Source organism: Chloroflexota bacterium, from assembly GCA_026706485.1.
GTDB lineage: Bacteria > Chloroflexota > UBA11872 > UBA11872 > UBA11872 > JAJECS01.
This window is the reverse complement of sequence record JAPOYR010000013.1, coordinates 173,015-344,131: the sequence shown is the minus strand read 5'-3', so window position 1 is coordinate 344,131 and position 171,117 is coordinate 173,015. Positions and strand designations below refer to the sequence as shown.

Genomic DNA, 171,117 nt, shown 5'->3' with positions numbered 1-171,117 from the left:
CTGGAACCCCGCCATGGCCAGCTAAACCCGTCACCGGCCACACAGTTGCTCTCCCACAGGGAGAGGGGACCGGACGGCCCGTGAGTGTGGCGGAGACAGGCCGTACCACCTCACCCCCGTATCAAGTACGGGGCAGGCTCTAACCCTCTCCCGCTGGGAGAGGGGACCGGACCTAGTCTCCAATTCCCGTTGGAGGGGTTGCGTAAGGGCGTCCAGGCGCGAATGGGACTAGGCGGATGGTAACGGGAGATGGCGCCGAGGTGGAATCGTGACCCTACGCGGCGCGGGTTCGGACGCGGGCGATCACCTGATGGACGAGGGACCGCAGGTGGCCGAGCTCTTCGACGCGAAACAGGACGAGTGCCACGACATACACCCCGAAGGAGCCGCCGCTGGCCAGCAGGAGGGTCAACCAGCCGCCGCGGCCATCGGCTTCGAGGCCCGCGATCAGGGCCTCGCGCAATCCGAGCGCGACCAGCGCCATGACACCACCGGCGAGCGCCACCTTGATGGCAAAGATCCAGCTGCCACGCTGGACCGTGCCTCGCATGAGCCACCAGAGTCCGAGGCCAAGCACCAAGCCATGGAAGCTGTTCTGCACGGTGTTGGCGGTGACGAGGCCGAGCATGCCGAGCGGCTCGACGAGCGACAGGGCGGTGGCGAGGTACACCCCGCCGCCGACGATGCCCACGGCGACGGGCGTGATCGTGTTTCGCATGGCGTAGAACGCCACGATGAAAAGTTGGTCGAGCACCGTGAGCGGGAGCTGGATGGCATAGATCAGCAACGCGGGGCCTGTGGTGCCGGTATCGGCGGCGTCAAACGCGCCGCGCTCGTAGACCGCGCGAATGACGGGCGTGCTCAGCACGGTCATGACGACCGTGATGGGGACTATGAGGAGCGTCGAGAGCTTGGCGGCCAGCGCGAGGTGGCGGCGGAAATCGACGGCGGTCGCCAGCTGGCGAATGGATTCGGGCGCGGTGCGCGAGAGCGTGGGCAGATAGGCCAGCGCGAGCGCCGTTGCCACGAGCCCGATCGGGAATTGCTGCAGGCGCGTGGCGAAGCGCATGGTCGCCAAGCTGCCTTCGCCGGTGCGCGAGGCCAGATTGGCGTCGACCACGACGAGCACCTGGGCCACGACCACACCGGCGGCGATCGGCGCGTAGAGCCGCAGGATCTGGTGAAACTTTGGGTCGCCGAGCCAGGCCGGGGGCGAAAGACTGGCGCGATCGCGCACCAGCGCGGGAAGCTGGACCAGCAGGTGCACGGCCGCGCCGGCCAGATAGCCCAGCGCCACGCCCGGCGGTCCGACGATGGGCGTGAGCGCCAGCGCGAACACGATGAGCGTGCCGTTGAGCGAGGCGGTGCTGAAGGCGGGGAAGGCGTAGCGGTCGCGGGCGTACAACCGTGCCGTGGTTACGGCCGAGATGCCGAGGAACAGCAGCGACGGCAGGGTGATGCGGGTGAGCGTGACGGCGAGCTCGCGCGTTTCGGGCGGGAGCCCAATGGCGGCCAGATCCACGAGCGGTTCCGCGAGGATCACGAGGATCGCCGTGGCGAGGCCGGCGATGGCGATCACCGTGGCGATGACCGTGGAGAACGTGCGGCGCAGCGCCTGATCGTCGCCGGCCAGCTGGCTGAACACGGGGATCAGGGCGCCGGAAACCGCGCCGCCGATCACCAGCTCGTGCATGAACTGGGGAATGCGGGTGGCGATTTCGAGCGCGTCGACGGTGCCGCCCGCGCCGAACAGGGCGGCGATGACGGGCTCGCGCACGAATCCGAGCAGCCGGCTGAGGATGTTGCCGCCGGCGATGAGGAGGGCGGCGATAGCGATTCGCCGTCCGGTGGACTCGGTCACGGCTCCTGGCGCAGTCGCTCGACCAGGCTGCTGGTGGAGCGCCCGCTCATCAGCGGGACGTAGACGACGCGCACGTCGAGGGCGTGCAGCGTGGCTGCCTCGGGCAGCTCGCGACCACCCGCGTCAACGTCATAGTCGGCGCCCTTTACATAAACATCCGGACGGACACGCCGGATCAGCGCGTCCGCGGTGAGTTCTTCGAACACGGTAATGGCATCGACCCAGCGGACGGCGGCGACGAGCGCCAGGCGATCGGCGAGCGGCGCCATGGGCCGCCGGGGGCCCTTGAGCGCCCGCACGCCGGCGTCGTCGTTGACACCCACAGCCAGGAAATCGCCCTGGGCAGCCGCCGCGCGAAGGAGCGCGGCATGCCCGGCGTGCATCACGTCGAAGCAGCCGTTGGTGAGGACGATGGTGCGACGTTGGGAGCGGGCGGCGTCGAGGACATGGTCGAAGGCGTCCGGGGTGGGCGGCGATGCCTCAGCCATTGACCGCGCCCGCCTCGGCCAGGATGGCCTCCGTCGGCGCCACGGCCACGCCGAGGCGGCGGATCACGATTCGCGCGGCAAGCTCACCGAGCAGGGCGGCTTCCAGGATCGAGCCGCCGCCGAGCAGTCCGGCGGTGACCGCGGCCGCCACGGTGTCGCCGGCGCCCGTGGGGTCGGCGACGCGGGCCTGCGGCGCGGCGGGTATGAGCACCGGATCGGCGTCCTGGGCGGCCGCCACCATGCCGGCGGCGCCAAGCGTGATGATTACACCCTGCGCCTCCAATCGCTCGCGCAGCTCGGCGGCGCCCCGGCAAGCTACCTCGGGGGAGGTGAGGGGGTAGCCCAGCTCGGCCTCGGCCTCCGGCTGATTGGGCGTGACGACGGCGGCGCCACTAAACCGCGTCAGGCCGCCATGGGCGTCCACGGCGATGATCAAGCCGTGCTTGCGGGCCAGGGGCAGCGCCGCGGCGACGACCTCCGACCCAACCACGCCGTTCCAATAGTCGGAAATGAGCAGCGCATCGGCGGTGGGGATCGACCGCTCGAGGTAGGCGATCAGTGCCGCGGCGGCCGCGTCGTCCAGGTCATGTCGGTCCACGGTGTCGACGCGCGACACCATGTGCTGTGGCCGTTGGCGGTCGCCGCCGGCCCAGATGCGCAGCTTGATGGACGTTGTTCGGGAGGTGTCGGCGATGAGTCCCGTGGCGCCGATGCCTCGATTGTCGAGCTGTTCCCGGAGCGCCGCGCCGGCGGCGTCGTCGCCGACAACGCCGCAGACGCTCACGTCGCAGGCAAGGGCGCGCAGGTTGGCGGCGACGTTGGTGGCCCCGCCGGGCACGGCGTAGCGCGACTCTTGCTCGACGATGAGCACCGGTGCCTCGCGCGCCACCGCCTGCGCTCGGCCGACGATGTGCTCGTCGAGCATCATGTCGCCGAGCACGACGACGCGGCGGCCCTGGGCGCGACGCAGGATGTCGCGGACGCGGGCGCCGTGGAGCGTGGGGGCGCCGGGCTGGTGGGCGGCCGGGTCGCTCATGGTGTTCGGACGGCCGGGAAACGGGGCAACCGTCTCCCCACCCAAGCCCTCACCCTAACCCTCTCCCAGAGGGAGAGGGAACCGGACCGCTGTCCCGGCTACGGGAGACTTCTGGGCCGTTGCTATGATTCATGGGTTGGCGTGAGCGGCATTCGCGTCGTTCGCGCAATCTTAGGAGCATTGTGAACAAGCCGAAGAAGGTTGCCCTGCGTAAGCGGCGCAAGACCGCCAAGCGCGGTCGTCTGCAGCGCAAAGCCGAGCGCGAGGCGGCCGGCGGGCAGCGACGCCAACAGCGCGGCGGACGCAGCGCCGGCTAGCCACTCCGCCGGTCCATCCCCCTGCTTCCTGAGGGAGCATTGAGCACGTTTCGCGACCACCGCACCGCTCGTTCGCGCCTGCCCAATGGCGCTCATGTGCTTGTCACCCCGGTTCCGCACGCGCGTTCCGTATCCCTGATTGCGGCCACGCGCATCGGCTCGGGATTCGAGTCGCCGCCGGAGCAGGGGATTTCGCACTTCGTGGAGCACATGCTCTTCAAAGGCACCGAGCGACGCCCGTCGTACACCGACATTGCAGCTTCCGTGGAGCGCCTTGGCGGGATGATTAACGCGTTGACCGAGCCGGAAATGACGGTGATCTGGGCAAAAGTGGCATCGCCGCACTGGCGCAACGCCCTGGATGTGATCACCGACATGATCGGGCACTCCCGATTCGACGCCGGCGAGATCGAAAAGGAGCGCCGGGTCATCCTGGATGAGATCGGCATGACGGCCGACATGCCGGAAGAGGCCGTGCGGCGATCGCTGCGCTCGCGCCTGTGGCAAGGCCACGGACTGGGGCGCGAGGTGGCTGGAACGCCGGCGAACCTGGAGACGTTCACGCCGGACCAGATGCGTGCCCACGCGCGCCGCATGTTTTCGGGGGCCAACCTGGTGGTGAGCCTGGCGGGCGACCTGGATCCAGCCGACGGCGCCGCGGCCGTCCAGGCGGGAGTTGGCGACCGTCCAGCGGGACGCGAGGCCGTGTGGCCGTCCTACGTGCCGGACGGCCCGCCGTCGCCGCGGGCGGTGGTGGAATCGCGGGAGGCAGATCACGTGTACTTCGGCATTGCCGGACGCGCCGTGTCGCGCAACGATCCCCAGCGGTATGACGTGGACGTGCTGACGGCGATCTTGGGCGAGGGCATGGGGTCGCGCTTGTTCGAGGAGCTGCGGGAACGGCGCGGCATCGTGTATGAGGTGCTGGCGTCGGTCACCGCGACGAGGGATTCCGGCGCGATGGTGATCGAGGCGGCGACTGAGCCGGATACTCTGAATGAGGCGATGCAGGCCGTGCTCGACGAATTGGCCGCCGTGCGCGACGACGGGGTCACGGAGGACCAGGTCGATCGGGCGCGTGAGGTCATCAAGGGGGAAATCCAGCTCTCAATGGAAGACACCTACGCCGTGGCCGGCTGGGCGCTGCGCGAGCAGTTGCTCGAGACCGAGCAGCTCACACCCGACGGCGTGACCGCCAAATATGACGCGGTTACCACGGAGAGCGTGGTCCACGCAGCGCGCCGGCTCTTCAGCGACGACTGGCCGATCGTGGCCGCCTCGGGACCGGTGGACGACGATGCCGTGCTCCCCCACCGCTTCGACGGCGCCGGCGCGCCGGCTTCCTGATCGGCGTGAGACCAAGCGAGATCATCGAGCAGGCGCGGCAGGCGTTTCGTGAAGGGGCGTCGAATAGGGCGGTGGAGCTTGCCGAGCACGTCATCGCGCGTTACCCGCGCCACGCGTCGGCGCGTCTGGTCCGCGCCCTGAAGGCCGAGGCCGACGGCGAGCTCGACCAGGCGCTCGAAGACCTGCGGTTCGTTACCTCGGCCGAGCCGCTGAATGCCCGGGCCGCGGCGGCGACGGCGCGGATCTTCCAGCAACGCGAGGACGATGCGCGGGCACAGGATGAGGCGCGCCGGGTGGTGGAGCTGGTACCAGACGTCGGCGACAACGCGTCGCTGGAGTCGGCGCTGGACATTCTTGGCGTGGACGCCGACGCGCTGCCGATAACGCCCGGGGTGTTTGCGCGCATTCACCTGCGCAGCGGATGGCCGGGGACCGCGGAGCGGTATGCCCGGCGCGCCCTCGACGAGGAGCCGGACCGCATCGACATCCGTCTGACGCTGGCGGAGGCGCTGTGGCAGCTGAATCGACTGTCCCAATGCGAAGAGCAGTGCACGATCATCTTCGACCGCGCCAACGATTGCGTACGGGCGGCCGTGATGCTGGCGCACGTGCTGGCGGAGCGCGGACGCATGGCCGAAGGGCAGGACTTGCTGGGTCGCGCGGGCGAGATCGATCCGGAATACCTGGAAGCGCGGCAGATGCTGGCGCAGCTCGAGATTCATCGTCTGGTGCTGCCCGACGTGCCGCAGATCGACGTGCCGGCGTCGATTCGTCCGACGGATGGGGCGCCGGAATCGGCGACGGCGCCGTCAGCCTCGTCCGACCAGAAGGCCCCCACAGCCGCGGAGCAGCCGTCCGACGATGGACCGGCGACGCCCGAGGGGGATTCCAACGCGGATCCGGCAGCGGCGCCCGACGGAGCGGCGTTTACGCAGATCGACTGGACCCGGGAGCTGATTCGACGGGAAGACTGGCGCGAGGCGGAACGGGTGCTCCGCGAGATCGTGGAAGACGACGGGCTGCCTGCCGCGGATGTTGACGCGCTGCTGGAGGAAGCGGCGGGGCGGCCCGCGTTCGCGGCGACCGGTTGGCAGTTGCTGGGCGACTTCCGCATGCGCACGCGCCGCCCTCAGGCCGCCGCGGAGGCGTATTTGCGCGCCGCCAACTCGCCGGAGGCGACGGATGCCTGACGCGCAGGCCTTGCTGGCGGACCTCAAGGCCCTCGATGACGTCGACGGCGCGGTGGTCTGGCGCACCGGCGAGGCGCCGGTGGGCGATCTGGCCGAGAATGTGAGTCCGGTGGCGCCCGGGCTGCTGGCGTCGGGTATCGGGACCATGGAGCAGGTGGTGGAGACCGTGGGCTTGGGCCAGGTCGATGAACTGTGGTTCCTGACCGAGGCGCACCAGGGATTGGCCGTGCGCTTGGGCGATTGGCAGGCGATTATTGTGGTGAGCCTCGACGCGGACATCGATAGCCTGCGCAACGCGGTGACCGAGCGGCTGGAACGCCAGGCATGATGGCCGGATTGCCGTCGACGGCATATCACCGACTGCGGTAGGAGGACGACGCACGTGGAACGCACGCTGGTCTTGTTGAAGCCCGACGCCCTGCAGCGGGCGATTGCCATGGAGCTGTTGGCGCGATTCGAGCGCCGCGGTCTGCGGTTCGTGGCGCTGAAGCTGGTGCAGATCGAGGAGTCGCTGGCCCGCCGGCACTATGCGGTGCACGAGGGCAAGTTCTTCTTCGACGACCTGGTGCAGCACCTGACCAGCGGTCCGGTAGTAGCCGCGGTGCTCGAGGGTCCGGAGGCGATCCAGGTCGTACGGACGATCGTCGGCGCGACCAGGCCGCATGAGGCCGCGGCGGGCACGATCCGCGGCGACTACGCCCTGGCCGGTTTGCGCAACCTGATTCACGCGTCCGATGCACCCGAAACGGCGCGGGAAGAGATTGAGCTGCACTTCGACGCGCATGAGCTGGTGGACTACGCGCGCGGGCTCGACGCTTGGATTGTCGAGGACGCTGCCGAGTGAAGGTCCACGAGTCCGACGCCCGGCAAATCTTCGCCGATCAGGGTCTCCCCGTCCCACCGAGTCGAGTGGCGACCACGCCCGACGAGGCGGCGACCGCGGCTGGAGCGTTCGGCGGCCTGGTCGTCGTGAAGGCGCTGGTGTTGGCCGGCGGCCGCGGCAAGGCCGGCGGCGTGAAGCTGGCCGACGGCCCCGAGGCCGCGCGCGAGGCTGCCGACGCGATCCTGGGGCTCGAAATCCGGGGCGAACGGGTTCGGCGGGTCCTCGTGGCGCCGGCCGTGGATATCGACCGCGAGATCTACCTGGGCGTGACCATCGACCGCGAGCGTCAATCGGCGGTCGTGATGGCGAGCGCGGCCGGCGGCATCGACATCGAAGAGGTCGCGGCAGCTACGCCCGAGGCCATCCAGCGCGTCGAGTTTGACGTGGCGCGCGGCGTGGAGGCTTGGCAGGCGCGCGCCGTGGGCTTTGCGCTCGGGCTTGGTGGACGGCAAGTGCTCGACTTCGTTCGCATTCTGAACGGGCTGGTGCGCGTCTTCGTGGAGTGCGACGCGTCACTGGCGGAGGTGAACCCGCTGGTGGTCAGCCCGGACGGCAAGCTGTGGACCATCGACGCCAAGCTGAACATTGACGACAACGCGTTGGGACGTCGTCCCGCGCTGGAGCAGCTGCGGGACGCCGCCGCCGAGGAGCCGGCGGAGGCGCGGGCGCGTGCCGCGGGCATCAGCTATATCAAGCTCGACGGCGATATCGGCTGCATGGTCAACGGCGCCGGCCTGGCCATGGCGACCATGGACGTGGTGAAGCACTACGGGGGCGAACCGGCGAATTTTCTGGATGTCGGCGGCGGCGCCGGCGCGGAGCGCGTGAGCGCCGCGTTCGCCATCATCCTGGACGATCCCAACGTTCGGGCCGTATTCGTCAACATCTTTGGGGGGATCACCCGTGCTGACGAGGTGGCCCGCGGGGTGCTCGCGGCGCGCGAGAGCATGCCCCGCGCCGTGCCGCTGGTGGTGCGCTTGATGGGCACGAACGAGGCCGAGGGGCTGCGTCTGCTTGCCGACGCCGGCATCCAGGCCGAACGGTCGATGGATGCGGCGGCCCGCCTGGCGGTGGAGGCCGTGCGATGAGCATCTTGCTCGATGCCTCGGCGCGGGTGGTGGTGCAAGGAATCACGGGGCGGCAAGGCACCTTCCATGCCCAGCGCATGGCGGAGGCGGGCACGAACGTGGTGGCGGGCGTGACGCCCGGTCGCGCGGGCGCGGCGGTGGACGGCCTGCCCGGCGTGCCGGTCTTCAACACCATGGCCGAGGCGGTGTCGGACACGGGTGCGAATGCGGCGTGCATCTTCGTGCCGCCGCCGTTCGCGGCGGACGCGATTCTGGAAGACATCGCGGCTGGTCTGGAGCTGATCGTGTGCATCACCGAGGGCATCCCGACCATCGACATGCTGCGCGTGATGCCGGTGCTGCGGGCCTCGGCATCGCGCCTAATCGGGCCAAACTGCCCGGGAATCGCGGTGCCGGGGGCGAACGTGAAGGTGGGCATCATGCCCTGGGAGATTCACGCGCCGGGCCGCGTGGGGGTCGTCAGCCGTAGCGGCACGCTGACCTACGAAGTGGTGCAGCATTTGACGGACGGCGGTCTGGGGCAATCCGCGGCGGTTGGCATCGGCGGCGACCCGATTATCGGCACACGCTTCACCGATGTGCTGGAGCTCTTCGAGCGAGACGCCGACACGGACGGGATCGTGCTGCTGGGTGAGATTGGCGGCGGCGACGAGGAGCAGGCGGCGCGGTTCATCAACGAGCGCGTGACGAAGCCGGTGAGCGCGTTCATCGCCGGAAAGACCGCCCCGCCGGAACGTCGGATGGGACACGCGGGGGCCATCGTGTCGGGATCGGAAGGCACGGCCGCCGGCAAAGAGGCCGCCCTGCGGGAGGCCGGGGTGCGTGTGGGCGATACCCCGCGGGAGGCGGTCGAGTTGCTGGCCGCCGAGCTCCGCTAGCCTCACGGGGCCGAAGCATTGATAATGGAGTTAGAACGACCAGCGCACGCGACCTTGTCGCAGTGCGCCGTGCCGCGCGGATGCGCGCGCACTCCCTCGTAGCCTGCAAGGAGCGGTGATGCCCCCGAGCGATCTTTCTCTGATGGTTGGCGGACCGGCCGGAAGCGGCGTAAACCCAGCGTCAGAGATATTCATGAAGGCCTGTTCGCGCGCGGGGCTGTTCGTCTTCACCAACGTCGAGTACCACTCCAACATCCACGGCCGGCATATCTTCTTCCGCATCCGAACTGCCGACGAGCCCATCACCTCGCACGTGGAACGGGTGGATGTGCTGCTGGCGCTGGATTCCGAGACGATCTACGGCACCGATCCGCACCAGGACTACCAGTCGCACAAGGGTCACCTGCACGAAGTGGTGCCAGGCGGCGCGATCGTGGTGGACGCCAAGGTTGGCATCACCACCGAAAACCTAGGGCGCGACGACGTGCGGCTGCTGTCCCTGCCCTATGACGACATCGTGCGCTCGGCCGTCGAGGAGCACGGCCTGGAATACAACGCGCGGCGCCATGCGGTGATGGCCAACATGGTGCCCCTGGGCGCGTGCTGCGCGCTGCTGGACTTCGACGTGGATCGCGTGATCCCGATCGTGGCCGAGCGCCTGCCGGAACGACACCAGAACCTGGTGCCGATCAACCGGTCGGTCCTGCAACACGCCTGGGAGGCGGCGCACGACATCCTCGGCGACGCGGGGTTTTCCCAGACGCTGCATGCCCGCGACGACCAGCCGGCGCGGATGCTGGTGGCGGGGCACGAGGCGATCGGCATCGCCAAGCTGCACGCGGGCTGCGCCTTTCAGACGTACTACCCGATCGCTCCGGCCTCCGACGAGAGCGTGTACCTGGAGGCGCTGCAGGCCGATTGGCCCATCGTGGTGCTCCAGGCGGAGGACGAGGTCGCATCAATGAACATGGCCGTGGGAGCGGCGCACGCCGGCGTTCGCGCGGCTACGTCGACGGCCGGTCCCGGATTTACCCTCATGGCCGAGGGGATGGGATTTGCGTCGATCACCGAGGCGCCGGGTCCGGTGGTGGTGCTGTACCAGCGCGGCGGCCCGAGCACGGGCCTGCCGACGCGAAACTCACAGCAAGACCTCAGGTTTGCGCTGCAACCGGCGCACGGGGAATTTCCACACATCGTGGTCGCGCCGGGAGACGTGGAAGAGGCGGCGCAGTACACCCACCTGGCCTTCAACTGGGGCGACCGCTACCAGGTGCCGGTGGTGGTGCTGGCGGACAAGTTCATTGCCAACTCGCATTTCACGGTTGACGGCCTGGGATTGCACGGGCTGCCGGTGGACCGCGGGGCTATCTGGACCGGCGACGCCAATGGGGCGGAGCCGTATCGGCGTCACAAGCTGACGGCTTCCGGCGTCAGCCCGCGCGCCGTGCCGGGCACGCCCGGCGGCGAGTTCGTCACCACGAGCGACGAGCACACCGAACGCGGTCGGATTGAGGAAGACATCGACAACCGGATCGAGCAGATGGACAAGCGGATGCAGAAGCTTGACATAATGCTCGACGAGATTCCGGAGTCGCAGCAGTTCACGTTGCACGGTTCGGATGACGCCGACCTCACGATTGTTTCGTGGGGCTCGACACGTTGCCCCATCCGCGATGCGATCCGACAGGTCGAGCGTGAGTCGGATATCCGGGTGAATAACCTGCAAATCCGGCTGCTGCGTCCCTTCCCCGCGGACGCCGTGCGCGAAATCCTGGAGGGCGCGAATCGCCTGCTGCTGCTCGAAGACAACTACGCCGGCCAGCTTGGCCTGCTGGTCGCCGAGCAGACGGGGATCCAGATCGAGGAGAAGGCGCTGAAATACACCGGCCGCCCGTTTTCGCAGGACGAGGTCGCCGAGGCGATCCGGCGGCAGGTGCCGATGCCGGCAGCCGTCGCGGCGGCGTCGCATGGCTCGTAACGTGACCGATTGGCGACTGCCCACCCGCACCGAAGGATGGCTATGGCCGTAGCAACGCTTCCGACCGTCAAGGATTTTGCCGTCACGGACTCGCACCCGGACTGGTGCGGGGGCTGCGGCGACTTCGGCATTCTGAACGCCGTCAAGCAGGCGCTGGCCCAGCGCGGGCGTGCGCCGCACGATGTGATGGTGGTGTCGGGCATCGGCTGCTCAGGCAAGCTGCCGCACTACGTGCGCACCTATGGCCTGCACACGCTGCACGGGCGCGTGCTGAATGTGGCGACGGGCGTGAAGCTGGCGAATAGCGATCTCGAGGTGCTGGCGGTCGGCGGCGACGGCGACGGCTATGGCATCGGCGCGGGCTATTTCGTCAACTCGGGCCGCCGCAACGTCGATTTCACCTACCTGGTGCACAACAACGGCGTGTATGGCCTAACCAAAGGCCAGGCTTCACCGACGATGCAGCGCGGGATGCAGGTCAAGAGCATGCCGGAGCCGGCCATCATCGACGCGGTGAATCCGATTGGGCTGGCGATTTCCTCGGGCTACACCTTTATCGCGCGGGGATATGCCATGGCGCAGCGGGAGCTGGTGGGCCTGATCGTGCAGGCCATGGAGCATCGCGGGACGGCGCTGATCGACATTCTGCAGCCCTGCCCGGTCTACAACGATTTGCTGACGATCGAATTCTTCAGAGGCCGGGACATCGGGCATCAGCGCACCTACGCGCTGGCCGACGAGGGCTATGACGGCAAGGTGCACGATCCGAGCAATATCGACGAGATCGTCGCCAAGCAGCAGGCGGCGCTGGCCAAGTCGTACGAGTGGGGCGAGCGCATTCCCATGGGCGTGCTCTACCAGATCGACCTGCCGACGTTCGAGGACGGCGTGACCTCCCGTCGACCGGAGTTCGAGGCGACGTCGCTCATCGACGGCGCTCGTCCGGGCGTGGACGTGAGCTCGCTGGAGGACCGGTTCCGCTAGGGGAGCCTCGCTAAGCCCGGGCGCCGGTGGGGCAAACCCGCTCACCGGAGGCGGGACGTCAGCTCCGATCCTCCTCGCGCTGCGCGAGCGTGCCCAGGTAAACAGCGCGCACGGCAAGGGCTCGTCGGGCGTCGCCCACCACCTCTTCGAAGAACTCGTCGCGGTATTCGCGATTCGTGAGGACGCTGATGGTGAAGTAGAAGCCCGAGAACGAGGCCAGGAAAATGGCTACCTGTAGCAGTTCCACGGTCAGCGTCCTTCCCAGCCACTCAAGGTCCAGCAGGCTGCGGGGCTCGCTATGGGTCCATGACGCAATGGTGCTCGAGTCCATGGCGATGGCTCCGAAGACGAAGAAGAACACTCCCACAAGCATGCTGACGAACAGGACCCGAAGCGACAGCGCGACTAGCACGACGAGACCGACGTTGGCCCATTGCCCGCGTCGGAGCGGCGCATCCAGTTTCAGTGACTTGGCGGAGTTGACGAGGTTGGCCGCGGGAGTTCCCCGCACAAGCTCCATCACGCGGTCGGGGCGTTCGAAGGTCGCAAGGTCGCTGAGCTCGAGCGGCAGCCGGGAGATCAGGAAGGCCGCCGTCACCAGCGCGAAGAGCCCCATCAACGAAGCGAGGATTCCGGGCTCGATCGTGCCTGCCAGCTGCCATACCTCGGCGTTGATGAACAGGAATGTCAAGAACAGCAGCAGCAGCGGCAGGGCCCGCGCGAAAAGCCCCAACACATCGATCATGTCGCGGACGAGCCGCCGCACGCCCCAACGCAGGATGGGCACCAGCGCGAAGCCGACCGTGAGATAGGCCGCCAACAGCAGCAGGGCGTTCATGCCGAGGACGAGCGCCGCATCCGCCCACGCACCCCAGATGAGCCCGGTGAGCGCCGGCGCGGCGAGCAGGAACACGAGCACTTCCACCGCGCCGACCTGCTCCGGCATCGACAGCAGCTTTCGACGACGCAGGGCGTTGATGCCCATCCAGACCGCCGTGAGCGCGACCATCGCACCGACGACCGAGAGCAAATTTGCCCACCACGGCCAGGCCGTGCTGATGTTCAGCAGGACCTCCAGTGCCAGCACGGCCAGCAGGAACGGGAGGGTGCGGGTGAGGATGTCGCGCCGGGTGCTGTAGTCCTCGGTGAGGTGGGGCACCCCCTGCCGGCGAAACCATGCCTCGGTGGCCTCGAGCGTTGCGTTGGTCGTGGATCCTGCGCTCACGGGGGACGGTCTAGGCGAGGAACGGCGGGCGATTGCGGCGCCCGCCCGCGGCGGATGGCGGCCGTGGGCCGAGGACTCGCACCGCTACTCTCTCGACGGACCACGCCGGTTGCCGCGGGCGGGTTGGCAACACCCTCGCGGTCGGGGTGGTGCTCGGGCGGTCAGCAATTCTGGGCATCGGCCGAAGTCTAGCTGGGCCGACCTTAGAGGCGGGATTGCGGTCGAGCCGGAGGCCGCGCCGCTGGTGGCGGGCGACTCTGACATCTGAGCCCCGGGTGGCGACTCAGCACCGGCGGGAGCCCTCGATTCGTGGGTTGCCCTGGCGGGGCGGATTCTCGCCTTCGGAGACTTTCGCAGAATCCGATCGGAGGAAGGGTGGTTGGAGTAATCACGCTTGCCCCCAGATTCAATGAAGGGTGGATTCCCGCCTTCGCGGGAATGACGGACTCAACGTGGGCTACTACCGCGCAGCTTGGCTGCGGGCGCGCGTGGCTGTGGGAGACTCTGGGCAGGCTGACGGCGACTCTATACGCCCCCGTAGCTCAGTGGACAGAGCAGCGGCCTTCTAAGCCGACGGTCGTGGGTTCGAATCCCGCCGGGGGTGCCGCTGACCAGAGGTGACGCGCGCGCCAAACCTGTTAGACGGCCCTCGGACCGAGCGCGCAGGCCGTGCCCAGACGGTGCGTCTCATGCGAAGTGATCAACGGCCTTCATCCGGCCTCGACCCGACTGGCGACGGTTCGTGCGGCCCTATCCAACTTCTATCGCGATACGACAGTGGTCGCTGGGACCCCAATCCGCCACCTCGTTCAGCGCCTTCGCTTGAATCTCCTTGTGAAATCCTCGAGAGGCAAATACATGATCAAGCTGAACGGAGGCTCCGGCAGGATTGCTCGACGGCTTGTGGTAGTAGGTAGGTACATCCAAGGACTCGTCGGTCAAGTGCTTGGGAACTGGGTCAGCGCGGCGACCGGCAGGGTACTGGGGTCCCAAGTAGTCCAACCCGAGGGCTTGGAATCGGTCAATTACGGTCTGCGCCCGAAGGTCAAAGCTGTCGGAACTCTGAAACGACAGATTTAAGTCCCCAGCTGCCAGTATCCGATGTTCGGCTGGGCATTCGTAGTTGCCGATGAATGCGGAAAGGTCGGAAATGATTCGGTGAGCCGAGGCGTCAGAGTGAATCCAGTCGGCCTCCGTGATCGGATGAGGAGTGAACCACCGGGCGTACATCGAAGCCGCGATAAATGGATCCTGGCCGGTCGCAGGGATCACCCTGGCCACATCTATCGTTCCAATGCCGCTCACGGCCACATTCCCGGGGTGTTCCGGAGATACCCCTGTCGGTCCGATCTGTCGAAACCACTCGACTTTCACCCGATCTGACAGTCTCACGACCATGGGCCAACGGTCATAGTGGGGATATCCGGACGTTGGGTCGTAGCTCAGCCACGGCATGTGGGGGCTGATTTCCACCCTTTCGCGAATGTCGTCTGGAACGGCGCGCGCTTCCTGCAACAGGGCCACATCGGCGTCCATCGCGACCAGTTCTCGCCATGGCTCGTCGAGGGTTTCGATGTTCCAACTCACTACTCGAATCAACGCGCCTCCCAATCCGCCTTGCCCATGGCGGCATTGCATTTGAGGTCAGGCCGACTGTGGTTTACGGCCTGGATCAGTCCGAATCCCGATAGGTCGGACCATTGGGGTCAATGAGGTTGGCGATGCGTTTTAGCTCCGAAACGATGGCGGCGAGGGTCGCCTCGCGGTCAGCGCCGGACGGCAAGTCAATTGGTAGGCAGGCTTCCTTGCTGCGCCATTCCAAGCCTGGTTCGGTTAATTTGCCCAAAATGCGGCGTACCGCCTCTAAACCCACACTGGCCGAGCCGTCGTCCCAGTCCCAGAAGGACAACCATAATGGTCTGTCCATGCGCTTAGCGGCGGTATCGTCGATTCCGATCCAAGCGAATGCGCCTCCGAGACGAAGATTCCTTCCGTCGTAAACATATTTGTCCGTTCCGTGGGGAATGTACCCCGATGCCCAACCTAGTCCATCTGTGTTGGCCCAACCCGAGCGCTCTAGACGCTTCACGACGTCCGCGATCAACGGCTTCAGATTGTCGTCGTGTTGAGGGTTGTCGCTCTCGACAGCATCGGCAGCAAGACCCTGCAACTCGGCGATTTCGAAGCATGCCTGCCAGTCTCTGTTCTCTCTGGCCTTGTCAGCGATCCTCTCTAACAGCGATTCCCAGCTCGTCAGCATCAGGCGGTGCTGACCAGCTTTCGTTGATGCGGTTGTCAGGCCCGCGTCCGCGCTGGCAGGGCCCAAGTCGTGGCCTGCGTCTTGCAACCGACTCACCAGTTCGTCCCAGAGCCCAGATTCTTTGATTCGAGAGTTCGGCGCCAGAAACAGAAGCACGGCCCGCCGACAATTCGGAAGCTCTCGCCAGTAGGTGACGGGTTGGTGGTGAGTGAGTTGCGCCCAGAATTTGGACTCGATGAATGCCACGAGGTTGTCATTACCGTCGTAACAGGCCAGATCGGGCACCGCCCCATGGGTAGTCCCCGCCCAGGTTTGGACCTTCTCGATCGGCAACGGCCCTCGACTATCCGCCAGGAACTCCGACAGTGCCAGCCGCGCAGAATCCGAACGAGACAAGACGAAACGCAGAGCATCCGTGGCCGCGTCTTCTAGGCCTCTTGCATCATTCTGGGCGATCAGACTTAGCAAACTCCTGCTATTGGCCATCGGCATGAACTTTCATGCGTCACACACTCCCAGTGCGGTCTACAGAATCTGCACGGCGGCACGATCTCCGTTGTGAGGTATGAATCTGCGGTCCGCGGCTGTGCGCGGAGAGAGTCTGAAGCATACAGCCGAGCGCGGACGTCGGTACTCGCAACGCGGCGCCCCGATCCGGGTACTTAGCCCTGCTGATCCGGGACGAACGGCAGCGGGGCGGTGGCGTTGATGTTGGTGGCTACGTCGACTACGGCGGGGCGGTTGGCGGCTAGGGCGGTGGCGAGGGCGTCAGGAAGGTCGCCGGCGCGAGTGACGCGGATGGCGAGGCAGCCCATGGCTTTGGCGATCTTGGTGAAGTCGACGTCTTCGAAGACCCATAGCTCGTCGGGGTTGCCGTCGCGGTTGGCGTAGAGGTCGTCGATGGCGGCTTTGCCCTGGTTGAGGGAGCGGTTGTTGTTGATGACGGTGACGGTGTTGATTTGGCAGCGGACGGCGGTCTCTAGCTCGGCGAGATGGTACCAGACGCCGCCGTCGCCGGTGAAGCAGACGACGGGGCGGTCGGGCACGGCGCACTTGGCGCCCATGGCGGCGGGGAGGGCCCAGCCGAGCGATCCGGCGCAGCGCAGGTAGCTCTGGGTGCGGTGGGTGATGTCGATCATGGTGCCGGTCCAGATACCGGCGTGGCCCGTGTCGGAAACGAGCACGGCGTCGTCGGGGAGGAAGTCCTGGACCTCGCGGCAGAGGCGCTCGGGCCGGATCGGTGAGGCATCGGAGTCGCGATGGGGTTGCAGCTCGGCGCGCCACTCGGCCACGAGCTGTTGAGCGCGCCTCGTCCACCCGGTCTCCTCGGGCACGGGCTCGGAGACCTCGATAAGCCGTTGCAGCGCCAGCCTGGCGTCGGCCAGGATGTCGACCTGGCTGGGGTAGTTGCGGCCAAGCTCGGTTGGGTCGACGTTGATCTGGATCGTGGGGACGCCGGGCCTGGGGACGCGCCAGAAGTGGGTGGCCTGCCCGCCGGTCTGACTGCCCACGATCAGCACCAGGTCGGCCTCGTACGCGACCTGGTTGGCGCACGCGCGCGAGTAAGTGCCGAGCACGCCAACGGACTGCGGATGGTCCTCAGGGATTGAGCCCTTGCCGTTGAGCGAGGTGACGACCGGTATGGCGAGCTTCTTGGCCAGAGCGGTGACCTCGGGACCGGCGTGCGAGGCGGTGACGCCGCCGCCGGCCAGCATGACCGGGCGCTGGGCCTGCTCGAGCAACTCCGCCGCGGCGTGGATCTGTGCGTCGTCGGGCGCGGGGCGGAAGGCGGGGTAGCTTCGGAACGACGAATCGACGATCACCTCCGCGTCGAGTTCGTCTTCTTCCACCAGCTCGGCGGCGATGCCGAGAAGGTCCAGATGGGCGGGGGCCGGCGAGCCGGAGACGGCCTCGCGGAAGGCCTGGCGCAGCAGCAGCGGCAGCTGCGCGGCGCCGTCCACCAAGGCGCTGAACTTGGTGACGGGCTGGAAGAGTGGCCAGTGGTCGATCTCCTGGTAGGCGTGCCGGTAGCGATATTCCGGCGTCCAGCGTCCGGTGAGGGCGATCACGGGCGAGCGGGCCAGATAGGCATCCTGGAGCCCCGCCGCGAGATTGGCGGCGCCGACGGATTGGGCAAACGCCACCCCCGGCCGGCGTGCGGCGCGGGCGTAGCCGTCGGCCATGTAGGCGGCGGCCTTTTCCGTGTGGCACATGACCCGCCGGATGCCCAGCGGCTCCATGTCCACCAGGCTCTGCTGCAGGATGCCGGGGACGAAGTAGACGGCGGTTACGCCGTAGCCGTGCAGCGTCTCGGCGATGAAGCGGGACCCGGTCATCGAGGGCATGGCGTCACCATTGCACGTGGGCGCATGAGCAATGGAACCACATGAGCGCGTCAAGGCTGGTGACTACGCCCTGCACGCCGCCGCCGCGTCGGCAGACTTACCGTCGCCTGACCCTTGGAGGAGCCAAGTGCTTGAGTGCGGCTACCTGAGTAGCGACGCTCGCGATCGGCTGCCAGGAGTTGGCGTCACGACGCGCTGGTAACTACAATCCTGTAGTGTGGCTAGGGGCTACTGCGCTTGCGCTGGACATGGGATCCGTCCAAGGACAGGGCGAATCTGCGAGCGCACGGGCTCGGTTTCGAGGCCGCCGTTTTCGTGTTTGACGATCCCATGTCCGCAACGCGGGAAGACCCTTTTCCAGGTGAGCAACGGTGGCGAACCATGGGCTTTGTTGGGACGCAAGTCGTGATGGTGGTCCACACCTGGCCCGGAGTCGATGCCGAGACCGGCGAACTGAGCGGGCGCATCAGCTCCGCGCGCAAGACCACGAGACGTGAAAGGGAGGCATATGAAGAAGGACATGTCTGAGCTGCCGCCTGGCGTTCAGGAGCAGATTCGGTCGTTGGAGACACAGTCCGATGACCAGATCGACACCACCGATGCCCCGGAGATTCTCGACTGGTCCGACGCCAGGCGCGGAGTCTTCTACCGGCCGGTGAAGCAGCAGATCACGCTGAGGCTCGACGCGGACATCATCGCGTGGTTCAAGGCTCATGCTCGCGGCGGTCGCGGGTACCAAACTGACATCAATGGGGCGCTCCGCGAGCATGTTCAGCGGACGGCCAGTTCGGCACGGTAATCCCGCCCGGCGGGCACAGGTCATCGAGGGCATGGCGTCATCCTCTCGCGCACGCGGCCTGCGGTCGCATTCTTCTCAGTTTGAGCAAGCCGTGCGGATTTTGAAACGGGATGACGCGTCCTTGGATCGAGCGCGGAACCTGCGTTCCCGGCGGACCTCGATTCCCAGTGCAACGGCGTTCGGACTGGCGCCGAATTCGAGTGCCAATCCCCGTAGCTGAAGCAGGACCGACGGTTGACGCGATGCCGGTCCATCCTTACGTTGCATTGGCTCGAATCCGCCGCAGGCCGAGTGGGACGCACTGATGGCCGTCAAGCTGTCCAAGTCGCTCAAGGACAACCAAGGCGCCTCGAGTGTCGCGTCGACGGTGAGCGAATACGAACGTCGCTTCGAGGTTGACCAGCACGGTGGATCGCCGATCGCCGAATTCACGACGGCCAACAATCTCTACTACGACGTGGCTACGGACTTCTTTGAGTTCGGCTGGGGCCGGTCGTTTCACTTCGCGCCGCGGGTGCCCGGCGAGAGCTTCAAGGCATCGCTGGCGCGCCATGAGCACTACCTGGCGCACCGGCTGGGGCTGGAGACGGGAATGGTCGTCGCCGATATCGGTTGCGGCGTTGGCGGACCGCTCATCGAGATCGCCCGGTTTACCGGCGCAAAGATCGTTGGCGTGAACAGCAATGCCTATCAGCTCAAACGTGCCCGGAAGCTGGTGGACGACGCGGGGCTGGCGCACTTGGCCGAGTTTCTGCACGGCGACTTCCTGGATGTGGATGCTCCGGACGCGTCGTTCGACGCGGCCTACTCCATCGAGGCCACGTGCTGCGCTCCGGACAAAGCGAGCATCTATGGCGAGGTGTTTCGCCTGCTCAAGCCCGGTGCATGCTTCGGCGCGTATGAGTACTGCATGACTGATCGATTCGACGCCCAAGACCCGCTCCAGCGGCGGATCAAGTACGACATGCAGCTGGGGGGCGGACTGCCCGTCATCGACGACATGGCAACCGTTGATCGCGCGCTGCGGTCGGTAGGTTTCGAGGTGTTGGAGACGCGAGACCTGGCGCAGCAGACCGGTCCGTCGATTCCCTGGTACGAACCGCTGGTGGGATCGGGGATTTCGCTAGCCGCCTTTCGCAGTTCGCGGCTCGGACGCTGGGTCACGCACAATTCGGTGCGAGCGCTCGAGGCGCTGCGCATCGCGCCGAAAGGCACGACGCGCGTCGCGGCGACGCTGAATCTCTGCGCGATGGCCATGGTCGAGGCGGGCCGGCTGGGCATCTTCACGCCGATGTACCTGGTCCACGCTCGCAAGCCGGAATAGCATTCTGCCAGCGGTCGGGTGACCGTCGCGATGTGTTGAACGGAAGTGGCAACCGGCTGGTCTGAGGGATTGTGCGCGGCCGACGGTGTGACTAGCATTCCAGAGCGACTTCGCAAAGTCCGCCTGGCGGAGGAGGAGCGGTCCATGGGTCGAGCGAAAGCTGTCAGTCGTCGATCGTTGCTCCGGGGAAGCGCCGCGGCCTTGGCCGGAAGCGTGGGCGCAGCGACGCTGGCGGCCTGTGGCGAAGCGGAGGTGATCGAGAAGATCGTGACGGTGACGGAGATCAAGGAGGTGGTGAAAGAGGTCCCGGTCGAGACGGTCGTGACCAAAGAAGTGATCAAAGAGGTGATCAAGGAAGTCCCGGTCGAGGTCATCAAGGAGGTTCCGGTCGAAAAGATCGTGATTCAGGAAGTTCCGGTAGAAAAGGTGGTGATCAAGGAGGTCCCGGTCGAGACGATCAAGGAGGTGCCGGTTGAAAAGGTCATAGTCAAGGAGGTTGTCGTTGAGAAGGTCGTGACCAAAGAAGTCATTGTCGAAAAGATCGTCGAGCGTACTCCTACCCCTGAGCCTAGTCCTGCTCCTGAACCCACCGCCGCGGTGGCGGAGCGGCCGATGGCGCCCGAGGGGCGCAACATGGAGGCGACGGGGTTCATGCCCTCGAGCTTCCAGGAAGCGCCGTCGCTTGCGGCCCGCGTCGCGGCGGGTGAGTTGCCGCCGGTCGAGGAGCGCCTGCCTTCGGAGCCCTTGGTCTGGCAGCCCTGGGAAGCGATCGGCACTTACGGCGGCCGCTTGAACTTCGCCAGCGTGGCGATTTCGGTGGACATCGGCAACGCCAACCGCACCGACACCCTGGCCTACGACATGACGGGCACCGTGCTGGTCAACGATGCCGTCAAGCACCACGAGGTGAGTTCCGACGGCACGACCGTCATCTTGGAACTGCGCAAGGGGCACAAGTGGTCGGACGGGGCCCCGTTCACGTCCGAGAACTTCCTGTGGCACTACCACAACTACATGCTGCACGCAGAGCTCCAGCCGCGTGGTCCGTGGCCGCCTATCAACGGCAAGCCGCCGAAGGTGGAAGCCCCGGACGAGGTGACGGTTGAGATCTCATATCCGGACCCGGCGCCGATCTTCCTGGATCGGCTTGGCCGAGGTGGGAGCGAGCGCGGGTTCTACATCGCGTCGCACTACATCGAGCAGTTCCACGCGGACTTCAACCCCGAGGCCGAGAGGTTGGCCAGGCGGGAGGGATTCGACGATTGGACGGAGCGTTTCCGGGCCAAGATGCGCTGGGGCGCGCACCAGACCTGGTTTACCTGGCATGCGGTGGACCGCCCGGTGCTGGCGCCGTGGATGCTCACCGCCCACTCGCCGGACCGGGCGTCGCTCGATCGCAACCCGTATTTCCACATCGTCGACACCGCCGGGAACCAGCTGCCGTACGTGGAGGGCCTGAACTTCGAGCTGCTGTCGGACCGAGAGGTCTATCAGATCCGCCTCACCCAGGGATCGCTGGACTTCGGGCAGTTCGAGCTCGACTTCAACAACATGCCGCTGTACCGCGAATACGAGACGCGGGGCAACTATCGGACGCTGATCAGCAAGGCGCTCCGAAGCTCGGCCCTGGCGCTCCAGCCCAACTGGACGTATAAGGACGCGGCGGTGGCCGAGATCTTCCAGGAGCTTGACTTCCGCATCGCGCTGTCAGTGGCCATCGACCGCGAATTCATCAACGACGTGGTGTACTTCGGTTTGGCGACGCCATTCCAGGGGACGATCCTCCCGAGCTACACGTTCTACGAGGACCACTGGGGCACGATCCACACCGAGTACGACCCGGCCAAGGCCAATGAGCTGCTCGACGGACTGGGCCTCGACCAGCGCGACGCCCAAGGTTGGCGGCTGAGGCCCGATGGCGAGCGGCTCACTCTGGTCATGGAGATCGGTGACCAGGAAGGCCCGAAGGACGCGATCGCGGAGCTGGTGGCGGAGAACTGGCGCGACGTCGGGCTCGACGCGCGGTGGATCCAGATGGAGCGCCCACTCTACGAGGAACGCCTGAACCTGCTTACCGAGATCATGATCGGGACCGAGCACACGGAAGCTACCGGGTACTTCACCCGCTGGGTCCCGTGGGTCTGGGGATACAAGGGCATACGGGCTGTCTGGGCCGGCGGGTGGACCGCGTGGTTCGCCACCAACGGCGGATGGGGGCCCGAGCCGCCGGACGAGATCAAGGCCAACGCTGAGGCCAAATGGCGATGGCAATTGTCCGTTCCAGGGACTCCCGACTACGACCGGTGGGGCAAGGAATACTTCGGGTGGCAGGCGGAGAATCTGACGGTGATCGGCACCGTGGGATTCGCCCCGCATCCGACGATCGTCAACAACCGGGTGAAGAACTTCCCGGACGACGAGGAGAACCTGTGGTTCGGCGCCGGGGCCAACTTCACCAAGCCCTATCGCGCGTTCCAATGGTTCATTCCCGACGCATGAGTGTGCGACGCTGCCAGGCAGGCTAGGCCGGTGAGGGAGAGGCGCGATGGCAGCGGGTGACGTGACGCAGGCGATGGTGGACTTCTACCGCGTCCACGGGGCGGTGAAGCTGCCTGGGCTGATCAGCCGTGAGGAGGCTGCGGCCTACCGCGAGGAGGGGATGCAGCTGCTGCTGGCGGGTCCGACGGGCGAGCTGGATATCGACGGCGCGAACCAGCAGCGGGTGCAACTGTGGAAGTGGAACGAGACCATGCGCGCGCTGACGATGCTTCCCCGGCTGGGGGCGGCCGCCGAGCAACTGGCGGGGATGCCGCTGCGCCTGTGGCACGACGACATCATTGCCAAGCCGCCGCATAACGACGGGCCGACCCGGCCGCACCAGGACATGCCGCTGTGGGCGCTGGGCAGCGCGCCCGGCGCGCTGACGGCCTGGATCGCGCTGCAGGATACGTCGGTCGAGATGGGTTGCATGAGCTTTGCCATGGGCAGCCAGCACTGGAAGGACCTGCCCAAGGAGGTGGCGCACGGCCATCGGCCGGACATCGCCAAGGGCTCACTGCAGAACGTGGACGAGGTGGCCTGGCTGCCGCGCATCACGATTCCGCTCCAGGCGGGCGATTGCACGTTTCACAATGGCTACACGTTTCACATGGCCGGTCCGAATCTCACCGACGAGTGGCGCGTGGCCCATCGAGTGGCGATGGTGGACGCGGCGGCGGTCTACGACCCGCACCTGCCGCATCCGGTGATTGACGGCCTGGGGCTGGATCCCGGCGACGGACTTCCCGACAGCGCGTTTCCGTTGGTTGCAGGCTGGGCTGGGGCGGCTGCGTCGGGCTAGTCATTCGACGCGAGGTAGGGCCCCAACCGTGAGCGCCGAGGGCGACCGCCGGCGCCTGGCGGACGACCGCTACCGTCCCGCGTATCACTTCACGGCGCCGGCAAACTTTCTCGGCGATCCGAACGGGACGATCTGGCGGGACGGCGCCTACCACCTCTTCTACCAGCACAACCCCGACGAGGCCTACGACAATCCGCGGCGGATGCACTGGGGTCACGCCGTCAGCGATGACCTGGTCCATTGGCGGGATTTGCCCATTGCGCTGGCGCCCGCGCCCGGCGGACCCGACCGCAGCGGCTGCTATAGCGGCGGCGCGATCGATCTCGATGGCGTGCCGGCGCTGGTGTACTACGGCAATCCCGACGGCATTTGCGTCGCGACGAGCGCGGATGGGATGCGCACGTGGTCGCGGCATCCATCCAATCCGCTGATTCCGCAGCCGACCGATCCGCAGGCCGGGTGGCGCGCCTGGGACCCGTGCGCGTGGCGCGATGGGGACACCTGGTATCTGGTCTGCGGCGGCAAGATTGAGGGCGCCGGCGACACGGCCTTCCTGTTCCGCTCGCGAGATTTCGTGCGGTGGGAGTACCGCGGCTTGCTCTATGAGCCGGGCGGCGAGAGCGATTGCGCGGTTCCGGACCTGTTCAGATTGGGCGAGGCCCACATGCTGCTATTCGCCAGCCATGAGCGAGGCGTGCAGTACTACGTGGGCGAGATGGCGGGCGAGCGATTCGTTCCGCGGCGGCATGGCCGCATGAACTTTGCCGGGTTCTCGCTCGAGAGCGGGACGCTGTGCGCCGGGCTTTCGCTTCGCGACGAGGCCGACCGGCGCATCATGTTTGGCTGGGTGACCGAGGGCCGCACGGAAGCCGCCCAACGGGCTTCGGGTTGGTCGGGCGTGATGTGTCTGCCACGGGTGCTGTCGATCGGCAACGACGATCTGCTGCGAATCGAGCCGGTGCCTGAACTGCGGGTGCTGCGAGGCGTTCATCAGCGCTTGGACGGCTTGCACGTGTCGGCGGGAGCACCGATGAGGTTGGACGGCGTGGATGCATCCTGCGCCGAGGTGGTGGTGGCCTTTGAGCGCGAGACCGCGGGCGAAATCGGCGTCGCGGTAGGCCGATCGCCGGATGGGGCGGAGGAGACGCGGATCGTCTATTCGCGTGCCGAGGGCCGCATCTCCCTCGATCCGACGGCTTCGAGCGCCGCTCCGGATGTCGTTGGGCGCGCCGTCCAGCACGCGCCGCTTGAGTTGGACACCGACGAGGCGCTGCGGCTTTGGATCTTTGTCGATCGGTCAATTGTCGAGGTGTTTGCCAACGGGCGACAGTGCCTCACCCAGCGAATCTACCCCGCACGCTCGGACAGCCGCGGCGTGGCGCTCGTTACGGAAGGGGACGCCGTCGTGCGCTCGGTGGACGTCTGGCAGATGCGCTCGATCTGGTGGTGACTGCGCGAGACCGACGCTGGTGGATGACTCTCGAACAGGCGCACCGGATGCGGATGTCTCGTCTATGCTGACCGATGGCGACCGCCGCATCGCCTCCGGAATGTGCGGACCCGGAAGTCAGCGGTCTGCCCAGGTAGCTCAATCGGCAGAGCGGCGGTTTTGTAAACCGCAGGTCGTGGGTTCGAGTCCCACCCTGGGCTCCACAATGCCGAGTCGCCCACCAGATCGCCATGATCGTTGATCCCGCCGTAGTTCCAGGCTTGCTGCTGCTGGCGGCAGAGCTGGTCGTGCTGGCCGCCATCGGCTTTGCCGTGGTGCGGGTGGCGCTGGGGCAGACCGACGATTTGCTGGCGCTGGCGCAGGGTCTGGTGGTCGGCCTTGCCCTTTGGGGGCTGGTCACCAACTTCGTCGTCTACCTGGCGCCCGGACTCGCCGGGGCGCTGGTGGGATGGGTGGTCGTGCTGGCGCTCGGCGCGGGAATCGTGTGGCGTCGGCGTGAGCGCCTCGGGGTGCGGCCCCGTGTCGCGGCGGGGCTCGCGGTGGCGGTCTTGGCGCTGCTCTGGGTCGCATTGGCCGGGCGACAGCTCATGCCGAATCCCGATCCCTACATCCATCATGGGTTCATTGCGGCAATGCGCGCCGGCGGTCCTCACCCGCCCGAACTGCCGTGGAATCCCGGCATGGCCGTGCCCTATCACTACGGGGTCGACCTGCTGATTGCGCTGCTCACGCCTCCGGTTGGGCCCGATCCGGCGTTCGTGACTGAGCTGTTGGGCGCGTATATCTGGACGAGCTTCGCGCTGGTCGTGGGGACGCTGCTGCTCCGGCGAGGTTCGTGGCCGGCGGTCGCGACGCTTGGGCCGCTGCTGCTGACCGCCGGCGCGCAGACGTTGCTGTTCGCCACGCCGGGCGTGCTCCAGGTGCCGGTGCCAGCCGGGATTCCGGAGGCCGGCCTGCGGGCAGCGCTGGGGACGGTCTACGTGGATGGGCTTGGGGTGAGCGAGTCCGTGCCGCCAAACGTCTGGAAGCCGACGTTTCCGCTGGCGTACACCCTGGCGCTGGTGGCGCTGGAGCGGGCCGCGCACGGCGGGGGGCGGCACTGGCCGCGTCGAGTCGCGTTGGCGGTGCTGGTCGGTTTCCTGGGGCTGGTGGACGAAGCCGTGGCTCCTGTGGTGCTGGCGCTGTGGGGTCTGCTCGAGGCGGTCGCGCTCTGGCAAGCCCGCCGCGAACGCTCCATCACCGACGGCATCCTGCGCGCCGCCGCAGGTCCGGCGCTGGGTGCGCTCCTCCTGGCCGTCGGCGGCGGCATCATCACGGCCGTCCTGTTCGGGGAGGACGCGGGCGCCCTATCGCTCGGCTGGGTCGACGACACGAGCGCCCGGCAGCCGCTGGCGACCTTCACCACGCTGTCGGGCGGGCTGGGATTGCTGGCCCTGGGGCCGCTGGTACTGGCCGGCGGCGCCGCCCTCGTGGCAGGGCGAGATCGGTTCACTCTGGCGATGGTCGTCGCTGCCGGGGTGTTCGTCCTGGCCGGGCTCACGCTGCAATACGAGATCGGGCAGCAGGACGTGACCAGGCTGGACGGGCACGCGCGGAACTTCGCGCTGCTGGCGGCGCTTCTGGCCGTGAGCCCGAGGCTTCGCACGCTGCGACCCCGCTGGCGCTGGGCCACGGGCGCGGTGATCGTGGGGCTGGTGACCTGGCCGACCGTGGTGTCGCCGCTGCGCGCGATTGGTCCGGGGATTAGCCAGGGTGTGGTGCTCGCCAACGCCGGCGACGAAGCGCGAGAGGCGGAGGCGACGGGTGCGTGGCACCGAGAGGTGTATCCGCGCTTGAGGTCCGCGCGGATTGCCGGCTACATCCGGGACCGCACCGACATCGAGGCGCGCATTCTCTCGCCCCACCCGACCGCTATGTCCACCGCTACCGGGCGTCCCAATGCGTCGGGCTTCATCCAGGCGGCGCATCTCCTCTATGAAGTTGGCCCCGAGTACCAGGACGCCAGCCGCTTTCTTGAACCTGCCGCCCTGAGGCGACTGGGAGTCGCCTATGTGCACGCTACGGATGCCTGGATCGAGGGGCTGCCGGACCGCGCCAGGCGCTGGCTGCATGATCCGGAGCTCTTCGAGCTTCTGGTTCGGGATGGCGGCGACGCCCTCTATCGTGTGCGACTGGCGTTCCTCGAGCTTGAAGCCCCGCCGATCCCGGCGTCGCATGAGGCGCTGCGGCGGTCCGTGCCGCCGTCCGCCGTCGTCTATGTGGACCCGGCGATCCAATCCACCTTCGCCCTGCGCGCGGCGTCCACCCTCGCGCACGCGCGGCTGGTGGGGGAGCTGTTCCCGGGCCGCATGCACATGCGGACGGATTTCGGGATTGAGCCGCTTGGTGAGCACATTCCAGACGTCGTTGTCGTGCCGCACTGGTTTACGCCGTCCATATTCCCGCCGGCGGCGCGGCAGCCGATCTGGTGGAACGACGGTGTGACGGTCTACTCGCCCGACGGCGCAATCGCTCCGCTCATGACTCTGGTGCCCGGGGATTGGCGGTCCGTTACCGCCCGTATGTCCGACGTCGTCGAGCGGAACCAGCAGATTGGCTTTGCCCTGACGCTGCATAACTGGGAGCCGGACCGCTGGACGGGACAGGATTGGATCGTGGTCGAGACGACGGAAGCGGGAATCCCCGTCTATCCGGGGTTTGGCCAGCCCGCGGCGGCGCGGTGGTTTCCAGGCGAGATTTCGTCGCAGCCCTCCGCCGTTGAAGCCTATTTCAGATTCGATCCACGCGCGGGCAACTTGGCCGCGGGCGCCGGGACCATTGGCGCGGTGGGGAACGGCGATCCGCTGAGCCCTGGGCGGTGGACGCTTGCGATGCGGCTGATTCGCGCCGTCGATCGCGGCGGCTACGTGGCGCACGAGCACGTGGGATTCATCCCGCTGCTGCGGGTGGACATTTCGGAATCGGGCGATGTGGCGGTTGAGGTCTTCGAGGGTGACCTCAACGCGAGGTTGCGGCCTTAGACCATGGTCGGCACGACGGATGTATGCGTCGCGCGTGCGCCATGCGCAACTGGAGCCGCGGACCGCGGACCGTGGATAGGAGTCCTACCCTGGGCTTCACCGATGTCGGCGTGGGTACTGACCTGAATGCTCGTTGATTTCGCAATAGTCCCAGGATTGCTGCTGTTCGCGGCGGAACTCTTGGTCCTGGCTGGCGTCGGCTATTTGATCGCGCGAGTGGCGCTGCGGCAGACCGACGACGTATTGGCGCTGGCGCAGGGTCTCGTGATCGGCCTCGGCGTTTGGGGCGTGATCGTCAACTTCGTCGTCTATCTCATTCCTGGACTCGCAGGGGCGTTGGTTGGCTGGGTAGTCGTGCTGGCGACCGGCGCCGGGCTAGTCTGGCATGCGCCTGACCGCATTCGCCTGCAACCAAGGGCAGCGGCGGCAATTGCGGTTGTGGCTCTGGCGCTGTTGTTGGTCACGTTGGCCGGTCGCCAACTCGAACCGATTTCGCATACGGCCACTCAGTGGGGCCTGGCTTCCACGATGCGGGCCGGCGGGCTCCATCCGCCGCAGTTGCCCTGGCATCCGGGGATGGCTGCCCCGTATCACTATGGCTTTGATCTGCTGGTTGGATTCCTCACGCCGCCAGTTGGGCCCGATCCGGCCTTGGTGACGGAGCTGTTGAGCGCCTACGTCTTTGTGAGCTATGCGCTGATCGTGGGGACGCTGCTGCTCCGACGTGGATCATGGCTGGGCGTGGCAGCGCTCGCGCCGCTTCTGCTTGCGGCTGGCACGCAAACGTTTCTCGGAGTCTCGCCGGGGACGCTGCAAGTGCCGGTACCGGCGGGAGTGCCGGCACCCGGCTTGCGGGCGTCGCTGGCGACGGTTTATGTGGATGGACTTGGGGCGCAAATAACCGTGCCGCCCAACTTGACGTTTCCGTACTTTCCGCTGGCCTATGCGCTGGCATTGGTGGTGCTGGAACGCGCCGTGCATGGCAGGGACTGGCGTTGGGCGCGCCCTGTGGCGTTGGCGCTGCTGGTCGGGTTTCTGGGGCTGGTGGACGAAGCCGTGGCGCCGATCGTGCTGGCGCTTTGGGGGCTCCTCGAGGTTGTCGCCCTCTGGCAAACCCGGCGCGAACGCTCGATCAGAGCCGGCGTGGTGCAGGCTGCGTCGGGGCCGGTGCTGGCCACGCTCCTGCTGGCCACCGGCGGCGGCGTGGTTTCGGGCGTACTGTCCGGGGGATTGGGGGGCGGCCTCTCCCTCTCATGGATCGACCACTCGGTTCTACGGCCGTCGCTGGCATCCTTCACGGCGCTGGCCGGCGGTGTCGGTCTGTTGGGCCTTGGACCAGTTGTCGTTGCCGGCGCCGCCCTTCTGCTGACTCGTCGCGATCGCCTCTGTGTCGCTCTGGCCGCTGGCAGCGGCGCGTTTGTGCTTGCGGCCCTCACGCTGCAGTTCGAGCACGCGCAGCACGATGTCGCCAGAATCGACGGGCACGCGCGCAATTTCGGCCTGCTGGCGCTGCTGCTGGCGCTGAGCCTGCGGCTGCACGACTTGCGGCCGCGCTGGCGCTATACGGCGGCCGCCGTGATTGTGGCTCTGCTGACGTGGCCAGCCATCGTGACGCCCGTGCGAACTCTGAGCACGGCGGTCGGCGGCGGAGTTCAACTCGCCAATGCCGAGCCGGGCCAGCCGGGGCGTCGACAAGCGTTTCCGCGCCTGGATTCAGCCCGCGTGGCCGCCTATATCCGCGACCACACAGACGTTGACGCGCGCATCCTCTCCCCCCAGGAGGAGACAATGTCTATAGCCACCGGCCGACTGAACGCGGCGGGCTTCACCCAGGCGGTGCACTCCACTGCAAGCACGGGGCCCGAATACATGGATGCGATCCGCTATCTCGACCCCGCCGCAATCCAGCGGCTGGACTTTGACTACGTGCACGCCACGGATGCCTGGATCGCCGGTCTGCCTGAACGAGCCAATCACTGGCTCGATGATCCGCGGCTGTTCGAAGTCCTCATCCGAGATGGGTCCGATGCGCTCTATCGAGTGCGACCGGCGTTTATGGAGCTTGAGGCAGCTCCGGAGCCGGCGTCCTACGAGGCGCTGCGACGAGCTGTGCCGCCGTCGGCCACGGTGTATTTCGCCCCGGCGACCGAGGAATTGCACGCCTTGCGCCTGGCGTCCGCGCTCCCGCATGCCCGGCTGGTCGGTGAGCTCTATCCGGGACACATTTCCCTGCGCACAGACTTTGGAGTCGAGGCGCTTGGGGTAGAGCTCCCGAGCTTGGTCATCGTGCCTCTCTGGTTTACACCGTCCATGTTTGCCCCGGAGTTTCGGCAGCCGGTGTGGTGGAACGATTGGGTGGCCGCCTATTCGCCGGATGGCGCGGTCGAGCCGGTCATGCCGTTCACGCCGCCACCATCGCCGCCAGTGAGCGTGGAGGTGTCGGATGGAGAAGTCATGGACGAGCGTGTCAGCTTCACGGTCTCGCTGACCACCCGCGATACGGACCGCTGGAATGGCCAGGATTGGTTTGTCATTCCGATGGATACCCGCGTCCCCGCCTACCCCAAGTTCGGTGGGCCGGCATCCGTGTTGTGGATGGCTGGCGACTTCGTCTCGTGGGAGGGCACGCAAAGGGGGCGGTACGAATTCGACCCGGGTTCGGGCAGCTTGTCCGCCCGGTCGAATGATGGTCGCGCGACCGTGCTCGGAGAATCGGGCGGGAGGCCACTTGGCCCGGGACGCTGGACGCTGGTGCTGCGGCTCAAGCGCGCGGAGGACAAGGGCAGCTACGTGGCGCACGACGAAGTGGGATTCATCCCGGTGCTTCAGGTGGAGATTTCGGCGACGGGTGCGGTGACGTATCAGGTCTATGAGGGCGATTTGGGTGTGAGGTTACGGCCCTAGCCGAGCGGGTGGATTCCCGCCGCGTATCGAGTACGGGGCAGGCTCGTCGCGGGAATGACGGACGGGTTAGGCGACGGACTCCGGATGCGGAAACGACGGAACCAGGGCGACTAGCCACGCAGGCCTTGACAATGCCCGGCAATCGTGTACTGTGTACGAACTATGACACGTTTTGGCGAGGCGGCCACGGCCACCAGGCAGCGTCTCCGGGAGACCGATCGGCGCTATTCGTTGCGCCAGGTGGCGCGGCGGATCGGCATTGAGCCCAGCTATCTGAGCAAAGTGGAGCGGGGGCAGGTGGCGCCGCCGTCGGAGGCCACGACGGTGCGTTTGGCCAAGGAATTGGGCCAGGACCCCGACGTGTTCCTGGCGATGGCGGGCAAGGTGTCGCGCGACTTGCAAGAGGTCATCCGCCAGCGCCCCGCCCTGTTCGCGGAGCTGATTCGACAACTCAAGGATGCGCCCGACCACGCCATCCTTCACATCGTGCGCGAGGTGCGCGACGGTGACTGGTAAGGAGCCAGCGATCGATGATCACGCTTGAGAATGAGTCCCTGGTGTTTCGCTTTCCCGAGGTTCACGAGGCGGCCCGCTGCTCGATCGACTTTCAGCGGACCCTTCGGATTCCCGATGATGGCGCCGACTACTTTCTGCCGCCGGGGCTGGGGAGTTTTCCTCTGCGACATCTGGACGACTACGCCCGGCAGGCGCCCCGAGACTGGCTCCAGCGAGGCGGCGTGTTGATGCCCATGCACCAGGCCGAGGCCATGTGGATCAGCTTCGGCGCGGAAAGCTACCCGTTCGCCGTGAAGATCGCGGCGGGCAAGACCTGCGCGCTGACGGGCGACGCATGGGCGAACCACCTCAACACGGACCCTCAGGACTACCTGGTGCTGCCGGAGCAGCCGTGGCTGGACGGCTTCTGCGTGGCCAAGGGCATCGTGCGGCAGTTCGTGGCCATGCCGCTGGGCGAGGGCTACTCGGTCGAGGAGCAGTTGACAGGCGCGGCCGAGCACGGCGGCTTGCAGATCATCGCCTATCCCATGAAGGCGGAGCGCTATGCGGAGATGGTGGCGGACCCTGGCGAAGACGCCGACGTGGTCTATGGACCGGTGCAAGTGTCGGCGCCGCTGGACATGGGCCTGGCGCCCGGCGGCCGGATGCGGCAGGAAATCTACGAAGACGAATACGGGCTCGACGCCTGGGACCAGCGACACGCGAGCCGGTGTTTCGTCACGATCGCCAACTCCACCCAGTGGATGGCGCTCACCGGCGAGCGGCCGCCGACCGATCCGCCGAAGGCGCGAGACTACACCGAGGCCGGTCTGCCGTGGTTCGACTACTACGGTGGCGACCTGAAGGCGCTGGAGGAGACGGAGAAGATGCGGGGTTTCGTGAGCTTGGCGCAGCTGGGCTCGCAGAAGGGCCAGACGCCGTTGCCCGACAACGAATCGATGGACGCGGCAAACGTGGTCACGCTGCGCGCCGCTAGTGCCACGCAGGTGCGCGAGATGCCGGGCGGAGGGGCGTAGCCGGTCGAAGGCGCTCGGGGAAGGTCTGAGCAACTCCGCGCGATAGGGCGAGGCCTGCGACAAACCGCGACTGAGCGACCGAATGTCCCCACGGGGAACTCCAGTCGCCGATTCGCAACCGGGTGCTCCCCTTTCAGAGTTGCCTGAGGGCGGGTCTGAGACCCGCCCCTACCCGAACGTCCCGGCGCGCCGCCAGATTTGGCCGGACTGGATTCCGGCTTTCGCCGGAATGACTGAAAGGTTGCGCAAGGGTCTCCTTGCAGCGCGAAGAGACCCGACCGGAGGTCTGCTACAGGATCTGGTCGAGGAAGAGTTGGGTGCGTTCTTCCTGCGGGTTGTTGAAGATTTGGGATGGCGGGCCCAGCTCGACCAGCGCGCCCTCGTCGAAGAAGGCCATGCGGTCGGCGACCTCGCGGGCGAACCCCATCTCATGGGTCACGCAGAGCATGGTCATGCCCGAGGCGGCCAGTTCCCGCATCACGTCCAGCACTTCCTTGATCATTTCCGGGTCGAGCGCGGACGTCGGCTCGTCGAACAGCATGATCTGCGGCTGCATGGCCAGGGCGCGGGCGATGGCGACGCGCTGCTGCTGGCCGCCGGATAGCTCGGCTGGATATTTGTCCGCCTGCTCGGGGATGCCGACGCGCTCGAGCAACTGAAGCGCGGACTTTTGGGCCTTTTCCCTGGGGAGGTGCCGCACCCGCTGCGGCGCCAGCATGATGTTGTTGATGGCGGTCATGTGGGGGAAGAGGTTGAACTGCTGAAACACCATGCCGACTTCGCGGCGGATGGCGTCGAGGTTGCGCACGTCGTTGGTCATCTCGATGCCGTCGACCACGATCCGGCCCTGCTGGTGCTCTTCGAGGCGGTTGATCATGCGAATGAAGGTGGACTTGCCCGATCCCGAGGGACCGAAGATGACGACCACCTCGCCCCGCTTGACGCGCATGCTCACGTCGCGGACGGCGCAGAAATCGCCGAACCACTTGTGAACGCCCTCGCAGACGATGATGTCGTCGCGCTGCTCGAGCGGCAGCTCGAGGATCGCCGCTTTGTCTTCGGGCATGCCGTTGGAACCGTTGGTCTGACTCGTTTCGGCCATGGTCTATCTCCCCCGCGGGCCGCTCTAGCGTCTGCCCACGCCAAGCGCGCGTTCGATGCGCCGGCTGACATACGACATCGAGAAGCAGAAAATCCAGAAGACGACGGCGATGAATAGATAGACCTCCCGGCCGTTGTCGACGAATTCCAGATTCGACTGAATGGTCACACGGCCCATCTCGACGAGGTCCAGCATGCCGATGATGAAGACGAGGCTGGTGTCTTTGAACAGGCTGATGAACTGCCCCACGATGGCCGGAATGATGTTTCTGAGACCTTGCGGCAGCGTGATGAGCAGCGTGGTCTGCCAGCCGCGCAGGCCCAGCGCCCGGGCGGCCTCGGTCTGTCCGGGGGCGACCGCGGCCATGCCGCCGCGCACGTTCTCGGCCATATAGGCCGAGCTGAACAGCATGATGGTGATGCCCGTGATGTAGAGCGTGTCGATCTTGATGTTCTCGGGGAACGTCAGCGGCAGGATGTGGCGGGACATGAAGAGCAGAGTGATGAGCGGCACGCCCCGGATAACTTCGATGAACGCGACGCAGGCCCATTTGACAACCGGCAGATTGCTCTGCCGTCCCAGCGCCAACCCAATGCCGATGGGCATCGAGGCGCCAATGCCAAAGAGGGCGAGCAGCAGGTTGAGCAACAGCCCGCCGACGTCATTCGTGTTGACGGGCTCAAGGCCGGGCACACCCTCGATGCCTCGGATGATCAGCAAGGCGACAAACACGGCCAGGAACGCGGCGGCGACGATGCGTCTGGGGCGTCCGGCGAAGAAACCTGCCGCCAGGAAATAGCCAACGCCGACGGCCACCGGGATCGCCAGCACCAAGATCCGATTGATTGGCTGCAATCCGTGTGGGATCACGCCGACGATCAGGGCCACGGCGCTCAAGCCGACGGCGAATCCGCGAGCCGTGCCGCCCCACGAGCGCCAGGAGATTCCCAGCAAGGCGCTGAGCAGCAGCACGGCGACCTGAGGCCGCCAGGCGTCCTCCTGCGGGTAGAGCCCCACCAGGTAGAGCTGCACCCGGCTGGTGATGACCAACCAGTCGGCGGTGACGATCACCCAGCTGATGAGCCCGATCAATGCCCAGGCCAGCACCACGGCCAGGACAATCGACACCAAGCTGTTGCCCCACGAGCTGAAGAGGTTCTGGCGCAGCCACCCCAGAAAGCCCACGGTCATAGGCGGAGGGGGCGGCGGGCGGTCCATGGCCCCTGCGGTGACGGCGCTCATGTGCCCTTGAACCTGATGGCGCGGTTATACAGGTTGCCGATTAGCGAATAGGTCAAGCTCATGGCGAGATAGGTGAGCATCACGACCAGAATCAGCGAGATGGCCGGCGCGGTTTGCGTCATGGTGCTCGCCACGCTCACGAGGTCGGGGTAGCCGATGGCTGCCGCCAGGCTCGAGTTCTTGGTGAGGTTGAGGTACTGGCTGATGGTCGGCGGGATGATGACCCGCAGGGACTGCGGAAAGGTGACGTGCCGCAGCGTGAGGATGCCCGACATCCCCACCGAGCGCGCCGCTTCCGTTTGACCCTTGCTGACGGACTGGATGCCGGCTCTGACGATCTCGGCAATGAACGACGACGTATACATCACCAATCCGACGAGCAGCGCCGTGAAGCTGCCGCTGAGCTCGGCGCCGCCTTGCAGTCGTCCAAACCGGCCTTCGGGGGAGGGAACCTCGATGGTCATCGGCGCGAGGATCAGCAGGGCGATCGCGCCCACGCCGATGGCGATCGCGAGCCCGGCGAGAACGGGATAGCTGGGCTTGCCCGTCTCGGTTTCGCGCCAATGCAGGCGACGGGCCACGATCACGGCAACGATTAGGCCGATGACGGTTGCCAGCGCCCAGGGCCAGAATCCGTCTTGCGGCACCGGCCAGGGCAGGTTGACGCCGCTGTTGCTGAGATAGAAGGCGTCAAACGCGACGTAGCCCTCGCGCACGGTGGGCAGGCTCAGCACGATGAGGAACCAGAACAGCAACTGAACCAGCAGCGGGACGTTGCGAAAGATCTCGATGTAGACGAGGGCAATCCGGTTGAGCAGCCAGTTCGGCGAGAGGCGCGCGACGCCGACCGCGATGCCGAATAGGGTGGCAAGAATCACGCCCAATACCGAGGCCTTGACGGTGTTGAGCGCGGCGACGAGCAGACCGTAGGCAAAGCTGTCGGACGGGTGGTAGCCGATGACCGATTCGCCGATGGGAATCTGGGCTTCGCGGTCGAGGAAGCCATAGCCGAAGGGAATGTCCCGCGCGGCAATTTCCCTGGACACGTTGCCGAAGAACCCGGCGATCACCGCAATGACCAGGACGGCAGAGACGATCTGCACCGCCCAGCGCAACACAACCACGTTGCGCCAGAACGGGACGCCTTGGACGTAGAGCAGCCGGTTCACGAGGGCAGCCTACAGGAAGGTGCGATTAGCGGGGGGGCAACGGCTTCGGAGGCCGGATAGCAGCCGGGGGGATGCTGGCGCATCCCCCCGGATTGCATCCCGTTTCTCGCGGGATCGATCTAGCGCAACGGCGGCGCGTAGATCTGACCGCCCTTCGGGCAATCCGTGCAAGGGGCGTTGGCCCACAGCGCGTTCCGACCGCCCTCCCGCGGGAGGTCAATGCCCTCGGGACCGAGGTTGCGGTTGTAGATTTCGCCGTAGTTGCCGACGCTGTTGATCACGTCCTGCATGAAGGTCTCCCTCAGGCCGAGGGTTTCCTGACCGAAGCTGCCCTCGGTACCCAGCAGGCGCTTGACCTTGACGTTGTCGCCGGCGGCCATGGCCGCGACGTTGCCGCTGTTCACGCCGTAGGCCTCGGCGTAGATGATCCCGGCGATCACCGTCTTCACCAGGTCGAACCACTGCTCGTCACCGTGGGGGACGACCGGACCAAGCGGCTCCTCGGAGATGGTCTCCGGAAGGATCACGTGGTCGCCCGGGTTCGGCAGCGCGCTGCGGAGCGCAGCCAGCTGCGAGCGGTCGTTGGTGAAGACATCGCACTGGCCTTCCTGGTAGGCGTCAAGCACGACATCGGTGTCCTCGAACACGATCGGGTTGTACTCGAGGTTGTTCTGGCGGAAGAAGTCGGCCATGTTCAGCTCAGTGGTCGTACCGCTGGTGACGCAGACCGAGGCGCCGCCCAACTCATAGGCGGAGTTGACCCCAAGGTCCTTGGAGACCATGAAGCCCTGGCCGTCGTAGAACGTGGTGTGGATGTAGTTGCCCCACCCGGCGTCGCGGGAGGTGGTCCAGGTCACGGTGCGGACCAGCAGGTCCACGTCGCCGGACTGGATCGTCGGGCCACGCTCAGCTGCCGTGATCAGTACGATTTCGATCGCTTCGGCGTCACCGAGCACGGCGGCGGCAACGGCGCGACACAGATCAATGTCAAAGCCGACGTTGCGACCGTTGGCGTCCAGCGAGCCGTAGCCGGGAACGTCGTTGCGGCTGGCGCAGATGACGTGTCCGCGCTCCTGTACGGTGGCGAGGCGACTGACCATCGGCTCCTCTTCCACCATTTCCTCGGCGTCCTCGCCGCATGCGGCGACGGCGACGACGAAGACCGCCACCATCATTAGGATCAACCCCAGCTTCCAACGCATCAGCCGCTCCTGAGCCGTAACGGCGGACCTCAATGCCCACCGCATACGCATGTCGCGTGCTCAAACACGCATTTAGGGGTTCCGTGTTTGTCGCCCCCGGCAGACCGGAAGCATGGTACGGCTCAAAGCCAATCAGAGGCAAGCTGGGGTGAGTTTCTTCACTGAGTTTTCGCCGGCCGTATGCGGCGTTGTGGTGTGTTCGCTAACCCAATGCCCGCCGGAACGCCCCATCGAGAATCTCGAAGGTGCGGTCGAGATCGGCGTCGTCGTGGGTGATCGAGACGTACCACTTTTCGTTGGGATTGAGCAGCAGGCCGCCGCGGATGCACTCGACGCTCCAGCGGTGGCCGAAGTCGCCGTCGTGTTCCTGAAGGTCCATCCAGGTCTTGGGGTGCGCGTTTTCCATGAACCGGACGCCAAAGACCGGGTCTTCGCCCAACGCCTGCGTGGGGACGCCGTGCTTGCGGCCCAAGTCCTCGATGCCCCGGCGCAGCCGGGATCCGGTGGCTTGCAGGCGATCGTAGACACCGTCTGACGAGAGGACGTCGAGGGCGGCGACCCCGGCAGCGGCGGCGACGGGGTTGCCGCTGAAGGTTCCGCTGGCCCAGGCCACGTCGCGCGTCGAGCGTGATTGGCGCGCGTAGACGTCCATGACGTCGGCGCGGCCCATGATGGCGGCCAGCGGAAACGCCCCGGCCATGGCCTTGCCATAGGTTGCCAGGTCGGGCACGACGCCGTAGCGCTCCTGCGCGCCGCCCCAGGCGATGCGAAATCCGGTGACGATTTCGTCGAAGATGAGCACGATGCCGTGGCGGGTGGTGAGCTCGCGGAGGGCTTCGAGAAAGCCGGGCTCGGGCTTGAGCACGCGCTGCAGCGGCTCCACGATCACGGCGGCCAACTCGTCGGCGTGCGATTCAATGAGCTGCTGCGTGATCTCAAGCTCGTTAAAGGGGGCCACGAGCACCTCGTCGCCGAGAACGCTTGGAATTCCGGCCGAGTCAGGCTCGGCATGCGGGTAGTCGCTGGCGTCGGTCGGCACTGTGCCCCACAAGGCGTAGTCGTGCATGCCGTGCCAGGCGCCTTCGAACTTGAGGATTTTGGAGCGGCCGGTGAAGGCCCGCGCCCCGCGCAGCGCCAGGTGGGTGGCCTCGGTACCAGTGCTGGTGTACCGCAGCTGGTCGGCGCAGGGCACGGCGTCGATCAGCTTTTCGGCCAACTCGATCGCCGGGACGTTGAGGAAGAAGTAGGTCGTGCCGCGGCTCAACTGGGTTTGCACGGCCGCTTCCACGTCCGGATGCGCGTGGCCTAGCAGCACCGGGCCGGAGCCGAGGAGATAGTCGATGTACTCATCGCCGTCGACGGTGCGCAGGCGGCTGCCCGAGCCGGACTCGAATACCACGCTGACCTCGTCCGGAATGCTGAACCGCCCCAACGCTCCCGCGGTGAGCACACGCTTGGCTCTTCCCAGGAGTTGCTCGGACGACGTCGCGGCCTTGGACATCACAGACCTCTGCCTCTCATCACGATCTGACTAGGCGGATCGGCTGGCGCCGATGGTAGCGCGTGGTGGATGTGCCGCCGGAACCGCGTTCAGGTCGCGGATCACCGTCTCGGCGGCGTTGTGGCCGGGCGCGCCGCTGACCCCGCCTCCCGGATGGCACCCCGACCCACACAGATAGAGCCCGCCGAGCGGCGTGCGATAAGCCGCGCAGCCGGGCAGCGGACGCGCCCCCAGCATCTGATCGATGGTCATGTCCACGTGGTGCATGTTGCCGCGGGTCATGCCGGCGCGGGCCTCGATCTCGGGCGGTCCGTGGAGGTAGGCGTCGAGGACGAGGTCGGGGAAGTTGGGGGCGTAGCGCGCCACCTGTGCGATCAGCGCGTCGGTGATTCGAGCCCGCTGGGATTCCCAGGCATTCGGTGCAAGGCCGACGGGTGCGTATTCCACCCAAATAGAGATCGTGTGATGACCGGGAGGCGCGGCCGAGCGGTCGTAGGCGGAAGGGCAGACCAGCCCGAGGACGGGCTCGTTGGGCATGTGGCCGGCGCGGGCCTGGTTCCAGGCCTGGTCGATGTGGTCCAGCGATTCACAGATGCGCACGTTGGCGCCGTGCTGCGGACCGTCGCCCGGCAGGGCGCGCCAGTCGGGAAGACCGGTCGTGGCGCAGTGCAGCTTCAGGTAGCCCGCGTTTATCCGTAGGCGGCGAATCGAGCGGAGGAACGGCTGCGGCAGGTGCTCGGGCGGGACCAGGTGGGCCAGCGTTCGTTGCGGGTCGGCGTTGGAGAGGACGGCCCGGGCGGTCACGACGGTTCCGTCGGCGAGAATGACGCCGCGGGCGCGTCCGTCGGCCACATGCACGCCGGCGACAGGCGATGACGTGCGCACCTCGGCCCCGGCGGCTTCGGCCGCCTTTCGCAGGAGCTGCGTGACGGCACCCATGCCGCCCTGGGGGAACCCCACGAGCCCGCGTTGACCCAGCTGGGACGAGAGCGCAGCAGCGAAGGCGAAGTAGAGCAAGCCGCCGGCGTTGTCAGTGGTGCCGGCGTCAAAGGTGGTGCCGAGTGACGCCTTGACGCGCGGCGACTCGAAGTAGTCGTCGAGCAGTTGGCGTCGGGTGCCGGTGACGAGGGTGTGGGCGATGGCGGCGTGCGGACCGTCCTCGGCGGTGCGGAGAAACTCGCCGAGAGTCGGCGGCGGGGTCAAGAGGTAGGGGGCGAACAGCGCTGCGGCGTCCGCCCAGAACTTAACATAATCATCGTAGGCTTCGGCATCGTGACGCGAGACCCGGGCGATGGATTCCTTGGTTCGCTCCAGGTCGTTCCAACTGAGCAGATACTCGCCGTCGGCAAACGGGTGGAACTGCGGGGGATCGCGGCGAAACACGCGCAGGCCGAGGTCCACGAGCCGCATGTCGTCCAGGATTTGCGGATGGAACAGGACGAAGCTGTGGGCGCAGGTGGAGAAGCGGAAGCCGGGAATGAGCTCGTCGGTGGTGGCCGCGCCGCCGACCTTGGGCCCCTGCTCCAGCGCCAGCACCCGCAATCCGGCCCGCGCGAGGTAGAACGCCGCCACGAGGCCGTTGTGGCCGCAGCCGATGATGATCGCGTCGTAGTCCATTTGGGCACTTGGCGTGAGGGGCGTGGGTCGACAAAGCGTACTCCGCAGGGAGATTCGTGATCTAAGGAATTTCTGAACAAATCCCTGAACCGCGCCCCAATCCGTTCGTGGAGAGCTTGTCGAACCATGAAAGGCCCTTCGACTTCGCTCAGGGCGAACGGATCGGGGTCGGGTCAATAGGCTTTTTCAGAGCATTCCAAAGGTCTCGGGGCCGTTCGCGAACCGCCCCCGACTGCACGAGGACAGGCCCAGCTTTCGCTAGATTCCCGCCGACGGAGACTTTGGCGAATCTCAGCCGGGAGTGGGGATTACCGGGAGCATCCCTTCCGCCTCCAGATTCAATGAGGGGTGGATTCCCGCCTTCGCGGGAATGACGGAGGGCGCGGGAGTGACGGAGGGCTGCGCATGGGCTTCCCTACGCGCTGGTCTCCGAGGCGATGTCGGCTACGTGCATTCAGGCGGTGTGGAGCCCAGTTCGGCTAGGTCCAGGAGGCCGCGCACTCGGTGCGCAGCCAGTCCAGGCTCTCGGTGAGCCAGTGCTCGGTGTCGTAGTCGGGCCGCGGGACGACCTCGACATAGTGGTGCAGGTCGTCGGAATCCGGCGCCTCGGCCCGCAAGATGTCGAGCATCGACTGAATCGGCACGCTGCCGAGGCCGATGGGCGTGTGATAGAAGGCGCCGGTGGCTACCTGGGTGATGGGCTGCGCCCGCATGTCCCGCAAGTGCGTGGCGACGGTGAAGCGGGCCACGTGACGGAGGCCGTCGAGCGGGTCTTCGTTGACGGCCATGGAGTCTGCAAAGTCGAACACGTGGCGCAGGGTCGTCGCGCCCACGCCCTCGTGGACCAGGGCGAACTCCGAGCAGCGGTAGTCCATGTGGTTTTCGGTCGCCAGCGTCAAGCCCATGTCGTCGGCGATGGGCAGCAGGGTTTTGAGGTTGCCGATGATCCGGTCGATCTGCTCGTCGATGGGTGGGTCCTTGGCGTAGTGGTTGAGGCGGCCGGGCTGCCCGTGGACGAGACTGAGGACGCGGGCGCCCGCGGCCTGCGCGAGCTCCATGGCCCTTACCGCGATGTCGAACGGCGCGCCGCCCGTCCAGCCGGTCCGCACGGCGGTTGCCTGCGACATGTCGAACGTCGGGATTTGGCGGCTGCTCCACGACGGGTCGTAGGACCCTCTGCCCCATTCGTGTGGTGGTGCGGCCAGGTCGACTGATGCGGACGCGAGATGGGTGAGGTTGCGCTGGGTCATCCGGTCGCGGAAGGCGCGGGCGCGGTTCGCGTCCTGGAACCAGCCGCAGTCCATGGCCAGTGACGAGAGCCCGTGCGCCGCGACGCGTTCGACCATCCAATCGATCGGCAATTCCCCGGGCGGCGGAGGGTCGATGCCGCGCAGGTAGATGGGCGCCTGCATCTCGCCGACGAACTCGGGGTCGTCGGACCGCATCCACGGGAACGCGACCCAGCGGTAGGTCTCGTGCGAGAGCCCGAGCTTCATTGGGCGGAGAGATGGGGCTCAAAGTATTGGCCCTGTTCTTCCAGCAACCAGCGCTTGCTCTCAAGCACCCAGGTTTCGGGGTCGTGCTGCGGTGGCGGTGAGATCTCGATATTGGCGAGCAAGTTGTCGGGGTCGGGCGCCTCGGCCTGGAGCACCTTGAGAATCTCGCCGATGGGCGAATCGCCGTGCCCCACGGGCGAGTAGTGGAAGTGCGGCTCCCAGGTTGCCCGCAGCGGTTGGGCGCGGAAGTCCTTGAAGTGCACCGCCACGACGTTGCGGGCGGCGATGCGCGCACCCTCCAAAGGGTCTTCGAGGCTGGGAAATGGGTTGGAGGTATCCAGGGTGATCCGCAGCCAGGGCGAGTTGACCTCGTCGACGACCCCGGCGACCTCGGAGACGCGGTAGTCCATGTGGTTTTCCCAGGCCATGATCACGCCAAGCTCTTCCGCTACCGGCGTCAGCGTGGGGAGATGCTTGGCGGCGCGGGCCATTTGTTCGTCGATCGGCGGGTCGCTCGAGAAATGGTTGTGCACGTTGGGCAGCCGGTGGGTCATGGTGCCGATGTTGAGGCCGGCCCAATGGTTGAGCTTGAGCTGGCGCACGGCGTTGTCGTACTCGAAGCTTTCCCACTCGTCGTCGGTGGCGGCCATGTTGACCGTGAGTCCGCCGTTCCAGATCAATCCCCGGTCCTCAACCTTGCGGCGCATGGCTTCGGCTCCGGCCCGGTCATCGACGTATTCGCCGGGGTGGGCGTACAGGCCCTGGAGTCCCAGCTCGGCCGTCTTGTCGACCATCCAGAAGAAGCGGTTGTCTTCCGGCGGCGGGGCGGTGAAGGACTGCAAATAGGCCAACGGCCCGCCGTTCGCGCGGTAGTCGGGGCCGTCGCGTCGAATCGAGGGCTGAAAGGCCCAGCGGTAGCACGCGATGGAGATGCAGAGTTTCACGAGAGGCTCGGGCGCTGGTGGTGGGCTTTCACGGCAACTCCGGAAACAGAGCCTCGGGGCGCCGGCGGCGAACCGGTGGCGGCGGCGACATTATGGCGTATCACGGTGGTGAGCGTATCGCCCCGGCACTCAGTTTCCTGTCGCAGGCATCCGGCGGTGGCGTTCTTCACTTGCTCACTACAGATCTCTCTCCCACCGAGAGACCTTTGCAGAACCTCGCCATGCTTGGGGATGACCGGGCGAACCCTGTCCGCCCCCGGGGTCAATGACGGGTGGATTCCCGCCTCCGCGGGAATGACAGACTGAACCTGACCCATTGCCGGGCTTGTCGCGGGATTGACGCTTCTTGGTCGAGCGGTTTAGGTTCCAGCGGCAGTTGCGGCCGGTGGGCGGATCGTCGACTCCGTCCCATGGTGCGCTTACCGTCCGTCTGCCCGGACGTTCGCGCCGCGAGGCGAATCTGCACTGGATAGGGGCGGCCGTTGAGCTTGGAATCTCAGGTGGCGGGCGATACGGCGCTCCAAGGCGCCGTTCAGGCCAAGCCGCGCAGCGAATGGTCGCTGGCGTGGGGTCGTCTTTACCGCAACAAGGGCGCGCTGGTCGGCGGCGCGGTGCTCATCGTGATGGCGACCGGGGCGATTTTCGCCGACGTGATTGCGACTGAAGGACTGGACTACTACAACGTTCCGGGGGCGCTGCTGCCGCCGGGCACGGATGGCCACGTCTTCGGCACGGACGACATCGGACGCGACGTGTTCAGCCGCGTGGTGCGAGGGGCGCGCATCTCCTTGCGCATCGGATTCACGGCGGTTGCGATTGGGGCGTTTTTCGGGTCCATCCTGGGATTGGTCGCGGGCTACTTCGGCCGCTGGCCGGACATGCTGATCAGCCGCGTGCTGGACATCATGCTGGCGTTTCCCAGCCTGCTGCTGGCCATCACCATCGTGGCGGGTCTGGGTCCCGGACTGAACAACGCCATGATCGCGCTGGGGATCGCCGGGATTCCCGGGTATGCCCGCGTGGTGCGAGGCACCACGCTGTCGGCGCGTGAATTCACCTATGTGCGGGCGGCGCGTGCGGTCGGAATGCGCGATCTGCGAGTGATCTTTCGCCACATCCTCCCCAACGTGGTCAGCCCCATTCTGATCCTGGCGACGCTTGGGCTGGGGACCAACATGCTGTCGGCGGCCGGCCTGAGCTTTCTCGGATTGGGCGCCGGCCCACCCGAGCCCGAATGGGGACTCGAACTCTCCTTGAATCGCAACTACTTCCGCACGGCGTGGTGGATTCCGACGTTCAACGGTCTGGCGCTGGCGATCACCGTGTTCGCCATCAATCTGTTTGGCGACGGCCTCCGCGAGGCGCTCGATCCGCAGGCGTCGGCCTGGACCGGCTAGACGCGGTTCGCCGCGTTGTCACCGGAGTGCGCAACGCGTACGATGCAACGCTGTAAAAGTATCTGCTGTCCGAATGTCTGGGGGAGGTAAGCCATGGGTACGAAATCTTCGCTCTCGCGCCGTCAAGCGTTGCGCGGTGGAGCCCTTGCCTTAGCCGGCGGTGTCGGAGCGGCCGCACTCGCCGCGTGCGGCGAAGAGAAGATCGTCACCAAGGAAGTGATCAAGGAAGTCCCGGTCCAGACCATCGTCACCCAGGAGGTGATCAAAGAGGTCGAGGTCGCGACGGTGGTGACCCAAGAGGTCATCAAGGAAGTCCCGGTCCAGCAGATCGTCGAGAAGGAAGTCGTCCGCGAGGTCATCGTCGAGAAGATCGTCGAGAAGGCCCGCGAACGAGCTCCCGGCGTCGACGCCCACCTGCTCAGCAAGATCGTGGATATCGGCGGCGAGCCGTGGAACCCCATCGTGGGCGGCGAGGTGAGCTACTTCACGTTCACCAATCCGAATTCGCTAGACCCGCTGTCCTGGATTACGCGCGGGCCCGAGGCGACGTCGCCGATGTTCGAGCGCCTCGTGGTGTTCGGCGAGAACAACGTCCTGCAGCCGCACCTGGCCTCGGATCTTCCCCAGGTCGCGGACGATCACATGTCATGGACGCTTCCGCTGCGCAACGACGTGAAGTTCCACGACGGCACCCCGTTCAACGCCGATGCCGTGGTCTTCAACTTCGAGCGCTATCTCGATGAGAGCGCCGTGCGCGGCTCGGTCGCGGGTGAGGTTGGCGCGTTTGCCAACGTGGAGAAGATCGACGACTTCACCGTGCGGTTCAACACCAACGGACCGCAGCCGTTGCTGCCGGAGTTCCTGACGACCGCGTCGCTCGTGATGGGGTCGCCGAAGGCCATCACGGAGATGGGACAGGACTTCGAGCGCAATCCGGTTGGAACGGGCCCTTACAGCTTCGTGAGCTGGACCGACGACGTTGATCTGCTCTACGAGCGGTTCGACGACTACACGTGGGGTCCGCCGTTTGCGACGAACAAGGGGCCGGGCCTGGCCGACACGGCGAGGATTCTCCAGCTGTCGATGGACTTCGCCGCCCGGGCGCAGGCGTTCGAGGCCGGTGAGATCGACATCTCCCTGCAGTTCACGTTCCCGGACGTGCAGCGGGTTTCCGAGAATCCCGCGTTCCACGTCATCGGGCTGCTGTTCAACGACATCCAGTATGTGCCGATGAACACGATCAAGTGGCCCTTGACCGACATCAACGTGCGCAAGGCGCTAATTCACGCGCTGGACCGGCGGACCGCGACCGTGCGGCAAAACGGCGGCCTGGCGCCGACCCTGGTGAGCAACCTGCTGGCACCGGGCACCATCGGCTTCAGCGAAGAGGCGTCCAAGCTCTACGACTGGAACGTTCCCAAGGCCAACGAGATCCTGGACGCGGCCGGCTACCCGAGAGGCGAGGACGGCTTCCGCTACGACTCGGAGGGCAAGCGGCTCGAGGTGATCTTCCCGAACACCCCGAATCCGATTTGCGAGCTGTTCAAGCTGGACATCGAGTCCAACATCGGCATCTTCGTGGACGTGCCAAATATCGACTTCCCGACGTTTGCCGAGGGGATGAGCCAGGGGCTCTATCACCACGCGTGGAACGGCGTGGGCGGTCGCAACGGCGATGCGCTGTACACGAGATTCCACACGTCGCTGCTGGGCAAGCCCGGTCGCGCGTGGACGTTCTTCGAGTACTCGGGCGAGCCGGGCGTGCCCAACCCCGACTCGCGCATCGACCCGCTGTTGGACGGCGCGCGCACCGAGTTCGACGCGGAGAAGCGGGTGCAGATGTGGAAGGATGCCGAGTATCTCCTGATGGAGAACGCGGTGGGCGTCCCGCTGGTGCAGTCGCTCCTGGCGTGGCTGACGAATCCGTCCACCGTTGGCGGGCGGATGTTCATCGGCAGCGGAGCGTCGCATCCCTACTTCGGCGACCTCTACAGCAAGGACTAGGAGCGCCAGTCGCATCGTTGTCGATGAAGACAGCCTCGGGGGCCGAATTGCCGGGAAACGGTATCGGTCGGCTTGAAGCTGGGCGCGGCGCCTTGCGGCGCCGCGCCCGCTTGGCATAGCCATGGGCGCCTACATCCTGCGACGGGTGCTCTACATCATTCCGGTCACTCTCGGAGTGGTCACGGTGGCGTTCGTGCTGCTGCGCCTGGTGCCTGGTGATCCGATCACCCTCTACTACTTCGGCCAGGATCAGCCAGGGCAAGCCAGCGCGTCGGCCGCCGGCCTCGAATCGGAGTCCACGCTCGAGCGGCTGCGCGAGGCCTACAACCTCGACAAGTCGATGCCCCACCAATACGTGCTGTATCTGGCGGACCTGGTGCGGGGCGACCTGGGGATCTCCATCCGCAAGAAGCGGCCGGTGCTGCATATCATTGGCGACCATTGGCCTGCGACCATGCAGATCACGTTGGTGGGGATGTCGGTCGCCATCGTGGTGGGGCTGACCGCCGGCATCCTATCCGCGATCAAGCACCACACCATCATCGACTACGCGGCCCAGATGTTCGCGATTATCGGCGTGTCGGTGCCGCAATTCCTGCTTGGGCTCGTCTTGATCTTCATATTCAGCATCACGTTGGGCTGGCTGCCGGCGATTTCCAATGGTCACGGCAAGGAGTTGATCTTGCCGTCGATCACCTTGGGCCTGGCGGCCTCCGCCATCCTGGCTCGGCTGACCCGGTCGTCGATGCTGGACGTGATGTCCCGGGACTACATCCGCACGGCGCGGGCCAAGGGTCTGCGTGAGCGCGCGGTGATTTGGCTCCACGCGCTGCGCAATGCGCTGATTCCCGTGGTGACGGTGATCGGGCTCGAGTTCGGCGGCCTTCTCGGCGGGGCGGTGGTGATCGAGGCGGTGTTTACACGCCAGGGACTGGGATTTCAGCTCATCAATTCCATCAACCAGCGCGACTATCCCATCGCTCAAGGTCTCGTCGTCATGGCGGCGCTGGTCTACGCGGTTATGAATCTCGTGATCGACGTGTTGTACACCTACATCGACCCGCGCGTGCGTCTCGAAGGATCGAGCGGCGCCTAGCATCGGGCCGGCAGCGCGGCCAGCGCGGCGCCCGGCATCTCCGGTGCTACGGTGACCGAATCACGGCTCCAGGAGCCGCCCCATGGCTGACCTCGACTCGACCGAACTGCACATCCGCGACACGCCGCAGTACTTCTTCGACACCGGCATGATCGAGGAGATCCAGAACATCTCCCGGACGGTGCATACGCCGGAGCTGTACGAGGGCAACCCGATCCTGGTCCAGGACAAGCCGTGGGAGCACCACGTCAACCTTCACGCCGACGACTACAAGGTCTGGCGTGACGACGATGGCGTCTTTCACCTCCTCTATAACGACTTCGACATCGACCACGAGAAGTCGCGCCGCACGGGCGGCACCTTGATCGACTACGACATTGCCCGTTTTCGCGTCTGCTACGCGCGTTCGGAGGACGGCGTCACCTGGGAAAAGCCGCCGATGGGGATCACGCACGAGGATGGCCACGACACCAACATCGTGATGGGCGACCGCACGCACGGGAATGTGTGGGGCCTGGCGCCGCTGGACGACCCGCTGGAGACGGATCCGGCGCGTCGGTACAAGGCGTTTTACGAGATCGGACCGCCGGGCTTTCGGGTGGCGGACGAGCTTCCCGGGGCGAACGTGCGGCGCGCATATTCCGCCGACAGCATCCACTGGACGACCTATGACGAGCCGCCCATGTTCGAGGGGCTGGGCGCCAAGCAGGGCGACGGCATCTTCCCGTTCTTCGACCCCGAGACGCGCACGTACTGCATCCTCACGCGCCATCCGTTGTTGGAGATGGCGCCGCGGCCGCGGGTGGGTCTGGTCGAACAGGCCGTCGCGGGCGGCTCGACCACCGACCCGGCGCACGGGCTGTCGAACCGGAGGGGGATGCGGCGCATCTTCTTTGCCCAGAGCCGAGACTTCCACCACTGGAGCGAGCCGCGGCTGGCGCTGGCGCCGGACCCGGAGCTGGACAACCTGGACGACTCGTTCTACTGCATGCGGCCCTACCGGCTGGGCAGCCATTGGGTCGGGTTTCTGGGCGTGCTCAACATGACCACGCGCACGATGTTCCCGCAACTGGCCTACAGCCGGGACGCGCGCAAATGGGACCGCCTGCGGCCGACGCACGCGTGGATCGGGGGCGGGGGGAAGGGCTCGTTCGGCGAGTTCATCGTGGCGGCGCCGCACCTGGTGGACGTGGGCGATGAGTCGTGGTTCTACTTCGGGGGCGCCGGCGCCCTATCCGCGCGGGATCGCAGCCCCTACGCGTTAGGACTGGGCAAGCTGCGGCGGCATGGCTTCGTGTCGGTCGGGACGAACGACAAGCACGTGGGCATGCTGCTGACGGAGGCCTTCATCGCGCCGGGCGATCGGCTGGTGATCAACGCGTCCTGCGGGCCGCAGGGCTATATCAAGGTGGAGGCGGCGGACGTGACCTACCGGGTGATGGAGGGTCGATCCGCGGATGACTGCGACGTGTTCACGGGCGACTCGATTTCCCACGTCGTGACCTGGGGCGGCGACGCGACGCTGCCGCTGCCGGAGGGGATCGACTCAGGGACGGTGTATTCGACCTTCATCCCGCACCGGCACCTGCGGTTCTACATGCACGACGCGCAGCTCTATTCGTTTCAGATCACCAGCTCGGACGGCTGACCAGGCTGGGGAAATGGCCAGGATGGCTCGGCCACGGCAACGAAGCCACTCGAAGTGTGCCGACGCATCGTGGCGCCCGGAGGCTGTGAGGCAAAGACCGGCTCGGGGCCGGTTCAATCGGCGTCAAGGCCAGATCGACCGCATAGTCCACGCATCGAGCGATTTGAGCACGGCGTCGGCCCCTTGCGCTCGCAGCGATACCCCAATGCTGTCGGCCCGCTCCGGATAGACGCGAACCGCGGCGCACTGCTTCTGGTTCACAAACACTTCGACGACGCTGTGGTCAACGAATATCCGCAGCTCGACGGGCTCGTCCGGCTCGACATTCACCGGCGCCGTTTCCGGAGCTCGTGACAGGACGTCCGGCGCCCCCGACGCGTACGACGTGTCGATGGTGACCAGGCTGAAATGCCGCCCGGTACCCAAGACGCGCTCGAAATGTCCGCGGTTCTTGTAGAAGGCGATGCGTGTGAACTCCTCTTTGCCCGGCGAGCGCAGGACGTTCAGTTCGACCATGGGTGCGTCCTGGGGATTGAGTACGGCCACGAGCTCGAGCGCACGGCCCTGGACCGACTCGAACACGTGCTCCGCGTTTGCGGGTAACAGGGTCGTATCCACTCGGATGTGAGCGTCCCGCAGCGCCGCGAGCGCCGGCACCGGTTCCATGAACAGGTCGTCACCGTCGAGCGTTAGGCGTCGCGGCAGCGACATGATTTGATTCCAACCCTCGGTCGGCTTGCCCTCGTTCATGTTGAAGATGGCGATGACGCCGCCCCGGCCGTCCGGCGTGGCGGAGGGTGCGTGGATGCCGGCGGGCCGCATGGCGCCGAAATTGAACCGTCCCCCGTGGGTGGCCACGAACTTGTCCCGCGCCGTGTCGTAGTCCCCCAGCAAGTATTGGGCGCCGGTCATGTGGCTGGCGAAGAGCAGGATGTGCCGGTCGCCGATCGGCCAGAAATAGGGCACCGAGCCGTCGTCGCCGACCAAGGTGTAGCGGTCGTCCTCGACGAACGGGTGCAGGTATTCCCAATGCTCCAGGTCGGTGGAGCGAAACAGGAAATTCGCGCGGATCGGCTTGCCGGCGGGACCGCCGGGTCTGGCCCAGCCCGAAAGGGAGTAGTAGACGCCGTCCTTCATCCAGATGCACGGGTCGTAAACGGTGTATGGCAGGGGCGATCCGTCGGACGCGGCAATCGGAATCACCGCCCGGTTGGCAACTTTCGTCCAGTTGAGCAGCAGCGGATCGCTCGACGTGGCCACCATGTTGCCGACCTGCGTGCCGAAGTACATGGCAATGACCCGGTCGTCCTCCACCAGGGTCGAACCGGAGAAGCACTTCTCTTCGGGGTCGGGATAGATGCAGTAGGGAAGGTCGCGCCAATGCACGAGGTCCCTCGACACGGCGTGGCCCCAATGTTGACGCGGATCTTCGGGCGGATAGGCCTGATAGAAGAGGTGCCAGTTGCCCTGCCAGAAGCACAGGCCGTTGGGATCATTGAGCGTGGCCTCTGGATTGACATAATGATAGATCGGGCGGTACGGGTCGTCGGCGAGCGCCGCCCGCGAGGCCTGCAAGCGCCGCATGAGTGGATTGGTGGCGAGCGCCGCCTCCTGGGCTTCGAGCGTGGTCGGGAAGGTGTAGCTGGGTACGCGCGATCTGTAGTTGGGCATTGGTTTCTCGCGTGCGGCTCTCTTGGCGCCAGCCGGCCCCGGCACCTGGCGGCCACTATAGATGGGCGCGCAATTCGCAAGGGCCGCACGCGACGCCAGTTGCGGCGCGCCTGGCGGTGGAGCCTCATCTCGCCCTGCAGCCTGGGTTGCCCGCCAAGGTGCTACGGTCGCTAGGTCTGAGTCACGGGAGCACACCCATGGCCGACCTCGACTCGACCGAGCTTCACATCCGCGATACGCCGCAGTACTTCTTCGACACCGGGATGATCGAGGAGATCCAGAACATCTCCCGGACGGTGCATACGCCGGAGATGCACGAGGGCAACCCAATCCTGATCCAGGACAAGCCGTGGGAGCACCACGTCAACATGCACGCCGACGACTACAAGGTGTGGCGCGACGACGAGGGCGTTTTTCACCTCCTCTACTCCGACTTCGACATCGACCAGGAGAAGGCCGCCCGCACCGGCGGCACCCTGATCGACTACGACATATCCCGCTTTCGCGTCTGCTACGCGCGCTCGGAAGACGGCTACACGTGGGTGAAGCCGCCCATGGGGATCGTGCACGAGGACGGGCACGACACCAACATCGTGATGGGCGACCGCACGCACGGGAATGTCTGGGGACTGGCGCCGCTGGACGACCCGCTGGAGACGGATCCGGCGCGCCGCTACAAGGCGATCTATGAGATCGGGCCGCCGGGCTTTCGGGTGGCGGACGAGCTGCCCGGGGCGAATGTGCGGCGGGCCTATTCGGCGGACAGCATTCACTGGACGACCTACGACGAGCCTCACACGTTCGAGGGCCTGGGCGCGAAGCAAGGCGACAGCATCTACCCGTTCTTCGACCCCGAGACGCGCACGTACAACATCCTGACGCGGCACCCGTGGATGGAGATGGCGCCGCGGCCGCGGGTCGGCCTGGTGGAGAAGGCCATCGCCGGCGGCTCGACCACGGACCCGGCGCACGGATTGTCGAACCGGCGCGGAATGCGCCGCATCTTCCAGTCGCAGAGCCGGGACTTCCAGCACTGGAGCGAGCCGCGGCTGGCGCTGGCGCCGGACCCGGAACTGGACAACCTGGACGACTCGTTCTATAGCATGCGGCCCTACCGGCTGGGGAGCCACTGGGTGGCGTTCCTGGGCGTGCTCGCCATGACGGAGTACAAGCTGCATCCGCAGCTGGCCTTCAGCCGGGACGCGCGCAACTGGGACCGTCTGCGACCGACCCACACGTGGATTCCCGGAGGCGGCCCCGGCTCGTTCGACGAGCTGGTCGTGGCGGCGCCGCACATGGTGGACGTGGGTGATGAGTCGTGGTTCTACTACGGAGGCGCCGGCGCCAAGTCGCCGCAGCAGCGCCAGCCCTACGGGTTAGGGCTGGGCAAGCTGCGGCGGCATGGCTTCGTGTCGGTCGGGACGAACGACAAGCACGTGGGCATGCTGCTGACGGAGGCGTTCATCGCGCCGGGCGACCGGCTGGTGATCAACGCGTCCTGCGGGCCACAGGGCTACATCAAGGTGGAGGCGTCGGACGTGACCTACCGGGTGATGGAGGGTCGGTCCGCGGACGACTGCGACGTGTTCACGGGAGACTCGATTTCCCACGTCGTGACCTGGGGCGGGGACGCGACGCTGCCGCTGCCGGAGGGGATCGACTCGGGGACGGTGTATTCGACCTTCATCCCGCACCGCCACCTGCGGTTCTACATGCACGACGCGCAGCTCTACTCGTTTCAGATCACCAGCTCGGACGGCTGAGCCGCCTCCCTTGGCGAAACCGTGACCAGCGAGCGGTTCGTCTGGATCGCCTGGGGGTTCGTGGCCGCGGCGATCGCGGCGCTGCTGACGTTTGGCGTGCGGTCGGCCGGCTGGGTCGTGCCCATCTTCCTGATCGTGGCCGGGCTGGTGGGGATGATCCTGGCCGTGGGTGTGGCGAGGCGCTTGCGAGCATCCTGGCCGCTTCACGTGGCGACGGGCCTCTTGGGTGCCGCGCTGGGTTTGGCGTTGCCGCTGGCGTTTTTCGTGACCATCGACACCGACCACCCGGAGCGCACCATCTGGGGGCGCGGCTGGTACCAGAACATCTTCGGGTCGCGGTCCGAGTACGTCGTGACGGCCAAGCGCATCCACCCCGACGATGAGGACCTGGGGTGCGTGAGCTATCGGATATCCGCCGACGAGGAATCGGAGACCTGTTTCCGTCTGCAAGAAGACCTGGCGGGATACGCCGACAACGAGCCGCTACCCACGGATTTCCTCTCGTGCCATGGCTGGTCGCGGGGCGTCTACCTGGGTTCGGTCTTGCGACGGCGAAGCACATTCGACGCGATCAATGTGGGAGATTCCCTTCCCGACTGCTGGCGGCAGGGCATTGCCAGTCGGTAGGTCCGGGTCTCATTTGCATCGGCCTGGGCGCGGCATCTCCCAAAACGAGACCTTTGCGCAATGCCTCCGTCATTCCGGCGGAGGCCGGAATCCAGTTCGACCGAATCTGGAGGCGCGCCGGATGCTTGGGCGTCGGGCGGGTCTGAGACCCGCCCCTACCGGAGTTACGCAAAGGTCTCAAAACGCGCTACGTTCGATGCTGAACCGGCGGCGTGGTCTCGGAGTCTCCGCCGGGCGATAGGAGAGCGACCTCGTCATGACCATCACCGACGTGAAGACCTATCTGCCGTGGGGCGGTCCGCGCGCGGAGACCATCGTCAAGGTCGAGACTGATTCAGGCCTCGTGGGCTGGGGTTGCTCGGGGATGTCGGCGCGCGAGTGGGCGGTCGAGGGCGCCGTGCGGCACTACCGCGACTTCCTGATCGGGCGCGATCCAATGCAAATCGGCGCCCTGTGGCAGGAGCTCTACCGCAGCCAGTACTTCGAGGGCGGGCGGGTGCTCACCGCGGCGATCTCGGCCATCGACATCGCCCTGTACGACCTCAAGGGCAAGGCGCTGGGCGTGCCGGTCTATGAGCTGCTGGGCGGAAGACATCGCGATTTCGTCCCCGGCTTCGCGACCGCGCACGCGCCGTATGGCCCCGAGCTGGTCGATGACGTCCTGCACCTGCACGGGGAGGGTTGGCCGGCCATCCGGCTGGGCCTGGGTACTGCCGATGCCGGTGAGGATGGGCGGCTTTTCGAACCGCGCGAGTCGATTGCCCTGACCGCGGAGTGGGTGATTCGTGTGCGCGAAGCCCTCGGCCAGGCGCCGGTGCTGGGCATCGACTATCACCACCGACTGACGGTGGCCGAAGCGGCGTCGTTCTGCCAGCGGCTGCCTCGCGCGGCGCTCGACTTCCTGGAGGAGCCGATTCGCGACCAGACGCCCGAGGCCTATGAAACCCTGCGTTCGATGACCGAAGTGCCATTCGCGATCGGCGAGGAGTTCGAAAGCAAGTGGCAAGCGCTGCCGTATATCGAGCGCGGGCTGGCGAACTTCATGCGCATCGACATCTGCAATGTCGGCGGATTCACGGAAGCGATGAAGGTCGCCGCCTGGTGCGAGGCGCACTACATCGACCTCATGCCGCACAACCCGGTCGGCCCGCTGTGCACCGCCGCGTCGGTGCACTTCCTGGCGGCCATTCCCAACTGCGCCTGGCTGGAGGTGCGCACCCCGCCGCGCGGGGGCGGAGGCGCGGACAATTCCGACACGACGCCCGAGCGGCGTGCGATCTATCCCGAGCAGGTCGAGCTGGACGGGACGTGGTACCCGCTGCCGACCGAGCCTGGCTTGGGCATCGAGGTCGACGAGGACATTGCCGCGAGCCAGGAGCTTCGCCCCTGGAATTCGACGCTGCTCCACCGCCGCGACGGCTCGTACACGAACTTCTAGCCCGGCGGACGCTTAGGGTGTTTGCGCGTTAGACGGATGCGCGGACGAGCCGGACGCGCGGGTCGATATAGGTGTAGAGGATGTCGACGACGAGGTTCATGCCGGCGTAGAGGAGCGCGGCGAGCATCACGAGGCCCTGAACGACCGGATAGTCGCGCTGGGTGATGGCGGAGATGAGCTGGAGTCCGAGACCCTGGCGAGTAAAGACCGACTCGATGATGACCGTGCCGGTGAGCAGACCGCCGAAGGCCAGGCCGGCGACCGTGACCACCGGGATCAGCGCGTTTCGCAGCGCGTGCAGCCAGATGACGGCGCGCTCGCGCAGACCCTTGGCGCGCGCGGTGCGGATGTAGTCACGCGACAGCACGTCGAGCATGGAGGACCGCATCAAGCGGGCAAGAATCGCCGACGCGGCCGTACCCAGGGTGATCCCCGGCAAGATGAGCTCCTTGCCGTGGCCGTTGGAGATCGCCGGCAGCCACCCGAGCGCGACGCTGAAGATCATGACCAGGATGACGCCGAGGAAAAAGCTCGGGATGGATACGCCGAAGACCGCAAAGCTCTGCGAGGCGTAGTCGATCCACGTGTGGTGGCGGATCGCTGAGATCACGCCGGCGCCAATGCCAATGAACAGCGCGAGGCCCATCCCGGCCAAGGTGAGCTGAATCGTGGCCGGCCAGTGGTCCCCGATGATCTCGTTGATCGGACGCTGCGACCGAATTGACTTGCCGAAGTCGAACCGAATGAAGTCCCAGAGGTAAATGAAGAACTGGTGGACGATGTGCTTGTCGAGATTGAATTCCTTGCGCAGGGCGTCGTAGGCGCTCTGCTGCGAGGGCGTAACGACGAACGACACGGTGCCTGACGGGTCCTGGCCGCCGAGATAGAACAGATCAACCGGGTCGCCCGGGATCAGGCGCAGGAGGATGAACGTCGTCACCAACACTCCCAACACGACGGGAATCGTGTAGAGGACGCGTCGGATGATGTAGCCACCCATGCCTGCGCCTGATCCCTTTAGCTACCCAGTTGCGTGCGCCAAGTCCTTTCGGCTAGCCGACCCGCTTGTCGTACCAGTCGCTCCAAATCGGCAACGCGAAGTTCCCGACGTAGAGGTTCCCGCCGACGATGTCGGTGTTGGCGATCCAGCTGAGGAACTCGGTGACGAACGGAATCATCAAGGCGTTGTCCATGATGATGTGGCTCGCCCGCTGCCACAGATCGATCCGCTTGGCCTCGTCGAACTCGACCCGCGCGCCGTCGAGCAGCGCATCCAGCTCCACGCCTGGCGTGGCCTCTCCGGGCGGGTCCGTGTACATCCAGCGCGAGTAGGCGCGCCCCGGCAGCCCGTAGACGGACGTGTGGAAGCGGTCCCACAGCACGTCGCCGTCCGGTCCGCCGACACCCACGTACGCCGCGTGGAAGGCGCCGTTCTGCATCTGCTCGTTGAACGTGCTGCCTTCCATCTTCGGAATCTGCACCGAGATGCCGAGGGACTTCTCGACGTCGAGCTTGAACAGCTCGCGCACCGGGAAGCCGGTGTCCGGGAAGACGATCTCGAGCAGCTCGCCGTCCGAGTTGTAGCGGAAGCCGTCGTCGCCCAGCGTCCAGCCGGCGGCGTCGAGCCGCGCCTGCGCCTTCTGCACGTCGAAGGTGTAGAGGTTGTTGACCTCCGGGTTGTAGCCCTTGACCGCCTCCGACGTGAGGCAGTTGCTGACGACTACCGGCGGAACGCCGCCGTTGGCGCGCACGGTGACCGTGCGCCGGTCGATGCCTTCGATCATCGCGCGGCGAACCTCGACGTCGTCCGTCGGGAACAGCTGCGTGTTGATCGGCATGTACTGCGGCATGCCCTCGTTCAGGATGCCCAGCACTCGGAAGCTCGGGTTCGTCGAGATGCGCTGCACGTGCGGGAACACGAAGTGGAGCAGGAAGCTGACCTCGCCCGCCTCCATCGCGTTGATCCGCGCCGTGCTGTCGTTCGACAGGACCTTGCCGACGGCTCGATCCGCGTATGCCGGACCCTGGTTCGCGGAGTACCACGGCGCCCAGCCGTACTTGTCGAACCGCGTGCCGACGAGCTCGACGTTGTCGGTCCAACTCTCGAACTTGAAGGGACCGGTCCCGATCGGGTTGAAGTCGAAGTCATCGCCCATTTCCTTGGCCACCAACGGCCACGGCCGATAGCCGCGGGTGAGTGGCTTGTGGAAAAGCGCGTTCGGGATCTTGGTGAAGAAGTCGACCGTGAAGTCGTCGACCTTCTCGACCTTGTTGAGCTCGTTGGCGAAGCCGACGATGCCGCCGCGCACGATGCTCTCGTCGAAGATTTCTTCGAAGTTCGAGATCACGGTGTCGGCGTTGAACGGCTCGTCGTTGTGGAAGACCACGTCGTTGCGCAGGCGAATGCGCCACTGCGTGCGGTCGTCCTGAACCTCGGAGCCCGCGGCCAGGAGCGGGGCAAAGTCATTGCCCGCGCCAAGCACGTAGAGCGGCTCGTGGATCATGTTGCCGATCTCAACCGACGCTCGGCTGGCCGCGCGCAGCGGGTGATAGCTGTTGGCATTGCCAAAGGTCGGGTAGCTCACCTCGCCGCCGACGGTTGGGTTGTAGGGCCCCAGCGGAATGACGTCGGGGTAGCTGAAGATGTTGATGCCGGGCACCAACTCCTTGGCGCGCTCGACCAGCTTCTCTTCGATGACGACCTTCTCGACAAAGACCTCTTTGACGACTTCCTTCTCGACGACCTTTTCGACCTCGACCTCTTTGATCGTCTCGACGGGCACTTCCTTGATGGTTTCGACCGGGACTTCCTTGACGACGACCCGCTCGACCTCGACTTCCTTGGTGACCGGGACTTCGACCGGAACTTCCTTGATCACCTCTTTGACTTCGGTGACCGTCACCGTGACCGTCTTCTCGACGACCTCGGCTTCGCCGCACGCGGCAAGCGCGGCCGCGCCGACGCCGCCGGCCAAGGCGGCCAACCCCCCGCGCATGACCTTGCGCCGGGTTACCAATCCTTTACTCCCCATCGGACACCTCCCCTGTGCACGACACGTCTATTGCCGGCTGAAATCGTGATTCAGGCATAGACCCTTTCGGTGACGGCATTTTAGCGTGCCCACGAGCTGGCCTGCGGGTCGAGCGCCTCGCGCAGGCCGTCGCCGACCATGTTGACCGACAGGACCGTGACGGCGATGGCCGCTCCATTGAACGTGGACACCCACCAGGCGGTCCGCAGGTAGGCGCGCGAGAGGTTGAGCTCGCTGCCCCACTCCGGGGTCGGCGGGTCGGCGGCCAGGCCGAGAAATCCCAGCGCGGAAGCGGCGAGGATGGCGCCGCCGAGGCCCAGGGTCATCATGATCAGGATCGGGCTGAGCACGTTGGGCAGGATGTGGCGCAGCATGATGCGGGTGTCCGACATACCCACGGCGCGCGCGGCCCGCACGTAGACCAGCTCGCGCGCGGCCAGCGTGGCGCCTCGAACGACGCGCGCATAGCCGGGGATCCCCGCCAGGCCCAGCGCCACCATGGCGTTTACGAGACTGGGCCCGAGCGCCGCCAAGATCGCAATCGCCAGCAGCAAGTCGGGGAAGGCCAGCATCACGTCGATGGCTCGGCTGACCACCTGGTCGACCCACCCGCCGAAGTAGCCGGCGGCGAGACCGAACAGCGTGCCGGCGATGCTGGCAATGCCGACCGCGAAGAATCCGACGCGCAGCGAGACTCGGGAGCCGCGGACCACGCGGCTGAACACGTCGCGCCCGATGTCGTCCGTGCCCATGAGGTGGCCGTCGGTCAACGGCGGCAGCCATTTCTTGGTCTGCAACTCATCGAAGCTGTAGAACGTCTCCTCGGGCTCGATGGCGATCACGTCCGCGAAGATCGCGCCGATACTGATGATGATGAGGATCGAAAGGCCGAGAACGGCTGCTTTGTGGCGGTAAAAGCGGCGATAGGACATCTGCCACTCGCTGCGCGGCGGACGCAGTTCGAGTGGGTCTTGCGCTGTTGCGCTGGTCGGCTCTCTTAGGGCGTCCGTCGACACACCCGCTCCCCCGCCTGTCTGCGCGAGGTGGGCTCCGCCTCGGAGACCGTCAATGGTTCCAGGCGGCTCGGGCCGGACAACGCCACGGATGCACCGATAAGCGAGATGCATCCGAACGACTCGCCGGAGGCGAGCCGTCACCTCAAGGCGGAACGTAAGGCGTGGCGCGCCGTCGTGTCAATCTGGCAGGCGGCGCGCTTGCACGGGTGAGCGACTATTTGGGACGCTGCGCCGGTTTGTGCGTTCCACGGCTCGACGCACACGTGGTTCGAATCGTCCGACGGGCCGGCATTTCCAAAGTGGTAGCGTTGGCGGGCGACCGCTGGGGCGGACGCAGCTACTGCTGCGATTTGGTCGGTATTTCACGCGAAGGAGTGAGGTTGACCACCGACACGCTGGCTGAGGGCGAATCCGGGCTCGAGGCCGCTGCTGCGCCCAAACCGCGCAGCGAGTGGACGATGGCGTGGCGGCGGCTGCGACGGAACAAGGCGGCCCTGGCGGGGCTGGGCATTTTGATCGTCATCTCGCTTGCGGCGATCTTTGCCGATTTGATCGCGACCGAACCGGAGAACCATTTCGACATTCTGGCGGCCAACCTGCCTCCGGGTTCGGAAGGCCATCCGCTGGGCACCGATGACATCGGGCGCGATGTCTTCAGCCGCATCGTGCGCGGCTCCCGGATTTCGCTTCGCGTCGGGTTCTCGGCGGTGACGATTTCGGCCATCGTCGGCACGCTGATTGGGTTGTCGGCGGGCTATTTCGGGCGCTGGGTGGACATGGTGATCAGCCGGATCATCGACGTGATGCTGGCGTTTCCGGGATTGCTGCTGGCGATGACGGTCGTCGCCGCTCTCGGGTCTGGCCTGAACAACGCCATGATCGCGCTGGGAGTGGCCGGCATCCCGTTCTATGCGCGCGTGGTGCGTTCGACGACGCTCGCCGCCCGAGAGCTGGTGTATGTGCGGGCGGCACGCGCCGTGGGCATGTCCGACACGCGCATCATGCTGCGCCACATTTTGCCGAACATCGTCAGTCCGATCCTGATCATGGCCACGCTGGGATTGGGCGGGGCCATCCTGGCCGCCGCGGGCTTGAGCTTCCTGGGCCTGGGCGCCGAGCGCCCGTCGCCCGAGTGGGGCCTGGAGCTGTCGTCGAGCCGGCATCTGCTGCGGTCGTCGTGGTGGATCTCGACCTTCAACGGCCTGGCGATCGCCATCACGGTGCTCTCGATCAATCTCCTGGGCGACGGGTTGCGTGAGGCGCTCGATCCGCAAGCGGGGGCGTGGTCCCACTGAGCGCGCCGACTTCGTACCAGCAATAGAAAAACGTGTGCCTGATTCACAAGAGTCGTGTAGGATGCGCGCCGCGTGCATGCACGATCACCCCAAATGGGAGGGGAATGTCTATGGGTCCGAGTAAGTCTTTGAGTCGTCGCAAGCTGCTCCGCGGTGGGGCGGCGGCGCTGGCGGGCGGTGTTGGAGTTGCCGCTCTGGCCGCGTGCGGCGAGGCCGAGGTCGTCGAGCGGACGGTCACGGTCACGGTCACCGAAGTCAAAGAGGTGGTGAAGGAAGTTCCGGTCGAGACGGTCGTCACCAAGGAAGTGGTGAAGGAAGTCCCGGTCGAGACGGTCGTCACCAAAGAGGTGATCAAGGAAGTCCCGGTCGAGACCATCAAAGAGGTCGAGGTCGAGAAGGTCGTCACCCGCGACGTGGTCCGCGAGGTTGAAGTCCAGAAGGTCGTCGAGCGAGTCGTCGAGAAGATCGTCGAGCAGGCCGCCGAGCGCGCGCCGGGCATCGACATCCACAATCTCGACTCGGCGGTCAACATCGGCCTGAAGCCGTGGGACCCCAAGGTTGGCGGCGAGGTCAGCTACATGACCTTCGGCAACCCGACGAACTTCGACCCGGCGACGTGGGGCGGACGCACCGCCGAGCCGGCGAACATGTTCTACGAGCTGCTGTACAACTACGGCCCGGGGAACGCGATTCTGCCGACGCTGGCCTCCGACCTGCCCGAGGTTTCGGACGACAAGCTGAGCTGGACGGTGCCGCTGCGGAACGACGTGCTCTTCCACGACGAGACGCCGTTCGACGCGGACGCCCTGCTTTTCAACTTCGATCGGTTCCTGGACGAGGAGCTGCCGCGCGGTCACGTGGTGCGTGACATCGCCGGCATTTCCGGCGTCGAGAAGGTCAACGACTTCACGGTCAGGTTCCACACGGACCAGCCGCAGGCATTCTTCCTCAAGTTCATCGCTCACCAGCACGTGGTGTTCGCTTCGCCGAAGGCCATTACGGAGATGGGCGAGGACCTCGACCGACATCCGGTCGGCACCGGCCCCTTCAAGATGCTGGAGTGGGAAGACGACGTGAAGATCGTCGGCGAGCGGTTCGACAAGTGGGCCTGGGGCCCGTCGTACTTGCCGAACCAGGGTCCGGCGTATCCCGACCGCATGCGGTCGCAGATCTTCGGCTTCAACATGACCGACAACGCCCAGGCCTTCGAGGCGGGCGAAGTCGACATCCTGCTGAACTGGTCGTTCGCCGACTACAAGCGGGTGTCCGAGAACCCGAAGTACCACGTCATCGGATTCGCCGCGCCGGGCATGGGTCAGTACATGCCGCTGCACACGCAGCTCTGGCCGCTGGACGACCTGGCGGTGCGCAAGGCGCTGCTGTTCGGCGTCGACCGGCGAACCGTGACGGTGCGCGCCAACGGCGGCACGGCTCCCACCAACATCAGCAACCTGCTGGTGCCGGGCACCGTGGGCCGCAGCGCCGAGGCCGGTCAGCTCTACACGTACGACCCGGCCAAGGGCAGCGCGCTGCTTGACGAGGCCGGCTACGCCATGGGCGACGACGGCTTCCGCTATGCGCCGGACGGCCGCAAGCTTGAAATCAGCTACCCCGACCGCGGCGATCCCGTGGTCGAGCTGTTCAAGCTGGATGTCGAGCGGAGCCTGGGCATCCAGGTGAACATCCCGAAGATGGATGAGGCCACGCACCGCGAGCAGGCCCAGGACGGCGCCTTCCACACCACGTGGATCGGCGTGGCGGGGCCGAACGGCGACGTGCTGTACGACCGCTTCCACACGTCCTTCTACGGTCGACCGGGTCGCGCCTACTCGTTCTTCGAGTGGGACGGCGTTCCGGCCACCGCGACGGAGGGCGCGAAGATCGACGGTCTGCTGGACGCCGCGCGGGCCAGCTTCGATCCGGACGAGCAGCGAGCCATCTGGGAGGAAGCCGAGCTCTACCTCATGGAGAACGCGGTCGCCATCCCGTTGGTGCACGACTACCTGCCGTGGCTGTCCAACCCGGACCGCATCGGCGGCGTGCTGCACTTGGGTATTGACTACCTGCCCAGCTACGGGCAGTTCTACAGCACCCAGGAGTAGCGACTCTCGGAATGCCGCAGGCGCCCGACCGTCAACCGGCGGTCGGGCGCCTGCCGTCCGATTCCACCGTTAGAATGACGTAGCCATGGTTGGATACATCATCCGCCGCGTCCTCTACATGATCCCCGTCCTCTTTGGCGTGCTGATCGTGGTGTTCGTGCTCATGCGGCTGATCCCGGGCGACCCGATCGAGATCTTTTTCCAATCGGGCGAAATCGGCGGCTCCGGCGCGACCAGCCGCGAGGGCGGCGAAGTCAGCCGGAAGGCGCTCGAGAGGCTGCGGGAGAGCTACAACCTGGACAAATCGCCGCCGCACCAGTTCGTCCTCTACGTCTGGGATGTCTTGCGCGGGGACCTCGGGACGTCGATTGCCTACCGGCGCCCGGTCGTGGACATGATTGCGAGTCACTGGCCGGCGACGTTTGCGCTGACGATGGCGAGCATGGCGGTGGCCATCACCATCGGCGTCGGAGCGGGCGTGATATCGGCCATCAAACGCCACACCTTTGTTGACTACGGCGCGCAGATGTTCGCCATCCTTGGCATCTCGTTCCCGCCCTTCTTCGTTGGCTTGCTCCTGATCCTGGTGTTCGCCATCAAGTGGCAGACGGATGACGGCGTAGGCATGTTGCCGGCGGTTTCCAACGGCTATGGCAAGGAACTGATCCTGCCGGCGCTGACGCTAGGGACGGCCGCATCCGCCATCCTGGCGCGACTCACCCGCTCCTCGATGCTGGACGTGCTGTCCCGCGACTACGTGCGCACGGCGCGGTCGAAAGGACTGAAGGAGCGCGTGGTCGTGATGGGGCACGCGCTGCGCAACGCCCTGATTCCCGTAGTCACCGTCATCGGCCTCGAGTTCGGTGGCTTGCTGGCCGGCGCCGTGATCATCGAGGCCGTGTTCCACCGCCAGGGACTGGGTCTCCGCCTGATCGACGCCATCATCGACCGCGACTATCCGGTGGTGCAGGGTCTGGTGCTGCTGTCTGCCGTCATCTATGCCGTGGCAAACCTGCTCGTCGACGTGCTCTATACCTATATCGACCCGCGAGTGCGTCTCGAAACGACGGGGTCCTAGCGCCCCACGCCGGTCCACCACCAGCTCGAGAGCGCCTGAACACGCAGAGTTTCACTGCGTCCCTGGAGTCCAGTCCGTTCGAAACCCCTTCGACAATCTCAGGGCGAACGGATTGGGGCGAAGCCAATTTCCTCATTCAGACCCCTCCGTTGCGGTCGAGGTGTGTCCCGCGGCAGCCGGATGTGCCAGCATGGGCCGCGGCAGATGCCGGGTGAATCGTTCAATGACTGAGCACGAGCGGTATCTCTTTGACCTGCAGGGGTTTCTGGCGGTCCCGAACGCGCTGGATGCCGCCGAAGTGGAAGCGCTCAACGAGGTTCTCGACGAGCAAATCGCGGCGCTTCCCGACCCCGACTGGTCCACGTATCGCTTTTTGGAGTTGCTGGCGTGGGGCGCGCCGTACCGGGATCTGATCGATCATCCCAAGCTGCTGCCGTACGTCGTCGACATGGTGGGGCCGCATGTGCGCCTGGACCACACCTATCTTGACATAATTCGTGGAGGGCTCAGCCCCATCGGCGCCACGCTGCACGGCGGGCGCGTGCCCTATGACTCGGCGCAGTATTTCGAGTTTGCCGACGGCCGCTTCTACAACGGCCTGTGCGTGGTGGCGATCAACCTCATGGACGTCAATCCCGGCGACGGCGGCTTTGCCTGCGTGCCCGGCAGCCACAAGAGCAATCTGCCCTTCCCCGCCGACTGGAAGGACCTCGAAGAGGCTCAGCCGTTCGTCGAGCGGGTGGTCGGACCCGCGGGGACGGCGGTGTTCTTCACCGAGGCGCTGACGCACGGGCCGTTGCCGTGGCACGGCGCGGCCGAACGCCGCACGATCTTCTACAAATACAGCCCGCGGCCGCTGGCGTGGTGGATGCCCTATCCGGACGGTGAGGGCGTGGAGGGGCTCACCGAAGCCCAGCGACAGATCTTGCAGCCGCCAACGAGAGACCCGCGACGCATGGGGAAACCGACTCTGTCCTAAGGGCCACCCGCGTCGGACGCCGCGACCTGGCTTAGCGCCTGCTGATAGACCTGCAGGTCGGCGTCGCTGAAGAGCACGAAGCGGACTTCGTCGAATTCGAGCGCCGGAGCGTGCGAGGCCACGGTGGCTAAGGCGATGGCGGCGGCGTCCGGCTTCGGGTAGCCGTAGGCGCCGGTGCTGATGGAGGGAAAGGCGATCGTGCGCGCACCGGCCTCCGCGGCGGCCCGGAGGCTCGACTCGTAGGCCGAGGCGAGCAGGTCAGCCTCACCCTGCGCACCGCCGCGCCAAATTGGCCCAACCGCGTGGAGGACGTGCTCGGCCGGCAGGTCGCCGGCCCCGGTGCGCACGGCCTGGCCCGTAGGGCAGCTGCCAATGGCGCGGCATTCCTCCATGATCGAGGGGCCGCCGGCCCGATGAATGGCGCCGTCCACGCCCCCGCCGCCGGCGAGTTGCGCGTTGGCCGCGTTGACGATCGCGTCGACCTGCTGTTCGGTGATGTCGCCGCGGACGCAAACAACACTCGTGCCGCCGAAGGTGCGGTGCACGCCTCAGCCTCCGGAATCGCCCGACGACGCGCCGGCCGAATCGGCGTGCGCGTGAATGAGCAGGCGGCTCGGCCAACTGGCGTCGTGGAAGATCGACTGGTCAGCCGTCGTGACGCGGCGGGCGTGCCCCAGCGGCTCACCGGTGTTGGGATTGGCGTCGAAACGAGGGTAGTTGCTCGACGAGATGTCAACCCGAATGCGGTGCCCGCGGGCGAAGCGATTGGCGGTTGGATACAGGATGATGCGGAACTCGCAAATCTCGCCGGGAGTGAGGAACTCCTCCGACTCGAATCCGTTGCGGAAGCGCGCGCGGATGATGCTGTCGCAGAGATTCAGCTCGTAGCCCCCGGGCGTGCTACCGGGCGCGTCGCGGTCGTGGGGGTAGACGTCGAGCAGCTTGGCGGTGAAGTCGGTGTCGACCGCCGTGGTCGCGGCGAAAAGCCGCACCTCTACGGGACCGGCGATCTCGACGTCGGCGTCCAGCGGCGGCGTCTCGAACGACAGAACGTCGGGGCGCGAGGCCAGCGACAGCGTGTCGTGATGTCCAAAGAAGCGTCCGGGCTGTCCGCGCTGGTCGAATCCACCGGAGGGCAGGATGTCCTCCGAGGCGCTGATCGACCCGCCGGCGGTGGGCACGGGATCACGCGGGTCGTAGGTATAGCGGCTGGGCTCGTGCCGGCCCGCGGGCGCCTGCGGCTGGAGTGAGCCGTCCGGATGAAAGTACAGCGACCGTTCCTCGTATTCCGGCGGGGGCCACGTGGCCGCGCTCTCCCAGCGGCCGCCGTGCCACAGGGAGGCGTCGAGGTCGGCGGGTGGGCGCCCTGCGCGGCCGCCCATGACGAGGTAGCGCACCGGCGGCGCGCCGCGCAACCCGGTGTCGAGCCCCTTCAAGTGCTCGTCGAAGAAGCGCAGCCGCATGTCGTCGTAGGCCGGTGCGGCGGCGTCGATGCCGAGCTGGACGTCGCCGGCGGTGCTCTCCTCGACCGTGCCCTCGCCATGCCGCCAGGGACCCATCACCAGCCGCATGGGGCTGGACTTGCGCTCGCTGAGGGCGAGGTAGTTGGCGATCGCGCCGCGTGGATAGGTGTCGTACCAGCCGCTCTGGAATAGCACGGGCACATCGGAGTGCTCGTCCCAGTAGCGGTCGATGGTGTAGCCGCGCTGCATCCAGTATTCGTCGTAGAGGCCGCGGGTCAGGATGTCCCAGGCCCATTGCTCGTAGGTGGGGAGCAGGCGCAGGGCCGTCCGCCCGGGACGGAATCGCAGCGGCGGGCCGAACAGCTCGGGGATCTGGAGATCGGCCGCGTCGAAGGTGCGCTTCAGGTCGGGGTCGGCCAGGGCTTCGCGACTGGTGCGCGCCATGCGGAAGGCGTAGCGGATGAAGCGTTGCTCGAGCGCGCCGCCCTGCCGCAGCGACGAGACGTGATAGTTGCTGGTGCCCTGCCCGACGACCTGGCACGCGAGGTGCGGTGGATTGAGCGTGGCCAGCGCGCTCTGGTCCGACCCGGCGTAGCTGGCCCCCATGGTGCCCACGCGCCCGTTGCACCACGGCTGCGCGGCCACCCATTCGACCACGTCGAAGCCGTCGGGCGCTTCGAGGGCGAAGGGATACCACTCGCCGGACGATTGCCCGCGTCCGCGGACGTCGTTGATGACCGTGGCGTAGCCGCGCCGGGCGTACCAATGGCCGCGACGCGCGTAGTTCGTGCCGTCCTTGAGATAGGGCGTGCGCTCGACGATGGCAGGGAATGCTCCCTCCACCGCCACGCCGTTGCGCGCGGGCAGGTAGATGTCGGCGGCCAGCGGCACACCGTCGCGGGCGGGAATGAGCACGTTCGGACGAACGATGGAGTCGTAGGCGCGGTGCGAGCCTTGGAACGGCGCCGCTGCATCAGGCATGGGCGGTGACCATTGGCGGCGAAGTGGCTGATTGTGGCCTACGGGAGTGCCAGGCAACAACGACTGGCACGGACCTCACCGCGTCGACTCTGCTCGGCGGTGGTGGGCTGCGTTCACATCTGAGCGCCACACGGTGTCCCGACCCCCGGCGGGCACCCTCCAATCGTTGGTTGCCCCGGCAGGGGTGGATTCCCGCCTTCGCGGGAATGACGGAGGGGCTTGGCGGGAATGACGGACGGGTTACACGAAGGCACCCCGTCGCGGGAGTGACGGACCCCAAGCAGCCCGGAGTCTGCGCGTCCCATTGTTCGACGGCTCGCTAGGCTTGGGGCCATGGCACGACGTTCCGGCCATCGCGCAGTGATCGCCGTTGGCGGCGTGGTGCGTCTCGGCGACGGCATCGTGCTGGTGCGGCTGACCTATAGCCGCCACCGCGGCAAGTTCATGTTCCCCGGCGGCAAAGTCGATCCCGGTGAATCGCTCGAAGCGGCGCTGGTGCGCGAAGTACGAGAGGAAGCGGGGATCGAGGCGGAGCCCGAGGGCATCGTGGCCGTGCGTCATCGCGTCGATGCCGACGAGCTGAACACCTTCGTGATTTTCGAAATGCGGCACGTGAGCGGCCGTCCGCGTGCAGTTTCGCCGGAGGCCGACGAGGTGGGTGTGTTCAGCGCCGCCGACCTGCGGGAATCGCCCGAGCTTTTTGTTGCGCTGGTGCCCGAGATCGCGCTGCCCGTGCTCGATGGGACCTATACGCGGCTGGCGCGGAACGAGGACTTCGCGCCGTCGCCCTACGGCCCCGACACCTTTCGCATCTACGGCCCGAGCGGGCGAACGTGGGCTGAACCGGAGTGATTCGACCAGAGCGTCGCGGGCGAATAGCGCATACTTGAACCGACGGCGGGGTAGGGTGCCGCCGAGGCGGAGTCGGCGGCGCGGAGGGTGCCCAATGGCTCGGCGGCAGTTACTCAGACGCTGGTGTATCGGCGTTTTGCTGGCACTCGGCGTCGCGTGGCTGGCGCTCGCGAGCATCTATCCAACGGCTGGCGGCCAGTCGCCGTATGTCGCGGTTGCAACCATCGACGGACCGATCGACATCGTCGCCACGCGCTATCTCGAGCGAGTGCTCGAGGAGGCGTGGGACACCGACGCCGCGTTGCTGGTGGTGCGGCTCAACACGCCGGGCGGGCTGGCCGAGAGCACGCGTGACATGGTGGGGCTCATTCTCGAGTCGCGCGTGCCGGTGGCGGTCTACGTGTCGCCCGCCGGCTCGCAGGCCGCGTCCGCGGGCACCTTCGTTACCGCGGCCGCTCACTTTGCGGTGATGGCGCCCGGCACCAACATCGGGGCCGCGTCGCCGGTGACAGCTAGCGGCGAAGATGTCCCGGCCACGCTTTCCGACAAGATCAGCGAGGACACGCGAGCTTTCATTCGCAGCATTGCCGAGCGGCGCGGGCGCGACGCGGCAGCGCTCGAGGCCACGGTGACCGAAGCGCGCTCCTACACCGCGGGCGAGGCCGAAGTCGCGGGCATCGTGGACTTCATCGCCGAGGACCTCGACGATTTGCTGCGGCAAGCCGACGGCGCGGAAGTCACCACGACAAGGGGCACGCAACAGGTGAGCGTGGCCGGACTCCAGGTGCGGCCGCTCGATCCGTCGGGCGTCGAGCGATTTCTGGCCGTGCTGGCGAATCCCGGTTTGGCGCTGGTCCTGCTGGTCGTCGGGGGATTCGGTCTGCTGGTGGAGTTTTCGGCACCGGGGCTCGGCGTGCCGGGGATCGTGGGCGTGGTGGCCTTCGCCCTGGCGTTCACCGGGCTGGGGCAGCTTCCGGTGAACTGGCTGGGCGTGCTGCTGATTCTCGCGGCCCTGGGGCTGGCCGTGCTGGAGATTCAGGCGGCCGGCTTTGGCGTGTTCGGAGCGAGCGCCGTCGCGGCGTTCGTCGTGGGGGCATTTCTCCTGGGTGGCGATGCATTTCGAGTGCCGGAGATCGATGTCCCCGAGATCGAGATTGGCGTGAATCCGTGGTTGATCGGAGTGCTCGGCGGCGTGTTCGCGGCGGTGATCGCGGTGATCGCCTGGGCGCTGCGATCCGATCGGGGACGAGCCGCCTCGTCGTACGTCAGTCCGACGTCAGAGACTGCGCTGGTTGGCCAACTGGCGGAGGTGACGCACAGGCTCGATCCACGCGGCGAAGTTCGGCTCGCGGGCGAGCGCTGGGAAGCGGAGTTGCCGGCGGGGCGCCACGCGGATGTGGGCGAGCGCGTTATGGTGCGGGATGTCGAAGGCTTACGACTGAGGGTCGAGATCGTGCAAGAGTCAGCGTCAGAGGCGCCGACGGTGACCGGCTGAAGGAGGCTTCACCATGGCCATCATCAATTTCGTGCGTGACTACCAGCGGATCGCCCGGTTCCGCTTTGGGCGGTTCGAGGGCATGTTGGGCCCCGGCATCGTCTTCGCGATCCCGATCCTGCACCAGATTCGCCGCGTGGAGACGCGCACCGAAGTGCTGGACATTCCGCGGCAGACCAACATCACCAAAGACAACGCCTCGATCGACATCGACTTCCTGGTGTACATGCGCGTGGACATCAACGAGGCGCAGCGGGCGGTGCTGGAGGTCGAGGACTACCGCGCGGCGGTTGTCGGTCTGGCCACCACGACACTGCGGGCGGTGGTTGGCGATATCGACCTGGACGATGTGCTCTCGCAGCGCGAGCGCATCAACGAGTCGATTCGAGTGAAGCTCGACACCGAGACGGCGCGTTGGGGCATCAAGGTCACCAACGTCGAGATCCGGGAAATCGACCCGCCGCGAGAGATCCAGGAAGCGATGAATCGCCAGATGTCGGCGGAGCGGCTGCGCCGCGCCGTGATCCTGGAAGCCGACGGCACGCGGCAGTCGAACATCACGGTCGCCGAAGGTGAAAAGCAGGCGGCGATCCTCAAGGCTGAAGGCGCCCGGCAGGCCGAGATTCTGTCCGCCGAAGGCGACCAGCAGGCGGCGGTGCTGCGGGCGCAGGGTTTCAGCGAGGCCCTCGAGCGGATCTTCAACGTCGCCAAGGGCGTGGACTCGAACACCATGAGTCTCCAATACCTGGACACGCTGAAGTCGCTCGGTGAGAGTCCTTCGTCGAAGTTCATCTTCCCGCTGGAATTCACCCAACTGCTCGGGGCGATCGGCGGCAAGTCGTCCATGGACTCCGACCGCTAGGCATGCCGAGACCGAGATCTCGTTGACGCGGGCTTGCGGCTGGCGGAGGCTCGCGGCCTAGCCTTGGGGCGGGATTGCAACCGGCGGCAGCTGCCAGGCCTGGAGTTGGCGCTCGGCGCTGACGGCGAATAGCCGGTTGAGGCCCGGCGCAACCGCGACGCCGCGGATGGCGGCGAGCGTGGTGGCGTCGCCGAGCACCGCGCCGTCGGAGCGGATGACGGTGATGGTCATGTCATCCACCAGCGCGGCCACGTAGTCGTCCATGGGATAGACGGCGCGGGCGCGCACGCGCGGCGTGAACCAGACTTCGGTGCCGTCGAGCGTGAACGAGCCGACGCCGGCCTCGCCGGCGAGAATGAGGATGTCGTCGCGCGTGGCGCGAGCGGCGGCAGTGGCCGGAAAGCGCAGCTGGGTCCGGATATTGGCGCTCTCGGCCTCGAACACTTGCAGACCGGCGCTGGTGAGGGTGATGACCTGGTCGCCTTCCTGCGTGAAGATGACTTGTAGGATGTCGCCGTCGACACCGAAGCGCTGCTGCAAATTGCCGTCGGGTCGAATCAGCACGACCTGGTTCTCGCCACGATTGGACGAACCCACGGCCACGGCGCCGCTTCGCTTATCCAGATCGATTGACGCGGCCGAGATGTAGCTCTTGGTGGGACCCCAATCCGGACCCTGCCGAGTGAAGGCGAACACCCGTCCGACGCCGCTGGCGTTCGTGCTGCGAACCACGAGCCGGGTTCCCTCGTCGTCGAACAGCGCCTGCTCGAGGAGCTGATTGTCCGGGCGGACTGGAGCCGGCCATACCTGATTCCCAACGGCATCGAGCAGTTGCACGTCGAACCCGTGAATGGCCAAAAGGTCGCCCTGCCTTTGCATGGATACGTGCGCCAGGGGCATGCGCATGTCGCGTGCCCAGCGCAGGCCGCCGTCCGCTCCGAACGACGCCACCTTGCCGGCGCGAGCCACGGCCACGACTTGCTCCCCGAGCTCCGAGGCGGCCAAATCCTTGGGGTCGAAGTCCAGCCGCTCCAGCCACAGCAGCTCACGCCAAGATTGACGCTCGGGCGCACGATGCGTGGTCACGTTGAACGTGAGGTCGATGACGTCCTCGACGCGGACCTGCACGCCGCGAGCCAGCCACTCCCCGGCGGCGGCGTCGGCGGTGGCGGGGTCGGCGAATCGGGCAACCTCGACCCATCCGGGGTTGGTGGGCGAAAGGCGGAGATCGTCGACGATGTGGGCCAGCGAAGCGCGCGCGGCGGCCTCGTCCTCGTAGGGGCCCACCAGCACGGCGCGCTTGCGCACGCGCCACGCCTCGATGGTCGATTCCCCGATGGCGTCCAGCCGCGCCCGCAGCCCATCCTGGGCCAGTCCCGGTCCGATGCCCTCGATGAAGGCGCCAAGCTGCTCGCGCACCTGTTGCTGCAAGGTCACCAGGTGCATCAGGCGCTCGGGCTGCTCGGTCTCGCGGTAGCCGCGGACAGTCGGGCCGATCTCGACGAGGGTGTCCACCATGGCGACCAGGGCCGTGTGGGACTCCTGGTCGTCAGGCGACGGATCGAGCGGGATGACCTGTTGCGATAGCGCGGAGATCGACGGCCATTGCGCCTCGACGCTCAGGAGAAATTGGTCGGTCGAGAGGGAGCCGCGGGCGAAGGCGTTGGAATTGATTGAGAGCGCGCGCAGCACGTCGAGCGATCCGGTCGCGACCTCGAGCGCGGGTTCCCAGTAGGGCCGCAAGCGGCCAGCGAGCGGTTGGGGCTGCGGCTCGCCGCAGGCGACGGCGCCACCACCAATCAAGATGGCCGCCAGAGCCATCCGCCGCGTCAGCACGCGACGACCAGCGGGGGATGCCATAGCCGCTAGACGGGCACCGCGGCCGGCTGCACGGCCCCGCGGAGCGACCACGGGGTCGCGTCCGTAAGCTCGATGGGCACGGTGTCGCCGGCGGCCAACCCCGCCCGGTCGGCGCTGAACACCAGCTTGTTCGTGCGGGTTCGACCGCGCCACGTGGGTGGGCGTCCCGGCGCCTTGCCGCTTTCCAGCGACTCCAGCAGCACGTCCTCGACCGAGCCAACCAGGGCGCTGTTGATCTCCCGCGCGATGGGCGTTTGCACGCGTTCAATCTCGTGCAGGCGCCGCAGTTTTTCGTCCTGAGGAACGTCGTCGGCCCACTGGTCGGCCACCGTGCCGTGCCGCGGGCTGAAGGCGGCGACGTGGACCTGGTCGAATCTCAGGTCGGCGACGAGGTCGCGCGAGTTCTCGAACTGCGCCTCGGTCTCGCCGCAGAATCCCACGATGACGTCGGTGGTGACGGCGACCCCCGGCACGATCGACCGCAACATGCCGATTGTTTCGCGGTAGTGCGCCACGCTGTAGCCGCGCGCCATGCGACGCAACACGGCGTCGTCGCCGGCCTGCACCGGCAGGTTTATTTCCTCGCAGACGCTCGGCAGATCACGCATCGCCAGGGCGAGAGGCTCGGTCATGAACTGCGGATGGGCGGTGACGAAGCGCACCCGCTCGACGCCGGGAAGCGCGTCGACGGCGGCCAGGGCGTCGGGCAGGCGGTGGCCGTCAAGATCGAACCCGTAGGCGTTGACGATCTGGCCGACGAGGACGATTTCGCGCGCGCCCTCGTCGATCCATTGCCGCGCCTCGGCGACGATCTCGTCGAGCGGGCGGCTGCGCTGGGCGCCGCGCCGAAACGGCACGATGCAGTAGGTGCAGCGCTTGTCGCAGCCGTAGATGATGTTGACATAACGCGAGACCGAGCCTACGCCGGGAGGCGGCGCGGCCTCGACATCCTCGTATGCCTCGGTGCCGGGAATCTGCCGTGACATGCGGGCGAGCATGGGCTCGATGTTGAGCGAATCGAAGAGCACGTCGACCGGCCGGAGATGCGGCTCGAGCTCGGTGCGGTCGGCGTGAACCGTGCAGCCGGTGAGACCCACCAACAGCTCGGGCCGCTGCCGCTTGGCACCCTGCAGCAGGCCCAGCATGCCCCAGACCTTGCGGTCCGCGTTTTCGCGCACGGCGCAACCGTTCACCACGACGGCGGTTGCGTCCGCGAGGCTGTGGGCCGGCGCATGTCCGGCGCTCATCAGGTCGCGCGAGATTCGCTCGCCGTCGGCCTTGTTCATCTGGCAGCCGATCGTCCAAATGAAGAACCGATGGCCAGAATTGGTGGCAGGCATACTCGACCTGGGGGAGAATGTCGCGACGCACCGTCGCCGCAACCTACCCTGCATCATACGCTGGCCATGTCCTCGGCCGGTGATGATTCCCGAGATTCGCCCATGAAGCTTCTACGTCAGGCGTCGCGGCATCCGCGCCTTGCAGCCTGGGCCGCAATGTCCGCCGTCTTCGTCGTATTGATTCTCGTCGTGTCCCTGGGTCGCGAGCTTGACGTTTGGCAATACATCGGCCTGAGCGCCGTGGCGATTGCCATTGCGGGACTCAGCGTGGCGCTCACGTTCAGCCGGAGTGACGATCCCGAGTTCGATGGCTAGCCGTCCGCCGCGCATCCTCATCACCGGCGGCGGCGGCCAGATCGGCATCGAGCTTGCGCGGCAACTCGACGAGGCCAACGTGTCGGCGCTGGGACGCAGCGCCCTGGACGTGACCAGCGGAGCGGCCATGGACCGCGCGCTGGGCGAGATCAAGCCCGACGTGGTGATTCATGCCGCGGCGATGACCGATCCCGAGGCCTGTGAGCGCGACCGGGGCGCCGCGCAGCGAGTGAATGTCGTGGGCGCCTGGAACGTCGCGCGCGCGGTTGCCCGCGCCGGTGCGGAGATGGTCTATCTGAGCACCAGCTACGTCTTCGCCGGCGACAAGCTGGGACCGTACCGGGAATACGACGAGCCCGGCCCGATCAACGCCTACGGCGTGAGCAAGCTTGGCGGCGAACGCGCCGCCCGACAGGCCTTGGACCGCCTCTATGTCGTGCGCTCGGGATGGGTGTACAGCCGGTGGACCCGAGGCTTCGTGGCCCGGTTGCTTGACTTGGCCGACGACGCATCCGACGTGCGCTACGTGGGCGACCAGGTTGCCAACCCAACGTTTGCGGGCGACCTGGCGGCGGCCATTGTTCGGCTCATCGATACGCAGGCGTACGGGGTGCACCACCTCGTCAACGAGGGCGCGACCAGTTGGTATGGCTGGGCGACCGCGGTGCTGCGAGCCGCCGGACGCGACGACGTGGAGCTGGAAGAAATCTCGGCCGGGGACTTCCAACGCGAAGCGCGTGTACCGGCGAATAGCGAGCTGGCGAACGAGATGGCGCGAGCGGTGGGTATCACGCTGCGGCCCTGGCACGAGGCCCTCGAGGAGTTCGTGCGGCAGTGGGTGGCCGATCGTGGCTGACGCGCCGCGCTGGAGCGTGGTGATCCCGACGTGGAACGGCCGGCACCTCCTGGCCGAGGCGCTGGACGGGCTGAGCCGGCAAACGCTGCACGACTTCGAGACCATCGTGGTCGACGACGACTCCGACGACGACACGTGCCACTGGCTGCGGCAGCACCAACCCGACGTGGTTTCCGTCGAGCTTGCCCAGCGACGCGGCCTGGCGCACGCGATCAACCAAGGACTGGCCGTTGCCCGCGCCGAGCGCATCGCGTTTCTCAACAACGACGCCGTGCCCGAGCCCGAGTGGCTGGGCGAGTTGGATCGAGCCTTTGACGAGCATCCCAACGCCAGCATGTTGGCCTCACGGATTCTGCTCTACGCGACGCCGGACCGGTTGCACGCCGCCGGAGATTTCTTCACCGCCAGCGGGTTGCCGGGCAATCGCGGCGTGTGGCAGCGGGACGGCGCGGAATTCGACGAGCCGTGCGAGGTGTTTGGCGCGTGCGCCGCCGCCTCGGCCTACCGGAAGACGCTGTTCGACGCGGTTGGCGGGCTGGATGAAGACCTGATGATGTACTGCGAGGACGTGGACCTGAGCTGGCGGGCTCAGCTTGCCGGCCACCGGTGCCGCTACGTCCCGACGGCGCGTGTACGGCACCGTCGCGGCGCGAGCGCCACGAGCGAATTTGAAAGTTTTCTGGTCGGGCGAAACCGACCGCTGGTCGCGGCGATGAATGTTCCGGGATACGTGCTGCGCCGCCGGTGGTGGTCCATCCTGCGGGCCCAGGGTCAGATCGCGCTCGATGCGCTGCGCAACTTTCAGGGGCGCGCGGCGCGGGCAACCCTGAACGGCCAGCTGGCGGCGATCCCGCAACTGGGCCGCGCCTTGCGCAAGCGCCGACGTCGCCAGCGAACCCGGACGGTCAGCGAGGCATACGTGTGGTCGCTGCTGGACTAGAAGCGGCTGCGCGACGAGCGTCGGCGCGATGGGCGGTGGCGACGACGGTTGCGCTGGCCGCCGTGCTTGCCGGGTGGATGGCCGCGCGCTTGCCGCCGGCCGCCGCGATTGCCGGCGGGGTCTTGGTCGTCGGGGCCCTGGCGGCCCTGCGGCGACCCGCGCTCGGGCTGGGCGGACTGACGGCCTTGGCGATCCTGGCGCCGTTCGTGATCGTGCCGGTGCGCGTGGGCGCCCAGCCGCCCGTGATCGCGGTGCTGGTGGCCCTTCTGATCGGCGTCTCGGCGCTGGCCGTGATCCGAGGCGCCCGATCGCTCTCCCGCGACCGCATCCTGATCGTCCAGGGTCTTTACCTGCTGCTGATCCTCCTGGCCGCGGCGATTGCCTGGCCCGTCAACCGAGACTTCGAGGCGCTGCAGACGGGCCTGAAGCTGGCGATGGCCGCGGCGGCCCCCCTGCTGGTGGTGATGTGGCTGCCGCGGTCGGTCATTCGCCGGCATGGGCAGCGCGTGATCGTGGGCGCCGCGGCGATCCAGGCCGCGCTGGCCGTGGTGCTGCACCTGGCCGGCGACGCCGGCATCCGCTTCCTGGAGGCGCTGTCCCCGGCCGGCTATCCCGCATCCGACATTCAGCGGTTCCTGCCCGACGAGGTGACGCCGCGCGCCACGGGGCTGCTCGTCGATCCGAACGTCCTGGGCGTCACGCTGGCCATGGCGCTGCCGTTCGCGATGGTTGGTTGCACCGGATCGGCGCGTCGGTTCGCGCTCCAGGCCACGGCCATTGGCCTGATCGCGGCGGCGCTGGTGCTCACGCTGTCGCGGGGCGCCTGGGTGGGCGCGGCGGTGGCGGCGCTCGTCGTCATCGCGAGCACGCGCCCGCGACTGGGCGCCGGGCTCGCGCTGGCCGGTGCGCTTGGTCTGATCGTGCCGTGGTCGGGGGGATTGGGGGAGGCAATTCGTGCGGCAGTGGTGCAGCGCGACCTGTCCGACGCTCTGCGGCTGGGCGAGCTCCGGGAGGCAGTCCACGTGATTGGGCGCTATCCCTGGTTTGGCGTGGGTTACGGCGCCTCGCCGGACGTGGACGTGTTTGTCGGAGTCTCCAATACGTGGCTGTGGATCGCGGAGCGCGCCGGAGTGCTCGCGGCGGCTGCCGCGCTGGGCGTGGTCGTTGCCACGGTGGCGCGGGCCGCTCGTTTCGTTCGCCGCGATCCCATGGCGCGCGCGTGCGTGGCGGGGCTGGCGGCGCTGCTCGCGGCCTCCATGGTCGATCACCACCTGGCGAGCTTCCAGCACCTGGCCGTGCTGGGCGGCGTCCTTGTCGGCGCCACGCTGGTGGTCGCTCGGCGCAGCCCCTGACGTGCGTGTCGCTCTCGACGGCCGGATGCTGTATCGCGACCGCGCGGGGATCGGCCGCTATATCTGGGAACTCCAGCAGGCGATGGCCGAGTTGGGCGATTCCCGCCACGAGGTCACGCTCCTGCTCGACCCACGCGACCGGCGCCACCGCGGCGCCGCGCTGCCCGTCCGATCGGCGCCGACGCCGGCGCGGCATCGCCTGGAACGGGCGACGTTGGGCTGGGGCCTGCGGACGTTCGGCGCGGCGCATTTTCCCGACCATGCCGTGCCGCCCGGCGTGCGGGCGCCCAGCGTGGTGACGGTGCACGACGTGTCCTTTCTGACGCATCCGGCGGCATACGAGCCGCGCAGCCTCGACTTCTACCGCGCCGCCAGCCAGCGGCTTTCGCGGGCGTCACAGGTCATCGCCGTGTCCGCGCACGTCCGGGACCAGCTCGCCGACCGAAAGCTCGTTCCGGGCGACCGGATCAGCGTGATTCACGAGGCCCCGACGACGGCGCTGGACGCGGCGGCCGATTCCACGCCGCCCCGAAGCGGCTATGCCTTGATGGTGGGGACGCTGCAACCCCGCAAGAACCACGTGCATGCGGCGCGCGCGTGGGTGCGCTCCAAGGCGGCGCGCGACATGCCGCTGTTGGTTGCGGGCGGCCTCGGCTACCAGGGCGTCGATATCGTGCGAACCGTACGGACGCTGGATCCCGAGGCACGGGTGCGGTTCATCGGCTCGGTGTCGGACGCGATGCTGGGACGGCTGTATCGGCATGCGAGCCTGGTGCTGCAGCCATCGCTGGACGAAGGGTTTGGGTTGCCGGTGCTCGAGGCCATGCGAGCCGGGGCGCCCTGCGTCGTCTCCGACATTGGCGCCCTGCGGGAGGTGGCGGCCCAGGCGGCGCTGTACGTCGACCCGCAAGATCCCGAGGCGCTGACGGACGCAATCGATAAAGTCGCAGGCGATCCATCGCTGAGCGCGAAACTGCGATCAGCCGGACGCGACCGGGCCGCCGAGTTTTCCTGGGAGCGGGCCGCCGCGGCCACCCTGACCGTCTACGACCGCCTCACGTGAGCGTTCTCGTCGTCACGCCGTCGGTCCCGTGGCCGCCGACGCACGGCGCGGCGGTGCGCAACAGCGCGTTCATCACGGCGCTTGCCGAGCAGCACGACGTTGACGTGATCACTCTTGCCGGCGCGCGTGAGCGCGTGCGCCCGCACCCGGATGCGCGCAGCACAGCCGCCGTCCGCCTGCGGCGGGCGCCGTTGTGGCGACGACTGGCCAACGCCGCGCTAGGACCGGCGCCGGATCTCGTGTTTCGCCACCGCACGCCGGAGCTTCGGGCCGCCGTGCAGCAGCGACTCAGCGCCGGCGGGGTCGAGGCGGTGCAGGTGGAAGGCTTGCAGCTGGCGCACATCGTGCACGACGTGGCTGCCTCCACCGAAGGCGAGCGGCGACGTCCGCCCGTGGTCTATGACGCGCACAACGTGGAGTGGCGCCTGCAGAGCCAGCTCGCCAATCTCGCGCGGGGCGCACGCGCCTGGCACTCGCGGCGGCAGGCGGCGCTGCTGTACGGCGTGGAACGGTGGGTCGTGGGTGCGGCTGACGCCGTGACCGCCTCGTCGGCGGCCGACGCCGCGTCTCTGGTGACGCTCGGCAATCGCTCCGTGGCGGCGATTCCACATCCGGTTCCGGCGCCGGCGGACCTGCCCGGCACCGATGAAGAAGCCGATCAGCCGCGCGTGCTGCTGGCCGCCAATTTCGCCTACCGGCCCAACATCCTTGGGGCCGAGTGGCTGTTTGGCACGGTGTGGCCCGCGGTGCTGCGACGCGTGCCGGAGGCCGAGCTGCGAGTGGTGGGTCCGGGCTCGCTGGGCCTGCGCGCGATTGCCCCGGCGCGGTGCAGCGTGGGCGGTTTGGTTGATGACTTCGAGGGGGAGCAGCGGGCGGCTTGGCTGAGCACATCGCCCGCGCCCGTGGGGTCGGGGGCGCCGCTGAAGGTGCTGCAATCCCTCGCCCAGGCGCGCCCCGTCGTGGTTCAAGCCTCGGGGCTTGCGGGGCTGGATGGGTCGCTCAACGGCATTGCCGCGGCGGACTCGGCCACGGCGTTTGCCGACGCCATCGTCGATCTGCTGCAGGACCACGAGCGGCGGCGCGAGATGGGGCGGAGCGGCCATGCCTACATCGCCGAGCACCATGCGCCGGCGGTAACGGGCCGGGCACTGCTGGACGTGTACGGCGGCCTGCGAGATTCGGGTCTCGATGGAGGGCGGGAATGACGGTGGCCGTGTGCGCGACGGTTCTCAATGAGGCCCGCGACGCCCAAGCATTGGCCGAGAGTCTGCGGTCGCAGCGCCGGCAGCCGGACGAACTTGTCATCGTCGACGGTGGATCGAGCGACGGGACCGTCGAGATTCTGCGGGAAACCCTGGCCGGCACGAAGGGCGCCCAGGTCATTGAAGCGCCTGGCAGCAACATAGCCGCCGGTCGAAACCTGGCGGCGCGCTCGGTGACGTCCGACCTGATCGCCTTCACCGATGCGGGAATCGTCCGGTCGCCGGAATGGCTTGGGGCGCTGGTGGATGGCGCGGAGGAAGCGCCGCTCGCCGCCGGGACGTTTGGCTACATCCTGGCCGCGCCCGGCAGCACCGTCGAGACGGCCATTGGCGCGGTTGGACTTCCTTTCGCGGACGAGATCGATCCGGCGCACTATCCCCCGAGCGGTGGGTCGGTGCTGCTGCGACGGCAATGGTTCGATCAAGTCGGCGGCTTTCCCGAATGGCTCGACTACGGCGAGGATCTATGGCTCGATCGGAGGATCTGGGCCGAGGGCGGTTGGTTCGTCCACGCTCCCGGCGCCGACGTGTGGAATCGACCGCGTTCGAGCCTGCCAGCCTTCTTCCGCCAGTATTTTCACTACGCCTCGGGCGATGGCCGGGCCGGAATGCTCGGGAAACGCCATGCCGCGCGCTTCGCGGCCTACGCCGTGGGTCTATCCCTGGCCCGGCGGCCATCCTGGGGCCGTGTTGCGCTTCTGGCCTTCCTGGGCTATCGCTACCTGCGCCGCCCGATTGCTCGGGCGCGGGGGGCGCCCGGCGGCGGGGCGGCTGCGCCGGCACTGGTTCCGCTCGTGCGGGTGGTCGGGGACGCAGCCAAGATGCTGGGCTATGCGGCGGGCTGTTGGCGTCGGCTGAGGGGCTAGGACGATGACCATGGATGTCTCGATCATCATCGTCACGTACAACGTGCCCGAGCTCCTGCAGCGATGCCTGGCGACCATTCCGGAATCGACCGATGGACTGTCGACGGAAGTCTTGGTGGTGGACAACGGTTCCGGCGACGGCACCTGGGACAGCATCGTGTCCCGGGCGGACGTGCAGGCGATTCGAGGCAGCCGCGAGCTGGGGTTCGGCCGGGGCAACAATCTCGCCGCCTCGCGGGCACGGGGACGCTGGCTGCTGTTCCTCAATCCCGATACGGAGCTCACGCCGCTCGCGCTGCGGCGCCTGGTGGAGCGCGGCGATGCCGATCCCGCGTTGGGCATCCTGGGGCCGCGGCTCGAGCTGGCCGATGGAACGTTGGATCCGGCGGCGTGCCGCACATTTCCGACCCCCGCCTCCGCGGCAATGCGCCTGCTTCGCTGGCCCCGCAGCCTGCCGCCCAGAGGTGTGCGGCCCTACAACATTGCCCCGTCCACCGGATGCGAGGCGACGGTGGACGCGGTCTCCGGCGCGTGCATGCTGGTGCGCGCCGAGGCCTTTCGTCGGGTCGGCGGCTTCGATCCGCAGTTTTTCACCTACGGCGAAGACCTCGACTTGGCCTATCGCATCCGACAGGCCGGCTGGCCGACCCTCTTTGTGCCCTCGGTCGTGGTGCGGCACCTCAAGCGGCAGTCGACGCGGCAGCGCGCCATCCGTGCGCGGGTGGAATTCTATCGGGCCATTTGGCTTTACTATCGGAAGCACCGGCAGCGTGACGGCCTCTGGCTACGGACGGTCGTCACCACCGCGATCGTCGTCCTGGCGCTTGGCGCCGTTGCCCGCCAGGGCGCGCTCCGGGTGTTGGCGCTGGGTCGTCGCAAGGGGGCCGTAGGTTGACCTGGGTTCGACGCAACTGGCAGGGACTCGAGGCCACGGGAACGGTGGCCTTGGACGTTGCCGCGTTGCTGGCGGCGACCGCCGTCGCGTACGTGGTGCGATTCCGGTTGGGGTGGGGACCCGAGGTGGCGTCGAACCGGTTTCTCTTCTTCGTGCCGGTCAACCTCACCTTCACGGTTGCGAGCGTCCTGGCCGGGCTCGCCCTCGGCCTGTATACGCGGCATCGCACGGCGGGCCCGCTGGATCGGGTGGTGCGATCTGCCGGGGCCGTCACCGTCGGCGCGCTGCTCACGGTGGCCGCGACGTTTTTCGTGATTCAGGACCGGCTCGAATTCGTGCGCCTGCTCGTGGCGTACATGTGGCTGTCCGGCATCGTGCTGGTGGTTGTCGGACGGTCACTGCTCGTCGGAGTGCGCCAGGCGCTGAATCGCTTCGGAATCGGGGTCACGCGCGTCATCGTGGTCGGGGCCGGCACCGAGGGGACCGAGGTGCTCGCGCGGCTGTTCGACGAGCGCACGCGGCGATTCCGAGTGGTCGGCTTTGTGGACGACTTTGCCACTTCGGTGACCGCCCGCGGCCAGCAAGTGCCGGTGCTGGGACGCGTGGACTCGCTGGCGGGCGTGCTGAGCGAGCACCAGGTCGACAAGGTCGTGGTGGCAATCCCGTCGCTCTCGCACGACGCGCTGCTCGGGATTCTCGAACAGACCGAAGCGTCGTTCACGGACGTGTGGCTGCTGCCGGACCTGTTCCAGCTCATGGTGTCGCCGGTGACAGCGGGCGGAATTCGCGGGCTGCCGCTGATGGCCGTCAACGACGTTCGGCTCCAGGGGCTGAGCCGCTTCACCAAGCGCTCGCTGGATCTCGCGGGCGCCATGTTCGGAATGGTCGTCTTGTCGCTTCCGATGCTGCTGGTCGCGATGGCTATCCGCGTGGACTCGGCCGGGCCCGTGTTCTACATCCAGCAGCGCGTGGGTCGCGATCAGCGGCGTTTTCCGATCATCAAGTTTCGGACGATGCACCGGAACGCGGAGCTCAGCGGCCAGACATGGACCATTGCCAACGATCCGCGAATCACTCGCGTTGGTCGCCTGCTCCGGCGCTACTGGATCGATGAACTGCCGCAGTTGATCAATGTGATTCGCGGGGATATGAGCCTGGTGGGCCCGCGGCCCGAACGGACTTCCTACGTGCGCCAGTTCGAGCGCGAGTATTCTCGCTATATGGTCCGTCACCGTGAGCGCGCCGGGATGACCGGCTGGGCACAGGTCAATGGATTGCGGGGCAATTCGTCAATCGACGAGCGCACGCGCTATGACCTGTACTACGTGGAAAACTGGTCCTTGCTGTTCGATCTCAGAATCCTGATGCGGACGCTGCGAATCGTGATGCGGGGCGATGTGGCGTAGAACCCAGCGAAGGCGCCGGTTGACACGACGGCAGATGCTCGTGGGGGCCGTGGCCGCCATTGCGGCAACGGGATGCGATTTCGGCGGGTTTGGCGATGGCCAAGCTCCGGCGCCGCCCGCGGCGCCGGAGCGGACCGACCCGCCGGTTGCGACGCCCTATCTCCCGCTCGCCGTGTCGAGCCTGCCGCCGGCCGTGCAACTCCCGCTGGTGGTCATTGATCTCGCCGGCAGCGGGGAGTTCGGTGACGCCGGCGATGGACAGCCGGCTGCGCTGGCGCAGTTTCGAAGCATCGGCGGCGTGACGGTGGATCCTCAAGGGAGGGTCTACATCTCGGACCCCCAGGCGAATCGCGTGCGGCGCATCGGCGCCGACGGCGTGATTCAGACGGTGGCGGGCACGGGCATTCGCGGGTCCGCGGGCGACGGTGGTCCGGCGACACAGGCCGAGCTCACTGAGCCGACCCGGCTGCTGGTCGACGGCGCCGGGGTGCTGCTGATCGCGGAGTTGCACCGAGTGCGCCGGGTGGCGATCGACGGCACGATTACCACGGTCATTGGCGATGGGCAGCCGGGGCTCGAAGGCGATGGAGGACCGGCCAGCCTGGCCCGACTGGCGGGCAACGCCGGCATGGCGCTGGACGGGGAGGGCACGCTGTTCATTGCCGAACGCGCCGCGCACCGGGTGCGCCGCATCGGCCCGGACGGCATCGTGACGACCATGGCGGGCACCGGCATCGCCGGCAGTGCGGGGGACGGTGGCGCCGCCGCGAACGCGCAGTTGAATCAGCCTGTCGACGTGGACGTCGACGCGTTTGCCAACATCCTGATTGCCGAGCTTGGCGGGAACCGGATTCGTCGCGTATCCGGTCAGAGCAGCGTCGCGGCCATCCACACGCTCGCCGGGACCGGAGAGCCGGGGATGGGGGGCGACGGTGGCTCGGCGGTGAGCGCCCAGCTTCACGGGCCTCAAGCCGTGGCCGTGGATACCGATGGCAACGTGTTTGTCGCGGATTGGAACAACCGGCGCGTCCGTCGCATTGACCCCAGCGGCGGCATCACCACGATTGCCGGTGACATTGAACAACCGTCGGCATCCGGCCGTTTGGCCGTTGATACCAGGTTGGAGCTGCCGGCCGACGTGACGGTGACCACGCGCGGTGAGCTGCTCGTGGTCGAACAGGGCACGCGTCGGCTGCGGGCGCTGGTTCCCATTGCGCAGATTCCCGCCGAGCCCGAAGCGCCGGCGGCCCCGCCATATCAACCGCCGGCGCCGTCCCTGGCGCTGCCGCCGCCGGTGGCCGCGGAGCTGATTGCCGAGGTGTTCGCCGGCCGCGGCGAGCCGGGCTATGACGGCGAGGGCGGCTCGCGGGAGGATGCCCAGTTCACCACGCCTCGCGGCATTGCCGTGGACAGCGCCGGGCGCGTGCTCGTGGCCGACACCGGCAACCACCGCATTCGACGCATTGAGCTTGACGGCACCGTGCGGACCGTGGCGGGGAACGGAAGCCCGGGATTCTCGGGCGACGGTGGCCTGGCGACGGCGGCGCAATTGAACCGCCCGCACCATGTAACCGTCGATGCGCAGGGCGCGCTCTACATTGCCGACGCCGGGAATTTCCGCGTGCGGCGGGTTACGCCCGAAGGCGTGATCGGCACGATGGTCGGCGTCAGCGCTCCGGGCTCGGGCGGCGACGGCGGCCCGGCGGCCTTCGCGTCGCTCACCGAGCCGGTTGGCGTGACATTGGATTCGGCGGGCCGGCTGTACGTGGTCGATGCGCCGGACCATCGGGTGCGCCGCGTGGAACGCGATGGAACGATCGTCACGATTGCCGGCACCGGCAACTTCGGCTGGGGCGGCGACGGGGGCCCGGCGGCGGAGGCCGCGGTCGGTTTTCCACAGCGCGCCGTGGTCGACGCCGGCGGCGAGGTGCTGATCTCCCAACTGCAAGCGGGCGTGGTGCGCCGCTTGCGCCGCGACGGGACCATCGAGCTCGCCGCAGGCTCGTCGGATACCAGCGCGCCCGACGAGGGACCGGCGGGGTCGGTCCGAATCGAGGCGCCCATCGGGCTTGCGGCCGACGCGGCCGGTGGGTTCTACGTGGTCGAGAGCGGGGCGGGGACGGTGACGGCCGTTGGCGGTGGGGCCGCGCGCGTGATCGCCGGCGACCCGACCGGCTCCGGACAGCCGGGGGGGGCGGCTGCCGAGATTCCGCTGTTCACGGCCATCGACATGGCGATCGCCAGTGACGGAAGCATCTACTTGCTCGAGGGACGCGGCATCGTGTGGCGCATTGCCCCGCCCGGACAGCCGCTGCCCACGGAGCCCGCGCCATCGCCGACCGGCGAGGCGGAAGCAACGCCGGAGGCCGCCGAGGAGGAGACGCCGACTCCGACGCCGACGATTGAGCCGGCCACGAACGAGTCGGCCAACATCGAGTCCGTGACGCTGGCGCTCGATCTCGACTCGGCCCAACGGGCGGTTGAGCCAACGCTTCAATTCCATCCCGGCGAGCGGGTGAGCATTTCCATCGAATTCACCAACATCGTCGACGGCACGCGCCTCGGGATTCGCTGGAACGCGGGTGATCGTGAGATTGGCCGCTTCCTCACCGATCCGGTGCAAGCGTCGCCGCGGGCGACGTATGGCTTTTGGTTTTTCCTTCCGCCGACCGCCGCCACGGGGCAATGGAGCGTGGAGGTTCTCGTCGGCGACCAGGCCGTGAGCCGGGCCGATTTTGTGGTCGTGCCGGGCGAAGTCAGAATTCAACGCGACGGCGGATAGCGGTCGGCGGTCCCGGTCGACGAGTTCCACGGCTCGGCTGCGGACCGGTGATTCACCACTCTGCGACTCGCGGGCATGGATAATGCCTGGGCCGAAGGCATGGGGCCCGAGGGCCACGGCTCAGGAAAACACCGAGGAGAACCGATAGGCATGACCGAAGCCGAACCTCGTGAATCGGAGACGCCGGACGACCAGGCGCCGCGGGTCGACGACGACGATCGTCCGACCATTCGCGTGACCGATCGCCGGGCAGCCTCGGGCGCCGCGGACCAGCCGCCGGCCGAATCCGGCTCGTCCGAGACGCCGGCCGACGATGCGCCCGATCTCGAGCGGCGACATCGGGACGTGCTCAATCGACTCACGCGGGTGCAGGCCGACTTCGCCAACTACCGGCGGCGCACCGAGGCCGACGCCCGGGAACGCGCCCTTTTCGCCAACATGGCGATCGCGTTCGACATCCTGCGGGTGATCGACGGCTTCGAACGCGCGTTCCAGACGCTGCCGGGCGAGCTGCGGTTGCTGAGCTGGGTGGACGGCATTGCGCTGACCCAGGCTCAACTGCTGGGCGTGCTGGAGGCACACGGCGTCACGCCCATCGAGTGCAAACGCGGCGACCCCATCGACACCGCGATTCACGAGGTGGTGATTTCGGACGAGGGCGACGGTCCGATGGTGGTGGCCGAGCAGCTGCAGCGCGGTTACCGCATGCAGGATCGGGTGTTGCGTCCGACGCTCGTCAAATCGGCGCCGGCGGCCAGCCTGGAGTCGGAACCGGAGACGACGGCCGCGGGTGACGCCACGCCGGCCGGCGACGGCGCGGGCTGACGGCGAACGGTGGCGCGCCAGTGAGCAGCAAGCCCGACTACTACGACGTGCTGGGGGTGAGTCGAAACGCCTCCGAAGCCGAGATTCGCCGGGCCTTCCGCAAGCTGGCGCGGGAATACCACCCGGACGTCAGCAAGGCGTCTGACGCCGACGCCAAGTTCAAGCAGATCAACGAGGCCTACGAGGTGTTGCGCGACGCGGAGAAGCGGCAGATGTATGACCGATTCGGACACGCCGACGCGCGCGGCGGATTCGGGGCCGGCGTCGACGACTTTGCCGGCGTGGGCGACATTTTCGACGCGTTCTTCGGGCGCGGCACCACGCGCGCCCGACGAACGGAGCAGCGTGGGGCCGATCTCCGCGCCGTCGTGACGATGGACTTCATCGAATCGGTCTTTGGCGCGACGAAGGTAGTCGACTACCAGCGTCACGAGCCGTGCGGCGCCTGTGGGGGCGATGGCGCCGAGCCGGGCACCAAGCCGTCAACCTGCCGGATGTGCCAAGGCGCGGGCCAGGTGCAACGGACCCAACAATCGCTCTTCGGACAGTTCGTGAACGTCGCGACCTGCCCGCGCTGCCACGGCGAGGGGCGCGAAATCACGGAGCCGTGCTCCGGATGCCGCGGCACCGGGCTGGAACGCCGGGCCATGAGCCGGGAAATCGAGATTCCCGCGGGGTTGGCGCCTGGTACCGAATTGCGTCTCTCGGGCGCCGGCGATCACGGGCGCAATCGCGGCACTCCCGGAGATCTCTACGTGGCCATCGAGGTGGAGCCCCATCCGCAGCTCGAGCGCGAGGGCGACGACATCGTGAGCGATCTCGCGCTCAACATCGCCGAAGCCGCCCTTGGGACCACGGTGGAGGTTCCGACCGTCGACGGCGAGGAAACCGTGACGGTGCCTGGGGGGACACAACCCGGCACGGTGCTCAAGCTGCGCGGTCGCGGCGTGCCTCGATATCGCGGGTCGGGGCGGGGCGATCAGCGCATCACGGTCAAGGTGGTGGTTCCCAAGAAGCTGTCGTCGGACCAGCGGGCGGTGTTGGAACAGCTGCGAGACTCGCTGCCCGCCGGTCGCGACGCCGACGGCCGAAGCTTCGTCGAGAAGGCACGCGCCGCATTTCGGTGAGCCAGCGCTGGCTCGAGATCACGGTTCATACCGATCCCGCCGACGCCGACGACGTGCGCATGGAGCTTTCCCGCTGGGTCGGATCGGCGCTGGCGGTCGAGCAGTCGCCGGATGACGCGCAGGAGCAGATGACCCTGCGGGCGTACATCGCCGACGGTCCGGCATGCCAATCGACGCGTGAGGCGATCGAGCGCGCGCTGTGGCACCTGGGCGCCACCGGCGCCTCGACCCTGCGCACGCCGCAAATCCGGTGGGTGCGGCCCGAGGAATACTTGAACGAATGGCGCGCGTTCTACCGCCCATTCCCGATCGGACGCAGTTTCGTGATCGCGCCTTCGTGGACGGACGCGCCGGCCGGCGACCGCCGAGTGATTCGGCTCGATCCCGGCATGGCGTTCGGCACCGGGCTGCATCCGACCACGCAACTCGCGGTGGAGGCCCTGGAGGGAGCGATTGCCCCCGGGCACGACGTCATCGACGTCGGCACGGGCTCGGGCGTCCTGGCCATCGTTGCGGCGCTGCGCGGCGCGCGGCGCGTGCGCGCCGTTGACACCGACGCGGATGCGGTGCGGACGGCGCGGGCGAACGTGGCGCAGAACGCTTGTGACGATCGGGTGTCGGTGACGCACGGACGGCTGCCGCTCCGCGAATCCGATCCCGCCGATATCTTGGTGGCCAACATCGTGGCGGATACGCACCTGCGCAGTCTCGACCACTACCGCGCCGCCGTGCGCCGCGACGGCCGCGTGATTCTGGGGGGCATCACGGCGACCAGAGGCGCCGAGATGCGGGCGGCGGCGGCCGACCATGGATTGCGTGTCGAGAGCGTCTTGCGCCGGGATGGGTGGGAATGCCTTAACCTCGGCATGCCGCCGGCGGGAGACCTATAGATAGAGAGCTTCGGGCGGTTCGCGAACCGCTCGTACTCGTGGGCCAACAGGTTTACCGACGGGTGGATTCCCGCCTCTGCGGGAATGACGGATAGGTCATGCCGGAGTCGCTACCACTGGGAGCCGCACCATGACGGCAAGTTGGACAGGTTCGGAAGACGCGGTTGCCGACTGCTTGTTCTGCAAGATTGCGGCGGGCGCCATTCCGTCGGATCAGGTCTATGAGGACGACGCGGTGTTCGCGTTTCGCGACATCGCGCCCCAGGCCCCGGTCCACGTTCTGGTCGTGCCGCGTCGACACGTGTCGAGTCTCGACGGATTGCGGGACGATCCCGACCTGGCGGGACGCCTGCTCACGGCCGCCGCGAACGTGGCGCGGCTGGAGGGCGTGCATGCGACCGGGTACCGGGTGGCCGTGAATCACGGACGCCATGGGGCGCAGACCGTGGGCCACGTGCACCTGCACGTGCTCGGTGGCCGGCAGCTTGAAGGGGAGCTTGGGTAGGCGGGCGGTGACCTGCGGGAAGGAGTCCCGATCTCTGCCTTCTGAGAGCTTTGCGGAATCCGGCGAAGCTTGCGGATGACAGGGAAATCCTATCCGCCCCGAGATTCAATGAGGGGTGGATTCCCGCCTTCGCGGGAATGACGAAGGACTACGCAGAGTTCTCCATTCGCGGGACTGGCGGACTTGAAGCGGCCCGCCACCCGGGTCGCACGACTGTTGAAGGCATGCTAAGCTCGAAAGGTCGTGCGGGGATTTTGCGCCCAGCTTGAGCTAGGGCGAATCGAATAGGTCTATCACCCAGGCGGTTTTCGGGCCGCTCTGGGTGTTTTGTGCTGCCTTCAGAAAATTCCCAATTCGGGGTGTTGGATTTGCAACTGACAAGGCGAGGCCATTAGCGGACGTTTGGCGATTGCGTCTGATGGGACGTGGATGTCGACCCTGCACCGCGAGCGTGCACCAAGGCCCGGCGCGCGCTTGCTCGTCTTGCAACAGGGCCGGCGGGATTCACGACGGTATTTGTCCGGCACGTTTGCCGGACCTGAGAAGCTGAGGCTCCATGGCTAACAACGGTGCGGCATCGCAGGTAGAGGCCCGGTACTACGGCAAGGCTCGGAGTCTGATCGACCCACCGAACCTCATCGATCTGCAAGTCGAGTCCTTCAACCGGTTCAAAGAGGAATACCTGCGGGAGTTGTTCGCCGAGATTTCACCGATTCAGGACTTCACCGGGCGCAACCTCGAGTTGCACTTCGAGGTGCCGGACGAGCCGTTCGACAAGCCGGCCTATTCCGAAGAGCAGTGCCGCGAGGCCGACCGCACCTATCAGGCGCCGCTGCGCGTCAAGGCGCGGCTGCACAACAAGCAAACCGACGAGATTAAGGAGATGACGGTCTACATGGGCGACTTCCCGCTCATGACCAGCCAGGGCACGTTTATCTACAACGGCGCGGAGCGAGTGGTCGTGAGCCAGCTCGTGCGCTCGCCGGGCGTGTACTTCTCGGCGGAAGACGACCCGGCCACCGGGCGGCGTCGGTTTGGCGCCAAGCTGATCCCGAAGCGCGGCGCCTGGCTCGAATTCGAAACCGCGAGCCAAAACCTGATCGGGGTGAAGATCGACCGCAAGCGACGCATTCCGGTGACCACGTTCCTGCGCGCGATCTCGTCGGAGTGGGGCGCGGACGACGTGCTGCTGGACCTCTTCGAGGATATTGACACGGACCCGGATCACCAGTTCATCCGGTCCACCATCGGCGATGCCACCACGCGGCGCGATTCCGCGCTGAGCCACGAAGACGGCCTCATCGAGCTGTACCACCGGCTGCGACCGGGAGACCCGGCGACGGTGGACAATGCCCGCGCGCTGATCGAGCAGACGTTTTTCACCATTCGCCGCTATGACCTTGGCCCGGTTGGGCGATACAAACTGAACAAGCGGCTCAACGCCGATCCCGACGACGAAACGCGCACGCTGCGGCCGGAGGATTTGCTCGCGATCGTGCGGGAGATCGTCCGTCTCAACGTGGTGCAGGGACAGCCCGACCATATCGACCACCTCGGCAACCGGCGCGTCCGCGCGGTCGGCGAGTTGCTGGCCGAACAGTTCCGGATCGGGCTGCTGCGGATGGAGCGCGTGATCAAGGAACGGATGAGCATTCAGGACGCCGCCGAGGCCACGCCGTCCGGGCTCATCAACACCCGGCCCGTGACCGCCGCGATCAAGGAGTTCTTCGGCGGCAGCCAGTTGTCACAGTTCATGGACCAGGCCAATCCGCTGGCCGAGCTGGGACACAAGCGTCGCCTGAGCGCCATGGGACCGGGCGGACTCTCGCGCGAGCGCGCCGGATTCGATGTCCGGGACGTTCACTACAGCCACTACGGCCGCGTGTGTCCGATCGAAACGCCGGAGGGTCCGAGCATCGGCTTGATCAACACCCTGGCCACGTTCGCCAAGGTGAATCCCTATGGGTTCATCGAAACGCCGTACCGCCGAGTAGCCCACAGCGTGCCGGCGTCAGAAGCGGCGGCGCTTGCCGGCCGAATCGCCACTCAAGCAATTCACGCACCGGACGGGGGCGACGTGCTCGTAGCCGCCGGCGCGGAGATTACGCCCGCGGCGGCCGACACCCTGGCCGCCGCGAACGGCGACGCCGAGATCCCGGTGCGCCCGTGGGTTACGGATGAGATCGAATACATGACCGCGGACGCCGAGGAGCAGTTCACGATTGCCCAGGCCAACGCGGCGTTGAAGCCGAACGGCGAGTTTGCAGCGGACCGCGTGTCCGTGCGCCACGGGGCGCAGATCCACGAGTCGCCTGTGACCGAGGTCGAATTCATCGACGCCTCGCCACAGCAGATCGTGAGCGTGCCGGCGGCCATGATTCCGTTCCTGGAACACGACGACGCCAACCGCGCCTTGATGGGGGCCAACATGCAGCGGCAGGCCGTGCCGCTGATCACGCCCGAAGCGCCGCTGGTGGCCACGGGCATGGAGACACGCGCCGCGCGCGACTCCGGGCACATGGTGAACGCCGCCGCGGACGGCACCGTCAGTGCGGTCACCGCCCGCGAGATCGTGGTGGAGCATCCGGACCAGGGCGAGCACACCTATCGGCTGCGCAAGTTCGAGCGCTCGAATACGGCCACGTGCATCAGCCAGCGGCCGGTGGTGCGGGTCGGCGACCAGGTGGAGGCCGGCCAGGTGATCGCCGAGAGCATGGCGACGAGCGACACCATGCTGTCGCTCGGCCAGAACATCCTGGTGGCCTTCATGTTCTGGGAGGGCGGGAACTACGAGGACGCGATCGTCGTCAGCGAGCGCCTGGTGAAGGACGATGTGTTCACCTCGATCCACATCGAGCAGTACGAGGTCGAGGCGCGCGATACCAAGCTGGGACCCGAGGAGATCACGCGGGACATTCCCAATCAGAGCGAGGAAGGCCTGCGCAACCTCGACGACACCGGCGTGGTCTACGTGGGGGCTGAAGTCGGGCCGGACGACATCCTGGTCGGCAAGATCACCCCGAAGGGCGAGACCGAGCTCAGCGGCGAGGACCGCCTACTGCGCGCAATCTTCGGCCGCGACGCGCGTGAAGTGAAGGACACCTCGAAGCACCTGCCGACCGGAGAGTCCGGACGGGTGATCGATGTGAAGCGCTTCACCGCCGCCGACGCCGCCGATCTGCAAGCCGGCGTGACCGAGATGGTGCGGGTGAGCGTGGCGTCCAAGCGCAAGCTGATGGTCGGCGACAAGATGGCGGGGCGTCACGGCAACAAGGGCGTCGTCTCCATGATCCTGCCGCAGGAAGACATGCCGCATCTCGAGGACGGCACTCCCATCGACCTCATCCTCAACCCGCTGGGGGTGGCCTCGCGGATGAACGTGGGGCAGTCGCTGGAGACGCATCTGGGCCGGGCGGCGGCCAAGATGGACTTCCGGGCGATCACGCCGGTCTTCGACAGCGCCGACGAGGCCGACATCATCGCCGCGCTCGCCGAGGCCGACCTGCCCGAACACGGCAAGGCGCGGCTGATCGACGGTCGCACGGGCGAGCCATTCGACCAGGAGGTCGTCGTCGGCGTGATCTACATGATGAAGCTCGGACACATGGTGGACGACAAGATTCACGCCCGGTCGACGGGCCCGTACTCGCTGATCACGCAGCAGCCGCTCGGCGGCAAGGCGCAAATGGGCGGCCAGCGTTTCGGCGAAATGGAGGTGTGGGCGCTCGAAGCCTACGGCGCCGCCCACACGCTGCAGGAAATGCTCACCGTGAAATCCGACGACATCCTCGGTCGCGTCAAGACTTATGAGGCGATCGTGAAGGGCGAAACCATCCTGGAACCCGGAATCCCCGAGTCTTTCCGCGTGCTCGTCAAGGAGCTGCAGAGCCTCGGGGTGGCGGTGGACATTCTCGACGAATACGAAGAAGAGGTTCCGCTGGTGGTCGAGCACACGCATGACATGTTGCCGGACCTGGACGGCATCAACATTCAGGGCCGTGAATACCGGCTGTAGGAGGCAAAACGAGCGTGCTTGAGGTCAACAAGTTCAACGCAATCCGAATCCGCCTCGCATCGCCGGAGCAAGTTCGGTCGTGGTCGTACGGCGAGGTCATCAAGCCGGAGACCATCAACTATCGAACGCTCAAGCCGGAGCGCGACGGATTGTTCTGCGAGCGCATCTTCGGTCCGACCAAGGACTGGGAGTGCTCGTGCGGCAAGTACAAAAAGATCCGCTATCGCGGGATCATCTGCGACAAGTGCGGCGTCGAGGTCACCCGTTCGCGCGTGCGGCGCGAGCGCATGGGCCACATCGAGCTCGCCGCCCCCGTGACCCATATCTGGTTCCTGAAAGGTACGCCGAGCCGGATTGGGCAGATCCTGGACATCACGCCGCGCGATCTGGAGAAGATCGTCTACTTCGCGTCCTTCATCGTCACGGAGTTCGACGAAGCCGAGCGCGACGCGGCCTTGGGTCGCATCGATGACGACCTGGCGGCGCGCGAGGCGGAGATCCAGGCCGAGATGGCGCAGCAAGCAGAGGATCTGGAGGCCGAGACGGCCGAGCAGATTGCGAAGCTGGACGAGCAGTTGGAAGGCGAAGTCGCCCGGCTCCGCGAAGAAGCCGAGACCACAGTTGCGCGGCTTACGCCGGTCGCCGAGAGCGGCAGCGATGCCGAGGAAGAGATCCGGCTGAGTTGGCTCGACGAGCCGATCATCGCCGCCGGTGACGCCATCAACGCCGAGTCGCTAGCAGCCATCGAGGCGGCAGCCGAGACGGCCGTCGCCTCGGCGAACGAGCGGTTTGGCGCCACTAAGCTGGCGCGGCGGCGTGAGGCCGACCAGGAAGCCATGGGCCTGGAGGAGGAGCGCGCGTCGCAGATCGCGGGCACGCGCGAGTTCTACCAGCAGCGCGCGGACGATCTGACGACGCTCGAGCTGCACCAGCTCCTGAGCGAGCCGCGCTACCAGCAGCTGAGCCACACCTGTGGCGAGGTCTTCGGCGCCGGCATCGGGGCCGAGGCCGTGGTTGAGTTGATTGGCAACGTCGATCTCGACGCCCTGGCGGCCGAACTGCGCGAGGAAATCGAGTCGCCATCGATCCAGCGGCGCAAGAAGGCGACCAAGCGACTGAAGGTCGTCGAGGCGTTTCGCCGCTCGGGCAATCGCCCTGAGTGGATGATCCTGTCGGTGCTGCCCGTGCTGCCGCCGGACATCCGGCCCATGGTGCAGCTCGATGGCGGCAGGTTCGCGACCAGCGACCTGAACGACCTCTACCGTCGCGTGATCAACCGCAACAACCGGCTCAAGCGGCTGGTGGAGCTCGGCGCGCCCGAAATCATCGTGCGCAACGAGAAGCGGATGCTCCAAGAGGCGGTGGATGCGCTGATCGACAACGGCCGGCGCGGTCGCGCCGTCACCGGTTCGTCCAATCATCCCTACAAGTCGCTGAGCGACCAGCTCCGCGGCAAGCAAGGGCGCTTCCGCCAGAACCTGCTGGGCAAGCGGGTGGATTACTCAGGCCGCTCGGTGATCGTGGTTGGCCCGCACCTGAAGCTGAACCAGTGCGGCCTACCCACCAAGATGGCGCTGGAGCTCTTCAAGCCATTCGTGATGCGCAAGCTGGTGGACTACGGGCATGCCAGCAACATCAAGAGCGCGAAGCGCATGGTCGAGCACCCCGAGCCCGTGGTGTGGGATGCGCTCGCGGAAGTCACGCAGGACCACCCGGTGCTGTTGAACCGCGCGCCAACGCTGCACCGGCTGGGCATCCAGGCGTTCGACATCGTGCTGGTGACCGGCAGCGCGATTCAGATCCATCCGCTCGTGTGCACGGCCTTCAACGCCGACTTCGACGGCGACCAGATGGCGGTGCACGTGCCGCTGAGCCGGGCTGCGCAGGACGAAGCGCGCTACATCATGAAGAGCACGCTCAACGTGCTGTCGCCGGCGGACGGCGCGCCGATCATCGCGCCGACCAAGGACATGGCGCTTGGCGCCTACTACCTGACGGAGATGGTTGAAGGCGCGTTGGGCGAAGGCCGAACGTTCGCCGATTTCGGCGACGCCTTGCTGGCGTTCGAGCACGGCGCGGTGCATCTGCACGCCAAGATCAATCTGCGGGTGACGTCGCAGGACTTTCCGGTGCCGGAGGACCAGCCGCCGTCGCCGGCGTTCATCGAGACGACGATTGGGCGAATCATTTTCAACATCGCGCTGCCGCGCGATCTGCGATTCGTCAACGAGCGGCTCGACAAGGGCGGGCTGCGTCGCGTGTTGGCCGGGGCCTTCTTCTCCAGCGGCATCGAGGCGACCGCCGAGGTTGCCGACCGGGTGAAGGACATTGGCATGTATTGGGCCACGCGCTCGGGCGTGACGATGGGCGTGTTCGATCTGGAAATCCCGGCCGTGAAGGACAACGTGCTCGCAGGCGCCGATGCGGATGTGGCGGAGATCGAGCGCAGCTTCAAGGACGGATTCATCACGGACCGCGAGCGGTACAAGCTGACGGTTCAAAAGTGGACCGAGGCCACCGAGAAGGTGACGGCCGCGGTGCCCCTGGACCTCGACCCGCACGGACCCGTCTACATGATGGGCAACTCCGGCGCCGCCAAGGGGAACTTCGATCAGATCCGCCAAGTTTCCGGCATGCGCGGCCTCATGTCCGACCCGACCGGCAAGATTTACGAGGTGCCCGTGCGCGGGAATTTCCGCGAGGGCCTGACCGTGCTGGAGTACTTCATTTCAACTCACGGCGCGCGCAAGGGCTTGGCCGACACGGCCCTGCGAACCGCCGACAGCGGCTATCTCACCCGGCGCCTCGTCGACGTGGCGCAGGACGTGATCGTGATGGGCGAGGACTGCGGGGCAACGGAAGGCGACCACATCGTCACGGCCGACCCCGAGCAGGTTGAAGGCTCGGTGGGCGATCGCGCCTTTGGTCGCTTCACCCTGGCGCCGGTGGTCCATCCCGAAACCGGGGAGATCATCGTGCCGGCCGACGTGATGGTCGACCGACATCTCAGCCGAGCGATCGACGATGCGGACGTGGGCGAAGTCTTCGCCCGCTCGGTGATGCACTGCCGCAACGCGCGCGGCGTCTGCCAGCGGTGCTACGGCATGGACTTAGCCCGCCACGAGTTGGTGGAGGAGGGCGCCGCCGTCGGCATCATCGCCGCCCAATCCATGGGCGAGCCGGCGACGCAGCTCACCATGCGCACTTTCCACCTGGGCGGGGTGGTCATGGGCACGGACATCACGGACCGCGTGCAGGGGCTGCCGCGGGTCGAGGAACTCTTCGAGGCCCGTGTCCCGAAGGGCGTGGCCCAGATGAGCGCGCTCGACGGCACGGCCGAGATCATCGAAGAAGAGGATCGCAAGGTGATTCGCGTCGTCTCGGCGCATATCCACGAGCAGGTGTATGAGCTCGCCGACGACTTCGTGCCCATCGTGGAGGACGGCGACGAGGTTGCCAAGGACGCGACCCTCGCCCTGCCGCGCGAGCAGGCGGAGGACTTGCTGGCCCGCAAGGCCAAGAGCAAGTCGAAGACGATCAGCAAGCGGGCGCTGGCCAGCGTCGCGGGCGCGGGCCCTCGGGCCACGAACGACGGCGTCGTCAGCGTGCGGGACGGAGAAATCGTCCTGCGGTCGCAGACCGAGGATACCGATGAATATCCGGTATCGCCGGCGGCAGAGCTGCAAGTTCGCAGCGGACAGCTCGTGTCCAAGGGACAGCAGCTCACCGCGGGTCCCCTGAACCCCCAGGACATCTTGCGCCTGCGCGGCCGCGAGGCGTTGCAGCGCTACGTGGTGCAGCAGGTCCAGTCGGTCTATCGCATCGTAGGCGTGGCCGTGAACGACAAGCACATCGAGGTGATCGTGCGGCAGATGCTGCGGCGCGTGCACATCGAGATGCCCGGCGACACCGACATGCTGCCCGGCACCCTGATCGATCGGCACGTGTTCGATGAGGCCAACGAGCACGCCATCGCCGAGGACCGTCGACCGGCGACCGCTCGCCCGGTGCTGCTCGGCGTCACCAAGGCGTCGCTCAACAATGAGAGTTTCCTGGCCGCGGCATCGTTCCAGGACACGACGCGGGTGCTGACCGAGGCTGTCGTGGAGGGCAAGACCGATCATCTCCACGGCCTGAAGGAAAACGTGATCATCGGCAAGCTGATTCCGGCCGGCACCGGCTGGAAGCGGTATCACGAAGGCACGTTGATCACGGCCAGCGAAGGCGAGGCCGAATCACTGCTGACCGATGATGGTGAGGGCGAGGGCGTGCTGGCGGCGGTCGGATCCGGCGCCGAGGCGGCTGACGACGGCGAGGGCCGGGCGATCGACAGCCTGATGCAGGCCCTGGCCGGTGAAAGCGACGACGACCGGACGCTTCTTGCCGGAATTCCTGAGCGGCCCAGCGCCGCGGCCGATCAGTTCTCGGCGTTCCTCAGCTCGGGCTCCGACGAGCCGATCGAGGAGGCCAACGTTCAGGACGTGCCCTTGTCGGAGGCCGAAAACGGCGACGCGGACGTTGACGCGGACGAGTCGCAGTGATAGCGTGCGGGGCGGGCGCCGAAGTGCGTCCTGTTTTGTTGTGCCCCTAATTCGACAGACCTTGGTGGTCGCGTGCCAACGATAAACCAGCTTGTTCGCAAGGGTCGGCGCAAGTCACGTCGCAAAGTGACGGCGCCTGCGCTGCACTTCGCCTATAACGGGCTGCGGCGGCGCATGGTGCGCACGCGCGGGGCGCCCCAAAAGCGCGGCGTGTGCACGCTGGTGCGCACCGTCACGCCGCGCAAGCCGAACTCGGCGCTGCGGAAGGTGGCGCGGGTCCGGTTGTCGAACGGGATGGAGGTCACGGCCTACATTCCGGGCGAAGGCCACCAACTCCAGGAGCACTCGGTCGTCCTGATTCGCGGCGGACGCGTCAAGGATCTGCCCGGCGTGCGCTATCACGTCGTACGAGGACCTCTGGATGCCACGGGCGTCGAGAATCGCAAGCAAGGGCGGTCGAAGTACGGCACCAGGCGCGGCGCCTAGGGTCAGCGCTCCCGTGGAGCAATCGTTGGCACGGCATCGCCTACGGCTGACTGGAACCCGCGGCCACCCCCACTAACCAGGAGATTCAACAGCATGCCTCGCCGGAAGCGCCCCGAGCGGCGAATCACCGCACCCGATCCGAAATACAACAACCGGACGGTGGAGCGCTTTATCAACAAGCTGATGCGCCATGGCTACAAGGCCAAGGCGCAGGCAATCGTCTACGGCGCCTTCGACCTCGTCGAGGAGCGGAGCGGGACGCCGGCGCTCGACGCCTTCGAAGAGGCTATTCGCAACGTCATGCCACAGATCGAGGTCAAGCCGCGCCGGGTTGGCGGCGCGACGTATCAGGTGCCGGTCGAGATCCGCGGCGACCGGCGATACTCCCTGGCCGTGCGCTGGCTCATCAGCTCGGCTCGGGCGCGAGGCGGCCGCTCGATGCGCGAGCGCCTGGCCTTTGAGCTTCTCGATGCGGCTTCCGGGCAGGGCGGAGCGGTGCGCCGCCGTGAAGAGATGCATCGCATGGCCGAGGCGAATCGCGCATTCGCCATCTACGCGTTTTAGCCCGAGCCCGAAGCACCATGTCCGAATCTGACATCGCGCAAACTCGCAACATCGGCATCATCGCCCACATCGATGCCGGCAAGACCACCACCACCGAGCGCATCCTCTTCTACACGGGGCGCATCCATCGCATCGGCGTCATCGACGACGGCACGACCCAAATGGACTGGATGGCCCAGGAGCGCGAGCGCGGCATCACCATCGTCGCGGCGGCCACGACCTGCTATTGGCAGGACCGGCGCATCAACATCATCGACACGCCCGGACACGTGGATTTCACGGCCGAGGTCGAGCGTTCGCTGCGCGTCCTCGATGGCGGGCTGGTGGTTTTCGACGCCGTGCACGGCGTGGAGCCGCAGTCCGAGACCGTCTGGCGCCAGGCCGACAAGTACGACGTGCCGCGCGTGGCCTTCATCAACAAGATGGATCGCGTGGGGGCCGACCCCGACGCGGCGGTCCGCTCGATCCGCGAGCGGCTGGGGGCGAATCCGGTTCCGGTGCAACTTCCCATCGGCCGCGAGCAGGAGTTTCAGGGCGTGGTCGATCTCATCGAGATGCAGGCCATCGTGTGGCCCAGCGATGCTGTGGCCCAGCCCTCGGTCGAGGACATTCCGGACGATTTGGCCGAAGTGGCGGTCGTGGCGCGGATGCAACTGCTCGAAGCTCTGAGCGAGTTCGACGATCACATCGCCGAGCTCTACCTGAACGACGAAGACGTCGACGCCGGGGCGATGGTCGCCGCGCTGCGGCGCGGAACCATTGAGTCGCTGCTGGTGCCGGTGCTGTTTGGCAGCGCGTTGCGCAACCGGGGCATTGAGCCGGTGCTCGACGCCGTGGTGCGCTACCTGCCCTCGCCGCTGGACGTGCCGCCGGTTCGCGGCATGGATCCCAAGACCGACGAAACACTCGAGCGGGGGGCATCGGAAGACGCGCCGTTCGCGGCGCTGGCATTCAAGATGGTGGCGGACCCGCATTCGGGCAAGCTGGCGTACTTTCGGGTCTACTCGGGGCGGATCGAGCCCGGCACGACCGTTCTGAACGTTGGGACGGGCAAGCGGCAACGCCTGAGCCGGGTGCTCCGCATGCATGCCGACAAGCGCGAGGAGATCAAGGATCCCATCGTGCCCGGCGATATCGTCGCCGCCGTTGGCATGCGCGACGTGAGCACCGGCGACACGCTGGCCGACCCGGCGCATCCCGTGCTGCTGGAATCGATTACGTTCCCCGACCCGGTCGTGACGATCGCCATCGAGCCCAAGAGCCGCGCGGATCAAGACCGCATCATCACGGCGCTGGGCAAGCTCGGCGACGAGGACCCGACCTTCCAGGTGCGAAGCGACGAGGAAACGGGCCAGACGCTGATCGCCGGCATGGGCGAGCTGCACCTCGAAGTGATCGTGGACCGCCTGTTGCGCGAGTTTCGCGTCGGCGCCAACGTGGGCCGCCCACAGGTGGCCTATCGCGAACGCCCCTTGCGGGCCGTGCAGGCGCCGGGCCGATTCATCCGCCAGACCGGCGGGCGCGGGCAGTACGGCCACGTGGTCGTCGAGCTCGAGCCGCTGGAGCCGGGCGCGGGCGTCGAGATCGAGACGCGAATCGTGGGCGGCGCAATTCCGGTCAGCTTCCTGCCGGCCGCGGAGCGCGGGGCGCGTCGCGCGCTGAGTGGGGGACTGCAGGGATTCCCGGTCATCGACGTGCGCATCCGCATCGTCGACGGCTCGTTCCACGAGGTGGACTCATCCGAGCTCGCCTTTGAAATCGCCGGAGCGTGGGCGGTGGAAGAGGCCCTGCGACGATCGGGAACCGCAGTCCTCGAGCCCGTGATGGCCGTCGATGTCGTGATTCCCGACGAATACGTGGGTGACGTGCTGGCGGGCCTGCTGTCCAAGCGGGGCGACGTCCAGGGGACCGAGCCGAGGGGCGGGTCGAGCGTGATTCGCGCGGAAGTACCGCTGGCCACAATGTTTGGGTACGCTAGTGCGTTACGCTCGGCCACTCAGGGCCGGGGTACGTTTTCGATGGAGTTTTCACACTACGCCGTCCGGCCGGGGGCCGGGACGGGACAGGAAGTTCTCACGGGAGTCTAGGCGCGGGGCCGCATGGCCGGCGCATCAGGAGCACGGAGCGAATGGGACGAGTCAAGTTCGAACGCACGAAGCCGCACGTCAATGTCGGCACCATCGGCCATGTCGACCATGGCAAGACCACGCTCACGGCAGCCATCACGAAAGTGCTGTCGCTGAAGGGCCTGGCGCAGTTTGAGGCGTTCGACGCCATCGACAAGGCCCCTGAGGAACGCGAGCGAGGCATCACGATTTCGATCGCTCACGTGGAGTACGAAAGCGATAGCCGGCACTACGCGCACATCGACGCGCCGGGCCACCGCGACTACATCAAGAACATGATCACCGGCGCAGCGCAGATGGACGGCGCCATCCTGGTCGTGAGCGCACCCGACGGCCCCATGCCGCAGACCTTCGAACACGTGCTGCTGGCACGACAGGTCGAAGTGGGCGCGATCGTCGTCTACCTCAACAAGGTCGACATGGTGGACGACGAGGAGCTGCTGGAGCTGGTGGAGCTTGAGCTGCGAGACCTCCTGAACAAGTATGAGTTTCCGGGCGACGACGTGCCGATCGTCCGCGGTAGCGCTCTGCATGCGCTGGAGTCGGAGAGCACAGATGCGGACTCGCCGGAGTTCGCGCCGATTCTCGAGTTGGTCGACACGATCGACACCTACTTCGAGGAGCCGCAGCGTCCGGTCGACGAGCCGTTCCTGATGCCCATCGAGGATGTCTTCGGCATCAAGGGGCGTGGAACGGTGGTGACGGGACGCGTCGAGCGTGGCGTGATCACGCCGGGCGAGGAAGTGGACATCGTCGGAATGCGCGACCTGGTGGACCGCCGGGTGTGCACGGGCGTCGAGATGTTTCGCAAGACCCTCGACTCGGGCGTGGCGGGCGACAACGTCGGCTGCCTGCTCCGAGGGATCGAGCGGCACGAGGTCGAGCGCGGCATGGTGCTGGCCGCTCCCGGCTCCATCACGCCGCACACGGAGTTCATGGCGAACGTCTACGTCTTGACCAAGGACGAGGGCGGCCGTCACACCCCCTTCTTCAACGGCTATCGCCCGCAGTTCTACATCCACACCACCGACGTGACCGGTGAGGTCAACCTGCCGGAAGGCACGGAGATGTGCGTGCCCGGCGACAACATTGAGATGACGGTGAAGCTCGGCGCCCCGGTGGCCCTCGAAGACGGCGTTCACTTTGCCATTCGCGAAGGCGGCGTGACGGTTGGCGCCGGCGTCGTGACCAAGATCGTCAACTAGCTGCAATGGCCGAGGCACGCGCACCCGCCGACACTCCGGCCGAACCGTCGGCCGGGCGGCCCGCCAGTGGGCGCGCCCGGCGCCAGGCCCCGCGACAGCGGATTCGCATTCGCCTCAAGGCCTACGATCACAAGGTGCTGGACGACGCCGCCCGACGCATTATCGAGGCGGCGGATCGCACCGGGGCGGACGTGCGGGGCCCGATTCCGCTTCCCACGCAGAAGAAGAAGTGGACGGTGATCCGATCGCCGTTCATCGACAAGGATTCGCGTGAGCAGTTCGAGATGCGCACCCATAAGCGGCTTATCGACGTGATCGACCCGACGCAGCAGACGATGGACGAGCTGCTGCGCCTGCAGCTTGCGGCCGGCGTCGACATCGAGCTGAAGTCCTAGCGGCATGGTCACCGGAATCCTTGGGCGCAAGCTCGGCATGACCCAGCGCTTCGACGACGCTGGCCGCGCATTCGGCGTGACGCTGATTGAAGCCGGACCGTGCACGGTGACCGACGTGCGGACGGTGGAGCGCGATGGCTATATCGCGCTGCAACTGGGTTTCGACGAGACCCGCGATTCACGGCTGTCACGCGCGGAGCGGGGACACCTGCAGGACGCGCCGGCCTACCGCGTGCTGCGCGAGTTTCGCCTCGACCGCGCGCCCGACCTCGACGTAGGCGCCGAAGTGCGGGCCGACGTGTTCGCGCCCGGCGACCTGGTTGACGTGACGGGCATCTCGAAAGGCAAAGGCTTTGCGGGGGTCGTGCGGCGTCACAACTTTCGCGGCGGGCCGCGCACGCATGGCCAGTCCGACCGGGAGCGCGCCCCTGGATCCGTGGGCGCGGGCACCACGCCGAGCCGCGTGTTCAAAGGCATGCGCATGGCCGGCCGGATGGGCGGCAAGCGCGTGACGGCCAAGCGCCTGCGCGTGGAGCACGTGGACGCGGAAAAGAACTACATCGTTTTGCGCGGCGCCGTGCCCGGCCCGCGCCAGGGGATTCTCGCGGTCCGACCGACGTCGCGACATGGGAGCCGGGATTGATGGCTGCCAAGGACGTGGCGCCGATCGCGCCGGTCGAAACGGATCTATTCGGCGAGCCCGGAGCGCGGGACGAGTTGCTGCGCCGGGCGGCCGTGGTCGGCGCGCAGCGCCGTCGGCAAAGCACGAGCAGCACGCAGACGCGTGGTGAGGTCACGGCGAGCGCGCAAAAGCTCTACCGCCAGAAGGGCGTGGGACGCGCGCGCGCCGGCAGCGCGTCCGCCGGACAACGGCGGGGCGGCGCCGTCACGTTTGGCCCCCGTCCACGCACCGTTCGGCGCCGGCTCAGTCGTCGCGAGCGGCGCGAGGCGCTGCGCAGCTTGCTGGCGCAAAAGGCACAGGCCGACCGCGTGCATCGCGTCGAGGCCTGGGGAGATTCGCCCAAGACCAAGGAACGCGCGGCCTGGCTGGCGGACGCTGGGCTGGCCGGACGTTTGCTGCTGCTCGATACCGAACCGCCCGACGCGCTCCGGCGATCCTCACGCAACATTCCGGGCGTGACGGTGGAGCGCGCCGATGCCGTGGGGTTCATGGATATCGCCGCGGCCGACCACGTCGTGGCGACCGACGCCGCGCTCGACATCCTGCGGGGAGTCCACAGTGGCTGATCCCGGGGACGTCGTGATTCGACCGGTGGTGACGGAAAAGTCGACCACGCTCGTGGAGGATCGCAAGTACGTGTTCGAGGTGCATCCCACGGCGTCCAAGCACATGATTCGGGAAGCCGTTGAGGCCCTGTTCCGCGTGGACGTTACCAACGTGAACGTGATGAATCTCCGCGGCAAGCCGCGGCGGTTTGGGCGGTTCACCGGCCACCGATCCTCCAAGCGCAAGGCCATCGTGACCCTCGCCGAGGGGCACGCCATCGACATCTATCCGGGAACCTAGGCATGGGACTTCGCACCTACAATCCGACTTCTCCGGGGCGCCGGGGCTACGTGTCGGTCGATCACGAGGAAGTGACCGAGTCCAAGCCGCACAAGCCGCTGCTGCGACCGCTGACCGAGAGAGCCGGACGCAACAACCAGGGGCGCATTACGGTGCGTCACCGCGGCGGCGGCGCCAAGCGGCGCTACCGCGTGATTGACTGGCGCCGCAACAAGCCGGGTGTGCCCGCAACCGTCACGAGCATCGAATACGACCCCAATCGCTCGGCCCACCTCGCGTTGCTGGTGTATGCCGACGGCGAGAAACGCTACATCCTGGCGCCGCAGGGCCTGCGGGTTGGCTCCGAGGTCGTCTCGGGACCAAAGGCCGAGCCTCGCGTGGGCAACGCAATGCGCTTGGCGGATATGCCCGCGGGAACCGAGGTGCACGCCGTCGAGCTGGTGCCCGGTGGCGGCGCCAAGCTGATTCGCAGCGCCGGCATGGGCGGACAGCTGATGGCCAAGGATCGCGGTCTGGCCACGCTGCGGCTACCGTCGGGCGAAATGCGGCAGGTCCCGCTGGCCGGAATGGCCACCGTGGGCCGCGTTGGGAACCAAGATCACAGCAATCAATCGGCCGGAAAGGCCGGGCGCATTCGCTGGCGCCGCCGCCGGCCGCAGGTGCGCGGCTCGGCCATGACGCCGCGCGACCATCCCCACGGCGGCGGCGAGGGGAAGGCCCCGGTGGGACTCCCCGGTCCGAAGACGCCGTGGGGCAAGCCGGCCCAAGGGCGACGGACCCGCCTCGGGCGGCGCCGCAGCGATCGCTATATCATTCGACGCCGCAGGAGATAGCGCAGCATGTCACGAAGTTCCAAAAAAGGCTGGTACATCGACCCCAAGCTGGAGAAGCGCGTGGCCGAGGCCAGCCGCAGTCGGCAGAAGCAGGTCATTCGCACCTGGAGCCGGGCAAGCGTGATCCATCCGGAAATGGTTGGGCTCACCATCGCCGTGCATGACGGTCGACGCCACGTGCCCGTGTACGTCACGGAGAACATGGTGGGCCATCGCCTCGGTGAATTCGCGCCCACTCGCACCTATCGCAGCCACAGCCAGGCCGGGTCGCGCGCGGCGGCGGCGGCGGCGCAGCAGCAGGGAGCACGCTAGGCGCATGCAAGTGTGGGCAACGGCCAAGTACGTTCGCATGGCTCCGCGACGCGGGCGTCTCGTGGCCAACGAGGTTCGGGGATTGCGCCCGGAGGTCGCCCTGGCGACGCTGGCGCACCTGCCGCAACGCGCGGCGTTCGAAATTGCCAAGGTGCTGAAGTCGGCCTTGGCCAATGCCGAGCACAATTACGGCCTGGAGCGCGAAAGCCTGGTCGTGCGGGACGTGCGCATCGATCAAGGGCCCTCGCTGAAACGCTATCGCGCGAAAGCTCGCGGGCGCCCGGGGTTCTATCGGAAGCGGTCCGCCCACATCACCGTCGTCGTGGACGACGAAAGCGAATAAGCATGGGACGGAAAGTTCACCCAATCGCCTATCGCCTCGGATACACGAAGCGCTGGCTCAGCACGTGGTACGCCGACCGTGACTACACCGCGCTGCTGGCCGAGGACTTCCAGATCCGCAAGATTGTGCGGCAGTTTCTGGACAATCCGCCCGGTCGGCGCGATCAGCGCCGCGGCGGTCGGCGGCGCGGATTCGGCGCCGGCGTGTCGCGCATTGAGATCGAGCGCCAGGTCAGCCAGCTGCGCGTGATCATTCACACGGCGCGACCGGGCATCGTGATCGGTCGTGGGGGAAGCAACCGCGAGGAGATCCAGCGCCTGCTGGAGCTGCACACGAAGAAGCGCACCGTCGTCGACGTCCAGGAAATCGGCCAGCCCGAGCTGGACGCATTCCTGGTGGCGCGCAACGTGGCCGAGCAGTTGGAACGCCGGGTGTCTTTCCGACGGGCCATGAAGGTCACCGCCGAGCGCAGCATGCGCGCCGGCGCTCTGGGCGTGAAGGTCATGGTGAGCGGCCGCCTGGGCGGGCGCGAGATGGCGCGGACCGAGTTCGAGCTCAGCGGCACGGTGCCGCTGCAGACGCTCGACGCCGACATCGACTACGGCTTCACGGAAGCTCGCACGGCGCAAGGGCGCATCGGCGTCAAGGCGTGGATCCATCGCCGCGACGCGCTGAGCGACACCGCCGACATGCTGGCCGGCCGCGTGGGCCGGACAGGGATGGGCGGTCGACGCGCCCCGAGAGGCAACTAGCACCATGTTGATGCCCAAGCGCACCAAGTTTCGCAAGGCGCACCGCGGCCGGCGGCGCGGCCGCGCCGCGCGCGGCAACGACCTGCAATTCGGCGAAGTCGGGCTGCAGGCGCTCAGCGCCGGCTGGGTCGACAGCCGCGAGATCGAGGCGGGCCGACGCGCCATCACCCACGCCATCCACCGCGGCGGCCAGGTGTGGATTCGGCTCTTTCCGGACAAGCCGGTGAGCTCCAAGCCGGCCGAGACGCGCATGGGGAGCGGCAAGGGCAACGTGGACCACTGGGTGGCCGTGGTGAAGCCCGGTCGTGTGCTGTTTGAAATCGCGGGCATTGATGAAGAGCTCGGCCGCGAGGCCATGCGACTCGCGTCGCACAAGATTTCCGTGGCGACTCGCGTCATCACCCGAAATCGCGAGGTCGTCGTTGGCTGATTTGGCAGAGATCCGGGCGCTCGATCCCGATGCCCTGGAAACCCGACGCCGAGAGGCGAAGGAAGAGCTGTTCAGGCTGCGCCTGCAGCATGCGACGCTGCAGCTCACCGCGACCTCGCGGCTGCGCGAGCTGCGGCGCGACATTGCGCAGATCATGACCGTGCAGCGCGAGCGCGAGCTTGTTGGCGCCGTCGCCGTGGAAGAGGACGCGTGATGGACCCGGACGACCAGCGGCGCCAGCGGCGCGTCGGGACCGTGGTGAGCAACCGAACTGACAAGACCATCTCGGTCCAGGTGGAGGCCGTGCGCCGGCACCCGCTGTACCGCAAGCCGGTCCGCGTGCGGCGAAAGCTGCTGGCGCACGACGCCGAAAACGCGTGCGACGTCGGCGACGTGGTGGAGATCGTTTCGTCGCGGCCCTATAGCCGCCGCAAACGCTGGCGGCTCACGCGCATCGTGAATCGCGCCACGCTGACCGAGGAAGAGCAGGCCGCCGTGGAGGCCGCCAGCGAGGCCGCGCAGGTGGTTGATGCAGAGCCCGAAGACGACGTTGAGGCGGCCGCTGAGGCGCCAGCCGATACCAATATCGAGACTGAGGTCGAGGCGGCTACGGACGCATCGGCTGAAGCCGAGGCGGATGTCGCGGCCGACGCACCGGAAAGTGAAGCTCGCTAACGCCATGGTTCAGCAACAGAGCCGACTCAAGGTCGCCGACAACAGCGGTGCGCGCGAGATCATGTGCATCCGCGTGCTCGGCGGTTCCGGCCGCAAGTACGCCGGCGTGGGCGACATCGTGGTGGCCAGCGTCAAGCAGGCCGCGCCCAACAGCCCCGTGCCGAAGGGCAGCGTGGTGCAGGCGGTGGTCGTGCGCGTGGCGAAGGAATACCGACGCGTCGACGGATCGCGAATTCGATTCGACGATAACGCGGCCGTCGTCCTGGACGGTACGGCGCCGCGCGGCACACGCATTTTCGGCCCGGTGGCGCGCGAGCTGCGCGAACGGCGCTTCATGCGCATCGTGTCGCTGGCGCCCGAGGTGCTCTGAGCATGGCCGGCACGCACCGATTTCGGCTCCGCAAGGGTGACACCGTCGAGGTGCTCTCCGGGCGTGACAAGGGCCGCCAGGGCGTCGTCGAACGCGTCGTGCCGGAGACGGGTCAGCTCGTGGTCGAAGCCATTAATGTGCGGAAGCGGCACACCAAGCCGCGTGCCATTGGGCAGCGGGCCGGTATCATTGAGTTCAACGCCCCGCTCGACGCCTCGAACGTCATGCTGGTGTGCCAGCATTGCGACACGCGTTCCCGGATTGGAATTCGTGTGGGCCGTCGCGGGGCGCGAATCCGCCACTGCAAGAGCTGCAACGAACCACTGGACGAGTGATGGCACGCTTGCTTGACCGATATCGAGAGTCGATTCGCCCCGAATTGCAACGGGACCTTGGGCTCGGCAACCTCCACGAGGTGCCGCGGCTGGAGAAGGTCGTGGTGAATGTCGGCATCGGCGCGGCGCTGAGCAACGACGCGATCGTGGACCACACGGTGCGCGATATCGCCGCGGCCACGGGCCAGCGACCCATCGTGACGCGGGCGCGGCGGAGCGTGGCGGCCTTTCGGCTGCGCGCGGGCCAGCGCGTGGGCGTGAAAACCACGCTGCGCGGCCGGCGGATGTATGAGTTCCTGGACCGGTTGATCAACCTGGCGCTGCCGCGGCTGCGCGACTTTCGCGGCCTGTCGCTGCGCGCTTTCGATGGGCGCGGCAACTACTCGATCGGCCTGCCCGAGCAGCTGGTCTTCCCCGAGATCGACTACGACTCGATCGACCAGATTCGCGGTCTGGAGGTCACCCTGGTCACCAGCGCGCAAACCGATGCGCACGCGCGGCGGTTGCTGGAGGCCATCGGTTTGCCGTTCGAACGCGAAGAAGCCATCTAGGAGTCTGCATGGCCAAGAAGTGCAAAATCGTGAAATGGGAGCGGGAGCGCAACGCGTTCAATTCGCCGAACTTCGACGAGCGTTCGCTGCGCGGCCGCAAGCTTCGCTACAAGGTGCGCTACCGCAATCGTTGCGTCCTGTGCGGCCGACCGCGGGCCTACATGCGGCGGTTCGACCTCTGTCGAATCTGTTTTCGCACCCTGGCGGCGCAGGGCGAGATTCCCGGCGTGACGAAGTCGAGCTGGTAGGACGCGATGACTGATCCCATTGCCGACATGCTGACGCGGATGCGCAACGCCGTGACGGCGCGCCACCGCAAAGTGCGGGTGCCGCATTCGGGGCTCAAGGAAGGCATCGCGAAATTGCTGCGCGATGAGGGCTTTATCGCCGGGTTTTCCGTGGTCGAGGAATCGCCGCGGGCGTCAATTGAAATCGACCTGCGGTACGACGCAAACGACGAGCCGCTGCTGCGAGGCTCGAAGCGCGTGAGCCGCCCGGGCCTGCGCGTCTACACCCGCGCCCGCGAAATCCCGCGCGTGATGGGCGGCATCGGCGTGGCCTTGGTTTCGACGTCCAGCGGATTGATGACCGGCAGCGAGGCGCGACGGCGCCGACTCGGCGGCGAAGTGCTCGCCTTCGTCTGGTAGCCAACGTCATGTCACGCATCGGCCAGCTTCCCGTCCCAATCCCCGCCGGGGTCACGGTCAACGTCGGCGACGGCAATGCGGTTGAAGTCAAGGGGCCGAAGGGCTCGCTGGCGCGTGCGCTGCCGGCGTCCATGACCATCACCGCGGCCGACGGCCTGGTGCAGGTGACGCGACCGAACGACGAGCGCAAGCAGCGGGCGCTGCACGGCTTGACGCGCCAGCTGCTCGCCAACATGGTGACCGGCGTCACCGAAGGCTTTCAGAAGCGCCTCGAGATTCAAGGCACTGGATATCGCGCCTCGCTTCAAGGCCGCGCACTCGATTTGCAGTTGGGGTTCTCGCATCCGCAAGTGATCAAGCCCCCGGAGGGCGTGGACATTCAGGTGCCGGATCCGACGCGCATCGTGGTCGAGGGGATCGACAAGGAGGCCGTGGGCCAGATTGCCGCGGAGATTCGGGCGATGCGCCCGGCCGATCCCTACAAAGGCAAAGGCGTCCGCTATGCCGGCGAGTACGTCAGGCAGAAGCCCGGCAAGACCGCTGCCGGATTGGCGACGGCCTGATGGCGACGCACTCACGGCGCGCCAGCCGGTTGCGGCGCCATCAACGCCTGCGGGCCCGGGTTCGCGGCACGGCGGAGCGTCCGCGCCTGGCCGTATTTCGCAGCTTGAAGCACACCTACGCCCAGGTGATCGACGACGCCCGCGGTGTCACGCTTGCCGCCGCCTCGACGCTTGAGTCCGACGCGGCTGACGGATCGCGGCGGGAGCAGGCGAGCGGCGTGGGTCGCGCCATCGCCGAGCGCGCCAAGGCGCTGAAGGTGTCGCGGGTGGTATTCGATCGCGGCGGGTTTGCCTACGCCGGCCGCGTGAAGGCCGTGGCGGACGCGGCGCGCGCCGATGGGTTGGAGTTCTAATCGTGCAATTCGATGGTCGGGGACGACGACAGGCCGGCTTTCTGGACGCCGACGGCGAGCGCCAGCGATTCGAAGATCGCGTGGTGCGGATCAAGCGCGTATCGAAGGTCGTTCGCGGCGGGCGGCGATTCGGCTTCAACGCCATCGTGGTGGTGGGCGATCGCAACGGTCGCGTCGGCGTCAGCGTCGGCCGCGCCCGCGAGGTGGCGGACGCCATTCAGAAGGGCCAGGAACGAGCGCGCCGCGCCATGTTCGACGTGCCGCTCACCGAGGATGGCTCCATCCCGCACTACGTGGAAGCAAGCTTTCGCGCGTCCAAGGTCATCCTGCGTCCCGCGGGCTCGGGGACGGGCGTGATCGCCGGTGGCGCCGTGCGCGCCGTGCTGGAGCTGGCCGGCGTGCGAAACGTGCTCACGAAGATCATCGGCTCGTCAAACGCCATCAACGTCGTACAGGCCACCGTTGAAGCCCTGCAGGCGCTGAGCGACCCGAGCGAGCAGCGGGCGTTGCGGCTGGCCGCGGTTGACTCGGGCGACGATGGCTAGCGCGAAGCTGCATTTGCGTCAGGTGCGGAGTTCGATCGGCACCACGCGCCGTCAGCAGGAGACGTTGCGCGCGCTGGGCTTGGGACGGATTGGCAAGACCGCCGAGCACGAGCAGTCGGCGGCGATCGACGGCATGCTCGTGGTGGTGGGGCACCTCGTCGAATGCCGCCGCGAGGCCGCGGAGTAAGCACATCGTGAAACCGCATGAGCTCGTTCGAACGCCACGCCGGCGACGGCGCCGCCGTCGCGTCGGTCGCGGCGAAGGCAGCGGCCGCGGCAAGACGTCCGGTCGAGGCATGCTCGGCCAGGGCGCGCGAAGCGGGCCGGGGCCGACGCCGGGATTCGAGGGCGGCCAAACGCCGCTCCTCCGGCGCTTTCCCGCTCGCCGTGGCTTCACCAACGACCGATTTCGAACCGACTACCAGCCGGTGAATCTGGGCCGCCTGGCTCAGTTCGATGAGGGGGCCGTGGTGGGGGCGGATGAGCTGCGCGCCCGCGGCATCATCGACGATGGCCTGTTCAAGATCCTGGCGGGCGGCGACTTGCCGCACGCGCTGACGATTCGCGCACCCAAGTTTTCGGCTGCGGCCAAGAAGAAGATCGAGGAGGCCGGCGGCACCGCCGAGGAAATTCCTGCGTGATCCAGACCGCCATCACCGCGTTCCGATTGCCGGATGTGCGCCGGAAGATCCTGTTCACGATTGGCCTCCTGGTGCTATTTCGCCTCGTGGCGCATATCCCCATGCCGGGGGTGGCGACGGATCGGCTGCAGGAGTTCTTCGAAGGCAATCAGCTCCTCGGATTCCTGAACCTGCTTTCGGGCGGCGCGCTCGAGAACTTCTCCATCGTGGCCCTGGGCGTTTATCCCTACGTCACCGCGATGATTGCGTTCCAGGTCCTCACGCCGCTGATTCCGCGGTTGCAGGAGCTTTCCAAGGAAGGCGAGAGCGGGCGCAAGAAAATCGCGCAGTACACCCGAATCGCCACGGTTCCGTTCGCCATGCTGCAGGGCTTTGGCCAGATCACGCTGCTGCGCAGCTCGCAGGCCGACTTGATCTCGCCGTCCCTCGGAGCCCCCGAGATCGTGGCCATGCTGATCGTGATGGCCGCCGGGTCGATGTTCCTGTTGTGGCTCGGCGAGCTGATCACGGAGAACGGCGTGGGCAACGGCGTCTCCATCATCATCTTCGCCGGCATCGTGGCGGGGGCGCCGCAGGCCGTGGGACAGGCCCTGTTCGCCGGCGAGAACATCGGCGGATTCCTGGCGGTGGTGGTGATCGGCCTGGCGATGATCAGCGCGATCGTGTTTGTGCAAGAGGCGCAGCGGCGAATCCCCGTCCACTACGCGAAGCGCGTGCGCGGCAACCGCATGTACGGCGGCCAGAGCACGCATATCCCCCTCAAGGTGAACTCGGCGGGCATGATCCCGCTGATCTTCGCGTTCTCCTTCATGCTGCTGCCGGGCACCATCGCCAGCTACTTCGAGGGCACCGACATCACCTGGTTGGCGGGCCTGGCCAGCGGCATTGCGAATGCCATGAGTCCCAGCAATTTCATCTATTGGGTGGCGACGTTCTTCCTGGTGATCGCCTTCACCTACTTCTATACGCTGGTCATCTTTCAGCAGCAGAACCTGGCGGAGAACCTGCAGAAGAATGGCGGCTTTATTCCGGGAATACGCCCGGGCCGTCCCACGCAGCAGTACCTGATGCGCGTCGTGAATCGCCTGACGCTGGCGGGGTCGCTGTTTCTTGGGTTCGTCGCCGTGCTGCCCTTTCTGGCGCAGCTGGTGACCAACGTCAACGCCGTGGCGCTCAGCAGCACGGGCCTGCTGATCGTGGTCGGCGTCGTGCTCGATACCATGCGGCAGCTCGAGGCCCAACTCTTGATGCGCAACTACGAAGGATTCATTCGGTAGGTTGGCGAGTCACGCACCATTGATCATGGTTTTCCTTGGGCCGCCGGGCGCCGGCAAGGGCACCCAGGCCGAAATGCTGGTTGAGCGGCTGCAGATCACCCACGTGTCGACGGGCGGGCTCTTTCGCCAGGCGATCGCGGAGGGCGCGCCTGTCGGGATGGAGGTGCGGGACTACGTCGAGTCGGGCCGCCTCGTGCCCGACCATCTGGTGATGCAGCTGGTCGAGGACCTGGTGGCCGGACAGAGAAATTCCGGAATCTGCTTCGATGGATTTCCCCGAACGCTGGCGCAGGCGGAGGCGCTGGACGGCGTGCTCGCCAGCTACTCGGCGGGCCTGCACGTGGTGCTGGTCCTGGATCTTCCCGACGAGGTCGCGCTCGGTCGGCTGATGAGTCGCGGCCGAGACGACGACGACTACGCGACGGCGCGCTATCGGCTGGAGGTCTACCAGACCACCACGGCGCCGCTGATCCAGTACTACACGGAGCGCGGACTCGTGGCTCGCGTGGATGGGGACGCCGACATCGACACCGTGGCACAGCGGATCGGCGACGCGCTGGGGGCGCTTGTCGCATGAACGCGGGCAAAGTGGTGGTGAAGACGCCCGAGCAAATCGAGGGAATGCGGGCATCGGGCCGTTTACTGGCGCGCGCGTTGGCCTTGGTCGAGGCGGCGGTGGAGCCCGGCGTCACGACGAATGACCTGAACACGGTGGCGGACGAGTTTATTCGCGACAACGGGGGCACACCGTCGTTCCTGGGCGTGCCGGCCGGGTCCCCCGGGATTGCGCCTTTTCCCGGCAGCATCTGCGCCTCCACCAATGATGTCATCGTGCATGGAATCCCAAGTGGAAATGCGCTGCAGGAAGGCGATATCATTGGCATCGATTGTGGAGTGATCCTCGACGGATGGCACTCCGACTCGGCGGTAACCGTTGCCGTCGGCGAAGTCGACGACGAGGCGGAGCGTCTGATCGCCGTGACGCGCAACGCGCTATATGCGGCAGTCGCCGTCGCCCTACCGGGAAATCGGCTCGGAGATGTCGGCGCGGCCGTGCAGGGCCTCGTTGAGAGCGCCGGGTTCGCGGTCGTCAGGAGATTTGTGGGACACGGAATCGGAAGGACCATGCACGAGCCGCCGCAAGTGCCGAATTTCGGCACCGCGGGCACCGGTGCCGTGCTCGAGGCGGGCACCGCGCTTGCCATCGAGCCCATGGTGAACGTGGGCAGTCCCGACGTGCGCTTTGACGCCGACGGCTGGACCGCCCGCAGCGCCGACGGCAGCCTCTCGGCGCACTTCGAGCACACGATGGTCGTCGGGGCGACGGGACCGATCGTGCTCACGCAGCGGGCGGGCGCCTGATGGCCCAGCGATCGGCACGCGAGGCCCGCACGGCCGATTCCAACGGCAAGAGCAAGTCGCCCATGATCGAGGTGGAGGGCGAGGTGGTCGACACGCTGCCCAACACGATGTTCCTGGTGCGACCCATCGGGCCGAACGGCAAGCCGCTGCGCCTGGTCACGGGTTCGGATGAAGACGAGCCGCCGGCGATCCTGGCCCACCTGTCCGGCCGCATGCGGCTGCGATTCATTCGCGTGGGCGTGGGTGACCGTGTGAAGCTGGAGCTTTCGCCCTATGACCTGACGCGTGGACGCATTACCTGGCGTCTGCGCAACGAGCGGGTCGAGTAGGGGCGTCGCATGAAAGTCAGCGCATCCGTGAAACCGCGTTGCGACAAGTGCCGCATCATTCGTCGGCGCGGCCGGGTCCTCGTGATCTGCGAGAACCCCAAGCACAAGCAGCGGCAAGGGTAGGCGGGTAGCGCCATGGCACGCATCGCCGGGGTCGATATTCCACGGGAGAAGCCCGTTGAGATCGCGCTGACCTACATCTACGGAATCGGGCGCACGTCCAGCCGTCGAATTCTGGCGGACGCGGGCGTAACCGGGTCTAAGCGGGTCATCGATCTGACGAACGACGACCTGGGCCGAATTCGCGACCAGATCGACCGTCACCTGCGCGTGGAGGGCGAGAAGCGTCGCGAGGTGCAAACCAATCTCGCGCGCCTGCGCGAGATTGGGTGCTATCGCGGCATTCGCCATCGCGTCGGACTACCGGCGCGGGGCCAACGCACGCGGACCAATGCCCGGTCGCGCAAAGGGCCACGCCGGGCGGTGGGTATCCGCAAGCGCGTGATCAAGCGGGGCTAGCATGGCCGAACGATCCAGTCGCGCCCGTCGCCGAGACCGCACGCCGGTGCCCAAGGGCGCCGCGCACGTGCACGCGACCTTCAACAACACGATCATCACGATCACCGATCTTCAGGGCGAGACGCTGACCAGCGTGAGCGGGGGTACGGTTGGCATCCGCGGGTCTCGCAAGAGCACGCCCTTCGCGGCGCAGCAGGCGGCCGATCAAGCGGCGCGGCAGGCCATGGACATGGGCATGCGCGACCTCGACGTCTACGTTCGCGGTCCGGGGTCCGGGCGTGATGCCGCGATCCGCGCGCTGCAAGGGTCCGGCCTCAACATCACGAGCATTTCCGACGTGACGCCGATCCCCCACAACGGTCCGCGCCCACCGAAGCGCCGACGCGTCTAGGACGTATTCGAGGAACTATCGCCCATGGCACGCTACACCGGTCCCGTCTGTCGGCTCTGCCGTCGCGAGGGCGAAAAGCTCTTCTTGAAAGGCGATCGCTGCCACACGCCGAAGTGTGCGATCGAGCGACGCGGCGATCGGGGCGGCCCCGGCGCGCGCGGGCTCTCGCGCCGTCGGGCCACCGAGTTCGCGGTGCAGCTGCGCGAGAAGCAGAAGGCCCGCCGCCTCTACGGGGTGCTGGAGCGACAGTTCCGCCGATACTTCAAGCGCGCGGGCCGCGGGGCCGGATCGCGCGGCGAGCGCCTGCTGCAGGAGTTGGAGCTGCGCGTCGACAACGTGGTGTACCGGATGGGATTCGCGCTCAGCCGGGCGCAGGCGCGCCAGCTGATCAACCACGGCCATATCGTGCTGAACGGTCGCAAGCACACCATTCCGTCGGCCACCTTGAAGGTCGGTGACAACCTGCAGGTGCGAGAGAAGAGTCGCCGGATCGAGGCGATCGCCGGCGCGCTGACCCGGGCCGACGCCATGGGGCGTCCGGAATGGGTGCACGTGACGCCTGACGAATTCAGCGGCGTGGTGACGGCGCTGCCTGAACGCGACCACATTGACGCCACTGTGAACGAGCAGCTCATCGTTGAGTTCTATTCCCGGTAGGGACTTCGTGCGGAGGCGCAAGCATGACGTGCGCCAGCCGCATCCGAGAGGACGCCTGTGTTACTAGAATCGTTGGAAGCCGCGAGTCCGGTTGAGCCCGATCCGATCGCCGTCGAGCCGAAGGAGCTCGGCGACGACTACGGCTTGTTTCACATTGAGCCGTTGCGGCCTGGGTTTGCCCACACTCTCGGCACGCCGCTGCGACGCGCGTTGCTGTCGTCGCTGCCCGGCGCGGCAATCGCCACGGCGCGTATCGATGGCGCCTTACACGAGTTCAGCACGCTCGACTTCATGCGCGAGGACATCGTCGAGTTTCTGCTCAACGTCAAGCGCGTGCGGCTGCGGTCGTTCAACCGCGAGCCTTCGCTGTGCATGCTGGAGCACACCGGACCCGGCGTCATCACCGCCGGTCACATCGAGGTGCCGAGCGGGGTTGAGATCGTGAATCCCGACCACTATCTGTGCGAGCTGCCCAGCGAGGGTTTGCTGCGCTGCGAGTTCACCGTCGAGCAGGGCGTGGGATACGTGCCATCGGAAGGCGCCAAGTCGCTGCCGATCGGCGTCATTCCGCTCGATCGCGTGTTTACGCCGGTAACCAAGGTCGAATATCACGTGGAGCATGCCCAGGTTGGGCAGGACACGGAGCACGACCGGCTGGTGCTGCAGGTGTGGACCGACGGCACGACGGGGCCGCACGACGCGCTTCGCGCCGCCGCCCAGCAGCTCGTCAAGTCGTTCGGCATGATTGGCGACGACGAAGTGGCGGCCGGGCCGGCGATCGACTTGCTGGCCGACCAGGGCGTGGCGCCCGGTGAGCCGCTCGAAGATCTCAAGCTCTCAAACCGGGCGGTCAACTGCCTGAAGCGGCATGGCGTGGAGACGATCGAGGAGGTCGCGGCGATGACCGAGGACGACCTCTTCGCGCTGCGCGGCATGGGCGTTCGCCTCATTGACGAGATTCGGGCCGGGCTGTCCCAACGCGGGCTCACGCTTGCCGACGGCGATGGGGCGGAGGAGACGAGCTAGCCATGCGTCATCGCCGCAAGGGACGGCACCTGGGCTGCAATCCGGCGCGCCGCAAGTCGCTGGTGCGCGGCCTGGTGCGCTCGTTGCTTTTGCACGGCCACGTCCAGACCACGGAGGCGCGGGCCAAGGCCATCCGACCCGAAGTGGACCACCTGGTGACGCTGGCGAAGCGCGGCGATCTGCACGCCCGACGCCAGGCGCTGGCGTGGCTCCCCGACCGCGAGGTCGTGAAGGATCTGTTCGACACCGTGCCGGAGCGGTTTCCCGACCGCGACAGCGGGTTCACCAAGATGTACCGCCTGGGTCGCCGGCTGGGCGACGGCGCTCCCTTGGCGCGCTTGGAGCTGCTGTGACCCAATCCCGCACCGTCCGCGCCACGTTCGAATACGACGGCGCCGGCTTTGCCGGATTTCAGCGCCAGGCCGCCGCGCGCACCGTGCAGCAGGAGCTGGAAGCCGCGCTGGCATCGGTCGTGGGCCACGCGGTTCACGTCACGGGCGCGGGCCGGACGGATGCCGGCACGCATGCGACGGGTCAGGTGGTGAGCACGCGCGTGGAGACGCGATTGGATGACGCGACGCTGTGGCGCGCCTGGAATGCCCGGCTGCCCGAGGATCTGGTCGCCCATGACCTCTCGACGGTGGCCGACGGTTTCCACGCGCGACGGGACGCGGTCGAGCGGACCTACGAGTACCGCATCGTCCAGACGCCGCAGCGTCCGGTCTTGGACCGGGACCGCGCGTGGCACGTTCGCGAACCGCTGAACGTGGCGCTCATGCAGGACGCCGCGGGCGAGTTCGTCGGCACCCATGACTTTCGCGCCTTCACCATTGGGCCTGAGACGCGCACGTGGCGGGACATCACCAACATTGCCGTGTGGCGCGAGGGATCCATGGTCGCCGTGCGCGTATCGGGCAACGCCTTTCTCCACCGCATGGTGCGGCGGATGGTGGCCGCCCTGGTGCGCGTTGGCCGCGGAGACTTGACGGCCGGCGACGTGCGACGCCTGCTCCAATCGGGCGACCGCGCATCCGTGGGCGCGACGGCGCCCGCGCACGGCTTGACGCTCGTGGACGTGAAGTATCCGTCGACAGCGAACCGCGCCGAACAGTCGGCGGTGGCCCTGGAGGCGCCGGCATGAGCGCCAAGGCGGCCGGAACCCGCGACTGGCGGGTGATCGACGCGAACGAACGTGTCCTTGGCCGGCTGGCGACCGAGGTCGCCCAGTTGCTGCGGGGCAAGCACAAGCCGGAGTTCGCTCCGAATCTCGATTGCGGCGATGGCGTGATCGTCATCAATGCGTCGCAGGTGCGCGTGACGGGCAACAAGCCCACGCAGAAGTACTACTACCGACACTCGGGCTACCCGGGTGGGCTGCGGCAGACGCGCCTGGACCGCATGCTGGAGCAGCGACCGGAGCGCGTGATCGAGCTTGCGGTCCGCGGCATGCTGCCGAAGAACGCGCTCGGACGGGCGTGCTTTCGCCGCCTGCGGGTGTATGCCGGCGCGGAGCATCCCCATACCGGCCAACGGCCGAAGGCGGTAACCTGACACCATGCTCGAAGGAAACTACTACTACGGTCTGGGCCGGCGAAAGTCAGCCATTGCCCAGGTTCGGGTCTTTCCGGGCGGCGGTCCGTTCATCGTGAACGGCAAACCCATCGAGCAGTTCCTGCCGCTGGCGTTTGACCGATACCACGCCCTGGAACCCCTGCGCGTGCTCGAAGAGGCCAACGTCGGCATCTCGGCGCTGGTGAAGGGCGGCGGACAGCGCGGGCAAGCCGGCGCGATCCGCCTGGGCTTGGCGCGAGCGCTCTGCGAAATGGACCGGGAGTTTCGGCCGCCGTTGAAGCGGGCCGGCATGCTCACGCGCGACGCTCGCGTGAAGGAGCGCAAGAAGCCCGGCCTGGTGGGCGCGCGCAAGGCCAAGCAGTTTACGAAGCGCTAGGTTTCGTCAGTCGTCCGTTGGCGCGCGTGACGCCGCGTCGCCGTGCTCAGGATCGGGAAGATCGAGTTCCGGCAGCGCGCTGAGCGACGGAATGCCGAAGTAGGCCAGGAACAGATCGGACGTTCCGAATTGGACCGGGCGTCCGGGCGTATCGAGCCGGCCGACTTCTTCCACCAGGCCGCGGGCGAGCAACGTGGCCAGGGCGCTGTCGGCGTCGACGCCACGGATGCTTTCGATCTCCGACCGAGTCACCGGCTGTCGATAGGCGATGATGCCCAGGGTTTCGAGCGCGGCCCGCGACAGGCGCGCGCGCGTCTCGAGACCGAGCAGGCGCCGACAAAACGTCGCCGCCCGCGGCGACGAGACCAGCCGATAACCGTCGGCATGCTGCAGCAGCACGATGCCGCGGTCGGCGTAGACGTCTTGCAGCCGCGATATCGAGTCGGACACGTCGGCGGACGGGGCGCCGGTGATCTCGGCGATCTCGTCAACGGTCAATGGTCGATCGGCGACGAACAGCAGCGCCTCGATCACGACGCTCAAGCCCAGATCGTCGGCCAACTCGCCGGTGAAATCCGGGCCGTCGGTGGCAGGTGACCCGCGGTCGGGTGTGGCCATCAGGTTGCCTGCCCATCGCCGTTGGCCGTCGCGGCCGACCAACGCAACATGATTTCGCCAAACGGCCGCGCCTGGACGACCTGCACGCTGCGCTCGATCACCAGGTGGAGCAACGCCATGAACGTCGCGACAAGCTCGTCACGTCCGCTGCACTCGGCGGCCAGCGACGAGAACGCCAGCTCACCCTCGCACGCCATACGCTCGCGAACGGCGCGCACGCGTTCATCCACGCTGACGCGCCGGTGCGGCACGGGCGGCCCGGCGTCTGCCTCCTCGGCACGGGCCACGAACGACCGCATGGCGGCCATGAGCACGTCCAAGTCGCCGCCTCCGGACTCCAGCGGCGGCTGGGCAACCAGCGGCGTGGCGACCCGAATGAACGAGGTGGCGCCCGACTCCCAGCGTTCGCCCAGTTCGGCGGCGACGGCTCTGAACGCGGCGTACACCCGCAACCGGGCGGCCAGATCCTCGGCCGTTTCTTCCTCCGGATCGTCGGGCTGGGCCGGCAGCAGCGCGCGCGACTTGAGCAACAGCAACTGAGAGCCGACCAGCAGAAACTCCGAGGCGGCGTCCGCATACTGCGCTTCGATGTCCTGCGCGTAGGCGAGGAACTGGTCGGTGACCGCGAGCACGGAGACGCCCGTGATGTCCAATCCCTGGCGCTCGATGAGATCGAGCAACAGGTCGAGCGGTCCGTCGAATCCGTCGACGCGGACCTCGAATCCGGTGAGCGCCGAATGCTGGCCGACCGCGCGCCACGGGATCTTCATCGCGTCGCGTCCAACTCCGCCAGCAGCCGCCCGCGGGCGTGGTCGCGGTGGCCGTAGGCCCGCAGGGTCTCGACCACCTCGGGCGCCGATCCCGCAAGCGTCGCCAGTTGCGCGCTGGCCTCGGTATGCGCCACCAGGCGCGCCACCCGGCCGCGACGGCTCTGCGGCGGATACCGTCGCCAACGGATGAGCAGCCACGGGGCGGACGTTTCCAGCAGCGTCAGCATCACGCGATCGAGGCGCCCCGGCCGGCCTTTGCCCACATCATGCAGCAGCGCCGCCACCCAGAGCACACGATCCTCCGGTGCGGCTTCCCGCGCCGCCGCGTAGACGGCCAACGAGTGCCGCTGATCGGCGGGCTGGAGTCGAGCCAGGAGTTGGCGCTCGTTGGGCGTTAGGAGTTTCTGGGCTCGGTGCAACTGCTGACGCGGTACCGTGGCGACGAAGGTCCGGGCGAATTGCTTCACGCGATAGCTAAGCGCCAAGGAGGAGTCCCGAGACCCATTGCGCCGGGCCAGTGATGATGATCGTTCCCTGCGGAATCAGCCAAATGAGCAGAAAGATCCCGATAAGCAGGTAGGGGCCATACCGGCGCAACTCGTTGAGCCGGTCGGCGAGCGGCTGCGGAGCGACGCCGACCAGCACGCTGAACCCGTCCAACGGCGGGACCGGCAGCAGGTTGAAGGCCGCAAGAAGGATATTGAGCTGCACGATCACGACGAGCGCCAGCGTGACGGTGTCGTTGGGCGATGAGTCGATGAACTGTCGCGTCACCGGCGTGATCGCCGCCGCGAGCGCGACGTTCGACACCGGTCCCGCGAGCGCCACCAATGCCATGCCGCGATTGACGCCGAAGCGGAGGCGATATGGGTTGACCAGCACCGGACGGCCCCAACCGAACGAGGCGATGGCGATCATGAGCGTGCCGAGCGGATCGAGATGGCGCATGGGATTCAACGTCAAGCGTCCCTGGTGCCGAGGCAGGTCGTCGCCAAGCCAAGTGGCGGCCAAGGCATGGGAGGCTTCGTGGATGGTGATGGCCACCACGAATGCCACGATCACGGTGATCAGCAGCTCCGGTTGGTCGGCCAGTCTCAGCAACATGGCGTGGTCCTAGAGCAGGGAGTTGACATAATGCACTGCGCATGCGCCGATCGCGACGTCATGCCGGCCGCAGCCGAACGGGGTCGCCGCGCTTTGCGGCCAGGGTTGCTTCGGCGCTGCCGCCGGGAATCGCGATTTCCAACAGCCCGAGGCTGCTCACCACGGCGACCGGATCCGATCCCGAGCCGTAGGTCGGCTGCACGCTGTCGATGCGCACGCCGCCGAGCTCAACCATGCCGTGCGCGATGGCGCGAACGGCGGCGCTCGGAATGTTGGTGATCAAATTGCCAAAGTGATCGACGTGGACGACCCGCCCCTCCACCGTGCCGTCCCGCGTTTTCGCCATGGTCTCGGGTGCGGGTATAGCGTCGTCAATGGGCGACGCCATCGCGTCCGGACGCACGTAGCGGGCCAGGTGACCTGCGACGGGGGCGAACACATCCCGGCCGTGAAACGTGGGGTGGGGATCGGCGCGCCAGTATTCGGGCCGATCGAGATGCCATGTGCCCTCGACGGCCGCTGCTCCCATCAGGAGCCCGTTGTCGGGCCCCACCAGCCAGCGCGACGCCGCGCGCACGATCAGGCCGCGGCGCCGGCCGCCCACGCCGGGGTCGACGACCGCCACGAGGATCGCGCCCGGGGACAGGCGCTCCAGCGAGGCCGCCACGACAACCGCGCCAAGCGCGATGTCTTGTGGGGGAATTCCGTGCGTGATCGATACCACCTGAGCGTCCGGGGCTTGGGCCAGCACGGCGGCCTCCATCTGGCCGGCGTAGGGATCGGTGGTCCCAAAGTCACTGATCAGGGCGACGAGGCGCTGCATCAGGCCCCAAGTGCCGCGGCATGCATGCCGTCAATGGTGGCAGGGATGGCGCTCGCTGGCCGTGGTGACGCCGACAGTCGCATGCGCGGAGGTCTATTTGACATAAGTATTCTCAGTCGACGAACCGTCGGCCTGCGTCGACTCGGCGGCCGCGAGCCGCGAGTGAAGCCGCCGCAGCGCGTCGCGGAGTGCCAGCTCGGGGTCGATCCCCACGCGCCTGGCGGCAAGCGCCAGGCCGAGCAGCGCGTCGCCGGCGCGGGCATCGTCGGGGGCAGGTTCCGAATCTCGATACCAGCGAAGCGCAGCCGCGGCGCCCGGTGGCAAACCGTCCGGTGACGGGCTGCCATCCAGGCTGGCGGCAAGCTTGGCCGCCTGCGCCAGCGCGGGCAGCGCTCCGTCACCGGTCGCCCTGCCGTCTCGCCCGGATTCGGCGCGCTTGGCGTCTTGCCAGATGGCGGCAACCTCGGATATCTGGTGCGCGGTCTGCTCGCCGAAGACGTGTGGATGGCGGCGCACCATCTTGGCGGTGATGCCCTGGACGACATCCGGCCAGGTGAAGTTTTCCTCCTGGCGCGCGATTTCCGCGTGCAACACGATGTTGGCCAGGAGGTCGCCAAGCTCGCCCGCGAGGTCAGCCGGCTCGCCGTCGTCAATGGCGTCGACGACTTCCGCGGCCTCCTCCAGGACATACTTGCGCAGCGAGGCGTGGGTTTGGGCGCGGTCCCACGGACAGCCCTCGGGTCCCCGCAGCGTTTCGAAGACCCTGCGGAGACGAGCGACCGAACGCTCACGCGACGCCTCGGAAGGCTCCGCGTGCAGCGTCAAGGGGAAGTCTGCCGGTTGATCGTCGAGGTCCTGCCAGGCGGTTGAATTCCACGGACGCACGCGGAGTTGGGTGTCCTGGCCGAACTCCTGTGCAATCGTCTGACGCCAGCGTTCGAGCTCGGCCGCATCGCGAATGCCCCGCACTAATGCCGCCAGCGCCGGGTCGGGTAGCCACGCTTGGGCCGCCGGTCCGATCGTCGCCGGTCCAGCCGCCTGAGGTCCGTCCAGACTCAACACTTCGACCTCGAAGCCGGCATCCGCCAGGACTTCCGAAACGATGGCCGCTCCGGGATCGTCGTCGGGTCCATAGCCAGGGGCCAGGTAGGTCACGTCGCCCGCTCCCAGACCAAGCAGCAGTGATTCCCACGATTGGTGCGACGGCGTCTCGAGCCGCACCAGTGGACGATCCACCAGCCCAGCACATGGCTCGATCCAGGCGACCAGCGCGTCGGCCTCGCGGATTGCCCGACGGGCCTTTTGCGACATGGCAGCGGGGTTGCCGGCGCCGACAAAGACGACCGTGCACGACCGGGGCACTGTCATGGGCTTTACACACGCAAGCGGGGCGGCTGGGCTATTCTAGGCGTCGGTCTTGCCGCGCATTGTGGCGCGTTCCGTCGATGAAGCGGCCCCGCGCGCGCCACACCAGGTAGACGGGATCTCATGACAGTCCCAACCGACGCGCGCTATTCGCGCGAGCACGAATGGGCCCGATTTGACGGCGATGACGTAGTCGTGGGCATCACGCCCTATGCCGCCGAGCAACTGGGCGACGTGGTGTTTGTGGAGCTACCCGATGAAGGCCTCCACGTCGACGTGATGGACGAATTCGGCACCGTGGAGTCCGTGAAGGCCGTGTCGCCGCTCTACGCGCCGGTGGCCGGAGAGGTCATCGCGGTCAATACGGAGCTCGACGGCGCGCCCGAGCTGGTCAACAACTCGCCGTTTCACGACGGCTGGCTGATTCGCGTGCGCCCGGATGACGCCGCCACGGCCATCGAGGACTTGCTGGACGCCGAAGCCTACGACGCATTCGTGGATGAGCTACTCGCCTAGCACCAACGCCGACCGCACGCGCATGCTGCGGACCATCGGCGTCGATTCGATCGACGACCTGTTCGTCGACATCCCCGCCGCCCATCGCGATCCCACGCTCGATTTGCCGGAGGCCCTGCCTGAGGTCGACGTGCTGCGCGAGGTGCGCGCCCTGGCTGAGCGGAACCGGGTCCCCGAGGGCGCTCCCAGCTTCCTGGGGGCCGGGTTCTACCGCCATTTCGTGCCGGCGCTCGTGGATCAGCAGCTGCTGCGCTCGGAGTGGTACACGGGCTATACGCCCTATCAAGCCGAGATGACGCAGGGCACGCTGCAATCCATGTACGAGTTTCAGAGTCTCGTCTGTCGGCTCACGGGCATGGAGGTGGCGAACGCCTCGCTCTACGACGGTGCGACCGCGTTGGCCGAGGCCGTGCTGATGTGCCGGGCCATCACGCGCCGCTCCGGCGTCGTCATGGCTGGGACGGTGCATCCGGCCTATCGGGAGGTCGCGGCTACCTACACCCAAGCGGTCGACGTGGAGATTCGCACCATCGACGCCTGGATTCGGACCGGCGAGAACGTGGCGCCGGACATCGAGGCGGTGGCGGCGGCCATCGACGACACGACGGCCTGCGTGGTGCTGCAGCGCCCGGACTTTTTCGGCTGGGTGGTGGACCCGGCGCCGGTGGTGGAGGCCGCTGAGCGTCACGGGGCCAAGATTGTCTACGTGGTCACCGACCCGATTTCGCTCGGCCTGCTGACGCCGCCGGGCGAGCTGGGGGCCGATATCGTGGCCGGCGAGCTGCGGTCGTTGGTCGGCCCGCCGATATACGGGGGTCCCGGCGCGGGGATGCTAGCGACGCGGCAGGCGTTCATTCGCCGCCTTCCCGGACGCATTGCCGGGCGCACGACCGACATCGATGGACAGCAGGGATTCGTGCTGACCCTGCAGACGCGCGAGCAGCACATCCGGCGCGAGCGCGCGACCTCGAACATCACGACTAACCAGGCCTTGGTGGCGCTTGGCGCGGCGATTTCGATCAGCGCGCTCGGACCCGGAGGCCTGCGCGGACTGGCGACGCAAAGCCTGAGCGCGGCGCATCGGTGCGCCGAGGCGCTCAGCAACATTGGGGCCACCGTCTGGGACGCCGCGCCGTACTTTCACGAGTTCATCGTGCATGCGCCGCGCGGCGGCGAGGAGACCGTCCAGGCGCTGGCCGACGAAGGCGTGTTTGGCGGCTTTCCGCTGGGCCGCGTCGATCCCTCGCTCGACGATGCCTTGCTGGTGTGCGCGACGGACCTCACCACACGCGCCGACCTGGAGGCGCTTTCAAATGCCTGGCGGGCCGTGCATCGTGGCTAGCGAGCCGCTGATCTTCGAGCTGGCCAGTCCCGGCCGGCCCGGCGTGCGACCGCCCCTGCCACAGTTCGACGCCGTCGATCCGACAGCGGTGCTGCCCGAGGGCCAGGTTCGCGAGGCGCTCGATTTGCCGGAGGTCTCGGAAATCGACGTGATGCGCCACTTCGTGCGCCTCTCGCAGCGCAATCACAGCATCGACACGGCGATATATCCGCTGGGCTCCTGCACGATGAAATACAACCCCAAGATCAACGAGGTGACAGCCCGTCTTCCGGGACTGGTCGAGCCGCACCCCTACCAGCCCGAGGGATCGGTGCAAGGGCTGCTGGCGCTCATTCACCATTTGGAGGCCCTGCTGGCTGAGATTGCGGGCTTCGCCACGGTCACCACGCAGCCCGCGGCGGGATCGCAGGGCGAGATGGTGGGACTGCTCTGCATCCAGGCCTGGATGCGCAGTCGCGGCGAGCGGCGGACGACCGTGCTGGTGCCCGACTCGGCGCATGGCACGAATCCCGCCACGGCCACAATGACCGGGATGCGGGTCAGGCCCCTGGGCACGGCGCCGGACGGAAACATCGACCTGGACGAGCTGGACGCCAAGCTCAACGACGACGTGGCGGCCCTGATGCTCACCCTGCCGACCACGCTTGGCCTGTTCGAACAGCGAATTCTGGAGGTCACGCGGCGCGTGCATGCGGCCGGCGGGCAGGTGTACGGCGACGGCGCCAACATGAACGCGATGCTGGGCCGGGTGCGTCCGGGCGATCTGGGCATCGACGTGATGCATTTGAATTTACATAAAACATTCACCACGCCCCACGGCGGCGGTGGGCCCGGGGCCGGAGCGCTGGGTGTTCAGGCGCATCTGGCGCCGTTTCTGCCGGGTCCGCAGATCGTCCAACGCGATGCGGGCTATGCGCTCGAGCCGGCGGGTCCCGACAGCATCGGCCGGGTGCACTCGCACGTCGGCAACGTCGGCAACCTGATTCGAGGCTATACCTACATTCGCAGCCTGGGGCGGGACGGCATGCGCGAGGTGGCCGATGACGCGGTGCTTCACGCGAACTATCTGCGCGCGCGACTGGCGCCGCACTTCGACATCCCCTATGACCGCATTTGCATGCACGAGGTGGTGCTGGCGGGTACGCGGCAGCGGGCGCTGGGCGTACGCACCACCGACATCGCCAAGCGGCTCATCGACTACGGCGTGCATCCGCCCACGGTGTATTTCCCGCTGATCGTCGACGAGGCGCTGATGATCGAGCCGACGGAGACCGAGTCGATCGAGTCGCTGGACCAATTCGCGGAGGCCCTGATCAACGTGGCCCAGGAGGCCGAGTCGAATCCGGAGATGCTGCACGCCGCGCCGATGACCGCGCCCACTCGCCGGCTGGACGAAGTGACGGCCAACCGCTCGCCGGACGTGAACTGGACTCCCGCCGGCTAGAACGCAAGGCTCAGTCGGCCCGGGTGCGCTCCCAGGTGAGGACGTGCAAGTGGGCCTCGCGCGCTGTGCGGAATGCCAGGGCGGCGCCGTTGGGGCTGATCCGCCAGTCCAGCACCTCCATATCGACCTCGTGACGGGTCGGATCCGTCAGCGCGCCTTCCAGATAGAAGTTGGGAGCCGCCAGACGCCAAAGGCGAAACGGGCGGCCGGGCGATCGTCGGAGCGAAACGGCCAACAGGCCGCTCTCATCCGGCATCCAGCGCAGACTCATGCGGGACGGCAGGGTCCACCGTTGTCCGCTGAACAGGTCGATGGCGAACTGCCCATTGCGGCCGCGCTCGTCGAGAACCACCGCAAAGGTCATGTGCCGGCCGGAGGGAGAGACATTCACGGCGAGCACCTGCCGTCCAAGCGGCCATTGCTCGTGCAGCTGGCCCTCTGGACCTATCACACGGAGGGCTGTTATCGCCTCCAAGCTGTCGCTGCCGATCACCAGCAGCATGCCGTCGGCGCGCCATCCGGCAACGCCGCCCAATACCCGCGCGACGACGCGGCGATCCCCGCCATCCATCCGCATGCGAACCACGTCCGCCGGATGGGTAAAGGGCGCTTGGGCGCCTGAGTTCCATAGGCTGCCGGCTAGGTGCGTCTCTGCCGGATTCGGGAGCGGGCGACCGCCGATCCGCGACACTTCCCACGTGGCCAACGTGTTGCGGTCATGTACGCGGACGGTTTCGCGCTGCTGGCCGGCGGTCAGGATGTAGCGTCCCGTCCGTGAAAACCGTCCCCACAGGTGCGAGACGACCCCCTCATCGCCGGTTTGGACGTGCACGGCCCGCGTATAGGGCAGCCCGGCGTCGTCGACGTCGAGCATCCAGATCTCGTCCCCATCAGGCGACCAGATCCAACCGGGATGCACCGTGCGCGAAACCGCCGCTTGCAGCCGCACGGTGGCGGGGTCTATGCCGGTGGCCACGGCTTTTCGAAGTCGTTGAGATTAGGCCCGCCAAAGCGCACGTCCGGTTGGTCGTAGATCGACTGCCAGCGCGAAGGATTGCTGAGATCGATCTGGAAAGGGAGCCTGCCGCGAGGCGCGTAGATCGCGGGCCAATCGGCGGAAACCCACAGCAACGGGTTGGTGCTGACGCGCATGGCGTCGTACCGCACCTCGAAATGCAGGTGCGGCGAACCGCTGCAGGCATACGTCACCGAATCGCCGCTCTCGCCGATCACCTGCCCGCGGTGAACCCGCTGACCAATGTGCGACACGAGGCTCCGCGACAGATGGCCGTAGATTGTCGTGATGCCGAGCCCGGGATGATCGATGGATACGTGCAGCGGCCACGCGCGGCGAACGCCGCCGATCTCGCGCACGATGCCATCCGCCGCGGCGATGATTTCCGTGCCGCAGGCCATGCCGAAGTCGACCCCGAAATGCAGCCCCTGACCTTCGTTGTAGATACTCTGGCGCATGCGGTAGGCAAACGTGGTGTTGCCATACCACTGGTCGAGCCACCAGGTCCGGGGTGACGATTCACCGGCGATTGGGAGCGATAGGGCCTCGACGGCGGGCGCCGGACGGGCCGCGACCGGACAGACGGTTGCCAGCCCCAGGCCGGCGACGTAGGCCAGAACCCGTCGGCGTCCAAGAAGCGACGAGGAGTGAGGCATAGGCGAGTGAATCCTCCCCGCTGGGGCCAGCTTCTCCACCGTCAGCGGCGCTCCGGGTGCGCGTGCGAGACTTCGAGGCTTACCTGCCGTCGAGTGCCGGGATGCAAATCACACACATCGAGCGAATCGTCGTCGACGCTGGTCACACGCCCACGGCGGGACGCCATATGCGGCGCGGGCTGGCCGATTGGGCCCTTGCCGAAGTATGCAAAGTTACCACCGACACGGGGCTCGTGGGATGGGGCGAGACCCTGCCGCACTACACCTGGGGCGTCGTCACCGACGCCGGTGTGGACCGCGCCATGGGTGCGAATCCGGCCGACCTGCTCTGGGACGACTCGCTCGGCGCCGGTCTGCAGCAGGCGCTGTTCGACGTGGTCGGGCAGGCGCTGGGCGTGCCGGTGCACCGGCTCATGGGATCCGCCGTGCGCACGCGCTGCCCCCTGGCCTGGTGGTGTTACGACATGCCGCCGCACGACTGGGCGTCCGAGGCGCGCGCCGGCATCGAGGCGGGCTACACCGCGTTCAAGCTGAAGGCGCGCCCGTGGTTCGACATCGTCGAGCAGGTGGAAGCGGTGAGTGCCGCGACGCCCGCGCACGCGAAGCTGGACCTGGACTTCAACGCGCTGCTGGTCGACGCCGGGCACGCCAAACCGCTGCTCACGACGCTGGCGGGCTACCCCAAGGTCGCGATATTCGAAACGCCGATTCCCCAGACGGACATCGGTGGCAACCGCGCCCTGCGGGCGGCCGTGCCGCGCCCGATTGCGATGCACTTTGACTCGCCGCCGTTCTTGACGACCGTGAAAGAGGGCGTGTGCGACGGATTTGTCGTTAGCGGCGGCGCCGCGAGCTGCCTGCACCAGGGGGCGCAAGCCCACGCCGCGAACATGCCGCTGTGGCTCCAGTTGGTGGGCACCGGCATCACGACGGCCTTTGCGATGCACCTGGGCGCGGTGCTTCCGGCGGCGCGCTGGCCGGCCATCAGCTGCCTCAACACCTACGCCTACGACCTGCTCACTGAGCCGCTGCCAGTGGAGCATGGCTATGTGCCCGTGCCCCAGGCGCCGGGCCTTGGCGTAACGGTCGATGAGGATCTCATCCACCGCCTCAGGCGACCGGACGCCAGCTCACTCGACCTCCCGCGCACGATCTATACGGTTCGCTGGGCCGACGGGCGCACCGCCGAATACGTGGACCGGGACGTCTACGAGCCCGACTTCATGGCCGGCAACCAGCCGGTGTTCGAGCGGGGCGTGACGCTGTCCACGACCGAAGACGACGGCAGCGTGGCCTTCGATCAGCGGTTTCGGTCGATCGAGGCCGCGGGCTGCCTGGTGAGTGCGTCGTAGGGACGGGTCAACCGCTTTACATAACAATTATGATGTCGTGACGTGTCGCGGTGCCAGCTGGGGTGGACTGAAGCGGCGCTCGAAGGGATGGCGGCCTGCGGCGCATGGCCGACGCGGGCGGCTGTGCGAGCCTTTCGCGGAAAATGCGGTCGATCGCGAGAAGTGGCGCTGAGGTCGTGACGCGCCGCCGTGGTGGACTTGCGGGGCTTTTTCGCCCGTCTGATGTCGATGGTCCGTGCAACGCCTGCTGTGTGCCCGTGACCGGGCGGCAGCTCGCGGAGCCGCTCGCTCTTGATCGGCATTAGTAGAACTAATGCGTATTAGTTCTACTATCTATCGGCGCGCACGAGAGTGCGTCGGGCGCTCGCAGGGTGCTTTCGGACTGGGGCACACTGAATCGGTCGCCGACGCCTGGGGAGGACGCCATGTCGAATACCGATCAGCAGCGCGAGCGCGTGAGGCACGAGCTGCCGCAAGTCGCCGAGATCGTCGACACGGAATTGCGTGAGAAGGTCGTCGAGGCGTGGGCCGCAGCGCTGGACCGGAGCAGCTTCGACGCCATCGCCGACATCCCGGCGTCCGGGAACCCGGGAATGCCGACGCTCATCGACGGCACCCAGGCCGACCACATTCGCGGCGTGACCCAACTGGCCATCGTGATTGGGGACGAGCTGCAGCGGCAGTTTCCCGAGCTTCACGTAGATCGCGACTTGCTGATTGCCGGCGCGCTGTGTCATGACGTGGGCAAGCCGTGGGAATTCGACCCCGAGAACCAGGCGCGCTGGCAAGCGTCGCCCCGGAAGGCCGGCCGTCCGTCGATTCGCCACCCGGCTTACGGCGTACACATCTGCCTGACGGTGGGGCTGCCGGAAGAGGTGGCGCACATGGCGGGCGCCCACTCCGGCGAGGGCGAGCTCGTCGAGCGCAGCCTGGAGAACACCATCGTCCATCACGCCGACTACGCGTTTTGGCGGGCGGCGGAGGCCGGAGGATTGCTCGAGGACGCCTGATCGCGCGGGGCCCGGGTCGAATTGGGACCTTGCCACGCATCAGATTGGTCTGGTCGACACTTCGACCTCCACCGGAATGAGTGAGCGGCGTCGTCCCCCTCGCTCGAGCTCTAGCTCGTCACCCCGGCGAAGGCCGGGGTCCAGGATCCGGCATTCCTCGGACGCCCCGCAGCAACCGGACTGGATTCCGGCTTCCGCCGGAATGACGGAACCCGGTTGGCCTGCCCGTCCGGAATTCTCTGCCGCGGTTTGACATCAGCGGCAGTGTTATGTAAAGTCAATGCCATGGATCGAACGCTGCACGCCGCCTCCGAGCGCTTCTTCGACAGCCTGCGGGCGAAATCTCCGCGCACGCGGAGCACCTATGCCACCGGGCTGCGTCGCTTTATGGCGTGGGCGCGCCAGGCGTCCGGAGCCGAGGAGATCACGCTGGACCGCCTGGACGACGGCGCGCTCGAGGGGTTCTATCTGGCGCTGGCCGACGAGCTTGGGCCCGAGCGCGAGGCGACCATCCAGACCTATGTGGCCGCCACCCGCGCGTTCCTGAGGCATTGCCTGCGCGAAGGATCGCTGACGACGCTGTCCATCGAGCGCGCCGTGGAGCGCCTCCACGGCGTGCGGTCGGCTCCGCGCTATCGCACGCCGCGGGTGGACGACGCGCTGGCAATCATTGTTGATTATGTCAAGAACGAGCTGCCCGCGCTGATTCCAGCCGACGCCGGCGAGGAGACGCGCCTCCGCTTCGCCCGCGACCGCGCCCTGCTGCAGGTGCTCTATGGCACCGGCATGCGGCGCGCGGAGGTGGCGCGACTCGATCGCCGGGACGTTGACGACGGGCACGCCCAGCAGGCCCTGATCACCGGTAAGGGCCGGCGCGAGCGGGTGGTCTTCTTTGATGACGACGCACGAGAGGCCATGCGCGCTTACCTGGGGCTGCGACGCGACGCGTATGTGCCGCTCTTCATCCGCCACCGCGGCGCGCCGCGCGATCCCGGCCGCGGCGGCGAACGCCTCCGCCTATCGCCGCAGTCGGTCTGGAAGATCGTCAAGCGCTACGGGGCGGCGGTCGGAGTGACGGCCACGACCCACGGCTTCCGTCACCTGAAGGCCACTTCGCTGCTCAATCGCGGCGCGAATCTGTCGCACGTGCAGGACATCCTGGGTCACGCCTCGCCGGATACGACCAAGCGGATTTACGCCCACTACGAAACGGCGCATCTGCGCGAGGTCTTCGATCGGTTCAGCGTGCCGGCGGACGAGGCCTCCGCGCGCGCGCGGCGCCGACGTCGGTCGCCCGAGGAGTTGAGGCGCTAGGAATCCCCTAAGCGATGACGGGCAGACGGCCTGCATGCGCCCCAATCCGTTCTGCAGCCCCTTCGACAAGCTCAGGGCGACCCTTCGACAAGCTCAGGGCGACCCTTCGACAAGCTCAGGGCGAACGGATTGGGGCGTGGCTCAAGGACTAGGGCAACGCTTCCCCGAAGAGCTCCGCGAGCGACGCCTGCGCCGCCGTGCGCAGCGCGTCGCCGCTTTCCGGTGTCCAGGCCGCCGGCTGCTGGTACCAGGGATGGGCCGTTTCGGCTTCGTAGCCGCCGTGCGCGGCCACGCGGCGCGTGGGCAGGTACCCCCAATTGCCGTTGCTCCAGCCGGCCACGATGGTTGCCGGCGCCGGTGAGCCGGCCCGAATGGCCTGCCCGTCCGCGGCGAACAGCTCCACCGGCGTGGCAACCGCGGCCAGATCGCCGATTCGCAGCGTCTGGAGCTCGATCTCCTGCTGGCCGGTCCACGCCGGATCGTCCTGGGCGGCGAGCACGCGGTCGGCATGCTCGACCTCGTAGGCCCGGTAGTGACGACGCATCACGTCGCTGGTCGCGGCTTCGACGTGCGCCACGCCCGCCGTCCGCATCGCACGGGCCTCGGTCGGGCTTGGCAAGTCGGTGTGTTCCAGCGTCGCCGGATGAGTTGATGCGGCGACCGTGGCCGAGGCTGATGGCCGCGCGGCCTGGAGGGACCGGACCGCCGTCAGGGCGAGTGCATGGCCATGGCCGCGTGCCTCGCCATAGCCGCGCGCTCGGGGGTCCGCGAAGCGCAGATTCGCATTTGCGCCGGCGCCATTGACGAAGATGCACGGCGCGCCGGTGATCAGCTGCACGCGACGGCGCAGGTGGCCCGGATAGTCGGCGGAGAAGATTCGCTCGCGGCTGCTGGTGGGGTGGCAGCCGTAGTTCACCAGCGTGGCGACGGGCCGGCCGTCGCCATCGCGCGCCTGCGCCGCAATGAGTGTTGGGTCGATGTCGTCGGGCCCTCCGTCACCGGGGCCGTCCGGGGCCACCTCCCGCGAGCGGCGGTTGACGCCGGCGAACGAGGTTCCGAATCCGATGACGAGCTCCGCGCGGATTTGCCGCTCCAGGGCTGCTTGGGCCACGGCTACGGTTGTCGCCGCCAGCTCGTCGAGATAGTCGTCGTCCGGATCGCCCATGGTGGGCAGCACGCCGGTTTCCGGTCCCCCGTGCCCGTGGGTGCAGGCATACATCTGACTAACGCCCGGTATCCCCGTCGCCGCGCCGACGCGCTCGCGAGTCCGCTCGATCCACGCCGGCGTGAGCCCGACCAGGTCGAACGCCGCGAGCATGACGGTCGAGCCGCCGCTGGAGGCCGCCAGGACGTGCAACTCGAGCGGGTTCCGCACGCCGAGAGCAGATCCCATGCGCGGGCTGAAGCCCGACAGGTCAACGCCCACGCTGGGGGTGATGTCTCCACTCGCGACGCCGATCCGGATTCGGCCGGGCGTGGTCATGGGCGCTCGGCCTCGACGCGGTAGTGGTCATAGCGACCGGCCAAGGCCGCGGGCAACGTGCCTTCGATCCGGGTCCCGTCCGGTTCATGCGCCTCGCGCACAACCGCGCCGCGGCGATGAAACAGGCTCACCAGCTCGCTGTCGGCGTAGGGGATGCGCACGGTCAGGTTCACGCTCGACGCGCGCGCCGCCTCGCCGAGCCGGTCGCGCAGCTCGTCCAATCCCTGCCCGGTCAGCGCGGAGACGCGCACCGCGTTGGGAAAGTCGGCGATGTCCACGTCCGGGGCCAGGTCGCTCTTGTTGAGGGCGGTGATCACCGGCCGCGCGCTCACGCCAATCTCGCTCAGCGTGCGTTCCACTTCCCCAACCTGCCGCAGCATGTCGGGCGACGCCGCGTCCACGACGTGGACCAGAAACTGCGCTTCGAGCACCTCTTCGAGCGTGGCGCGAAAGGCGTCCACGAGCCGCGGCGGCAGCCGTTGAATGAACCCAACCGTATCCGTGAGCAAAAGTTCCCCGCCCTGCGGCAGCTGCAGGCGCCGCGTGGTCGGATCGAGGGTGGCAAACAGCCGGTTTTCAGTGAGCACCGCGGCGTCGGTGAGCGCGTTGAGCAGCGAGCTCTTGCCGGCGTTGGTGTAGCCCACAAGCGCGGCGACGTTGAGGCCGGCGTCGCGCCGGCGGCGCCGGCGGCTGCCGCGCTGCTCGCGCACGCGCTTCAACCGGGTGTCGATGTCGCGAATGTGGTCGCGATAGAGCCGCCGGTCGGTCTCGATTTGGGTCTCGCCCGGACCTCGGAAGGGCCCGATGCCGCCCCGCTGGCGGGAGAATTGGACCCACAGCTCGGATAGGCGCGGCAGCAGGTATTCGAGCTGGGCGCGCTCGACTTGCAGGCGGCCTTCGGCGGTCTGCGCGCGGGCGGCGAAGATGTCCAGGATCACGCCGGTGCGGTCGAGCACCTTGCCCTCGAAGGCACGCTCGATGTTTCGCTGCTGGCGCGGGAGCAGCTCGGCGTCGAGCACCAGGACGTTGGCATCGGCGGCGCGGCTAGCCTCGATGGAGTCTCGCAGCTGGCCTTGACCGATCAGCGTGGCGGGATTGGGCTCGCGAATTCTGACGCAGCGGCGTCCGGCCACCGATGCTCCGGCCGTGTCGACCAATCGGGCCAGCTCATCCAGCGAGGTTTCGGCCGGCCAATCGCCCAGCGACGCGAGCCCGTCGATGCCCACGAGGAAGGCCCGCTCGCGAGCCCCGAGCGGGCCGCTCTCAGAAGGTGAGCGCGGCGATGCGATCCAGGGCCTCCTGAAGGCGGTCGTCGGGCGTAGTGAGGGAGATGCGGAAATAGCCCTCGCCGCCGGCGCCGAAGCCGACGCCCGGCGTGACGATGACCCCGGCCGATTCGATGAGCCGGTGCGCGAAGTCGACCGACGTCATGCCCTCGGGCACCGGCGACCAGAGATAGAGGCTGGCCTTGGGCGTCTCCGGTCGGAGCCCCGACGCGCGCAGGGCGTCGAGCACGAGGTCCCGCCGCCGTTCCAAGTGGGCGTTGCGACTGTCGATCCAGCGCTGCGAGACGTCCAACGCGGCGATCCCCGCAAGCTGCACGGCCTGGAAGATGCCCGAATCCACATTGGTCTTGACCCGTCCCAGCGCCTCGACCACCTCGGCGTTGCCGACCATCCAACCGATGCGCCAGCCGGTCATGTTGTAGGTCTTGGAGAGCGAGTGGAACTCGACGGCCACGTCGGATGCGCCGGGTACTTCGAGGATGCTGCGGCAGCGCGTGCCGTCGTAGGTCACCTCGGAGTACGCCGCATCCTGGGCGAGCACCAGGTCATGGCGCCGGGCGAAGGCCACGGCCTGCTCGAAGAACTCGAAGGGCGCGATGGCCGCCGTGGGATTGCTGGGATAGCACAGCCACATGAGCTTGGCCGCCTCCAGCGCCTCGGCCGGGATGGCGTCCAGGTCGGGCAGCCAGGCGTTTTCGGCGGTGAGTGGGACCATGTGCGAGCGTCCGCCGGCCAACATGGTGCCGATGGCGTAGACCGGATAGCCGGGATCGGTCATGAGCACGGTGTCGCCGGGGTTGATGAGCGCCAGCGGCAGGTGCGCGATGCCTTCCTTGGATCCGATCAGCGGCACCACCTCGGTTCCCGGATCGAGGGTGACGTCGAAGCGTCGGCCGTACCAATTCGCGATGGCCGCGCGCAGCTCGTCCAGGCCGTAGTACTCGGGATAGCGGTGATTGGCCGGGTCGCGCACCGCCCGCTCGAGCTCGGCCACGATCGGCGACGGCGTCGGCAGGTCGGGGTCGCCGATGCCGAGGCTGATGACGTCCACGCCCTCGGCGCGTTTGGCGTCGCGCAACTTGTCGAGCTCCGCGAAGAGATACGGCGGCAGGGCGGAGATGCGGTCGGCGAATTGGATTGGCGATGCGGACACTAGGCGTCAACCAACGGCGTGGGATGCGGCGTCATTATGCGGGCCAGTGGCCGGTGAAGACCGTCGCGGCCGGCCCCTGCATGGTGACTTCGTTCCCGTCACCGTCCCAGGTCACGTGCAGCCGACCGCCGGGCATGTCGAGGGCAACGTTGCCGGGCGCCACGCGCCCGGCGGCGATGGCCGCGGCCGCCGTGGCGGCGGCGCCGGTGCCGCAGGCGAGCGTAAGGCCCGCGCCGCGTTCCCACACCCGGACCCGCAGCTCACGCGGAGCAGCCACGTCGACGATCTCGAAGTTGGTGCGCTCGGGAAACGTCGGATGATGCTCGACCAGCGGGCCGATCGTGCCCAGCGGAAACCCCTCCACGTCGTCGATGAAGGCCACGGCGTGCGGGTTGCCCACCGAGACGCCCGTGATTTCGATGGCGTGGCCGTTGACGTGAAGCGTCGTGACGTTGGATGCCGAGTCGTCGGGAAGCATTGGCAGCGACGTCGGGTCGAATGACGGCACGCCCATGCCCGTGGTGACGCGAAGCCCGCCATTCGCTTCCGCGGCCTCGACCCATCGGGGGCCGCCGAGCGTTTCGATGACCTCGCGCTGGTTGCCGAGCTCGCCGCGCTCGTACAACCACTTGGCGAAGCAGCGGATGCCGTTGCCGCACATTTCGGCGCGCGAGCCGTCGGCGTTCCAGATCTCCATGGCGAAGCGGGCCGCCCGGCCGTGGCGCACGACGAGCACCTGGTCGCAGCCCACGCCGAAGCGCCGGTCGGCAAGCTCGGCGGCCAGCGGACCGAGGTCGTCGGGCAACGCCTCGCGCCCATCGAGCAGCACGAAATCGTTGCCGGCTCCGTGCATCTTGGTGAATGCCAGGCTCACGTCAGGACTGCCCCGCTTGATTCATGCCGCGCAACTGCGCGGCGAGCGCCTCCACGATTGTCTCTGGAGTACGCCAGTGTACGGGAAGCTGGTGGCGAAACCAGGTGCGTTGGCGGCGCGCGTATTGGCGCGTGCGGCTGGCCGTTCGCTGTCGGGCGTCGTCGAGCGTGAGACTCCCGTCAAGTACAGTTGCGGCTTCGCGATAGCCCACGCCGGTGAGCGCGGGGGCGTCTGGCGGAACGCCGCGCTCCAGCAGGGCGCGCGTCTCCTCGATCAGTCCGCCGGCGTACATGGCGTGCACGCGTCGCTCGATGCGGGTTGCGAGGACGTCCACCGGGACATCGATGCCGAAGATCGCGCTGGATGGCGCTGGCCGAGAGTCATCCGCCGACCCGCCGCGTTCGGCGACCTCGATGGCGCGAACGAGGCGGCGCGGGTTCGCACGGTCGATGGTGGCGGCCCGTGCGGGGTCCAAACGCTCCAGTCGCGCCGCCAGGCCGTCCACGCCTTCGCGAGCCTGCAGCGCGTCGAGGTCGTGTCGAAGCTCGGCGTCGGGCGGAACGTCGGCCAGCAGCGACGCCTCGACGAGCGCCTTGATGTAGAAGCCGGTGCCGCCGACGACTACCGGCACTCGCCCGCGGCCGCGAATGTCGTCGAGTGCGCGGTGCGCGTCTCGGACGAAGCGGTGGGCGCTGTAGGCTTCGGGTGGATCGATTATGTCAATCAAATGGTGCGGGACTCGGGCTCGCTCAGGGGCCGTGGGCTTGGCCGTGCCGACGTCCATGCCGCGATAGACCTGGCGCGAATCGGCGGATATGACCTCCACCGGGAAGTCGTCGGCCAGCGCGAGCGCCGCGGCCGTCTTGCCCGACGCCGTCGGCCCTGTCAGCACTACGAGCATGGCGTTCACCTCGCGGCCGGCCTGGGCGCGCGGGAGCCCGCGTTACCATGCATGACGAACATTTTCCGGCTGCTGGGACAACCGCTTTCGGTGTCTGATTCACCACCCGTCGACGGCCCCGCACCGGGGCCGCCATACAGCCATTTGCAGGCCGTGCTCGACGCCGGCCATTTTGCGGTCACCTGTGAGCTCGGGCCGCCCAAGGGACCGGATGCGGCGGACGTCCGGGCGAAGGCCGAGATCCTGCGCGGCTTCGTGGACGCCGCCAGTTGCACCGACAACCAGGGGGCGGCGCTCAAGATGTCGCATTGGGGCGCGGCGCTGCTCTGCCTGCAGGGCGGCGTCGAGCCGATCATGCAGCTCTCCTGCCGCGACCGGAATCGGCTGGGCATCCAATCAGATGTGATTGCGGCGCAGGCGTTTGGCATTCGCAATTTTATGTCAATCAGCGGGGACTCGCTGGTCCTGGGCGACCACCCCATGGCCAAGCCGGTCTTCGACCTGCAAGGTGTGCAACTCGTGCGCTTGTTGCAGCAGCTCCGGGATGAGAATCGCACTGCCGCGGGCGACCCGATCAAGGGCGACTTCCGCCTGTTCATCGGCGGCGCGGCCAACCCCTTTGCTCCGCCCTATGGCTTCCGTCCGCTGCGCATGGTCAAGAAGGCCGCCGCAGGGCAGGAATTCGCGCTGACGCAGATGATTTTCAACGTGGAACGGTTTGCCGAGTGGATGTCGCGTATTCGCGATGAGGGTATTGACGAAAAAGTTCACATTCTGGCGGGGGTGGGGCCGCTAAAGTCGGCTCGGATGGCCGAATTCATGAAGTTCAAGGTCGCGGGCATGGAAGTGCCGGACGACGTGATGCAGCGCATGCGCGGCGCCCGCAAGCCGCGCGCCGAGGGCATCCGCATCTGCCTGGAGATCATCGAGCAGGTGCGCGAGATCGAGGGCGTGCACGGCGTGCACGTGATGGCGATCGACTGGGAGAAGGCCGTGCCGCGCATCGTGGAGGGCTCCGGACTGGAGCTGCCGCGGCCGATTCCGGTTCCCGCACTGGCGCCCGCTGTTGCCGTGGGCGCGGCCGCCACCGCGGCATAGCGTGGCGGAAGGCGCCGCTTGCGCAACGATTGAAGGCTTCGCCGCGGCGCTGGCGTCCGATTCACCCACGCCCGGCGGCGGCAGCGCGGCGGCGGCGGCCCTGGCGCTCGGAGCGGCGCTCGTGGGCATGAGCGCACAACTCACGCTGGTCCGGAAGCGCTTCAAACCCGTGCATGCCGAGATGGAGCGCATCGTGGCTCGGACGGACGAGATTCGCGGTGAGGCGCTGACGCTCATCGAGGCGGATGCGGACGCCTACACCGGGTTGCTGGCGGCCTACCGGCTGCCACGCGCCTCCAAGGCCGCGCGAGCCGATGCAGTCGCCGCGGCGGCGTTGGCGGCAAGCCGTGTTCCCGAGGCGGTGGGCGATCTGGCGCTCGAGGTGATTGATCTGGCCTCGATTGCCGTGGGCAAAGCCAATCCGCACGTGCGGAGCGACGCCGCCGCCGGCGCGGCGCTGGCACGCGGCGCCGGGCGCATCTGCGAGATGAACATCGCGGCGAACATCGGCTCGGTCGCCGACAAGTCGGCGCGTGATGAACTGGAACGAAGCTGCGAGCGTTTTCGGTCCGGGCTGGCTCGCGCCGACGCGGCGGCGGACCAGGTGCTGTCGGTGTTGCACGCGTGACCGTGATGACCGGCCGCGAGCCGGCCAGGGTGCTGCGGGCGTCGATCGCGACGGAGCTTGCGGAGTTCGCCAGACCCCCCGCTCTCACCTTCGTTCGCTGCGCGACGCACCCCGCCGGGGCCGCCTATGCCAGGCAGGTGTCGCGGGGCGCGCGACGGGTCGGCGTGCCGGTCGCCGAGGCTCTGCTCGACGAGGCTTCCTCGACGGCCGAGGCCGTCGGGCTCGTTGAGCGGTTGGCGGTCGACGACGAGGTCCAGGGAATCATCGTGGCGCTGCCGCTGCCGTCGTCGGTGGACACCGCAACGGTCGTTGCGGCTGTTCCGCCGGAAAAGGATGTCGACCGAATTACGCGCGCAGCCATCGGCAGGGTGCTGGCGGGCGCATCCGAGTTGGCGCCGGGCGTGGCGACGGCCGTTTTGCGCCTCCTGGACCACTACGACATCGAGCTGGCCGGGCGCCGGGTGGCGGTGGTGGGCCGCAGTCGCAGCGTGGGGAAACCGGTGGCGTTGCTGATGCTGGCACGCGACGCCACCGTGACCATGTGCCACTCGCGGACGCGCGATCTTGCCGACGTGACCGCGCAAGCGGACGTGCTGGTGACGTGCGTGGGGCGGCCTGGGCTGATTACGCGCGAGCACGTGAAGCCGGGCGCCGCGGTCGTCGACGTCGGCGCCACATACACGGCCGACGGTCTGAAGGGCGACGTGGACGCGGACGCCGTGGCCCAGGTGGCGTCGGCCTACTCGCCGGTGCCCGGTGGCGTCGGGCCGTTGACGGTCTATTGCCTGCTGGACAACCTGCTCGCCCTGGCGCGGGAGACGCAGGGCGGCTAGCCAAACTTCGGCCGGCAACCTCGTGTGCCGCTGGGCTACGATCCGCCGGTCAGCTTTCCGCCCGCCCAGCTCATGGCGGCAAGGGCCTCGTCACTTATGAACATCGTGCTGGTGATCTTCGACACGCTGCGGAAGGACCATCTCGGGGCCTACGGCAACGAGTGGATCTCAACCCCGCATCTCGACGCATTCGCGCGCGAGTCGGTGCGGTTCACACGGGCCTATCCCGAGTCGCTGCCGACGCTGCCGTTTCGCCGCGCCATTCACACGGGACTGCGGACCTATCCATTCCACGGTCACCGCACCTTGAAGGGTGACTTTATCGGCGCGCCTGGATGGGGACCGATCCCCGAGGAGCAGGACACGGTGGCGGAGCGGCTGCGAGAGGCGGGATACCGCACGGCGCTGCTGACCGATTGCTACCACCAATTCAAGCCGTCAAAGAATTTCCACCGCGGCTTCGACGAGTGGGACTGGATTCGCGGACAGGAGACCGACCGCTTTCGCTCGGGACCGGCGCTGCCGCCGGGCGCCATCCGGCATCACGTGCCCGAGCGGTTCCCGCCGGTGCACCAGCGCACGGAGTTCTTCCGGCAATACCTGCTGAACAACCAGTTCCGCCGGGACGAGGCCGACTACTACCCGGCGCGACTCTTCCACAGCGCGAGCCGCTGGATCTACGAAAACCAGGACGCGGAGCGATTCTTCCTGGTGGTGGACTCATTCGACCCGCACGAGCCGTGGGAGCCGCCGGAGAACTACCGGCGCATGTACGACCCGGTCGACGACGACACGGCGGACATCATCCAGTCGCTCTACGCGCCGCACGAGGGGATGTACACGGCGCGTGAGTTGGAGCGCTGCCAGGCGAACTACGCCGGCGAGGTGACGCTGTGCGATCGCTGGTTCGGTCATTTCTACGAGGCGCTGAAGCTGAGCGGCCGACTGGACGACACGCTGGTGATCGTGGTTTCCGATCACGGACACAACCTGGGATTCGATCCGGGCGACAAGGGTCTGGTCAGCAAGCAGGGGCATCCATTGACTCGCGCCGTGGCCGACCTGGCGCTGCTGGTCCGGTCGCCGGAGGGCGCGGGGCGCGGGACGACCTGCGACGACCTGGTGATGAACACCGACGTGGCGGCGACGATCCTGGCTGCCGGCGGCCTGGAACCCGACGTCGAAGGGTCGGACTTGGGGCCGCTGCTGGCAAGGGACGGATCGTCCGTCCGCAGCCACGCGACGGTTGCCTGGGGTCCGCTGGTGACCGTGATCGACGACACCTGGTGGTGCAACGCCACGATTTGGGGCGAGGAGCCGCTGCTGTATCGGGTGCAGGATGATCCCGAGCTCACGAAGAATCTGGCGGATCAGCATCCGGACGTCGTGGAGCGACTTCTGGGCTTGGCGATCGAGGACGCGGGCGGCGAGATCCCGGCGCACTTCGCCGAGTTTCAAGGGCAGCCGGGTTGCACGCCCTATCTCTCGCGCACGCAGCTTGGCATTCGGACAGAGCGGTTTTAGGCGGCTTGCGGTCGCTGACTGTCTGAGGGCGTCACTCCGAGTATTGGGCCGGCGAATAGTCGAGCGTGGCGCCGCCGTCGACAACCAGCGCGTGGCCGGTGACGAACGACGCGTCGTCGCTGGCGAGAAAGAGCGCCGCGCGCCCGATCTCCTCGGCCCGCGCCATGCGGCCCAGCGGATGCAGGGCGTCCACCGACCGCGCGGCCGCCGCCGGGTCGTCGAGCGTGTTGGCCCATTCCCACAGCAGCGGCGTGTCGACGCCGGCGGGGCAGATGCAGTTCACCCGCACGCCCTGCGGCGCCAGCTCGACCGCCAGGGCCTTGGTGAATCCCACCTGGCCGCCCTTGGAGGCTGCGTAGGCCGCGGCCAGCGTCTGTCCCACGACGCCCACCAGGGATGCCGTGTTGATGATGTTGCCCTTGGTCCGGCGCAGATGCGGCACGGCGAACTTGCTGCCGAGATAGGTACTGGTGAGGTTGAGGGTCAGCTGCGACTCGAACAGCTCGAGGGAGGTGTCGTCGATGGTCGTGGCCGGCGGGTGCCAGCCGGCGTTGTTGACCATCACGTCCAACCGGCCGTGGGCCGCGACGGTGCGCTCGATGGTCTGCTCGATGTCCGCGGGCACGCACACGTCGGTGGCCTGGAACTCCGCCAGCCCGCCGGCGGCCTGGATTTCGGCCACGGTTTCAGCGGCACACTCCGCGTCAATGTCGGCGATGACCACGCGGCAGCCCTCGGCGGCAAAGGCCGTCGCGATGCCGCGACCGATGCCCTTGGCGCCGCCGGTCACGATTGCCACTTTGTCGGCTAGCCGCATGTCGGTCCCCCACCGTGAATGTTCTCGAATCTGTCGGTGATGCTACGCGACGTTGGGGCATCTCGGCTTGTGCGATTCCCAGACAGGCTGACTGGCGGTACCAGCGGGCGGGTTTCAAACCCGCCCCTACCGGACTTTCACGTCTGCACTTTTGCTCAGTAGGGGCGGGTCTCAGACCGGCCCGCAGCCCGTGCTAGCCGCGGCCGAACTGGCGATCGAGCAGGTCGCGCGTGAGCAGGATCATGGTGGGGCGGCCGTGCGGACAGGTGAGACCCAAATCGCAGCGTTCCAATCCCTCGACGACGGCCTGCATTTCATCGATGGCGAGCTGATCGCCGGCCTTCACCGCCGCGTGGCAGGCGGCGGTCCAGCGCAGCTGCTCGGTGACAACGCGCCGTCCGGTGGGCGCCTCGCGCGCCTCGTCGACCACCGCCGAAAGGTAGGCCGCCGCGTCGATGGCCCGACCGGTTGCGGGCACGCGGCGCACCAGCCAGGCGTTCGCGCCGAACGGCTCCACGTCGACGCCCAACGCCGCGAGGTCTTCCAGGTGATCGCCGACCCACTCGGAGGCCGGGGCCGAGAGCGTGACCGGCACCGGGTCGAGCAAGGCCTGGCTGGCGCCGTTGCCGGATTGGCCCAACTGGTGATAGAGGATGCGCTCGTGGGCGGCGTGCTGGTCGATCAGGTACACGCCGGCGGGGCCGACGGCCACGATGTAAGTGTGATCGATCTGTCCCAGTGCGCGCGGCACGGGCGAGCGAAGCTGTCCGCCGCCGGCGTCCGTTTGCGCCTCCGGCTCCGCCGGCGGCTCGCCGGGCAGGTTGCGCGGGGCGGGCGGCGGTTGCCCGTCCCAGGGCATGGCGCTGGTCGGTAGATAGAACTGGTCCAGGATCGGCTCGTCCACCCGCGCAGGCGTCACCGCGCCGCCGGCGGTCAGGGCGCGGCGCACGGTGGCGGACACGCGGCTGAAGACTTCGCCGCCGCGGCGGAAGCGCACCTCGGCCTTGGTCGGGTGCACGTTGACATCGACGTCCTCGGGTGGAATCTCCAGCCGGAGAACCACGACCGGGTAGCGCCGGCTCGGCAGCAGTCCTTGGTAGGCGTCGCTGATGGCGCCCGCCAGCAGCCGGTCGCCGACCCAGCGACCGTTGACGAAGAGCGAGATGTCGCGGCGCGTGCTGCGCTGGACGTGCGGCTGCGAGACAAATCCGTCGATGCCGAGTGTTTCACCGGGCGGGAGCTCGATGAGGTCCTTGACCACGGATTGGCCGTGGATGGCGACGAGCGTCGCCCGCAGATCGCCGGTTCCGGGCGTGCGTAGCCGCTCACGTTCGCCGTCGAGCAATCGAAAGGCGACCGACGGGTGCCCGATCGCAGCGTGCGTCACAGCGTCCATGACGTGGCCCAGCTCCGTGCGCTCGGCCCTCAGGAACTGGCGTCGCGCCGGAATCGACCGGAACAGCGCCCGCACGGTGACTTGCGTCCCGACCGGTCCGCCGTGGGGCGTCGACTCGACGATGGCGTCGTCGCGCGCCGTCACCCGATGCCCCGGAGTCCCGGCGTCGGTCACCGACGCGACGGTCAACTCGGCAACGGCGGCGATGCTGGCGAGCGCTTCGCCGCGGAATCCCAGCGTGCGGATGCGCGCCAGGTCGTCCACGGTGCGCAGCTTGCTGGTGCTGTGGCGCTGCACCGCGAGCTCCAGCTGGTCCGACGCGATGCCATGGCCGTCGTCGGTGACCTGAATGAATCCCAGACCGCCCTCGTGCACTTCCACGGTCACCCGCCGGGCACCGGCGTCGATGCAGTTCTCGATCAGCTCCTTCACCACCGAGGCGGGACGTTCGATCACCTCGCCGGCAGCGATTTTGCTGGCGATGTCGGGCGGGAGGCGGCGGATGCTCATGCGTCGGCGTCGTTGCGCAGCTCGTAGATCAGGCTCAGCGCGTCCAACGGGCTCAACTGCTCGGGATCCAGATCGCGCAAGCGCTTGACGACGGGATGCTCCTCCGGCGTCAGCAGCGTGAGCTGGACGTTCGGGACGAACTTGCTTCCTGCCGCCAGCCGTTCGAGCTCGACCAGAATCTCGCGCGCGCGCCGGATTACGGCCGGCGGCAGTCCGGCAAGCTGGGCCACCTGCACGCCGTAGCTGCGGTCCGCCGGGCCGTCCACGATGCGGCGGAGAAACACGACCCGCTCGCCCTGCTCGGCGACGGCAACGTTGGCGTTGTGCACGCGCGGCAACAGGTCGGCCACCGCCGTCAACTCGTGGTAGTGCGTGGCGAAGATCGTCTTGGCGCGCAGGCGCGGGTGATGGTGCAAGTGTTCGACGACCGCCTGCGCGACGGAGATTCCGTCGTAGGTGCTCGTGCCGCGGCCGATTTCATCCAGAATCAACAGGCTGCGGGGCGTGGCCTGGGCCAGGATGGCGGCCAGCTCCAGCATCTCCACCATGAAGGTGCTGGCGCCGGCCGCGAGGTCGTCGCGGGCGCCGGCGCGCGTGAAGATGCGGTCCACGAGGCTGACCTCGGCGCGGTCGGCCGGCACGAAGCTTCCGATCTGGGCCAGCAGCACGATCAGCGCCGTCTGCCGCAGATAGGTGGACTTGCCGGCCATGTTGGGACCGGTGAGCACCAGGACTTGCCGATCGTCGGGATCGAGCCGCGTGTCGTTGGGCACGAAGGGCTCGGTCTGGCTGGCCTCGACGACCGGGTGGCGACCGGCTTCGATCTCGATGCGGCCCTCGTCGGTGAGCGTCGGTCGCGCGTAGCCCTGGAGCACGGCCACCTCAGCCAGCGAGGCGGCGACGTCGAGCGCGGCGATGGCCGCCGATGACTCGAGCATGGCGGGCGCCCATCCGGCGAGACGTTCCACCACTTCCTCGAACAGGAGGGCTTCGAGGGCTTCGATCTGCTCCTGGGCGTTGAGGACCTCCGCCTCGCGTTCTTTGAGCTCCGGGATTACGTAGCGCTCGGCGTTGGCGAGCGTCTGGCGGCGCTCGTAGTGGTCCGGCACCCGGTCCGCATAGGCGCGGCCGAGCTCGATGTAGTAGCCGAACACGCGGTTGAAGCGGACTTTGAGCGACCTGATGCCCAGGCGCTCGCGCTCCTGCGTCTCCAGCGCGGCGATCCAGGCTTTGGCTGAGCCGGCGCCGGCCGCCAGCCGGTCCAGCTCGTCGCTGTATCCGGCGCGGATGGTGCGCTCGCCGTCGTCGATGGCTCGCGCAATCAACCCTTGAGCCTCGTCGCAGGTGTCGATGCGGTCGTGAAGGTGCTCGAGCGCCCCGGCGGCTGCGTCGAGGGTCTGGCGAACCGACGCGAGGCCGTCGAGCGCGGTGGCGACGCGGCGGACGTCGTTGACGTTCGCCGTGCGCCGCAGCAAGCGGTTGGCCAGCCGCTCCAGGTCGCCGACGGACTTCAGGGCGTCGCGCAGCTCGGCTCGGCGGTCGGCGTCGTCGACGAGCGCCTCGACGCGGTCCAAGCGCCGCTCGATGACGTTGCGTTCGAGCGACGGCCGGGCGACGTGTCGCCGCAATTGCCGGGCGCCCATCGGGGTTCGGGTGTGATCGAGCACACCCAGCAGGCTGTGGTCGCGGCGCGCGGCTCGCCCTCCGGATTCGAGCTCCAGGTTCGCCCGGGTGGCGGGGTCAAGCTCCATGTAGGTCGCGACGCCGTAGACGTGTAGGCCGGTCAGCACGTGCAGCGCGTTTGCGTCCGTCTCGATGACGTAGGCGAGCAGCGCCCCCGCGGCGCGCGACGCCAGCGGACGATCGGTGAGACCGAATCCGTCAAGGTCCTGGACCGCGAAATGTCGGCGCAACGCCTCCTCCGCCGTGGCGGGATCGGCCATCCACTCGGCGCCCGTCACGGCGCCCGACAGGTCGATGTCGCCGAATGCCAGCGTCTCGCGCGGCGAGACCCGGCTCAGCTCCGGATCGAGTTGATCGATTCGCATCTCGGTGGCGGCGAACTCCCCGGTCGTGACATCGGTGTAGGCGAATCCGGCGCGGTCTCCCTCGCGCACGACGGCCGCGAGGTAGTTGTTTGCCTGCGGTCGCAGCATGTCCTCGTCGACCACCGTGCCCGGCGTGATCACCCGGGTGACCGCGCGATCCACCAGGCCGTTGCCGGCGGCGGTGACCTGGTCGCACACCGCCACGCGATGCCCGGCCTCGACCAGCCTGGCGATGTAGCCCGCGACGGCGTGGTGGGGCACGCCGCACATGGGCGAGCGTCCGCTGCGACCGAACTCGCGCGAGGTGAGCACGATTTGCAGCTCTTCGGCCGCGACCTCGGCGTCATGGTCGAACAGCTCGTAGAAGTCGCCGAGGCGGAAGAACAGGAGCGCTTCGGGGTGCTGGCGTTTTATGTCAAGGTATTGGCGCCGTAGCGGTGTCAGCGTCGTCGTGCTCACGCCGCCACGCCCCAGCCTCCCCTGCGTCCGCGCTAGTTCAGGCCGTACAAAAGCCGAACTGTTACGTGATGGTACTACCCGCGTCTGGAGGGCCGTGTCTTCGATCCCGCGGCGGCGTAGGCTGCGCTTGGCGTCGATGGGCATTGCGATGCGGCATGCCGCCTGGGGAGGTCTGTGGCGGAGCTGTTGGTGCTGGGCGCCGCCCTCTCGTGGGCGGTGAGCATCGTGGCCTTGCGACCGCTGACCGCACGGCACGGCGCGCTGCCGATCACCGCCGTGCGAGCCATCGCGCCGGCGGTGGCCTTTGCGCTGATCGTCACCGTGAGCGGTCGCTGGGGCGAGGCCGTGTCCATGCCGCTGGTGAATCTGCTGGCCATCCTGGCGGCGGTGGTGGTTGGGATCGGCGGCGGCGAGGTGCTCCTCGTGCGCGCCGTGCCTCGGGTGGGGGTCTCGCGCGCCTATGCCCTGGCGTCGACCTATCCGCTTTTCACGGCCCTGATCGCGGTCACGGTCCTCGGCGAGACGCTCACCGTGATGGACGGCGCGGGTGGGGTGCTCATCGTCGGCGCCGGGTTGCTGCTTGCCATCGAGCCGGCGGCACGGTCCGGGGCAGCGGCGCCGGGGCCGTGGCGTTTGCGCACGTCGGTGGGCGCTCTGCTGGCATTGCTCGCGTCGGTGCTATTCGCGCTCGACCTGAATGCCCTCAGGCTCGCCCTCGAGGGTCTGCCGCCCGAGATCGTCAATGCCGTGCGGATGCCGCTGGCGGCGCTGGGGTTGAACTTGGCCGCGCTCGCGTCCGCCGGCCGCTGGGCACCCGCCAGCCTCGGCCGGCGCGACAGCCTGATCGCGCTGGCCAGCGGACTTGTGGCGCTGACGGTAGGCGGCTACATGTTCCTCTCGGGCATCCAGGTCGTCGGAGCGGCGCGCGGCGGCGCGCTCACCGCTACTGCGCCCGTTTTCGTGCTCTTGCTGAGCAGCGTGACCCTGCGCGAGCGGCCCGGACGCTACGCCGTCGTCGGCGTTCTGGTCAGCGCCGTCGGGGTGGCCTTGCTGACGATCGGCTAGCCGTCGACGTTGAGCAGCACCTTGCCGCAGTCGCCGGAGAGCACCAGCTGCATGGCGTCCTCGAAGTCGTGGAGCGGAAACGTGTGGGTGACCAGCGGCTCGAGCAGGTCGCCGTGGATCTGCAGAAAGGCCTCGGTGCGATACCAGGTATCCCAGATCAGCCGCCCGGTGACGCCGTAGGCTTCCAGGCCCTTGAACATAAACTCCTCGGCCAGGTCGATGACGATGGGCTTGGGCGGAATGCCCAGGAACACGATCTTGCCGGCGTTGGCCGAGACTCGCAGGGCCTGCCGCAGCGCGGTGGGGTGCCCCGACATTTCCAGGCTGACGGTGGGGCGCTCCCCAAGGGCGTCGACGATATCGTGCTCGACGGTGGGGCTGGCGGCATCGACCGTCGCGTGCGCCCCGACCTGTTCCGCCAACGTGCGGCGATAGCCCGACACGTCCGTGGCCACGATGGGATATGCCCCCGCCGTGTAGGCCACGGCAATCGCCATCAGGCCCATCGGCCCGCAGCCGTAGACGGCGACCGGTTGGCCGGAGACGTCGTAGCGCATGGCGGCGTGCACGGCGTTGCCAAGCGGCTCGAAGAGGACGGCCCGCTCCAGCGGAATCGTCGGCGGCACGCGCCAGGCGAGCCGGCTCGGCACGGCGGCGTATTCGGCGAAGCCGCCGGACACGTCGATGCCGAGAATGCGCAGGTTTTCGCACACGTGCGCGTTGCCGGTGCGGCAGGGACGGCAGATGCCGTCGAAGATATGGCTCTCGATCGCCACGACGTCGCCTGGCGTGAAGCCCCGCACGTTGGCTCCCAACTCCGCCACCTCGCCGACCAGCTCATGCCCGAGCGTGAACGGCGTCGGGTAGTTGCCGGCCGCCCACTCGTCCCAGAGGTAGAGGTGCTTGTCCGAGCCGCAGATGCCGCTGCGCCGCACTTTGATCAGGAGCTCATCCGCGGCGGGCTGCGGCCGCGGCAACTCGGCCAGCTCGACTCCGGGGGTGGGCGAGGCCTTGCGAACGGCAAGCATCGTCGTCATGGAAGTCCTACTGTCGATTGCCCGAGGTGCTAGTCGGACGAATCGCCATTGGCCGCGAACTCGGCCTCCAGCTTGCGGATCTCGTCGGTGAGCACGGGCAGCATGTCGGTTTCGTCCACCGTGCGCAGGATCTCGCCCTTGCGGAAGATCACACCGCGGCCCTTGCCGCCGGCGATGCCGATATCCGCGTCCATCGCCTCTCCCGGGCCGTTAACCACGCAGCCCATCACCGCGACCTTGAGCGGCTCCTTGACGGTTCCCATGACCTCCTCAACCGAGTCGGAGAGGCCGAAGAGGTCGATTTCGCAGCGCCCGCAGGACGGGCAGGAAACCATCGTGGGACCGGCTTCCTTGAGGCCCAGCACCTTGAGGATTTCGTTGGCGACGAAGACTTCCTCTACGGGATCGGTCGTCAGCGACACGCGCATGGTGTCGCCGTAGCCGTCGTAGAGGAGACTTCCCAGCCCGACGGCCGAGCGGATGATGCCGGTGCGCGGCGGACCCGACTCGGTGATTCCGATGTGGAACGGGTACATGGTCTGCTGGGCGATGGCCTTGTAGGCCTCAATGGTCACCTCGACCTCGAACGACTTGAGCGAGATCTTGATCTGGTCGAAGTTGAGGTCCTCAAGAATCTTCACGTGTTCGAGGGCGTCCTCGACCATGGCTTCGACGAGCTCCTGGCCTTCGGGACGCCGGTCGATCTTCTTCGACCACGCTTCCTGGATCGAGCCGGCGTTGACCCCGATTCGAATCGGGATCTCGCGCTCCTTGCAGGCGCGAACTACGGCTTCGACCTTCTCGCGCCCACCGATATTGCCGGGATTGATGCGTAGGCAGTCCATGCCGGCTTTGGCGGCCATGAGTGCCAGCCGGTGGTCAAAGTGGATGTCGGCCACGAGGGGCGCGTCGGTGCCCGCGCGGATGTCGGGCAGCGCCTCGGCGGCGTACTTGTCGGGCACGGCCAGGCGCACGATGTCGCAACCGGCCTCGACGAGTTGGTGGATCTGGGCGAGCGTGGCGACGACGTCCTTCGTGTCGGTGATCGTCATCGACTGGACGCTGATCGGCGCCCCGCCGCCGATCTCCACGTCGCGGACCTTGATGGGGAATGACCCTCGGCGTCGAATCACCGCAACTTCACCTCACGTTGCACAAAGACGGACACGAACCTGGGTCGCTCCGAGCGTAGCCGGTTAACGGGTCAGACTCCAGCAAACCGAAGGGCTAGAAGCCCGCCAAGCGCTGCACGTCGCTGACGGTGATGACCACCGCCAACGCCATGAGCAGCATGATGCCCACGAAGTGGAAGGCGGCCTCGCGGCGCGGATTCAGCCGCCGCCCGGTGAGCCACTCGAAGCCCACGAATACCAGCCGTCCGCCGTCGAGACCGGGCCAGGGCAAGAGGTTGATTAGCCCAATCTGGGCCGACAGGATCGCGCCCAGGAAGAGCACCCGTTCCAGACCGAGACGCGCTGCCTGGTCCACGACCGCGGCGATGCCCACGGGACCGGAGACCTGGACCGGGCCGCCGGCGATCCACTCCCCAATGGCTAGCGGCACTAGGGCGAGCGAGTCGATGGTGCGTGTGATCCCGCGCACCGCCGCGAGGTGCAGCGGGGCGGACTCGCGCACGGGACCGATGCGAATGCCGAGGGGGCCCTCGCCCGGCGGCGGCTCGACGCGCGGCACGGCGCGCAACATGACGGTGTCCGAACCGCGCCGGACCTCGAATGCCACCGGTTGCCCGGCCACACCGTCCAAGCCGCGGATCAGGTCGCCGACGCTGGCAACGGCGGCGCCGTCGACCGCCAGGATGCGGTCGTCGGCCAGCAGACCGGCGCTCTGCGCCGGTGAACCCTCGGCCACCTCGACAATGCGCGCCCCAACCTCATCGGCGATCAGCGATCCCAGCATGAAGAGGAACGGCGCCAGCAGAAAGTTCATCAGCGGACCGGCCACAAGGATCAGCGCGCGCTGCCAGGGCTTGCGCCGCGCGAATCCCTGCGGCGCGTCGAAGTCGTTGGACTCGCCGGCCAGGCGCACGTAGCCGCCCAGCGGCAGGGCATTGATCGCAAATCTGGTTCCGCCGAGGTGAATGGACGCCTCAGCCGAATCGAAGGCCGCCTGGGGACCCCGACGCAGCTCGGCCTGGAGCTCGCCCTGGCGCAACCGCGCGGCGATGGCCGTTCCGGTTTCGGGGTCGACGCGGACCACTGGCAGCGCCAGCGACTCGGCGCCCGAGAGATGCACGGTCAGCTCCGACGGCTCGGCCAGGATCGCGCCCACTGCGCCTTCCGCCTGGGCGGCGCGCAGCTCGGCGCGCGTCGGCGGCTCGACGTTGCTGTACAGCAGGATCGCGTTGCGTAGCCCGGGGTCGTCCGGGTCGGACGCGCCCACGAGTCGCACCGCGCCGTCGACTTGCGACGCGGCGTCTTGCGCCAGCGGCTCCGCCGGAATGGCGTCGTCGCCGCGCAGCCGCGACCAGAGACGCGGCGGAAGCCCGATGGCAAAGGTATGGACCCCGACGCCGAAGCGGCGCGCGAAAGCGTAGTGCCCCAGCTCGTGCACGAACACGATCAGCGACAGCAACGCCAGGAAGATCGGGATCACCACCAGCATGCTCGCCCCGGAGTCCAGCAAGGCCTGGATGGGATTCACGACGCGGCTGTGAGGCTCCGGCGAACGTGCTCGACGCCCTTCCGATGGGCGTCGAGGGCCGTGTCGAGCGAATCCAGGGGCCGCACGGGCGTTGCCGCCATGGCGTCGAGCACGGCGTCAACCATTTCCCCGAAGCGCAGGTCGCCGCGCAGGAAGATCTCGACCGCGGCGTCATCGGCCCCGCACAGGGTGGCCGGGGCCGTGCCGCCCGCCCGCCCGGCGTCCATGGCCGCGCGCAGCAGGGGAAAGCGCTCCAGGTCCGGCGTTTCGAAGCGCAACTGGTGGAGCTCGTCCAACGCCAGGCTGGAATGGGCGGCGTTGAGTCGTTCGGGGTAGGCCAACGCGTATTGGATGGGGTGGCGCATATCGGGGGTTCCAAGCTGGGCCTTCAGCGAGCCGTCGTGGAATTCAACCATGGAGTGCACGATGGATTCAGGATGAATGATCACCTCGATGCGGTCGTAGGCGAGATCGAACAGCCAGTGGGCCTCGATGACCTCGAATCCCTTATTCATCAGGCTGGCCGAATCGGTAGTGATCTTCGGCCCCATGACCCAGTTCGGATGCTTGAGCGCTTCCTCGGCGGTCGCGTCGCGTATGGCGGCGGCGTCGGTCTCGCGAAACGGCCCGCCCGAGGCCGTGAGAATGAGCCGCCGAACCGAATTCGGGTCTTCGCCGACCAGGCACTGCCACAAGGCGCTGTGCTCGCTGTCGATCGGCAGAATTTGCGCTCCCGTGCTGTCCGCAAGGTCGCGGAACAACCGGCCGCCCATCACCAACAGCTCCTTGCTCGCCAGGGCGACGGTGTTGCCGGCTCGGAGCGCGGCCTCGGTGGGACGGAAACCGACGTCGCCGCCGATTGTCGCCACTACCACGATGTCCACGTCGTCGCGCGCCGCGAGCTGCTCCAAGCCCTCGGGGTAGGGCAGGCGCTCGCAGGCTGCCGGCCACTCCGCCGTTGCCGCCGAGGCATCGCGCAGGCAGGCCGCCGGCACGTTGAATTCGTTGATCTGGTCGATCAGCAAGTCGGCGCTTGCGTTGCAGGTGAGCCCGACGACCTCGAAGTGATCCGGGTGCGTTCGCACCACGTCGAGGGTCTGGGTGCCAATGGATCCGGTGGCGCCGAGGACCACAATTCGCTTGGGTGCCGTCGTCATCGCGTGCTCCGGAAAGGTGGGGCGGGGTGCCCGCGCCTCGGAATCGCTAGCCGATGAAGTGGGCGGCGGCGAACACGGCCGGCACCACGAACAGCAGGCCGTCCACGCGATCCAACATACCACCGTGTCCCGGGATCAACTGGCCGCTGTCCTTGGCGCCGGCGTCCCGCTTGACCATCGAGGCCACGAGGTCGCCGGTCTGCGCGGCGGCGGCCCAGGCCAGGCCCAAGGGAACGACCAGCCACCCCTCGATCGGCAGGAATGGCAGGAACGCTGCGGTAGCGGCGATGCTACCGGCGGTTCCGCCGGCCACACCCTCCCAGGTCTTGCGTGGCGAGATGTGGGTCATGAATCCATGGCGTCCGACCGTGCGACCTGCGGCGTACGCCAGTGAGTCGTAGGCCCAAGTGACCACCAGCGCCAGCAGAGTCCAGGCGAACCCGTCGGGCATCGTGCGCAGCACCACGGCCAGCCCCAGCAACGCGCCGGCGTAGCCGCCGGCGGCCGCCGCGAGGGCCCAGTTGGCAAAGCGGTGCGGGTCTGTCGTCGCGAGTTGGGCCATCAGCCCCGCCGCAAGCAGTGCGGCCGTGAGCGACCCCAGCCACACGCGCTCGCCTTCGGGCACCGCGGCCAGCGCCACGACCAGCGCCGCCAACGCCGGAGCGAGCGCCCGCAGGTGTGGGCGTGGGCCGCGCAGCAGCAGGTGCGACAGCTCGCGCGCGGTGAGGGCCGCCCCGACGATGACGAGCACCGCCAGCGCCGACGGGTGCCACCAGACGACCGCCACCACGGCCGGAATGAGGACGGCCCCGCTGAGAACGCGCGCGCGCAGCGAACGCTATCCGGAGATCAGGTCGCTGACCACGCGCGGCTGGTCCGCCACGCGCCCGAACTTGCGTTCGCGTTGCCGGTAGGTGGCCAGGGCCTTGTCGAACTCGTCACGGGTGAAATCGGGCCACAGCGTCGGCGTGGAGTAGAACTCGGCGTAGGCCGCCTGCCAGATGAGGAAATTGCTCAGGCGCTGCTCCCCTGCGGTGCGAATCACAAGGTCGGGGTCGGGGATTTCGCTGGTATAGAGGTAGGACGCGAACAGGTCCTCGCTCACGTCTTCCGGGGCAATGCCGTCCCGCATGAGATTGCGCACCGCGCGCAGGATCTCAGAGCGACCGCCGTAGTTGAACGCGATGTTGAGCGTCAGCGCCTGGTGCTTCACGGTCTGGCGGACGATAGTCCGCACGGCCACGCGGTCTGCGAGGGGCAGCGACTCGATTTCGCCGAGCACGCGAATGCGCACGTCGTTGTTGAAAATCGTGGCGCGTTCGGCGGCGAGGCGCTCGGGAATCAGGGCCATCAGCACGTCCACCTCGTCGTGCGGCCGGTCCCAGTTTTCGGTGGAGAAGGCGAACACGGTGAGGGTCGAGATGCCGATATCGATGCAGGCCTCGGCGATCCCGCGCACCCGCAGCGCGCCCTCGCGGTGGCCCTCGGTCCGGGGCAGGGCGCGGCCGCGCGCCCAGCGCCCGTTGCCGTCCATGATGATGGCGACATGATCGGGCGTCGCCGTGTCGGATCCCGTTTCGTGTGCGCTGGCGTTCAGACGGTCATCACCTCGGTTTCCTTGCGCTCGCCGGCGGCGTCGACTTGCGCGATATGGCTGTCCGTCAGCTCCTGGAGCCGCTGGCTGCCACGGCGCACGTCATCCTCCGAGGCCTCCTTCTGGCGCGACAGGTCGCGCAGATCGTCTTGCACGTCGCGCCGAACATTGCGCACCGCCACGCGCGCCGCCTCGACCCGGCCGCGCACGATCTTCACCAGGTCGCGGCGGCGGTCCTCGCTGAGCGGCGGGATCGGCAGGTGAATCACCGTGCCGTCGTTTGACGGCGTGATGCCGAGATCGGACTTGAGGATCGCGCGCTCGATATCAGTGATGGCCGACTTGTCCCATGGTTGGATCACGAGCAACCGCACTTCCGGGACGGAAATGCCGGCAATCTGCTTGAGGGAGGTCGGCTGGCCGTAGTAGTCGACGCTGAGGTTTTCCACCAGGGCGGGCGAGGCGCGCCCGGTGCGGGTGGCCAGCAGCTCATGTTCGAGGTGGGCCACGGCCTGCCGCATGCGGTGGGCCGCGTCGTCCAGGAATTCGTCGATGAGCTCGCTCATGCCGCGATCACTGTACCGACGCGCTCGCCGGTGAGCACGCGCTGCAAGCTGCCCGGGTCTTCGAGCCGAAAAACGACGATTGGCAGGTCGTTGTCCATGCAGAGGCTGAACGCGGTCGCGTCCATAATCCGCAGCCCGCGGTTGAGGGCTTCGAGATAGGTGATCTCATCGAGCCGGGTGGCGTTGGGATTCAGCTCGGGATCGTCCGTATACGCGCCGTCCACCTTGGTGGCCTTGAGCAGGGCCTGGGCGTTGATCTCCATGGCGCGCAGGGCGCCGGCCGTGTCCGTGGTGAAGAACGGATTGCCGGTGCCGGCGGCGAAGATCACAACGCGGCCCTGTTCGAGATGGGCCATGGCCTTGCGCCGGATGTAGGGCTCCGCCACCTCGCGCATCTCGATGGCGGTTTGGACGCGGGTGGGGACGTCAACGCTTTCGAGCGCCTCTTGCAGCGCCAGGGCGTTCATCACCGTGCCGAGCATGCCGATGTAGTCGGCGGTGGATCGGGCCATGGTGGGCATTTCGCCGCCGCGCCAGAAGTTGCCGCCGCCGATGACGATGGCGATCTCGACGTTCAGTGCGCGGGCCTCGACGATGCGGTCGGCTACCGCGCGCGCCCGATCGGTTTCGATGCTGAAGCCGTCGTCACCGGCAAGCGATTCGCCGCCGATTTTCAGGAGTACGCGCTGGTAGGTGTGGGCTCGCACCGCTGTCCCCCCGTTTCGGCGCTAAATCTCGTACCGGCTAAACCGCGCGATCTGAATCCGCTCTCCAACCCGCGCCTCGACCTCCTGCACGACCTCGTGCACCTTTTGCGACGTGTCGCGAAACCACGGCTGGTCGAGCAAGGCCTGCCCGTCGCCCGTGTCGTCGTCGGCGACCCGCTCGGGCGCCATGGCCGCGATGTGCATGACCAGGTCGTGCGCCAGGGCCGTGAACTCGGGCGTGCGGGCGACGAAGTCGGTTTCGCAGCGAAGCTCGAGCATCGCGCCCAGCGGACGGCCCGGATGCACGTAGGCCTCGATGATGCCCTCGCCCGTTTCGCGGTCGGCGCGCTTGGCCGAGAGCTCCAGGCCACGCTCGCGAAGCAAGGCGCGCGCGTTCTCGATGGAGCCGCCTGAGTCCTCGAGCGCCCGCTTGACGTCCATGACGCCGGCGCCGGTCTCGGCTCGTAGTGCGCGAATATCCTCGATGGAGACTTTAGGCATCGCTGCCGTCCTGCGGAGGTGTGGGTGGGTTCGTCGGTGAGGAGGCGGCGCGCGGCTTGCGCCGGCCTCGCGGGGCGGCTCCGGATTGCGCCGCCGGCCGTCGTCGACCACGGGCGGCACGCGGTGCCGCGGCGGCGGATTCCGCCGCTGCCGGTTTGGCCGGAGCTGGAGCCGCGGGCTCGGCAGTTTCCTGCGCCTCGGCTGATGGCGCCGCGGCCGCTTCCCCAGCCGCTTCAAGCATGGTGGCCTCCATGTCGGCCGTGGATGCGCCCTGCTGCTCGGCGCGAGCCGCGGCGGCCATGGCGGCTTCGGCTTCGCGGGCGGCTCGCACCGCGCGCTCGGCCTCGCGCCGCTCATGCTCTTCGCGGCCGGCCAGGATGGCGTTGGCGATTTGCTCGGTGATCGCCCGGACGGCGCGAATCGAATCGTCGTTGCCCGGAATCACGTAGTCGACGACTTCGGGATCGCAGTTCGTGTCGGTGAGGGCGATGATGGGGATTTTCAGGCGCTGGGCCTCTTTGACGGCGATCGCCTCGCGCTTGGGATCGATGATGAAGAGCGCGGCGGGCAGCCGCGACAGGTTGCGAATGCCGCCCATCCGCTTCTCAAGCCGGGCCGTCTCGATGGCGTGCGCGTGCGCGGCCTTCTTGGACATGCGCTCGAAGTCGCCGGCTTGCTGGCGCGCCTGCAGCTCGCGGAGGCGCTGCACGCGCGTCCGCAGGGTGTCGAAGTTGGTCAACGTGCCGCCGAGCCAGCGGTGCACCACGAAGTGCGCCCCGCAGCGCTCGGCCTCCTCGCGCACCACTTCCTGCGCTTGCTGCTTGGTGCCGACGAAGATGATGTCGCCGCCGTCGGCCGACACCGATCGCGTAAACGCCTGCGCGGCCATCAGCCCGCGCACCGTGTGCTGCAGGTCGACGATATGAATGCCGCCCCGGGACCCAAAAATAAACGGGCGCATCTTCGGGTTCCACCGTGGTGTGCGGTGACCGAAGTGCACCCCGGCTTCCAACAGATCTCGCATGGTCGCAACCGCCATGCCGCATCGTCCTTTCGTTTGCCCTTGGCTCATCCGCCGTCGTCGACTCGGCTGCCAACCGCTTTCGCGGCAGGGCGCAGCAGATCAGACGGCGTGTGTATTCGCCCGCAAGACACGAACGTGCGCCAAGCATATCGCAGGCGGCTTGCCGGGCGGGTGCCAACGAACCGGCGAGGTTAGCTGCGCCGCCGCCTGCCTGACCGCCGGCGCCCGCGCCCGCCCTGGGCGGCGACCCGCTCGGCGCGAGCCGCCAGCAGCGCCACCGCCTCGTCCAGGGTGACCGAGGTCGGATCCCGGTCCTTGGGCAGGCTGGCGTTGAGCGTGCCGTCGGTGACATAGGGGCCGTAGCGCCCGTCGCGGACCGTGATGGGCGCCTGCGAGCTTGGGTGGGCGCCGAGTTCGGCCAGCGGCGGGGCCGCCTCGCCCCGTCGGCGTGTCTGGCGCGGCGTGCGCAGCAGTTCGAGGGCTTCCGCCAGGTCGACGGACGCCAGTTTCTCGTACTGCGCATTGCCGCGTCCGGGCAGGCTGCGAGACTCGCCGCCGCATCTCACGTAGGGGCCGTACGGCCCGTCCTGCACTGTCACGTCCTCGCCCGTTTCGGGGTGCGTGCCGAGCCGCTTGGGATACGCGAGCAGCTCCAGCGCCTGGTCGAGGGTGATCGATTCGGGATCGATGGTGGGCCACACGCTGGTGGTCTGCGGGCGCTTCCGGCCGCCGGCTCCGCGTCCGGTCTGGCCTTCGCCACGCTGAAGATAGGCGCCGCGGCGACCTTGCTTGAGATAGATGGGCTGTCCCGATTCGGGATCGGCGCCGAGCGGCTGATCCCCCCGCGTCGCCTGCTCAAGCAGCTCGGCGGCGGCGGCGGCGGTCAGCTGATCGGGTTCCAGGTCTTCCGGCACCCGCGCGCGTTGTCCGCCCTCCGCCGATTCGATATAGGGACCGTAGCGGCCGATGCGCACCGCCACCTGTGAGCCGTTCGTTCCGGCCAGCGGGATGGTGCAGACGGCGCGCGCGTCGATGGCGTCCCAGCTGGCGTCGATGCGGTGGTGCAGGCCGTCGCGCAGCATGGCCTCCTTGCCGTTGGCCGACGCGCCGTCGGCGCCGAAGTAGAACGCCGACAGCCAGGGCAGCGGGTCGAGATCGCCTGCGGCGACCCGGTCCAACCCGTCTTCCATGCGGGCGGTGAAGTCGGCGTCGGCCAACTCGGGGAAGTGCACGGCCATCAGCTGGATCACGGCGAACGCGTGCCAGCGGGGAACCAGCGCCGAGCCCTTGCGCACCACGTACTTGTCTTGAATCGTCTCCAGAATGGTGGCGTAGGTGGACGGGCGACCGATATCCAGCCGCTCCAACTCGCGGATCAGGCTGGCCTCCGTCCAGCGGTCGGGCGGTCGGGTCGCGTGCTCGGTGGGTTCGATGCCTTGGACGTCCAAGACATCGCCGCTCGACATGTCGGGAAGCACGCGGTCGTCGTCACCGTCACCGCCGCCGTAGATCTGCAGGAAGCCGTCGAACACCACAATCTGTCCGTTGGCCTGGAATACCGCGGTCCCGTCGGCGCCGGCGGCTGCCTCGATCCGGACGCGCGTCCGCTCGAAGTTGGCGTCTCGCATCTGCGAGGCCAGCGTGCGTTGCCAGATCAGGGTGTAGAGGCGCTTTCCATTGGCATCCACGTCGTTGCCAAGCTCGTCCGGGTGCCGGAAGCGCTCGCCCGCGGGCCGGATGGCTTCGTGGGCCTCCTGCGCGCGAGCCGCTCGCGCGCGATAGCGCCGCGGCTTCTCGGGCAGGTACTCCTTGCCGGCGCGCCTCTCGACCTCGTCCCGCGCCGCGGCAATCGCCTGTTGGGACAGCGTGGGCGAGTCCGTGCGCATGTAGGTGATGTAACCGGCCTCGTACAGCTGCTGGGCCACCCGCATCGTTTGGCGAGCGCTGAAACGCAAACGGCGCGAGGCCGCCTGCTGCAGCGTCGACGTGATGAACGGCGGCGCCGGGCGGCGGGTCACCGGGCGCTTGTCCACGCTGACGACGTGAAACTCCGCTTTGGTAAGCGCCGTCGCCAGGCGGCGCGTGTCGGCCTCGTCAATCCGGCGAACCCGGCGGTTGGCCAGCAAGGCGCCCGTGGATGGGTCGAAGTCGTCGCCGGTCGCGATGTCCTGGCCATCGAGGCTCACGAGGCGCGCGGGAAACGCGCCGTCGGGGCGGTCGGACGGCGCCAGTGTGGCGGTGAGGCCCCAGTAGGCGGCATGCACGAAGGCCATGCGTTCGCGCTCCCGGTCGACGATCAGTCGAAGCGCCGGCGTTTGCACCCGCCCGGCGGACAGCCCGCTTTGCACTTTGCGCCACAGCACGGGTGACACGAGATACCCGATCAGCCGGTCCAGCACGCGGCGCGCTTCCTGCGCGCGGACCAGGTGCTGGTCGATGTCGCGCGTGCGCCCCAACGCCGCCTCGACGGCCGAGCGCGTGATCTCATGGAACACCATGCGCCGGATCGGCAACTTCGGCTTCAGGACCTCCACCAGGTGCCAGGCGATCGCCTCTCCCTCCCGGTCTTCGTCCGTGGCGATCAATAGCTCCCGGGCCGTCTTCAGATCGCTGCGCAGGTTGGCCACGACGCGCTTCCGGTCGGCGGGCACGATGTAGACGGGACGAAAGCCCTCGTCCACGTTGACCGCCAGCGTGGCCCAGCTCTTGCCCTTGAGATTCTTGGGAACCTGGGCGGCGCTGGCCGGTAGGTCCCGCACGTGCCCCACCGAGGCCACGACCTTGTACTGCGACCCCAGGAAGCGCTGCAGCGTGGCGGCCTTGGCGCCTGACTCCACGATGACGAGGTTCTTGCCCCCGCGGGTCTTGGTCGCCGCGGTGGCGGCGCGTTTGCGTGCGGCCATGGTCGTGTCGGGTGTCCTTGCCTCTGTGATTCTCTGGTTCGGCGCCGGCTCTAGCGAGACGCCGGCGCGAGCGCGTCCCAGCGTACGAGGTCGTCAAGCAAGCGCATCAATTTGGCTTGCCATTCTGCATCGCGCGCGAAATCCGGCCACACGAGGCCAGCCTGTCCGCGCTTGACGCCCCAGCCGGTGGCCTTGAGCATCACCGTTGGGCTCGGCGCGAACTCCGCCGGCGCCTTGATCAAGAGCTCGCGCGCGTAGGTTGTGACGGCGGAGAACCCCAACGCTTGGGCCCGCGCCTTGATCCGAAGCAGATACGCCAGATTGTCCACGGGCTCGGGCAGCGCGCCAAACCGATCCCGGATGTCCGTGATCGCCGCTTCGACCTCATCGATCCCGCGCAGCCGCGCCAGCCGTTGGTATTCGCGCACCTTGGTGGCGTAGGAGCCCATGTAATCGTCGGGAAGATACGCGTCCAGCGGAAGATCCACCACCGCGGACGGTAGCTCGGGCTCGGGCGCCACGCCCCGCAGCCGGTCCACGGCTTCCGCCAGCATGCGCGAATAGAGGTCGAATCCCACGGCGCTCATGTGGCCATGCTGCTCGGCTCCGAGCAGGTTTCCGGCTCCGCGAATCTCGAGGTCGCGCATGGCGATGCGAAAGCCGGCGCCAAGATCCGACGCTTCCAAGATCGTCTGCAAGCGCTTCTGGGCTTGTTCGGTGAGGGTATGCCCCTTCTGATACATGAAATAGGCATAGGCCTGGGCCGCCGCCCGGCCCACGCGGCCCCGCAGCTGATAGAGCTGCGCCAGGCCGAACTGCCAGGCGTCGTTGACGATGATGGTGTTGACGTTCGGAATGTCGAGGCCGTTCTCGATGATGGCGGTCGCCACCAGCACCTGGGCGTCGCCCCGGGCGAAGCGATACATCACCTCTTCGAGCTCCGCCGGCGGCATTTGCCCATGGGCCACGAGCATCTCTACGTCCGGCAGCAACTCCTGCAGCCGCCGTTGCCAGGTGTAGATCGTCTGCACGCGGTTGTGCAGGAAGTAGACCTGACCCCCGCGCCCAAGCTCGGAGCGGACGGCATCACGCACGATGTCGTCGTTGTAGGTCGTGACGTAAGTCTTGACGGCGAGGCGTTGCTCGGGCGGGGACTCGATGACGCTGATCTCCCGCAGGCTGGCCAGCGCCATATGCAACGTGCGGGGGATCGGCGTGGCGGTGAGCGTGAGCACGTCCACGTTCTTGCGCAGCGCCTTGAGCCGCTCTTTGTGCGCGACGCCGAAGCGCTGCTCTTCATCGACCACGATCAATCCCAAATCGGCGAAGGTCACGTCGCTCTGCAGGAGCCGATGGGTGCCGATGACGATGTCAACGTCACCCGAGGTCAGGCCGGCCAAGACGTCCAGCTGCTCCCGGCGGCTGCGGAAGCGGCTGAGCAAATCGACCTTGACCGGGAACTCGGCGAGTCGCGAGACGAAGGTGTCGAAGTGCTGCTGCGCCAGGATCGTAGTCGGGACCAGCACGGCTACCTGCCGCCCGTCCATGGCGGCCTTGAAGGCCGCGCGCAGCGCCACCTCGGTCTTGCCATAGCCGACGTCGCCGGCCACGAGGCGATCCATGGGGCGCTCACGTTCCATGTCGGTCTTGGTGTCGGCAATGGCCCTGAGCTGATCCGGCGTTTCGATGAAGGCGAACGCCTCCTCGAAGTCGCGTTGGGCCGCCGAGTCGGCGCCAAACGCCATGCCGGTGGCCAGCTCGCGCGCGGCGTAGATTTCGAGCAACTCTCCCGCGATCGACTCCGCCGACTTCCGCGCGCGCCGCTTGGCCCGCTGCCAATCGGCGGTGTTGAGCCGGCTGAGCTTGGGCTCGGCGTCGCTCATGCCGACGAACTTTTGCACCCGGGCGACCTGGTCCACCGGCACGTAGAGGCGGTCGTCGCCCGTGTATTGCAGCAGCAGGTATTCGCGCGCGCCGCCGGTGTCTTCCAACTGCACGATACCGCTGAAGCGCGCCACGCCGTGGTCGACGTGCACCACGAAATCTCCGGGCTGGAGGTCGGCGAGGAACGTCCGCTCCGCGCCGCGGCGCGATCGGCGTCCGCGCCGCACGCGGCGACGGCCAAATACCTCGGCGTCGGTGACCAACGTCAGACCGAGTCCGTCGTGGCGCAGTCCCTCGCTGAGCGTCCCGCCGAGCACGCTGATAGCCCCCGAGGCGTCCAAATGTTCCAGTTCTTCCAGCGATGTCGTCGGCAGGTGCTGATCCAGGAGCAGCCGCTGCAGACGGCGCCCCTGGTAGCTCACGATCACGACGCGGCGGCCGTCGCGGCGCAACGTCTCCAGGTCGTCGGAGAGGCGCCGCAGCCGGCCCGCATAGGACGGCACGGGGCCAAACTTCTCGATGACCGCGCGCCGGCCTTCCGCGGCGCCGGGAAGACTTGGCACGTAGGTCAGGCGCACCGGCGCGCCTTCGACGCGTTCCACCATGGCGGACGCGGGAAACAGCGGCGACGCGAAGTTCACGGGCAGTTCGCCGTTGGCCGCCAGGCGCTCGCGGTTTTCGGTCGCGGTGCGCTCGGTGTCGCGCAACGCCAGCCGCAGCTGCTCGAGCTCGTCGACGACGCATTTCCCGTGAGGCGCGTAGTCGAGCAGGGAAACGGCATCCGGGAGCAGGCTGGTGGTGTAGAAGGCGGCGTCGTCGAAATACTCGCCGCCTTCGAGTCGATCGAGGTGGCTGCTCCAGGTCTGGCGATCCTCGGGACGCAGGTCGGCAAGCGGCAGCTCGCGCAGGCGTCCGGCGACGCGATCGCCTAGCCAAATCGGCACCTCGGTCGCGGGCGTGATGATCAATTCCGGCGCCGGTCGCAGGGAGCGCTGGGAGTCGGGATCAAAGGTGCGCACGGACTCGATCTCGTCGCCGAAGAAGTCGACACGCACCGGCAGCGGGGAACCGGGCGCAAAGATGTCCACGATGCCGCCGCGGTGGGCGAACTCGCCCGGCCGTTCGACGAGCGGGGTCGGTTCGTAGCCCAAGCTCACGAGGCGGCGCGTCAGTGCGTCCAGATCGGTGACGGCGCCGGGCACCAGCGTGAGGTAGTTGCTCCGGAACTCGTCCACCGGCATGAGTCGGCGCATGAGCGCGCGCGCCGACGCGACCACGACGATGGGGTCGCCCTCATTCGCGTGGGCCAGCCGGCCCATGACTGCCACCCGGCGCGCCAGCAATTCGTGGTTGATGGCCAGCATGGCGAATGCCGGTTGATCTACGTCGGGGAAGTGGAGCACCGGAATGTCGCCGGCCCACATGCCGATGTCATGCGCCAGCTCGCCGGCTCGCGCTTCCTCGGCGGTCACGATGATGAGCGGGCGGCTGAGGCGTTCGACCAGCAACGCGACGTACAGAGGCTTGAGCGCGTCGCGCAGCTCGACGGTGAGTGCGTCGTCACGCTGTCCCGCCGCCGCCAACGCCGCGGTCAGCGTCGGTTCGGCGGCGAACTCAGTCGCGAGGTCGGACAGCCGCATGCTGTTGGTTCACCTCTTGCATCACGTCGGCCGGCGGTCGCGTCAGGAGCGCCCGTACCGCGTCGGCCGCGCGATCGAATGCGTCGTCGATCGCCTCCCGCTCGGAGGCGGCGAATCGTTGCAGGACGTACGCGGCGGGATCCATTTCCGGCGGCGGGCGGCCGATCCCGATCTTCAGGCGCAGAAAGTCGGCGCCGCCCACCGCTTGCAGTATGGACTCGATGCCGCGATGTCCGCCCGACGATCCGCCTTGCCGAAGGCGCACGCGGGCAAACGCCAGGTCGAGATCGTCCTGCACCACGATAAGGCGGTCGACGGAAAGGCCGGCCGAGTCGAGCGCCCGGCCCACGGCCGGTCCTGAGGCGTTGACGTAGGTTCTTGGCTTGAGGAGCGTCACGGACACGCCGTCGACCTCGCCTTGCCAGATGAGTGCATCGCGCACGCGGCGCCAATCCCGGCGCCGATCGGCCAGCCGGTCGCACACGTCGAATCCCGCGTTGTGCCGCGTGCGCGCATACTCCGGCCCCGGATTCCCCAGTCCAACGATCATGTAGGCCGGGCCGGCCTCGGTGGAGTCGCGTCGAAAGCGCCGCAGCCAGCTCACGTGGCTAGCGACGCGGTCGTGGCGGGCGTTGACTCGCATGCCAGCGCATCAGCCACGGCGTCCCATTCCTCCAGCGAGAGCGTCTCGGGTCGCCGCTTGGGGTCGATGCCGCGCTCCTCCAGCGACGCGGCGATTCCGGCCGGCGACCCCAGAGCGTTGGCCAGCTGCTTGCGTGGCTGCCCAAATGCGCGGCGGGCGGCAGCGATGCGGCGGGAAATGCGGACGCGGTCCGGAGTGTCGAGCGGCCTCGGCTTCAGGCGCAGCAGCGTGGAGGTGACCTTGGGTCGGGGACGGAACGCGCCCGGCGGAATGTCGAAGAGGCGTCGCGGCACCGCCAGCGACTGCACGATCACGCTCAGCAGGCGCATCTTGCCGAGGGACGCGCAGGCGCGGTCGACCACGTCGCGTTGCAGCAGGACCGTGAGACTCAGCGGCGGGGCCGGCGACTCAAGCAGTTCCACCAGCAGCCGCGTGCCAACGCTGAAAGGCAGGTTCGCGACGACGTGATAGTCGGAGACGCCCAGGGTGGCGGTGTCCAACGCCAGCGCGTCGGCATTGATCACGGTGATCGAGTCGTCGTCGGCGAAGCGCTCGCGCAACTGCCCGGCCAGCTCACGCTCGACCTCGACCGCGATCACCCGCGAGGCGAACGGGCGGAGCGCTTCGGTGAGCAACCCGGTGCCCGCGCCGATCTCCAGCACCACCGCAGCGGGCGGCAATTGCGCCGCCTGGGCGACGCGGCGCTGAATGCCGCGGTCCACCAGGAAGTTCTGGCCGCGCCGGCGCGAAGGGCGAAATGCCGGGCGATCGGAGACACGCATGCTCAAGTATCGAGCATGGGCGCGGCCGGGTCCGAACGAGACCTAGCCAGCCAGGTACCCGCCGTCGGCCGCCAGCGTTTGCCCGGAGATTGCCCGGGCTTTGCGTGAGAGGAGATGCGCCACGCAGGCCGCGACTTCGGTCGGTTTTGCGTAGCGAGCCATTGGCAGGCGGGGCAGGCGCAGCGACAGGGCCTCCGGGTCGGCGCGCACGTTGGCCGTCATGCGGGTGGCAACCAGGCCCGGCGAGACGTTGTTGATCCGCACGTTGTGCCTCCATAGCTCCGGGGCCAACGCCGGCGCCAGCGCGTGGAGGGCACCCTTCGCGGCGCAATAGTGCAATTGGCCCGGCTCGGCCACGATGGCTCGGATGGACGTCATGTTTACGATGGCGCCGGATGCCCCGCGACGAATCAGGTCGCGCGCGACGGCCTGGATCAGGAACAACGGCCCACGCACGTGCACGTCGAGCATGCGGCGCCATTCGGCGGTTTCCAGCTCGTCGATGGAGCGTCGCTCCGTGAATCCCGCGTTGTTGACGAGCGCATCCACGCCGCCGAGCCGCTGGGAGAGATCGTCGACCAGCGCGCGGCCTGCGGCGATATCCGCGGCGTCGAGCTCGTGCGTTTCGGTCCGGCCTTCGGCGGCGTGCGCGTGCACCGCGGGGTCGATGTCCGTGGCCGCGACGTAGTAGCCGTCGTCGGCCAGTCGCAGGGCGCAGGCATGCCCGATGCCGTGGGCGGCGCCGGTGACGATGGCTACCGGGCGATCCACTGCTGGGTGTGCCTTTCTGCGATCACCAGGGTCGATCCGGTGACGTAGCTGGCGTCGGACGAGGCCAGGAACGCCACGGCGTCGGCAATGGCCGCCGGATCGTCGCGAACGCTGACGGCGGCGATCCCGGCGACGCGAATTCCGAGCGGGGCGAGCTCGACGCCGGCGGCGCGCGTGAGCATCTCCGCCGCACCGGCCATCGCACCGCCCAGCACGTTGTCGTCACGGCCGAGGGGGAACACGTTCACGATGCATCCAGCATCCGCCTCCCGCAGCTGCTCCGTGGCCGCCCGCACGCCGTGCATGAGGCCGGCCAGGGCGGCGTCGAATGACTCGGTGAGGTCGTCTTCGGACAGCGCCAGGAAGGGCGCCGCGGGCGAGTCGTCGACCAGGTTCACCAACAGGTCCAGCCGTCCCCAGCGATCTCGCGCCTGCCGGACTGCGCGTTGGGTCGACGACCAGTCGCGAGCATTCATCCCAAATCCCGCCGCCTCTCCGCCGTCGGCGCGGATGGCTTCCGCGACTGCGCATGCGGCGTCGCGGTCGGCGTCGGCAAACGCTACGCATGCTCCGTCGCGCGCCAGGCGACGTCCGATCGCTTGCGAGGTGAGGGATCCGGCGGCGGTGACGAATGCGGCGCGGGCGTCGGGTGGCACGTGTCGGTGGGGGATCGCTGCCGCGCCGGAGCGTAGCAAAGGGGGTGCCGCGAGCCGCGAACGCCGGGGGACCATTGACGAAGCAAGGGCGCGGGCAGTCACGAATCCCAATCCGTTCGACCACCCCTTCGACAGGCTCAGGGCGAACGGATTGGGGTCAAGCCGACCGGCATTCTCAGATCGTCCCTAGCGGTCAGGTGGATGGCGTCGCGGCGCGGCGCGATTCCACAAAGCGCCGCGCCGCTCGGGCCGCCTGTCCACGATGGCTCACGCGGTTTTTCTCGTCGGTCGTCAGCTCCGCCATGGTCCGATCCCCCCTGCCGACAATGAACAGTGGGTCGTAGCCGAACCCTTGCCCGCCTCGCGGCGCGTGCGCGATGCGGCCTTCGCAGCTGCGAACGGCGGTGTAGACGATCGAGCCATCCGGCGCCGCCACCGCCACCGCGCAGCGGAAACGCGCGGTGCGCCGCGCATCGGGTACATCGGCCAGGGCCGCGAGCAACTTGTCGTTGCGCGCCTCGTCGCTCGCGCCGGGCCCGGCGTAGCGCGCCGACCGCACGCCCGGCGCGCCCCCCAGCGCGTCAACTTCCAATCCAGAGTCATCGGCCAGGCTCCAGACCCGGCAGGCTAGGGCGTAAACCACCGCCTTGATGCGCGCGTTTTGCAGGAAGGTGGCGCCGGTCTCGTCAACCTGGAGTGGAGAGCCGAAGTCGCCTGGCGGCACGATTCGCACCGGCGAGCCGCGAAACAGGCGCCGGAACTCGGCCAGCTTGTGCGGACTGCCGCTGGCGAGCACGACGGCGGATGCTTGGGACCAGCGCACGAGACCCTATTCACCAATGCCGGGCAGCCCATCGTGGCACGGCGGCGGGCGACCGTGGGCGACTCGATTGGCGGTGGCGGCGGTCGTGGTGATGGTACGCTCGCGGCTGGACCGGGTCCGTACGCGCAACGTGGAAGAGGACGCGGCGGAGGGCCGGCAAGACTTCCCCCCACGACCCAGGACGTGCCATGGCGGATATCGACATCGACGCGAGTTTCCAGGAACTGAGCGACTGCATCATCAAGGGCGACGCTCCGGGCGTGGATCGCCTCGTCAAGGCGTGCCTCGAGGCCGAAGTGTCACCCGGAGCGATCATCAACGACGGCATGATCCCGGGGATGGACGTCGTAGGCGAGCTGTTCCGCACGAACCAGTACTACGTGCCAGAAGTCCTCATCTCCGCCAGGGCCATGAAGACCGGCATGGCCATCCTGCGTCCGCTGCTGACGGAATCGGGAATCGAGCCGCTGGGTAGGGTCGTGATCGGAACCGTCCGCGGCGATCTGCACGACATTGGCAAGAACCTGGTGGCGATGATGCTCGAGGGCGCTGGATTCGATGTCACCGATACGGGCATCGACACCCACCCCGACGAATATGTCCAGGAAGCGCTGAGCCAGGGCGCGCACATCGTGGGCATGTCGGCGCTGCTGACCACGACGATGACGAACATGCGCAGCACGATCGAAGCCGTCGAGGCGGCGGGTCTCGACGACCAGGTGCAGTGCATCATCGGCGGCGCGCCGGTCACGCAGCGCTACGCCGACGAGATCAATGCGGATGGGTACGCCCCGGACGCAGCTTCCGCGGTCACGCTGACCAAGCGGCTGCTCGGCGTTGGCGTCCAGGAAGAATCGCCGGAGGAGCAGGGGCGCCAGCTCTACCTCCAAGCGCGTGACGCGCTGCAGGTGGCCGTGCGCGAGGAGCCGGGATCGGCCGAGCACCGCGCCGGACTGGAGCAAACTCGACAGCTCGTGGAGCAGGCGGCCGAGGTGGGCTATGACCCGACCCACCTGGCGCGTCTGACGGCCGAGATTGAACGGGAGCTGGCGCGCTAGCGGACTCGCGTCGTGCCCGTTATGTCAATCTAGAGGCGCCGCCCAGCCCGAGCTTGCGCGCGTTGCCGCCCAGCAAGGCTGCCATCGTGTCGGCGTCGAGCCCCGCCGCGCGCACGTGACGCAATGCCCGACGCTGGGTCATCAGCGGGAAATCGCTGCCAAAGAGAATCCGGCCGGGCGCCAGCCGCGCCATCATGTCAAACACGGCCGGCAGGTACAGCAGGTGGCTGGCCGCCGAGTCGTAGTAGATCTGCCGGGTGAGGTCGCGCACCTCGGGCATCAGCTCGTAGAACGCGGCGCCGCCGCCCCAATGGGAGAGCACGATGGGCACCTCGCCGCCCGCCATCTCGATCAGCGGCCAGATGGCCGCGGGCGTGGTCGAATCCTTGCCGGGATAGTCGTGGCCGGCCGGCTCGCTGACGTGCAGGTTGAGGACCAGCTCGAGCCCGCGCACCGCGCCAACGAACTCGCGCAGGGCGCCGCGGTCGCTCAAGTTCCAGCCCTGGCCTTCCGGAAACAGCTCGCCCACCCCGACGGCGCCCCGTCGCCGGCAGCGTTCCATCTCCACGATGCTGAACTCCAGGTCCGACGGCGCAACCACGCAATAGGGCACCAGCGACTCGGGGTGCGCCGCGGCCTGCTCCAGGATGTAGTCGTTGTTGAGCACGCACAGGCTCGGATCGCGCCAGGCGAAGCCAAAGGCCACGGTGGTGTCGACGCCCGAGCGGGCCATCTCCAGCGCCACGTCGTCGGTGGTGGCGAGGGTGCGCCGGGGATTGGTGTAGAGGCGGCGAAACCAGAGATCGGCTTCGAGGAACCGCTCCCGGTCGGCCGCGACCTCCGGGGGCACCACGTGGGTGTGGGCGTCGATGATTGGTGAGGGGGCGCCGTGCATCGCGTCGCCGACGAGGGGTTACTCCTGGGTGACGGACGCGGGCAACCGGATGAGAGTCCAGCGCGGGCTGACCAGCGCCGCCGCGAGAAGCTCTTTCAGGTCGTGCGGATGTGTGGGGACGATCACGTCGAGACCTGGGACGGCGTTGCGCGACAGCACATCGGCAGCCATGTCGGGCGCCGCGTCCGGATAGGCCAGGATCGTGAGCGGCGCATCGGCTTGCGTGGCTTCGTCGAGCAGGGGGGCGATGGTGGCCAGCGTGCGCGATGCGGCGAGCGCCACCACCGGTCGCAGACCCTCTCGGGCCAAGCTCGCCGCCAGCGACATGCCGTGCGCCTCGCCGAGCTCGACATCCAGGAACCGCTCCGGCACGCGCTCGGCCACCGCGTGCAACGCCCCGCGGGCCGTGGCGCCCGCGCTGACGGTCACACACAGATCGTCGGCTTCCGCGAGGTCGGCGAGAGCGGCCGCCGCCGCCCCCAGCCAAGCCGCACGCGCCGCGGCGACGCCGTTGTGGTCGGCGCCCAGTCGGGGACGCCGCACCGCCGCGCCGGCAGGAGCCGCCACGTGCAGCAGCACGGGCCGGCGTACTTGCAGCGCCAGCGCCAGCGATTCCGCCAACGCGTCGGCGCTGGCCCCATCGACGGGTCCCAAGTAGGTGAAGCCGAGCAACTCTTCCCAGATCTCCGTTGGGATGAGCAGCTCACGCATGGAGTTCTTGAGTCGGCGGGCGACCTCGACGGCTTGGCCGCCGGCGGGCATCCGGCTGAGCGCCTGCTCGATTAGGACTTTGGCATCGGCATAGCGCGGGTGACCGCGCAACCGGGTGAGGTGACGCGACACCGCGCCGACGCTGCGGGTGCGCGTGGACGGGGCATCAACCAGCACCAGCACCAGCGGCAGTTGCAAATGGCCGGCGTGGTTGACCGCCTCGAATGCCAGGCCGGCGCTCAGGCCCTGGCCGTCGATGACCGCGACGATGGACGTGGCCTCATGCTGCAACATGCGCGCGACGGCGGCGCCGACGGCCTCGGATACCGCGCGTCCCGGTGCCGGCGGGGCCGCGGTCGACGGTGGGTGACCGAGCAGGTGCCGGTAGGCATCGGTGTGTCCACCGGCATCCCAGAACACTGTCGTCGCCGGGTTGGGAACCGTGGTGTGGATGGCCACGGCGAGGTCGGCGGCGGCCATGGCGGATGCCGGGGCGCCGGTGTCGGCGCGACGCATGCGCTCGCGAAGCTGCTCACCCAATTCCTGTCGGCGCGCGGTGTCCAGCGGCGCGGTTCCTTCGCTGATGAGGACGCCTTCAGCCGCGGCCATGGTTGTACCTCGCGCGTGGGAACGCCCCGAGCGGTGCAGCGGGCGCAGCCGACGATCAGGCCCACCCGAGGCATGAAATTATACTCGCAGCCTATGCGAGCGTTTGTCGCGATTTCCTATCCGCAGGACCTGCGGGTCGAGCTTGCCCGACGCGCGAGATCGCTGGTCGGCGATGTGCGCGATGTGCGCTGCATGTCGGCCGAGAGTCTGCATCTCACCCTGGCGTTTCTTGGCGAAGTGCCGGCCCACTCCACGGACAGCATCCGGTCGGGCCTGGAGGCCGCGACGCGCGGGCGTTCGCCCTTTGTGCTCAGATTTGGCGGCGGCGGCACGTTTCCCACGGGCGGCGAGCCGCGCGTCGCGTGGGTGGGGATCAGCGGCGACCTGGACGCCGTGCGCGATTTGCAGGCCGCCGTCACGCGCGAGATGCAGGGTATCGGCCTGCGCATGGGGGCCCGGCCGTTCAGTCCGCACGTCACGCTGGCGCGGATCGGTCGGCAGGCGACGCTGTCGACGCGGATGGGCGTGGCGCGTCGCTTCGAGGCCGCGCGCCTCGGGACGCTCGGTGCCCACACGGTGACGGCGGTGTCGCTATTCGAGAGCGACCTGTCGCCGGCCGGCGCCGTCTACCGCGAGGTGCTGGAAGTCGACTTTGACGCCGACGCGCCGCCGGCCGCGGAGGCCGAGCGGGGATTTCGTCTATTCAATCGGCGGCGTTAGCGCCCCAACCGCCGCCGCCGGGCGTGGACACCTGAACCAGATCGCCCGCCTCCAGGTCATGAGTGCCCTTGCCCGGAACGTCGCGCCAGCGACCGCCGCGGTGGACCCGATCCCGTCCTCGGCGGCCTGAGTCGCCGCCGCGCAGGCCCCAGGGGCCGATTCGACGACGCTCGGCCACGATGGTCACCGACGCCGGCGCCAGCATTTCGACCTCGCGCACGACGCCGTTGCCGCCGCGATGCGCTCCGGCGCCTCCAGAGCCCGGACGCAGGGCATAACGCCGCGCGCGCATCGGATAGGCGAGCTCGAGCGCTTCGATGGGCGTGTTCAGCGTGTTGGTCATAGCGACGTGGACGCCGCTCGTCCCCGGTCGCGTGGGGCCTGCGCCGGAGCCCCCGGCGATGGTCTCGTAGTAGGTATACGCGCCTCCCGAGCGCGGATCGGTTCCACCAATGACCAAGTTGTTCATCGTGCCCTGGCTGGCCGCCGGCACCTCGTCCGGCAACGCCTGGGCGAGGGCGCCCCACAGCACGTCCACGATTCGCTGGGAGGTTTCGACGTTGCCGGCCGCCACGGCGTGCGGCGGTTGGGGATTGAGCACGGTTCCAAGCGGCACCCGGACGTCCAGCACGGCCCTGGCGCCGTCGTTGGCCGGCACATCGGCGCCCGCCAGGCAGCGCACGACATAGAGGGCGGCGGAGTGGGTGATGGCCGACGGGGCGTTGAGCGATCCGGGCACCGCCGCCGCCGTGCCCGCGAAGTCGACGATGAGTCGCCCGTCGCGCACGGTGACGGTGACCCGAAGCGGCGTCGAAGGACCGCCCCTCCCGTCGTCGTCGAGGAAGTCCTCGAACGCGTATTCGCCGTTGGGCACGCGGCGCAGTCGCGCGACGACCAGCTGCTCGGTGTAGGCCATGAGCTCCCGCGCCATGCGACTCAGCTCGCTCGGTCCGTAGCGGCGGGCGAACGCTTGCAACCGGGTCTCGCCGACCCGGTGCGAGGCCAGCTGGGCCGCCAGGTCGCCGCGGCGCTCGTCGGGCGTGCGCA

Annotated in this window: 157 protein-coding genes, 2 tRNA genes and 2 pseudogenes (1 of these 161 running past the window's edge); 102 read left to right on the top strand and 59 right to left on the bottom strand. The window is 67.6% G+C overall.

The window, feature by feature from the left end:
• Positions 1-274: 274 nt before the first annotated feature.
• Genes murJ through OXG79_15100 form a run of 3 tightly spaced genes read right to left on the bottom strand, consistent with a single transcriptional unit; the run spans position 275 to position 3,385 of the window.
• Positions 275-1,861 (bottom strand): murein biosynthesis integral membrane protein MurJ, encoded by a 1,587-nt coding sequence (murJ, locus tag OXG79_15110; protein ID MCY3785094.1) that lies wholly within the window; start codon positions 1,859-1,861, stop codon positions 275-277.
• Positions 1,858-2,349: an adenylyltransferase/cytidyltransferase family protein gene (locus OXG79_15105; GenBank protein ID MCY3785093.1), complete on the bottom strand. Its 492-nt coding sequence runs from the start codon at positions 2,347-2,349 to the stop codon at positions 1,858-1,860. The genes murJ and OXG79_15105 overlap by 4 nt, the downstream gene beginning before the upstream one ends.
• Entirely contained in the window at positions 2,342-3,385 is a 1,044-nt protein-coding gene (locus tag OXG79_15100; protein MCY3785092.1) for a PfkB family carbohydrate kinase, read from the bottom strand. The genes OXG79_15105 and OXG79_15100 overlap by 8 nt, the downstream gene beginning before the upstream one ends.
• Positions 3,386-3,567: 182 nt before the next feature.
• Between OXG79_15100 and OXG79_15095 the strand changes: the two genes are divergently transcribed.
• The 9 genes from OXG79_15095 (at position 3,568) to OXG79_15055 (ending at position 12,050) form a co-directional block, all read left to right on the top strand.
• Complete coding sequence (locus OXG79_15095) at positions 3,568-3,702, top strand: hypothetical protein (protein ID MCY3785091.1); 135 nt, start codon at positions 3,568-3,570, stop codon at positions 3,700-3,702.
• A gap of 39 nt (positions 3,703-3,741) precedes the next feature.
• Positions 3,742-5,049 (top strand): pitrilysin family protein, encoded by a 1,308-nt coding sequence (locus OXG79_15090; protein MCY3785090.1) that lies wholly within the window; start codon positions 3,742-3,744, stop codon positions 5,047-5,049.
• A 5-nt stretch (positions 5,050-5,054) separates the two neighbouring features.
• The gene (locus tag OXG79_15085; GenBank protein MCY3785089.1) at positions 5,055-6,239 is read left to right on the top strand and encodes a tetratricopeptide repeat protein; all 1,185 of its coding nucleotides are present in this window, start codon (positions 5,055-5,057) and stop codon (positions 6,237-6,239) included.
• Positions 6,232-6,567, top strand: coding sequence for a hypothetical protein (locus OXG79_15080; GenBank protein ID MCY3785088.1), 336 nt, complete (start codon positions 6,232-6,234; stop codon positions 6,565-6,567). Before OXG79_15085 ends, OXG79_15080 begins: the two co-directional genes overlap by 8 nt.
• Before the next feature lie 54 nt (positions 6,568-6,621).
• Positions 6,622-7,083, top strand: a complete 462-nt coding sequence (ndk, locus tag OXG79_15075; GenBank protein MCY3785087.1) for a nucleoside-diphosphate kinase — start codon at positions 6,622-6,624, stop codon at positions 7,081-7,083.
• Positions 7,080-8,210: an ADP-forming succinate--CoA ligase subunit beta gene (gene sucC / locus OXG79_15070; protein ID MCY3785086.1), complete on the top strand. Its 1,131-nt coding sequence runs from the start codon at positions 7,080-7,082 to the stop codon at positions 8,208-8,210. The genes ndk and sucC overlap by 4 nt, the downstream gene beginning before the upstream one ends.
• Positions 8,207-9,088: a succinate--CoA ligase subunit alpha gene (sucD, locus tag OXG79_15065; GenBank protein ID MCY3785085.1), complete on the top strand. Its 882-nt coding sequence runs from the start codon at positions 8,207-8,209 to the stop codon at positions 9,086-9,088. Before sucC ends, sucD begins: the two co-directional genes overlap by 4 nt.
• Before the next feature lie 142 nt (positions 9,089-9,230).
• Positions 9,231-11,066, top strand: a complete 1,836-nt coding sequence (locus OXG79_15060) for a 2-oxoacid:acceptor oxidoreductase subunit alpha (protein ID MCY3785084.1) — start codon at positions 9,231-9,233, stop codon at positions 11,064-11,066.
• Between the two features lie 42 nt (positions 11,067-11,108).
• Positions 11,109-12,050: a thiamine pyrophosphate-dependent enzyme gene (locus OXG79_15055; protein MCY3785083.1), complete on the top strand. Its 942-nt coding sequence runs from the start codon at positions 11,109-11,111 to the stop codon at positions 12,048-12,050.
• Between the two features lie 58 nt (positions 12,051-12,108).
• Here OXG79_15055 and OXG79_15050 read toward each other — a convergent pair whose 3' ends face one another.
• Positions 12,109-13,275: a hypothetical protein gene (locus OXG79_15050; protein MCY3785082.1), complete on the bottom strand. Its 1,167-nt coding sequence runs from the start codon at positions 13,273-13,275 to the stop codon at positions 12,109-12,111.
• 531 nt (positions 13,276-13,806) lie between these two features.
• On the opposite strand from OXG79_15050, the gene OXG79_15045 reads away from it, so the two are divergent.
• Positions 13,807-13,879, top strand: a tRNA-Arg gene (locus OXG79_15045).
• A gap of 146 nt (positions 13,880-14,025) precedes the next feature.
• Here OXG79_15045 and OXG79_15040 read toward each other — a convergent pair.
• From OXG79_15040 to OXG79_15030, 3 genes are all read right to left on the bottom strand, one after another.
• Positions 14,026-14,862 (bottom strand): hypothetical protein, encoded by an 837-nt coding sequence (locus OXG79_15040; protein ID MCY3785081.1) that lies wholly within the window; start codon positions 14,860-14,862, stop codon positions 14,026-14,028.
• An 85-nt stretch (positions 14,863-14,947) separates the two neighbouring features.
• The gene (locus OXG79_15035) at positions 14,948-16,027 is read right to left on the bottom strand and encodes a hypothetical protein (protein MCY3785080.1); all 1,080 of its coding nucleotides are present in this window, start codon (positions 16,025-16,027) and stop codon (positions 14,948-14,950) included.
• A gap of 170 nt (positions 16,028-16,197) precedes the next feature.
• Positions 16,198-17,880: a thiamine pyrophosphate-binding protein gene (locus tag OXG79_15030; protein ID MCY3785079.1), complete on the bottom strand. Its 1,683-nt coding sequence runs from the start codon at positions 17,878-17,880 to the stop codon at positions 16,198-16,200.
• Positions 17,881-18,117: 237 nt separating this feature from the next.
• Here OXG79_15030 and OXG79_15025 point away from each other — a divergent pair, with 237 nt between their 5' ends.
• The 11 genes from OXG79_15025 to OXG79_14975 all read left to right on the top strand — a co-directional run bounded on the left by OXG79_15025 (position 18,118) and on the right by OXG79_14975 (position 32,249).
• Positions 18,118-18,408 (top strand): BrnT family toxin, encoded by a 291-nt coding sequence (locus OXG79_15025; protein MCY3785078.1) that lies wholly within the window; start codon positions 18,118-18,120, stop codon positions 18,406-18,408.
• On the top strand, positions 18,401-18,679 hold the full coding sequence (locus tag OXG79_15020; protein ID MCY3785077.1) for a BrnA antitoxin family protein: 279 nt from the start codon (positions 18,401-18,403) through the stop codon (positions 18,677-18,679). The genes OXG79_15025 and OXG79_15020 overlap by 8 nt, the downstream gene beginning before the upstream one ends.
• A 304-nt stretch (positions 18,680-18,983) precedes the next feature.
• Entirely contained in the window at positions 18,984-20,003 is a 1,020-nt protein-coding gene (locus OXG79_15015) for a methyltransferase domain-containing protein (GenBank protein ID MCY3785076.1), read from the top strand.
• Positions 20,004-20,216: 213 nt separating this feature from the next.
• Positions 20,217-22,502: an ABC transporter substrate-binding protein gene (locus tag OXG79_15010; GenBank protein MCY3785075.1), complete on the top strand. Its 2,286-nt coding sequence runs from the start codon at positions 20,217-20,219 to the stop codon at positions 22,500-22,502.
• A gap of 46 nt (positions 22,503-22,548) precedes the next feature.
• Complete coding sequence (locus tag OXG79_15005; GenBank protein MCY3785074.1) at positions 22,549-23,343, top strand: phytanoyl-CoA dioxygenase family protein; 795 nt, start codon at positions 22,549-22,551, stop codon at positions 23,341-23,343.
• Positions 23,344-23,371: 28 nt separating this feature from the next.
• Entirely contained in the window at positions 23,372-24,793 is a 1,422-nt protein-coding gene (locus OXG79_15000) for a glycoside hydrolase family 32 protein (protein MCY3785073.1), read from the top strand.
• Positions 24,794-24,920: 127 nt separating this feature from the next.
• Positions 24,921-24,996: transfer RNA gene (locus OXG79_14995), tRNA-Thr, on the top strand.
• A gap of 27 nt (positions 24,997-25,023) precedes the next feature.
• Entirely contained in the window at positions 25,024-27,813 is a 2,790-nt protein-coding gene (locus tag OXG79_14990) for a hypothetical protein (protein ID MCY3785072.1), read from the top strand.
• 126 nt (positions 27,814-27,939) lie between these two features.
• The gene (locus OXG79_14985; GenBank protein MCY3785071.1) at positions 27,940-30,717 is read left to right on the top strand and encodes a hypothetical protein; all 2,778 of its coding nucleotides are present in this window, start codon (positions 27,940-27,942) and stop codon (positions 30,715-30,717) included.
• Between the two features lie 162 nt (positions 30,718-30,879).
• On the top strand, positions 30,880-31,233 hold the full coding sequence (locus OXG79_14980) for a helix-turn-helix transcriptional regulator (protein ID MCY3785070.1): 354 nt from the start codon (positions 30,880-30,882) through the stop codon (positions 31,231-31,233).
• A 14-nt stretch (positions 31,234-31,247) separates the two neighbouring features.
• On the top strand, positions 31,248-32,249 hold the full coding sequence (locus tag OXG79_14975) for a hypothetical protein (GenBank protein MCY3785069.1): 1,002 nt from the start codon (positions 31,248-31,250) through the stop codon (positions 32,247-32,249).
• Positions 32,250-32,538: 289 nt separating this feature from the next.
• Here the strand turns inward: OXG79_14975 and OXG79_14970 are convergent, their stop codons facing one another.
• From OXG79_14970 to OXG79_14935, 8 genes are all read right to left on the bottom strand, one after another.
• Entirely contained in the window at positions 32,539-33,261 is a 723-nt protein-coding gene (locus OXG79_14970) for an amino acid ABC transporter ATP-binding protein (GenBank protein MCY3785068.1), read from the bottom strand.
• A 114-nt stretch (positions 33,262-33,375) separates the two neighbouring features.
• Complete coding sequence (locus OXG79_14965; protein ID MCY3785067.1) at positions 33,376-34,593, bottom strand: amino acid ABC transporter permease; 1,218 nt, start codon at positions 34,591-34,593, stop codon at positions 33,376-33,378.
• Positions 34,590-35,762, bottom strand: coding sequence for an ABC transporter permease subunit (locus tag OXG79_14960; GenBank protein ID MCY3785066.1), 1,173 nt, complete (start codon positions 35,760-35,762; stop codon positions 34,590-34,592). Before OXG79_14960 ends, OXG79_14965 begins: the two co-directional genes overlap by 4 nt.
• Positions 35,763-35,881: 119 nt before the next feature.
• The gene (locus OXG79_14955; protein MCY3785065.1) at positions 35,882-36,964 is read right to left on the bottom strand and encodes an amino acid ABC transporter substrate-binding protein; all 1,083 of its coding nucleotides are present in this window, start codon (positions 36,962-36,964) and stop codon (positions 35,882-35,884) included.
• A 202-nt stretch (positions 36,965-37,166) separates the two neighbouring features.
• A complete protein-coding gene (locus tag OXG79_14950; GenBank protein ID MCY3785064.1) occupies positions 37,167-38,465 on the bottom strand; it encodes an aspartate aminotransferase family protein in 1,299 nt (432 codons plus the stop codon).
• Between the two features lie 30 nt (positions 38,466-38,495).
• Positions 38,496-40,082, bottom strand: coding sequence for an NAD(P)/FAD-dependent oxidoreductase (locus tag OXG79_14945; GenBank protein MCY3785063.1), 1,587 nt, complete (start codon positions 40,080-40,082; stop codon positions 38,496-38,498).
• A gap of 479 nt (positions 40,083-40,561) precedes the next feature.
• Positions 40,562-41,578: a TIM barrel protein gene (locus tag OXG79_14940; protein MCY3785062.1), complete on the bottom strand. Its 1,017-nt coding sequence runs from the start codon at positions 41,576-41,578 to the stop codon at positions 40,562-40,564.
• Positions 41,575-42,522: a sugar phosphate isomerase/epimerase gene (locus tag OXG79_14935; GenBank protein MCY3785061.1), complete on the bottom strand. Its 948-nt coding sequence runs from the start codon at positions 42,520-42,522 to the stop codon at positions 41,575-41,577. Before OXG79_14935 ends, OXG79_14940 begins: the two co-directional genes overlap by 4 nt.
• Positions 42,523-43,004: 482 nt before the next feature.
• Here OXG79_14935 and OXG79_14930 point away from each other — a divergent pair, with 482 nt between their 5' ends.
• From OXG79_14930 to OXG79_14915, 4 genes are all read left to right on the top strand, one after another.
• Positions 43,005-43,919, top strand: coding sequence for an ABC transporter permease (locus tag OXG79_14930; GenBank protein MCY3785060.1), 915 nt, complete (start codon positions 43,005-43,007; stop codon positions 43,917-43,919).
• Positions 43,920-44,012: 93 nt separating this feature from the next.
• Positions 44,013-45,923: an ABC transporter substrate-binding protein gene (locus OXG79_14925; GenBank protein ID MCY3785059.1), complete on the top strand. Its 1,911-nt coding sequence runs from the start codon at positions 44,013-44,015 to the stop codon at positions 45,921-45,923.
• Between the two features lie 121 nt (positions 45,924-46,044).
• Positions 46,045-47,019, top strand: a complete 975-nt coding sequence (locus OXG79_14920) for an ABC transporter permease (protein MCY3785058.1) — start codon at positions 46,045-46,047, stop codon at positions 47,017-47,019.
• 82 nt (positions 47,020-47,101) lie between these two features.
• Positions 47,102-48,667 (top strand): hypothetical protein, encoded by a 1,566-nt coding sequence (locus OXG79_14915; protein ID MCY3785057.1) that lies wholly within the window; start codon positions 47,102-47,104, stop codon positions 48,665-48,667.
• Positions 48,668-48,790: 123 nt separating this feature from the next.
• On the opposite strand, the gene OXG79_14910 is transcribed toward OXG79_14915, so the two are convergent.
• Positions 48,791-50,338 carry a glycoside hydrolase family 32 protein gene (locus tag OXG79_14910; GenBank protein ID MCY3785056.1) on the bottom strand — a complete coding sequence of 516 codons (1,548 nt, stop codon included), beginning with the start codon at positions 50,336-50,338 and terminating at the stop codon, positions 48,791-48,793.
• Positions 50,339-50,535: 197 nt separating this feature from the next.
• On the opposite strand from OXG79_14910, the gene OXG79_14905 reads away from it, so the two are divergent.
• From OXG79_14905 to OXG79_14895, 3 genes are all read left to right on the top strand, one after another.
• On the top strand, positions 50,536-52,101 hold the full coding sequence (locus OXG79_14905) for a hypothetical protein (protein MCY3785055.1): 1,566 nt from the start codon (positions 50,536-50,538) through the stop codon (positions 52,099-52,101).
• A 21-nt stretch (positions 52,102-52,122) separates the two neighbouring features.
• Positions 52,123-52,728, top strand: a complete 606-nt coding sequence (locus tag OXG79_14900; protein MCY3785054.1) for a hypothetical protein — start codon at positions 52,123-52,125, stop codon at positions 52,726-52,728.
• Positions 52,729-52,984: 256 nt separating this feature from the next.
• Positions 52,985-54,166, top strand: a complete 1,182-nt coding sequence (locus OXG79_14895; protein MCY3785053.1) for a mandelate racemase/muconate lactonizing enzyme family protein — start codon at positions 52,985-52,987, stop codon at positions 54,164-54,166.
• A gap of 28 nt (positions 54,167-54,194) precedes the next feature.
• On the opposite strand, the gene OXG79_14890 is transcribed toward OXG79_14895, so the two are convergent.
• The 3 genes from OXG79_14890 to OXG79_14880 form a co-directional block, all read right to left on the bottom strand.
• A complete protein-coding gene (locus OXG79_14890; GenBank protein ID MCY3785052.1) occupies positions 54,195-55,166 on the bottom strand; it encodes an ABC transporter permease in 972 nt (323 codons plus the stop codon).
• Positions 55,167-55,218: 52 nt separating this feature from the next.
• Positions 55,219-57,198 carry an ABC transporter substrate-binding protein gene (locus tag OXG79_14885; GenBank protein ID MCY3785051.1) on the bottom strand — a complete coding sequence of 660 codons (1,980 nt, stop codon included), beginning with the start codon at positions 57,196-57,198 and terminating at the stop codon, positions 55,219-55,221.
• Between the two features lie 80 nt (positions 57,199-57,278).
• Entirely contained in the window at positions 57,279-58,130 is an 852-nt protein-coding gene (locus OXG79_14880; protein MCY3785050.1) for an ABC transporter permease, read from the bottom strand.
• A gap of 464 nt (positions 58,131-58,594) precedes the next feature.
• On the opposite strand from OXG79_14880, the gene OXG79_14875 reads away from it, so the two are divergent.
• The 4 genes from OXG79_14875 (at position 58,595) to OXG79_14860 (ending at position 63,668) form a co-directional block, all read left to right on the top strand.
• Positions 58,595-59,509, top strand: coding sequence for an ABC transporter permease (locus tag OXG79_14875; GenBank protein MCY3785049.1), 915 nt, complete (start codon positions 58,595-58,597; stop codon positions 59,507-59,509).
• Positions 59,510-59,637: 128 nt separating this feature from the next.
• Positions 59,638-61,611, top strand: a complete 1,974-nt coding sequence (locus tag OXG79_14870; protein MCY3785048.1) for an ABC transporter substrate-binding protein — start codon at positions 59,638-59,640, stop codon at positions 61,609-61,611.
• An 85-nt stretch (positions 61,612-61,696) separates the two neighbouring features.
• Positions 61,697-62,689, top strand: coding sequence for an ABC transporter permease (locus OXG79_14865; GenBank protein MCY3785047.1), 993 nt, complete (start codon positions 61,697-61,699; stop codon positions 62,687-62,689).
• Positions 62,690-62,912: 223 nt separating this feature from the next.
• Positions 62,913-63,668 carry a phytanoyl-CoA dioxygenase family protein gene (locus OXG79_14860; protein MCY3785046.1) on the top strand — a complete coding sequence of 252 codons (756 nt, stop codon included), beginning with the start codon at positions 62,913-62,915 and terminating at the stop codon, positions 63,666-63,668.
• On the opposite strand, the gene OXG79_14855 is transcribed toward OXG79_14860, so the two are convergent.
• Together OXG79_14855 and OXG79_14850 are read right to left on the bottom strand one after the other, a co-directional pair.
• Complete coding sequence (locus OXG79_14855; GenBank protein ID MCY3785045.1) at positions 63,665-64,213, bottom strand: O-acetyl-ADP-ribose deacetylase; 549 nt, start codon at positions 64,211-64,213, stop codon at positions 63,665-63,667. The genes OXG79_14860 and OXG79_14855 overlap by 4 nt on opposite strands.
• A gap of 3 nt (positions 64,214-64,216) precedes the next feature.
• Entirely contained in the window at positions 64,217-66,112 is a 1,896-nt protein-coding gene (locus tag OXG79_14850; protein ID MCY3785044.1) for a CocE/NonD family hydrolase, read from the bottom strand.
• A gap of 333 nt (positions 66,113-66,445) precedes the next feature.
• Here OXG79_14850 and OXG79_14845 point away from each other — a divergent pair, with 333 nt between their 5' ends.
• The 3 genes from OXG79_14845 (at position 66,446) to OXG79_14835 (ending at position 69,321) form a co-directional block, all read left to right on the top strand.
• Entirely contained in the window at positions 66,446-66,964 is a 519-nt protein-coding gene (locus tag OXG79_14845; GenBank protein ID MCY3785043.1) for an NUDIX domain-containing protein, read from the top strand.
• A 94-nt stretch (positions 66,965-67,058) separates the two neighbouring features.
• Entirely contained in the window at positions 67,059-68,459 is a 1,401-nt protein-coding gene (locus OXG79_14840; GenBank protein MCY3785042.1) for a nodulation protein NfeD, read from the top strand.
• A gap of 13 nt (positions 68,460-68,472) precedes the next feature.
• The gene (locus OXG79_14835; protein MCY3785041.1) at positions 68,473-69,321 is read left to right on the top strand and encodes an SPFH domain-containing protein; all 849 of its coding nucleotides are present in this window, start codon (positions 68,473-68,475) and stop codon (positions 69,319-69,321) included.
• Between the two features lie 57 nt (positions 69,322-69,378).
• Here the strand turns inward: OXG79_14835 and OXG79_14830 are convergent, their stop codons facing one another.
• Positions 69,379-71,157 carry a hypothetical protein gene (locus tag OXG79_14830; protein MCY3785040.1) on the bottom strand — a complete coding sequence of 593 codons (1,779 nt, stop codon included), beginning with the start codon at positions 71,155-71,157 and terminating at the stop codon, positions 69,379-69,381.
• 29 nt (positions 71,158-71,186) lie between these two features.
• The gene (locus tag OXG79_14825; protein MCY3785039.1) at positions 71,187-72,521 is read right to left on the bottom strand and encodes a MiaB/RimO family radical SAM methylthiotransferase; all 1,335 of its coding nucleotides are present in this window, start codon (positions 72,519-72,521) and stop codon (positions 71,187-71,189) included.
• Positions 72,522-72,623: 102 nt separating this feature from the next.
• Between OXG79_14825 and OXG79_14820 the strand changes: the two genes are divergently transcribed.
• The 54 genes and pseudogenes from OXG79_14820 to rpsI all read left to right on the top strand — a co-directional run bounded on the left by OXG79_14820 (position 72,624) and on the right by rpsI (position 117,324).
• Positions 72,624-72,836 carry a hypothetical protein gene (locus OXG79_14820; GenBank protein ID MCY3785038.1) on the top strand — a complete coding sequence of 71 codons (213 nt, stop codon included), beginning with the start codon at positions 72,624-72,626 and terminating at the stop codon, positions 72,834-72,836.
• Complete coding sequence (gene rfbD, locus OXG79_14815; protein MCY3785037.1) at positions 72,829-73,692, top strand: dTDP-4-dehydrorhamnose reductase; 864 nt, start codon at positions 72,829-72,831, stop codon at positions 73,690-73,692. The genes OXG79_14820 and rfbD overlap by 8 nt, the downstream gene beginning before the upstream one ends.
• Complete coding sequence (locus OXG79_14810; GenBank protein ID MCY3785036.1) at positions 73,685-74,632, top strand: glycosyltransferase family 2 protein; 948 nt, start codon at positions 73,685-73,687, stop codon at positions 74,630-74,632. Before rfbD ends, OXG79_14810 begins: the two co-directional genes overlap by 8 nt.
• A 35-nt stretch (positions 74,633-74,667) precedes the next feature.
• The gene (locus tag OXG79_14805; protein MCY3785035.1) at positions 74,668-75,984 is read left to right on the top strand and encodes an O-antigen ligase family protein; all 1,317 of its coding nucleotides are present in this window, start codon (positions 74,668-74,670) and stop codon (positions 75,982-75,984) included.
• A 1-nt stretch (position 75,985) separates the two neighbouring features.
• A complete protein-coding gene (locus OXG79_14800) occupies positions 75,986-77,047 on the top strand; it encodes a glycosyltransferase family 1 protein (protein MCY3785034.1) in 1,062 nt (353 codons plus the stop codon).
• Complete coding sequence (locus OXG79_14795; protein ID MCY3785033.1) at positions 77,044-78,252, top strand: glycosyltransferase; 1,209 nt, start codon at positions 77,044-77,046, stop codon at positions 78,250-78,252. The genes OXG79_14800 and OXG79_14795 overlap by 4 nt, the downstream gene beginning before the upstream one ends.
• Positions 78,249-79,175, top strand: coding sequence for a glycosyltransferase (locus OXG79_14790; protein MCY3785032.1), 927 nt, complete (start codon positions 78,249-78,251; stop codon positions 79,173-79,175). Before OXG79_14795 ends, OXG79_14790 begins: the two co-directional genes overlap by 4 nt.
• Positions 79,176-79,185: 10 nt before the next feature.
• Positions 79,186-80,070: a glycosyltransferase family 2 protein gene (locus OXG79_14785; GenBank protein ID MCY3785031.1), complete on the top strand. Its 885-nt coding sequence runs from the start codon at positions 79,186-79,188 to the stop codon at positions 80,068-80,070.
• The gene (locus tag OXG79_14780) at positions 80,067-81,476 is read left to right on the top strand and encodes an undecaprenyl-phosphate glucose phosphotransferase (GenBank protein ID MCY3785030.1); all 1,410 of its coding nucleotides are present in this window, start codon (positions 80,067-80,069) and stop codon (positions 81,474-81,476) included. The genes OXG79_14785 and OXG79_14780 overlap by 4 nt, the downstream gene beginning before the upstream one ends.
• Before the next feature lie 19 nt (positions 81,477-81,495).
• Positions 81,496-84,258 carry a hypothetical protein gene (locus tag OXG79_14775; GenBank protein MCY3785029.1) on the top strand — a complete coding sequence of 921 codons (2,763 nt, stop codon included), beginning with the start codon at positions 81,496-81,498 and terminating at the stop codon, positions 84,256-84,258.
• A gap of 150 nt (positions 84,259-84,408) precedes the next feature.
• Complete coding sequence (locus OXG79_14770) at positions 84,409-85,083, top strand: nucleotide exchange factor GrpE (protein ID MCY3785028.1); 675 nt, start codon at positions 84,409-84,411, stop codon at positions 85,081-85,083.
• A 20-nt stretch (positions 85,084-85,103) separates the two neighbouring features.
• Positions 85,104-86,210, top strand: coding sequence for a molecular chaperone DnaJ (gene dnaJ / locus OXG79_14765; GenBank protein ID MCY3785027.1), 1,107 nt, complete (start codon positions 85,104-85,106; stop codon positions 86,208-86,210).
• A complete protein-coding gene (locus tag OXG79_14760) occupies positions 86,207-87,100 on the top strand; it encodes a 50S ribosomal protein L11 methyltransferase (GenBank protein MCY3785026.1) in 894 nt (297 codons plus the stop codon). Before dnaJ ends, OXG79_14760 begins: the two co-directional genes overlap by 4 nt.
• 130 nt (positions 87,101-87,230) lie before the next feature.
• Positions 87,231-87,605, top strand: a complete 375-nt coding sequence (locus tag OXG79_14755; protein ID MCY3785025.1) for a histidine triad nucleotide-binding protein — start codon at positions 87,231-87,233, stop codon at positions 87,603-87,605.
• 556 nt (positions 87,606-88,161) lie between these two features.
• Complete coding sequence (locus OXG79_14750) at positions 88,162-91,620, top strand: DNA-directed RNA polymerase subunit beta (protein MCY3785024.1); 3,459 nt, start codon at positions 88,162-88,164, stop codon at positions 91,618-91,620.
• A gap of 14 nt (positions 91,621-91,634) precedes the next feature.
• Positions 91,635-96,161: a DNA-directed RNA polymerase subunit beta' gene (rpoC, locus tag OXG79_14745; GenBank protein ID MCY3785023.1), complete on the top strand. Its 4,527-nt coding sequence runs from the start codon at positions 91,635-91,637 to the stop codon at positions 96,159-96,161.
• A 72-nt stretch (positions 96,162-96,233) separates the two neighbouring features.
• Complete coding sequence (gene rpsL / locus OXG79_14740; GenBank protein ID MCY3785022.1) at positions 96,234-96,647, top strand: 30S ribosomal protein S12; 414 nt, start codon at positions 96,234-96,236, stop codon at positions 96,645-96,647.
• A gap of 93 nt (positions 96,648-96,740) precedes the next feature.
• Complete coding sequence (gene rpsG, locus OXG79_14735; protein ID MCY3785021.1) at positions 96,741-97,211, top strand: 30S ribosomal protein S7; 471 nt, start codon at positions 96,741-96,743, stop codon at positions 97,209-97,211.
• Between the two features lie 17 nt (positions 97,212-97,228).
• Positions 97,229-99,298: an elongation factor G gene (gene fusA / locus OXG79_14730; protein MCY3785020.1), complete on the top strand. Its 2,070-nt coding sequence runs from the start codon at positions 97,229-97,231 to the stop codon at positions 99,296-99,298.
• A gap of 41 nt (positions 99,299-99,339) precedes the next feature.
• A complete protein-coding gene (gene tuf, locus OXG79_14725) occupies positions 99,340-100,542 on the top strand; it encodes an elongation factor Tu (protein ID MCY3785019.1) in 1,203 nt (400 codons plus the stop codon).
• Between the two features lie 101 nt (positions 100,543-100,643).
• A complete protein-coding gene (gene rpsJ / locus OXG79_14720) occupies positions 100,644-100,937 on the top strand; it encodes a 30S ribosomal protein S10 (GenBank protein ID MCY3785018.1) in 294 nt (97 codons plus the stop codon).
• Positions 100,938-100,941: 4 nt separating this feature from the next.
• The gene (gene rplC / locus OXG79_14715) at positions 100,942-101,580 is read left to right on the top strand and encodes a 50S ribosomal protein L3 (GenBank protein MCY3785017.1); all 639 of its coding nucleotides are present in this window, start codon (positions 100,942-100,944) and stop codon (positions 101,578-101,580) included.
• On the top strand, positions 101,580-102,185 hold the full coding sequence (gene rplD, locus OXG79_14710) for a 50S ribosomal protein L4 (protein ID MCY3785016.1): 606 nt from the start codon (positions 101,580-101,582) through the stop codon (positions 102,183-102,185). Before rplC ends, rplD begins: the two co-directional genes overlap by 1 nt.
• On the top strand, positions 102,178-102,465 hold the full coding sequence (gene rplW / locus OXG79_14705; GenBank protein ID MCY3785015.1) for a 50S ribosomal protein L23: 288 nt from the start codon (positions 102,178-102,180) through the stop codon (positions 102,463-102,465). Before rplD ends, rplW begins: the two co-directional genes overlap by 8 nt.
• Positions 102,466-102,467: 2 nt before the next feature.
• Positions 102,468-103,298: a 50S ribosomal protein L2 gene (gene rplB, locus OXG79_14700; protein ID MCY3785014.1), complete on the top strand. Its 831-nt coding sequence runs from the start codon at positions 102,468-102,470 to the stop codon at positions 103,296-103,298.
• Between the two features lie 6 nt (positions 103,299-103,304).
• Positions 103,305-103,610 carry a 30S ribosomal protein S19 gene (gene rpsS, locus OXG79_14695; protein MCY3785013.1) on the top strand — a complete coding sequence of 102 codons (306 nt, stop codon included), beginning with the start codon at positions 103,305-103,307 and terminating at the stop codon, positions 103,608-103,610.
• A 4-nt stretch (positions 103,611-103,614) separates the two neighbouring features.
• Positions 103,615-103,953, top strand: coding sequence for a 50S ribosomal protein L22 (rplV, locus tag OXG79_14690; protein ID MCY3785012.1), 339 nt, complete (start codon positions 103,615-103,617; stop codon positions 103,951-103,953).
• A gap of 2 nt (positions 103,954-103,955) precedes the next feature.
• Positions 103,956-104,705 (top strand): 30S ribosomal protein S3, encoded by a 750-nt coding sequence (gene rpsC / locus OXG79_14685; GenBank protein MCY3785011.1) that lies wholly within the window; start codon positions 103,956-103,958, stop codon positions 104,703-104,705.
• A gap of 4 nt (positions 104,706-104,709) precedes the next feature.
• A complete protein-coding gene (gene rplP, locus OXG79_14680; protein MCY3785010.1) occupies positions 104,710-105,135 on the top strand; it encodes a 50S ribosomal protein L16 in 426 nt (141 codons plus the stop codon).
• Position 105,136: 1 nt separating this feature from the next.
• Positions 105,137-105,349: a 50S ribosomal protein L29 gene (gene rpmC, locus OXG79_14675; GenBank protein MCY3785009.1), complete on the top strand. Its 213-nt coding sequence runs from the start codon at positions 105,137-105,139 to the stop codon at positions 105,347-105,349.
• Positions 105,349-105,603 (top strand): annotated as a pseudogene (gene rpsQ, locus OXG79_14670) (30S ribosomal protein S17). Before rpmC ends, rpsQ begins: the two are co-directional and overlap by 1 nt.
• A gap of 211 nt (positions 105,604-105,814) precedes the next feature.
• Positions 105,815-106,180 (top strand): 50S ribosomal protein L14, encoded by a 366-nt coding sequence (gene rplN, locus OXG79_14665; GenBank protein ID MCY3785008.1) that lies wholly within the window; start codon positions 105,815-105,817, stop codon positions 106,178-106,180.
• A 2-nt stretch (positions 106,181-106,182) separates the two neighbouring features.
• Entirely contained in the window at positions 106,183-106,515 is a 333-nt protein-coding gene (rplX, locus tag OXG79_14660) for a 50S ribosomal protein L24 (GenBank protein MCY3785007.1), read from the top strand.
• Positions 106,515-107,066, top strand: coding sequence for a 50S ribosomal protein L5 (gene rplE / locus OXG79_14655; GenBank protein MCY3785006.1), 552 nt, complete (start codon positions 106,515-106,517; stop codon positions 107,064-107,066). Before rplX ends, rplE begins: the two co-directional genes overlap by 1 nt.
• Before the next feature lie 8 nt (positions 107,067-107,074).
• Positions 107,075-107,314, top strand: coding sequence for a type Z 30S ribosomal protein S14 (locus OXG79_14650; GenBank protein MCY3785005.1), 240 nt, complete (start codon positions 107,075-107,077; stop codon positions 107,312-107,314).
• Positions 107,315-107,320: 6 nt separating this feature from the next.
• The gene (gene rpsH, locus OXG79_14645; protein ID MCY3785004.1) at positions 107,321-107,713 is read left to right on the top strand and encodes a 30S ribosomal protein S8; all 393 of its coding nucleotides are present in this window, start codon (positions 107,321-107,323) and stop codon (positions 107,711-107,713) included.
• Positions 107,714-107,721: 8 nt separating this feature from the next.
• Positions 107,722-108,276, top strand: a complete 555-nt coding sequence (gene rplF, locus OXG79_14640) for a 50S ribosomal protein L6 (protein ID MCY3785003.1) — start codon at positions 107,722-107,724, stop codon at positions 108,274-108,276.
• Complete coding sequence (gene rplR, locus OXG79_14635; protein MCY3785002.1) at positions 108,276-108,629, top strand: 50S ribosomal protein L18; 354 nt, start codon at positions 108,276-108,278, stop codon at positions 108,627-108,629. The genes rplF and rplR overlap by 1 nt, the downstream gene beginning before the upstream one ends.
• Positions 108,630-108,631: 2 nt before the next feature.
• Positions 108,632-109,174: a 30S ribosomal protein S5 gene (gene rpsE / locus OXG79_14630; protein MCY3785001.1), complete on the top strand. Its 543-nt coding sequence runs from the start codon at positions 108,632-108,634 to the stop codon at positions 109,172-109,174.
• On the top strand, positions 109,167-109,361 hold the full coding sequence (gene rpmD / locus OXG79_14625) for a 50S ribosomal protein L30 (protein MCY3785000.1): 195 nt from the start codon (positions 109,167-109,169) through the stop codon (positions 109,359-109,361). Before rpsE ends, rpmD begins: the two co-directional genes overlap by 8 nt.
• Before the next feature lie 7 nt (positions 109,362-109,368).
• The gene (rplO, locus tag OXG79_14620) at positions 109,369-109,815 is read left to right on the top strand and encodes a 50S ribosomal protein L15 (protein MCY3784999.1); all 447 of its coding nucleotides are present in this window, start codon (positions 109,369-109,371) and stop codon (positions 109,813-109,815) included.
• Positions 109,812-111,092: a preprotein translocase subunit SecY gene (gene secY, locus OXG79_14615; protein ID MCY3784998.1), complete on the top strand. Its 1,281-nt coding sequence runs from the start codon at positions 109,812-109,814 to the stop codon at positions 111,090-111,092. Before rplO ends, secY begins: the two co-directional genes overlap by 4 nt.
• A 25-nt stretch (positions 111,093-111,117) precedes the next feature.
• Positions 111,118-111,669 (top strand): adenylate kinase, encoded by a 552-nt coding sequence (locus tag OXG79_14610; protein ID MCY3784997.1) that lies wholly within the window; start codon positions 111,118-111,120, stop codon positions 111,667-111,669.
• Complete coding sequence (gene map, locus OXG79_14605) at positions 111,666-112,454, top strand: type I methionyl aminopeptidase (protein MCY3784996.1); 789 nt, start codon at positions 111,666-111,668, stop codon at positions 112,452-112,454. The genes OXG79_14610 and map overlap by 4 nt, the downstream gene beginning before the upstream one ends.
• Positions 112,454-112,783, top strand: a complete 330-nt coding sequence (locus OXG79_14600; GenBank protein MCY3784995.1) for a translation initiation factor IF-1 — start codon at positions 112,454-112,456, stop codon at positions 112,781-112,783. The genes map and OXG79_14600 overlap by 1 nt, the downstream gene beginning before the upstream one ends.
• Before the next feature lie 9 nt (positions 112,784-112,792).
• The gene (gene rpmJ / locus OXG79_14595; protein MCY3784994.1) at positions 112,793-112,906 is read left to right on the top strand and encodes a 50S ribosomal protein L36; all 114 of its coding nucleotides are present in this window, start codon (positions 112,793-112,795) and stop codon (positions 112,904-112,906) included.
• A 12-nt stretch (positions 112,907-112,918) separates the two neighbouring features.
• Positions 112,919-113,302: a 30S ribosomal protein S13 gene (gene rpsM, locus OXG79_14590; protein ID MCY3784993.1), complete on the top strand. Its 384-nt coding sequence runs from the start codon at positions 112,919-112,921 to the stop codon at positions 113,300-113,302.
• A gap of 1 nt (position 113,303) precedes the next feature.
• Positions 113,304-113,693 carry a 30S ribosomal protein S11 gene (gene rpsK, locus OXG79_14585; protein ID MCY3784992.1) on the top strand — a complete coding sequence of 130 codons (390 nt, stop codon included), beginning with the start codon at positions 113,304-113,306 and terminating at the stop codon, positions 113,691-113,693.
• 24 nt (positions 113,694-113,717) lie between these two features.
• Positions 113,718-114,350 (top strand): 30S ribosomal protein S4, encoded by a 633-nt coding sequence (gene rpsD / locus OXG79_14580; protein MCY3784991.1) that lies wholly within the window; start codon positions 113,718-113,720, stop codon positions 114,348-114,350.
• A 57-nt stretch (positions 114,351-114,407) separates the two neighbouring features.
• Positions 114,408-115,376: a DNA-directed RNA polymerase subunit alpha gene (locus OXG79_14575; protein MCY3784990.1), complete on the top strand. Its 969-nt coding sequence runs from the start codon at positions 114,408-114,410 to the stop codon at positions 115,374-115,376.
• A 2-nt stretch (positions 115,377-115,378) separates the two neighbouring features.
• Positions 115,379-115,729 carry a 50S ribosomal protein L17 gene (gene rplQ / locus OXG79_14570; GenBank protein MCY3784989.1) on the top strand — a complete coding sequence of 117 codons (351 nt, stop codon included), beginning with the start codon at positions 115,379-115,381 and terminating at the stop codon, positions 115,727-115,729.
• Positions 115,726-116,517: a tRNA pseudouridine(38-40) synthase TruA gene (gene truA, locus OXG79_14565; protein ID MCY3784988.1), complete on the top strand. Its 792-nt coding sequence runs from the start codon at positions 115,726-115,728 to the stop codon at positions 116,515-116,517. Before rplQ ends, truA begins: the two co-directional genes overlap by 4 nt.
• A complete protein-coding gene (gene rplM / locus OXG79_14560) occupies positions 116,514-116,927 on the top strand; it encodes a 50S ribosomal protein L13 (protein ID MCY3784987.1) in 414 nt (137 codons plus the stop codon). Before truA ends, rplM begins: the two co-directional genes overlap by 4 nt.
• A gap of 4 nt (positions 116,928-116,931) precedes the next feature.
• On the top strand, positions 116,932-117,324 hold the full coding sequence (gene rpsI / locus OXG79_14555; GenBank protein ID MCY3784986.1) for a 30S ribosomal protein S9: 393 nt from the start codon (positions 116,932-116,934) through the stop codon (positions 117,322-117,324).
• Between the two features lie 6 nt (positions 117,325-117,330).
• Here rpsI and scpB read toward each other — a convergent pair whose 3' ends face one another.
• From scpB to OXG79_14525, 6 genes are all read right to left on the bottom strand, one after another.
• Positions 117,331-117,942 (bottom strand): SMC-Scp complex subunit ScpB, encoded by a 612-nt coding sequence (gene scpB, locus OXG79_14550; protein ID MCY3784985.1) that lies wholly within the window; start codon positions 117,940-117,942, stop codon positions 117,331-117,333.
• Positions 117,942-118,712 carry a ScpA family protein gene (locus OXG79_14545; GenBank protein MCY3784984.1) on the bottom strand — a complete coding sequence of 257 codons (771 nt, stop codon included), beginning with the start codon at positions 118,710-118,712 and terminating at the stop codon, positions 117,942-117,944. The genes scpB and OXG79_14545 overlap by 1 nt, the downstream gene beginning before the upstream one ends.
• On the bottom strand, positions 118,709-119,197 hold the full coding sequence (locus OXG79_14540) for an HD domain-containing protein (protein MCY3784983.1): 489 nt from the start codon (positions 119,195-119,197) through the stop codon (positions 118,709-118,711). Before OXG79_14540 ends, OXG79_14545 begins: the two co-directional genes overlap by 4 nt.
• Positions 119,187-119,816: a site-2 protease family protein gene (locus tag OXG79_14535; GenBank protein ID MCY3784982.1), complete on the bottom strand. Its 630-nt coding sequence runs from the start codon at positions 119,814-119,816 to the stop codon at positions 119,187-119,189. Before OXG79_14535 ends, OXG79_14540 begins: the two co-directional genes overlap by 11 nt.
• A 58-nt stretch (positions 119,817-119,874) precedes the next feature.
• Positions 119,875-120,639: an SAM-dependent chlorinase/fluorinase gene (locus OXG79_14530; GenBank protein ID MCY3784981.1), complete on the bottom strand. Its 765-nt coding sequence runs from the start codon at positions 120,637-120,639 to the stop codon at positions 119,875-119,877.
• 93 nt (positions 120,640-120,732) lie between these two features.
• The gene (locus OXG79_14525; protein ID MCY3784980.1) at positions 120,733-122,007 is read right to left on the bottom strand and encodes a hypothetical protein; all 1,275 of its coding nucleotides are present in this window, start codon (positions 122,005-122,007) and stop codon (positions 120,733-120,735) included.
• 120 nt (positions 122,008-122,127) lie between these two features.
• Here OXG79_14525 and gcvH point away from each other — a divergent pair, with 120 nt between their 5' ends.
• The 3 genes from gcvH to gcvPB are packed head-to-tail and all read left to right on the top strand — an operon-like array spanning position 122,128 to position 125,306.
• Positions 122,128-122,520 carry a glycine cleavage system protein GcvH gene (gene gcvH / locus OXG79_14520; protein ID MCY3784979.1) on the top strand — a complete coding sequence of 131 codons (393 nt, stop codon included), beginning with the start codon at positions 122,128-122,130 and terminating at the stop codon, positions 122,518-122,520.
• Positions 122,504-123,862, top strand: a complete 1,359-nt coding sequence (gene gcvPA, locus OXG79_14515; GenBank protein ID MCY3784978.1) for an aminomethyl-transferring glycine dehydrogenase subunit GcvPA — start codon at positions 122,504-122,506, stop codon at positions 123,860-123,862. The genes gcvH and gcvPA overlap by 17 nt, the downstream gene beginning before the upstream one ends.
• Positions 123,855-125,306 carry an aminomethyl-transferring glycine dehydrogenase subunit GcvPB gene (gcvPB, locus tag OXG79_14510; protein MCY3784977.1) on the top strand — a complete coding sequence of 484 codons (1,452 nt, stop codon included), beginning with the start codon at positions 123,855-123,857 and terminating at the stop codon, positions 125,304-125,306. The genes gcvPA and gcvPB overlap by 8 nt, the downstream gene beginning before the upstream one ends.
• Before the next feature lie 10 nt (positions 125,307-125,316).
• On the opposite strand, the gene OXG79_14505 is transcribed toward gcvPB, so the two are convergent.
• Positions 125,317-126,282, bottom strand: coding sequence for a hypothetical protein (locus OXG79_14505; GenBank protein ID MCY3784976.1), 966 nt, complete (start codon positions 126,280-126,282; stop codon positions 125,317-125,319).
• Positions 126,267-126,977, bottom strand: a complete 711-nt coding sequence (locus tag OXG79_14500) for a M23 family metallopeptidase (GenBank protein MCY3784975.1) — start codon at positions 126,975-126,977, stop codon at positions 126,267-126,269. The genes OXG79_14505 and OXG79_14500 overlap by 16 nt, the downstream gene beginning before the upstream one ends.
• 101 nt (positions 126,978-127,078) lie before the next feature.
• Between OXG79_14500 and OXG79_14495 the strand changes: the two genes are divergently transcribed.
• From OXG79_14495 to OXG79_14485, 3 genes are all read left to right on the top strand, one after another.
• Positions 127,079-128,329, top strand: a complete 1,251-nt coding sequence (locus OXG79_14495; GenBank protein MCY3784974.1) for an enolase — start codon at positions 127,079-127,081, stop codon at positions 128,327-128,329.
• 425 nt (positions 128,330-128,754) lie between these two features.
• Complete coding sequence (locus OXG79_14490) at positions 128,755-129,339, top strand: HD domain-containing protein (GenBank protein MCY3784973.1); 585 nt, start codon at positions 128,755-128,757, stop codon at positions 129,337-129,339.
• A gap of 285 nt (positions 129,340-129,624) precedes the next feature.
• Positions 129,625-130,653: a tyrosine-type recombinase/integrase gene (locus OXG79_14485; protein MCY3784972.1), complete on the top strand. Its 1,029-nt coding sequence runs from the start codon at positions 129,625-129,627 to the stop codon at positions 130,651-130,653.
• A gap of 148 nt (positions 130,654-130,801) precedes the next feature.
• Here the strand turns inward: OXG79_14485 and OXG79_14480 are convergent, their stop codons facing one another.
• From OXG79_14480 to miaA, 5 genes are read right to left on the bottom strand one after another with little or no spacing between them, the layout of a single operon-like run.
• On the bottom strand, positions 130,802-132,136 hold the full coding sequence (locus OXG79_14480; GenBank protein MCY3784971.1) for a hypothetical protein: 1,335 nt from the start codon (positions 132,134-132,136) through the stop codon (positions 130,802-130,804).
• Positions 132,133-133,362, bottom strand: coding sequence for a GTPase HflX (gene hflX, locus OXG79_14475; GenBank protein ID MCY3784970.1), 1,230 nt, complete (start codon positions 133,360-133,362; stop codon positions 132,133-132,135). Before hflX ends, OXG79_14480 begins: the two co-directional genes overlap by 4 nt.
• A gap of 37 nt (positions 133,363-133,399) precedes the next feature.
• The gene (locus tag OXG79_14470; protein MCY3784969.1) at positions 133,400-134,575 is read right to left on the bottom strand and encodes an LL-diaminopimelate aminotransferase; all 1,176 of its coding nucleotides are present in this window, start codon (positions 134,573-134,575) and stop codon (positions 133,400-133,402) included.
• A 34-nt stretch (positions 134,576-134,609) separates the two neighbouring features.
• Positions 134,610-135,449: a diaminopimelate epimerase gene (gene dapF, locus OXG79_14465; GenBank protein ID MCY3784968.1), complete on the bottom strand. Its 840-nt coding sequence runs from the start codon at positions 135,447-135,449 to the stop codon at positions 134,610-134,612.
• A 1-nt stretch (position 135,450) separates the two neighbouring features.
• Positions 135,451-136,350 (bottom strand): tRNA (adenosine(37)-N6)-dimethylallyltransferase MiaA, encoded by a 900-nt coding sequence (gene miaA, locus OXG79_14460; GenBank protein ID MCY3784967.1) that lies wholly within the window; start codon positions 136,348-136,350, stop codon positions 135,451-135,453.
• A 51-nt stretch (positions 136,351-136,401) separates the two neighbouring features.
• On the opposite strand from miaA, the gene OXG79_14455 reads away from it, so the two are divergent.
• From OXG79_14455 to OXG79_14440, 4 genes are read left to right on the top strand one after another with little or no spacing between them, the layout of a single operon-like run.
• Entirely contained in the window at positions 136,402-137,448 is a 1,047-nt protein-coding gene (locus OXG79_14455; protein MCY3784966.1) for a methylenetetrahydrofolate reductase, read from the top strand.
• A gap of 1 nt (position 137,449) precedes the next feature.
• Entirely contained in the window at positions 137,450-138,076 is a 627-nt protein-coding gene (locus OXG79_14450) for a cyclodeaminase/cyclohydrolase family protein (GenBank protein MCY3784965.1), read from the top strand.
• 5 nt (positions 138,077-138,081) lie between these two features.
• Complete coding sequence (locus tag OXG79_14445; GenBank protein ID MCY3784964.1) at positions 138,082-138,909, top strand: bifunctional 5,10-methylenetetrahydrofolate dehydrogenase/5,10-methenyltetrahydrofolate cyclohydrolase; 828 nt, start codon at positions 138,082-138,084, stop codon at positions 138,907-138,909.
• Between the two features lie 24 nt (positions 138,910-138,933).
• A complete protein-coding gene (locus OXG79_14440) occupies positions 138,934-140,433 on the top strand; it encodes a sulfatase (GenBank protein MCY3784963.1) in 1,500 nt (499 codons plus the stop codon).
• A gap of 31 nt (positions 140,434-140,464) precedes the next feature.
• Here OXG79_14440 and OXG79_14435 read toward each other — a convergent pair whose 3' ends face one another.
• From OXG79_14435 to mutS, 3 genes are all read right to left on the bottom strand, one after another.
• Entirely contained in the window at positions 140,465-141,250 is a 786-nt protein-coding gene (locus tag OXG79_14435; protein MCY3784962.1) for a glucose 1-dehydrogenase, read from the bottom strand.
• A 193-nt stretch (positions 141,251-141,443) separates the two neighbouring features.
• Positions 141,444-143,156: a DNA mismatch repair endonuclease MutL gene (gene mutL / locus OXG79_14430; GenBank protein ID MCY3784961.1), complete on the bottom strand. Its 1,713-nt coding sequence runs from the start codon at positions 143,154-143,156 to the stop codon at positions 141,444-141,446.
• Positions 143,153-145,663: a DNA mismatch repair protein MutS gene (mutS, locus tag OXG79_14425; GenBank protein MCY3784960.1), complete on the bottom strand. Its 2,511-nt coding sequence runs from the start codon at positions 145,661-145,663 to the stop codon at positions 143,153-143,155. The genes mutL and mutS overlap by 4 nt, the downstream gene beginning before the upstream one ends.
• Positions 145,664-145,837: 174 nt before the next feature.
• Here mutS and OXG79_14420 point away from each other — a divergent pair, with 174 nt between their 5' ends.
• Positions 145,838-146,728 carry a DMT family transporter gene (locus tag OXG79_14420; GenBank protein ID MCY3784959.1) on the top strand — a complete coding sequence of 297 codons (891 nt, stop codon included), beginning with the start codon at positions 145,838-145,840 and terminating at the stop codon, positions 146,726-146,728.
• Here the strand turns inward: OXG79_14420 and OXG79_14415 are convergent.
• From OXG79_14415 to rdgB, 17 genes are all read right to left on the bottom strand, one after another.
• Positions 146,725-147,765 carry an alcohol dehydrogenase catalytic domain-containing protein gene (locus OXG79_14415; protein ID MCY3784958.1) on the bottom strand — a complete coding sequence of 347 codons (1,041 nt, stop codon included), beginning with the start codon at positions 147,763-147,765 and terminating at the stop codon, positions 146,725-146,727. The genes OXG79_14420 and OXG79_14415 overlap by 4 nt on opposite strands.
• Positions 147,766-147,794: 29 nt before the next feature.
• Positions 147,795-148,898, bottom strand: coding sequence for a flavodoxin-dependent (E)-4-hydroxy-3-methylbut-2-enyl-diphosphate synthase (gene ispG / locus OXG79_14410; GenBank protein ID MCY3784957.1), 1,104 nt, complete (start codon positions 148,896-148,898; stop codon positions 147,795-147,797).
• Between the two features lie 94 nt (positions 148,899-148,992).
• Entirely contained in the window at positions 148,993-150,426 is a 1,434-nt protein-coding gene (locus OXG79_14405; protein ID MCY3784956.1) for a site-2 protease family protein, read from the bottom strand.
• The gene (gene dxr / locus OXG79_14400) at positions 150,423-151,583 is read right to left on the bottom strand and encodes a 1-deoxy-D-xylulose-5-phosphate reductoisomerase (GenBank protein ID MCY3784955.1); all 1,161 of its coding nucleotides are present in this window, start codon (positions 151,581-151,583) and stop codon (positions 150,423-150,425) included. Before dxr ends, OXG79_14405 begins: the two co-directional genes overlap by 4 nt.
• Positions 151,584-151,629: 46 nt before the next feature.
• Positions 151,630-152,415: a phosphatidate cytidylyltransferase gene (locus OXG79_14395; protein MCY3784954.1), complete on the bottom strand. Its 786-nt coding sequence runs from the start codon at positions 152,413-152,415 to the stop codon at positions 151,630-151,632.
• A 6-nt stretch (positions 152,416-152,421) separates the two neighbouring features.
• Positions 152,422-153,180 (bottom strand): polyprenyl diphosphate synthase, encoded by a 759-nt coding sequence (gene uppS / locus OXG79_14390; GenBank protein MCY3784953.1) that lies wholly within the window; start codon positions 153,178-153,180, stop codon positions 152,422-152,424.
• A complete protein-coding gene (frr, locus tag OXG79_14385) occupies positions 153,177-153,743 on the bottom strand; it encodes a ribosome recycling factor (protein MCY3784952.1) in 567 nt (188 codons plus the stop codon). Before frr ends, uppS begins: the two co-directional genes overlap by 4 nt.
• Entirely contained in the window at positions 153,740-154,450 is a 711-nt protein-coding gene (gene pyrH / locus OXG79_14380; GenBank protein MCY3784951.1) for a UMP kinase, read from the bottom strand. The genes frr and pyrH overlap by 4 nt, the downstream gene beginning before the upstream one ends.
• Positions 154,451-154,471: 21 nt before the next feature.
• Positions 154,472-154,951, bottom strand: coding sequence for an elongation factor Ts (locus tag OXG79_14375; GenBank protein MCY3784950.1), 480 nt, complete (start codon positions 154,949-154,951; stop codon positions 154,472-154,474).
• The gene (rpsB, locus tag OXG79_14370) at positions 154,944-155,990 is read right to left on the bottom strand and encodes a 30S ribosomal protein S2 (protein ID MCY3784949.1); all 1,047 of its coding nucleotides are present in this window, start codon (positions 155,988-155,990) and stop codon (positions 154,944-154,946) included. The genes OXG79_14375 and rpsB overlap by 8 nt, the downstream gene beginning before the upstream one ends.
• Positions 155,991-156,166: 176 nt before the next feature.
• Complete coding sequence (topA, locus tag OXG79_14365) at positions 156,167-158,878, bottom strand: type I DNA topoisomerase (GenBank protein MCY3784948.1); 2,712 nt, start codon at positions 158,876-158,878, stop codon at positions 156,167-156,169.
• A gap of 50 nt (positions 158,879-158,928) precedes the next feature.
• Positions 158,929-162,402 (bottom strand): transcription-repair coupling factor, encoded by a 3,474-nt coding sequence (gene mfd / locus OXG79_14360; GenBank protein MCY3784947.1) that lies wholly within the window; start codon positions 162,400-162,402, stop codon positions 158,929-158,931.
• Complete coding sequence (pth, locus tag OXG79_14355; GenBank protein MCY3784946.1) at positions 162,377-163,045, bottom strand: aminoacyl-tRNA hydrolase; 669 nt, start codon at positions 163,043-163,045, stop codon at positions 162,377-162,379. Before pth ends, mfd begins: the two co-directional genes overlap by 26 nt.
• On the bottom strand, positions 163,003-163,827 hold the full coding sequence (gene rsmA, locus OXG79_14350) for a 16S rRNA (adenine(1518)-N(6)/adenine(1519)-N(6))-dimethyltransferase RsmA (protein MCY3784945.1): 825 nt from the start codon (positions 163,825-163,827) through the stop codon (positions 163,003-163,005). The genes pth and rsmA overlap by 43 nt, the downstream gene beginning before the upstream one ends.
• A gap of 42 nt (positions 163,828-163,869) precedes the next feature.
• Positions 163,870-164,598 carry an SDR family NAD(P)-dependent oxidoreductase gene (locus OXG79_14345; protein ID MCY3784944.1) on the bottom strand — a complete coding sequence of 243 codons (729 nt, stop codon included), beginning with the start codon at positions 164,596-164,598 and terminating at the stop codon, positions 163,870-163,872.
• Entirely contained in the window at positions 164,583-165,254 is a 672-nt protein-coding gene (locus tag OXG79_14340) for an SDR family oxidoreductase (protein MCY3784943.1), read from the bottom strand. Before OXG79_14340 ends, OXG79_14345 begins: the two co-directional genes overlap by 16 nt.
• Positions 165,255-165,447: 193 nt before the next feature.
• The gene (rdgB, locus tag OXG79_14335) at positions 165,448-166,077 is read right to left on the bottom strand and encodes an RdgB/HAM1 family non-canonical purine NTP pyrophosphatase (GenBank protein ID MCY3784942.1); all 630 of its coding nucleotides are present in this window, start codon (positions 166,075-166,077) and stop codon (positions 165,448-165,450) included.
• Between the two features lie 188 nt (positions 166,078-166,265).
• Here rdgB and OXG79_14330 point away from each other — a divergent pair.
• A pseudogene (locus tag OXG79_14330) lies at positions 166,266-166,913 on the top strand (corrinoid protein).
• Between the two features lie 241 nt (positions 166,914-167,154).
• Here OXG79_14330 and OXG79_14325 read toward each other — a convergent pair.
• Positions 167,155-168,030, bottom strand: a complete 876-nt coding sequence (locus tag OXG79_14325) for an amidohydrolase family protein (GenBank protein ID MCY3784941.1) — start codon at positions 168,028-168,030, stop codon at positions 167,155-167,157.
• Between the two features lie 18 nt (positions 168,031-168,048).
• On the bottom strand, positions 168,049-169,350 hold the full coding sequence (locus OXG79_14320) for a hypothetical protein (protein ID MCY3784940.1): 1,302 nt from the start codon (positions 169,348-169,350) through the stop codon (positions 168,049-168,051).
• Between the two features lie 93 nt (positions 169,351-169,443).
• Here OXG79_14320 and thpR point away from each other — a divergent pair, with 93 nt between their 5' ends.
• A complete protein-coding gene (gene thpR / locus OXG79_14315; protein MCY3784939.1) occupies positions 169,444-170,070 on the top strand; it encodes an RNA 2',3'-cyclic phosphodiesterase in 627 nt (208 codons plus the stop codon).
• Here the strand turns inward: thpR and OXG79_14310 are convergent.
• Positions 170,054-171,117 carry the 3' portion of a hydantoinase B/oxoprolinase family protein gene (locus tag OXG79_14310; protein MCY3784938.1) on the bottom strand. Its footprint extends 520 nt past the window's final position, so 1,064 of the gene's 1,584 nt are visible here — the last part of the coding sequence; its start codon lies off the right edge, out of view; it ends in the stop codon at positions 170,054-170,056. The genes thpR and OXG79_14310 overlap by 17 nt on opposite strands.

Bases quoted from the DNA above. Each gene is read 5' to 3' on its own strand.
- sucD (MCY3785085.1), top strand. From the start codon at position 8,207: ATGAGCATCTTGCTCGATGCCTCGGCGCGGGTGGTGGTGCAAGGAATC.
- rfbD (MCY3785037.1), top strand. From the start codon at position 72,829: ATGGCTAGCCGTCCGCCGCGCATCCTCATCACCGGCGGCGGCGGCCAG.
- OXG79_15080 (MCY3785088.1), top strand. From the start codon at position 6,232: ATGCCTGACGCGCAGGCCTTGCTGGCGGACCTCAAGGCCCTCGATGAC.
- pth (MCY3784946.1), bottom strand. From the start codon at position 163,045: ATGCGAGTCAACGCCCGCCACGACCGCGTCGCTAGCCACGTGAGCTGG.
- gcvH (MCY3784979.1), top strand. From the start codon at position 122,128: ATGACAGTCCCAACCGACGCGCGCTATTCGCGCGAGCACGAATGGGCC.
- OXG79_14320 (MCY3784940.1), bottom strand. From the start codon at position 169,350: ATGGCCGCGGCTGAAGGCGTCCTCATCAGCGAAGGAACCGCGCCGCTG.
- OXG79_14880 (MCY3785050.1), bottom strand. From the start codon at position 58,130: ATGTCCTATCGCCGCTTTTACCGCCACAAAGCAGCCGTTCTCGGCCTT.
- OXG79_14600 (MCY3784995.1), top strand. From the start codon at position 112,454: ATGGCCCAGCGATCGGCACGCGAGGCCCGCACGGCCGATTCCAACGGC.
- OXG79_14495 (MCY3784974.1), top strand. From the start codon at position 127,079: ATGCAAATCACACACATCGAGCGAATCGTCGTCGACGCTGGTCACACG.
- rpsC (MCY3785011.1), top strand. From the start codon at position 103,956: ATGGGACGGAAAGTTCACCCAATCGCCTATCGCCTCGGATACACGAAG.
- OXG79_14770 (MCY3785028.1), top strand. From the start codon at position 84,409: ATGACCGAAGCCGAACCTCGTGAATCGGAGACGCCGGACGACCAGGCG.
- OXG79_14325 (MCY3784941.1), bottom strand. From the start codon at position 168,030: ATGCACGGCGCCCCCTCACCAATCATCGACGCCCACACCCACGTGGTG.
- rplR (MCY3785002.1), top strand. From the start codon at position 108,276: ATGGCGACGCACTCACGGCGCGCCAGCCGGTTGCGGCGCCATCAACGC.
- rplV (MCY3785012.1), top strand. From the start codon at position 103,615: ATGCAAGTGTGGGCAACGGCCAAGTACGTTCGCATGGCTCCGCGACGC.
- OXG79_14985 (MCY3785071.1), top strand. From the start codon at position 27,940: ATGCTCGTTGATTTCGCAATAGTCCCAGGATTGCTGCTGTTCGCGGCG.
- OXG79_14820 (MCY3785038.1), top strand. From the start codon at position 72,624: ATGAAGCTTCTACGTCAGGCGTCGCGGCATCCGCGCCTTGCAGCCTGG.
- OXG79_14835 (MCY3785041.1), top strand. From the start codon at position 68,473: ATGGCCATCATCAATTTCGTGCGTGACTACCAGCGGATCGCCCGGTTC.
- OXG79_14545 (MCY3784984.1), bottom strand. From the start codon at position 118,712: ATGAAGATCCCGTGGCGCGCGGTCGGCCAGCATTCGGCGCTCACCGGA.
- rpsH (MCY3785004.1), top strand. From the start codon at position 107,321: ATGACTGATCCCATTGCCGACATGCTGACGCGGATGCGCAACGCCGTG.
- rplM (MCY3784987.1), top strand. From the start codon at position 116,514: ATGAGCGCCAAGGCGGCCGGAACCCGCGACTGGCGGGTGATCGACGCG.
- mutL (MCY3784961.1), bottom strand. From the start codon at position 143,156: ATGAGCATCCGCCGCCTCCCGCCCGACATCGCCAGCAAAATCGCTGCC.
- OXG79_14950 (MCY3785064.1), bottom strand. From the start codon at position 38,465: ATGTCCAAGGCCGCGACGTCGTCCGAGCAACTCCTGGGAAGAGCCAAG.
- rplD (MCY3785016.1), top strand. From the start codon at position 101,580: ATGGCTGCCAAGGACGTGGCGCCGATCGCGCCGGTCGAAACGGATCTA.
- rplB (MCY3785014.1), top strand. From the start codon at position 102,468: ATGGGACTTCGCACCTACAATCCGACTTCTCCGGGGCGCCGGGGCTAC.
- map (MCY3784996.1), top strand. From the start codon at position 111,666: ATGAACGCGGGCAAAGTGGTGGTGAAGACGCCCGAGCAAATCGAGGGA.
- OXG79_15055 (MCY3785083.1), top strand. From the start codon at position 11,109: ATGGCCGTAGCAACGCTTCCGACCGTCAAGGATTTTGCCGTCACGGAC.
- OXG79_15105 (MCY3785093.1), bottom strand. From the start codon at position 2,349: ATGGCTGAGGCATCGCCGCCCACCCCGGACGCCTTCGACCATGTCCTC.
- OXG79_14965 (MCY3785067.1), bottom strand. From the start codon at position 34,593: ATGAGCGCCGTCACCGCAGGGGCCATGGACCGCCCGCCGCCCCCTCCG.
- OXG79_14825 (MCY3785039.1), bottom strand. From the start codon at position 72,521: ATGCCTGCCACCAATTCTGGCCATCGGTTCTTCATTTGGACGATCGGC.
- fusA (MCY3785020.1), top strand. From the start codon at position 97,229: ATGTCCGAATCTGACATCGCGCAAACTCGCAACATCGGCATCATCGCC.
- OXG79_14885 (MCY3785051.1), bottom strand. From the start codon at position 57,198: ATGGGGAGTAAAGGATTGGTAACCCGGCGCAAGGTCATGCGCGGGGGG.
- OXG79_14415 (MCY3784958.1), bottom strand. From the start codon at position 147,765: ATGACGACGATGCTTGCCGTTCGCAAGGCCTCGCCCACCCCCGGAGTC.
- rpsM (MCY3784993.1), top strand. From the start codon at position 112,919: ATGGCACGCATCGCCGGGGTCGATATTCCACGGGAGAAGCCCGTTGAG.
- OXG79_14860 (MCY3785046.1), top strand. From the start codon at position 62,913: ATGACTGAGCACGAGCGGTATCTCTTTGACCTGCAGGGGTTTCTGGCG.
- OXG79_14980 (MCY3785070.1), top strand. From the start codon at position 30,880: ATGACACGTTTTGGCGAGGCGGCCACGGCCACCAGGCAGCGTCTCCGG.
- OXG79_14890 (MCY3785052.1), bottom strand. From the start codon at position 55,166: ATGGGTGGCTACATCATCCGACGCGTCCTCTACACGATTCCCGTCGTG.
- rpmJ (MCY3784994.1), top strand. From the start codon at position 112,793: ATGAAAGTCAGCGCATCCGTGAAACCGCGTTGCGACAAGTGCCGCATC.
- OXG79_14445 (MCY3784964.1), top strand. From the start codon at position 138,082: ATGACCGGCCGCGAGCCGGCCAGGGTGCTGCGGGCGTCGATCGCGACG.
- OXG79_14865 (MCY3785047.1), top strand. From the start codon at position 61,697: ATGGTTGGATACATCATCCGCCGCGTCCTCTACATGATCCCCGTCCTC.
- OXG79_15035 (MCY3785080.1), bottom strand. From the start codon at position 16,027: ATGCCGATGGCCAATAGCAGGAGTTTGCTAAGTCTGATCGCCCAGAAT.
- OXG79_14915 (MCY3785057.1), top strand. From the start codon at position 47,102: ATGGCTGACCTCGACTCGACCGAACTGCACATCCGCGACACGCCGCAG.
- topA (MCY3784948.1), bottom strand. From the start codon at position 158,878: ATGGCCGCACGCAAACGCGCCGCCACCGCGGCGACCAAGACCCGCGGG.
- OXG79_14955 (MCY3785065.1), bottom strand. From the start codon at position 36,964: ATGCGTTGGAAGCTGGGGTTGATCCTAATGATGGTGGCGGTCTTCGTC.
- scpB (MCY3784985.1), bottom strand. From the start codon at position 117,942: ATGGCCACACCCGACCGCGGGTCACCTGCCACCGACGGCCCGGATTTC.
- rplN (MCY3785008.1), top strand. From the start codon at position 105,815: ATGGTTCAGCAACAGAGCCGACTCAAGGTCGCCGACAACAGCGGTGCG.
- rpsK (MCY3784992.1), top strand. From the start codon at position 113,304: ATGGCCGAACGATCCAGTCGCGCCCGTCGCCGAGACCGCACGCCGGTG.
- dxr (MCY3784955.1), bottom strand. From the start codon at position 151,583: ATGACGACGGCACCCAAGCGAATTGTGGTCCTCGGCGCCACCGGATCC.
- rplP (MCY3785010.1), top strand. From the start codon at position 104,710: ATGTTGATGCCCAAGCGCACCAAGTTTCGCAAGGCGCACCGCGGCCGG.
- OXG79_15060 (MCY3785084.1), top strand. From the start codon at position 9,231: ATGGTTGGCGGACCGGCCGGAAGCGGCGTAAACCCAGCGTCAGAGATA.
- OXG79_14990 (MCY3785072.1), top strand. From the start codon at position 25,024: ATGATCGTTGATCCCGCCGTAGTTCCAGGCTTGCTGCTGCTGGCGGCA.
- rpsS (MCY3785013.1), top strand. From the start codon at position 103,305: ATGTCACGAAGTTCCAAAAAAGGCTGGTACATCGACCCCAAGCTGGAG.
- OXG79_14480 (MCY3784971.1), bottom strand. From the start codon at position 132,136: ATGACCACGCCCGGCCGAATCCGGATCGGCGTCGCGAGTGGAGACATC.
- rpsI (MCY3784986.1), top strand. From the start codon at position 116,932: ATGCTCGAAGGAAACTACTACTACGGTCTGGGCCGGCGAAAGTCAGCC.
- rpsD (MCY3784991.1), top strand. From the start codon at position 113,718: ATGGCACGCTACACCGGTCCCGTCTGTCGGCTCTGCCGTCGCGAGGGC.
- OXG79_15100 (MCY3785092.1), bottom strand. From the start codon at position 3,385: ATGAGCGACCCGGCCGCCCACCAGCCCGGCGCCCCCACGCTCCACGGC.
- OXG79_14455 (MCY3784966.1), top strand. From the start codon at position 136,402: ATGACGAACATTTTCCGGCTGCTGGGACAACCGCTTTCGGTGTCTGAT.
- OXG79_14840 (MCY3785042.1), top strand. From the start codon at position 67,059: ATGGCTCGGCGGCAGTTACTCAGACGCTGGTGTATCGGCGTTTTGCTG.
- rsmA (MCY3784945.1), bottom strand. From the start codon at position 163,827: ATGCGTGTCTCCGATCGCCCGGCATTTCGCCCTTCGCGCCGGCGCGGC.
- OXG79_14750 (MCY3785024.1), top strand. From the start codon at position 88,162: ATGGCTAACAACGGTGCGGCATCGCAGGTAGAGGCCCGGTACTACGGC.
- OXG79_14785 (MCY3785031.1), top strand. From the start codon at position 79,186: ATGGATGTCTCGATCATCATCGTCACGTACAACGTGCCCGAGCTCCTG.
- gcvPA (MCY3784978.1), top strand. From the start codon at position 122,504: ATGAGCTACTCGCCTAGCACCAACGCCGACCGCACGCGCATGCTGCGG.
- OXG79_15005 (MCY3785074.1), top strand. From the start codon at position 22,549: ATGGCAGCGGGTGACGTGACGCAGGCGATGGTGGACTTCTACCGCGTC.
- OXG79_14925 (MCY3785059.1), top strand. From the start codon at position 44,013: ATGGGTACGAAATCTTCGCTCTCGCGCCGTCAAGCGTTGCGCGGTGGA.
- OXG79_14940 (MCY3785062.1), bottom strand. From the start codon at position 41,578: ATGAAGCTCGGGCTCTCGCACGAGACCTACCGCTGGGTCGCGTTCCCG.
- OXG79_14525 (MCY3784980.1), bottom strand. From the start codon at position 122,007: ATGACAGTGCCCCGGTCGTGCACGGTCGTCTTTGTCGGCGCCGGCAAC.
- OXG79_14530 (MCY3784981.1), bottom strand. From the start codon at position 120,639: ATGCAGCGCCTCGTCGCCCTGATCAGTGACTTTGGGACCACCGATCCC.
- OXG79_14790 (MCY3785032.1), top strand. From the start codon at position 78,249: ATGACGGTGGCCGTGTGCGCGACGGTTCTCAATGAGGCCCGCGACGCC.
- rplC (MCY3785017.1), top strand. From the start codon at position 100,942: ATGGTCACCGGAATCCTTGGGCGCAAGCTCGGCATGACCCAGCGCTTC.
- OXG79_14920 (MCY3785058.1), top strand. From the start codon at position 46,045: ATGGGCGCCTACATCCTGCGACGGGTGCTCTACATCATTCCGGTCACT.
- OXG79_14535 (MCY3784982.1), bottom strand. From the start codon at position 119,816: ATGTTGCTGAGACTGGCCGACCAACCGGAGCTGCTGATCACCGTGATC.
- OXG79_14375 (MCY3784950.1), bottom strand. From the start codon at position 154,951: ATGCCTAAAGTCTCCATCGAGGATATTCGCGCACTACGAGCCGAGACC.
- OXG79_14500 (MCY3784975.1), bottom strand. From the start codon at position 126,977: ATGCCTCACTCCTCGTCGCTTCTTGGACGCCGACGGGTTCTGGCCTAC.
- rplX (MCY3785007.1), top strand. From the start codon at position 106,183: ATGGCCGGCACGCACCGATTTCGGCTCCGCAAGGGTGACACCGTCGAG.
- OXG79_14895 (MCY3785053.1), top strand. From the start codon at position 52,985: ATGACCATCACCGACGTGAAGACCTATCTGCCGTGGGGCGGTCCGCGC.
- frr (MCY3784952.1), bottom strand. From the start codon at position 153,743: ATGAGCGAGCTCATCGACGAATTCCTGGACGACGCGGCCCACCGCATG.
- OXG79_14610 (MCY3784997.1), top strand. From the start codon at position 111,118: ATGGTTTTCCTTGGGCCGCCGGGCGCCGGCAAGGGCACCCAGGCCGAA.
- mfd (MCY3784947.1), bottom strand. From the start codon at position 162,402: ATGCGGCTGTCCGACCTCGCGACTGAGTTCGCCGCCGAACCGACGCTG.
- rplQ (MCY3784989.1), top strand. From the start codon at position 115,379: ATGCGTCATCGCCGCAAGGGACGGCACCTGGGCTGCAATCCGGCGCGC.
- miaA (MCY3784967.1), bottom strand. From the start codon at position 136,350: ATGCTCGTAGTGCTGACAGGGCCGACGGCGTCGGGCAAGACGGCCGCG.
- OXG79_14755 (MCY3785025.1), top strand. From the start codon at position 87,231: ATGACGGCAAGTTGGACAGGTTCGGAAGACGCGGTTGCCGACTGCTTG.
- OXG79_15020 (MCY3785077.1), top strand. From the start codon at position 18,401: ATGTCTGAGCTGCCGCCTGGCGTTCAGGAGCAGATTCGGTCGTTGGAG.
- OXG79_14485 (MCY3784972.1), top strand. From the start codon at position 129,625: ATGGATCGAACGCTGCACGCCGCCTCCGAGCGCTTCTTCGACAGCCTG.
- OXG79_14905 (MCY3785055.1), top strand. From the start codon at position 50,536: ATGGCCGACCTCGACTCGACCGAGCTTCACATCCGCGATACGCCGCAG.
- thpR (MCY3784939.1), top strand. From the start codon at position 169,444: ATGCGAGCGTTTGTCGCGATTTCCTATCCGCAGGACCTGCGGGTCGAG.
- OXG79_15015 (MCY3785076.1), top strand. From the start codon at position 18,984: ATGGCCGTCAAGCTGTCCAAGTCGCTCAAGGACAACCAAGGCGCCTCG.
- OXG79_14850 (MCY3785044.1), bottom strand. From the start codon at position 66,112: ATGCCTGATGCAGCGGCGCCGTTCCAAGGCTCGCACCGCGCCTACGAC.
- OXG79_14845 (MCY3785043.1), top strand. From the start codon at position 66,446: ATGGCACGACGTTCCGGCCATCGCGCAGTGATCGCCGTTGGCGGCGTG.
- OXG79_14650 (MCY3785005.1), top strand. From the start codon at position 107,075: ATGGCCAAGAAGTGCAAAATCGTGAAATGGGAGCGGGAGCGCAACGCG.
- rplE (MCY3785006.1), top strand. From the start codon at position 106,515: ATGGCACGCTTGCTTGACCGATATCGAGAGTCGATTCGCCCCGAATTG.
- rpmD (MCY3785000.1), top strand. From the start codon at position 109,167: ATGGCTAGCGCGAAGCTGCATTTGCGTCAGGTGCGGAGTTCGATCGGC.
- OXG79_14975 (MCY3785069.1), top strand. From the start codon at position 31,248: ATGATCACGCTTGAGAATGAGTCCCTGGTGTTTCGCTTTCCCGAGGTT.
- tuf (MCY3785019.1), top strand. From the start codon at position 99,340: ATGGGACGAGTCAAGTTCGAACGCACGAAGCCGCACGTCAATGTCGGC.
- OXG79_15030 (MCY3785079.1), bottom strand. From the start codon at position 17,880: ATGCCCTCGATGACCGGGTCCCGCTTCATCGCCGAGACGCTGCACGGC.
- rpsG (MCY3785021.1), top strand. From the start codon at position 96,741: ATGCCTCGCCGGAAGCGCCCCGAGCGGCGAATCACCGCACCCGATCCG.
- rpsB (MCY3784949.1), bottom strand. From the start codon at position 155,990: ATGGCGGTTGCGACCATGCGAGATCTGTTGGAAGCCGGGGTGCACTTC.
- OXG79_14435 (MCY3784962.1), bottom strand. From the start codon at position 141,250: ATGCGGCTAGCCGACAAAGTGGCAATCGTGACCGGCGGCGCCAAGGGC.
- rplF (MCY3785003.1), top strand. From the start codon at position 107,722: ATGTCACGCATCGGCCAGCTTCCCGTCCCAATCCCCGCCGGGGTCACG.
- OXG79_14490 (MCY3784973.1), top strand. From the start codon at position 128,755: ATGTCGAATACCGATCAGCAGCGCGAGCGCGTGAGGCACGAGCTGCCG.
- OXG79_14945 (MCY3785063.1), bottom strand. From the start codon at position 40,082: ATGGACTACGACGCGATCATCATCGGCTGCGGCCACAACGGCCTCGTG.
- OXG79_14910 (MCY3785056.1), bottom strand. From the start codon at position 50,338: ATGCCCAACTACAGATCGCGCGTACCCAGCTACACCTTCCCGACCACG.